The organism is Caballeronia sp. S22, from assembly GCF_964261745.1.
Lineage (GTDB): Bacteria > Pseudomonadota > Gammaproteobacteria > Burkholderiales > Burkholderiaceae > Caballeronia > Caballeronia jiangsuensis.
Window position 1 is genome coordinate 460,982 of record NZ_OZ180039.1, and the last position, 228,374, is coordinate 689,355.

206 protein-coding genes and 9 pseudogenes (2 of these 215 running past the window's edge) are annotated in these 228,374 nt (G+C 63.8%); 94 read left to right on the forward strand and 121 right to left on the reverse strand.

From position 1 onward, the window contains the following. Nucleotides 1-219 carry the 5' portion of a lysine 2,3-aminomutase gene (locus ACEN42_RS33935; RefSeq protein ID WP_371883019.1) on the reverse strand. The gene continues 1,143 nt to the left of window position 1, outside the view, so the window shows 219 of its 1,362 coding nt (coding positions 1-219); the start codon lies at nt 217-219; its stop codon lies beyond the left edge, outside the window. 530 nt (nt 220-749) lie between these two features. Further along, nucleotides 750-1,593: pseudogene (locus ACEN42_RS33940) on the reverse strand (IS5 family transposase); the annotation flags it as partial. A 162-nt stretch (nt 1,594-1,755) separates the two neighbouring features. Here ACEN42_RS33940 and ACEN42_RS33945 point away from each other — a divergent pair. The 5 genes and pseudogenes from ACEN42_RS33945 to ACEN42_RS33965 all read left to right on the forward strand — a co-directional run bounded on the left by ACEN42_RS33945 (nt 1,756) and on the right by ACEN42_RS33965 (nt 5,770). Next, nucleotides 1,756-3,198: a PLP-dependent aminotransferase family protein gene (locus ACEN42_RS33945; RefSeq protein ID WP_371883020.1), complete on the forward strand. Its 1,443-nt coding sequence runs from the start codon at nt 1,756-1,758 to the stop codon at nt 3,196-3,198. Nucleotides 3,199-3,284: 86 nt separating this feature from the next. Then, nucleotides 3,285-3,413: pseudogene (locus tag ACEN42_RS33950) on the forward strand (MFS transporter); the annotation flags it as partial. A gap of 78 nt (nt 3,414-3,491) precedes the next feature. Further along, a pseudogene (locus ACEN42_RS33955) lies at nt 3,492-3,590 on the forward strand (electron transfer flavoprotein subunit beta/FixA family protein); the annotation flags it as partial. An 8-nt stretch (nt 3,591-3,598) separates the two neighbouring features. After that, nucleotides 3,599-4,698 (forward strand): annotated as a pseudogene (locus ACEN42_RS33960) (NAD(P)/FAD-dependent oxidoreductase). A gap of 361 nt (nt 4,699-5,059) precedes the next feature. Beyond that, complete coding sequence (locus tag ACEN42_RS33965) at nt 5,060-5,770, forward strand: hypothetical protein (protein ID WP_371883021.1); 711 nt, start codon at nt 5,060-5,062, stop codon at nt 5,768-5,770. Nucleotides 5,771-5,825: 55 nt separating this feature from the next. Here the strand turns inward: ACEN42_RS33965 and ACEN42_RS33970 are convergent, their stop codons facing one another. Further along, entirely contained in the window at nt 5,826-6,662 is an 837-nt protein-coding gene (locus ACEN42_RS33970; RefSeq protein WP_371883022.1) for a phage minor head protein, read from the reverse strand. A 44-nt stretch (nt 6,663-6,706) separates the two neighbouring features. Continuing rightward, nucleotides 6,707-8,208, reverse strand: a pseudogene (locus ACEN42_RS33975) (DUF1073 domain-containing protein). A 179-nt stretch (nt 8,209-8,387) separates the two neighbouring features. Here ACEN42_RS33975 and ACEN42_RS33980 point away from each other — a divergent pair. After that, nucleotides 8,388-9,113: a hypothetical protein gene (locus ACEN42_RS33980; RefSeq protein WP_371883023.1), complete on the forward strand. Its 726-nt coding sequence runs from the start codon at nt 8,388-8,390 to the stop codon at nt 9,111-9,113. Between the two features lie 226 nt (nt 9,114-9,339). On the opposite strand, the gene ACEN42_RS33985 is transcribed toward ACEN42_RS33980, so the two are convergent. From ACEN42_RS33985 to ACEN42_RS33995, 3 genes are all read right to left on the reverse strand, one after another. Then, nucleotides 9,340-9,618: a hypothetical protein gene (locus ACEN42_RS33985; protein WP_371883024.1), complete on the reverse strand. Its 279-nt coding sequence runs from the start codon at nt 9,616-9,618 to the stop codon at nt 9,340-9,342. A 250-nt stretch (nt 9,619-9,868) separates the two neighbouring features. Continuing rightward, nucleotides 9,869-11,497: an electron transfer flavoprotein-ubiquinone oxidoreductase gene (locus tag ACEN42_RS33990; protein WP_371883220.1), complete on the reverse strand. Its 1,629-nt coding sequence runs from the start codon at nt 11,495-11,497 to the stop codon at nt 9,869-9,871. A 112-nt stretch (nt 11,498-11,609) separates the two neighbouring features. Further along, nucleotides 11,610-11,894 (reverse strand): hypothetical protein, encoded by a 285-nt coding sequence (locus tag ACEN42_RS33995; protein ID WP_238287660.1) that lies wholly within the window; start codon nt 11,892-11,894, stop codon nt 11,610-11,612. A 337-nt stretch (nt 11,895-12,231) separates the two neighbouring features. Between ACEN42_RS33995 and ACEN42_RS34000 the strand changes: the two genes are divergently transcribed. The 4 genes from ACEN42_RS34000 (at nt 12,232) to ACEN42_RS34015 (ending at nt 17,743) form a co-directional block, all read left to right on the forward strand. Beyond that, nucleotides 12,232-13,521 (forward strand): MFS transporter, encoded by a 1,290-nt coding sequence (locus tag ACEN42_RS34000; protein WP_371883025.1) that lies wholly within the window; start codon nt 12,232-12,234, stop codon nt 13,519-13,521. Between the two features lie 62 nt (nt 13,522-13,583). Then, the gene (locus ACEN42_RS34005; RefSeq protein WP_371883026.1) at nt 13,584-15,272 is read left to right on the forward strand and encodes a GMC family oxidoreductase; all 1,689 of its coding nucleotides are present in this window, start codon (nt 13,584-13,586) and stop codon (nt 15,270-15,272) included. A gap of 114 nt (nt 15,273-15,386) precedes the next feature. Next, a complete protein-coding gene (locus ACEN42_RS34010; RefSeq protein ID WP_371883027.1) occupies nt 15,387-16,304 on the forward strand; it encodes a TauD/TfdA dioxygenase family protein in 918 nt (305 codons plus the stop codon). A gap of 17 nt (nt 16,305-16,321) precedes the next feature. After that, nucleotides 16,322-17,743 (forward strand): aldehyde dehydrogenase family protein, encoded by a 1,422-nt coding sequence (locus ACEN42_RS34015; protein ID WP_371883028.1) that lies wholly within the window; start codon nt 16,322-16,324, stop codon nt 17,741-17,743. 67 nt (nt 17,744-17,810) lie between these two features. On the opposite strand, the gene ACEN42_RS34020 is transcribed toward ACEN42_RS34015, so the two are convergent. Continuing rightward, a complete protein-coding gene (locus ACEN42_RS34020; RefSeq protein WP_371883029.1) occupies nt 17,811-18,161 on the reverse strand; it encodes a BON domain-containing protein in 351 nt (116 codons plus the stop codon). Nucleotides 18,162-18,237: 76 nt separating this feature from the next. Further along, a complete protein-coding gene (locus tag ACEN42_RS34025) occupies nt 18,238-19,401 on the reverse strand; it encodes a porin (RefSeq protein ID WP_371883030.1) in 1,164 nt (387 codons plus the stop codon). Between the two features lie 278 nt (nt 19,402-19,679). On the opposite strand from ACEN42_RS34025, the gene ACEN42_RS34030 reads away from it, so the two are divergent. From ACEN42_RS34030 to ACEN42_RS34070, 9 genes and pseudogenes are all read left to right on the forward strand, one after another. Further along, nucleotides 19,680-20,297 (forward strand): DUF2889 domain-containing protein, encoded by a 618-nt coding sequence (locus ACEN42_RS34030; RefSeq protein ID WP_371883031.1) that lies wholly within the window; start codon nt 19,680-19,682, stop codon nt 20,295-20,297. 130 nt (nt 20,298-20,427) lie between these two features. Further along, nucleotides 20,428-23,273 (forward strand): annotated as a pseudogene (locus tag ACEN42_RS34035) (LuxR C-terminal-related transcriptional regulator). 157 nt (nt 23,274-23,430) lie between these two features. Beyond that, nucleotides 23,431-25,311, forward strand: a complete 1,881-nt coding sequence (locus ACEN42_RS34040; RefSeq protein WP_371883032.1) for a feruloyl-CoA synthase — start codon at nt 23,431-23,433, stop codon at nt 25,309-25,311. A 44-nt stretch (nt 25,312-25,355) separates the two neighbouring features. Next, complete coding sequence (locus ACEN42_RS34045) at nt 25,356-26,495, forward strand: acyl-CoA dehydrogenase family protein (RefSeq protein ID WP_238287624.1); 1,140 nt, start codon at nt 25,356-25,358, stop codon at nt 26,493-26,495. Nucleotides 26,496-26,525: 30 nt separating this feature from the next. Then, nucleotides 26,526-27,710 carry a lipid-transfer protein gene (locus ACEN42_RS34050; RefSeq protein ID WP_371883033.1) on the forward strand — a complete coding sequence of 395 codons (1,185 nt, stop codon included), beginning with the start codon at nt 26,526-26,528 and terminating at the stop codon, nt 27,708-27,710. Nucleotides 27,711-27,740: 30 nt separating this feature from the next. Then, entirely contained in the window at nt 27,741-28,181 is a 441-nt protein-coding gene (locus ACEN42_RS34055; RefSeq protein WP_187603374.1) for a MaoC family dehydratase N-terminal domain-containing protein, read from the forward strand. A 12-nt stretch (nt 28,182-28,193) separates the two neighbouring features. After that, the gene (locus tag ACEN42_RS34060; protein ID WP_062259046.1) at nt 28,194-28,607 is read left to right on the forward strand and encodes a MaoC family dehydratase; all 414 of its coding nucleotides are present in this window, start codon (nt 28,194-28,196) and stop codon (nt 28,605-28,607) included. A gap of 25 nt (nt 28,608-28,632) precedes the next feature. Continuing rightward, entirely contained in the window at nt 28,633-29,457 is an 825-nt protein-coding gene (locus ACEN42_RS34065) for an SDR family NAD(P)-dependent oxidoreductase (protein ID WP_371883034.1), read from the forward strand. Nucleotides 29,458-29,560: 103 nt separating this feature from the next. Continuing rightward, a complete protein-coding gene (locus ACEN42_RS34070) occupies nt 29,561-30,637 on the forward strand; it encodes an MBL fold metallo-hydrolase (RefSeq protein ID WP_371883035.1) in 1,077 nt (358 codons plus the stop codon). Between the two features lie 57 nt (nt 30,638-30,694). Here the strand turns inward: ACEN42_RS34070 and ACEN42_RS34075 are convergent, their stop codons facing one another. From ACEN42_RS34075 to ACEN42_RS34120, 10 genes are all read right to left on the reverse strand, one after another. After that, on the reverse strand, nt 30,695-31,855 hold the full coding sequence (locus tag ACEN42_RS34075) for a CaiB/BaiF CoA transferase family protein (RefSeq protein ID WP_371883036.1): 1,161 nt from the start codon (nt 31,853-31,855) through the stop codon (nt 30,695-30,697). 134 nt (nt 31,856-31,989) lie between these two features. Further along, nucleotides 31,990-33,546, reverse strand: coding sequence for a long-chain fatty acid--CoA ligase (locus ACEN42_RS34080; protein WP_371883037.1), 1,557 nt, complete (start codon nt 33,544-33,546; stop codon nt 31,990-31,992). A 58-nt stretch (nt 33,547-33,604) separates the two neighbouring features. Next, nucleotides 33,605-34,399: a crotonase/enoyl-CoA hydratase family protein gene (locus tag ACEN42_RS34085; RefSeq protein WP_371883038.1), complete on the reverse strand. Its 795-nt coding sequence runs from the start codon at nt 34,397-34,399 to the stop codon at nt 33,605-33,607. Between the two features lie 49 nt (nt 34,400-34,448). Further along, on the reverse strand, nt 34,449-35,468 hold the full coding sequence (locus ACEN42_RS34090; RefSeq protein WP_371883221.1) for an acyl-CoA dehydrogenase family protein: 1,020 nt from the start codon (nt 35,466-35,468) through the stop codon (nt 34,449-34,451). An 8-nt stretch (nt 35,469-35,476) separates the two neighbouring features. After that, on the reverse strand, nt 35,477-36,634 hold the full coding sequence (locus ACEN42_RS34095; RefSeq protein WP_371883039.1) for an acyl-CoA dehydrogenase family protein: 1,158 nt from the start codon (nt 36,632-36,634) through the stop codon (nt 35,477-35,479). Between the two features lie 41 nt (nt 36,635-36,675). Next, on the reverse strand, nt 36,676-38,244 hold the full coding sequence (locus ACEN42_RS34100) for an acyl-CoA synthetase (RefSeq protein WP_371883040.1): 1,569 nt from the start codon (nt 38,242-38,244) through the stop codon (nt 36,676-36,678). A gap of 33 nt (nt 38,245-38,277) precedes the next feature. Next, entirely contained in the window at nt 38,278-39,213 is a 936-nt protein-coding gene (locus tag ACEN42_RS34105; protein WP_371883041.1) for an SDR family oxidoreductase, read from the reverse strand. A 71-nt stretch (nt 39,214-39,284) separates the two neighbouring features. Beyond that, the gene (locus tag ACEN42_RS34110) at nt 39,285-40,472 is read right to left on the reverse strand and encodes a lipid-transfer protein (RefSeq protein ID WP_371883042.1); all 1,188 of its coding nucleotides are present in this window, start codon (nt 40,470-40,472) and stop codon (nt 39,285-39,287) included. A 25-nt stretch (nt 40,473-40,497) separates the two neighbouring features. Then, a complete protein-coding gene (locus tag ACEN42_RS34115; protein WP_371883043.1) occupies nt 40,498-41,637 on the reverse strand; it encodes an acyl-CoA dehydrogenase family protein in 1,140 nt (379 codons plus the stop codon). 143 nt (nt 41,638-41,780) lie between these two features. Next, nucleotides 41,781-44,525: a LuxR C-terminal-related transcriptional regulator gene (locus tag ACEN42_RS34120; RefSeq protein WP_371883044.1), complete on the reverse strand. Its 2,745-nt coding sequence runs from the start codon at nt 44,523-44,525 to the stop codon at nt 41,781-41,783. Between the two features lie 91 nt (nt 44,526-44,616). Here ACEN42_RS34120 and ACEN42_RS34125 point away from each other — a divergent pair. The 7 genes and pseudogenes from ACEN42_RS34125 to ACEN42_RS34155 all read left to right on the forward strand — a co-directional run bounded on the left by ACEN42_RS34125 (nt 44,617) and on the right by ACEN42_RS34155 (nt 52,486). Next, a pseudogene (locus ACEN42_RS34125) lies at nt 44,617-45,411 on the forward strand (LysR substrate-binding domain-containing protein). 613 nt (nt 45,412-46,024) lie between these two features. Beyond that, nucleotides 46,025-46,675: a hypothetical protein gene (locus tag ACEN42_RS34130; protein WP_371883045.1), complete on the forward strand. Its 651-nt coding sequence runs from the start codon at nt 46,025-46,027 to the stop codon at nt 46,673-46,675. A gap of 659 nt (nt 46,676-47,334) precedes the next feature. Next, nucleotides 47,335-48,783 (forward strand): TIR domain-containing protein, encoded by a 1,449-nt coding sequence (locus tag ACEN42_RS34135; RefSeq protein ID WP_371883046.1) that lies wholly within the window; start codon nt 47,335-47,337, stop codon nt 48,781-48,783. Between the two features lie 39 nt (nt 48,784-48,822). Next, complete coding sequence (locus tag ACEN42_RS34140) at nt 48,823-49,323, forward strand: RT0821/Lpp0805 family surface protein (RefSeq protein WP_049815740.1); 501 nt, start codon at nt 48,823-48,825, stop codon at nt 49,321-49,323. After that, the gene (locus tag ACEN42_RS34145; RefSeq protein ID WP_371883047.1) at nt 49,262-50,020 is read left to right on the forward strand and encodes a serine protease; all 759 of its coding nucleotides are present in this window, start codon (nt 49,262-49,264) and stop codon (nt 50,018-50,020) included. Before ACEN42_RS34140 ends, ACEN42_RS34145 begins: the two co-directional genes overlap by 62 nt. 88 nt (nt 50,021-50,108) lie before the next feature. Beyond that, nucleotides 50,109-52,067, forward strand: a complete 1,959-nt coding sequence (locus ACEN42_RS34150) for a hypothetical protein (RefSeq protein ID WP_371883048.1) — start codon at nt 50,109-50,111, stop codon at nt 52,065-52,067. After that, nucleotides 52,064-52,486 (forward strand): PGDYG domain-containing protein, encoded by a 423-nt coding sequence (locus ACEN42_RS34155; protein ID WP_029672440.1) that lies wholly within the window; start codon nt 52,064-52,066, stop codon nt 52,484-52,486. Before ACEN42_RS34150 ends, ACEN42_RS34155 begins: the two co-directional genes overlap by 4 nt. Here ACEN42_RS34155 and ACEN42_RS34160 read toward each other — a convergent pair. Continuing rightward, nucleotides 52,411-52,962 carry a glutathionylspermidine synthase family protein gene (locus tag ACEN42_RS34160; RefSeq protein WP_371883049.1) on the reverse strand — a complete coding sequence of 184 codons (552 nt, stop codon included), beginning with the start codon at nt 52,960-52,962 and terminating at the stop codon, nt 52,411-52,413. The two genes, ACEN42_RS34155 and ACEN42_RS34160, sit on opposite strands and share 76 nt — an antisense overlap. Further along, nucleotides 52,925-53,104, reverse strand: a complete 180-nt coding sequence (locus ACEN42_RS34165) for a glutathionylspermidine synthase family protein (protein ID WP_371883222.1) — start codon at nt 53,102-53,104, stop codon at nt 52,925-52,927. Before ACEN42_RS34165 ends, ACEN42_RS34160 begins: the two co-directional genes overlap by 38 nt. On the opposite strand from ACEN42_RS34165, the gene ACEN42_RS34170 reads away from it, so the two are divergent. Beyond that, nucleotides 53,018-53,209, forward strand: a complete 192-nt coding sequence (locus tag ACEN42_RS34170; protein WP_371883245.1) for a hypothetical protein — start codon at nt 53,018-53,020, stop codon at nt 53,207-53,209. The genes ACEN42_RS34165 and ACEN42_RS34170 overlap by 87 nt on opposite strands. 275 nt (nt 53,210-53,484) lie before the next feature. Here the strand turns inward: ACEN42_RS34170 and ACEN42_RS34175 are convergent, their stop codons facing one another. Then, nucleotides 53,485-54,732 (reverse strand): NAD(P)/FAD-dependent oxidoreductase, encoded by a 1,248-nt coding sequence (locus ACEN42_RS34175; RefSeq protein ID WP_371883050.1) that lies wholly within the window; start codon nt 54,730-54,732, stop codon nt 53,485-53,487. A 127-nt stretch (nt 54,733-54,859) separates the two neighbouring features. Here ACEN42_RS34175 and ACEN42_RS34180 point away from each other — a divergent pair, with 127 nt between their 5' ends. Beyond that, a complete protein-coding gene (locus ACEN42_RS34180; RefSeq protein WP_371883223.1) occupies nt 54,860-55,600 on the forward strand; it encodes a class I SAM-dependent methyltransferase in 741 nt (246 codons plus the stop codon). Between the two features lie 51 nt (nt 55,601-55,651). Here ACEN42_RS34180 and ACEN42_RS34185 read toward each other — a convergent pair whose 3' ends face one another. From ACEN42_RS34185 to ACEN42_RS34310, 26 genes are all read right to left on the reverse strand, one after another. After that, complete coding sequence (locus ACEN42_RS34185; protein ID WP_238211937.1) at nt 55,652-56,086, reverse strand: excinuclease ABC subunit A; 435 nt, start codon at nt 56,084-56,086, stop codon at nt 55,652-55,654. A 25-nt stretch (nt 56,087-56,111) separates the two neighbouring features. Next, on the reverse strand, nt 56,112-56,537 hold the full coding sequence (locus tag ACEN42_RS34190) for a hypothetical protein (RefSeq protein ID WP_238211935.1): 426 nt from the start codon (nt 56,535-56,537) through the stop codon (nt 56,112-56,114). Between the two features lie 59 nt (nt 56,538-56,596). Then, nucleotides 56,597-57,832: a beta-ketoacyl synthase gene (locus tag ACEN42_RS34195; protein ID WP_371883051.1), complete on the reverse strand. Its 1,236-nt coding sequence runs from the start codon at nt 57,830-57,832 to the stop codon at nt 56,597-56,599. Then, entirely contained in the window at nt 57,829-59,055 is a 1,227-nt protein-coding gene (locus tag ACEN42_RS34200) for a beta-ketoacyl-ACP synthase (RefSeq protein WP_371883052.1), read from the reverse strand. Before ACEN42_RS34200 ends, ACEN42_RS34195 begins: the two co-directional genes overlap by 4 nt. Continuing rightward, nucleotides 59,055-59,780 carry a 3-ketoacyl-ACP reductase FabG2 gene (locus tag ACEN42_RS34205; RefSeq protein WP_371883053.1) on the reverse strand — a complete coding sequence of 242 codons (726 nt, stop codon included), beginning with the start codon at nt 59,778-59,780 and terminating at the stop codon, nt 59,055-59,057. Before ACEN42_RS34205 ends, ACEN42_RS34200 begins: the two co-directional genes overlap by 1 nt. Continuing rightward, complete coding sequence (locus ACEN42_RS34210; protein ID WP_371883054.1) at nt 59,777-60,274, reverse strand: hotdog family protein; 498 nt, start codon at nt 60,272-60,274, stop codon at nt 59,777-59,779. The genes ACEN42_RS34205 and ACEN42_RS34210 overlap by 4 nt, the downstream gene beginning before the upstream one ends. Before the next feature lie 5 nt (nt 60,275-60,279). After that, entirely contained in the window at nt 60,280-61,464 is a 1,185-nt protein-coding gene (locus tag ACEN42_RS34215) for a beta-ketoacyl-[acyl-carrier-protein] synthase family protein (protein WP_371883055.1), read from the reverse strand. Beyond that, complete coding sequence (locus tag ACEN42_RS34220) at nt 61,461-63,881, reverse strand: MMPL family transporter (RefSeq protein WP_371883056.1); 2,421 nt, start codon at nt 63,879-63,881, stop codon at nt 61,461-61,463. The genes ACEN42_RS34215 and ACEN42_RS34220 overlap by 4 nt, the downstream gene beginning before the upstream one ends. Continuing rightward, nucleotides 63,878-64,513, reverse strand: a complete 636-nt coding sequence (locus ACEN42_RS34225; protein ID WP_371883057.1) for an outer membrane lipoprotein carrier protein LolA — start codon at nt 64,511-64,513, stop codon at nt 63,878-63,880. The genes ACEN42_RS34220 and ACEN42_RS34225 overlap by 4 nt, the downstream gene beginning before the upstream one ends. Then, complete coding sequence (locus ACEN42_RS34230) at nt 64,501-64,938, reverse strand: thioesterase family protein (RefSeq protein WP_035500663.1); 438 nt, start codon at nt 64,936-64,938, stop codon at nt 64,501-64,503. The genes ACEN42_RS34225 and ACEN42_RS34230 overlap by 13 nt, the downstream gene beginning before the upstream one ends. Then, on the reverse strand, nt 64,931-66,523 hold the full coding sequence (gene hutH, locus ACEN42_RS34235; protein ID WP_371883058.1) for a histidine ammonia-lyase: 1,593 nt from the start codon (nt 66,521-66,523) through the stop codon (nt 64,931-64,933). The genes ACEN42_RS34230 and hutH overlap by 8 nt, the downstream gene beginning before the upstream one ends. After that, a complete protein-coding gene (locus ACEN42_RS34240; protein ID WP_371883059.1) occupies nt 66,510-68,273 on the reverse strand; it encodes a glycosyltransferase in 1,764 nt (587 codons plus the stop codon). Before ACEN42_RS34240 ends, hutH begins: the two co-directional genes overlap by 14 nt. Then, nucleotides 68,270-69,991: an AMP-binding protein gene (locus ACEN42_RS34245; RefSeq protein ID WP_371883060.1), complete on the reverse strand. Its 1,722-nt coding sequence runs from the start codon at nt 69,989-69,991 to the stop codon at nt 68,270-68,272. Before ACEN42_RS34245 ends, ACEN42_RS34240 begins: the two co-directional genes overlap by 4 nt. Then, complete coding sequence (locus ACEN42_RS34250) at nt 69,988-70,638, reverse strand: hypothetical protein (RefSeq protein ID WP_371883061.1); 651 nt, start codon at nt 70,636-70,638, stop codon at nt 69,988-69,990. The genes ACEN42_RS34245 and ACEN42_RS34250 overlap by 4 nt, the downstream gene beginning before the upstream one ends. Further along, a complete protein-coding gene (locus tag ACEN42_RS34255) occupies nt 70,635-70,886 on the reverse strand; it encodes an acyl carrier protein (RefSeq protein WP_238211965.1) in 252 nt (83 codons plus the stop codon). Before ACEN42_RS34255 ends, ACEN42_RS34250 begins: the two co-directional genes overlap by 4 nt. Before the next feature lie 2 nt (nt 70,887-70,888). Then, on the reverse strand, nt 70,889-71,188 hold the full coding sequence (locus ACEN42_RS34260; protein ID WP_371883062.1) for a phosphopantetheine-binding protein: 300 nt from the start codon (nt 71,186-71,188) through the stop codon (nt 70,889-70,891). Continuing rightward, on the reverse strand, nt 71,169-71,960 hold the full coding sequence (locus tag ACEN42_RS34265) for a 1-acyl-sn-glycerol-3-phosphate acyltransferase (protein WP_371883063.1): 792 nt from the start codon (nt 71,958-71,960) through the stop codon (nt 71,169-71,171). Before ACEN42_RS34265 ends, ACEN42_RS34260 begins: the two co-directional genes overlap by 20 nt. After that, nucleotides 71,947-72,648 carry a beta-ketoacyl synthase chain length factor gene (locus ACEN42_RS34270; RefSeq protein ID WP_371883064.1) on the reverse strand — a complete coding sequence of 234 codons (702 nt, stop codon included), beginning with the start codon at nt 72,646-72,648 and terminating at the stop codon, nt 71,947-71,949. Before ACEN42_RS34270 ends, ACEN42_RS34265 begins: the two co-directional genes overlap by 14 nt. A gap of 1,126 nt (nt 72,649-73,774) precedes the next feature. Continuing rightward, the gene (locus tag ACEN42_RS34275) at nt 73,775-73,960 is read right to left on the reverse strand and encodes a type II CAAX prenyl endopeptidase Rce1 family protein (protein ID WP_371883065.1); all 186 of its coding nucleotides are present in this window, start codon (nt 73,958-73,960) and stop codon (nt 73,775-73,777) included. A gap of 286 nt (nt 73,961-74,246) precedes the next feature. Next, on the reverse strand, nt 74,247-75,128 hold the full coding sequence (locus tag ACEN42_RS34280) for a LysR family transcriptional regulator (protein ID WP_371883066.1): 882 nt from the start codon (nt 75,126-75,128) through the stop codon (nt 74,247-74,249). A gap of 234 nt (nt 75,129-75,362) precedes the next feature. After that, the gene (locus tag ACEN42_RS34285) at nt 75,363-76,997 is read right to left on the reverse strand and encodes a class I adenylate-forming enzyme family protein (protein ID WP_371883067.1); all 1,635 of its coding nucleotides are present in this window, start codon (nt 76,995-76,997) and stop codon (nt 75,363-75,365) included. Then, nucleotides 76,997-77,794 (reverse strand): enoyl-CoA hydratase/isomerase family protein, encoded by a 798-nt coding sequence (locus ACEN42_RS34290; RefSeq protein ID WP_371883068.1) that lies wholly within the window; start codon nt 77,792-77,794, stop codon nt 76,997-76,999. Before ACEN42_RS34290 ends, ACEN42_RS34285 begins: the two co-directional genes overlap by 1 nt. Before the next feature lie 51 nt (nt 77,795-77,845). Further along, nucleotides 77,846-78,634: an enoyl-CoA hydratase/isomerase family protein gene (locus ACEN42_RS34295; protein WP_371883069.1), complete on the reverse strand. Its 789-nt coding sequence runs from the start codon at nt 78,632-78,634 to the stop codon at nt 77,846-77,848. 624 nt (nt 78,635-79,258) lie between these two features. Next, nucleotides 79,259-79,657, reverse strand: a complete 399-nt coding sequence (locus ACEN42_RS34300; RefSeq protein WP_371883070.1) for a hypothetical protein — start codon at nt 79,655-79,657, stop codon at nt 79,259-79,261. Between the two features lie 39 nt (nt 79,658-79,696). After that, on the reverse strand, nt 79,697-81,661 hold the full coding sequence (locus ACEN42_RS34305) for an RICIN domain-containing protein (RefSeq protein ID WP_371883071.1): 1,965 nt from the start codon (nt 81,659-81,661) through the stop codon (nt 79,697-79,699). Nucleotides 81,662-81,687: 26 nt separating this feature from the next. After that, the gene (locus tag ACEN42_RS34310; RefSeq protein WP_371883072.1) at nt 81,688-82,347 is read right to left on the reverse strand and encodes an SCO family protein; all 660 of its coding nucleotides are present in this window, start codon (nt 82,345-82,347) and stop codon (nt 81,688-81,690) included. Between the two features lie 600 nt (nt 82,348-82,947). Here ACEN42_RS34310 and ACEN42_RS34315 point away from each other — a divergent pair. Both ACEN42_RS34315 and ACEN42_RS34320 read left to right on the forward strand, forming a co-directional pair. Further along, the gene (locus ACEN42_RS34315) at nt 82,948-84,612 is read left to right on the forward strand and encodes a PQQ-binding-like beta-propeller repeat protein (protein WP_371883224.1); all 1,665 of its coding nucleotides are present in this window, start codon (nt 82,948-82,950) and stop codon (nt 84,610-84,612) included. A 637-nt stretch (nt 84,613-85,249) separates the two neighbouring features. Beyond that, the gene (locus ACEN42_RS34320; RefSeq protein WP_250487718.1) at nt 85,250-86,119 is read left to right on the forward strand and encodes a manganese catalase family protein; all 870 of its coding nucleotides are present in this window, start codon (nt 85,250-85,252) and stop codon (nt 86,117-86,119) included. A gap of 133 nt (nt 86,120-86,252) precedes the next feature. Here ACEN42_RS34320 and ACEN42_RS34325 read toward each other — a convergent pair whose 3' ends face one another. Together ACEN42_RS34325 and ACEN42_RS34330 are read right to left on the reverse strand one after the other, a co-directional pair. After that, entirely contained in the window at nt 86,253-86,993 is a 741-nt protein-coding gene (locus ACEN42_RS34325; protein WP_371883073.1) for an SDR family NAD(P)-dependent oxidoreductase, read from the reverse strand. A 187-nt stretch (nt 86,994-87,180) separates the two neighbouring features. Further along, nucleotides 87,181-88,077, reverse strand: coding sequence for a LysR family transcriptional regulator (locus tag ACEN42_RS34330; protein ID WP_371883074.1), 897 nt, complete (start codon nt 88,075-88,077; stop codon nt 87,181-87,183). 105 nt (nt 88,078-88,182) lie between these two features. On the opposite strand from ACEN42_RS34330, the gene ACEN42_RS34335 reads away from it, so the two are divergent. Beyond that, entirely contained in the window at nt 88,183-89,298 is a 1,116-nt protein-coding gene (locus tag ACEN42_RS34335) for an NADH:flavin oxidoreductase (protein ID WP_371883075.1), read from the forward strand. A 28-nt stretch (nt 89,299-89,326) separates the two neighbouring features. On the opposite strand, the gene ACEN42_RS34340 is transcribed toward ACEN42_RS34335, so the two are convergent. After that, complete coding sequence (locus ACEN42_RS34340) at nt 89,327-90,298, reverse strand: cupin domain-containing protein (protein ID WP_371883076.1); 972 nt, start codon at nt 90,296-90,298, stop codon at nt 89,327-89,329. 119 nt (nt 90,299-90,417) lie between these two features. On the opposite strand from ACEN42_RS34340, the gene ACEN42_RS34345 reads away from it, so the two are divergent. The 5 genes from ACEN42_RS34345 to ACEN42_RS34365 all read left to right on the forward strand — a co-directional run bounded on the left by ACEN42_RS34345 (nt 90,418) and on the right by ACEN42_RS34365 (nt 95,887). After that, nucleotides 90,418-90,957, forward strand: a complete 540-nt coding sequence (locus tag ACEN42_RS34345) for a carboxymuconolactone decarboxylase family protein (protein WP_187603311.1) — start codon at nt 90,418-90,420, stop codon at nt 90,955-90,957. A 68-nt stretch (nt 90,958-91,025) separates the two neighbouring features. Further along, nucleotides 91,026-92,423: an FAD-dependent oxidoreductase gene (locus tag ACEN42_RS34350; RefSeq protein ID WP_371883077.1), complete on the forward strand. Its 1,398-nt coding sequence runs from the start codon at nt 91,026-91,028 to the stop codon at nt 92,421-92,423. A gap of 212 nt (nt 92,424-92,635) precedes the next feature. Continuing rightward, nucleotides 92,636-93,481, forward strand: coding sequence for a DUF3667 domain-containing protein (locus tag ACEN42_RS34355; RefSeq protein WP_371883078.1), 846 nt, complete (start codon nt 92,636-92,638; stop codon nt 93,479-93,481). 175 nt (nt 93,482-93,656) lie between these two features. Then, nucleotides 93,657-94,058 (forward strand): phasin family protein, encoded by a 402-nt coding sequence (locus tag ACEN42_RS34360; protein ID WP_238287472.1) that lies wholly within the window; start codon nt 93,657-93,659, stop codon nt 94,056-94,058. A 296-nt stretch (nt 94,059-94,354) separates the two neighbouring features. Beyond that, nucleotides 94,355-95,887 (forward strand): PHA/PHB synthase family protein, encoded by a 1,533-nt coding sequence (locus tag ACEN42_RS34365; RefSeq protein WP_371883225.1) that lies wholly within the window; start codon nt 94,355-94,357, stop codon nt 95,885-95,887. 27 nt (nt 95,888-95,914) lie between these two features. Here ACEN42_RS34365 and ACEN42_RS34370 read toward each other — a convergent pair whose 3' ends face one another. The 3 genes from ACEN42_RS34370 to ACEN42_RS34380 form a co-directional block, all read right to left on the reverse strand. Then, the gene (locus ACEN42_RS34370; RefSeq protein WP_371883079.1) at nt 95,915-96,331 is read right to left on the reverse strand and encodes a nuclear transport factor 2 family protein; all 417 of its coding nucleotides are present in this window, start codon (nt 96,329-96,331) and stop codon (nt 95,915-95,917) included. Between the two features lie 18 nt (nt 96,332-96,349). Further along, on the reverse strand, nt 96,350-96,949 hold the full coding sequence (locus ACEN42_RS34375; protein ID WP_371883080.1) for an NADPH-dependent F420 reductase: 600 nt from the start codon (nt 96,947-96,949) through the stop codon (nt 96,350-96,352). A gap of 72 nt (nt 96,950-97,021) precedes the next feature. Continuing rightward, nucleotides 97,022-97,756, reverse strand: a complete 735-nt coding sequence (locus ACEN42_RS34380) for an SDR family NAD(P)-dependent oxidoreductase (RefSeq protein WP_371883226.1) — start codon at nt 97,754-97,756, stop codon at nt 97,022-97,024. A 109-nt stretch (nt 97,757-97,865) separates the two neighbouring features. Between ACEN42_RS34380 and ACEN42_RS34385 the strand changes: the two genes are divergently transcribed. From ACEN42_RS34385 to ACEN42_RS34395, 3 genes are all read left to right on the forward strand, one after another. Next, nucleotides 97,866-98,843 (forward strand): LysR family transcriptional regulator, encoded by a 978-nt coding sequence (locus ACEN42_RS34385; RefSeq protein ID WP_371883081.1) that lies wholly within the window; start codon nt 97,866-97,868, stop codon nt 98,841-98,843. A 123-nt stretch (nt 98,844-98,966) separates the two neighbouring features. Beyond that, nucleotides 98,967-99,710, forward strand: coding sequence for a GntR family transcriptional regulator (locus tag ACEN42_RS34390; RefSeq protein WP_371883082.1), 744 nt, complete (start codon nt 98,967-98,969; stop codon nt 99,708-99,710). A gap of 261 nt (nt 99,711-99,971) precedes the next feature. Continuing rightward, nucleotides 99,972-101,276, forward strand: coding sequence for an MFS transporter (locus ACEN42_RS34395; RefSeq protein WP_250487708.1), 1,305 nt, complete (start codon nt 99,972-99,974; stop codon nt 101,274-101,276). Here ACEN42_RS34395 and scpA read toward each other — a convergent pair. The 9 genes from scpA to ACEN42_RS34440 are packed head-to-tail and all read right to left on the reverse strand — an operon-like array spanning nt 101,273 to nt 109,912. Next, the gene (gene scpA, locus ACEN42_RS34400; RefSeq protein WP_371883083.1) at nt 101,273-103,393 is read right to left on the reverse strand and encodes a methylmalonyl-CoA mutase; all 2,121 of its coding nucleotides are present in this window, start codon (nt 103,391-103,393) and stop codon (nt 101,273-101,275) included. The genes ACEN42_RS34395 and scpA overlap by 4 nt on opposite strands. Beyond that, nucleotides 103,390-104,214, reverse strand: coding sequence for a Pnap_2097 family protein (locus ACEN42_RS34405; protein ID WP_371883227.1), 825 nt, complete (start codon nt 104,212-104,214; stop codon nt 103,390-103,392). The genes scpA and ACEN42_RS34405 overlap by 4 nt, the downstream gene beginning before the upstream one ends. A gap of 9 nt (nt 104,215-104,223) precedes the next feature. Then, nucleotides 104,224-105,513, reverse strand: coding sequence for an MSMEG_0569 family flavin-dependent oxidoreductase (locus tag ACEN42_RS34410; protein WP_371883084.1), 1,290 nt, complete (start codon nt 105,511-105,513; stop codon nt 104,224-104,226). A 25-nt stretch (nt 105,514-105,538) separates the two neighbouring features. Next, nucleotides 105,539-105,823 (reverse strand): MSMEG_0570 family nitrogen starvation response protein, encoded by a 285-nt coding sequence (locus ACEN42_RS34415; RefSeq protein WP_371883085.1) that lies wholly within the window; start codon nt 105,821-105,823, stop codon nt 105,539-105,541. A gap of 21 nt (nt 105,824-105,844) precedes the next feature. Next, complete coding sequence (locus tag ACEN42_RS34420; RefSeq protein WP_371883086.1) at nt 105,845-106,795, reverse strand: sll0787 family AIR synthase-like protein; 951 nt, start codon at nt 106,793-106,795, stop codon at nt 105,845-105,847. Further along, entirely contained in the window at nt 106,792-107,352 is a 561-nt protein-coding gene (locus tag ACEN42_RS34425) for an MSMEG_0567/Sll0786 family nitrogen starvation N-acetyltransferase (protein WP_187603297.1), read from the reverse strand. The genes ACEN42_RS34420 and ACEN42_RS34425 overlap by 4 nt, the downstream gene beginning before the upstream one ends. A 1-nt stretch (nt 107,353) precedes the next feature. Then, the gene (locus ACEN42_RS34430; RefSeq protein ID WP_371883228.1) at nt 107,354-108,424 is read right to left on the reverse strand and encodes an MSMEG_0568 family radical SAM protein; all 1,071 of its coding nucleotides are present in this window, start codon (nt 108,422-108,424) and stop codon (nt 107,354-107,356) included. Continuing rightward, nucleotides 108,417-109,424 (reverse strand): Nit6803 family nitrilase, encoded by a 1,008-nt coding sequence (locus ACEN42_RS34435; protein WP_371883087.1) that lies wholly within the window; start codon nt 109,422-109,424, stop codon nt 108,417-108,419. Before ACEN42_RS34435 ends, ACEN42_RS34430 begins: the two co-directional genes overlap by 8 nt. A gap of 5 nt (nt 109,425-109,429) precedes the next feature. Next, nucleotides 109,430-109,912, reverse strand: a complete 483-nt coding sequence (locus ACEN42_RS34440; RefSeq protein WP_016348771.1) for an MSMEG_0572/Sll0783 family nitrogen starvation response protein — start codon at nt 109,910-109,912, stop codon at nt 109,430-109,432. 381 nt (nt 109,913-110,293) lie between these two features. Between ACEN42_RS34440 and ACEN42_RS34445 the strand changes: the two genes are divergently transcribed. Further along, nucleotides 110,294-111,685 carry a PLP-dependent aminotransferase family protein gene (locus tag ACEN42_RS34445; RefSeq protein ID WP_371883088.1) on the forward strand — a complete coding sequence of 464 codons (1,392 nt, stop codon included), beginning with the start codon at nt 110,294-110,296 and terminating at the stop codon, nt 111,683-111,685. Nucleotides 111,686-111,712: 27 nt separating this feature from the next. On the opposite strand, the gene ACEN42_RS34450 is transcribed toward ACEN42_RS34445, so the two are convergent. Continuing rightward, entirely contained in the window at nt 111,713-112,603 is an 891-nt protein-coding gene (locus ACEN42_RS34450; RefSeq protein ID WP_371883089.1) for a LysR family transcriptional regulator, read from the reverse strand. Between the two features lie 104 nt (nt 112,604-112,707). On the opposite strand from ACEN42_RS34450, the gene ACEN42_RS34455 reads away from it, so the two are divergent. Together ACEN42_RS34455 and ACEN42_RS34460 are read left to right on the forward strand one after the other, a co-directional pair. Next, complete coding sequence (locus ACEN42_RS34455) at nt 112,708-113,100, forward strand: tautomerase family protein (protein WP_371883229.1); 393 nt, start codon at nt 112,708-112,710, stop codon at nt 113,098-113,100. 38 nt (nt 113,101-113,138) lie between these two features. Then, entirely contained in the window at nt 113,139-114,251 is a 1,113-nt protein-coding gene (locus ACEN42_RS34460) for an enolase C-terminal domain-like protein (protein WP_374191230.1), read from the forward strand. Nucleotide 114,252: 1 nt separating this feature from the next. On the opposite strand, the gene ACEN42_RS34465 is transcribed toward ACEN42_RS34460, so the two are convergent. From ACEN42_RS34465 to ACEN42_RS34475, 3 genes are all read right to left on the reverse strand, one after another. Next, nucleotides 114,253-115,011 carry an SDR family NAD(P)-dependent oxidoreductase gene (locus tag ACEN42_RS34465; RefSeq protein ID WP_371883091.1) on the reverse strand — a complete coding sequence of 253 codons (759 nt, stop codon included), beginning with the start codon at nt 115,009-115,011 and terminating at the stop codon, nt 114,253-114,255. A 62-nt stretch (nt 115,012-115,073) separates the two neighbouring features. After that, on the reverse strand, nt 115,074-116,372 hold the full coding sequence (locus tag ACEN42_RS34470) for an MFS transporter (RefSeq protein ID WP_371883092.1): 1,299 nt from the start codon (nt 116,370-116,372) through the stop codon (nt 115,074-115,076). A gap of 114 nt (nt 116,373-116,486) precedes the next feature. Continuing rightward, nucleotides 116,487-116,858 (reverse strand): tautomerase family protein, encoded by a 372-nt coding sequence (locus tag ACEN42_RS34475; protein ID WP_187603290.1) that lies wholly within the window; start codon nt 116,856-116,858, stop codon nt 116,487-116,489. Nucleotides 116,859-117,190: 332 nt separating this feature from the next. On the opposite strand from ACEN42_RS34475, the gene ACEN42_RS34480 reads away from it, so the two are divergent. After that, nucleotides 117,191-117,622: a MarR family winged helix-turn-helix transcriptional regulator gene (locus tag ACEN42_RS34480; protein ID WP_187603289.1), complete on the forward strand. Its 432-nt coding sequence runs from the start codon at nt 117,191-117,193 to the stop codon at nt 117,620-117,622. Between the two features lie 32 nt (nt 117,623-117,654). Here ACEN42_RS34480 and ACEN42_RS34485 read toward each other — a convergent pair whose 3' ends face one another. After that, nucleotides 117,655-118,092, reverse strand: a complete 438-nt coding sequence (locus ACEN42_RS34485) for an acyl-CoA thioesterase (protein WP_371883093.1) — start codon at nt 118,090-118,092, stop codon at nt 117,655-117,657. Between the two features lie 20 nt (nt 118,093-118,112). Then, nucleotides 118,113-119,426, reverse strand: a complete 1,314-nt coding sequence (gene hisD, locus ACEN42_RS34490; RefSeq protein WP_371883094.1) for a histidinol dehydrogenase — start codon at nt 119,424-119,426, stop codon at nt 118,113-118,115. A 128-nt stretch (nt 119,427-119,554) separates the two neighbouring features. Between hisD and ACEN42_RS34495 the strand changes: the two genes are divergently transcribed. Beyond that, nucleotides 119,555-120,658: a LacI family DNA-binding transcriptional regulator gene (locus tag ACEN42_RS34495; RefSeq protein WP_371883095.1), complete on the forward strand. Its 1,104-nt coding sequence runs from the start codon at nt 119,555-119,557 to the stop codon at nt 120,656-120,658. An 87-nt stretch (nt 120,659-120,745) separates the two neighbouring features. Here the strand turns inward: ACEN42_RS34495 and ACEN42_RS34500 are convergent, their stop codons facing one another. Continuing rightward, nucleotides 120,746-121,612 carry a type 1 glutamine amidotransferase domain-containing protein gene (locus tag ACEN42_RS34500; protein WP_371883096.1) on the reverse strand — a complete coding sequence of 289 codons (867 nt, stop codon included), beginning with the start codon at nt 121,610-121,612 and terminating at the stop codon, nt 120,746-120,748. A gap of 23 nt (nt 121,613-121,635) precedes the next feature. Then, nucleotides 121,636-122,445: an SDR family NAD(P)-dependent oxidoreductase gene (locus tag ACEN42_RS34505; protein WP_371883097.1), complete on the reverse strand. Its 810-nt coding sequence runs from the start codon at nt 122,443-122,445 to the stop codon at nt 121,636-121,638. Between the two features lie 175 nt (nt 122,446-122,620). Between ACEN42_RS34505 and ACEN42_RS34510 the strand changes: the two genes are divergently transcribed. Further along, nucleotides 122,621-123,568: a GlxA family transcriptional regulator gene (locus ACEN42_RS34510; RefSeq protein WP_309885362.1), complete on the forward strand. Its 948-nt coding sequence runs from the start codon at nt 122,621-122,623 to the stop codon at nt 123,566-123,568. Nucleotides 123,569-123,579: 11 nt separating this feature from the next. Here the strand turns inward: ACEN42_RS34510 and ACEN42_RS34515 are convergent, their stop codons facing one another. Together ACEN42_RS34515 and ACEN42_RS34520 are read right to left on the reverse strand one after the other, a co-directional pair. Further along, on the reverse strand, nt 123,580-123,975 hold the full coding sequence (locus ACEN42_RS34515) for a hypothetical protein (RefSeq protein ID WP_035498308.1): 396 nt from the start codon (nt 123,973-123,975) through the stop codon (nt 123,580-123,582). Nucleotides 123,976-124,066: 91 nt separating this feature from the next. Beyond that, complete coding sequence (locus ACEN42_RS34520) at nt 124,067-124,276, reverse strand: hypothetical protein (RefSeq protein WP_371883098.1); 210 nt, start codon at nt 124,274-124,276, stop codon at nt 124,067-124,069. 245 nt (nt 124,277-124,521) lie between these two features. Between ACEN42_RS34520 and ACEN42_RS34525 the strand changes: the two genes are divergently transcribed. The 6 genes from ACEN42_RS34525 (at nt 124,522) to ACEN42_RS34550 (ending at nt 131,309) form a co-directional block, all read left to right on the forward strand. Beyond that, the gene (locus ACEN42_RS34525) at nt 124,522-125,493 is read left to right on the forward strand and encodes an AraC family transcriptional regulator (protein ID WP_371883099.1); all 972 of its coding nucleotides are present in this window, start codon (nt 124,522-124,524) and stop codon (nt 125,491-125,493) included. 134 nt (nt 125,494-125,627) lie between these two features. Then, the gene (locus tag ACEN42_RS34530) at nt 125,628-126,686 is read left to right on the forward strand and encodes a sugar ABC transporter substrate-binding protein (RefSeq protein ID WP_371883100.1); all 1,059 of its coding nucleotides are present in this window, start codon (nt 125,628-125,630) and stop codon (nt 126,684-126,686) included. A gap of 62 nt (nt 126,687-126,748) precedes the next feature. After that, nucleotides 126,749-127,552: an ATP-binding cassette domain-containing protein gene (locus tag ACEN42_RS34535; RefSeq protein WP_035498315.1), complete on the forward strand. Its 804-nt coding sequence runs from the start codon at nt 126,749-126,751 to the stop codon at nt 127,550-127,552. A gap of 27 nt (nt 127,553-127,579) precedes the next feature. Further along, entirely contained in the window at nt 127,580-128,863 is a 1,284-nt protein-coding gene (locus ACEN42_RS34540; protein WP_238213073.1) for a sugar ABC transporter permease, read from the forward strand. Nucleotides 128,864-128,888: 25 nt separating this feature from the next. After that, on the forward strand, nt 128,889-129,617 hold the full coding sequence (locus ACEN42_RS34545) for an SDR family oxidoreductase (protein WP_035498318.1): 729 nt from the start codon (nt 128,889-128,891) through the stop codon (nt 129,615-129,617). Nucleotides 129,618-129,680: 63 nt separating this feature from the next. After that, nucleotides 129,681-131,309 carry an FGGY-family carbohydrate kinase gene (locus tag ACEN42_RS34550; protein ID WP_371883101.1) on the forward strand — a complete coding sequence of 543 codons (1,629 nt, stop codon included), beginning with the start codon at nt 129,681-129,683 and terminating at the stop codon, nt 131,307-131,309. A gap of 7 nt (nt 131,310-131,316) precedes the next feature. On the opposite strand, the gene ACEN42_RS34555 is transcribed toward ACEN42_RS34550, so the two are convergent. The 9 genes from ACEN42_RS34555 to ACEN42_RS34595 all read right to left on the reverse strand — a co-directional run bounded on the left by ACEN42_RS34555 (nt 131,317) and on the right by ACEN42_RS34595 (nt 140,223). After that, a complete protein-coding gene (locus ACEN42_RS34555) occupies nt 131,317-131,964 on the reverse strand; it encodes a CHASE3 domain-containing protein (RefSeq protein ID WP_371883102.1) in 648 nt (215 codons plus the stop codon). Between the two features lie 6 nt (nt 131,965-131,970). Then, on the reverse strand, nt 131,971-132,417 hold the full coding sequence (locus ACEN42_RS34560; protein WP_187603274.1) for a DMT family transporter: 447 nt from the start codon (nt 132,415-132,417) through the stop codon (nt 131,971-131,973). A gap of 22 nt (nt 132,418-132,439) precedes the next feature. Next, nucleotides 132,440-133,693, reverse strand: a complete 1,254-nt coding sequence (locus ACEN42_RS34565) for an arsenic transporter (RefSeq protein WP_371883103.1) — start codon at nt 133,691-133,693, stop codon at nt 132,440-132,442. 7 nt (nt 133,694-133,700) lie between these two features. Beyond that, a complete protein-coding gene (locus tag ACEN42_RS34570; RefSeq protein ID WP_371883104.1) occupies nt 133,701-134,945 on the reverse strand; it encodes an MFS transporter in 1,245 nt (414 codons plus the stop codon). 80 nt (nt 134,946-135,025) lie between these two features. Then, a complete protein-coding gene (locus ACEN42_RS34575) occupies nt 135,026-135,586 on the reverse strand; it encodes a hypothetical protein (RefSeq protein WP_371883105.1) in 561 nt (186 codons plus the stop codon). A 51-nt stretch (nt 135,587-135,637) separates the two neighbouring features. Next, nucleotides 135,638-136,429 (reverse strand): hypothetical protein, encoded by a 792-nt coding sequence (locus tag ACEN42_RS34580; protein ID WP_371883106.1) that lies wholly within the window; start codon nt 136,427-136,429, stop codon nt 135,638-135,640. Nucleotides 136,430-136,567: 138 nt separating this feature from the next. Then, nucleotides 136,568-137,950 carry a sigma-54-dependent transcriptional regulator gene (locus ACEN42_RS34585; protein ID WP_371883107.1) on the reverse strand — a complete coding sequence of 461 codons (1,383 nt, stop codon included), beginning with the start codon at nt 137,948-137,950 and terminating at the stop codon, nt 136,568-136,570. Then, nucleotides 137,935-139,419, reverse strand: coding sequence for a PAS domain-containing sensor histidine kinase (locus ACEN42_RS34590; RefSeq protein WP_371883108.1), 1,485 nt, complete (start codon nt 139,417-139,419; stop codon nt 137,935-137,937). The genes ACEN42_RS34585 and ACEN42_RS34590 overlap by 16 nt, the downstream gene beginning before the upstream one ends. A gap of 75 nt (nt 139,420-139,494) precedes the next feature. Continuing rightward, complete coding sequence (locus ACEN42_RS34595) at nt 139,495-140,223, reverse strand: FadR/GntR family transcriptional regulator (RefSeq protein ID WP_371883109.1); 729 nt, start codon at nt 140,221-140,223, stop codon at nt 139,495-139,497. A 378-nt stretch (nt 140,224-140,601) separates the two neighbouring features. On the opposite strand from ACEN42_RS34595, the gene ACEN42_RS34600 reads away from it, so the two are divergent. The 17 genes from ACEN42_RS34600 to ACEN42_RS34680 all read left to right on the forward strand — a co-directional run bounded on the left by ACEN42_RS34600 (nt 140,602) and on the right by ACEN42_RS34680 (nt 158,108). Then, nucleotides 140,602-141,729 carry a sugar ABC transporter substrate-binding protein gene (locus ACEN42_RS34600; RefSeq protein ID WP_187603266.1) on the forward strand — a complete coding sequence of 376 codons (1,128 nt, stop codon included), beginning with the start codon at nt 140,602-140,604 and terminating at the stop codon, nt 141,727-141,729. Nucleotides 141,730-141,764: 35 nt separating this feature from the next. After that, the gene (locus ACEN42_RS34605) at nt 141,765-143,327 is read left to right on the forward strand and encodes a sugar ABC transporter ATP-binding protein (protein ID WP_371883110.1); all 1,563 of its coding nucleotides are present in this window, start codon (nt 141,765-141,767) and stop codon (nt 143,325-143,327) included. After that, a complete protein-coding gene (locus tag ACEN42_RS34610; RefSeq protein WP_371883111.1) occupies nt 143,324-144,304 on the forward strand; it encodes an ABC transporter permease in 981 nt (326 codons plus the stop codon). The genes ACEN42_RS34605 and ACEN42_RS34610 overlap by 4 nt, the downstream gene beginning before the upstream one ends. After that, a complete protein-coding gene (locus tag ACEN42_RS34615; protein WP_371883112.1) occupies nt 144,301-145,287 on the forward strand; it encodes an ABC transporter permease in 987 nt (328 codons plus the stop codon). Before ACEN42_RS34610 ends, ACEN42_RS34615 begins: the two co-directional genes overlap by 4 nt. Nucleotides 145,288-145,365: 78 nt before the next feature. Continuing rightward, a complete protein-coding gene (locus tag ACEN42_RS34620; protein ID WP_371883113.1) occupies nt 145,366-145,779 on the forward strand; it encodes a hypothetical protein in 414 nt (137 codons plus the stop codon). A gap of 34 nt (nt 145,780-145,813) precedes the next feature. Next, complete coding sequence (locus ACEN42_RS34625) at nt 145,814-146,488, forward strand: hypothetical protein (RefSeq protein WP_371883114.1); 675 nt, start codon at nt 145,814-145,816, stop codon at nt 146,486-146,488. A 294-nt stretch (nt 146,489-146,782) separates the two neighbouring features. Continuing rightward, complete coding sequence (locus ACEN42_RS34630) at nt 146,783-148,480, forward strand: 5-guanidino-2-oxopentanoate decarboxylase (RefSeq protein ID WP_371883115.1); 1,698 nt, start codon at nt 146,783-146,785, stop codon at nt 148,478-148,480. Next, nucleotides 148,477-149,952, forward strand: a complete 1,476-nt coding sequence (locus ACEN42_RS34635) for an aldehyde dehydrogenase family protein (RefSeq protein ID WP_371883116.1) — start codon at nt 148,477-148,479, stop codon at nt 149,950-149,952. The genes ACEN42_RS34630 and ACEN42_RS34635 overlap by 4 nt, the downstream gene beginning before the upstream one ends. Before the next feature lie 160 nt (nt 149,953-150,112). Beyond that, nucleotides 150,113-151,210, forward strand: a complete 1,098-nt coding sequence (locus tag ACEN42_RS34640; protein WP_187603259.1) for a PotD/PotF family extracellular solute-binding protein — start codon at nt 150,113-150,115, stop codon at nt 151,208-151,210. 5 nt (nt 151,211-151,215) lie between these two features. Then, nucleotides 151,216-152,136 (forward strand): ABC transporter permease, encoded by a 921-nt coding sequence (locus ACEN42_RS34645; RefSeq protein WP_035498339.1) that lies wholly within the window; start codon nt 151,216-151,218, stop codon nt 152,134-152,136. Then, complete coding sequence (locus ACEN42_RS34650; RefSeq protein ID WP_250487663.1) at nt 152,133-152,975, forward strand: ABC transporter permease; 843 nt, start codon at nt 152,133-152,135, stop codon at nt 152,973-152,975. Before ACEN42_RS34645 ends, ACEN42_RS34650 begins: the two co-directional genes overlap by 4 nt. Before the next feature lie 13 nt (nt 152,976-152,988). Then, complete coding sequence (locus tag ACEN42_RS34655; RefSeq protein WP_371883117.1) at nt 152,989-154,062, forward strand: ABC transporter ATP-binding protein; 1,074 nt, start codon at nt 152,989-152,991, stop codon at nt 154,060-154,062. Nucleotides 154,063-154,099: 37 nt separating this feature from the next. Then, nucleotides 154,100-154,912, forward strand: coding sequence for a transporter substrate-binding domain-containing protein (locus tag ACEN42_RS34660; RefSeq protein WP_371883118.1), 813 nt, complete (start codon nt 154,100-154,102; stop codon nt 154,910-154,912). 43 nt (nt 154,913-154,955) lie between these two features. After that, nucleotides 154,956-155,720, forward strand: a complete 765-nt coding sequence (locus ACEN42_RS34665; RefSeq protein WP_238287378.1) for an amino acid ABC transporter permease — start codon at nt 154,956-154,958, stop codon at nt 155,718-155,720. Further along, nucleotides 155,717-156,373 carry an amino acid ABC transporter permease gene (locus ACEN42_RS34670; RefSeq protein WP_371883119.1) on the forward strand — a complete coding sequence of 219 codons (657 nt, stop codon included), beginning with the start codon at nt 155,717-155,719 and terminating at the stop codon, nt 156,371-156,373. Before ACEN42_RS34665 ends, ACEN42_RS34670 begins: the two co-directional genes overlap by 4 nt. Before the next feature lie 43 nt (nt 156,374-156,416). After that, a complete protein-coding gene (locus tag ACEN42_RS34675; RefSeq protein WP_371883120.1) occupies nt 156,417-157,142 on the forward strand; it encodes an amino acid ABC transporter ATP-binding protein in 726 nt (241 codons plus the stop codon). Between the two features lie 75 nt (nt 157,143-157,217). Further along, on the forward strand, nt 157,218-158,108 hold the full coding sequence (locus tag ACEN42_RS34680; RefSeq protein ID WP_238213041.1) for a LysR substrate-binding domain-containing protein: 891 nt from the start codon (nt 157,218-157,220) through the stop codon (nt 158,106-158,108). Between the two features lie 80 nt (nt 158,109-158,188). On the opposite strand, the gene ACEN42_RS34685 is transcribed toward ACEN42_RS34680, so the two are convergent. The 3 genes and pseudogenes from ACEN42_RS34685 to ACEN42_RS34695 form a co-directional block, all read right to left on the reverse strand. Beyond that, nucleotides 158,189-159,283 carry a branched-chain amino acid aminotransferase gene (locus tag ACEN42_RS34685; RefSeq protein WP_371883121.1) on the reverse strand — a complete coding sequence of 365 codons (1,095 nt, stop codon included), beginning with the start codon at nt 159,281-159,283 and terminating at the stop codon, nt 158,189-158,191. A 188-nt stretch (nt 159,284-159,471) separates the two neighbouring features. Continuing rightward, a pseudogene (locus ACEN42_RS34690) lies at nt 159,472-160,620 on the reverse strand (2-isopropylmalate synthase); the annotation flags it as partial. 132 nt (nt 160,621-160,752) lie between these two features. Further along, nucleotides 160,753-160,884 (reverse strand): hypothetical protein, encoded by a 132-nt coding sequence (locus ACEN42_RS34695; RefSeq protein ID WP_371883122.1) that lies wholly within the window; start codon nt 160,882-160,884, stop codon nt 160,753-160,755. 68 nt (nt 160,885-160,952) lie between these two features. Between ACEN42_RS34695 and ACEN42_RS34700 the strand changes: the two genes are divergently transcribed. After that, complete coding sequence (locus tag ACEN42_RS34700; RefSeq protein ID WP_371883123.1) at nt 160,953-161,435, forward strand: MarR family winged helix-turn-helix transcriptional regulator; 483 nt, start codon at nt 160,953-160,955, stop codon at nt 161,433-161,435. 65 nt (nt 161,436-161,500) lie between these two features. On the opposite strand, the gene ACEN42_RS34705 is transcribed toward ACEN42_RS34700, so the two are convergent. The 5 genes from ACEN42_RS34705 to ACEN42_RS34725 all read right to left on the reverse strand — a co-directional run bounded on the left by ACEN42_RS34705 (nt 161,501) and on the right by ACEN42_RS34725 (nt 167,481). Then, on the reverse strand, nt 161,501-162,688 hold the full coding sequence (locus ACEN42_RS34705) for a porin (protein WP_371883124.1): 1,188 nt from the start codon (nt 162,686-162,688) through the stop codon (nt 161,501-161,503). Nucleotides 162,689-162,762: 74 nt separating this feature from the next. Further along, nucleotides 162,763-164,127, reverse strand: a complete 1,365-nt coding sequence (locus ACEN42_RS34710; protein WP_238287366.1) for an MFS transporter — start codon at nt 164,125-164,127, stop codon at nt 162,763-162,765. Between the two features lie 46 nt (nt 164,128-164,173). Next, the gene (gene fahA / locus ACEN42_RS34715) at nt 164,174-165,490 is read right to left on the reverse strand and encodes a fumarylacetoacetase (RefSeq protein ID WP_371883125.1); all 1,317 of its coding nucleotides are present in this window, start codon (nt 165,488-165,490) and stop codon (nt 164,174-164,176) included. Continuing rightward, complete coding sequence (locus ACEN42_RS34720) at nt 165,480-166,715, reverse strand: CaiB/BaiF CoA transferase family protein (RefSeq protein ID WP_371883126.1); 1,236 nt, start codon at nt 166,713-166,715, stop codon at nt 165,480-165,482. The genes fahA and ACEN42_RS34720 overlap by 11 nt, the downstream gene beginning before the upstream one ends. A gap of 1 nt (nt 166,716) precedes the next feature. Beyond that, complete coding sequence (locus ACEN42_RS34725) at nt 166,717-167,481, reverse strand: enoyl-CoA hydratase/isomerase family protein (protein ID WP_035498378.1); 765 nt, start codon at nt 167,479-167,481, stop codon at nt 166,717-166,719. A 283-nt stretch (nt 167,482-167,764) separates the two neighbouring features. On the opposite strand from ACEN42_RS34725, the gene ACEN42_RS34730 reads away from it, so the two are divergent. Further along, a complete protein-coding gene (locus ACEN42_RS34730; protein WP_371883127.1) occupies nt 167,765-168,460 on the forward strand; it encodes a TetR/AcrR family transcriptional regulator in 696 nt (231 codons plus the stop codon). A gap of 124 nt (nt 168,461-168,584) precedes the next feature. Next, nucleotides 168,585-169,034, forward strand: a complete 450-nt coding sequence (locus ACEN42_RS34735) for a MaoC family dehydratase (protein WP_035498380.1) — start codon at nt 168,585-168,587, stop codon at nt 169,032-169,034. Nucleotides 169,035-169,043: 9 nt separating this feature from the next. Here ACEN42_RS34735 and ACEN42_RS34740 read toward each other — a convergent pair whose 3' ends face one another. Then, nucleotides 169,044-170,282: a CaiB/BaiF CoA transferase family protein gene (locus ACEN42_RS34740; protein ID WP_371883128.1), complete on the reverse strand. Its 1,239-nt coding sequence runs from the start codon at nt 170,280-170,282 to the stop codon at nt 169,044-169,046. A gap of 182 nt (nt 170,283-170,464) precedes the next feature. Between ACEN42_RS34740 and ACEN42_RS34745 the strand changes: the two genes are divergently transcribed. Beyond that, nucleotides 170,465-171,406, forward strand: a complete 942-nt coding sequence (locus ACEN42_RS34745) for a LysR substrate-binding domain-containing protein (protein ID WP_371883129.1) — start codon at nt 170,465-170,467, stop codon at nt 171,404-171,406. Between the two features lie 28 nt (nt 171,407-171,434). On the opposite strand, the gene ACEN42_RS34750 is transcribed toward ACEN42_RS34745, so the two are convergent. Next, nucleotides 171,435-172,466 carry an NAD(P)H-quinone oxidoreductase gene (locus ACEN42_RS34750; RefSeq protein WP_371883130.1) on the reverse strand — a complete coding sequence of 344 codons (1,032 nt, stop codon included), beginning with the start codon at nt 172,464-172,466 and terminating at the stop codon, nt 171,435-171,437. Between the two features lie 150 nt (nt 172,467-172,616). On the opposite strand from ACEN42_RS34750, the gene ACEN42_RS34755 reads away from it, so the two are divergent. From ACEN42_RS34755 to ACEN42_RS34780, 6 genes are all read left to right on the forward strand, one after another. Continuing rightward, on the forward strand, nt 172,617-173,501 hold the full coding sequence (locus tag ACEN42_RS34755; RefSeq protein ID WP_371883131.1) for a LysR family transcriptional regulator: 885 nt from the start codon (nt 172,617-172,619) through the stop codon (nt 173,499-173,501). A 110-nt stretch (nt 173,502-173,611) separates the two neighbouring features. Then, entirely contained in the window at nt 173,612-174,286 is a 675-nt protein-coding gene (locus ACEN42_RS34760; protein ID WP_371883132.1) for a histidine phosphatase family protein, read from the forward strand. A 39-nt stretch (nt 174,287-174,325) separates the two neighbouring features. Further along, on the forward strand, nt 174,326-175,354 hold the full coding sequence (locus ACEN42_RS34765) for a phosphotransferase (protein WP_371883133.1): 1,029 nt from the start codon (nt 174,326-174,328) through the stop codon (nt 175,352-175,354). Nucleotides 175,355-175,407: 53 nt separating this feature from the next. Next, nucleotides 175,408-176,172 carry an SDR family oxidoreductase gene (locus tag ACEN42_RS34770; protein WP_371883134.1) on the forward strand — a complete coding sequence of 255 codons (765 nt, stop codon included), beginning with the start codon at nt 175,408-175,410 and terminating at the stop codon, nt 176,170-176,172. 24 nt (nt 176,173-176,196) lie between these two features. After that, a complete protein-coding gene (locus tag ACEN42_RS34775; protein ID WP_371883135.1) occupies nt 176,197-177,447 on the forward strand; it encodes an acyl-CoA dehydrogenase family protein in 1,251 nt (416 codons plus the stop codon). A 72-nt stretch (nt 177,448-177,519) separates the two neighbouring features. After that, entirely contained in the window at nt 177,520-178,467 is a 948-nt protein-coding gene (locus tag ACEN42_RS34780; RefSeq protein ID WP_371883136.1) for a LysR family transcriptional regulator, read from the forward strand. 55 nt (nt 178,468-178,522) lie between these two features. Here the strand turns inward: ACEN42_RS34780 and ACEN42_RS34785 are convergent, their stop codons facing one another. The 11 genes from ACEN42_RS34785 to ACEN42_RS34835 form a co-directional block, all read right to left on the reverse strand. Continuing rightward, nucleotides 178,523-180,208: a cation acetate symporter gene (locus ACEN42_RS34785; protein ID WP_371883137.1), complete on the reverse strand. Its 1,686-nt coding sequence runs from the start codon at nt 180,206-180,208 to the stop codon at nt 178,523-178,525. A gap of 3 nt (nt 180,209-180,211) precedes the next feature. After that, nucleotides 180,212-180,529: a DUF485 domain-containing protein gene (locus ACEN42_RS34790; RefSeq protein ID WP_238213022.1), complete on the reverse strand. Its 318-nt coding sequence runs from the start codon at nt 180,527-180,529 to the stop codon at nt 180,212-180,214. A gap of 143 nt (nt 180,530-180,672) precedes the next feature. Continuing rightward, a complete protein-coding gene (locus ACEN42_RS34795) occupies nt 180,673-181,659 on the reverse strand; it encodes an NAD(P)H-dependent flavin oxidoreductase (protein ID WP_371883138.1) in 987 nt (328 codons plus the stop codon). 20 nt (nt 181,660-181,679) lie between these two features. Continuing rightward, nucleotides 181,680-182,888 (reverse strand): CaiB/BaiF CoA transferase family protein, encoded by a 1,209-nt coding sequence (locus ACEN42_RS34800; protein WP_371883139.1) that lies wholly within the window; start codon nt 182,886-182,888, stop codon nt 181,680-181,682. Nucleotides 182,889-182,926: 38 nt separating this feature from the next. Further along, a complete protein-coding gene (locus tag ACEN42_RS34805; RefSeq protein WP_371883140.1) occupies nt 182,927-183,739 on the reverse strand; it encodes an oxepin-CoA hydrolase, alternative type in 813 nt (270 codons plus the stop codon). A 4-nt stretch (nt 183,740-183,743) separates the two neighbouring features. Next, complete coding sequence (locus ACEN42_RS34810) at nt 183,744-184,856, reverse strand: acyl-CoA dehydrogenase family protein (protein WP_371883141.1); 1,113 nt, start codon at nt 184,854-184,856, stop codon at nt 183,744-183,746. Nucleotides 184,857-184,866: 10 nt separating this feature from the next. Beyond that, complete coding sequence (locus ACEN42_RS34815; protein ID WP_371883142.1) at nt 184,867-186,075, reverse strand: acyl-CoA dehydrogenase family protein; 1,209 nt, start codon at nt 186,073-186,075, stop codon at nt 184,867-184,869. Nucleotides 186,076-186,088: 13 nt separating this feature from the next. Then, nucleotides 186,089-187,270 carry an acetyl-CoA C-acyltransferase gene (locus ACEN42_RS34820; protein WP_371883143.1) on the reverse strand — a complete coding sequence of 394 codons (1,182 nt, stop codon included), beginning with the start codon at nt 187,268-187,270 and terminating at the stop codon, nt 186,089-186,091. Between the two features lie 45 nt (nt 187,271-187,315). Next, entirely contained in the window at nt 187,316-189,436 is a 2,121-nt protein-coding gene (locus ACEN42_RS34825; RefSeq protein WP_371883144.1) for a 3-hydroxyacyl-CoA dehydrogenase NAD-binding domain-containing protein, read from the reverse strand. 138 nt (nt 189,437-189,574) lie between these two features. Further along, nucleotides 189,575-190,486 carry a LysR family transcriptional regulator gene (locus ACEN42_RS34830; RefSeq protein ID WP_371883145.1) on the reverse strand — a complete coding sequence of 304 codons (912 nt, stop codon included), beginning with the start codon at nt 190,484-190,486 and terminating at the stop codon, nt 189,575-189,577. 45 nt (nt 190,487-190,531) lie between these two features. Further along, on the reverse strand, nt 190,532-191,161 hold the full coding sequence (locus ACEN42_RS34835) for a TetR/AcrR family transcriptional regulator (RefSeq protein ID WP_371883146.1): 630 nt from the start codon (nt 191,159-191,161) through the stop codon (nt 190,532-190,534). 428 nt (nt 191,162-191,589) lie between these two features. Here ACEN42_RS34835 and ACEN42_RS34840 point away from each other — a divergent pair. Further along, nucleotides 191,590-192,947: pseudogene (locus ACEN42_RS34840) on the forward strand (epoxide hydrolase family protein). A 171-nt stretch (nt 192,948-193,118) separates the two neighbouring features. Continuing rightward, nucleotides 193,119-194,060 carry an alpha/beta hydrolase fold domain-containing protein gene (locus tag ACEN42_RS34845; protein WP_371883147.1) on the forward strand — a complete coding sequence of 314 codons (942 nt, stop codon included), beginning with the start codon at nt 193,119-193,121 and terminating at the stop codon, nt 194,058-194,060. A 69-nt stretch (nt 194,061-194,129) separates the two neighbouring features. On the opposite strand, the gene ACEN42_RS34850 is transcribed toward ACEN42_RS34845, so the two are convergent. The 4 genes from ACEN42_RS34850 to ACEN42_RS34865 form a co-directional block, all read right to left on the reverse strand. Then, on the reverse strand, nt 194,130-195,044 hold the full coding sequence (locus ACEN42_RS34850) for a DUF2950 domain-containing protein (RefSeq protein ID WP_371883148.1): 915 nt from the start codon (nt 195,042-195,044) through the stop codon (nt 194,130-194,132). A 10-nt stretch (nt 195,045-195,054) separates the two neighbouring features. Beyond that, nucleotides 195,055-196,152 carry a DUF3300 domain-containing protein gene (locus tag ACEN42_RS34855; RefSeq protein ID WP_371883149.1) on the reverse strand — a complete coding sequence of 366 codons (1,098 nt, stop codon included), beginning with the start codon at nt 196,150-196,152 and terminating at the stop codon, nt 195,055-195,057. Nucleotides 196,153-196,395: 243 nt separating this feature from the next. After that, entirely contained in the window at nt 196,396-196,626 is a 231-nt protein-coding gene (locus ACEN42_RS34860) for a hypothetical protein (protein WP_374191231.1), read from the reverse strand. Nucleotides 196,627-196,891: 265 nt separating this feature from the next. Next, on the reverse strand, nt 196,892-197,695 hold the full coding sequence (locus ACEN42_RS34865) for a MipA/OmpV family protein (RefSeq protein ID WP_371883151.1): 804 nt from the start codon (nt 197,693-197,695) through the stop codon (nt 196,892-196,894). A 233-nt stretch (nt 197,696-197,928) separates the two neighbouring features. Between ACEN42_RS34865 and ACEN42_RS34870 the strand changes: the two genes are divergently transcribed. Continuing rightward, nucleotides 197,929-198,144 (forward strand): hypothetical protein, encoded by a 216-nt coding sequence (locus ACEN42_RS34870; RefSeq protein ID WP_238213198.1) that lies wholly within the window; start codon nt 197,929-197,931, stop codon nt 198,142-198,144. A 43-nt stretch (nt 198,145-198,187) separates the two neighbouring features. Here ACEN42_RS34870 and ACEN42_RS34875 read toward each other — a convergent pair whose 3' ends face one another. The 5 genes from ACEN42_RS34875 to ACEN42_RS34895 all read right to left on the reverse strand — a co-directional run bounded on the left by ACEN42_RS34875 (nt 198,188) and on the right by ACEN42_RS34895 (nt 204,285). Next, nucleotides 198,188-199,198 (reverse strand): DUF2955 domain-containing protein, encoded by a 1,011-nt coding sequence (locus ACEN42_RS34875; protein WP_371883152.1) that lies wholly within the window; start codon nt 199,196-199,198, stop codon nt 198,188-198,190. An 8-nt stretch (nt 199,199-199,206) separates the two neighbouring features. After that, nucleotides 199,207-200,340: an HlyD family secretion protein gene (locus ACEN42_RS34880; RefSeq protein WP_371883153.1), complete on the reverse strand. Its 1,134-nt coding sequence runs from the start codon at nt 200,338-200,340 to the stop codon at nt 199,207-199,209. Then, nucleotides 200,337-201,881: an efflux transporter outer membrane subunit gene (locus tag ACEN42_RS34885; protein ID WP_371883154.1), complete on the reverse strand. Its 1,545-nt coding sequence runs from the start codon at nt 201,879-201,881 to the stop codon at nt 200,337-200,339. The genes ACEN42_RS34880 and ACEN42_RS34885 overlap by 4 nt, the downstream gene beginning before the upstream one ends. Nucleotides 201,882-201,894: 13 nt before the next feature. Continuing rightward, nucleotides 201,895-202,995 carry an AI-2E family transporter gene (locus tag ACEN42_RS34890; RefSeq protein ID WP_187603216.1) on the reverse strand — a complete coding sequence of 367 codons (1,101 nt, stop codon included), beginning with the start codon at nt 202,993-202,995 and terminating at the stop codon, nt 201,895-201,897. Between the two features lie 117 nt (nt 202,996-203,112). Continuing rightward, entirely contained in the window at nt 203,113-204,285 is a 1,173-nt protein-coding gene (locus tag ACEN42_RS34895; protein WP_238287258.1) for a monovalent cation:proton antiporter-2 (CPA2) family protein, read from the reverse strand. Nucleotides 204,286-204,727: 442 nt separating this feature from the next. Between ACEN42_RS34895 and ACEN42_RS34900 the strand changes: the two genes are divergently transcribed. Genes ACEN42_RS34900 through ACEN42_RS34910 form a run of 3 tightly spaced genes read left to right on the forward strand, consistent with a single transcriptional unit; the run spans nt 204,728 to nt 208,920 of the window. Beyond that, nucleotides 204,728-205,789, forward strand: coding sequence for an amino acid ABC transporter substrate-binding protein (locus tag ACEN42_RS34900; protein WP_255503462.1), 1,062 nt, complete (start codon nt 204,728-204,730; stop codon nt 205,787-205,789). An 18-nt stretch (nt 205,790-205,807) separates the two neighbouring features. Further along, a complete protein-coding gene (locus tag ACEN42_RS34905) occupies nt 205,808-207,148 on the forward strand; it encodes an SLC13 family permease (protein ID WP_371883155.1) in 1,341 nt (446 codons plus the stop codon). A 20-nt stretch (nt 207,149-207,168) separates the two neighbouring features. Continuing rightward, entirely contained in the window at nt 207,169-208,920 is a 1,752-nt protein-coding gene (locus ACEN42_RS34910) for a SulP family inorganic anion transporter (protein WP_371883156.1), read from the forward strand. Between the two features lie 11 nt (nt 208,921-208,931). On the opposite strand, the gene ACEN42_RS34915 is transcribed toward ACEN42_RS34910, so the two are convergent. From ACEN42_RS34915 to ACEN42_RS34925, 3 genes are all read right to left on the reverse strand, one after another. Beyond that, nucleotides 208,932-209,315, reverse strand: a complete 384-nt coding sequence (locus ACEN42_RS34915; protein ID WP_371883157.1) for an RT0821/Lpp0805 family surface protein — start codon at nt 209,313-209,315, stop codon at nt 208,932-208,934. Between the two features lie 62 nt (nt 209,316-209,377). Continuing rightward, nucleotides 209,378-210,373: a LysR family transcriptional regulator gene (locus ACEN42_RS34920; RefSeq protein ID WP_371883158.1), complete on the reverse strand. Its 996-nt coding sequence runs from the start codon at nt 210,371-210,373 to the stop codon at nt 209,378-209,380. A 244-nt stretch (nt 210,374-210,617) separates the two neighbouring features. Further along, the gene (locus ACEN42_RS34925; protein ID WP_371883230.1) at nt 210,618-211,319 is read right to left on the reverse strand and encodes a CBS domain-containing protein; all 702 of its coding nucleotides are present in this window, start codon (nt 211,317-211,319) and stop codon (nt 210,618-210,620) included. 460 nt (nt 211,320-211,779) lie between these two features. On the opposite strand from ACEN42_RS34925, the gene ACEN42_RS34930 reads away from it, so the two are divergent. Continuing rightward, nucleotides 211,780-213,168 carry a DUF3300 domain-containing protein gene (locus ACEN42_RS34930; protein ID WP_371883159.1) on the forward strand — a complete coding sequence of 463 codons (1,389 nt, stop codon included), beginning with the start codon at nt 211,780-211,782 and terminating at the stop codon, nt 213,166-213,168. 11 nt (nt 213,169-213,179) lie between these two features. After that, entirely contained in the window at nt 213,180-214,094 is a 915-nt protein-coding gene (locus ACEN42_RS34935; RefSeq protein ID WP_371883160.1) for a DUF2950 domain-containing protein, read from the forward strand. A 25-nt stretch (nt 214,095-214,119) separates the two neighbouring features. Here the strand turns inward: ACEN42_RS34935 and ACEN42_RS34940 are convergent, their stop codons facing one another. Beyond that, on the reverse strand, nt 214,120-214,944 hold the full coding sequence (locus tag ACEN42_RS34940; protein WP_371883161.1) for a GGDEF domain-containing protein: 825 nt from the start codon (nt 214,942-214,944) through the stop codon (nt 214,120-214,122). A gap of 292 nt (nt 214,945-215,236) precedes the next feature. Here ACEN42_RS34940 and ACEN42_RS34945 point away from each other — a divergent pair, with 292 nt between their 5' ends. After that, nucleotides 215,237-215,860: a glutathione S-transferase family protein gene (locus tag ACEN42_RS34945; protein WP_371883162.1), complete on the forward strand. Its 624-nt coding sequence runs from the start codon at nt 215,237-215,239 to the stop codon at nt 215,858-215,860. A 104-nt stretch (nt 215,861-215,964) separates the two neighbouring features. Continuing rightward, entirely contained in the window at nt 215,965-216,432 is a 468-nt protein-coding gene (locus ACEN42_RS34950; RefSeq protein ID WP_371883163.1) for a DUF4440 domain-containing protein, read from the forward strand. A gap of 5 nt (nt 216,433-216,437) precedes the next feature. On the opposite strand, the gene ACEN42_RS34955 is transcribed toward ACEN42_RS34950, so the two are convergent. After that, complete coding sequence (locus ACEN42_RS34955) at nt 216,438-216,875, reverse strand: hypothetical protein (protein ID WP_371883164.1); 438 nt, start codon at nt 216,873-216,875, stop codon at nt 216,438-216,440. A gap of 282 nt (nt 216,876-217,157) precedes the next feature. On the opposite strand from ACEN42_RS34955, the gene ACEN42_RS34960 reads away from it, so the two are divergent. Further along, nucleotides 217,158-217,580, forward strand: a complete 423-nt coding sequence (locus ACEN42_RS34960; RefSeq protein WP_371883165.1) for an ACT domain-containing protein — start codon at nt 217,158-217,160, stop codon at nt 217,578-217,580. 52 nt (nt 217,581-217,632) lie between these two features. Here ACEN42_RS34960 and ACEN42_RS34965 read toward each other — a convergent pair whose 3' ends face one another. Both ACEN42_RS34965 and ACEN42_RS34970 read right to left on the reverse strand, forming a co-directional pair. Beyond that, nucleotides 217,633-218,124, reverse strand: a complete 492-nt coding sequence (locus tag ACEN42_RS34965) for a flavodoxin family protein (RefSeq protein WP_371883166.1) — start codon at nt 218,122-218,124, stop codon at nt 217,633-217,635. A gap of 28 nt (nt 218,125-218,152) precedes the next feature. Next, nucleotides 218,153-219,703 (reverse strand): alpha/beta fold hydrolase, encoded by a 1,551-nt coding sequence (locus ACEN42_RS34970; protein WP_371883167.1) that lies wholly within the window; start codon nt 219,701-219,703, stop codon nt 218,153-218,155. Between the two features lie 116 nt (nt 219,704-219,819). Between ACEN42_RS34970 and ACEN42_RS34975 the strand changes: the two genes are divergently transcribed. Then, nucleotides 219,820-221,190 carry an NAD(P)/FAD-dependent oxidoreductase gene (locus ACEN42_RS34975; protein WP_371883168.1) on the forward strand — a complete coding sequence of 457 codons (1,371 nt, stop codon included), beginning with the start codon at nt 219,820-219,822 and terminating at the stop codon, nt 221,188-221,190. Nucleotides 221,191-221,199: 9 nt separating this feature from the next. Here the strand turns inward: ACEN42_RS34975 and ACEN42_RS34980 are convergent, their stop codons facing one another. Continuing rightward, nucleotides 221,200-221,958: a glutathione S-transferase family protein gene (locus ACEN42_RS34980; protein ID WP_371883169.1), complete on the reverse strand. Its 759-nt coding sequence runs from the start codon at nt 221,956-221,958 to the stop codon at nt 221,200-221,202. Nucleotides 221,959-222,206: 248 nt separating this feature from the next. Here ACEN42_RS34980 and ACEN42_RS34985 point away from each other — a divergent pair, with 248 nt between their 5' ends. The 4 genes from ACEN42_RS34985 to ACEN42_RS35000 all read left to right on the forward strand — a co-directional run bounded on the left by ACEN42_RS34985 (nt 222,207) and on the right by ACEN42_RS35000 (nt 226,900). After that, entirely contained in the window at nt 222,207-223,604 is a 1,398-nt protein-coding gene (locus tag ACEN42_RS34985) for an LLM class flavin-dependent oxidoreductase (RefSeq protein WP_371883170.1), read from the forward strand. A gap of 221 nt (nt 223,605-223,825) precedes the next feature. Beyond that, on the forward strand, nt 223,826-225,001 hold the full coding sequence (locus ACEN42_RS34990) for an acyl-CoA dehydrogenase family protein (RefSeq protein ID WP_371883171.1): 1,176 nt from the start codon (nt 223,826-223,828) through the stop codon (nt 224,999-225,001). 247 nt (nt 225,002-225,248) lie between these two features. Beyond that, nucleotides 225,249-226,028 (forward strand): taurine ABC transporter ATP-binding protein, encoded by a 780-nt coding sequence (locus ACEN42_RS34995; protein ID WP_250487616.1) that lies wholly within the window; start codon nt 225,249-225,251, stop codon nt 226,026-226,028. A 23-nt stretch (nt 226,029-226,051) separates the two neighbouring features. Next, nucleotides 226,052-226,900 carry an ABC transporter permease subunit gene (locus ACEN42_RS35000; RefSeq protein ID WP_371883231.1) on the forward strand — a complete coding sequence of 283 codons (849 nt, stop codon included), beginning with the start codon at nt 226,052-226,054 and terminating at the stop codon, nt 226,898-226,900. A 24-nt stretch (nt 226,901-226,924) separates the two neighbouring features. Here ACEN42_RS35000 and ACEN42_RS35005 read toward each other — a convergent pair whose 3' ends face one another. Further along, on the reverse strand, nt 226,925-228,374 hold the 3' portion of the coding sequence (locus tag ACEN42_RS35005) for a TonB-dependent receptor (RefSeq protein WP_371883172.1). 773 nt of this gene lie beyond the right edge of the window; 1,450 of the gene's 2,223 nt are visible here — the last part of the coding sequence; its start codon lies beyond the right edge, outside the window; it ends in the stop codon at nt 226,925-226,927.

A 228,374-nucleotide genomic window follows, 5' to 3' on the forward strand; every position in this document is an offset into this window, starting at 1 on the left:
CGGCAGCATGTCCGGGTGCGGAAACGTCAGACGGAACACCGGATCGTCCGGTACACGGTCCCAGTCGATCAATTCGCGCAATACGTATTCGTTTGTTCTGAACGGTAACACTTTAGATACCGATGAGAGTGCGTCTTTTACTTCCTGCGGAACACGCGACCAATACGGAGAACTAGAAATCGACTTGGCGTTATAGGCTTTGAATTTCTCTGCGTCCAAAATTTCTCCAGATATAGACAGTTCGGTTCTCTAACGTTTGTGAGTGCCGCCGTTGGCAGCGTTGAATAGTCTGGCCGGGTTTGTCGTGCGTCGTTGCATAGACCACGCGGTTGTGTCGACTCGTATTTGAACCCCACCAGATGGCCGTTTAACAACAGCGTGCCGCCGAGCACAGGACTTGACTACCTTTAGACGAGGAGGGCACTACATACCCGGTCGGCGGACATCAGGCGGCCATGGCTGCCTGATACGAATACGCGCCTTCGTCCCAGGCGAATTCGAGCGTTCATGCTGTCCAGCGTGGTACCTCGCGTAGAAACGAAGGCCATACCACGCAAGGCTTTGCGAAGGCTTGCGCGCCTTGACCCCCTTGTGCCAGATGAGTTCACATCGTCGTAGATTTTCTTTCTGTTTGATAGGCACAAGAAATTGGAAAATCGATAGGTGCAGTTCCAGATTCTGAACGACTGCTCCGGTATAGTTAGCGCCAACTGCATTTGTTATTTTTGAGACATGACAGGTTCTTGATATATATGAAACGGATGCTCGACCCACGCGCGGATCTGCGCCTTGATTCGCTCGACCTGGATCAGCAGATCCTTCAGCGAACCTTCGCGCATCGCCTTGATCTTTCCGCGCTTGATAGCCACGCGCCACTTCACCGGCCTGCCCTTCATCTCGTCCCGTTTATCCACGCCCGCGTAGCCGGCATCGCCAAACGCTTCCTGCTCATGTCCGTGCAACAAAGCACGGGCCTGCGAAACATCCGATACGTTGGCCGCCGTGCCCACAACGCTGTGAACCAGTCCAGAATCGGCATCGAATCCGATGTGCGCCTTCATGCCGAAGTGCCATTCGTTGCCTTTCGTCGTCTGGTGCATCTCCGGGTCACGGCTCTTTTCGGCATTTTTGGTCGAGGGCGACGCCTCAATGATCGTCGCGTCGACCAACGTGCCTTCCTTCATCAGCAACCCGCGTTCGCACAGCGAAATGCCGATCTCATCGAACATCTTGCGCGTCAGGTCATGCTCGAGCAGCAGACGCCGGAACTTGACCAGCGTGGTTGCGTCCGGCACGTCCTCGACCGCCAGATCGATGTCCGCGAACGCACGCATTGCAATGCTGTCGTAAAGCGCATCCTCCAGCCTTTTTGTCCAACAGCCCGTATCACTGCTGCAGAAAATAGATCCGCAGCATACGTTCCAAGCCAATCGTCGGTCGGGCTCGCTTGCCCTTCGGGTAGTACGGCTCGATCGCCGACAGCAAGCGCGCCTAGGGGACAACCTGCTCCATCTCGGCCAGAAAGCGCTGCCGTTTTGTTACGCGCTTCTTGCCCGCACTTTCCGCTTGTGCAAAACCGATCTGCCACTTCATCGTCGTGGATCCGTTCCGTGAACCTCTTTCTACATCGCCCTCGGCCACCTCTGCGATGAGCGCCGAGCCTCATAAATCCGTGTTTCCTTAGCCTACTGAAACCCTTATCTGAAAAGCGTTTCGGCGATTTAACATTTCATGCGATTGCCCTGGATATAGAACGTGAACAAGAAATATCAGTTGATTGCAGAACACTATGTGAAGGCCATCGCTAGTGGCTCTCTTGGGGAAGGGGCGAGAATGCCTTCGTTGAGAGATATCATGACTCTGCATCGTGTCTCCATATCAACGGCGGTCGAGGCGTGTCGGGTACTCGAAAAGCTGGGCCATGTCGAAGCGAAGCCGCGAGTCGGCTATTTCGTTCGCGGTCCAATGCAAGCACCATCGCGGGTGAGAGGGATGCTGGAAAAGGACGCGGACGAAACCGATCAGCGGATCGATCCGGCGGACTATGTCGGAGTGCATGAACGCATTTCGGTCACGCTCGCCCGGGGTCTTCAACGTCCCCTGAAAGTCGATCTGGCTGGGGCGGTATGCGCGCCCGCTCTGTATCCAGGCGCTGCGTTGCGCGACAGGATGTTGCGCATCCTTCGCGCGAGGTCGAACTTGTACGATTCCGGCCCGCGACCGGATGGCGTACGCAAACTGAAGGAGGCGATCTCGCGTTTTTCGGTGAGCCGCGGGATGCACGTCGACTCGGATGCGATTCTGGTCACGCACGGTTGCAGCGAGGCACTGGCGCTTGCTTTAAGGGCGGTCGCCGCACCGGGTGACGTAGTCGCAATCGAATCGCCGACCTATTTCGGGATACTTCAGGTAGTCGAATCTCTCGGTTTGAAAGCGATCGAGATTCCCACGCATCCTGACACCGGCATATCTGTCGACGCGCTCGAATTTGCGATTGCGCACATGAGCAGCATTCAGGCGGTTGTATGCATGCCATCCGTGCAAAATCCGCTCGGCAGCGTAATGCCGGATGCCATGAAGGCCAAGTTGGTCGAGCTATGCGAAAAGCATGATATCGCGGTAATTGAAGACGACACATATGGCGCGTTTTTGCCGAGTCCGGCGAATTCGAGGCCCGTTAAGGCATGGGATAGGAGCGGCAATGTGATCTATTGCAGCTCGTTCAATAAATCTCTTTCACCTGGCTTGCGAGTTGGATGGCTAATTGGCGGAAAATGGCACAAGAAGATCGAAATGCTGATGTATGCGGTGTCGCGCCATCGAGAAGAAATGTCGCAGCTGGTCGTGGCGGACTTCATGGTCGGTAGTGCATTCCACCGGCATATGCGACGGTTGAACGCGTTGTTGACGCAGCAGCGCACGCAGTTCGTCGAAGCTATACTCAAGCATTTCCCCGCCGGCACCGAAGTGACCCGGCCCGAAGCGGGGCTGCTGGTGTGGGTACGCCTACCCGGCGAGCTGAACACCGACACGTTGTTCGAAAGCGCGTTGTGCGAAGGCATTCGGATCTGTCCGGGTTCGATCTTCTCCAACACGAACAAGTTCAGCGATTGCCTGCGGCTCAGTTACGGCACGCCGTTCGATGCACGCATCGAATCTGCGCTCAAGACGCTGGCGCGGCTTGCTCGCGAGGCTTAAAGCGTTGCCGGGTGATCGGCCAGACATTTCCAGCTTGCAGTCCGGCATTGCTAAATGAGAACGAACCGATCAAGCTGCCGGAAGATCCGGGCCTGGTGGGCTATCTCGCCAGAACGATCGGCTTGGGTGCGGCAATCGGCATGTTCGCGGACGGTGCGTATCTCGTGGTATTGATCGCCGTGTTTCTGCTGCCTGAAACGAAAGGCCGCGGGATTTTCCTGATCGGGGTTGACATCGTGGCTGGCGTGATATCGCAGATATCCAGCGTCAGTTCTTTCGTCGTTCGAGTAGGCATGAACATCCTGGTGTCAGTGAAGAGATTGATCGATTACAGCGTGAAGGCCCGTGTGAAACCGGGTGGCACGGGTGTCGATATGGCGAATGTGAAGATGAGGTGATTTTGGAACAGGTCGATTGCGTCGTCATCGGCGCGGGTGTGCTGGGACTCGCGGTGGCGCGGGCGCTGGCTCAGGCCGGCCGCGAGGTCGTGATCCTCGAATGTGAGCGCGCCATCGGCACGGGGACAAGTTCGCGTAACAGCGAAGTCATTCACGCCGGCATCTACTATCCGCCGGGCTCAGCGAAGGCCCGGCTTTGCCTCGAAGGCAGGCGCATGCTGTATGCGTTTTGCGAGACGCACGCGTGGAGCATCGCCGCTGCGGCAAGCTCATTGTTGCGACCGAGAAGGCACAGCTCGCCGACCTCGAGGCGATTCATCGCAACGCCGCGGCTTGCGGCGTGGACGACCTGCAATGGCTCGACCGGGGCGGCGTGGCGCGGCTCGAGCCGGCACTTGCCGCGCATGCCGCGTTGCTGTCGCCGTCCACTGGCATCATCGACAGTCATGGCTTGATGCTCGCCTTGCAGGGTGACGCCGAAAAAGCCGGGGCGGTGCTCGCATTTCATGCGCGCGTCACCCAGGGACGGGTTGAAAGCAATGGCATTGCACTCGAAGTCGTGACTGACGGAGAGCCGGCGTGGTTACATGCGAACGCAGTCGTCAACAGTGCCGGGCTTTATGCCGTTGACGTGGCACGGACGATCACTGGTCTAACTGTTGAGCGTATCCCGCAGCGCTATTTCGCGAAGGGTAGCTATTTCAGCTGCACCGGACGCGCGCCGTTTTCGCATCTTGTTTATCCGGTGCCGGAGCCTGGAGGACTGGGTGTCCACCTGACGCTCGACCTGGGCGGTCAGGTCCGTTTCGGCCCGAACGTCGAATGGATCGATGCGGTCGATTACACCGTCGATCCCCACGACGGGGACGCGTTTTACGCCGCCGTGCGCCGGTATTGGCCAGACCTCGACGACGGAGCGCTGCAGCCAGGCTATGCCGGTGTCCGCCCCAAGATCGCAGGACCGGGCGAGCCGGCGGCCGATTTCCGCATCGACGGGCCAGCCGTGCATGGTGTGCCCGGCCTCATCAATCTGTTCGGCATCGAATCACCCGGTCTGACCGCGTCTCTCGCCATCGCGGCGCGCGTCATGAAACTCCTCTGAGTCGGCTTTGCTGATCGGCGTGACCGCCACGTGCAAGCGACCGTCCTGATCGAATGTGCGCACCAAAGCGCGGTCGAATGCGAGGCGGCATCGTGTCGCCGGCATGGAGTCAATCTCGACCACCAGCTCCATCTCCAACTTCGGGCTCATCTCCAACGCCGGAGCCGGTTATCCACAGTTTCGGTGGATAACCCTAGGTGCAACCCTGAGTAGAACCCTATTCCAGCGTCTTGCGGCGTCGTACTCGATCTCTTCCACTGGACGGAGCCATCTGCCGCAAACCGTAGAATGGCGAGCCGGTTCCCGCTTCAACACTCTGATGCGGGCCTGCTCAATTCCATCCAACCAGGAACCCCAAATCGTGGACCAAAGTGCGCGCTTGCTTATCCGAGAAGAGGAAGTTCTCGACGTACTGAACATCGTTAGACAGCTCACTACGCGAAAACGCGAAAAGAAAAAACAAACCCCAATAGAGCGGTGGTTCGAACGCGCAGCGTCTACCTTACTCACACATTCGATTGCTATCCTAGTTGCCTTGTTTTGCTTGGTTGCGATGAGCTGGATATTCCAGAAAGACGCCTTGCGAGATGCCCTGTATGTCACGAGCGTTCTTCTTGGAGGGCTTGAGTTGGCCATTGCTTTCATTGGCGTCGGTGGTGCAATTCCATTCTTCCACCGTTTGCGCAAGGCCCCCTTTGATCCTCTGCTGTCGTCCGTCTCGGAAGCTTCCCATTTGGATTTACCGTCAGTAAACGAGTTGGTACAACACGACCGCGAAGTCGTGAGCTTCGTCCTTGCCCACTATGCCCATGAGCGTCTCGCCTTCGAAAAGCGCGGCGGGATGCTTGCAGGCGCACTCGAGAAAGTCGGTCTATTTCCAGCGCTTGCCGCGTTCTTTGGTGTCGCGGCCACGGTGTGGGACCATACGGAGTTTCCCTTCGCTCGCGCACTTGTATTTGTGATTCCCGCGTTCTATTGCATGAATTTTTGGGCGTTGAGCCTTATGCAGAACATGGACCGAACTATTGCGATGCTTGAATATAGTCTGCAAGTGATTGACAACAAGGCATGAGACCACTGGTGACATCAAGCTAGTCGAAATCACTACGCCGCGCGCTTCGCGCCACCTAACGGGTATTTCCCAGCCCCGGAATCACCGACCGACTCACGCACCCGAAGTTCGGCTCGCTTCCGGGCCGTGTCCACACGCCGTCGAGGTGCATACCCTCATTGATCGTGTAACGCTTGCCGTCGGCGGCCCGATGCGAAGGACGCGGGTGCCGGCCGCCGTGGCTGTGCATCCAGATCGCCTCGGTGATACCGAGCCCCTCCTGCCGCACACGCACCACCGTCGCGGTCGCCTTGCTGTTCTGGTCGCGCGCGATGAACGCGGCGCGCTTGCGTGTCAACGCATACCGCTCCCGCAACTCATCGGTCAGGCCGCCGAGGTCCCGTCCGGGCTGCACGCTGCGCATCACCGCACCTTCGACATCGGCCAGGTGCTCAGCGGCGATCGAGCGGATCAGTCCGACGTTCTCGCCGATGGTGGCCTGCAGCGCGTCGTTGGCCTCGCGCGTGAGCCGGAAGTCGACCGCAAAGCCAGCGCGGCTGAGCGACGACTGGAACGCGGCATCGGCCCGGCCCATCGCGCTGCCTGCGAACTGCTGCGCCAACGTTGGTGAAATCTCGTCAAAGCGCCGCTGCCAACGTCGCGCCAGCTTCACAATCGTTCGGCGCAGCGTCATCGCGGGGCTCGCGTCTTGGGCGACATTGCTGGCCCCGTCACCGGCGAGTTCAGGCTCGTTCGCCCGGTAACATGCGCGCAGCCAGTACCCGAGGCTCGCCTGCATCAGATCGATCAGGCGCACCAGCCGCCGCCGATACGCGGCCTCGACGCCTTGGTTCGGGCGCACCGCGACGAGCGTCACCGGCTTCGTGGTCGGCGCCACGCTGGAATGGGGCATCGCACGACGCGTGGGTCGCTGAGCCACACTTCGGATCGCGTTCATCACGCGTGCTGGAATTTCAGCTCTGCGCCACCCGCCGTGCGCAGTTGCTCCAAAGGCGGCTCGGGCGCTTCCTCGTTGAGATCCAGCGACGAATAGGGGCCGTCCTCCTGGGCCGCCAGCCGCATGCGCGCCTCTTCCGGGCTGATCACGCCCGCGTTGATCAGTCCAATGCCGGTGTCGGACTCGACCTCGCGCATGTCGGCCAGTTTCTCTTCCGACAGCGTCCACAGCGGCACGTAGCCGAAGCCGATGTCCGGATCGATCGCGCCGAACAGTGACAGTTGAATCACATTCAGCAGGCGCGAGAGCGGCGCGGTGAACAGCCACTCCTGCTGCGCCTCGATCCACGCGTAGAAAGTGCGCAGCTCGCCCTCGCTGGTCGCGTTCAGTCCCGAGGGCGTGATGCCCAGCAGCACGATCAGCGGAATGCCCGTCACTGCCGCCATGTGCTCCTGCGACTGCGCTTGCAGGCGATCTAGGCTGCCCAGCGGTGCCGACACGTTGGCGAAGTCCTCCGTGTCGCGGTCGATCATCATCAGGTGCCGGTTGTCGCGCGCTGGTTTAACAGCACCGCACGCCGCAGCATCTGCTCCGCGCCTTCGGCGTTGAGCACCGCCGCAAGGTTGGTCTTGAGCACCATCGTGGAAAACGAATGCAGCAGGTCCGACACGCTCTGGCGCGTTCTCAGCCAGTTGTCGACGTACGGCTTGGCGATCTGCGACAGGCTCAAGCCGCCGAACGCATACGTAGGCTTAAGCATGTCCGGCACCGGGCGCGACACGAGCGTGAGCAGCCGGCTCGCATGGACCTGACGGTTCATCACGAACCACGTCTGCGGCTGGTAGAAGTCGCCGCGCAAAGGATCGGTCGAGTTGTACACGCCCGGATAAGTCCAGATCGGCTCGACGATCCGTAAGCCCTTCAGATTGCCGATGCCGATCCTGGCGGTGCTGTTGGCCAGGGGCGCGACGAATTCCTCGGGAGGGTCATCGCCCGTGTCGAGGAAGATCTGCGCGCGCCCGAAGAAACCATCCTGTTCGGCCGTCTTGCGAAACGCCGCCTGCGCGCCAAGGCGCTTCATCTCGGCATCGATCGCCGCGATCTTCTCGCTCTTGTCGTCGTCGCCTGTACCGTGCAGGCGGATCCACTTGCGCGTCATCTCCTTGGCGAGAATCTCCGCGGGCCGACGGTACTCAGGGCGCTGCGTGAGTTCGGCCAGATATGGATAGCCGAGGAAGCCGAGCCCTTCGCTGAAGGCGTCCGATAGTCCGCTTAGCGCCCAGCGAAAGTTCGCATCGCACGCGGAATCGCACGCAAGCTTCGCGTCTTGGGCGATGACACCGGGTGCGGCCTGCGGCAGCGTGAACGCCTGAACCCGCGGCAGCGGTGCGCCGAGCACGCCGAGAGCTGATTCCCGGATGTCGCGACCATCGAGCACAGGTGGTTCTATTTGCCGAGGTGGTTCTTCCGGGCGGCCTCGCCAAAATTTGAAGAACGACATTGTGGCGCGAGAGCTTACTCAAGCTCAACTGCATCCAGAGACAGAAGTCAGACGTGGCTCGCTAGCGCCAATTAACGCCCATGTTCAGATCGTCGAATCGGATATTCCGTGCCCTATAATCGCGCCGCGCCGGGTCAGAGCTTCCCAAGCCTAGGAAAGCTTACATCTAGGATAGGAACATGAATTCATTAAAACGGCCAAACTCGCTACTGCTTGCTCTCTTGCTCACTTTGTTCCCGCTGAGCAGTCGTGCGGACGTGGGCAATCTCGGCGCCCTCGCCATACCCGCACTCAGCGTCGCGGCTACCGTTTGGGCTTTGCTGACTGTCTTCGCATTTTTCCTACTTCGCCGTCGACTGACACTGGCCAAACGGATTAGCGCGTCCATTCTATTGTTCTTTTCCCCCGTGCTTTGGCTCGCACTCATAGGGCTTAAGGGATATGCGTTCGGCGAGTTCTATTCTGAAGTCACCGAGACCACGCACGAGCCCGTGTCAGCCGCCAGCGCCACATTCCCTCCGGGCAGTCGCGCGCATTACGAGCAAACCGGCGGCTTCTTTGGTTGGCACGCGCGGCGGGAACTGTTGGATATCCAGAACCCTCAACCGGTTAAGCTGGGCGACCTACGTATCGATGGACTTAAGCTCGATCGTTACTCTGCTCAGCTTCATTTGTCGCTAAGCCAGAATCAAATGCTGGACGGTTGGCTATGTGCAGCTGGTGAATACACGATCGTAGATGCCACATCCAACGGATATGAACTGAACTCATGCTGGCTCGCTGCACCGCGCGAGTGGCATGGGAAATCGGTGCCATCTGGCACCTACGTCTCACGCGACGGCTACGGCGGCTGGCTGTTCGCCTCGATGTACAGGCCCGGCACACCATTGCCCTCCCCTCAGTAGTGCGTCAGACATTCCGCAGCGGCGCTCGCTTCGACGTCAAATCGATCCCGTGAAGACGCCAACGATGTCCAGGCATTCACACCGCCGCTAGCGCCGCATCCGGAATCCGCATCGGCCGCCGCGCTATCAGCAGCGCGAACGCCCGTGACAACGCATCGACCTGATCGTCGTGCGTGCCGAACGGAAAGCCGCGTAGCTCAGCAACTCGTCCGCCGCCGTATCGCGATCAACGGCGTCGCCGATCTTGACGCCCTTTGCTGACGATGGCTTCGAGTTCGGCATCGCTCATGGACTGCACGAGAACCGGCCCGCCGTTCGCGCCCGAGAGTTCGACCGCCTGAGCCGTCTCCTTCCAGCGCGCGCGACACTTGAGCCAGAAGATCGCAGCAATGGTGTCGCCGCCGGTCGCTTTGTTGTAGAGCCACTGCGCGACGTTGCTGTTAGCGCGCACCGCGCCCTCCAGCAGTTCCTGCGCGAAGTGCGCCCGCAATGTCTGCTCGGTCACGTGCCGACCGCGTGCGCCGGTCACCAGCGCGCAGATCTCCGACACTGAAGTGCGTGGGTTTCCGTGGTGTGTTGCGGTGACCCACTCCAGCCATTCGCGCTAACCGATCCGACAACCGTTGCCGGCTCGATAACGGCCATCGCATCGCGTGGAACTTCCAATGCAGGGCTGAAAAGCAGGCGCGTCCAAACCGATATCAAACGGCCCTATCCTTCGACACCGGCGGTGTGCTACCGACCGGCAAGTCCAATCACATATTCGAATAATTCGGACCGCCTCCGCCTTCCGGCGTGACCCATACGACGTTCTGCATCGGGTCCTTGATATCGCACGTCTTGCAATGCAAGCAGTTCTGCGCGTTGATCACAAGGCGCTCGCCCCCATCGTCGTTCTTCGCAAACTCATACACCCCGGCTGGGCAGTAACGCGATTCCGGCCCGGCATAGATCTGCAAGTTAACACTCACCGGCGCGGTCGAATCTCTCAGCGTCAGATGAGCCGGCTGGTTCTCTTCATGATTCGTATTCGAAATAAACACCGAAGACAACCGATCGAACGTCAGCTTGCCATCCGGCTTCGCATATTCTATTGGCTTGAACTCCGAAGCCGGCCTGAGCATCTCATGATCCGAATGCCGGTGATGCAGCGTCCACGGCACATTACCGCGCAGCAGCTTCTGTTCGATGCCGACCATCAGCGTGCCGAGGAAGAGCCCTTTGCTCATCCACTGCTTGAAGTTGCGCGCGCGATACAACTCGCCATGCAGCCACGACGTCCTGAAGCTTTCCGGATACGCGGCGAGTTCGTCGGCCTCGCGGCCCGACTGCACCGCGTCGAAGGCGGCTTCGGCTGCGAGCATGCCGGTCTTGATCGCCGCATGCGAACCCTTGATCCGCGATGCGTTCAGGAAACCCGCATCGTCGCCGACCAGCGCACCGCCGGGGAAAACCAGCTTCGGCAGCGACATCAGGCCGCCCGCTGTGATCGCCCGCGCGCCGTACGACAGCCGCTTGCCGCCCTCCAGAATGGCGCGGATCGCCGGATGCGTCTTGTAGCGCTGGAATTCCTCGAACGGCGATAGATAGGGATTCGTGTAGCCCAGCCCCACCACGAAGCCGACCACGACCTGGTTGTGATCCATGTGATAGAGGAACGAGCCGCCGTACGTGTCGTTGTCGAGCGGCCAGCCGGCGGTGTGCATCACGAGCCCCGGCTTGTGCCTCGTCGGATCGATCTCCCACACTTCCTTGATGCCGATGCCGTAGACCTGCGGATCGGCGCCATCGCTCAGGTTGAACCGGTCATTCAATCCACGCCCCAGATGCCCGCGCGCGCCTTCGCAGAACAACGTGTACTTCGCGTATAGTTCCATGCCCGGCTGGAAGTGCGCGGTGGGGCGACCATCCTTGCCCACGCCAAGGTTGCCGGTCGCGACGCCTTTCACCGAACCGTCGTCGTTGTACAGCACTTCAGCGGCCGGAAAGCCCGGAAAGATTTCGACACCCAGCGCCTCGGCCTGCTGTCCCAGCCAGCGCGTGACTTGCGCGAGGCTGACGACGTAGTTGCCGTGGTTCCTGAAATTGTCCGGCAGCGCCCAGGCCGGCACGCGCGTCGAGGCCCTTTCGGTCAGGAACAGGAAGCGGTCTTCGATCACCTCCACCGTGAGCGGTGCGCCTCTCTCCTTCCAGTCCGGGATCAGCTCGGTTAGCGCGCGCGGGTCCATCACGGCGCCCGACAGGATATGCGCTCCGATCTCCGAGCCCTTTTCCAGCACGCACACACTGAGCTCGACGTCACTTCCCGCGGCCAGTTGTTTCAGTCGGATCGCCGCGGACAGGCCAGCCGGGCCGCCGCCGACGATCACGACGTCATACTGCATCGACTCGCGCTCGACAGCGATCTCATCGTCAAGGATGGTCGGGATTGACACTGCGTTGGTCTCCGATACTTTTGAATGGATGAAAAACAGGATGTCGGGCCGCGGTCGACATTCAACCCGGCGACGCAATCGGGCCCGGCTCGCCATGCGGAGCCGGCATGCGCGACGCATTCATTGTCGGCCGCCGTGCTTGCGGCGGGAACACGGACCACGACCCGTCTTCGTGGCGAAAGAAGAAGATCGATAGCTCGCCGCTCGCTCGCCGCGACGCCACACATACATAGCGCCACCGGCTTGCCCGCGAGTGACTGAAAAGCGTCACGCGCGCCCGCATCTCCGACTCCGGCCCAAGCCACTTTTCCACAAGACGGCGCAACGACGTTTCCCGGGTATTCACTGCCCCTCCTCTCGCGCAGGCTGTCACGGATGCGAAACGGGGACGATCATCGACCAGACCTTGGATTCCGCCTGATCTGCGATCGCCCCGATACTGCCAGCCGCCACGGTAAGGCAATGCTCCCGCCGAACCACCACTCCTTCCGGGTAGAAGACGGTTGCGAGCACACCGGCAGGCAGGACCGCATACCTGCGATCCCGGAAAACAAGGTTTTCCCTAACCTACCTGATCCGGGTGGTGGCCCATCCTCCCGTACCACTTACCTTGGCGCTACAAAGTCCGCTTCACAGGCAAGGACAGGAACGCCCACCGTGAACGGGACGACAGGAGACAACCCATGACCGCCTCACCCGATTTCCAGGCGAAGTCCGCCTGGACGATGACCCTGCTGCTGACCGGGCTCGCCCTCATCAATTTCCTGGACAAGATCGTGCTCGGTCTGGTGGCGGTGCCATTGACGGCTGAACTGAATCTGTCGCCGGAAAAATTCGGTGTCGTCGCCGGCAGCTTCTTCTGGCTTTTCTCGCTTTCGACTGTCCTCGTCGGCTTCCTCGCGAACCGCTTTCAGACCCGCTGGCTGCTCCTCGCGATGGGACTCAGCTGGGCCGCGCTTCAGTTGCCGCAAGCCTGGGCGACGAGCGCGCTCGGGCTGCTCGTCTGCCGCGTGATTCTGGGCGCCGCCGAGGGGCCCGCGTTTCCGGTCTCCGTGCACGCGCTGTACAAGTGGTTCCCCGACCGCAAACGCAATCTTCCCGTGGCCGTCATCAACCAGGGCGCCGCCTTCGGCATGCTGCTCGCCGGCCTGCTGATTCCGCTCGTCACGAGGCAGTGGGGATGGCGCATGAACTTCCTGCTGCTCGGCGCGATCGGCGCGGCGTGGAGCGTGCTATGGGCGTGCTTCGGGCGCGAAGGAACACTCGGCAGACTAAAGGCCGCGCCCATCGTGCAAATCGATGCGCAACGCCTGCCCTACCGGCGAATCCTCGCGGACCGTTCGGTCCTCTCCGTGTTCGCACTCGGATTCACGGCCTACTGGACCCTGGGTCTGAGCCTGACGTGGATACCCATGTACTTCGAAAAGGGACTCGGCTTCACCGGCGTCGAAGCCGGTCGCTGCTTCGCGATCGTGGTCGCGACCACGACGCCCGTCAACGTCGGCCTGAGCTGGCTGTCTCAACTGATGCTCGGACGCGGCGTAAGCGCACGCAAGGCACGGGTTCATCTGATCTGCGCGTCGGCGGTGGCCGGAGCACTGACATTCATCGCCCTGATGCTGCTTCCGTTGCAGCCGTTGCAGAAAGTGGCGCTGCTGGCGATCGCATGTGCGCTGCCCACGCTGAGCTTTACGCTCGCTCCTGCACTGCTCGCCCAGATGGTCCCGGACAGCCAGCGCGGATCGCTCGTCGCCATCCACACGGCGCTCGCCAGTCTCGGCGCCGCATTCGCGCCCGCCGTGATGGGACGAATCGTTCAGGTCCATGGCGGCGCTAACAGCCATGCGTATGAACTCGGCTTCGCGGTCAGCGCAGCGCTGCTGATCGCGGCCGCCCTCGCGGCGCTGCGCTGGCTTCATCCCGATCGTTCGCACCACACACTCGACCACCTTTCGACGCGCGCCGCGGCCTGACGGCGGCGAAAAAGCAGCGGCCACCGTGCTTACCCAAACCCCTTCCATTGAACAGACGCGCAATGACCCGAACCGGCAACCACGCCCGCAACAGAAAGATCGCCGCGGAGTATGACTACATCGTCGTGGGCGCAGGCTCGGCGGGCTGCGCGCTGGCTGCGAGGCTCGCCGAGGATGCATCGGTCACGGTCGCGCTGCTCGAAGCCGGGCCGCATGACCACCACATGAGCGTGTGGATGCCGATCGGTCTTGCATCGACTGTGCAGAGGGCCGGTCCGCGCAACTACGCCTATTACACGGAACGCCAGAGCGGCCTCGACGGACGTCCCTCCTATCAGCCGCGCGGACGCGGACTGGGCGGCAGTTCGTCGATCAACGGCATGGTCTACATCCGGGGACATCGAAACGACTACGACGAATGGGCGAGCCTCGGCTGCAGGGGCTGGGGCTATGACGACGTGCTGCCCTATTTCCGGCGCAGCGAATGCAATCAACGCCATGCAGGCCGCAGCGACGACCGCTGGCATGGCGGCGACGGCCCGCTGCACGTGAGCGATCTGCGCACGCCGAACCCGTTCTCCCATCGTTTCGTGAAAGCCGCGCTGCAAGCGGGCTTGCCGCTCAACACGGACTTCAACGGCGAGGAGCAGGAAGGCGCGGGGCTCTATCAGGTCACGCAATATAACGGCGAACGCTGGAACGCCGCGCGTGCCTATCTGCATGGCGGCAACGCAAAAGATGCGGACCTGAACGGCGGCCGTGCGAATCTTGCGGTGCTCACGGACATGCAGGTATTGCGTGTGATCATCGAGGACAAACGGGCGCGCGGCGTCAGCGTCGTGCGGGGAGGTGTCGAGCAAATACTGCGGGCCCGGCGTGAAGTCGTGCTCAGTTGCGGCGCGTTCAATTCGCCTCAACTGCTGATGGCATCGGGCGTCGGTCCGGGCGAACATCTGCGCAGCCACGGCATCGAGGTCGTGAAGGATCTGCGCGGGGTCGGCGAGAACCTGCAGGACCACCTCGACGTGATCGTCAACAAGCAGGTCAGGTCCACCGATCTCTACGGCTATTCGACAGGCGGCTTCCTGCGGCTCGCCTCCGCGATGTTGCGTTACCGGCGTAACCGCACGGGCATGGTCAGCTCCAACTTCGCGGAAGCGGGCGCGTTCGTGAAGAGCCGTCCCGATCTGGCGCTTCCGGATATCCAGCTGGCCTTCGTTCTCGCGCTGCTTGGCAACCGCAACATGGCGAAGCGCCGCGCGCTCGGGCATGGCTACTCCTGTCACGCCTATGTCCTGCGTCCGCAGAGCCGCGGTCGCGTGCGTCTGCGCAGCGCTGACATGCGCGATGCGCCGTCGATCGACCCGCGCTTTCTGTCGGCGGAGGCAGACATGGACGCGCTGGTCGCTGGCGTCAGGATCGTGCGACGAATCTTTGCGCAGCCCGCGCTCGCCGAATCCGGTGGAAAGGAATTGCTCACCGACGATTTCGGACCCGACGATTCCAACGAGGAAGCAATCCGCGCGTTCGTGCGCGCTCATGCCGACAGCGTCTTTCATCCGGTCGGCACCTGCAAGATGGGTATCGACGACATGGCCGTGGTCGATCCGAGCCTGCGCGTGCACGGCATCGAAGGTCTGCGCGTGGCGGACGCGTCGATCATGCCGACGCTGATCGGCGGCAACACCAACGCGCCCGCCATCATGATCGGCGAGAAAGCCGCCGATCTGATCCGCGCCGGCGATCGCTAGCCCCGTGCCTTCGGCGCCCGACAGCAAAAAAATAACCCGGCATACGCGAACCGCGTGCGCCAGTGACATCGCCCCGGCCGCAGCCCGGCGGACCCAGACAATTGGAGACATGACATGCAAGCAACAGAGATCGCACCCGATACGAGCCTGGCGCAGCCGGCTTCCGGCGCGTGGCCCTTCACCGTCGAGCGCCACACGCCGACGATCGGTGCGGAGATTCGCGGCATCGACTTGCGCGATCCACTCGACGACGAAACGTATGCCGCGCTGCGTCGCGCATTGCTGAAGTACAAGGTGCTCTTCTTCCGCGATCAGGATATCAGTCCATCCCAGCATGTCGCGGTGGCGAGGCGCTTCGGCGAACTGGAAATTCACCCCGCGTTTCCGCATCATCCCGAGCATCCGGAGCTCGTGATACTCGGGCGCAACGATACGAAACGCGGCCGCGAGAACCTCTACCACTCCGACGTATCGTGGCGCGAAATCCCGTCGATGGGTTCCATGCTGCGATGCGTGCACTGCCCGGCGGTCGGCGGCGACACCATCTGGATCAACATGGTGGCGGCCTACGACAACCTGCCCGACGACCTGAAGGCGCGTATCGCCGGCCTCAATGCGGTCCACGACTTTCTGCCGCTCTTCGGCATTGCGGTGCCGGAAGACCAGCATCCGGCAATGCGCGCCAAGTATCCGCCCGTCGAACACCCGGTCGTGCGCGTACATCCCGAAACCGGTGAGAAGATTCTCTATGTCAACGAGGCGTTCACCACGCATCTTTCGAATTATGGCCGCCTGACCGCGCAGGAATATCGCATCGGCTTCGACTACAAGCTCGCCGAAATGGAACTGCTGCAGTACCTGTTCCGCCAGGCGCAGGCACCCGAGTACCAGGTCCGCCTCAAGTGGCGCCCGAACACGATCGCATTCTGGGATAACCGCTCGTGCCAGCACTACGCGGTGCAGGACTATTTCCCGGCTCCGCGTCACATGATGCGGGCGACGGTGATCGGTGATCGCCCGGTCGCGGGCTGAGAATCCGAGGAAACGAAATGAAAACGCTGAACACCTTTTATATCGATGGCCAATGGGTCGAGCCGTCTGCCGGCGCCACGCAAATGGACATCGTCGATCCGGCCACCGAGACGCTGACCGGACGGCTTTCGATGGGCACCACGCACGACGCGGACCGTGCCGTCGCCGCCGCACGGGCCGCGTTTCCGGCCTGGTCGGAATCGAGCCGCGCGCAACGAATCGCACTGCTCGAACGGATCATCGAATGCTATCGCGCACGGCTCGACGACATTGCCGAAGCGGTGCGCATCGAGATCGGCGCGCCCATCACGCTGTGCAGGCAACTGCAGGCCGCGATCGGACTCGCGCAGCTTCAGGCCGCGGTGGAAACGCTGCGTCACTTCGAGTTCGAGACGCATCACGGCAAGAGCTACGTGCGCCACGAGGCAGTCGGCGTCGCGGCATTGATCACGCCGTGGAACTGGCCGTTGAATCAGATCGCAGCGAAGGTCGCGCCCGCTCTTGCCGCAGGTTGCACGGTCGTGCTGAAGCCTTCCGAGATCGCACCGCTCGATGCCGTCATCTTCGCGGAAATCATGCACGAAGCGGGCACGCCGCCCGGCGTGTTCAACATGATCTTCGGTGACGGCCGGGTGGTCGGCGCGTGCTTGTCCTCGCATCCCGATGTGGACATGGTGTCGATCACCGGGTCGACGCGCGCCGGCGTCGAAGTGGCGATCAGCGCCGCGCCCACGGTCAAGCGCGTGGCGCAGGAACTCGGCGGCAAGTCCCCGCTCCTGATTCTCGACGACGCCGACCTGAAGGCAGCAGTGACGAGCGGCGTGGCGCAATGCATGGTCAACTCGGGTCAGACCTGTGTCGCACCCACCCGCATGCTGGTGCCGCGCGAGCGCTACGACGAAGCCATCGCGATCGCCGCAGCCGTAGCCAACGGAATCGTCGTCGGCAACCCGGCGGACCCCGCCACGAAAATGGGTCCGATCTCGAATCGCGCCCAATACGAGAAGGTGCAACAGATGATCCGCGCCGGTATCGAGGAAGGCGCGCGCGTGATCGCCGGCGGTCCGGGCAGACCCGAGGGACTGGCACGGGGCTTCTACGCGCGCCCCACCGTCTTCGCGGATGTCCGTAACGACATGAAGATCGCACGCGAGGAAATCTTCGGACCGGTGCTCGTGCTGATTCCATACGACGGCGAGGAACAGGCCATCGCAATCGCCAACGACACGCAGTATGGCCTCGCGGCGTATATCGCCACGGGCGACGCCGAGCGCGCGCGCCGCGTGGCTGCGCGCCTGCGTGCGGGATCGGTGCGAATCAACGGCGCGATGCTGGACATCACGGTTCCGTTCGGCGGCTACAAGACATCGGGCAACGGGCGCGAGTACGGTCGCGAAGGGCTTGCGGAGTTTCTCGAATGCAAGTCGGTCACGGTCTGAGGCTTCAAACAAAAGGCCTGCTCATCGATGATGAGCAGGCCCTGATGCAACTTCCAGCAATGCCTTTCTATAACGTCGATAACGTCAGCGCGTTCGTCACCGACGTGACGCCCTCGACACCTTCGGCCGCCTGAGTCGCCAGCCCCATCTGCGACTGTTCGGGCACCGTTCCTTCCAGCGTCACCACGCCGTTGCGTGCGCGCACCGTGATCGTGGTGGCCCTGAGCCCTTTCGTCCTGCTCAGCGCGCGGATCACGCTTTTCTGCAGTGCGCGGTCGGCGGCCTTGGCGGCTTTCGCATCCGATGCATACGGCCGCACGGGCGCAGCCAACACATCGCTGCTTTGTGCGTATGCGTCGAGTGAGGCCAAAACCAGCAGCGCCCCGCTCACCAGTCTGCAAACCTTTCCTTGATTCATCGATTTCTCCCCGTCGTCGTGTTGAAACCTCGAAGACACGTCCGACGCCGCCGGGCGGCGTCGATCGCGCCTGTCGTCAGAAGCGATGCGTCATGCCGAGCACCGCGATAACCTGCTTCGAACCGCTCGCGACAGCCGTAACACCCGGCCAGCTCATGTTCGCGGTGCCGTTGTTCTTCAGATAGCCGGCTCGCATGTAGAGGCTCGTGCGCTTGGAAAGACTATGATCGACGCCCACTTCGATCCCGGGTGTGTTGTCGTGCACGCCGCGCACGTTTCTCTCGATGCCGGCGATGGCGATCACGTCTTCCGGCGTGGCCTGGATCGTCGCCCCCAGTTCCATGATGCTGTATGAGTGAACCAGCGAAGCAAGCGGCACCTGAACGGCGGGCGTGATCGCTACCACCGCGCCGGGCGCAGGATCCTTCGGCCGGTTATACGAATAGTTGAACTGGAAATTCACGATGCCCACGCGGTAGGCGAGCGCGCCCGTGAAGTGTTCCGTCGCCATCAGGTCGAACGTGGTCAGCAAGCCCGGCGCGCTCGCCACGAGCGGGGCAGTCTCCTGCGCGCCATGCTGATACTGATAGCCGACGCCCGCATAGAAGCCATAGCCCGAATAGTTCGCCGCCACGTCGAGCATCGCGCCGGAGCGAACCGGCACGGGTTGCGTCACGGTGGCAGGCAGCGCGTACATCGCGTAGACGTGCACGCCTCTCAGATCCGGCGACGTGTACACGATCGAATTGCTGGTCCGCCCGGACACATACTGCGTGGCGAGCGTGGACCGGTCGGTCGCGCCCGCGAGGTCGGCGGCCGCCAGCGGCGACAGCACTTCGTTGCCGCGAAAGGGATCGGTGAAATAGACGGCCCAGAAGCTCGGCTGATACTGGCGGCCGAACGTGAGCGATCCATAGGTATCGTGCTTCAGCCCCACCCATGACTGCCGATAGAACATTGCCGTCGAGTCGGCGAAGAAGGCACCGTTATTGATGTTGTAGCCGTTCTCGAGGTCGAACACCGCCTTGAGCCCGTTGCCGAGGTCTTCGACTCCCTTCAGGCCGAACAGGGAACCGGTGGATCCTCCGCTTCGTACGGAGTACGAATGTTTTCCGCCATTGTCGAGATACTGGACAAAGGTGTCCGCGACCCCGTACAGCGTTACGCTCGACTGAGCCGCCGCTCCTCCGGCGGCCAATAACAACGTAGCCCCACACATACCCTGACTCATGAAACGCATGCATGTCTCCTCTTTGTGATTGCCGTGTCCGATGGGCACGGGTCAAGCCAACTCATGCAGATGCCATCCAGGACGACGCGCGGCCGATAGCCGTGCCGATCGTTGCGGGGCCATCTTGCAGGGACGTCCGGGCGGATCAACTACCCGAACAGAGGGGGAACGGGAATACCCCGAGCAATGAACAGACAGCAACACGCGTCACGCCCCCCCCGATGCAGGGGGCGGCCGGCGTTCGTCGTTCACCTAGGATCGGTGCTATCGATCACCTGCAATCACCTATGCCTGCCATTCCATCGAATCCTTCGGCACGTCGGCTCGTGCATACGCGCCGTGTCGAATGCATGGGCTTCGAACGAAGCGACGGTCTGTTCGACATCGAAGGCCGCATGCGCGACACGAAGTCCACCGACTCCGATCTCCTCTTCAAGACCGTGCCCGCCGGTTCGCCGATTCACGACATGCGCATCGTCGTCACGATCGATGCGAAGCTCGTGATCCGGCGCATCGATGCGCATAGCGACGCCGCGCCGAGCCGCTTCTGCGCGGAAATCAATCACGCGTATCGGAGCCTCGAAGGTCTGAGCATCGGCGCGGGCTTCATGAAGGAGGTCAAGAGCCGGTTGAGCGGATCGAAGGGCTGCACGCATCTGACCGAGCTGCTCGGTCCCATCGCCACGACAGCGATCCAGACACTGATGGGCTGGCGCAAGCCCGCCGACGCGCCGAACGGCGCAGATGAAGGGCAGCCAGCCGTTCAGGCCCATCCGATGATCGACACCTGTCACGCATGGCGTGCGGGCGGCGAGGTCGTGCAATTCGCTCTCCGGCGCAAGCATGAACTGGCGCAAGGCGAAGCGCACGTCGATGACGCTGGGCCTCCGTCGCATCGCGGCTGATCCGGGTAGTCACTCCCCTGCGGGCGATGAAAACGCTGCCAGCGCTGCGCTACAATGTGCCGATCATCATTTCGTCCTTTGGCCGTCGCCGACGAGGCGCAAAGCCGAAGCGCGCAAGGCGCAGGTCACGATGCCGCAGAATTCCTCTCCCGCGGACCCGCGCCGCGCCCAACGAGGCGCCGCCGAGTTCCGGGCTGATCCACGCTTGATTCCGCCCCGCAACACCGCCCGCATCGTCGCGCGCGAACGTCTGCTGGCCCAGTTGCTCGACGCACGGCGCAATCGTTGCGTCGTGCTCCAGGGGCCCGCCGGCTGCGGCAAGACGAGCCTCCTGATCGCGTGGCGCGAAGCACTGCTTTCGCTCGGCTTCGATATCGCATGGCTCACGCTCGCGGCGGAAGACAACGAGCTCACGCACTTCCTCGACTACCTCGTTGCGAGCCTCACCCGCGTCGACCCGGCGATGTGCCATGAAGCGACGCTGCTGGGCGGACGTGGCATGGACGACGAGGCGGTCGAGCGCACGATCATCTCTCTCGTGCGCGGTATCGCCGCCCATTCGAACGATGTCGTGCTGGTGCTCGACGACCTGCATCACGTCTCCAACACGCGCAATCACGAAGCATTGCAATGGCTGCTCGACTACGCGCCCGCCAATCTTCACCTTGTGCTGGTCTCGCGGGCCGCCGTGCCGCTCTCGCTTGGACGCCCGCGCGATCAGGGTCTGGTGCTGGAACTGGACATGCGCGATCTGCGCTTCACGGCGGCCGAATCCGAGGCGTTCCTTAGAGCTCAGTTGGGTGAGATCAGCCAGCGCGATGCGCGCCACTTGCATGAACTCGCCGACGGCTGGGTGGCGGGACTGCAACTCTTTGCAATGCGCCTGAAAGGCAAGAAGCAGGCGGCGACGGACCCCGCGTCCGCCGATCCGCTCGCGAATGCTCAACGTCTCGATGTCCGAGGCTTTGCCGCGTATTTCGAGCGCGAAGTACTGTCGCGTCTGGCGCCCTCGGAAGTGGAGCTGCTGGTCCGGATGGCGAGTTGCACGCGCGTGTGCGCGCCGCTGTGCATCGCCCTGACCGGCGAGGAGCAGTCGCCCGCCGAAGTGCGCGCGCTGCTGACGAGACTCGAGAGCGATAACCTGTTCATCGCGCCCATCGAGAGTTCGGGCAGCGAGACGTGGTATCGGCTGAACCCGCTCTTTCGCGAGACCTTGCTCGAACGCTTTCGCGAACGCAGCGAACTGCATCAGCGCGAGGTGCATCTCGCCGCGTGGATCTGGTTCCGCGACCACGAACAGCCCGGCGATGCCGTGCGGCATGCGTTGCTCGCCGGCGAATCGTCGGCGGCGGCCGACCTCGTGTTGCGCGTCGCGCGCACGATGCAGATCAGGGGCGAGCTGCGCCAACTGGTCGGGCTGATACGGCTGCTGCCGCTCGCCGAAGTGCAGGCTCGCATCGGGCTGCGGCTGTGGATGGTGCACCTGCAACTGTATGCGCGCGAATTCGATGCCTGCGCGGCGGCCATCGCGCGTTTGCAGGCCGATATCCCGGAAGACGATATGCATTCGCGCTATCGCCTCATCCTGTTGCGCGCCGCCCTTGCCCTCCAGCGCGACGAAACCGACGAAGCAATGGCCGTGTTGCCGCAGATGCTGCAAATCCCCGCGCACGCCGACAGCCTCGCCGTGGGCGGGCGCAACAATCTGCTGTCGTGGATCTACATGCGGCGCGGCGAATACGAAGCGGCGCGGCGCGTGCAGAGCGAAGCGCCGCAGCTTCTGGTCGAAGGCATGCCGCTCGTGGGCACCTCGGCGGGCATGCTGAACGGCCGCTGCATCGCCGGGTTCAGCTATGCGCTGGAGGGCAAATTCATCCAGGTGGAGCGCATCAGCCGCGATGTGTTGTTCGAAGCCGATCAACTCGGCAGCGCCGCCGCCGAAGCCGCGTGTTTTGCCGCGGCGCTGCTCGGTGAAGTGCTGTATGAGTTCAACGAACTGGACGCGCGCGCAGACTGCTGGAGGATCGCGTCGACGTGCTCGAACGTGTCTCCATTCCGGACTCCGTGTTGCGGGTGTTGACCGTGCTGTCGGCGGTGCATGGGGCGGCGGGACATCACCTCGATGCGTTCGCCTATCTCGAACGTCTCGAAGAGTACGCGATGCAATACGGACTGCATCGGCTCATCGCCCATAGCGTGGCCGCACAGATCAACCGACACCTGCAGAGCGGCCAGTTCGACGCGGCGGAAGCAGGCCTCGCCAGAATCGACATGATCGCGGCGCGCATCCCGATGCCGCCGGCCGAGACCGCAATCGGGACGGCCGCGGAAATCCACGCGATGGCGCAGGGCGCGCACGTCAACTGGTGTATCGCTCATGAAGATTTCGACGGCGCCGCAAGCCGTCTTCAGGCGCTGATTCCATTCTGCGAAGCGCGCGGCTGGCAACGGCATGTGGCGCACTTCCAGCTCCAGGCCGCCGTCGTCGATGCGCGGCGCGGCCGGAACGACGCCGCGCGCGCCGCCGTGCTCGCCGCGCTGCGCCGGGGCCATCGGCTGGGTCTGGTGCGCAGCCTGCTCGACGCCGATCCCGGCGCACTGGATCTCATCGACGCCGTGGTCCAGGGCGAGACGCACGACCCGGTCCTGTCCTTCTATGTGGGCCGGCTACACGCCGCGCAGAACGCGACTTCGGCCCTGCGCGCGCAGCCGGCGGCCAAACCCGGCAACCGCGGCGCGCCGCCCACCGGCGCGGAAACGCTGAGCGAGCGTGAGGCACGAGTCGTCGGCCTGCTCGCGCAGGCACTGCCCAACAAGAAAATTGCCCGCACGCTCGGCATCTCGCCCGAGACCGTCAAGTGGCACCTGAAGAACATCTACGGCAAGCTCGGCGTGTCGAGCCGCGACGAAGCCGTGGCCCGCGTGCGCGATCTCGAACTGGGCACGCCGCCCGTTGCCGGTGGCGAGACGAACTGACGCCCCCCGCTACCCGGCTCGGGTGGTCCGTAATCGTGCGCGAGCCACTATTCTGTGACTCAAGGGATCGCGCGCAGTCGTCGATGACAGGCGCACCTCATAAAAACCAACGCCGGCGCGCGCCAAGACGCGCGCTGAAGCTCAGGAGACACGCGTAATGACTACGCTCATCGCTGGTGAATCCAAGGTAGCGCCTTATCGTCCCGTACGCTTTCCGGACCGGCGGCCGATCGTCGAACGCCGCGCCGACGGCACGCTGGTGCTGCGCTCGTCCAGCCTGCCTCCCGATATCGCGCAGAACAGCTTCGCCGCGTTCATCCCCGAATGGGCCGAGCGTCTCGGCGACAGCCCGGCGTTCTGCCAGCGCGATGAAAACGGCGCGTGGCGCTCGATCAGCTGGCGCGCGCTGTGGCTTCAACTGCAAACGGTCGCGGCCGGCCTGCTCGATATGGGCCTCGGCCAGACGCGGCCGCTGGTGCTGCTTTCGGGCAATTCGATCGAGCAGGTGGTGATGCTGCTTGCAGCCGAGTACGTCGGCATCCCCGCCGCACCGGTGTCGCCCGCCTACTCCACGCTGAGCAAGAATTTCGCACGCCTGAAGGGCGTGCTCGAACTGGTGCCTCCCGCTGCGGTGTTCGTGCAGGACTCGGCTCAGTTCGAACGCGCGCTCTCCGTTACCGAACTGGCCGCGACGCCGGTCATTGCGGTGCGCAACGTCCAGCACACACAGCGCGCCTGGGCCGACCTGCTCGCCGCCGACCTGACACCGGCGCGCGTGGCCGCGGTTGCGGCAGCGCACGCGTCGATTCGCAAGGACGACACGGCGCGCATCCTTTTCACGTCGGGCTCGACCGGTACGCCGAAAGGCGTGCCCCTCTCCTACGGCAATTTCCGGGCGGTCGCCTCGTACTACGCCGACAATCTCGGCTGGATGCGCGAATCGCAACCGGTCTTCCTCGACTGGCTGCCGTGGCATCACGGGCTCGGCGGCGTACTGAACATCGGGCGCTCGATCCAGTTCGGCGCGACTCACTATATCGACGATGGACGGCCGCTTCCCGGCCTGATCGAGCGTACCGTGCGCAACCTGCGCGAAGTCTCGCCGACGATCTTCACCAGCGTTCCGTCCGCATGGGCCGTGCTGGCAACCGAAATCGAGCGAGACCCCGTGCTGGCCCGCAGCCTGTTCGCCAATGTGCAGTATTTCGGCTACGGCGGGGCCAGCCTGCCGACAGACGTCTGGCAGCGCATCCAGCGCGCGGCTGTCGACACGGTCGGCGAGCGCATCGTCTTCTCGACGGGCCTCGCCTGCACCGAGACGAGCGGCATGGGCACCTATTGCGGCTGGCCCTCGGGCGATGTCGGCAACATCGGCGGGCCGGTGCCGGGCTCGGAAGTGAAGCTCCTGCCGCTCGAAGGCGGTGACGGACGCTACGAGATCCGCATGCGCGGTGCAAACGTGTTTGCGCGCTATATCGGCAATCCGGCGCTCACGGCCGCCGCTTTCGACGACGAGGGCTACTTCCGGCTGGGCGACGCAGTGCGTCTCGCGAATCCGGACGATCCGGGCCAGGGCCTGCTTTTCGCTGGCCGCGTGGTCGAGGACTTCAAGCTGATGAACGGCACCTGGGTGCAGACCGGCGCGGTGCGCCTCGACCTGCTCGACCTCTGTGCGCCCCTTATCTCGGATGCGGTGATCTGCGGCCATGACCGCGACTTTCTCGCCGCGCTCGCGTGGCCGAACGTGGTCGCCTGCCAGCGTCTCGCGCCCGAACTCGCCGAACTCGATGCGGCTGCGCTGGCCGAGCATCCCGTCGTGGTCGCGGCGCTGCGCGAACGCCTCGCCAGGAACCAGGGCGGCGGTGCGAGCCGCACCGTCGAGCGCCTGATGCTGATGGCCGAGCCGCCTTCGATCGATGCCAACGAGATCGCCGAAAAAGGCTATGTGAACCAGGCCGTGACGCGTGCGCGCCGCGCGCATCTGATCGAGCAGCTCTACCGCACCGAACCAGCAGCGCATATCGCCCGCATGCGATAACGCCATTCACGCAATCACGCCGACTCCAATTCAGGAATTTAGTTATGCAAATTACACGCACCGTCTTTCGTGACGATCATGAAATGCTGCGCACCACGGTTCGCCGCTTCCTGGAACGGGTGTGCGCGCCCAGACAGCTGGAATGGGACAAGGCCGGCCGGGTCGATCGCGAGACCTGGCTCAAGGCAGGCCGCGAAGGTCTGCTGTGCCTCACGTTGCCGACGGAATACGGCGGCGGCGGCGGGGACTTCGGCCACGCGGCGATCCTCAACGAGGAAGTGAATCGCGCCGGCCTGAGCGGTCTCGGCTTCGGCGTGCACTCGGACATCATCGCGCCGTATATCGCGCGCATCGGCAACGAGGAGCAGAAGCAGCAATGGCTGCCGAAGGCGTGCACCGGCGAATCCATCCTCGCGATCGGCATGACGGAGCCGGGCACCGGCAGCGACCTGAAGGCGATCCGCACCACCGCGTTGCGCGACGGCGACGAGTACGTGATCAACGGCAGCAAGACCTTCATCAGCAACGGACTGAACGCCGATCTGATCGTGCTCGTCTGCAAGACCGACCCGAGCGCGGGCGCCAAAGGCGTCAGCCTGATCGTCGTCGAGGCGAGCCGCGAGGGATTCCGCCGCGGCCGCAAGCTCGACAAGGTCGGCATGCATTCGCAGGATACGGCCGAGCTCTTCTTCGACAACGTCCGCGTTCCGGTGAGCAACCGTCTCGGTGAGGAGGGCAAGGGCTTCGCGTACCTGATGGGCGAGTTGCCGCAGGAGCGGCTCTCGATCGCCATCGGCGCCGCCGCGAAGCTGGAAGCCTGTCTCGAACACACGATCAACTACGTGAAGGACCGCAGGGCTTTCAATCAGACCGTATGGGACTTCCAGAACACGAAGTTCAAGCTCGCCGACATCAAGGCGCAGGCAACCGCCGTGCGGCTGCTGGTCGACCACTACCTCGCCGAACATGTGCGCCGCCGCCTGACGCTGGAAGAAGCGGCGATCGCCAAGCTGTTCGCGACGGAATCGCTCGGCAAGGCGCTCGACGACATGGTGCAGTTGCACGGCGGCTACGGCTACATGCTGGAGTATCCGGTGGCCCGGGCATTCGCCGATGCGCGCGTCAACCGTATCTACGGCGGCACGAGCGAGGTCATGCGCGACCTCATCTCCCGCAAGCTGTAATTCGAACATTCCATACCAAGGAGCAGTGATATGACTCGTAACGTGTTCGTCGCCGGCGTCGGCATGATTCCGTTCAAGAAGCCCGGCACCAGCGATGCCTACGACGTGATGGGCGCGGGCGCCGTGCGCGAGGCGCTGGCCGACGCGGGCATCGATTACGCGGAAGTGCAGCAGGCCTATGCGGGCTATGTGTACGGCGATTCGACCTGCGGTCAGAAGGCGCTCTATCGCGTCGGCATGACGGGAATCCCCGTCATCAACGTGAACAACAACTGCGCGACGGGATCGTCGGCGCTGTTTCTCGCGCGGCAGGCGGTGCAAAGCGGCGCGGTCGACTGCGCGCTCGCGGTGGGTTTCGAATTCATGCAGCCCGGCGCGCTGTCGTCGAAGTGGAGCGATCGAGCGCCCGCGCTCGAACGTGCGCTCAATCTCGTCAACGAACTGGTCGATCGCACCGATCTGCCGGGCGCGATCCGCCAGTTCAGCGGCGCGGGCCGCGCCCACATGGAAAAGTACGGCACGAAGCTCGAAACCTTCGCGAAGATTCGCGCAAAGGCGAGCCGGCACGCGGCGCGCAATCCGCTGGCCGTGTTCCGCACCGTCGTGAGCCCGGAAGAAGTGCTCGCCTCGCCGATGATCTGGGAAGGCGTGCTCACGCGCCTGATGGCCTGCCCCCCGACCTGCGGCGCCGCCGCGGCGATCGTGGTGTCGGAAGCATTCGCACGCAAGCACGGCCTGCGCACCGACGTGCTGATCGCCGGCCAGTCGCTGACCACCGACCAGCCCAGCACCTACGACACTCGCGACATGATCCGCGTGGTCGGCTTCGACATGACGCGCGCCGGCGCCGCGCTCGCCTACGAGCAGGCCGGCGTCGGTCCGGAGGACATCGACGTGATCGAACTGCACGACTGCTTCGCGCAGAACGAACTGCTGACGTACGAAGGGCTCGGTCTGTGCGCGGAAGGCGAAGCCGAAAAGCTCGTCAACGACGGCGACAACACCTATGGCGGCAAGTGGGTGGTCAATCCATCGGGCGGGCTGCTGTCGAAAGGACATCCGCTGGGCGCCACCGGTCTCGCGCAATGCTACGAACTGACGCATCAGCTGCGCGGCACGGCGGAGCAGCGCCAGGTCGAAGGCGCGAAGGTCGCGCTCGCGCACAACCTGGGGCTCGGCGGCGCGTGCGTGACCACCGTGTACAAGGCCGCCTGATGCGCTGCCGCTTTCAACGGAGTGTTCGACATGATCGATAAAAAGCACATCGGGAAGGTCATTCCCGCGTTTCGCGCGGTGGCCGAAGCGGGCCGGCTGCGGTTTTTCGCCAAGGCAACCGGCGAAACCGATCCGGTGTACTTCGACGAATCCGCCGCCCGCGATGCGGGTCATCCGGGCCTGCCCTTGCCGCCCACTTTCCTGTTCTCGCTGGAACTGGAGCAGCCGGACAAGCGCTGGCGCGACGAGATCGGCATCCAGGTCGCGCGCATCCTGCACGGCGAGCAGTCGTTCACCTATCACCGGATGGCGTATGCGGGCGACGCGCTCCTGTTCGAATGCCATATCGCCGATATCTACGACAAGAAAGGCGGCGCGCTCGATTTCGTGGTGCGGGAGACCCGCGTGACCAACCAGAGGGGCGAGCACGTGGCCGATCTGCGCAGCGTGCTGGTGCATCGCAACGGCTGAGGAGAGACACGAATGAACCCATTGTTCGACAACGTGAAGGTCGGCGACACGCTGCCGCCGCTGACGCTCGCGCCCATCGACCGCACGACGCTCGCGCTCTTCGCCGGCGCGTCGGGCGATCACAACGCGGTCCACATCGACCTCGACTTCGCGCGCCGCAGCGGCATGCCCGACGTGTTCGCGCACGGCATGCTGTCGATGGCGTATCTCGCGCGCCTCTTGAACGGCTGGGTGGACCAGCGCCAGTTGCGGCAGTTCGGCGTGCGCTTCGTCGGCATCACGCATCTCGGTCACCGCATCACCTGCAGCGGGCGCGTGGTCGAGAAGTTCGAAGCGGATGGCGAGCGCCGCGTGAAGGTGGAGATCCAGACGGCCAATCAGTATGGCGAACCACGCGTCCTCGGCGACGCCGTGATCGCCCTGTAAAAGCATCAATCAAGGAGACAAGGAAATGGGCAAGCTTGACGGCAAGGTGGCGCTCGTCACGGGTTCGGGTCGCGGCATCGGCCGGGCCATCGCCGAGAAACTGGCGAGCGAAGGCGCACGCCTCGTGATCAACGATCTCGACGCCGACCCGGCGCACGAAACGGTCGAAGTACTGAAGAAGATGGGCACCGACGCCGTCGCCTGCGTGGGCAACGTGGGTGCGCCGGACTTCGCGGACCGCTTCATCAATACGGCGATGAGCACGTACAAGGGCATCGACATCATCGTCAACAACGCGGGCTATACGTGGGACGACGTGATCCAGAAGATGACCGACGAGCAGTGGTACGCGATCATCGACTGCCACATGACCGCGCCGTTCCGCATCCTGCGTGCCGCCTATCCGCACGTCAAGGCGCTGCACGCCGCCGACAAGGAAGCGGGCCGCGACGTGTATCGCAAGATCGTCAACATCTCGTCGACGTCGGCGCTCAACGGCAATGCCGGCCAGATGAACTACTCGTCGGCCAAGGCCGGCGTGATCGGCATGACGCGCGCGCTGTCGCGTGAATGGGGACGCTTCAACGTCAACGTCAATTGCGTCGCGTTCGGTCTGATCCACACACGCATGACGACCGCCGACGCCCACGCCGGCGCGACCGTGAAGATCGAAGGACGCGATATCCGCGTGGGCGTCAATCCCGAGGCGCTCAGGATGCACGCGCAGCGCAATCCGCTCGGCCGCGGCGGCACGCCGGAAGAAGCGGCTGGCGGCGTCTACCTGTTCTGCTCGCCCGAATCGAACTACATCACCGGTCAGACCATCGCGGTCGCGGGCAATCTGCAGTAGCGCGCGACGGACGGGCTTTGTCTTCGCTGGCATGCGTCGAGGCGCTTGCCGGCGTTTTCGTTTCCGGCCTCATGCGCCTCGTTCGATCATCAGGAGCCAGACCATGACCGATCTCGCACGCGCCGACTCCAGCAGCGGCGCGCCTGCTTCGGTGAGCTACCCGTTTGCTTCGCCTCCGGTGCCCGGCGGCGCCGTGGAAGTCGCTCCGGGCGTGCAATGGATTCGCATGCCGCTGCCCTACTCCCTGGATCACATCAACGTGTGGACGATCGCGGACGGCGACGGTCTGGCGATCGTCGACACGGGCGCGCGCACGGACGCAGCAACCGCCTTATGGCGGCGCCTCTTCGCCGGATCTCGCGCGCGCCGCCCCGTCACGCGCGTTTTCGTCACCCACATGCACCCCGATCACGTGGGCATGGCAGGCTGGCTCACGCGTACCTTCGACTGCCGTCTGTGGATGACGCGCGTCGAGTATCTGAACTGCCGCGTCGCCGCTTCCGACAGCGGCCGCGAAGCGCCTGACGACGGTCTCGACTTCTACCGTCGCGCGGGCTGGAGCTCGGCGGCGATCGAGCTTTATCGCGCACGCCTCGGCCGCTTCGGGCAGCACATTCACGCGCTGCCGGACAGCTTCCGGCGCTTGCAGGACGGGCAGGAAATCGCCATCGGCGAACACGTGTGGCGGGTCATCGTCGGCACGGGCCATTCGCCCGAGCACGCGTGCCTGTACTGCCCGGCGCTGAAGCTGCTCATTTCGGGCGACCAGGTGCTGCCGCGAATCTCGTCGAATGTGTCGGTGTATCCGCTCGAACCTCACGCCGATCCGATGGCCGACTGGTACGCGTCGATCGACAAGCTGAAGCAGCAGGTGCCCGACGATGTGCTGGTGCTGCCGGCCCACAACGACTGTTTCCGCGGCCTGCATGCGCGGCTCGACCGTCTGCGGCGCGGCCAGGACCGCAGCCTCGACCGCTTGCGTGAGACGCTCGGCGAACCGCGTCGCGCCGTCGATGTGTTCGGCGCGCTGTTTGCGCGCCACGTCGGCGAAGAGGATATGTCGCGCATGAGCCTCGCGACGGGCGAAAGCCTCGCGTGCCTGAACTATCTGATCGGGCGCGGCGAAGTTCGATGCGAACTTCGCGATGATGGAATCAACTGGTACTCGCTCGTGGCATGAAAGCGCCAAGGGCATCGCCGCGCGATGCAGCGATGCCCTTGAACGCGTCGAACAGGCTCACGCTTCAGGCTTATAACTCAGGCCGTGTTCGCGCATGCGTTCGACCGCGGCGTCGTCGAAGCCCCAGTCGCGCAATGCGGCGAGCCCATGTTCGCCGCGCTGCGGCGCGGGCTTCGCGATCGTCGACGGCGTTGCCGAAAAGCGCGGCGCAGGCGCGGGCTGAACCACGCCCGCCACTTCGACGAAGCTCCCGCGAGCACGATGCTGCGGATGCGCCGGCGCTTCCGAGAAGCTCAGCACCGGCGCGACACACGCGTCGCTGCCTTCGAACACGGCGCACCATTCGTCGCGCGTGCGCGTGAGAAACGCCGCTGCAAAACGTTCGCGCAGCACCGGCCAGCCGCTCCGGTCGTGCTGTGCGGGCAGGCCCGCGTCCGCAAGACCGAGCTTCGACAGCAACTCCGCATAGAAACGCGCTTCGACCGCGCCCACCGACATGTACCCGCCATCGCGCGTGCGATAGCTGTCATACCAGGGCGTGCCGCCATCCAGCAGATTGCTCTCGCGCTCTTCCCGCCAGTTGCCCGATGCGAGCAGGCCCCAGATCACCGAACCCAGTTGCGCCGCGCCCTCGATCATCGCGGCATCGACGACCTGTCCCTCGCCGCCGCGCTGAACGTTGAACAGCGCCGCCACCACGCCCAGCGCCAGCAGCATGCCGCCACCGCCGTAGTCGCCCACGAGGTTGAGCGGCGGCACGGGCGGACCGTCGGCGCGGCCGATGCCCGACAGCACGCCCGACAGCGCGATGTAGTTGAGGTCGTGACCCGCGCGCTGCGCGAGCGGACCCGTCTGCCCCCAACCCGTCATGCGGCCGTAGACGAGACGCGGATTGCGCGCCAGGGCGGCTTGCGGTCCGAGCCCGAGCCGCTCCATCGTGCCGGGGCGAAATCCTTCGATCACCACATCGGCGCGCGCCATCAGATCGAGCGCGGCTTCGGCCGCCCGGGGCTCTTTCAGATCGAGCGTGACCGAGCGGCGGCCGCGCCCCGTGACGTCCGCACGCTTGCCGTTGGTCTTCGGCCCCAGGTCCTGGGGCGCGAGCGGCCTGTCGATGCGCAATACGTCCGCGCCCATGTCGGCGAGCAACATGGCGCCGAACGGTCCAGGTCCAATGGCTTCGAATTCCAGCACGCGAATACCGCTTAAAACGCCCATCGTCCCTCCACGTTCCGTTTTGTATCGCGGCGAAGCGCCTTCGCCGTCGATGATCTCTTGTCAGACATTGCCTGAATGGAAGTAAGCCAGAAAAAGCCTCGAACCGGACCACCCGGGCGGAGTGGCGAGGCGCGCTAGTTGACCGCGCGCGTCTTCTGCGCCCAGTACGGCGCGCGAATTTCGCGCTTCAGAACCTTGCCCGCGCCCGACAGCGGCAATCGATCGCGGAACTCGACCGTCTTCGGGCACTTGTAGCCTGCGATCGCCTGCCGGCAATGATCGCGCACCTCTTCTTCGGCGAGCGTCGCGCCTGGCTTGCGCACGATCACCGCGTGCACGGCCTCGCCCCAGATGTCGTGCGGAATCCCGATGACCGCGCACGCGGCGACTGCCGGATGACGAACGATCACGTTCTCCACTTCGGCGGAATAGACGTTCTCGCCACCGCTTACGATCATGTCCTTGATGCGATCGACGATGTAGAGATAACCCTGCGCGTCCATGTAGGCGCCGTCGCCGGTGTGCAGCCACCCGTCGCGCACGGCCTGCGCGGTTTCGTCGGGCTTTTTCCAGTAGCCCGCCATCACGTTCGGCCCGCGCACGGCGATCTCGCCGACCGTGCCGCGCGGCACTTCTTCGCCGTGCACATCGACCACTTTCACCATCAGGCCCGGCAGGCCGCGACCGATCGATCGGTACAGGCCGCTCCTGCGCCCCGCCTCGTCGTGGTTCGACGGCGGGTTCGCCGAAATGCTCGGACACGCCTCGGTCATCCCGTATGAATGCGCGAGCTCGACGCCGGGCAGCGACCCGATCACCCGGTCGAGCAGCGCTTCGGGGATCGGCGAAGCACCATAGGTCAGCCGCTTCAGGCTGCTGAGATCGGTGCGGACGAAGTCAGGATGATCGAGCAGCGACTGGATCATGGTGGGCACGAGCAGCGTTTCGCTCACGCGCTGCGTGCCGATCGCGTCGAGCACGTCGCCGGCATCGAAGGCGGGAATGATGACGTGCGCCTCGCCGGCCATGAACTGCACGAGCGCGCGGCCGAGTCCCGCCGCATGGAAGAAAGGCGCCGCGTGCAAAACCGCGCTGTCGGGCAATGGCGCTGACTCGGCGATCCGCATGATGCACGAGGACCACATGTTCAGATGCGTCTGCATCACGCCTTTCGGAAAGCCGGTCGTGCCGCCGGTGTACATGATGCACGCAAGGTGCTCGCCGCCCCGGCCGGCGTCCGGCAGCGGCGACGCGGCCGCGATCAGCGCGTCGAACGAAAGCATGCCGGCGGGCGCCGCGCCGTCGCCCGCGTGAATCAGGATCGGCGTCGTGCGGGCAAGCACGCACACGGCGCGGGCCGTATCGACGAAATGGTCATCGACGATCAGGATGCGGGTATCGCAATCATCCAGCGAATAGGCGATCTCCGGCGCGCTCCAGCGGGTGTTGACCGGATTGAGCACGCCTCCGCCCCACCACACGCCCATCACGTATTCGAGGTAGCGGTCCGAATTGAGCGCGAGCATGCCGACCCGGTCGCCTTCCGCCATGCCGAGGCCGCGCAACGCGGCGGCGAGGCGCGCGACATGATCCGCGAAATCGCGGAACGTGCGCCGGCGTGCCTTGAATGTGATCGCCAGTCGGTCCGGATTCTGCTGCAGCGAGCGGTGCAGGCCCTGGGTCAGATACATGCGTTGTCTTCCTGCCGTGTTTGAGCGCAAGCGGCGCGCTGGATGATCCGCAACCGCTCTATCCGTGGAATGCCGGTGACCGTTTCTCGATGAATGCAGCAACGGCTTCGCGATGATCGGCCGTCTGATGCGAGAGCGCCTGATATGCCGCCGACATTTCCAGCAGCGTATCCAGGCGGCAGTGCATGCCTTCGCGCAGCAGCCGTTTCGCGAGCCGCACCGCGTGGGGCGGGTTGGCGGAGATCGCTTGCGCGAGACCCTGGGCGGTCGCGAGCAGCGCGTCGTGCGGCACGACACGGGACACCAAATTCCAGTCGAGCGCCTGTTGCGCGTCGATCGTCTGGCCGGTGAAGGTCAGCTCCGCCGCGCGCGACAGACCGACGATGCGCGGCAGCAGCCACGCGCCGCCGTCGCCGGGGATGATGCCCAGCCTGACGAAACTCTCGGCGAACTTCGCGCGTTCGGACGCAATGCGGATATCGCACATGCAGGCGAGATCGAGCCCCGCGCCGATCGCCGCGCCGTTGACGGCAGCGATGACCGGCACTTCCAGATTGAACAGCGCCAGGGGCAGTTGCTGAATTCCGCGCCGGTAGTCCTGGCGAATCTCCATGCCGGGCATGTTGCCCGACGCGTGCCGCTCCATGTCGTGGATATTGCCGCCCGACGAGAACGCCGTGCCGGCGCCCGTCAGAATCACGGCACGCACGGAACGGTCGGCTTCGATCCTTCCGATCGCCGCCAGCAACTCCGCCACCGCCGTGTTGCCGGTGAGCGGATTGCGCCGCTCCGGTTCGTTCATCGTCAGCGTGACGATGTGCTGGTCCTGTTCGTAGCTCAGAAAATGGTTCATAGGATGTCTAATCGTCTACGCTGCTGTGAAGGTTTGCCCGCGCGTGCGCTCAGGCGGCGACGTCATACGGCGCGGTGCGCGCGAAATCCACAATGGTGCCGTGCTCCCGCGCAAGCGCCGCGCTTCCCACCATGCGGTTCCAGAACGTCTCCGAGCCATCCGCGATACGCCATTCGTGCAACCTGCGCGTATAGAGCTGGAGATCGTATTCGGCGGTGACCCCGATCGCGCCATGCAGCGCGTGCGCCGTCGACGCGATCAACGGCACCGCCATGCTGGTGCGCGCCTTGGCGATCGCCGTCGCGAGCCGTCCGGGGACAGCGCCCGCGCCGCAGAACGCCAGCGCCGATGCCATTCCGGCCGACGCCACGTGCTGCGCCATCACGCTCAACTGATGCTGGACCGCCTGGAACTTGCCGATCGATTTGCCGAACTGCGAGCGATCGTTGCAGTACTGGAGCGTCATCGCGAACACGCGATCCATCGCGCCGGCGATGGCGGCCGCATGAATCGCCGCGCTGAAGAGCAGCACCTCGTCGCCGTTCGAACCGAGCGATGCGGGAACGGCGTCCGCGAGCCAGCGAAGCGTGCCGCAGGAACTTCCGTGCACGCCGTCCGGGTCGCGCCCGGCACGCGTCGCGTCGAGCAACAGCAGATTGCCGTCGACGTTGGCGAGCACCTGATCGCAGATCATGCCGAACGGCACCTGCGGCGCTTCCAGTGAGCCGTCCGCGTGACGCCGGCACGTACCCGCGAGCGTCGTCATTCCGGCCGGGGCCGTCACGCCGGTGTCGCGCAACAACGCTCGCGCCGCGATGCTTTGTGCGAGCGGAACCGGCACCGCATGGCGTCCAAAGGCCGTGAAGATCGGCTCGATCGCCGACAGTGACAATCCGGCGCCGCCTGCGCTTTCCGGCGTCAGCAATTCCAGAAATCCGGCTTCCTCGACGGCGCTCCAGATCGACTGGGCCGAGCCGCCGTTTTCGATTGCGCGTACCGCTTCGGATGTGGCGCGGTCGCGCAGAATAGCTTCAATGGCTTCGGTGAACATGCAGGTCTCTTTCGTGATCCGTAGGATTAGCGCAATCCGAGTCCGCGCGCGATCATGCCGCGCAGCACCTCGCGCGTGCCGCCACGCAGTGAAAACGTCGGCGAAATCTGGCTGAGGTACGCCACCGTGCGATAGAGCTCGGGATCGACGGTCTGCGCGGGATTCGCGCCCAGCGCGGCTTCCAGTTGCGCGGGAATGGCCTGTTCGAACTCCGTGCCGATGTCTTTCACGAGCGCCGCCTCGACCACCGGACTCTCGCCGCGCGCGAGCCGCGCCGTGACCGCGATCGACAGACAGCGCAACGTGGCGAGTTGCGTCGCGAAGCCGCCGAGCAGCGCAAGTTCGGCGTCGCTGGCGCCGTGGCGGCGCAACTGCTCGCGCCAGCAGTCGAGCAGCACGACGCTCGAATAGAGCCGCTCCGGTCCGCTTCGTTCGAACGCAAGCTCGGCCGTCACCTGCTCCCAGCCCGCGCCTTCATCGCCGATCAGCGCATCGTCGGCGAGCAGGACGTCGTCGAATGTCACCTCGGAGAAGTGCGCGTCGCCGGTGAGATCGACGATCGGCCGCACGTGAACGCCGGGCAACGACAGATCGACGATGAATTGCGACAGGCCCTTCTGCCGGTCTTCCGGCGCACCCGACGAGCGCACGAGCGCGATCATGTACTGGCAATGCTGCGCGTTGGTCGTCCAGATCTTGCGCCCGGTGAGACGCCAGCCGCCGTCACGGCGCACCGCGCGCGTACGAACGCTCGCGAGATCGGAGCCCGCGTCGGGCTCGCTCATGCCGATGCAAAAGAACGCCCGCGCGGCACAGATGCGCGGCAAGTAGAAGTCCTTCTGCGCCTCGGTGCCGTAGCGCAGGATCAGCGGGCCGCTTTGACGGTCGGCAATCCAGTGCGCGGCGACGGGCGCGCCCGCGGCGAGCATTTCCTCGACCAGCACGAAGCGGCGGAATGCGTCCATGCCCGCTCCGCCGTAGCCCGTCGGCAGTGTCAGTCCGATCCAGCCGCGCGCGGCGAGGCGCCGGCTGAAATCCGCGTCGAAGCCCATCCAAGAGCGCGCGCGAATGTCGGCCGGCGCAGGCGGCAGGTGTTCATCGAGAAACTGCTTCACTTGCGCGCGAAAGGCTTCGGCCTCGGCGGGCAGCGCCGTCAGGTGGAAAGCATCCAGCAGGTTGTTCACGTCTCACTCCAGATTTTTTGTGGTCGCCGCCGCGTGGGCCGCTATGACTGCGCGCGTCCGGCTTGCGCGGCATAGCGCTCGCGCAGAGCCTGCTTGTACAGTTTGCCGGTGGGCAGGCGCGGCATCGTGTCGATGAAGTCGATCGAGCGCGGCACCATGTAGCGCGCGACGCGCGTGCGCAGATAAGCCAGCAGCGCTTGCGCGAGCGCGTCCGATGGCACGACGCCAGGCGCCGGTTCGACGATCGCCTTGACCTGCTCGCCCATCTCGGCGTCGGGCACGCCGATCACGGCCGCGTCCTGCACGTCGGGATGCACGGCGAGCGCGTCTTCGATCGCTTGCGGGTAGATGTTGACGCCGCCCGAAATGATCATGAACGCCTTGCGGTCGGTCAGATAAAGATAACCGTCGCCATCGACATGACCGATGTCGCCGACCGCCGTCCACGCCGGATGACGCGGGTGCTGTGCGGCTCGGGTCTTGTCGGGATCGTTGTGGTAATGAAACGGCAACTGGTCACGTTCGAAGTAGACGAGCCCGTCTTCGCCCACCGGCAATTCGTTGCCTTCGTCGTCGCAGATATGGATGACCCCGAGCAACGCGCGCCCGACCGAGCCCGGATGCGCGAGCCACTCTTCGGTATTCAGCGTGGTCACGCCATTGCCTTCGGTGGACGAGTAATACTCCTCGATGATCGGCCCCCACCAGTCGATCATCTGCCGCTTGATCTCCTGCGGGCACGGCGCGGCTGCGTGGATCGCCACCCGATGGCTCGACAGGTCGAAGCCATTGCGCAATGCCGGGCCGAGTTTGAGCAGGCGGATCAGCATGGTCGGCACCCACTGGCTGTGCGTGACGCGATAACGTTCGATCGCCCGCAATGCGTCGAGCGGATCGAACTTCTCCATGAACACGACAGTGCCGCCGCCGAACTGCGTCTCCAGCCCGTAGCCGAGCGGCGCGGTGTGATAGAGCGGCGCCGGAGACAGATACACCGTCTGCGCATCGAAGCCATAGCGCTCGAACTGCGGGCGGCGCGCGGAGCCGGACCCTTCCGAGACGCGCCCCTGCGGCTGCGCGCGAATGATGCCCTTCGGACGGCCGGTCGTGCCCGAGCTGTAGATCATGGTCGCGCCCAGCCATTCGTCGTCGAGCCGCGTCGGCGGATAACGGTCGATCACCGCTTCGTAGCTGTCCCAGCCGGCAATGGTGCCGTCGATCATCAGCCGCAGGCCGCAGGTCGGCATCATGCCGGTCAGTTCGGCTGCAAGCTCACGCATCGCGTACGAGCTGACCACGACGCGCGCGTCGCTGTCCGTGATGATGCCGGCCGCCTCCGGCGCGGTCAGGAAGCGGTTGACCGGAGTGATCAGCAGCCCCGAACGCAGCGCTGCCCAGCACACCTCGAAGCAGCGCATGTTGTTCTCGAGCACCATCGCGATGTGATCGCCGCGCCGCAGGCCGATCGCGTACAGACACTGCGCGAAGCGATTGGAACGCTCATCGAGTTCGCGGTAGGTCAGCACGTCGCCGGTGGTGCTGTTGATTGCCGCGGGCTTGTCGGGCGTCAGCTCCGCATGGTCGCCGAGGTACTTCGGGAATTTGCTCATCCGCGCTCCTGCGAGTCGAGACGGTTCGGGCGCTTACGCCACCGCTGCCGGAATTTCGCCGGAGGTCAGCGCGTTCGGCGCGGCCCGTTCCACCAGTTCCGGTATCAGCGCGCCGAGCTCGGCCGCATCCCAGCGCCCGTGCTTTTCGATGCGCGGACCGGCGCTCCAGCCTTCGGCCACCGTGATACGGCCGCCGCGCACGCCGAACACGCGTCCGGTGACGCCGCTCGATGCATCGCTGCCGAGCCATGCGACCAGCGGCGCGACGTTGCCCGCGTCGAGCGGATCGAAACCGGGCGCGGCGCCTGCGGTGAATTCGTCGCGCCGGGCCGCGAAGATGTCCTCGGTGAGGCGGCTCATCGCAGTGGGATAGATCGCGTTCACGGTCACGCCGTAGCGCTCGAGCTCGCGCGCCGCGATCACCGACATCGCCGCGATGCCCGCCTTCGCCGCGCCGTAGTTGGCCTGGCCCGGATTGCAGTACAGCCCCGACGACGAACTCGTATTGATGAGCCGCGCCACCCGCGCGCGACCCGCTTTTGCCTCGTCGCGCCAGTAGGCGGCGGCGTGGCGCGAGGGCGCAAAGGTGCCGCGCAGATGCACGCGAATCACCGCGTCCCAGTCTTCTTCGCTCATGTTGGCGAGCGTGCGGTCGCGCAGGATGCCGGCGTTGTTGACCAGCACGTCGAGTCCTCCGAAGGCGGAAATGGCCGTGTCGATCATGCGTCTTGCGCCGTTCCAGTCGGCGACGTCGTCGAAATTCGCGACAGCGCGGCCGCCGAGCGCTTCGATTTCGGCGACCACGTCGAGCGCGGGGCCGCTCGCGGCGCCGGAGCCATCACCGTGGCCGCCGAGATCGTTGACGACGACCTTCGCACCCTGCCGGGCGAACTCCAGAGCGTATTCGCGTCCGAGGCCGCGCCCGGCCCCGGTGATGATGACGACGCGGTCCTTGCAAAGCTGCTGCATGGGTAATCCTCAATCTTGTTTGCGATCCGGGTTTGCACGAGACGCGCCGTGGCGCCTTCCGTGCCCGAGGTTCAGTGCTTGCCGTACAAGGTCACCACGCACGCGCCGCCGAGCCCGAGATTGTGCTGAAGCGCATGCCTTGCGCCCTGCACCTGCCGCTGATCGGCGGTGCCGCGCAACTGGTGGGTCAGCTCGTAACATTGCGCGAGGCCCGTCGCGCCCAGCGGATGCCCCTTCGAGAGCAAACCACCGGACGGATTGACCACGACCTTGCCCCCGTACGTGTTGTCGCCGTCGCTGACGAACTTCTCCGCGCCGCCTTCCGGACAGAAGCCGAGCGATTCGTAGCAGATGACTTCGTTGTGCGCGAAGCAGTCGTGCAGTTCGCACACGTCGATGTCTTCCGGGCCGATCCCGGCCTTCTCGTAGACCTTGTTCGCGGCAGAGCGCGTCATATGGGTGCCGACGTAATTGAGCATCGACGGCGGATCGAACGAAGCGGGCGGATCGGTGGTCAGCGCTTGCGCGACGATCTGCACATCCGTGCGCAGGTTGTGCCTGCGGGCGAACTTCTCGGAGACGAGGATCGCCGCCGCGCCGCCGCACGTAGGCGGACAGGCCATCAGACGCGTCATCACGCCGGGCATCAGCACCGTGTCGTTCATCACGTCTTCGGTCGTCACCTGCTTGCGAAACAGCGCGAGCGGGTTGTTCGCCGCGTGGCGGCTTGCTTTGGCGCGCACCGCCGCGAAGGTTTCCATGCGGGTGCCGTAGCGCTGCATATGCTCGCGCCCCGCGCCGCCGAAGGTGCGCAGCGCCTGCGGCAGATGCGCGAGGTCGGCGGTCAGGCCGTGCATGATCGGCACGAAGCGCGCACGCGTCACGGGCCGGTCGTCCCAGTGCGACTTCAGCGCGCCGGCCTGCATCTGCTCAAAACCGAGCGCCAGCACGCAGTCCGCATCGCCGGTGGCGATCGCCTGGCGCGCGAGATAGAGCGCGGTCGAACCCGTCGAGCAATTGTTATTCACGTTGACGATCGGAATGCCCGTCATGCCCACTTCGTACAACGCGGTCTGCCCGCAGGTGGAGTCGCCGTACACGTAGCCGGCGAAGGCCTGCTGTACGAGGTCGTACGCGATGCCGGCATCGGCCAGCGCGCGGCGGGTCGCTTCGGCGCCCATTTCGGTGTAGCTCCGGCTCGCGCCCGGCTTGGCGAACTGAATCATGCCGACGCCCGCCACCAGTACTTTTTCGCTCATCTTGCTGCCTCGGAAGATAGGGGATTCAAAGCTTGCGCGAGATCAGATCCCGCAACACTTCGCTGGTGCCGCCGAAGATGCGCGTCACGCGCATGTCGGCGAAAGCACGGGCAATCGGGTACTCCAGCATGTAGCCGTAGCCGCCGTGCAGCTGAACCATCTCGTCGATGCACTTCCACATCGCTTCGGTCGCGAAGAGCTTGGCGATCGCCGCTTCCTGCAGCGTGAGCTTGCGCTCCATGTGCTCGCGAATGTAGTAATCGACCAGCGTACGGACCGCGACGGCTTGCGCCTTCACGTCGGCCAGCTTGAATTTGGTGTTCTGGAAGTCCCACACGGTCTGATTGAACGCGCGGCGGTCCTTCACGTATTGCAGCGTCAGTTCGAGCTGCCGTTCGAGCTTCGCCGCGCAATACACCGCGATGATGAGCCGCTCCTGCGGAAGCTCTTCCATCAGGTGGATGAAGCCGCCGTTCTCGTTGCCGATCAGGTTGCTCGCCGGTACGCGGACGTCGTCGAAGAAGAGTTCGGCGGTGTCGGCGGCGGCCTGCCCTACCTTCTCCAGTTTGCGGCCACGGCGAAAACCCGCGCGCTCGGTTTCGACCATGATGAGACTCACGCCCTTCGCACCCGCCGACGGATCGGTCTTGCAGACCACCACCACCATGTCGCAGTTCAGGCCATTCGAAATGAAGGTCTTGCTGCCGTTGATGATGTAGTCGTCGCCATCGCGCACGGCAGTCGTGCGGATCGATTTCAGATCGGAGCCGGTGCCGGGCTCGGTCATCGCGATCGCGAGGATCTTTTCGCCGCGGCAGATCGGCGGCAGCCACTTGCGTTTCTGTTCTTCCGTGCCGAGCCGCACGATGTATGGCGCGGTGATGTCGGAATGCACGGAATAGCTGAAGCCCGACACGCCCGCACGATGCAGCTCTTCCGCGACGATGGCCGAATGACCGAAATCGCCACCGCCCCCGCCATATTCTTCCGGCACGGTCACACACAGCAGACCTTCGCGGCCCGCCTTCAGCCAGGTCTCGCGATCCACGCATCCGGCCTCGTCCCACTGAGCCTGACGCGGCAGACACTCGCGTTCGAAGAAACGCCGCGCGGTATCGCGCAACATTTCGTGATCCTCGCGATAGACATTACGCTTGACTTCCACCGCACGCTCCTTATCGATTGAATGCGTTGGCAGTGCGGACCGGTGTTGCGCGATCGGCTGGCTGCTTTGATGAACGCATTGTGCGTGGCGGGAGGAGCGAGCAAGCCTACCCCCGTGGAGTGGGGGCGGCAGGTGGGCGAGCGCTAAGGCGCGCCCGCGTCGCGCATTCTTGCGACGGCGCCGTCGCGACCGGTCACTTCCAGCTTCCGGTAGATGTTCTTGAGGTGCCACTTCACCGTGTCGAGCGACACGTCCATCACGCGCGCGATCTTCTTGTTCGGCAGGGCAAGCGCGAGCAGACCCAGCACTTCGTTTTCGCGTTCGCTCAGCGACTGGATCGGCACGCGCATCGCAGCCGTTTGCGGTTCGACAGCCGTGGCTGCCTGTGCGGCGTCGATGAGCCGCTGCGCATAGAAGCCGAGGACGGGGTCGAAGTCCGCCTCCAGCGGCAGACGCTCGAGGATGGGCCGGCAATCGCCAAGCTCGTCGAGCAGGCTGCGCATCAGCCCCAGCCGGTGGCCCACGCGCAAGGCTTCGACCAGATGCTCACGGGCCGCTCCGTCGTTGCGGCGTCCCATTTCCGCAATCGACATCTGCAAGCGCAGACCCACCACGCGGCACCACCGCCCTCCTGCTTCGGACAATGCGTGAAGCGGCTTGAGCCGGCGCATGGCGCCTTCGAAGTCGTTCAGATGCAGGCACATGCGAATGCGCGCGAGATCCGCGCAGACCCTGATTTCCCACGTCGTGCTGCGCACCGCGCCCGCATGGCGCGCCGCCAGCGTTTCGCAGCGCAATACCGCCGCTTCGGCTTCATCGGGCCGGCCTTCTTCCAGCAGCCAGCGCGTGCGCAAACACAATGCGTTGGCAAGCAGCCGATCCACACCATGACGCTTCGCGTGATCCTCGAGCCGTTCGAGGCAATCACGCGCCTCGAGGCGGCGTCCCGCGAACCAGTGCGCGCTGGCGAGCACCATCAGGGCGCGCAGGACCGTATCGGGAATCGACACGCGCTCGAGCACGTCGATGCGTTCGTCCAGCAACCGGAGTGAAGCATCGACGTCGTTCAGTTCGTAAAGCGCCTCGCCCAGCAGGGCCGCCGCCATGCACGCGATGCCGACGTATGCCGGGCCCTGCTTTTCCGCCTGCGCCAGCACGTCGCGGAACACGCGCTCGGCGACCAGCACACGGCCCTCGGCGGCATGCGTCATGCCGCTCATGCAGCGACCGAGCAGGATGCCGCGCGGCGCGCCGCCGTGCCCGGCGCCCTCCTCCAGAACCTTGCGAGCCTGCTCATGCTCGCCACGATGGATGAACATCCACGAAAGGATATTGCCGCGCGCGACCCGGGTGAAATCGTCCGCGTTGGGCGGCACGCGCTGCAACTCCGGCAATAGCGCCACGACCAGATCGGTATCGTCGCGCTGTAGCGCGAGGCCGCCGCGAAGCAGCGCGAGCGCGTAGCGCTGACGTGGATCCGGTCGCTCGCTTTGCGCGGCGATCTGCTGAATGCTCTGCATCAGCGCATCGGTTTCACCGGCGTACATCTGCAGATACGCGGTGATCACGCGCAGATCGAAGCGCTCCGCGATCTGCGCCGGCGGCAGGCGGCGCACCAGACCGGCAAGCTGGCGGAGTTCGCCGCGCGCGAGCAGATCGTGCGCGCATCCTTCGACGAGATCGCCGGCAGCCTGCGCGTTGTCCGCCAGTACGGCGTGATGCACGGCTTCGTCGACGTGGCCTTGCGCATCGAACCACTGCCACGCCGCCGCGTGCAGCTCGCGCAGTTCCGCTGGCGGCAGCTCGGCGACGCGGCGCTGCAAGACCTCGCGCAGCAGAGGATGCAGGCGATACCAGGGTTCTCCGTCCTGTCCGACACCACTCTGAGTAATGAACAGATTGTCGTCTTCCAGACGACCGAGCCGCGAGGCGACATCCGCGACGGTGACCGGATGCCGCATCAGGCCAGCACAAAGGGGCGCACAAAATCGCTCGCAAAGCGCCGCACGAGTGAGCAGCAGCAGGTCCTCGGACGCGAGTCGGATCAGCACTTCGCGTTCGAAATAACAAGCGAAGGTTTCGGCATCGCGCACGGTCGCCGGCGTGAAAGCCGTGCCTTTGCGCGTCTTCAGGTCGATCGCGAACAATTGCAGGCCCGCCGCCCAGCCGTCGGTCAGCTCATGCACCACGCGCGCGTCGCGTCTGGCGATTTCGCCGAGCTGCTCGCGCAGGAAGCGTTCCGATTCCTCGGCTGAAAAGCGCAGGTCATGGCGATCGAGTTCGATCGCGAGACCTTGCGAACGCAGACGCGCGAGCGAGAGGGGCAGCGAACGCCGCGAAGCCAGCACCACGTGAAGCTGCGGCGGCGCGTAGTCCAGCAGCCAGCGCAATGCTTCGACGATCCGGGCGTTCTGGAGGTGGTGAACGTCGTCGAGCATCAACACCAGCTCGCGCTTGCGGCGGGCGATAGCGCGCACGAGCGTGATGACCCAGTGCTCGACCGCGGTCTCGTCGCTCTCGCGACCGACCAGCAATTCCGCCTCGCGCACGATCGCCGGGTCCACGGTAGCAAGGCTTGCGAGCAGGCCGTGGAAGAACGCCGTCAGGTCGTCGTCTTCGGGGGCGAGCGAGAGCCAGGCGACATCGAAGTCCAGTGTGAGCATCGCCTGTCTGAGAGCCAGCATCGTGCTGGTTTTTGCACTCCCGGCCGGTCCCTGGACCACGACGCAACGATGCCGGCGCGCTTCGAGGAGCCGCGCCATCAAGCCTTCGCGCGGCATGAGTTGCCGTGCGCAACGCGGCGGGATCAATCTTCCGCCTGTCACGGCCTCCACGGAGCGTCTGGGCGAGACGTCACGGTCTATTGGGTGATCTGCGGAATCGGACATGCTGGGAAAACGAAAAGGCGAAGATCGTAGGTCGAGTCAGGCGACTGTTGCGCTCGCGAAGGAGCGTGTTCGACACGAGTATAGATTCGCAATGCGGTCGTTCGACGCGAATCCGCGGTCACCCACCCGATGCGGGTGGGTGCGAATCTCGGGGCTTGCCTTCGACGTATGGAGCGATGTTCGGTCCCAGGTTGTGAAAAAGGCCGCTTCGAACGCCCGAGCGAACGCCGCGACAGCGACGCAACTCGGCGCACGGGACACCGGGAGCGTCGTGGGAGGATCATCGGTTTGCTGTTTTGCAACACCAGGCGCGCGCCACCTTCCGCCGATCATCCGGCATTTTCAGAATCACTACCCCGACGTTCGGCTGATGATCCGGGAAGGTGATCCTGTCGAAGAGGTGGAACGGGGCACGCTAGATCTGGCGCTGATCTACGATATGGATCTCGCGCGCCAAGTAGTACTTCACACGTTTGGCGAGTAATCACCCTATGTGCTGCTACCAGAGGGTCATCGGCTTGCGAGGCCAGTTGTCGTAACGATCCATGACCCGGTCGATGAGCCGTTCTTCCTCCTCGACATGCCACACAGTCGCGACTATTTTCGTTCGTTGTTCCGGCTAGCTGGCATATCGCCGACGGTTGCGCTGGAATTGCGCTCCGTCGAGATGATCCGGTCGCTGGTCGCGAACGGGCATGGTGTTTCGATTCTCGTGACTCGCCCGGTCGGTGATTTAAGCTATGACGGGCGCTCCATCGTTTGCTGTCCTTTGGACTCCACTGTGCCTGCACAACGGGTTGTCGTCGCAGCGCGGCAGACCACACAGCTGCCGAGGCCGGCTACCGCGTTTCTTGAGGTGATGCGCGACCGGTTCATGAAGTCCTAAAAAGTCGAGTAGTGCGAGACGCATGATCGAGTTCGCCACATTTGTCTCGCTGAATCGAAATCCGGAGACTGGGACTTGTTTGTCGTGACTTCGAGACGGGATAGTTCGACGTCGGAACGACCGTTGCCAGGACAGTGCCGCCGTTGGGATGTGCATGCGGCGCGACTCGGCCGAATCAAGTGCCGGGGAAGCGCGCGTCGTAGTTGGCGGGCTTGCCCGCCATGCGGCACTGATAGCGCATCGGCTGCACGACGTACTGTCCGTCTGCCGCTGGACAAACTCATGATGCTGCGGGCGTCAAATACGGCGGATGCGCTCTGGTGCGCCGAGCGCGTACTGAACGCTCGAAGTTGCGGCGCGCTGCTCTTCTGGCAGCAGCACATCCGGTCTGAAGCCTTAAGGCGATTGCATCTGGCGGCCCAAGCAACAGAAACCCTCCTGATTCTGGTTCGACCGCTCGCCGCCGCTCAGGATTCATCGCCGACAACTTTACGGCTGGGGGTGCGGCCCGCCGACGGCGGAATCGTCGTCGATGTCATCAAGCGACGAGGTCCAACCCGAACCGACCCACTGTCCATCCACCTCCAACCGACTCCGATTCTGCTTAGCCCTCATGGCCGTGTTCGTCGCCATCTTCCTGCCCCGGCTTTCGCCGGAGGTCTTCCGTCCGAGATGGTCATCTCCGACTGAACAGGGCTGCATGGTGCTCGAGCGTGACAAGGTGATCGTGCTGGATCAGGCAGCCAGAGATGCAGGGGTGATGGTAGGGATGAAGCGCGGTGGCGTCACGACACTGACGGCCGACGCATTGATGTATGACCGTAGCCCCGCGCGCGAGCTCGATGTGCAACGCGAAGTCGCTTTTGCGCTCTTGCGCTCTTGCGCTTCTCGCCTCAAGTCGCCGTGCGCGAGGAAGAAACCATCGTGGTTGATGTCACAGCAAGTCTGCGACTGGTCGGCGGCAACCGAAGGGGTGACCTTGACCATGCGCGAACTCGACCGTCTCAAAGTCATTCAGGCCGTAGTCGACCGGATGCTCAAACCGGAGCTCGGCGCGCAGCGTTTGCAACTGACAGTACGTCAGGTTGAACGGCTGGTGGCCCGATACAAGCAATCCGGTGCGGGCGGCGTTGGCCACACTTCGCGCGGCCGTCCGGGCAACCGGAAACTCGACGAAGCGATCGCTTGTCGAGCGCTGACGCTGATCCGGGATCGCAACGCCGATTTCGGCCCGACACTGGCCAGCGAGAAGCTGCGTGAATAGTCAGCGCAAAAGCCATGCGGGAACGGAAGCACCACCGGTGGTTTCACGCCCCGCAGACTGATTCGCAACTGAAAAACGGAAGTGGCGCCGGACGAGTGGAAGTCCATCGAGCCTGATTTCGCATCGCCAGGACGTCGCGCATCCTTGCAAGCCACTGGCGTCATCACGCAAAACGAAAGGTATTCGCATCATTTATGAAAGCATCACTCACGTGAGCATCGATGCAAAACGCCGACCCTTCGCGCGCCCGCATCGCAGAGGAAGGCGATCGCCTCGCTATCTGTCGTCGTACGTGCGCACGATTTCGTCAGGGTGACTAATCAGCCTACGAATGGGCGTTGATGCTCCGTGCGCGCGGCCACTCGATAGGTATTGCGCATCTTGCTAACAGGCCGACGATTGCCTATACCTATAGGGTCCGACAGCAAGCCCTAAGTAATCGCGTGACCGACCCCGCACGGGGCCGAAGACCGGGCAATGAGATCAGGATTCCTCTTCAACAGCGGTCGGATGTTGTCTTCTTGCGACAGCTCTTCCAGGAGCATGCGGCGTTCCTGGTCACACGCGGGAAGCAGGCAGTTCGAGCATCGTGTGGTTTATCGATACCCGTGTGTCGTAGGAAAACAGCGCGCCGCTTCTGCTCACCGGAGGAACCGCACATGTCCGGCCCCGTGGGTTTCTGGAGCTACGCCCGCCACGACGATGCGCACAGCGATGGCCATTTAAGCCAGCTCCGCACGATCGTGGGCAAGGCGATCGCCTTGCAGTACGGCGCGGACATCGACCTCTGGCAGGACATTCAGGCCATTCCGACCGGCGCGGATTGGGCCAATTCGATTCAGAAATCGATTGGCCAGACCGTGTTCTTCATGCCGATCGTCACCCCGCGATACCTGAAAAGCCCGAATTGCCACGCGGAGTTCCAGTCGTTTCATCATCGCATGCTCGAATTGAAGCGTGACGACCTTATTTTTCCGATTCATTTCGTGGGCGTGGATCAGATCACCACCGAGGACTCCGTGTTCGGAACTGACCTGGACATGCTTCGGCGGCATCAGTGGATCGACTTCCGGTCATTGCGTAATGCCGATTACCAATCGCCGGAAGTGCGGCGTTGGGCCGATGGCTTGGCGGAGAGCATACTCAAGGTAGCCGTGCCCGTGGCGAAGGCGCAGCGCGCGGCCGCGACCTCCGGGCAAGCGCGCCCGAGTGCGAGCGCAACCGGCGAGCGCCGGCAGCGCGAGGCGGCAACTCAGGCCGAAGAAGCGCGACAGCACGAAGCGTCGGTACGAGCGGCCGAGCATGCACGACAGGAGGCTGCCGAAAACGAACGTCAACGCAATGCGGCGGCGAACGCGCCGGAGCAGGCCCAGCGTCGCGAGGCCGAGCGGACGCCCGAGCCGCCTGCCCGGCCCGACCTGATCGATCCGTACCCGGAAGTGCTTCCGGCGGTCGATCCGGCGAACACCGCCGTGGTGACATCGTATGCGGCGCGCAGCTCGGCCGCGCCCATCCGGCAACGGCGGCTGGGCGTACTCGCCGTCTCGGCGGGCGGACTCGTGGTCGTGGCCGGAGCGATGGTCGCGGTATTCCTGCGTCACGAACCTCCGCAAGCGACGGCGCCCGTTCCCGCATCCGTCCCGACGATCACTCCGCCTGCACCGGCGGTCGTTCCACCCGCGCCGCTGGTCAGCCCGCCCGCGCCGGCGGTCGTTCCACCCGCAGCGGCGCTCAGCCCGCCCGCGCCGCTGCCCGACGCAAGCAACAGCCCCCCGCCGCCATCGCGCGCGCCGGACCTCGAAGGCAGCGTCGATCAGATCCTCGATTCGGCGGGGTTCATCGTGTCCGGAAAGATCGTCAATCTCTACGGCGTCCGGGGCGAGGACGGCCGCCCTGTCCGCTCGATGCAACGCTATCTGCAAAGCGAAGGAAACATCGTCCGATGCTTCGCGCACGAGGAAGCCTATCAGTGCTTCGTCAACGGGCACGACATCGCCGTGCACGCGGTTCGCCTCGGCTGGGCGCGCACGCGGCAAGGCGCGCCGCCGCAATATGCCGCCGCCGAAGCCGAGGCGCGGCGCACGCGCGCCGGAGTCTGGAGCAAATAGCCGCAGACGGCCACGACCGGCCGTGGAGGGAGACGAGCGATGAACAGGTATCTGTCCGCAGTGGCTTGCGCGAGCGTGGCGACGCTGATCGCGTCCGGTTGCGCCGATAACGGAACGGGAACGGGATCGACCGGAATGAACAAGACGACGTCGGGCGCGCTCATCGGCGCGGGCGCCGGCGCCGCGCTCGGCGGCATCTTCGGTCATGGCAGCGCCGGCGCGATCGTCGCGGGCGGACTTGCCGGCGGCCTGCTCGGCGGTGTCATCGGCCATCAAATGGATGAGCGGGATCGCGAGGCACGCGATCGGGCGCTCCAGGAGGCGTTGCAAAGCTCGAAGAACAGTCAGCCGAAGCATTGGCACAACACGAAGACCGGCAACTCGGGAACCATCAAGCCGCTGAACGGTTACACGACATCGGCGAGTGCGCAGACATGCAGGGATTTCACCGAGTCCTATGTCAAGGAAGGAAAGACCTATGAGCAGACCGCGCATGCATGCCGCAACTCGAAAGGCGAATGGCAGCTGGCCAATCAGTGATGCGCGTGCGAACCGTCGCCGCTCGTTGCTGCTCTGCACGATGGTCGCGGCGGGCATGCTCGGGGGAAAGGTCGGCGCGGCCGTGCGCGATGAAATCGATCCCGTGCGTCTTCATCGAAGCGGCACGGCGTTCTTCGTGACGCAAGACGGCGAGTTGCTCACGAGCGGTCACATCGTGCGCGGCTGCCGGCATATCGAAGTCTGGCGCGACGAGGATGCCCGGCTCGACGCATCGCTGGAGGCGCTCGACTCCCGGCTTGATGTCGCGCTGCTCGCGACGCACCGGCGCGTGAGCCGGATCGCCGTCCCGCGGGCCGGACCCGTTTCGCGGCACGACGCGGCGTTCACCATCGGCTACGGTCTCACGGCGTCGACGCCGCTGCAGCCGGTCGTCACGCGTGGCCGCGTCGACGCAACGGTCGATGCGAAGGCGCGCCGGCTTCTCGTCATGCAGGCGATGCTCTATGAAGGCAACAGCGGCGGCCCCGTGCTCGATGAACACGGATTGCTGATCGGCATGATCGTGGGCCGCTATGTGAACAGGCCGGACCGGGCCGTCGCGATCGATGCGGGCGAACTGGCGCGTTTTCTCGGCGCGAAGGCCGCGACGCCGCGAACATCGACGGACAGAGAGCCCGGCGAAGGGCCGCGACAGACGTTGCGGGAGATATCGGCACTCGTGCAGTGCGCCGACTAGCCGTCGCAGCGGGCCCGACCGGTCCACGCGATACGTATCAACGCGTTCGCCCGTCGACGCGCCCCGGCGCGTTCGACCCACGACAGCCATGTCCACCGACACGCAAGAACGTTTTCCTCTCCTGCCGCGTTCGATTTCGGTGCTCGTTTCCGGCCATCGGAACAAGCGGAGGCTGCCGCTCTTCAGCGGCAACGGTCTGGGGCGCGCGTTCGCCACCCTGGACTGCGTTCTGAGCAAGTTCAAGCGCATCGCGGAAAACGGTGCGCAGGCCGATGACAGTTTCCCATCCGAACTGTATTGCTGTGGCCCGACGACCGTACGCATCCTGACGGGACAAGCGGATCGCGTCGATCAGCACGTGATCGAAAAGGCTCACGAACTCGGCTTGCCGGTCGATCTGATCGTGCCGGGCGAGTTGCAGCCCACCTCCGCGGACCATCCGGATCATCCAGAGCGTTCGGTCGCGTTCGGATGCCCGCATTCGGTGCTGGAAGCGGACAACGCGGCCTTCGCCACGCGGGACGAATTCGCGCTCAGCTATGCCGATATCCTGGTCGCTGTGTGGGACGGCGACACGCCTCTCGGCGCACCGGGCGGCGTGGTGTGGCTGATTCAGCGCGCCGTGGCGATGGGCCTGCCTGTGTTATGGATCGATCTGCACGGCGCCGTCCGCACGATCGCCGATTATCGCGTCACCGAGCTCTGGCTCCATCAATTGAAGCGGCCGGTCCTGGAGGAAGGGCTGCTCAGAGGCCTGTTCGAGGACTACGACATCAAAAAAGGCGTGCTGACCGATGCCCTGCGGCGACGCCTGAATCCACTCGATGACCTCGTCTCGGACAGCCTGCAAAAAGATATCCTGCGCTCCTACGCCGAGGAAGAACGTGCGCCGCCGTGGATCGAGGATCGCGTGGGCTGGTTCGAGCAGTTCATGACCGCGATTTTTCGTGTGCGGGCGTGCGACTTCGTGAACAGCCTGTCGAGGCTGGTGCTGGGAATGCGGATATGCAAGCCGCGCTACGAGGCGCGCGAAGCGCCGCCGTGGGGGCCGCTTGCCGCGCGGTTCGAATGGAGCGACGCCCGGGCGAACATCGCGGGGCGCAGACACGGCAGCGGCACCTGGCTGCTGTATATGCTTTCTTCCGCTGCGGTATTCGCGTCGGTCGCCGGGATGATCGACTTCGACCTGAGCTGGTCTTTCTGGTTCGGGCAGTGCGCCGGCGTCTGGACGAAGCGCTGGCCGTGGGCGGAGCTGGCGCTCATCAGCGTGATTCTTTACTCATTCGCGCGCGCGGGCCATCTGCATTGGCACCGGCTCTGGCTCGGACATCGCTTCGTGGCCGAGCAGATCCGGTATCTGCGGATGCTCGAACCGTTCCTCGCCATTCCCGCGCCGTTTACCGAGCCGCTCTTCACGTATCGGCACGATCGATACTATTTGCGCAGCGCCGAACTGTGGCTGTTGCAGCGTTCGCTGAGCGCGGGCGGACTGCCGTCGCGATACGTCGCTTACCAGCTTGCATCGGAAAGCGTGCCCGAGCGTGGCAGGCGGCTCGAAGAGGACGTCGAAGAACAGTTCGGGTTTCACAGCAAGAAGCACGAGCACGCGCATACACTGCATAAACGGATGGAGCATTTCGCCTTCGTCCTGTTCTGCCTCGCCCTCGTTTGCACGCTTGCTCACATCGGGCTTGAGCACTGGGCCGAGACGCTTCCCGCCGACGCCCCCCGATTCAAGTCTTTCCTAAAGGAAGTCGTGCGCTGGCTTCCGCTGTTCAGCGCTTCGCTTCCGGCGCTAGGCGCGGCATTGCACGGCGTGATGACGAAGCTGGAGTTCGGGCGCATCTCGGAGCAATCGAACAAAGTGCATGCGAGCCTCGATATCATGCTCAGAGGCGTCCGTTTCAGCATGACGAAGCCCGAAGCGAAAGGTTGGAAGCCAATGTCCGACTTGCGTGACGATGCCAGGGACATCGCGAGGCTGCTCGCCGATGAGAATGTTCAGTGGCGCGATCTGATTCAATACCAGAGGGCGGAGCTTCCATGACCGACGATGTTTCGATGCCGGACCTCACGCGCGATCCGGACGCGTGGCTGGTCATCAAGCGCCCCGTGCCCGCCGCCGTGCGATTCGCGGATAGCGACGGCACGTGCGACACGCTCGAAGGCCCGGTGCGATTTCGCGCCGGCGATGCGATCGTCACCGGAACCTTGAATGAACAGTGGCCGGTCAGCCGCGACCGCTTCGATGAAACCTATGAACGCGTGGCGGAGGGCTTCTACCGCAAGCGCCCGATGGTCGCTTACGCCCTCCTCTTGAAGTCGCCGGTCAACGTGCGTGTGGGCGCTCAGAGCGACGTGATCGAAGGCCATCCCGGCGACTGGCTGATTCAATATGACAAGGGCGAGTATGGCGTCGTGGATGCGGAAGTGTTCGCGCGTTTGTATGAAAGAGTGGACGCATAGGAGAAACCCGCGGGCGCGTCATCCACGATCCACGCGCCGAGCGTGACAAAGCGGTCGCCAAAACGCAGTGAGGGCGCCCATTCTTGATAAACGAAGCCTTCCTCGCCGTACTCACCACCGTTCTCGACGCGTCCCTCGGGCGTCACGTTTGCACTCTCGCGCGAAAATAATGGCTTCTTCGCATAGGGTCGCCGGCTAAAATGCGCTTCATGAAAGGACGCTTCCAGAAGGTTCGGATGGTCCGGAAACATCTCCCACAAGATCGGCAAAATTCCCTTGTTCGACAGGACCGCGTTCCACGGCGGCTCGACCCAACGACATCGATCCATGAGCATTTCGGACCCGTACGATGATGTCGCCATCCATTCCCACGGATAAAGCTTGAACATCAGATCGATCGGTTCATCTTGCAGATCGACGAAGCCGCCCTGCCCGTCGTTACGTGAAGTCAAAGCGACCAAAGAGCGTCGGATCATCGCGATCCCAGGATGTGCGAATCCACTGGGCGAACCGCGCCGAGATCCCGAGTCTGTGAAACAGGTTGTTCTCGATGACGTGATCGACTGCGGCAAGGCAGCAGCGGTTCGGATCCAGGGCCGCCGCGTATATGCGCTCTATCTCGACTTCAGAAAAGCGATACGCGATGTCTTCACGCCAATAGACGAAAGTGTGTTGATCAACTGGCTGATCACGGTAGCCAGTGGGCGTTCGCCGAGTAGGTGAGACCTCAGGCACTCCGATCGATGGTATGAAGAACTGGCCGCGTCATCGAAGCGGCGCCAACTCACCTCTCAACGCACGTCGCTCAATCACTTGCCGAGTTCGCGACCGGGAAACAGGTCCATCGAAGAATAAACGCCCATTCCGCCCATGCACGATTGGACCGACGCAGTTTCGGATCAACGACGCGCCGCCCCTGCCAGTGATCTCGCCTGCCCGCAAGCTTCGATCACCTCCCCAACCGCGCACGCAAGCGTCACCAATAGACCAATCGACCGTCACCCACGTCGCCCACACATTTCGTGCAACGTATTCAACCGCCGAACCGGCTCGACGACATAAGGATTCGTCTCATCCCACGCATACCCGGCAAGCACGGCGCTGATCATTCGACGTATCGTCGGCGCCTGCTCACGCGCGAAGATGATGTCCTGCAGCTTCCCCGTATACCAGTTCTCGACGAACGCACGAAACGTATCGATACCCTTGCGCAGCGGCATGTCGTATTGCGTCTGCCAGTCGACGGCCTCGCCGTTCAACTGACGCTCCAGCGTTTCGACAGCGAGATGCGCGGATCGCAGCGCGATCGTCACGCCCGAAGAAAACACGGGATCCAGAAACTCTCCTGCATTGCCGAGCAGCGCGTAACCCGGACCATGCAGCCGCTCGACGTTGGCCGAGTACCCACCGATATGCCGCACCGGCATCAAGAAAGGCGCATCGCCGATCAGCCGGTTCAGTGTCGGCTCGCTGCGAATCAACGAACGCAACTTCGCTTCGCGCTCCGCTTCGGGCGCATCGAGAAATGGCGCTTCGGCAACACATCCGACGGACGAGCGTCCGTTCGCCAACGGAATCATCCAGTACCAGATATCGCGATGCTCGGGATGCACGGCAACCGTGATCTTGTTGCGATCGTGCGCACCGATGGGAATGTCGTCGCGCACGTGCGTGAAGATCGCGGCGCGCGTGGGCATGCGCGTAGGCGCTTCGAGGTTCAGGAGACGTGGCAGCACGCGGCCGAAACCGCTTGCATCGAGCACGAAACGCGCATGTACCTGATATCGCGTACCCGCCTCGTCGGTGACTTCGAGCGCGGGTGCGTCGCCCGTTCTCATTTCGAGAACCGTATGGCCGAAGCGCACTTCGGCGCCCTCCTTCGCCGCGCGACGAATCAACAGATCGTCGAACACGGCACGCTCGACCTGGAATGTCGTGCCCCAGCCGTCGGAATGCTTGTCGCGAAAATCGTAAGCGGACACCTGATCGCGATGGACGAAGTGCGCGCCGTTCTTGTACTGAAAGCCGGCTTCCACGACGTCCTGCAACATGCCCGCCTCTTCGAGATACGCCATGCTTTGCGGCAGCAGACTTTCGCCGATCGAAAAGCGCGGAAAGTGTTGCCGTTCCAGCACCAGCACCGAACGTCCAGCCTTTCGAAGCAACGCCGCGGCGACCGCACCTGAAGGCCCGGCTCCGATGATGGCGACATCGACGGAGGTATTCATACAACATTCATTGTTCATCGTTAATTCCCATGCAGGTGCCTGCGAAGCAAAGGGCAAATACGACGCTTGCGCGACGGATCAGCGATTACAATCGAGCCACCCAAGTGCCAAAGATTCGACTACTATTTCTTTACCGGATTTAATTGTGCAGAATACCGAAACATCCAGTGTGCCCTTCGTTTCTGAAACTGCGTTCGGCGTCTGGTTCCTGCGCACGCATACGTGGGAACACCACGTACTGCGCGTCGCCATCAACGATCTCAAAGGCCTGATCGACGGCCCGCTGCCCGTTCGTCCCACGATCGTCGATGTCGGCTGCGGGCAAGGGGTTTCGTTTCGACTGCTGGCGAAAGCGTTTGCGCCGCAGCGTATCGTCGGCATCGACTTCCACGAACCATCGCTCGCGCTCGCCGATAAAGCCGCGCGCGCTTGCGAAGGCAATTCTGACACCGCCGTTACGCGCATCGAAGTGTTGCATGGCGACTGTGCGAATTTGCCGCTAGGCGACGCCAGCGCGGATATCGTCTTCTGTCACCAGACGTTCCATCACCTCGTCGAACAGGAACGCGCGCTCGCCGAGTTCCGCCGCGTGCTCAAGCCCGGCGGCTTGCTGCTGTTCGCCGAATCCACGGATGCATACATCAAGTCGTGGGTCATCCGCCTGCTGTTCCGTCATCCAATGCAAGTGCAAAAGAGCGCGGACGGGTATCTCGCGATGATCCGCAACAGTGGCTTCAGCTTCGAACCCCGCAACGTGTCGCTGCCCTACCTGTGGTGGAGCCGTGCAAAAGACTTCGGACTGCTCGAGCGCATCGGTCTCTATGCCCCGAAGCCGGGCAAGCGGCGCGAGACGCTCGTGAACGTTGCGGCCGTCAAGACCATCTGACAGCGAAACGCGGCGCGCCTTCGAACACGCGCGCCGCACGTCCTTTGCGCGTTACTTCTTCAGCGTCACCACTTCGCCCTTCAGCGCTACGCCCGCAACCACTGCACCCGCGCCGCACGTGAACTCCGTCGCGCTTTCGCGCTCGACGTTCCGGTAGTTGCTCTTGATGTTGATGACCGCATTGCCGCCTTCCTTGCGCACGCGATCCTGCAGCGCCATTACCGCCGACAAGAACACGTGCTGACACGCGGTTTCATCGCTCTTGCCGAACGAGTTGGTCTTCTTGTTCGTCGCGAACTCGCCGAACGATTTCACAACGCCCGGATGGGCTTGTCCCGCGAAATAGAGCGCAATGTCCTGATCGACCTTGCCGCCTTCGCTCGTCAGCGCGGATTCGACGGAATAGTTCGTGACCGAATCGCGCGCGAACGCGTGCGACGACAGCATGCACGCGAGCAGCGCCGCGCAGATCATCTGATGCTTCATGATGTTGTTCCTCAAGATGGCGTGCTTATTGCGCGTCGAACTGCACGAGGTCGCCGCGCACGGCTATCGTCGAACCGTTGTTGCTCGACCCGCACGCAAACTCCTTCGATGACGACGTTTCCGTGTGCTGGAAGCGCGTCGTCACGTTGACGACAGCGTTCGCCTGATGCGCGCCCGCATAGTCCCGCAACTGCTGCAACGCCTTGCCCAGCGCGATGTTGCACGTCGCTTCCTGACCGGTCATCTCGCGCGAGACACGCGCGCGCACTTCCTTGGTCTCGATCAACTTCTTCACGTTCGGATGTGCCTCGTCGCCGAAATACAGCGGCACGCCCTGCTTGCTTTGCGCCTGCACCTCGGCGGGCATCGGCAGCGAGCGGATCTGCGTCGTGCATCCGGCTTGCGAAATCACGATGCCGGCTGCCATCGCCAGGAAGATCTTCGTTCTCATTCTTGTGGTCACTCTTGGTTGCTTTTGAATCACGCCCGTCGTTGCACGAAGGGCACCGGTCAAACATTCCTGAAACTCAGGCCCGCGCAGCTTCCGCCGAAGCCGAACGACACCGACATCGCCCGCGCGATATGCGCCTCGCGCGTGGATTGCACGAGCGGCATGCCGTGGACGAGCGGGTCCGGCGACTCGACCGTTCCCGTTCCCGCAATGAATCCGTCGCGCATCATGAGCAGCGTGTAGATCGCTTCGTGCGCGCCGCATGCGCCGATCGAATGCCCCGTCATGCCCTTGGTCGACGAGAACGGCGGCACCTGCGCACCGAACACCTCGTGCAATGCGCGCAGTTCTTCGGCATCGCCGAGCGGCGTGGACGGCGCCTGCGTGTTGATGTACTCGGGCAATTCGTCGATATCGCCCGCATCGTCGAGCGTCATGCGCAATGCGCGCGCGATGCCGCCGCTGTGCGGCGTCACCATGCCCGTGCTGTCGGTACTCTCGCCGAAGCCGGTCAGCTCGGCGTAGATGCGTGCGCCGCGCTCAAGCGCGTGATCCAGCGATTCGAGCACCAGCACGCCCGCGCCGGAGCCGATCACGAAGCCGTCGCGCGCGGTGTCGTAAGGACGCGAGGCGCGCGCCGGCGTCTCGTTGAAGCCGCGCGACAGCGCGTGCATCGCGTCGAACATCAGCGTCATGTTGTCGTGCAACGCTTCGCTGCCGCCCGCGAGCACGACGTGTTGCCGTCCGGTGCGGATCAACTGCATCGCCTGTCCGATCGCGAGTGCGGATGTCGTGCACGCCGACGAAGGCGAGTACGCGACGCCCTCGATGCCGAAGCTCTGCGCGACGTTCGCCGAGGCCGTGCTGCTCATCGCGCGCGGCACCGTATAGGGCGGCGTTCTGTCGACGCCATGCGCGTGCGCCGCGGCGAGCGCCATGTCGTACTCCGCCATCGCGCCGACGCCCGACCCGATCACGGCCCCCGTCTTCGGCGAGCGCAGCATGGCTTCGTCGAGCCGCGCATCGTCGATAGCCTTCCTCGCCGCGTGGCACGCAAAGCGTGCCGTGTCGCCCATGAAGCGCTCGAGCTTGCGGTCGAACGGCGGCTCGTCAGCGACGGACGCTACCGCCGCGACTTGCGAATGAAAGCCGCGCTCGCGCCACGCGTCGATACGCGTCACGCCGCTCTTGCCTTCGCGAAGGGCGCGGCTCACCGCATCGAGCGAATTGCCGAGACACGAGACGATACCCATGCCCGTCACGACGACTCGCTGCATGACCCGCGCTGCGTTCATCGAACGTTCCGGAAAATCAGCGACGTATTGATGCCGCCGAACGCGAAGTTGTTGCTCATCACGTATTCGGCTTCGATAGCGCGCGCATCGCCGATGATGTAATCGAGCGGCGCGCACGCGGGATCGACCTCGGTGAGATTGAGCGTCGGCGCATACCAGTTGCGCTTCATCATCTCGATGGTCCACCACGCCTCGATCGCGCCGCACGCACCGAGCGTGTGGCCGATGTAGCTCTTGAGCGAACTGATCGGCATGCGCTCGCCGAAGGTCTGCGCGGTCGCCTGACTTTCCGCGACGTCGCCGCGATCCGTCGATGTGCCGTGCGCATTCACGTAGGCGATGGCCTGCGGGTCGAGCCGTGCATCATCGAGTGCAAGCTGCATCGCGCGCGCCATCGTGCTCGCGGTCGGCTGCGTGATGTGCGCGCCGTCCGAGTTGCAGCCAAAGCCGACGATCTCCGCGTGGATCGTCGCGCCGCGCGCCTTCGCGTGTTCATACTCTTCGAGCACGAGCGTGGCTGCGCCCTCGCCGACCACGAGACCGTCGCGCTTCGCATCGAACGGGCGCGGCGTGAGCTGAGGCTCGTCGTTGCGCGTGCTCGTCGCGTAGAGCGTGTCGAATACGGCGACTGCCGGGCCCGAGAGTTCTTCCGCGCCGCCCGCGAGCATCATCGTCTGCTTGCCTGTCGCGATGGCTTCGTACGCGAAGCCGATCGCCTGGCTGCCCGACGCGCACGCCGACGACGCCGGAATCACGCGTCCCTTCAGATCCCAGAACAGGCTCACGTTGACGGCGGTCGTGTGCGGCATCATCTGCACATAGCTGTTCGATGTGACGTCAGTCATCGAGCCGGTGTTGAGCATCGTGCCGAACGCGCGAATAGGCTCGACGGAACCCGACGACGATCCGTACGCCACGCCCATGCGTCCGTCGCTGATCGATATGTCGCCGGCAAGCCCTGCATCCGCGAGTGCGAGTTCGCTCGCGCGCACGGCATACATCGAGACGATGCCCATCGAACGCGTCTTCTTGCGCGGCCAGCCGGCGGGCTGTTCGAACGCGGGCAGCGGACACGCGAGACGCGTGTGCAGCGCCTGAAAGAAGTCCCATTCGTCGATGCGGCGCACCGCGTTGCGGCCCGCCTTCAGCGCGGTCTCGACATCGCTCCAGCGATCGCCGAGCGCCGTGACGCCGCCCATGCCTGTAATGACGACTCGTTTCATCAGATCATCCCGCCGTTCACGCCGATCACCTGACGCGTCACATACGACGCCGCATCGGACATCAGGAAGCTGACGACCGCGGCCACTTCGCCCGGCTGGCCGACGCGGTTCATCGGGATGGTCTTCAGTGCATGCTCGACGGGCGCGTTCTCCAGCATGCCCGTCTCGATCAGCCCCGGCGCCACGCAGTTCACCGTGACGTTGCGCGACGCCAGCTCGACGGCGAGCGCCTTGGTCGCGCCGATCAGTCCGGCCTTCGCGGCGCTGTAGTTCACCTGCCCGCGATTGCCGATCACGCCCGCCACCGATGCGATCGTCACGATGCGGCCGCCCTGCTTCGCGCGGACCATCGGCATCGTCAGCGGATGGATCACGTTGTAGAACGCGTCGAGACCGGTTTCGATCACGACGTCCCAGTCTTCTTCCGTGAGCGCGGGGAACGCAGCGTCGCGCGTCACGCCGGCGCTGCACACGACGCCGTAGTAAGGGCCGTGCGCGGCGACATCGGTTTCGAGCTCCGCGCGGCACGCGGCGCGGTCGCGCACGTCGAACTGGATGACGCGCGCCGAACCGCCCTGTGCGGCGATGCCCGCGGTGACGGCTTCGGCTTCCGTGCGGCCCGTGCGGCAATGCACGGAAACAGCGAAGCCGTCGGCGGCAAGTTGATACGCGATCGAACGGCCGATGCCGCGGCTCGCGCCCGTTACGAGAACTCGACGGTTCATGCGCTCACGCTCCCTTCGATGAACGTCTGAAAATCATGGGGTTGATATACCTTGATGATGGCCTCGGCATAACGTTCGCCGTCATGCCCGATCGTGCATTCGTACGCGCCGTGGCCCTCTTCGCCGCGCAGCACTTCGCGCACGCCGATGTCGAGTTGCGCATCACGCGCGAACGCGCTCACGTGCGCCTGATAGCTTCGCGAGCCGAGCAGCACGCCGGGGCGCGCCTGCTCGCCCGCGCGCATCGCGAGCAGCGAGATATGCGCCGCGATGCACTGCGCCATCAACTCGATGCCGATCCACGCGGGCATCGCGCCGTGCTCGTCCGCGTACCACGCGCCGGGGCGCACGCTCGCGCGGGCCGTCAGCGTTTCGTCGTCGCACGATGTCACCGCGTCGATCAGCAGCATGGTGCCGCGATGAGGAATGATCGCTTCGATCGGCGGAAACGTGCCGGTTAGCGCGTCGCTGAGGTACATGGTTTCGCCGTTCATCGTCGTCATCCCGCCAGAATCAGGCTGACATTGCTGCCGCCGAATGCGAACGAATTGCTCATGACATGGCGCGCGCCCGCTGCGCGCGAAAGGCGGCGCTTCGTCTGCACGAGATCGAGCGCGGGCAACGCGGTGTCGGCTTCGCCGTCCCACGCATGGAGCGGCAACGGGACGTCGTCGCGTGCGAGCGTGAGCCATGCAAAGCCGAGTTCCGTCGCGCCCGCCGCGCCGAGCAGATGCCCGGTGAACGGCTTGGTGCCGCTCGCGGGCACGCCGTCCGGGAATACGCGTTCCATCAGACGCGCTTCCATTTCATCGTTCTTGCGCGTGGCCGTTGCGTGCATGTTCACATAGCCGATGTCGCCGGGCATCACGCCGGCATCCGCAAACGCCGCACGCAGCGCCATTTCGCCGCCGACGCCTTGCGGATCGGGTGCCGATACATGATGCGCATCGCTCGATTCGCCCACGCCGGCGAGACGCACGGCGCCTTCGTCGCGCGTCATCAGAAACACGGCCGCACCTTCGCCGATGTTGATCCCGTTGCGATTGCGGCTCATCGGATTGGTGCGCACGGGGCTGACCGAATCGAGCGACGCGAAGCCCTGCACGGTCAGTTCGCATAACGAATCAACGCCGCCGACGATCACCGCGTCGCACAGATTCAGTTGCAGCAGACGCCGCGCCGACGCGAATGCTTTCGCGCTCGACGTGCAGGCCGTCGAGATCGTGAACGCCGGGCCCTGCAGGTTCAGCGCGGCGGCCGCGAACGGCGCGGCCGTGCCGATCTCCATCTGCCGGTAGTCGAATTGCTCCGGCAGCGCGCCCGTTTTCGTGCGATGCGCGAACGCTTCTTCCGCTGCACCGACGCCCGACGTGCTCGTGCCGAGCACCACACCGATGCGCGCGGAGCCATAGCGTTCGCGCGCCGCTTCGATTTCGGGACGAATCCGTTCGAGTGCCGCCATCAGCAAGCGATTGTTGCGGCAATCGAAGCGTTCGAGCGCGGCGGGCGGCGCGATATCGAGCGGCGCGAGCACACGGCCGACGAACGCATCGCCGTTTTTCATGGACACAGGTCCCATGCCGGGCGATTGCGATTCCGCGAGCGCGGACGAGATTGCAGCGGTCTCGTCGCCGAGTGCGTTGATCATGCCGAGCGCATGCAGATAAACAGGCGGCAGCGTCATGCGTGGTGTCTCCCTTCGTTTGGCATGGCGATGGGCGCGAGCAGCACCGCCACAAGAATGCCGAGCGTGAGCGTGACGCCGAAGCTCTTCAGCGCGGGCATGCCGCTCATGCCGAGCATGCCGAACGACAGTAGCGTCGTCGCCGCCGACAGCAGCACGCCGGTCCAGACCGCGCCGAGATCGGCGCTGTCGCGCAGGCATCCCTCGCGCAGGAACACCGCGTAATTCGCGCCGACGCCGAGCACCAGCATCAGCGCGAGGCAGTTGAACAGATTGAGCGGCACGCGCGCATAGCCGAACGCCGCGAGCGTCACGCCGACCGCCAGCAGCACGGGCAACGTCGTCGCGATACCGCCGCGCAGCCGATAGCGCGTCATCACCAGCACGAGCACGAGCAGCAGCGCGCCGGCGAGCCAGATGGCGCTATCGACGCGATATTCGCCGAACAGCTTCGACACGCTCGCGGCCTTGTCGACGAACACGACGCCTTCGGTCGCGCGCGCCGTTGCGATCAGCGCGGGCAGGTTCAGCGGCGTCACGCGGCGCGGCATCACGATGGCCGCGTAGCCGCGCTGGCCGTTGGCATCGACGGCGCCGAGCCACAAATGAGAAAACGGCTTCGACCAGCTCGCCGCGAGCCAGCGCTCGACCGTCAGCGGCCGAGTATCCGATCGCATGAACGACTCGATCCAGGCGTCAGCGATGTCGTCACGGAAGCCCGCTTGCAGCAGCGTTGCGCGCAACGCGGCGGGATCGGCGAAGACATGTCGCGCGAGCAGTGCGCGGTCATCGGCCTGACGCCGCGCCGACGGCACGAACTGCGTGATCGACCGCCATCCGTCCACCGACTGATCGCCCGAAAGCGCATCGAGTTTCGCGCCCAGCGCTTCGGCACGTTCCAGCACGATGTCCTGCGTCGCGCCCTGCACCACGAAAAACTGCGCGGTATTGTCGATGCCGACTGCGTCGCGCACCCGATTCTCCTGCGCGACGAGCGCCGGATCGCGCTGGATCAGCAAATGGATATCGTCGTCGCTCTTGAGCAGCAGCCAGCCCGGCGCGCAAACGACGACCAGCGCGACGACGACGGCCCACGAACGCTTCCCGCCGATCGCACGCTGCCAGCGTTGCAGCAGCACGGCCGCGCGCGCAAAGAGACGCCGCTGAGTGGCCTTCGGCCCGTTCGACAACATCGCGGGCAGCAGCCACATGACCGACGCGAAGGCGACGCAGATACCCGTCATCGCGAAGCACGCGATCTGCTTGAGCGCGGGAAACGGCGCCCACGCGAGAATCGCATAGCCGAGCAGGCTCGTCGCGAGCGCCACGGAAAGCGCGGGCCGCACCGAACGCGCGCCTTCTTTCGCATCCCAGTTGCGCGGCGCGCCGAGATAGACGACGAAGTACTGAATCGAATAATCGACGGCCTCGCCGATCAGGCTCGCCCCGAACACGAGCGTCAGCAGATGCAGCTTGCCGAACACGGCCATCGTGACCGCCAGTGCGACAACGATGCCGAGCGCAGTCGACATGAATCCGAGCAGCAACAGACGCGGCGAGCGAAACACCCACAGCATCAGCAACGCGATGCCGCATGCGGACGCGATGCCGATCAGATGCACTTCGCGCTCCGACGCACGCCGCGCCGATTCCGCGTAGAACACGGCGCCCGCGCGCGCGACGGACGCATCGGGCCATGCGGCGTGCAACGACGTTTCCGCCTGCGCCGCCGCCGACAGCACCGCACGCTGCACGCGCGATTCGTAGGCGGAGCCGTTGAGCGTCGTGACGACGAGCACGCTCGTCGTGTCGCCGCGATGCGCGACGAGCATGTTGTCTTCGAGATCGAGGTTCGACGTCGCGAGCGGCAGGTCGGACAGCCAGTGTTCGAGCCACCCGAACGGATCGTCGGCGAGCTGCGTTGCGAGCGGGCCGCGCACGGGGTTGTAGATGCGCTGCATCAGCGCGTCGTGCAGCGATGCAGCGCTTTTTTCGGACGAGTGCGTGAGAGCATCGCGGTCGTCGCGTGTCAGCAGGCCGAAGCGATACGGCGTGTAGAGCGCGCCGATCCGCGCGATATCGAATGGCGGCAGCTCCGCCGTCACGGATGCGAACGCGCCGCTCTCCTGAAGCGTTGCGCCGAGCCTTTTCGCGGCGGCCTTCGCGTGATCCGCGTCGCGGCTCGACACGAGGAACACCGTGCGGTCGCCGAGCGCGTTCGCGAGCTGATCGACGGCCTTTTCGGCGACGGGATTCGCTTCGGTCGCGGGCAGCAGCGCGAGCAGATTTGTCTCCAGCGGCGACGGCCCGCTGAAACGATGCACGCAATACAACACCGCGACGAGCGCTAGCGCGATCCATGCGGCGCGAACGCCCCACAGCGACGTCCGCCTGCGTTGCCCGTGCGCCAGGCTCATGGCGCGCTCAACAAGGTACGTTCCGCGGAAGGCAGATCGTCGGCCGCTTCGCTCTTCGTGAACTCGATGCGCGTAGTATCGCCGTTCGCGAGATCGATCCGCAGGCTGCGCAGGAAAGCGCCGCCCGTCATGTGCAGGCCGCGAATCGCCTGCGCGAGTTGCGGCTGGTTCGGCGTGAGGTCGAGCGTCCAATCCGGTGTCGAGCCGTGCGCATCGACATCGAATTGAGAGTACAGCGCGGAGAGATCGCCGCCGAGCATCGCGCGCATCATCTTCGAGACCTGCGCCACGCCGCGCACGCCCTGCGCGCTCTTCGTGCGGATAGGCTTGCCGTTCGCGTCGACTTCAGTGACGCCTGCATCGGTGATGACGAACGTCGCCACGTAAGGCGTTTGCACGCGCCAGATCACGCCGCGATCGCGCACGAACACCAGCGTGCCCGTGCTTACGAGCGGCTGCTTCATCGCGGAGAGCGTCTGCGTCTGCGTGAACTGTGCGCGCACGCCTTTCATCTGCGCGAGCCGCGATGTCACCTGCGCGACGAGCGCCTGATTGCCGGATGCAGCATGCAATGGCGCTGCCGTGAACAGCAACAAGACGAGCAACGCACGGAGCACCTTCAAACCGCCCATACGCGCTCCAGCTTTTCGAACAAGACAGGCGGCGACACGAACTGCAATTCCTGCGTGGCCGCATCGACGGCGACCTGAATCGTATAACCCTTGGTCAGACGCTGGCCGGTTTCGCAATCGACGATTTCATAGCCGATCTTCAGGCGGTTCTCGTATTCGAGCAGTTCCGTGCGCACTTCGATGCGCTGTCCGTAGGTCGCGGGCCGCACGTACTTCAGATGCGCCTCGACGACCGGCCACACATAGCCCGACGCCTGCATCTCGCGATAGTCGTAGTCGAACGCGCGCTGCAGCGTCGAGCGTCCCGCTTCGAAATACTTCAGATAGTGGCCGTGCCAGCACACGTTCATCGCATCGACGTCGTGAAACGGCACTTCGACGATCGCGCTCGCCTTGAGCGTGCGAGCCTGCGCGACTTCAGCCATGACGCGGTTCCTTTGCATCGGCATCGACCAGAGCGCACGCCGCGATGCGCGCCGTCAACGCGCGCAGATCGCGCTCCAGCGCACGGTCTTCGGCGACGAACGGCGAAACCGATGCGATCGTCGCCGCGAACTCGCGCAGCGGCGCGGGCACGGGCGTTTCCGGATCGAGACGCAGACGCAGATTCAACGCCTGCACGGCGGCGAGCGTGTGCGCGGCCGCGACCTGCTCCGTCAGTTCGAGCACGCGCAGACAGTCGCGCGCGGCGATCGTACCCATGCTGACCTTGTCCTGGTTGTGCGCTTCGGTCGAGCGCGAGAACACGCTCGCGGGCATCGTGTGCTTGAGCGCCTCAGCGGTCCACGCGGACGCCGAAATCTGCACGGCCTTGAAACCGTGATTGATCGGCGCGCGCGCATGCGTTGCGCCGGTCAGATTGCGCGGCAGGCCGTTGTTGAACTTGTCGTCGACGATCAGCGCGAGCTGGCGATCCATCAAATCCGCGAGATTGGCGACGGCGGTCTTCAGCGCGTCCATCGCGAACGCGATATGGCCGCCGTAGAAGTTACCGCCGTGCAGCACGCGCTCTTCGTCCGGATCGATCAGCGGATTGTCGTTCGCGCTGTTGAGCTCGTTCTCGATGTCGCGGCGCATCCACGTGAGCGCGTCGGCCGCTACGCCGATCACGTGCGGCGCGCAACGGATCGAATAGCGATCCTGTAAACGATGTCCCGGCGTGTCGTTGCGGCCGGCGAGATCGGCGCGGATCCACGCGGCGGCTTCGGCCTGGCCGGCGTGCGGCTTCACTGTGAAGATCGTCGCGTCGAAGTGCGCGGCGCGGCCGTCGAGCGCCACCGTGGAGAGCGCCGTGAGACGCGCGGCAAGACGCGTCAGATGACGCGCGCGCGCAAACGCGAGGCATGCGAGGCCGGTCATCACGGCCGTGCCGTTCATCAGCGCGAGCCCTTCCTTCGGCGCGAGCGTGAGCGGCGTCACGCCGAGCGCGGACCACACGCCGGCGACATCGCGCAAGGTGCCGTCGAACATCACTTCGCGCTCGCCGACCAAAGCCGCCGCCACATACGACAGCGGCGTCAGATCGCCGCTCGCGCCGACCGAGCCTTCCGATGGAATGCGCGGCAGCACGCGATGATTGATGAGGTCCGCGAGCCGTTCGAGCAGCACGAGACGCACGCCGGAAAACCCGTACGCCAGCGAATTCAGACGCGCGGCGATCACGGCGAGCGTCGCTTCGTCATCGAGATACGCGCCCATGCCGCAGCCGTGATAGCGCGTGAGTTGCAGCGGCAGCGCCTCGACGAGTTCCATCGGCACATCGACGACACACGCGTCGCCATAGCCGGTGTTTACGCCATACACGGTCCTGCCCGCTGCGAGATGGCGGCGCAGAAAGTCCGCGCCGCGCTCGATGCGCGCGCGCCAGCCGGCGTCGCCGTTCAGGACCACGGGCGTGCGACGCGTCGCGATCGATACGACCTCTTCGATCGTCAGATGCCGCCCGCCGAAAGTTACTGCGGACGCTGTGCGCGACGCGCGCACCTCGTCGATCAGATCATGCTCGGACATCGTTTCCTCTGGGCGCGGAGCCTTCCGTCATCGTTTTGCCGGGGCGCGCCCAGAAATCGAAGAAATTGAACCATTGATAAGGAGCCTTGCGGCAATAGTGTTCGAGCCGCGACGCGTAGCGCTGCGCCCATGTCGCGATGTGCTGTGCGCGTTCACGGCGCGGCAATGCGATGCGTTCCGCGAACGGCTCGAAATACAGCCGATGGCGCGTGCCGCCTTCCGCGCCGCGCTCTTTCAGGCAGAAAAACAGATAGACGGGACAGCGGAGCGCGTGCGCGAGCACATACGGCCCTTGCGCGAACGGCGCCGTCGCGCCGAGGAAATGCGCGTCCGTCGTGCGTCCCGACTCGTGCGCGGGCACGCGATCGCCGACGATCACGAGCAATTCGCCCGCGTCGATGCGTTGCTTCATCATCATCGACGTCTCTGGACCGAAGTCGCTCACCTGCATGAGCCGGCTGGCGAAGTCCGCACTCGCCGACGACATCACGCTGTTGAAGCGCTTCGCGTGCTCCGTATAGACGACGGCCGTCACCTTTGCGCGGCCGTTGCGCACCGCGAGCGCGCGCGTCATCTCGAGATTGCCGAGATGCGCGCCGATGACGAGCGCGCCACGCCCGCTCTCGACGAGTGCTTCGAACGCAGTGGAATCGTCGAATACGACGTCGTCTTCGGCGATCCGGCCCGACCACGCGGCGAACCGGTCCAGCCCCGACTGCGCGAACGCAAGCATCTGCCGATACGCGGAACGCCAGCCCGGACGCGGCGTGCGCTCGCCCGGCGCGGCGTGCTTCAGATGCGCGAAGTATCGATGCGATTCGGCGCGCGCATCGCGTCCCGTCAGCAGAAAATAGCCGACGACGGGATGCAGCCACAGCCCCGTGAAGCGCACGCCGAACAGACGGCAACTGATCGCGAGCAACGCCATGCCGAGCCGGCTGCCGCGCTCGGCGACGCGCCACCAGCCGCCCTCGGCGCGCGTGGCGGCGGACGTCTTGCGCGGCATCGCCTTGTGCGCGAGGAGCATCGGCAGACGCAGCAGCATGCCGCACACGAGCCGCGTATGACTCGCGCTGATGCGCACGTTGTCCCACAGCACGTCGAAGTGCGACACGCCATCCGTCGCGTAGACGACGCGCGTCGGCACGGTGCGGAACGCGAGACGCCGCCAGTGCAGGCGCACCAGAATTTCGATGTCGAAGTCCATGCGCGTGCCGAGCCGCACGCTGTCGATCAGCGCGCAGACCGCATCGAGCGGATACAGACGAAAGCCGCACATCGAATCGCGGATCGTGAACGACAGCGTTTCGATCCAGACCCACACGTGCGTCACGTAGCGGCCATAGAGGCGCGACTTCGGCACGCTTTCGTCGTAGACGGGACGCCCGAGAATCACCGCGCCGGGTTCGGCGCGCGCGGCTGAGAGAAAGCGCGGGACGTCGTTCGCGTCGTGCTGGCCGTCGGCATCGATCTGCAACGCGTGCGTATGGCCCGCGCGCCGCGCCGCGCGCAAGCCCGCCATCACGGCCGCGCCCTTGCCGCCGTTGACGGGCAGGCGCAGCAGCGTCATCTGTTCGCCGTACTGCCGGCCGAGCTGTGCGAGGACGGCTTGCGTGGCCTCGTCGCTGCCGTCGTCGACGACGAACATCGGCAGGCCGTGCACGGCCAGGCGCGCGACGGTGCCGCCGATCGCATCCTTGTGGTTGTAGATCGGAATGACGATGCACGTCCGCAGGTTCGCGCCGCTCATGCACGCTCCCGGTACACGACCACGCCCGACGAACAGTCGCGTCCGTTCAGGCGATACGCGAACTGCACACGGCGGCGCGCCGCATCGTGCGCGAGCCGCAGATCGAGCAGCGCGCCGGGCGGCACGGGCGCCATGAACTTGAGACGATCGACGGATGCCGCGTCGCGCGTGCCCGCGATGTGCTCCGACGCGAGCCGGATCGCCCAGTCGACCTGCACGACGCCTGGCAGGATCGGCAGATTCGGGAAATGTCCGTCGAAGTGAACGAGCGTGGAAGGCACGCGCAACTCGTAGTGCAGATTGTCGCCGTCGCGCGTTTCGGAGAGCACTTCGAAGCCTTCGGCGCGCGTGCCGAACGACGCCGCGACCGTCGCGACGGGCAGCTTGCCGCGCGCATCGAACGGCAGTGCGATGCGAAAGCGCCAGCGGCGCGGCAAGAGAACGACATCGAAATACGCGGCGAGATGACGGCGCAGCGCTTTCGCGAGCGCGACGCGGCCTTCGTTGCGCAACACTGCGCTGCCTGCATCGCTCAGCGCGACGACGGCGCCCACGCGCTCCCGCGACGCGCCCGCGAGCGGCACGACGCACGCCTGCGTCACGTACGGATGCAGCGCGAGCCGGGCTTCCATTTCCGGCAGCGACATGCGCTTGCCGTCGAGCTTGATCACGCGATCGAGACGGCCTTGCAGGCTGAAGCGGCCGTCATCGTCGAAGGCAATCGCATCGTCGGTGCGATGCCATTCGCCGTGGCCCAGATGCGGCGAGCGCACTTCGAGCGCGCCGTCGTCCGCGCGACGCACATCGACGCCATCGAGCGGCTGCCACGCCGGCGTTACGTTCTGCCTGCGCCACGCGATGCCGCCGGTTTCCGTGCTGCCGTAGATTTCGACGGGCGCGTCGCCGAACACGCGCGCGTAGTCGTGCGCGGCGTCCGCCGCGAGCGGCCCGCCCGAGGAAAAGAACACACGCGGCGCAGGCGTCAGTTCATCGAAACCGGTCAGCGCGGCCCAGCGCGCGAGTTGCGCCGGCGACGACACCATCACGGTCGCGCCGCAGCACGCGATGCGCAACTGCACTTGCCGCGGTTCGGCGCACAACGCGCGATCGAATGCGCGGCCCGCTGCGAGCGGCCACATCACGCGAAACAGCAGCCCGTAAATGTGCCGGTGCGCGACGCTCGCGAGCATCGTCGCGTCGCCGATGAGCGCGCCCCATTCGCGTTCGAGCGTGCGCACTTCGGCATCGAACTGTGCGAGGGTCTTGTGGATCGGCTTCGGGCTACCGCTGCTGCCCGACGTGTAGAGCGTGAGCGGTGCGTTCGGGTCGATCGGCATCGGCATCGGCATCGGCATCGGCGGCGCGGCGGCCCCGATCGATTCCGTCGCGGCCAGCGCGCGGATGTCGTCATCGGTCAGCATGGCGTCGTACGCGTGGGCGAGATCGGCGAGATAGCCGGGCGCCGAGCTCGCGGGAATTACCGGCTCCTTGCCGCACGCGAACAGCGCGAAGAGCGCGCAGGCGAAGTCGTACGGATCGTCGATGCACAGCGCGTAGCGGCGCGCCGACTGCTCGCGCAGCCACCACGCGAGGACCGCCACGCGCGTACGGAAAGCCGCGTGCGTGATGATCGTGTTCGCGCTTGCAGCGCGATCGTCGCGGCAGACGGGTCTCTGCGCATCGCTCGCCGCGCACAGCAAATCGTGCAGCGCGATCATGCCGCCTCCGCACGCCGCGCGCGCGGCAGGATCACGAGATAGCGCCACACGATTTCACCCACGAGCAGCACGCCGACGAGTCCATACGAGATCGCGCCGTTGTACAGCGACCATGCCTCGCGCTGCCAGTACAACGCCGTATAGAGCGCGAACAGGCCGTTCGCGGCGAAGAACACGCACCAGATTTGCGTGACGCGGTGCGTGTGACGTACGGCGGCGGCGCTCAGATCGGGCGTGCCGATGCGCGCGAATTTTTCGATCATCGACGGGCCGCGCACGAGCGTCGCGCCGAACGCGATCAGCAAGCCGAGGTTCACGAGCGACGGATAGATATGCAACAGGCGTTCGCTATCGGTCCACACGATCGCGGCGGACGCGGCGCTCAGCATGAAGGCGACGATCCAATCGACGCGCGTGAGCCTGCGCAGCGACACGCTGACGACACCCGTGCCAATGCAGCGCTGCAGCCAGATCAGCGCGAACAGCACGCAGCCGGCGTAGCGCGGCGCGTTCCAGAACCACGCGGCCAGGATCACGGCCGGATAAGCGAGCTTGAACGCGACGTTCAGCGCGAATCCGGCCCAGCCGCGCGCCTTTGCATCGGTGGCCTGCCCGCCTGGCGCGTGCGCGGTCTGCGACTGCATCATTCCTGCTCGACGAGCAATGACTCGACGGCGGCGACCACGTCCGCGACCGTGCGCACCGACTTGAATTCTTCCGGCTTGATACGGCGGCCCGTCATTTCCTGCAGCTTGATCGCGAGATCGACGGCGTCGATGCTGTCCAGATCGAGCTCTTCGAACAGGGAGGCCTCGGGCGTCACGCGCTCCGGCGCAATGCCGAAGTTCTCTTCGAAGATGGCGCGGATGCGCTCAAGGATTTCATTCTCGGTCACGGTCATTCCCCTTCTTTCGTGGCTTCGTCCGCAGCATGCGCAAGCTCGCGCTGGCTCGCCACCAGCGCGACGAGCGTGTTGATCGAACGGAAATGTTCTCGCGTATGCTCGTCATTGGACGCGATGTTCAGTTGATAGTGTTCGCGCAGCACGATGCCGATTTCGAGCGCATCGATCGAATCGAGACCGACGCCGTCGGTCTCGAAAAGCGGCGCGTCGTCGTCGATGTCGTCGGGCTGCATGTCTTCGAGATCAAGCGCTTCGATCAGAAGCCGTTTGATTTCAAGCTTTAAAGAATCCATAGTCGATCAGATGCCGGGTAATGTGGGCTTCGATCGCGCTCGTCACCGTGCGTGCGGCGAGCGCGGGTGTCTCGTCGCGTGCGGCGAGTTCGTCGGCACGCAGGGGCTCGAGCACGTTCACCTGCATGTGGAATGCACGTTCGGGTACGTCGTGCCAGCGCATGTCTTTCGTGAACGCGGGTGGATCGCAGTCCATCAGCACGGGCAGAATGGGCGCGCCCGACTGCAAGGCCATGTGAGCGAACCCGCGTGAGAACGCGTGCATGCGGTTGCGTGTCGGACTGCGCGTGCCTTCGGGGAAGATGATCATCGTGTAGCCGCGCGCGAGTTGCCGTGCGCCCGCTTCGACGAACTCGACGGGGTTCGCATTGCTCACGTATTCGGCCGCGCGCATCACGCCCCAGAAGAAGGGGTTGCTCCAGTGCGCGCTCTTCACGACGCAACATGCGCGCGGCGTGAGCGAGAGCAGCACCACCACGTCGATCCACGTCGGGTGATTCGCGACGACGATGGCCGCGCGCGGCGCGTCTCGTCTGAGCGCGCGGGCGCCATGCACGTCGAGCTTCATCACGCCGACCCGCACGAGCACGGCGACGAGCGCGCGAACGAACGCGTGAATGATGGCGACGATAATGCGCTGCTTCGAGTCGCGGTGCGGCCAGATCGAAGCGAGCGGGCACACGATCAGCGAGAAAGCCAGCCCGCAGACGCCGAACGCGGCGAATGCGAGAGCCGTCGCAACGAGGCGCCAGTAGTAATCAAGCGGCTTCATGCCAGGACCATTGCCAGGTCGAGTTCCTGCCGCGCCATGCGCTCGCCGTGCGCGTGTCGAGACAGTGCTGCACGGCATGGCTCTGTGAAGAGAACGTCGTGCCTGGAAGAGCGGCATCGGTCTCGTCGCTGACCGTTGCGCGCGCGCATTCCAGGCGACCCGTTTGCGCGGATGAGTCGAGCAATATCGCGAGCGCCCCGCCATCGACTTCATCTTCGACGGTGCCGTATGCGGGATCGGCGGGTTCGTCGGCATAGACGAGCAGCACCGGAGCCGAGGGGTCCGTTACGTATTGCGCGTACGCTTCGAGCAAGGCATAGCCGAGGGTTTCAGTGCCCGCGGACAGGGCGCTGGCCGGAGCGCGGTCGCCACGCACGATGCCGAAAACGCCGGTCATCGTGTTGAGCACGGAAAGACTGAACGACGTGGGCGAGACCGTCTTGCCCGCATCGATGGTGCGCAGGGTCTCGGTCGTGCGGCCCAGTTCGCCATGACGCGAAGCGAAGACCAGACGCACCGCAGGCACATGCGCGACGCAGTCGTGCGCCACCTTCAGCGCGGCCCGCGATAGCGTGCTGAGCCGGCGTCGCGTCAAAGGTTCGATGAAGCCTAAGTCGGGGGCGGCGGATGCGGCGGCAGGCCACAATGACCAGCGAGCAACCGGAATGGTCCAGCGCGTATCGGGCATGTCGGTGTTCGCGTGAGAATTCTTCTAACCGGGCAGAGACGACGACCGACGGCGGTACGCCATGACGCGCCTAACCGGGCATGGACGCACCCAGCGCTTATATATCGATTACGTTGATTAAGATCGGGTTAACGGCATGAGGGCCGGAATATTTAGGAGTCAAACGCGCGAATCGGGCGCGCCGTCCGGCCCTTAAAACTGGAGCGCCGGATTTTACCGGCGAATGCGACTGAAAGCAGCATAAATAACTTGCTGATGATCATTCGTCTCAGTTTCGCGACGCGTCTTACCGATAGGCGCCACCCCAGCCACCCAAGCACAGAAACCTGTTCGCCGTTGACTCGCGCCGCCTTGGACGCGATCGTCAAATTCTGTGTTTGCAGGCGCAGCGGCGAGACTTCGCGAGCACGACCCGTCCTCTGCCGCATGCGCTGACCTGCTAAAAAAGGCCTCCGCTTACTAACTGCGGCACAGCGCGGGCTCCCAGATGGTGAATCAGCAAGTCGATTTGCGACTCGTGCGCGACAACCTTGGACACGCATCATTGACCTTACCTCCGCGTCGATGACGAGCGACGCCATCGTGAAACCGACGAGAAGCATCGCATCGACTGGTGACCGATCTTGGAGGCACGACGGCGTTGTAAGCAATCGAGCGAGATGTTTCGCGTAGGTGATCATGCGCGCCGCGCTGGAGTCTTTTTCTTGCTGCCGATCGATGCGAATTAGGCCAAGATGCGCAAGACTTTTCACAATGGCGCCGTATCCATGCCGTCGCTCATTGCGAGCTGCTTGCGCACCCTGCGGCGCGGCTTTCGAGGGAATCGACGAACTAGACGATTAGTTGCAGATTCACCGAGGCGAAGAGCGACCATCCGACGCCGATTACGGTCTCGGAAATTCTCCGAATCAAATCTGAGCTTGCTGCGCACCGCCCCTCGTCTTATTTTCGAGTGTGCCCCTCTCATTTTGCCCGCCCCGTTGGACGGGCATTTTTTTGTTCGAACCGCGGACGTCGTCGCGATGCCGTACGCTTTGCTCTCGATCTCACCGAGCTTTTGCACTTGCGCCTCGAGCTTTTCGTTCACTGGCCAATCGTAAGTCGACGTTAGATCAGCACCCAACCGTCACGACGGGTAATGGAGAAGTGCTATCGAAATGGCGTTTCGCAACGCATGAATCGTGGTGACAATCCAGAAAGCTCGGCGCGGACGCGCTTCCTCAACGACATAGACGTAACCGAGTACTAGGCCAACTGGAAGCGTACTGATCACATACCTCCAGCTATAGAAATGCAATGATGCGAACAGCACTGCAGACGACGCGATTGCTATCCAAGGTCCGACTCCGAATTTGTTACGAAGTAGCGTGATGCATCCCCACTGGTTAAACGCGGGGTCGGCTAGAGGAGCAGCCGCCTATGAAGGCCGAGTTGGTCGCGGGCGCTGCCCATGGCATAGTTCCGAAACCACCCCGAAGCTGGTTTGACCGTGCATAGCGATCGTGACAGCTCCGGAATTGCAACGGGCTCTTCCAGGACACACTCAAGGCTTGCAGCGTAGGTTCATCGACGAGCCGGCGCGGTGATTGTCCGGATACTCAGTTGCTGCCGCCAAAGTCAGCAGCCTTATGCTGCGCCTGTGTCCGAATATACTGCGCCAGTGCTTTGACACCTGGCAATTTGCGAGTTCCTTCGTGCGTGACCAGCCATAAAGGCAGCACAGGCGCTTTGGTCGTGAATGGAATACGCACAAGGTTCGCCGAGCTGTTACCCACGATACAGGCCAGCAGCGCGATACCTAACCCGTTCTCAGCCGCAAGATAACCGAAGCCCAGGCTATCGGACGATATCGCCATGCATTCGTGCGGCGCGAAACCGTTCAACCAGACAGATGGCTCGAATCTGGCAAGCTTGCCGGACATCCCTATGAAGCGATGCTTCGCCAGATCGCCGTCATTTCCGGGCAGTCCGTGCGCACGGACGTATTCCTTCGACGCATAGAGTCCAAATCCAACGCTGGCCACTCGTGTCGCATAAAGAGAGTCCGGACCTGGAGAACCGAGCCGGAGCGCCACGTCCGCCTCGCTCTTGCCAAGGTCGATCGACTGATTGCTGATGATCAGCTCGACTCTGGCACCAGGGTTGGCCTCCAGGAAGCCAGGCAACAGGCCGCAGATCCAGTATTGCCCGATCCCTTCGCTGGTGGACAGTCGAACTACGCCGGTGCCGATATCGGATGCTCCCGACGCCAGTCTATGAAGTTCGACGATACTAGTTTCGATGACTGATGCACGGTCGCAAATATGTCGTCCGGCCTGGGTGAGGACCAGGCCACGTGTCGAACGCAGAAAGAGCGAGCAACCCAGCAATCCTTCCAGTTCGGTGATCTTTCGACCAACCGTGGGCTCGCTGACCGCCAACCGCTCCGCCGCACCCGAGAGGCTGCCTGCCTCCGCCGCCGCGACGAAAAAACGGTACAAATCCCAATCGACCGCTCGTTCACGAACTGGCCGCTTCGACGCTGTAAGCGCTGCCCCTGCGGAGTCCCTGCCGCCTGACCCGCCTGAAACTGATGACATAGCCCGTTGTTCCCGATTGCACCTCGCCCCCGGAGCTGACGTCACCGGCAGCCCTTTCCTGTCGACCGACTAACGCATGCGCCGGCACGGAAAACCTTCTTTCCGTGCCGGACAAGCGCTCATAGAATTATTCTTTCACCTTTCAGGAAACGATTTGACGCTGGTCAGGATGTCTTGCGCGTCTTGCCTCAGCTTGCGTTTATCGATTTTCCCGGCCAGATTTCGCGGCAGCGCTCCGATCAATGCGATCCGCCTCGGCACCTTGTAGTCAATCAGCTTCTCGCGGCAAAACTGCACCAACTCCTGGACGTCAACGCCTGCTTCATCCCTGACTACCGCGAACGCGAAGACGTCTTCCCCAAGTTTCGGATGCGGCACCGCAATGACTGCCGCATCCTTCACGGCCTTGTGCTGAAGAAGAACGTTCTCGACCTCCACCGATCCGACCTTGTGCCCTCCTCTTACGATCATGTCTTTTGAACGATCGACGTGAAAGAAGTACCCGTTGTCATCCCTGTACCCAATATCACCCGTGTGAAGCCATCCGCCCGACAAAGCACTCGCGGTTGCCTCGGGATCGCGGTGATAACCCTTCATCACACTGGGTCCACGAATGAGAATCTGTCCCCGTGTTCCCGGTTCGACATCGGCATCCTTCTCATCCACGATCCTCATCTGGCTCAAGACAGGTTTCCCGATCGAACCGTGATGCTCCGAAAACTCATCGGGAGACAGATAGGATCCAACCGTTGCGGACTCGGTCATTCCATAGATCTGCCCCAGTCTGATCCACGGAAATACCTTGTTGACGCGCTCCAGTGTGGATACGGTAATGGGCGCAGAGCCGAAACAGAACAACCTGACTGTGTCGAGTGAATGCCGCTGCGGCACGAACTGCTCCGTCATGAAGATGATGATCGACGGCACCACCGCGAGCACCGTGGTCCCTTCAGCGCGAGCCCGCGCGAACGTGACCTCCGCGTCGAAGGGTGGATCGATGATCAGCGTCGTACCGGCAAAGAACGGACCCATTCGCGAGACGAACGCCCCGGCACTCGTGGTGAGCGGAATGGGCGTTTGCACGATGTCATCGGCACGGATACCCCACCCCCTGGCCATTGCCGCGCCACCGGCGACGCTGTTCGCGTGTGACAGCACGACCGCCTTCGGTTTTCCGGTCGTGCCCGACGTCATGACGATATAGGCGTCATCTGACGATTTGGGGCGCGGATGAGATGCACCCAAAGCCCGCTTTGGCGCAAGGAGCAGTTGCCAGTCGAGGATGCCCGTCTCGCCTTGCCTGTGAACTTCGAAAATCGGTCCCACTGCCGGCAACTGCGAACCCAATGCACGAATCTCCGCGACGACCTCCTTCCCGGCGACCACTGCCCGGCATTCGGTCAAATCCAGAGCGTGCCGCAATTCGTCGCGCTTCGAGCCGGGATTGATCAGGACCGCGACCGCACCCAGGCGCGCGCACGCGAGTTCCGTGAGTACGAATTCATAGGCTGCGGCGTTCCCGAGCACGATAGCAACGCGATCGCCCGTCACGATGCCGTGGTCACGCATTCCAGCCGCCACGTCCTCGGCCCGACTGGCGAGTTGCTCGTATGTCAGCCGCTTGATCGTGCCATCGAGCGAGCATGCAACGAGCGCGAGCTTGTGCGGTTGCCGGCTTGCATGCCCCCAGATGATCTCGACCGTCGTTTTCCACGCGATGTCCTCGGGCAACGGGACAACAGCGTCATGCGAGTTGTCTTGAGTAGGCATCACGACGCCTTGTTGAAAACGGGTTTGCGCTTGCTGCGAAATGCGGCAACGGCCTCGCGATGATCCTCCGTGTAGTTGGTCAGCAGTTCATACCCGAGACTCGCGTCGAGAATCGAAGACGCAAGCTGCTTCAAGCCGATGTTGACCGACGCCTTGGTCCACCGAATGGCCTGACGCGCCCCGGCGTGCAGTCGGTCCACGAATTCGTCGACGCGTGCGTCGAGTTTGGCCGCCGGCACGACATGATTGATCAGCCCCATCCGGACCGCGTCCGGTGCCGGGATCAGGTCACCTGTCATGAGATATTCCTTGGCGCGGGCATAACCGATGAGTTGCGGCCAGATTACCGCGCCGCCGTCGCCGGCGACGAATCCCACACTGACGTGCGGATCGCCAAACTTTGCGCTTTCGTGCGCGAAGATGACGTCGCAGAAAAGCGCCAGGGTCGCGCCGAGGCCCACGGCTGAGCCATTGACTTTGGCGATGATCGGCTTGTCGCATTCGAGCATCGACATGATGATGCGACGCGCGTCCGTCCCGGCCTTGTGGTATTCGGCAGGAACGTCGATCATTTCCTGCAGCCAGTCGAAATCGCCGCCTGCGCAGAAGGCGCGTCCCGTGCCCGTCAGAACGATGATGTCGGATTCCTCATCGCGTGCGGCATCGAAGAAAACGCGGCTCAACTCTTCGTGCAGGACGCCGTCGACCGCGTTGAGCGCTTCTGGCCTGTTGAGCGCAATCGTGAGAATGCGGCCTCGGCGGGAAAAGGAAAGGTTCTTGTACGCTTCGAAGTTCATTTGTGTCTCCAGGATTCAGGAAGTCGTTTCAGGTTACCTAAGGTATCCTAACTATTTACCAATAAATTTGGCGCGTTCGGCGAGGCTGCGAACGCCGTGCTCGACGATCACATCGACGGCGTGTTGCATGTCGGTCGACTCGAACAGCGGCGTGGCAGCGTCGAGGACATGCTGGTCCGCTTCGTCGAGACCCGCAGTGAGGTACTTCCTGATGAGCGCCTTGCCGACAGCGTGCGACGCGGTCGGCCCCGCCGCGAGAACTTTGGCGTACTTCATGACTTCGTCGTTCAACTGGTCGTCGGGAACGACACGGTTCACGATGTTCCAGCGCTCGAGCGTGCGCGCGTCATACTGCGAGCCGCTAAAGACCATTTCCCTGGCGCGCGCCGCACCGGCCCGTGCCGCGATTCGTTGAATCCCGCCGAGCAGCGTGCTCGTGCCGATCATTGCTTCGGTTTGTCCCAGCCGTGCCGATTCACCCGCCCAGATCAGGTCGCAGGCAAGCGCCAATTCCATTCCTGCCGCCAGACACAGCCCCTGTACTGCTGCGATCGTGGGGAAAGGCAGCGTTTCGAGCTTTCTGATGACCGGCAGGTATAGATCAAACATCTCGCGTGCCGCCTTGGTCGACACGCCACGAAAGATCTTCACGTCGGCGCCGCCAGAAAAGTGAGGGCCTTCGGCACGTACGACCAACGCGCGAATCGACGACTGGTACGCGGCGTCAACCGCCGCCTTCCAGTCTGCGAGGAGTTCTCGGTCCCACAGGTTGAGCGGGGGATTGTTCAGCGTCAGGACGCCAACATCACCGTCTCTGGAAAAACTAACCACTGCCATCATCGTCTCCTGAATTGGCTTACGGGGTACGGATGATGTTATAGGGGCAGCCCCATCACAAGAACGGTCAACGGCGCAGGACAGCTGTACATTTATGAACAGCCCGTTTTGTCCGTTGCGATTGCGTGCGCGGCGTCTCACAAAGGATCGGCTCAATCATCTCCGCCGCCTTTAGCTCAAAAGCTTGCTCAACGGCTTCAGTGGGCCTATTGGAAGGAGCGAGAATGCGATCAATTGCGCTTTTCCCGAGGGACGCGCCTCAAGCGTTTCATGTGCTTGACTGACATCCATTGCGTTCAGGACGAACACCACCGTGGTTCGCTTCGGCCGTGAGGGTCAACGTCGCTTCTGTGCTATCGACCGGTCATTCAAATGGCATCCGTGTCGAGTCGGCGACCGACTGCAATTGGCCGACTACTCGGCCGCAGACCGCGAGCCGACTAGCAAAACGCCAACGTCTGTCATCGACCCCGCGCAAGCCGTTCACGGCGGCAACGAGTGCGAGCAGCCTGTCCGTTCAGAACGATTACCGAACCCGACGAGCGCAGCGCCGGCACTGTCGCTGGTTTCGACCAACCACGCCGTGAGCGTGCCGGTCATCCCGCAACTGAGCAATCGCACCCGCGCTCATCGATGCATGACGTATTGCCAAAGCGCCTGGCATTCGGTGTCGGCAATCCGGTAGTGCGGCATCGACTTGCGAAGCAGGACGCCCGCCGGGTCGACGCCGTCCTTCACGGCGCGGCAGAAAGCCGTCGCGTCATAGTGACTGATCGGCCCGCCGCGGCGGCTTGCGGCGCCGAGCAAGGCGTCGTGCGTCAGCGGCGGCGCGAACGCGGGTTTCGTCGATGTGCTCACATGGCAATTGACGCATCGCGTCGTAAAGGAAGGCAACGGGCGATCGTCGTCGCGCAGATGTGCGGTCATCGGGTGTTGTCCGTTGAAGATCGCGCAGCCCATATCAGCGGATTCGCATGCGGTCTGCGCGCGCGCGAGCGGCGTCATCGCGACGAATGCGAGGAGCATCGCTGCGGCGCGCGCTTCAAGGAAGCGGCGTCGGGCCATTCAATGCACGCGCAGCACGCGCGAAACGCTCGGCACGCCGTTGGCGTTCAACGCGAACAGCATGTAATAGCCGGGGACCACGACGCCCGGATCGGAAGGAATGTTCAACTGAAACTCCCCCGCGGTGCCGACGCTGAACGTGAGCGGCACGCGACGTTGCTCGTTGTTCAGCGAATGCGTGACCGATGAGGAGCGCATCAGCACGAATGCGCGCGTGCTCCTGCTGGCCGTCACTACGATCGTCGTGCCGAGTTGCGCATCGCTCGGAACGGAGCTGAGGTTCGGACGTGACGCGGCCGATCCGTCGGAGTTCAGCAGATACGGTGGCGTCAATATCTCGATGTCGGTGTGATTGGTCGAGCATGATCCGCACAGACCGCCGCCGCCGCTGAGCACACGTCCGTCGTTCAGCAGCAGCGCGACGCTGTGATAGGTGCGCGGCACGGCCTGCTGGGCGAGCGGGGAAAACGTATTGGTAGCGGGGTCCCACAGCTCCGGGGTGAGGACCGCGTTGTTGTCCGAGAAGGGCTCGGCGAAGGTTTGTCCGCCAATCACGACGACCTGGCCGTTCGGCAGCACGACGCTGTTGTTGAACGCGCGCCGGTAACTCATCGGCGCGATGGTCCGCGTCGTCGCGTTGCCGCTGCTGATGTCGATGAGCGTCGCGTTGGCCGTGGCCGGCGACTGATCGTAGCTCGGCGCGCCACCGACCGCGAGAATCTTGCCGACGTCGTACATGACCGCATTGCCGTTCATCGCGTCGCCGTCGCTGCCACGGTTGCCGGCTGCGCTCACGTTGCCGTTGCCTGCCGTATCGAACCAGTGCATGGCCCGGCTCGGTCCCGCATGGAACACGCGTCCATTGCCGACCGCGAACATCCACGCGTGATTGTCGGAGCGAAACAGGCCTCTCGCGTCGTTCGTGAGGATGTAGTCGTCGAGGATCGCGCTATTGATCCGCCAGCCCGAACCCGAGGTCCACGTTTCGCCGGACTTTCCTCCGAGCCCTCCGCTCCACGAGCCGCCCATGACGAACACATTGCCGTTGCTCAACGTCACGCTGCCCTGATAGCCGCGCGGGATGTTCATCTGATCGCTCGCGGTCCATGTGCCGGTCGTCGGCGAATAGATGCTGGTCTGTCGCACGCTCAATCCCCCGGTCACGAAGATGCGGCCATCGGGGAGATTGGAAATGCCGGGGCAGAACATGTCGTGCGCGGTATTGGTCACGATCATTTGCGAACTCGTGCCGTTCGATGGATTGAAGATCGCCGTGTAGGTCCTCGCCGGCGGATTCGCGCTGTCGGTGAAGTCGAGCGGGGCGTCGGCCGACCAGACGAGCACGTTTCCATTGGGCAGATTGGCGGCTTCCAGCGGAACGAGCGGCAACTGATAAGGCGTCGTCCACTTCGATGGCAATGCGGCATGCTGTATCGGCAGGCCGGCCACTTGCCACGTCTGTGTCGCGCTTGCGTTGCACACCTGCTGCGTCAACTGGATTCCTTGCGACGTCGTGCTCGATGCCGTCACGCACAAGCCGCTATGTCCCGCGACGATCGCATAGCCCGCGCCTTGCGGCGTCAACGAGAAGGTCTGATTCGTGCCGCCATTGCAGGTCCACTGGATGATGGGACCGCCCGGGCTCAGGCTTTGGCCCGACACGTCCATGCACAGGCCGCTGTTCTGATTGATGAGGTTGTATCGCGTGCCGGTAGCGGACGGGAACCATTGCTGATTCGCGCCGCCCGTGCAGGTCCACGCAATCACGGGCGCGCCCGGCGTTCGGGACTCGCCGCTGACGTCGGCGCACAGGCTGGTGCCGCTCAGCGTGATGGGCGCCGAGCTTTGCGCGCGGACGGCGTGCGGCATGCCCGCCAATGCCAGCGGCAACGCGACGAGCAGCAAGAAGCGCATGCATTGGACGAGCAGGCTGGACGCGTGGCTCGTCGAACGGATTGCAGGCATGGTTGCCCCCCGTACATGAAAGCGGGTTACGTACGCGCGAGCGCGCCGAGTACATCGCAGATGTCTTCGACACGAGGAAGATCGGCACTTCGCCAGCGCAACATCGCGTTGGCATCGAAGCAATAGACTTGCGTGGAATGGTCAGCGATATCGCCGAGAGGCGCGTTGCTGCCCGACAGCGCCGCGCGCATGCGGTCTACATCGGCCAGTGCCGGCGTCGCTGCATTCCACGCGGAACCCGCCTGATAGCGCGCGAGCCACGCGCGCAATGCCGAGGGTGAATCCGAAAGCGGATCGATCCCAACCGACAGCAAATGCACCGGACGACGCGCAGGGATTTGCGCAATCCGTCCCTGAACCGCGCTGAACAGCGCGCCTTGCAAGGGACATATCGTGCCGCAACCCGTATAGACCGTTTGCAGTGCAGTCACGCGCTGGTGCAGCAAGTCGCTGAGCAGACGCTTCTCGCCGGTCTGATCGACGAGCCAGGCATCGTCGATACGAACGGGCGGCGTGACGAGTCCCAGATCGCCATGCTGCGCGAACGAGGGCGACGACACTGCACCAAGAGCCAGCGCGGCCATGCGGCAAAGCAGCGAGCGGCGAGCTGGTGATGGCGCAGGTGCATGCATGCCGGATGTAATGCTATCGGGCATCGTTTCACGGCTTTCCGAAATCGTCGTCATCGGCACGTTCATGATCCCCGGTGAGGGCTCTCAAGGTGAGACTTACATTTCGGAAATGCGCACAGTCAGGCGTCGCGATTTGCATGACCATTGCGTCAAAGATTAGCAGCCCAAATCGGCAATGAAAATTCGAAACACGAAATAAGTAGGTAAATATGTGCATTTGGACACATTCGTTTTTGTATCCCGGCAACGTATGGCCGACGGCGCTTTCGGGTTCGAAAGCGCACTGTAAAACCTGCGCGATTGCTTCCCTCCGCGATTTGCGATAGCTTTCAATCGGTAAAGAGCCTTCCACGTTGCCCGAACGTTCGGTGGCGAGACTGTTCCTGTTCTCCGTCACCATCCCGCGGGGCGCCCGAGTCGCGAGCGAAGCTGACGCGCTCTTTTGTAAGCCAGGCTGATCGCTCGCCCTCCGTTTCTCGATGTTCAATAGCGGCCGATTGGCGTCACTCACTGCGCTCGACGGCTTCCTCGCCTCGCTGATGCGCTGGTTTGCGGGTAGACGCTGCTACGGGGCATCACGATTGCTCTGTTGCAGCACGATGTTGCCCGACACCGCGTTGTCCGTTCCGGCCCTTCCGGAGAAAGAGAATGCAAATGAACGCGCGCTTTTCCGCTTTTGCCGCCGCACTCGGCGCCGTGCTGATCGCGGCAATCATCGCCGCGTGCAGTGGCGGCGACTCCGGCGGCGGTGCAACATCGGCCGCAGCGAGCCGGGCCGCTTCGAGCGTCGCGAATGCATCGTCGCCCGGCAACGCGATGGACGTCGTCACCTGGCACAACGACATCGCTCGCACCGGACAGCAACTCGCTGAAACGACCCTCACGCTCGCGAACGTCAATCAAAACACGTTCGGCAAGCTCGCTTTCTATTCCGTCGATGGCGCCGTCGATGCCCAGCCGCTCTTTCTGGCGGGCGTCCCGATCGCGGGGGCCACGCATAACGTCGTGTACGTCGCGACGGAGAACGGGAGCGTCTACGCGTTCGATGCGGATAGCGGCGCGACGCTATGGAAAATCTCGACGCTCGGTAACGGCGAGAATCCGAGCGACGATCACAAGTGCAATCAGATCACGCCAACCATCGGTGTGACGGCGACGCCGGTCATCGATCGCGGGCGCGGACCGAACGGCGCGATGTATGTCGTGGGCATGTCGAAGGACGCGTCGGGCGGCTATCACCAGCGCATCCACGCGCTCGACATCACGACGGGCGCCGAGCTCTTCAATGGCCCGACCGAAATCCGCGCGACCTATCCCGGCAACGGCGCGGGCAGCCAGAACGGCACGCTCACATTCGATCCGGGCCAGTACGCCGAGCGCGCGTCGTTGCTCCTGCTCAACGGCGTTGTCTACACCGCGTGGACATCGCATTGCGATTTCATGCCGTACACCGGCTGGGTCATGGGCTACGACGCCAACACGCTGCAACAGGCGAGCGTGCTGAACGTCACGCCGAACGGCCAGATGGGCTCGATCTGGATGAGCGGCGCGGGCCTTGCATCGGACGGCGAATCGATCTATTTCCTCGATGCCAACGGCACCTTCGATCCGACACAGAACGAGCACGAGATGCCGATCAACGGCAACTTCGGCAATGGCTTCCTGCGGCTGAACCTCGGGCCGTTGAGAGTGCAGGACTACTTCCAGCCGTCGAACACGGTGCAGGAATCGAACGAGGACGAAGACCTCGGTTCCGGCGGCGCGATGGTCTTGCCCGATTTCACCGATGCAAACGGCAAGGTCTGGCGTCTCGCGGTCGGCGCGGGCAAGAACTCGACGATCTATGTCGTGAACCGCTGGTCGATGGGCAAGTTCGATTCGAATGCAGATCACATCTATCAGGAGCTCGTCGGCCAGATACGCGGACCGATGTTCGGCGCGCCCGCGTACTTCAACAACAGGGTCTATTTCGGCTCGGTCGGCGACAACATCAAGGCGTTCACGGTAACGAACGCCGCGCTGTCGCGAACGCCGTCGAGTCAGACGCTGAACTCGTTCGGATTCCCGGGCGCGACGCCGAGCATTTCGGCGAACGGCACGTCGAACGCGATTCTGTGGGCGGCGGAGAACGGGTCGATCGGCGTTCTGCGCGCCTACGACGCGACCAATCTCAATCACCAGCTCTACAGCAGCGTCGATGCCGGTGGGCGCGACCAGTTCGGTGCGGGCAACAAGTTCATCACGCCGATGATCGCGAACGGCAAGGTGTACGTGGGCGCGAAGAATGGCGTCGCCGTGTTCGGGTTGCGGTCGCAATAGCGCTGTCTGCCTATGACCGAGCACGTCACGCACATGCTCCAGGAATGGAACGAGATCTCGGTCCTTCCTGGACTGTCGTTGTGCGACGGCGGATTGTTTGCCACTTGCCAGTGCGTCCAGCCCAGACCGACCGTGGGCGCATCGGGGGCGCGGAGGTTCGCACTCACGCGCGGACGCAGCCCGCGCCGACCCGGCAACGCCTTTTTCTCGACGTAGCCGCGCCTTCGCGGCACGCTGGAAGTCGAGGAGTTCTGCAGATCATTTCGTGTCGCAACTCAAGAAGACGCGGACCAGATGTCGGTCTAGGGACAAAGGTTAGCGCGAGCCGGGTACGGCGTTTGCGGAACACCCCGCAGCGAAGTCGTGACGTCCGATGCCGTCACGAAACGCTCAACCATTCGTTTTATCTCGCGCCTACGTTGCTGCCGGACAACCGAGCCGGCCTCAACCGCCCGAACATGTTCGGGCTGGGCACACGCCGGGGCATTCGCTCCGAGACCTTGAACCGAGTAGGCCAGTAACGCATCCGCGTGCCTCGGCCTGCCGTTGCAAGGCACTTCCAAACAGTCAACTTTTGACCTGCGCGACTCGCCGTCAGCGCAGTGGCTCAGGTCGTCCAAACGAAAAGGAGTGGTTCATGTTCGTTCATAACAAGCGCCTCCAGTACACCGTCCGCGTGGCTGCACCCAATCCGGGGCTCGCCAATCTGCTGCTCGAGCAGTTCGGCGGTCCGCAAGGCGAATTGGCCGCCGCGTGCCGATATTTCACCCAGGCCGTTAGTGAAGACGATCCCGGTCGGAAGGATTTGCTCTTCGACATCGCAACGGAAGAACTGAGTCACCTCGAGATCATCGGCTCGATTGTCGCGATGCTCAACAAGGGTGCGAAAGGCCAGCTCGCTGAAGCAGTCGAGTCGGAGGCCGAGTTGTATCGCTCGATGACGGGCAACGGCAACGGCTCGCACACGACGGCGCTGCTGTACGGCGGCGGACCTGCCCTCACCAATTCCGCCGGCGTTCCGTGGACGTCCGCTTACATCGACACGATCGGCGAGCCGACCGCAGATCTTCGCTCGAACATCGCCGCGGAAGCGCGCGCAAAAATCGTCTACGAGCGGCTCATCAATGTGACGGACGATGCGGGTATCAAGGATGCGCTCGGATTTCTGATGACCCGTGAAATCGCGCATCAGAAGTCATTCGAAAAAGCGCTGCATTCCATCCAGCCCAACTTCCCGCAGGGCAAATTGCCGGGCGTACCGGAATACGCGAGTGTCTACTACAACATGTCGCAGGGCGAGGACGCGCGTGGCCCGTGGAATGAGGGAAACGACTGGAAGTTCATCGAGGATCCGCAACCGGCAGTCGATGGCGGAGACGGGACAGCACGCGTAGGCGTCAATCAGGCCGATGTCGAGGTGCTCAAGGCGATGGCGGCACGCACGGCTTCCGATCCGTCAAGTGATCCTGTCACGGGCGCGGAGATCGGCTCGGGTCAGGCGAGCTGAGCGCCTTGCGAGGCATTTCATGAGGCAGGCAAGCCGTACGGATTCATCAGTGCGGCTTGCCAGTCGAGTCGACGTTCACCACGGGCCGGGACAAGAAGCGGAAAGCAAGCAAATGATCGGCATGCCCCTGACGCTACGCATTCGTGCCGCCGTCGATCGTAAGATTCGCCCCGGTGATGTACGCCGCCTCATCGCTGGCAATGAAAGCGACGATTGCCGCGATTTCATCGACCTTCCCGTATCTTTTGAGCGCGGTCATCGCCAATTGAGGCGCTGCCCAATCGCCCGCCGCAGGATTGAGATCGGTGTCAATCGGGCCGGGTTGAATATTGTTGACCGTGATACCTCGTTCGCCAACTTCTCGGGACAGGCCCTGCGTGAACATCCGTATGGCTGCCTTCGTCGCAGAATATGGGACGAGGCCCGGAGTCATCATTCGCTCTCCGACGCACGAGCCGATATTGATGATGCGGCCGCCTTCCTTCAAATGCTTGAGGGCTGCCTGCGTTGTCAGAAACACGCCTCGAACATTCAGGTTGATGACGTGATCGAGTTCCTCGATAGTCGTCTCTTCGAAGGGTTTCGGAATCGCCGTCCCTGCGTTATTAACCAGGATGTCCAGGCCGCCGTATGCGGCAACCGTCTGCTGCACCGCCTGGTTGATTGCTTCCGGCTTCGCTGCATCGGCCTGGATTGCAATCGCTTCTCCGCCGGCGCTTTTTATTTCTTTGACTACGTTTTCGGCCGCATCGCTGCCCTTGGAGAAAGTAATCGCCACGCGCGCGCCGTCTGCGGCCAGTCTCTTCGCAATGGCAGCGCCGATGCCCCTCGAACCGCCCGTCACAAGGGCAACCTTATTACTTAGCTTACTCATAAGAACTCCATGCTTTCGGTGAGTCGAACGGTCCGCTTCGGCTTCCAGATGACAAAGCGCGCCGGGTGTGCTGATTCAAGCCCCGTTATTTATAGGCGGTTGAATAGTTGCGGACGGTCTTTCCTTTCGGCGAATGTTCGGCGGCCAACATTTCTGGTTGATTTCCTGTTGATCAGGCAGCCAGCGTTCAGCGTCGATGTCCTTCGCCGAGTTCGGCGATCTGACTTTGCAGCGCGCCGAGAAAGACACTCACCCTGTTGGGAACGTATCGCCGGCTCGGCATCACCGCCCAGACCGACAAGTCCTCCATCGCCGCATCCTCCAAATGAATCTGCACGAGCGTGTTGTCGGCTAATTGTCGAAAGACGTCCCAATATGTCAACTGCGCGAGTCCGAGACCTTGCACGGCAGCGGTTCGCGCCGCTTCGACACTGGTCGTGGTGAAACAAGCATCCACGCGCTTGCGGATCAACGCGCCGTCGACGACAAGCGGCCACCGTCGCACCGCACTCAGCCGGATACAGGCGTGATTGTCCAGATCGGCAACCGTCGAAGGTCGTCCGTGTTTCTTCAGATAGGCCGGCGCGGCGCAAACGAGGCGAGGATTGGCAGCGATCTTCTTCGCCACCAGCTCGGAGTCCTCCAGGGGCGCAATCCGCAAGGCCACGTCGAGGCCCTGCCCGACGATATCGACCTGACGATCCGAAAGATCGAGGTCGATGCGAAGCTCCGGATTGGCTTCGAGCAAACTCGCAAGCATGGGCAGCACGACGGATTGTCCGAACCCGCTCGGAGCCGTCAGACGAAGCACGCCCGATGCCTTTCCCTGCGACGGGCTGAGTTCGGCGCGCGCACCGGATTCCGCATCCACCATTGCTGAGGCGAACGGGACGAACGCTTCGCCTTCGGCAGTCAGCGTGAGCGACCGGGTCGTGCGATGAAAAAGACGCACGCCGAGATCTTCTTCCAGCGCGGCGATGCGACGCGACACCTGCATGGGAACGACGTCGAGCTGGCGCGCCGCAGCCGAAAGACTGCCCGCCGACGCAACGGCGAGGAAGGTTCGAACGTCTGGAAGGAACATGGTTTATATCCGATAGCGTTACGGCGGCTTCACCATTCGACGTCTGTTTTCCCGCCCTCCCAACGCCTAGGATGAAGTCACTTTCCTTCCTTGACGAGCCGCGAAATGAACGACTTCACCTCGCAGATCCTTTCCCCGTACGACGGCAACGGCATTGCAGTGCGCAACCGCATCGCAGTCGCCCCGATGACGCGCATCACGGCCACCGAATACGGCCATCCGACACAGACGATGTTCGACTACTACAGTCGGTTCGCGAAAGGCGGCTTCGGTCTTGTAACGACAGAAGGCATCTATACCGACAAGGCGTTTTCGCAAGGATACCGTTTTCAGCCTGGCCTGGCCGATGACGAACAGGCGCGCGCATGGGCAGCCTTCAATCGCGACATGCAGGCACATGGCGCACGCGTGTTCGCGCAACTGATGCACGCAGGCGCGCTGAGTCAGGGCAATGTTTATCGCAAGCACACGGTGGCGCCATCGGCCGTGCGGCCCAAAGGCGAACAAATGGCGTTCTACTACGGCGATGGACCGTATCCCGAACCCAGGCAGATGACGGATGCCGAGATCGACGAGGCAATCCGGGGCTTCGTGCAGGCGGCGCATCGCGCGGTGAATATCGGGGGATTCGGCGGTGTGGAGATTCACGGCGCGAACGGCTATCTGCTCGACCAGTTTCTGGGCGCGCACACGAATCTCAGAAACGACCGTTGGGGTGGCAGCACGAAGGCGCGAGTACAACTGCTCGTCGATGTCGTGAAGTCGGTGCGGCTCGGCGTCGGCGATGCAGTGCCGGTCGGCATCCGCATCTCGCAGGGCAAGGTCAACGACTTCGCGTCGAAGTGGCCCGACGGCGAGGCGGACGCAGAAGTGATCTTCGGCACGCTCGCCGACTCAGGCGTGAACTTCATCCACGTGACCGAGCGCGAAGCGTGGCAGCCCGCATTCGAAGGCACGCGCGACAGCCTCATCTCACTGGCGCGCCGCTATGCGCCGAACGCGACGATCATCGCGAACGGCGGCTTGCACACGGCCGAGCGTATCGCCCATGCGCTCGGGTCCGGCGCGGACATCGTGACGGTCGGACGCGGCGCGCTCGCCAATCCCGATCTGCCGATGATGCTCGCGAGCGGGCGCGAACCGAGGCAGTTCGATAGCTCGATACTGCAACCCATCGCCAGCATCAAGGACGACGAGCTCGCGATGCAGTTCTCCGTCTGAACGCGGTTGTGAGCGCGGGCGCGTATTCTCAGTCCTCTACACGCGCCTGCTGCGTCTCCACATTCGAGCGCCGCCAGTGCGCCGGCGTCATGTCGAAGTGCTGACTGAACGCACGCCTGAAGGCCGCGACGGATTGATAGCCGACCGTCTCGGCCACCACTTCCGTCGATACGCCTGGCCTCTTCAACTCGTTTGCCGCCAGCGCCATTCGGACGCTGGTCAGCAGATCGATGGGTGAACGCCCCACCTTGTTCTGAAAATGACGGATCAATGTCGCGCGCGACATGCTGCATAGACTCGCCAGTTCCGGCAACGTCCAGTCGCGCGCCGGATCGTTGAAGATCGCGGCGAGCGCGGGCGACAGACGCGAATGTCCCGCGAGCGTCAGCAGACCGGCGGGCGCTTCGTCGGACTCTGCGCTCGCACGCAACGCGAGCGCGAAAAGCGCCGCCGACAGCGCGTTCATCATCGCGTAGCCGCCGAGATTGTCGGCGATCGATTCCGTCCGCATCAACGCGACGAGACCATTCAACTGTTCCAGCGCCGCGCCCTGTCCGCTGCCCTTCGCTATCGACGTACGCACGACGAGCCGCGCCGGCAGATATGCACGAACGAAGCGGTCATGCGGCGGCGCGAGGATGATCCGTCCGCACAGCATGTCCAGACGCTCGCCGGCGCCCTTGTTTTCGCTGATGATCAGGTTCAGCGCCGCGCGTTGCCGGGCAGGCTTCGGCCGCGCCCCGCTGCCATCGCGAAGCGTATGCGCCGAACCGTGCGTGAGCATCACGATGTCCCCGGCGCGCAGATGTTGCGGCTTGCCGCCGCCGGGCGTCTCCAGCACGGCCGATCCACCGAGCACGATGTGATACGGCATCTCGCCCGCGTCCGAATCGGCGTAAATCACTTCCCACGGCGCGCCGTACGAGCAACGAAGTTCGAGCTGGCCGCGCACGGTCATCATGCCGAGCAGGCGGCTCAGCCAATCGATCGACATCGACATGCTTACCTCGAATGAAACGATGAGACTTTTGAGCATGATATTGAGAATTTAGCGACTCAACAAGCTCATCCGGCGACCCTAAAGTGGAGGCTCCTAACCACCACCAAATGAGGTCCACCATGAGCCGCATCGCCATTCCCGCCGTCGCCAACGCCACCGGCGACACCGCCGACGTCTACGCACGCGTTCGCAAGATCGCGGGCGGCAGCGTACCGAATCTGTTCGCGGCGCTCGGCCATCTCGCGCCCGCGACGCTGAACGCCGCGCTCGACGCCGAAGGCGCGCTGGCCGCCAGCAGCCTGAGCAAGCAGGATCTGGAAACCATCAAGCTGCTGGTCAGCGAGCAGACGGGTTGTGACTACTGCGTAGCCGCGCACGTGATGCTCGGCAAGATGACCGGTCTGACGCCGGAAGCGCTCAGGCAAATTCGCGCCGGCCAGCCGACCGGTGATCTCAAGCGCGATGCGCTGATCCGTTTCGTGCGGCTTTTGCAGACGACGCGCGGCACGATCGGCGCTGACGAACTCGCCGCCATCCGCGCCGCAGGTTATCGCGATTCGCAACTGGCGGAGATATCGCTGGCGATTGCGATGACGATCTTCACCAACACGTTCAATCGCATCAACGACACCGACGTCGATTTTCCGCCCGTCGAGTAATGCAGACACTCGCGAGCGGATCCGTCCGCTCCACATCGATTCATCCGTTAGCTGATTGGGAGAAGGTCATGTCTCAGATCGAACAGTTCGATACGTTGATTCTCGGTAGTGGTCAGGGCGGCAAGCTTCTGGCGTGGCATCTGGCGCGCTCGGGGCAGCGCGTGGCCGTGGTCGAGCGGCAGTGGGTGGGCGGCTCGTGTCCCGCCGTCGCGTGTCTGCCCAGCAAGAATGAAATCTGGAGCGCGCGCGTGGCGCATCTGACGCGGCATGCCGCCGATTTCGGCGTAGCGACGGGAGCCGTCGCCGTGGATATGGCGAAGGTTCGCGATCGCAAGCGCGGCATGGTCGAACGGGAAGCCGCGTTTCACGTGCAGGCGTATGCATCGAGCGGCGCCGAGCTGATCATGGGCGTCGGACAGTTTGTCGGGCCGAAGACCATCGAGGTGCAGCTCAATGACGGCGGCACCCGCACGCTCGGCGGCGATCAGGTGGTGGTCAATGTCGGCACGCATGCCGCGATTCCGGATGTGCCGGGCCTGGCGTCGGCCGATCCGTTGACGCACATCGGCGCGCTGGATCTCGATCGCGCGCCATCGCATCTGATCGTGATGGGCGGCGGCTATATCGGCGTCGAGATGGCGCAGGCGTATCGGCGCTTCGGCAGCCGCGTGACGATCATCGAGCGCGGTGCCCGACTGATGGCGCGCGAAGACGCGGACATCGGCGACGAAATGCTGCGCATACTTCGCGCGGAAGAGATCGACGTCGTGCTGGACGCGCAGACGATCCGTGTCGAAGGGCACTCGGGTACGCAGGTGCGCGTCGCCGTGCGCACGCCTTCGGGCGAGCAGGCCATCGAGGGCAGCGACATTCTGGTCGCGGCCGGGCGCATTCCGAACACGGTCGATATCGGCTTGGAGCTGGCAGGCATCCAGTTGGATGAGCGCGGCTATATCCGCGTGAACGATCGGCTGCAAACGTCGGCGCGCGATGTGTGGGCAATTGGCGAGGTCGCGGGAAGCCCGCAATTCACGCATGTTTCCGTCGATGACTTCCGCATCGTGCGCGACAACATGGCGGGCGGACATCGCAGCACCGGCGACCGGCTGATTCCATACACGCTGTTCACCGATCCGCCGCTCGCGCGCGTCGGCCTGAGCGAAACCGATGCGCGGCGCGAGGGAATCGCCACGCGCGTCGCCACGCTACCGATGAGCAGTGTGCTGCGAACCGAAGCGACCGACGAAACGCAGGGCTTCATGAAGGTGCTCGTCGGCGCGGAAGACGACCGCATTCTCGGCTTCACGATGATCGGCTCCGAAGCGGGAGAAGTGCTGGCCGCGGTGCAGACGGCGATGATCGCGGAACTTCCGTATCCGAAGCTCCGCGATGCCGTGATTTCCCATTTGACGATTGCCGAAGGTCTCGGGCCACTGCTGTCCAGGCTGCCTGAGCGCGCCGCGTAGTAGCGGCGCGCGGTGGCTCGGGAATCCGAGCTACCGCGCCTGTCCGCAGCATGTGCCGAGCTGTTCGTCGTCTAAACTGCTTCTATGGCGCACAGCCCGTGGCGCCCCCTTGACGGGTGGGATACGTCGCTGCATCGCGCAGATGATACGACCGCAGGGCTCACGATCGACTCTGTTAGTCCATGTGTACGAGCGGTCCAACGGAGGACGTCATGTCTGCGACCGAACCCTGGATATGTCCGACGTGCGCCAATCACGTCACCACACCATTCTGCCCGATGTGCGGCGAGAGCCCGCTCCGGCCTCCCGACCTGACCCTGCGCGGGATCGGAGCGAAGCTCCTGCACGCGGCGACGACCATCGACGGGCGCCTGCTTCGCACGATCTGGATTTTGCTACGTCATCCCGGCGAGCTGACGGTCGCGCATCTGAACGGAAAGCGCATGCCTTACGTGCCGCCGTTCCAGCTGTTCCTCATCGCCAACGCGTTCTTCTTCGCGATGCAGTCGCTGACCGACACTCAGGTCTTCGGCTCGACGCTGCAGTCCCATCTTTATCTTCAGGACTGGAGTCCGCTCGCGCGGTCGCTGGTGGCCGAACGCGTCGCGAAACTACGGACGGACCTGCCCCAGTACACGTCCATTTTCGACCGTGCGGCGGTGCTCAACGCCAAGTCACTCATTATTCTCATGGTGATTCCGTTCACGCTGCTGTTGTGGATGACCTTCCTCCGCGCGCGCAAGCCATTCGTCACATTTGTCTATTTCTCGCTCCATCTCTATGCGTTCCTGCTGTTGCTGTTCTCGCTCGCGCTCGGCGTCGCGGCCATCGAGGTCCATCTTGGCGGCCTCGGACTCGATTCACCCGTCGTCGACAACCTTCTTTCGATCCTCAATCTAAGCCTCTGCGGCGGCTATGTGTTCCTGGCTTTGAAGCCAGTCTTCGGCTCGCACGGCATGACAAGGCTCCTTAAAGCGGCAACTTTGGCGCTGACGGCCGGCCTCATCGTTCTAGGCTACCGATTCGCGATCTTTCTCATCACGCTATACACGGCGTAACCACGGAACATCTTGTGCAAAGCGCGGAGCACGCTGCGCCCGGACGGCGTAAAGTGATGTCCGCGAGGCCCGGTTCTCGACGCCGCCACCAAGCCGGCGAACCGCACGAGCGTTCCGCGAATCCAGCATCGCGATCCGAGCCCTCCGCATCACACAAACAACCCAGGAGACAGTCATGGCTGACCCAAAGAATCCCTTCGAAGATCTGACCAGGATGCTCGAACAGTTCAAGGTGCCCGGCGTCGACATGTCGGCACTGGTCGAATCGCGCAAGAAAGACATCGAGGCTATCGTCGAAGCGAACAAGACCGCGTACGAGTCCATGCAGCAACTCGCCCGCAAGCAGACCGACATGCTCACGCGCGCGATGCAGGACATTCAGGAAGCGGCGAAAACCGGCATCAGCGATCCGGGCAAGCAAAACGAATTCGTGCGCAATGCCTGCGTGAAAGCGCTCGAAGACATCAAGGATCTCGCGGAAATCGCACGCAAGTCGCAGGCCGACACGATGGCGAACATCACGCAGCGCGCCAACGAGCACGTCGACGAAATAAAGAAGATGCTGCAGCGAAAATAGCGCGGTTTCGTCCAGTCGGAATGCTGCACCTCGGCGCGCCCTGTCTGATGACAAGGCGCGCGGCGTGCTTTTGACGATGACCCCAGGGAGACAACATGGCCTCGCCGTTCAACATGCCGGAGGAGTTCGTCCGGGGGTTTTTCAAATCCGGGCAGACGCTGCTGGAAGCCTATATGGGCGTCGCCGGCAACACGACCGACTCGCGTTCGGCGTCCGGCAGGACATTGCCCGGGCTGGCGCTCGCGCAGGCTCAGGCGCATTACTGGCAGCAGCAGATGGCGCTCTATGCGGGCATGATGGCGAGCGCGACCGGCCAGAAGCCGGCGCCCGCCATTGAGCCGGAGCGCGGCGACCGCCGCTTCAAGTCGGATTCCTGGCACGACAATCCTTGGTACAGCCTCCTCAAGCAGACTTATCTGCTCAATTCGAAGCTGCTCAACGACATGGTCGAAGCCGCGGATATCAACGCGAAGGAGAAGCACAAGCTGCGTTTCTACGCGCGCCAGTTCATCGACTCGATGAGTCCGGTCAATTTCGCCGTGACCAATCCGGAGGCGATGCAAACCGCGATCGAGACGCAGGGCAAGAGCATGCGCACGGGGTTCGCGAATCTGCTCGAAGACCTCAGGCGCGGACGCATCTCCATCACGGATGAAAGTGCCTTTGAAGTCGGGCGCAATGTGGCGGTCTCGAAGGGGTCGGTGGTATTCGAGAACGAACTGTTTCAACTGATCCAGTACGCGCCGCTCACGGAGAAGGTTGCCGAGCGGCCGCTCGTCATCGTGCCGCCATGCATCAACAAGTTCTATATCCTCGACCTGCAGCCGGCGAATTCGTTCGTGCGCTTCGCGTGCGAACAGGGGCAGACCGTGTTCCTCGTGTCGTGGCGAAACCCCGACAAGGAACTGGGCCACATCACCTGGGACGACTACATCGAGAGCGGCGCGATCAAGGCGATCGAAGTGGGCCAGGCGATCAGCCGCGCCGACAAGGTCAATGCGGTCGGCTGGTGCGTCGGCGGAACGATTCTTTCGTCGGCGCTGGCGGTATTGCGCGCGCGCGGCGAAGATCCGGTCGCGAGCCTCACGCTGCTCACGACGATGCTCGATTTCAGCGATCCGGGCGACCTGGGCGTGTTCATCGACGAGGCGGGCGTCACGCAGCGCGAGCAGACCATCGGGCGCGGCGGGATTTATTCGGGCGGCGAACTGGGCTTCGTGTTCCAGACGCTGCGTGCGAACGACCTGATCTGGCCGTATGTCGTCGACAACTACCTCAAGGGCGGCGCGCCGCAGGCGTTCGACCTTCTCTACTGGAATGCCGACGGCACCAACCTGCCCGGGCCGATGTACGCCTGGTATCTGCGCAACATGTATCTCGAGAACAATCTTTGCCAGCCGGGGCGGCTCACCATGTGCGGCACGCCGGTGGATCTCGCGCGCATCGACATGCCGAGCTATATCTTCGGGACGCAGGAGGATCACATCGTGCCGTGGAAGGGCGCGTATCAGTCGACGCGTCTCCTGGGCGGCGAGACGCAGTTCGTGCTCGGCGCGAGCGGACATATCGCGGGCGTGATCAATCCTGCATCGAAGAACAAGCGCTCCTACTGGATCGACGGCAAGCTCGGCGACGATCCAGAAGCGTGGCTCGACTCGGCCACTTCGCAGCCGGGAAGCTGGTGGACGCACTGGAGCAAGTGGCTGCAAACGTACGCGGGCGAGCAGGTCGCCGCGCCGAAGAAGCTGGGCAGCTCGAAGTTCGCGCCGATCGAGCCCGCGCCGGGACGTTATGTTGCGAAGCATCCACCGGAGGCAACGGTCGCCTGAGCATTCATAAACACGCCGAAAGCCGGGTCAGAATCCAGCGGTCGCGTCCGTCTCGCTGGCCCGCGCCAGGGCTTGCGTATCGATATATTCCCGGATGTTCGCGGGCTTGCCATTTCTAACGGTAATGGCGAAGACCCAATCGTCCTTGAACGTCTTATTCGTCGCTTTGATTTTGCCCGTAGCGACGCCGATGACCAGAACCCGGTCTCCCTGCGCGACGAATTCGGGGGGCTCCGGGTATGTCATTTCCACCTCGTTCGAAGCCTTCTGAAGCACGTTCGCCAATGCCGCGTGCCCGCGATGCGTGCCAGCCAGCGGCCAGTCCTCGCCCGGAATGATCCACTCGATATCTTCGGCAGCCAACGCCAGCAGAGCTTGCTCATCGCCGCGGCCGATTGCTGCAAAAAAATCCTTCACGATCCGGACATTCTCTTCGGTGCTCATCGAATTCTCTCCATTTCATCAGTCGAACTTGACCAGGTCCTTGAAGATCAGTTGACCCCAGCTGTTTCCGCGCCCCTGCACGAGCAGTCCACCTTCCGAAAGTCCGCCAAGTCCGATGGGCGAGAAACCGAGATCTTCCGCAAGCGCACCAATCTCCGCTGCGGCGCCGTCATCGTCGCTCGCCAGGAACACGACTCGCCTCCCACCATGTACGGCCGGGTCTTGCGCGAGGACCGCGGCGCCCAGATGATTGAAGCCCTTGACCAGCCTTCCACCAGCGAAGGCCTGCGCGACGAACCTGGACGAAGCTTGTCCTCCCAGCTCCTCGGGCGGCACGCCGTAGGCATTGGTCACATCGACGATGGTCTTCCCCTGCCAGCTCGGCAACGCCTTCGCGACATCCCGGTGCGACTCGAAGCGGACAGCCAGGAAGACAACGTCCGCCTTGACCGCGTCAGCCAGTTTCGTTGGAACGATCGTGGGTCCGATGGCGGCCGCAGCGGAGGCAAAGCTTTCCGGGTCGCGAGTGGTCGCGACGCATACTTCGATGCCGCTTCGGGCAAACGCCTTGGCAAGCGCCTGGCCGATCTTGCCGAAACCAATAATTGCGTAGCTCATTTTTTCTCCTTTGGTTTGCAACGCCCTGCGGGCCGCGAGTATCGAATGGAGTGATCGGCAGGGCGCGGCGTGTCAGAGTTGCGCAAGGCCGCCGTCGACGGCGACCTCGCTGGCGGTCATGAAGCTGCTGTCCGGCGACGCGAGAAAGGCGGCCACCGCTCCGATCTCAGCCGGATCGGCCATCCGCTGGAGCGGCGTCATCGAGGCGAAAGCCTTCTGGCCTTCCTCGCCCAGCGCCTCCTTCGCGAGTTCGGTGGCCGTCGCCCCGGGCGACAGCACATTTACGCGGATGCCGGTGCCCTTCAGGTCCTCCGCCCAGGTCCGCGCGAGGTTGCGCACTGCGGCCTTGCTCGCGCTGTAGGCGCTCATTCCCGGGGCGCCCGTAGTGCCGGCGCTCGATCCGGTCAGGATGATCGAACCGCCCTCGCCCATTAGCGGCAGCGCCTGCTGGACCGTGAAGATCGAACCCTTCACATTGGTGTCGAAGGTTTCGTCGATGTGCCCGGCGGTGATCTCGCCTAGCCGAAGCTGGCTTCCCGCCCCGGCATTGGCGAAGACGATGTCGAGGGTTCCGCGCTCGGCCTTCACCGCCGCATAGAGTCGATCGAGGTCAGCCGGATCCGAGACCGAGCCCTTCACCGCGCGGGCATTGGGCCCAAGGTCGGCCAAAGCGGCGTCGAGCGCGTCCTGCCGGCGGCCGAAGATGAAGACGAAGGCGCCCTCCTCGATGAAGCGCTTTGCCGCGGCGCGGCCGATGCCGGTAGCGCCGCCGGTGATCACAGCGGTCTTTCCATTCAGTCTGTTCATGTCGTGCTTCCTCGAAACAAAAGTGACGAACACCATTCTGAGACTCTTGTTTCATGAAGCCAATTGACTGAATATCTATAAATGCCATCTACTTTTTAGATATCTATCCATGCTCGACAACGTCACCATCAATCAACTTCGGGCCTTCGTCGCCGTGTGCGACCAGGGAAGCTTTTCCGGGGCTGCACGGGAGCTGAGGCGTGCACAGTCGGCGATCAGTCACGCGATCAACGCGCTCGAGAGTGCCTTTGACGTGATGCTGTTCGAGCGCAATACTCGGAAAGCGACGCTCTCGGCCGCGGGCCGCAGCCTCTTGCCCGATGCGCGCGGGGTGATCTCACGCACCGAGGAAATGAAGATGCGCGCGGCGTCGATCGCCGAGGCCGGGGTTCCACAGGTTTCGGTTGCCGTGGATACCTATTTTGCGCGTGCGCATTTGATCGAATGCCTGCGTACCCTGCAGGCCGACTTTCCGACGGTTGCAATCAATCTGCGCATGACGACGATGCAAGGCGGCGAGCGTCTGGTTCTCGAAGGCACGTGCGCATTGGCAGTGACGATCACCGACGTGCCGGAGTTGAGCCCAGGCACCATAGAAAGGCAGCATTTATGTGAAGCGCGCATGGTGACCGTTTGCGCGCCGTCGCATCCGCTGGCCGCAATCACGGGGGCGATCCCGCGGGAGGAATTTGGCCGGCACATCCAGCTCGTCGTAACCGACAATCAGCCCGATGCAGAAAAGACACAACAGGGGGTTGCCAGCGAACGCCAATGGCGAGTGAATGACCTCGGCGCGAAGCACGATCTGCTCAGGGGAAGCCTGTGCTGGGGGCACATGCCGCATCACATCGTTGCGGAAGACCTCGTGAATGGAAGCCTTGTCGAACTTCAACGGCGCGCATGGCACATGCGCCCCCTCACCTTCGTGGTCTCGCAGCGGCGCGGATACTCGTTTTCCGAATGCGAGACACGGCTGGTCGAACTCCTTGGCGATCCTCGGCGCTTGCCGAAAGATGGCAGCCAGCGCTCCGTCTCAACCAAGGGCAAAAAAGCCCGAAGGCCTGCGACGCGCAAGCGACACTCTTAAACCCCGAAACCAGCGAATCGTGAGTTGAATGGCGCGGACTCGTCCTGATCCGTCGGGGGATTAACCCGCGCTAAGTGCTGTGATTCACACGGAGAGCTAGAGTTGTGGTTAACTATATGAATCATGAACACGGCCTCCTTCCACGCTAACGCCGACCTACGGCTTCCGCGCTATCAGCTGATCCGCGACGACCTCGTGCGTCGAATCGCCAATGGGGAATGGACGCCCGAGCAGGCGCTACCGACCGAGGCCGACCTTTGCGAAGCCTATGTCGTCTCGATCGGTACGCTACGCAAAGCCATCGAACTGCTCGTAGCAGAAGGCGTCGTCACGCGCACGCAAGGGAAAGGAACGTTCGTGCGTCGACCGCGGTTCGATTCATCTCTTTTTCGTTTCTTTCGGTTCAAATCGGCGGACGGCCAGCCGGTCCAGCCGATCGGCCGAGTTTTGAAGCGTGAGATCGTGAAGCCGAACAAGGCGATCCGCGATGCGCTCCAGATGGAGCCGACTGAAAAGAGCATCCACCTGTCCCGAGTGCGTCTCATCGATTCGAAACCGGTTCTCCGCGAGGAAATCTGGCTCGCCCGACCCCGCTTCGATGCGTTGGCGACCCTTCCGCTCGACGACTTCGGGAACCTTATGTATCCCCTCTACGAGCGGGCTTGCCGGCAGATAGTCGCATCGGCTACTGAAACCCTGACCGTTGAACAGGCCAATCAAGAGGATGCGGCGACACTTCACGTTGACGTCGGCAGCCCCGTGATCATGGTCAATCGAGTGGCGCTGGACTTCGCCGGAACACCGATAGAATGGCGCACAACGCGAGGTTCCGCGACAGGGTTCCAATATCAGGTAGAAATCCGGTAACCCTCCCTCTCTAGCCCGCCCGAGCGCGGGCTCCTTGACAGACAACGTTCTCCCGGCTTTACGCGCAACCCGTGCGTGCCTTTCTGCGCCTGACCGACTTATGTTCGCGCTCCGGCAGCACCCCGCATCGTTCGGGTAACACCTCATAGTTCACCGGCATCATCCAGAGATATAAAGATATATATGTTTATATCTTGCACTGGATGCTACCGGCCATCTCCGCGAGGGACCGGTGTCGCAGGCGACATTTCTGGGGGGTACATGGATTCGATTCCGATTTCTGAACAGCATGTGATGAGAAAGATGGCGTGGCGACTCATGCCGCTGCTCATCGTGATGTTCCTCATCGCGTTCATCGACCGGCAAAATGTCGGATTCGCAAAGCTTGAAATGGTGCAGGCGCTGGGGATGACCGAGGCGGCCTACGGTTTTGGCGCATCACTGTTTTTCATCGGTTATCTGCTGTTCGAGGTGCCGAGCACTTTGGCGCTCCACCGCTTTGGAGCGCGTACATGGCTTGCGCGAATCATGATTACGTGGGGCATCATCACTGTCTTGCTCGCTTTCACGAAGTCGCTGCCCCTGTTTTACTTTTACAGGTTCGCGCTCGGCGTAGCTGAGGCCGGCTTCTATCCTGGCGTCATCTACTACCTCACGCAATGGTTCCCGCAGAGCTATCGAACGCGGGTGCTCGGGTTCTTCACCCTGGGTAGCGCACTGGCCAACATGCTGGGGTCGCTTGTCGGTGGTCTGCTGCTTTCGCTCGGCGGCACGTGGGATTTGCAGGGCTGGCAGTGGGTGTTCATCGCAACCGGCATTCCGGCCATCCTCATCGCCTTTGTCGCGCTGAAGTATCTTCCGAACTCGGTCCAAGTCGCGCCATTCCTCTCGCAAGCGGAGAAGGAGATTGTACTGGCCGCTTTTCAAAGGGAGGCGCCTACCGAGGCGAAGGCGTCGCATCCCTGGGCTGCATTCATCGACCCCAAGGTTCTCATGTTTGCTGCGACCTACATGCTGATGTCGACGTCACTTTATGGCGTGACCTACTGGATGCCTACACTGGTGAAAAGCTATGGCGTCTCGTCGACGGTCAACGGTCTGCTCAACATGATTCCGTGGGCACTGGCAGCCTTGCTCCTGCTGTGGCTGCCGGGCAAGCTCAAACGAGAGCGCGTTGTCCTGCGAGCGATGACCGTCGTTGCGGGCGTTGGAGTCGTCTGCTTCGCTTCGAGCCTGGTATTGCCAACCGTTTCCCTTCGCTTCATTGCTCTGTGCCTCGGCGGGGCGTGTATTCCTTTGCTGTATCCGTGCTTCTGGTCGCTTCCGCCGCGCTTCTTCTCGGGTGCCCGAGCCGCAGCGAGTGTTGCGGCCATCAACTGCATCGGAAATCTTGGAGGTTTCTTTGGCCAAAACCTCATGCCCTATGTCGGCAAGATCAGCGAGAGCCACACTGCGCCGATGCTTGTTCCTACCGCATGTCTTCTAGTGCTCGCGATCGGAACAGCCATCGCACGGTCGGTCGGCGCCCGGCGTCAGGCAGTAGGGACCACCGTGCAGCGGACCTAAGTCAACCGTAGCGCTCCCGGGTCTAGATCAGTGACGCGTCTTGGCCGGGCCGACGCACCGAAGCGGCTCGTTTCGATCAACCGCACGAGCCGCGCGACGATCTCGTGTACGGTTGTCTCCGGTCCGAAGATTTCTGCCACGCCCATGTTCCGTAGAGAACGCGCGTCTTTATCCGGCACGATCCCGCCGACGACGACCGGCGCACATACGTCGGTTTCTCCAAGCTCGCGCATGAATTGAAGCATCAGACTTCCATGCGCTCCCGCAAGCGACGAAATGCCGATCACGTCGCATCTTTCTTCCGCTGCAAATCTCGCTGCACGCGTCGGAGAAGCAAACAGGCCGGTCATCGCAACATCGAAGCCCGCGTCCTTCAGCGCCGCCGCCACCACATTCGCGCCGCGATCGTGTCCGTCGAGTCCGAGTTTCGCCATCAGCAGGCGCGGTTTTCTGCCCAGCTTCTTCGCGAGTCGCGCAACCTGTGCGCTCGCCGCATGCCATGCCTCGTCCTCTGCGCATTGTGTTCCATACGCATTCGACGTAACGCCCGATGGCTGCACATAGCGCGGCCAAACTGCTTCAAGGGCACGCGTACACTCACCCACTGTCGCCCGCGCGCGCATGCAGTCGATCGTAAGTGCAAGCAGGTTGCCGGCATCGTCGTGTGCGGCGCGAGTCAACGCCGAGAGCGTGGTGCTCACGCGATATTCGTCGCGTCGGCGCTTGACGTCGGCGATTCTGCGCGACTGTTGCACGCGCACACGCTCGCCATCGATCGCGACGCATTCGGGAACATCGTCATCGGCCTCGATTGCCGCAAAGGCGTTAGTGCCGACGATCATCTGTTCTCCCATATCGATGCGCGCCTGCGTCGCCGCCGCGCTTGCGTGAATCTGCTGCCGAACCCAGCCCGTGCGGATCGCCTCGCGCGGGCCGCCGCCCGCCTCGATTTCATCGATCATCTCGCGCGCCCGCCCGGCGAGATCCGTCGTCAGCGATTCCATCATGTACGAGCCGGCCCACGGATCGATCACGTCGCACAAGCCCATTTCGTGCTGAAGGATCAGTTGCGTGTCGCGTGCAAGTTGCGACGCCGATGCGGACGGCAGCGCAAGCGCCTCGTCATGCGCATTCGTGTGCAGCGACTGCGTTCCGCCGAACACCGCAGCCATCGCCTCGACGGTCGTGCGCACGATGTTGTTATGCGTGCGCGTCGGGCTGAGCGACCAGCCCGAAGTCTGACAGTGCATGCGCAACGCGCGGCTTTTCGGCGTGCTCGCACCCTCTTGCGCCGCGATTCCCGACCACAGCAGGCGCGCCGCGCGCAACTTCGCGATCTCCGTATAAAAGTCCGTTCCGGCGCCGAAGAAAAAGCTCAGTTGCTCGCAAACGGCATCGGCATCCAGCCCACGCGCACGCAACGCGCGAAGATATTCGCGGGCATTCGCGAACGTGAGCGCGAGTTCCAGCGAAGCATCCGCGCCCGCTTCCTGAAAGTGATAGCCCGACACGGAAAGCGCCTTGAAGCGCGGCATGTGTTCATTCAGAAACTGCGCGACATCCGCGACGATGCGCATCGACGGCTCCGGTGCGAACACATACGTATTGCGCACCATGAATTCCTTGAGAATGTCGTTCTGCACCGTTCCCGAGAGCGAATCCCTCGCAATGCCGCGCTCTTCGGCCGCGACGATGAAAGCGGCGAGCACCGGCAGCACTGCGCCGTTCATCGTCATCGAGACGGACACGCGATCGAGCGCGATGCCTTCGAAAAGACGCGCCATGTCCTCGACCGTATCGATCGCCACGCCTGCAAGGCCGACGTCCGCGCGTGCTTCGTGATCGGTGGAATCGTAGCCGAGCTGCGTGGGCAGATCGAAGGCCACGGACAGGCCTTGCGCCCCGCGAGCGAGCGCCTTGCGAAACGCGAGATTCGAATCCGCGGCGTCCGCATAACCGGCGTACTGGCGAATGGTCCAGGGCTTCGACGTGTACATCGACGCATACGGTCCGCGCACGAATGGTTGCGCGCCGGGTTGCGAACCGAGATGCCCGATGCCGTCGAGATCCCCCGACGTGTAGAGCGGCTTCAATGGAACGCGTCGCGGACGGCTCATGCGCGCCTCCGTGCCTTGTGCGTGAGGACATCGGCGATCTTCCTGCCGTCGCTCGTGCGTTCGATCTCGCACCAGTGCGCGACGCGCGTCTCGTCGACGAACGCGCGCCGGAACGTCAGCCGCAAGCGCTCGCCGACATCGATGTTGCCGTGATAGTGCAGTTCGCGCGAAACCAGCGCGGGGGTATCCGCGAGACGCCAGGTCTGCCATTCCGCGCGATCGACAAAGCCCTGGAAGCTCGCGAAATAGAGGAAGTCCGCACCGTTGAAATCGTTGTAAGGGCACGGCAGAAACTCGACCGGCGCGCAGTCCGCCGCGTGCACGCCCATTTCGGCGATGCGCGGCCCCGCTTCGCGCAGACGCAGTTCGCGCGCGGCCTCCTGCATGTCGGTGATCGCCGCGTTCATCGGCGCAATGTCGCCCTTCATTTTCGCAAAGCTCGCGCGCGCGACCGAGCGGTTGTTGCGCGCCTCGGTGCGCCGCACGAACGTGGACATCATCGACAGCGAGGCGATCGCGCCATGTTCACGCTCCACGCGATGCTCGCTGACATGCCGCGCCGCGCCGATCCGCGCAAGCTCGGTGCGAATGCGCAACGCGTCGTTCTCGCGCACCTCGTGCATGCCGTGCGCGCGCAGCCGGATCGACGTGAACGCGGCATAGGCGCGCGTGCCTTCATCGGCGACGAAATCGCTGCCGGTGGCTTGCGCGAGTGCGCCCCAGTGCCGGTCGCCGCATTCCTTGAGCAGCCAGTTTTCGGACAGGCCCGCGTAGTTGAGTTGCGGCATGCCGGCGCGGTAAGTGTCGTCGTGGCGAGGCATCATGCTTCTTCACGCGCACGCAATCGACACATGATCGGGCACGTTCGAGCGCTCCGCGCAGATCGCGTCGACGATGTACTGCGCGTCGCGCGCGACGCCGGAGAAGCGTCCCGAGCCCCACGTATGCAGCCACGGGAGACCGACGAAATAGATGCCCGGAACCGCCGTCACGCCGCGCATATGCGCCGGATATCCGCGCCCGTTGAACACCGGCGCGTCGAGCCAGGCGAAGTCCGGCGTGAAGCCGATGCACCACACGATGGACGCGATGCCGCTCGCCTGCAGATCGAGTTCCGCGCGTTCGCCCGGCGGATGCCACAGCGGCTCGTACCGCGCGGCAGCCGGCGCATCGATACCATGCTTCTCGATGAAACCGTCGATGCTCGCGTTGATGCGGTTATACGTGTCGTCGGCATCGTCGAGGTTGGCGCGCAGGTTCGGGGCAAAGCGCAGTTTTCCATCGCGGAAGTCCTCCAGCCGCCCGAACAGTTCCATGCCTTCGGACGCGAAGCGGCGCAGGTCGATGTCGCGTCCGCCGTCGCGGCCCGTCACATAGTGATTGGTGTTGTCGCGCACGCCTTCGCGCAGCGGATGATCGGTCACCGGCATGTCGTAATAGCGCATGTCGGCCAGCCAGTCGACGACATCGCGGCCCCGATAGAAGCGCGCGCAACGCGGCGCCTCGCCGACCGCGAGATGCACCTTGCGGCCCGACAGGTGCAGATCTTCCGCGATCTGCGCGCCGGACTGCCCCGAGCCGACGACGAGCACCGCGCCGGGTGGCAGCGCGTCGGCGTTGCGGTATTCCGACGACTGCATCTGCACGATGCTCTGCGGCAGGCGCTCCGCCATGCGCGGCACGATCGGCGTGTGATAGCCGCCCGACGCGACGACCACCTGATCGGCCGCAAACGTTCCGCGCGTGCTTTGCACGACGTAGCCCCCATTGGCGTCACGTGTTACCCGCGTGACTGCCGCGCCTTCCAGCACCGGCGCGTTCACCTTGGCGATGAATGCATCGAGATAGGCGATGATCTCGTCCTTCTTCATGAAGCCGTGCGGGTCCGGGCCGTCGTATGCATGGCCCGGCAGCGCGCACTGCCAGTTGGGCGTGACGAGACAGAACGTGTCCCAGCGCTGAGTGCGCCACGTGTGGGTGACGCTGTGCTTTTCGAGCACGAGATGCCCGATATTCGCCTGTTGCAGAAAGTAGCTGACCGAGAGCCCGGCCTGGCCGCCGCCGATGACGATCACGCCGACATGCTCCGGCGCGGCCTGAGTGGATTCGATGTTCGACATATCCGCTTCCTCTTCGACAAATGGGTCAATCGAGCGCGAGCACGGTCACGCGCGCATCGTGCGCCTCGCTGAACCGTCCCGCGTCCTCTTCGATACGTGCAAGCTGATCGAGCGCCGCGGAGCACGCGAAGCCGTACTTCTCGCGCACGCGCTCGGAGCCGATGCTGAGGGCCTCGCGCGAGCGCGCGACGAAGTCGCCGACGGCATAGCTCTCGCCCGCCGCGAAGTACTCGCCGACGACCGTCGAGGGCGAATAGCAGTTCGCCTCGACGCCATCCGGCCAGCGAATTCGAAAGTGCATGACAGGCATGTCCGAGCCTCCGTTATGGGTTCATCGCGCACATATGAACGGTTCCTCGCGAAAGTTCCACAGCAAGGCAGTCTCGTCGCCGCGCGTCACGACTACATCGCGCGAATCATCGACTTCACCGATCACCGCACTCGCGAGATCGCGCCCGGCGAAACGCGCCAGCACCTCGCCGACATGCTCGCGACGCACGGAAAGCACGAAACCGAAGCTCGGAAACGCCGTGAGCCAGCGTTCGATATCGACATCGGCGGGACGCGGCAATGTATCGAGATCGATGCGCGCGCCCGCTTCCGAGCATTCGAGCAGCATCAATGCGGTGCCGAGCGCGCCCGCCATGCTGATGTCCTTCGCGGCATCGCACAGACCGTCTTCGGCGAGCGCGGGCAACAGTTCGAAATCGGCGCGAGCACGGCCTTCGGGCGATCCCACCGATGCGTTCCAGAACGGATACGGCTCCTCGAACCTGCCGCGCAGATCGACGGCCATCACGAGCGCGTCGCCGGGGCGCGCATCGAAACTGGTCAGCAGCTTGCGCGCTCGCCCGACGATCGCCACCGCGAGTTGCGCGCCGTCGCTGCGCACGTTGCTGTGCCCGCCGACGACCGGCACGCCATACACCTCCGATGCCGCCGCCATGCCGGCGAGCACGTCGCCTGCGGCGTCCGCGCTGCCGCTCCACAGCGCATCGACGACGGCGAGCGGGCGGCCGCCCATCGCGTAGATGTCGCTCACGTTCACCATGACGCCGCTGTAGCCTGCGAACCACGGCATCGAATGAACGAAATCGCTCACCATGCCTTCGATTGCGAAGAGCAGATAACCATCGCCATCGGGGATCGCGGCGCAGTCATCGCCGATCGCCACGGATTGCGCGTTCGAAGGAAGACGCGAAAGCACATGCGAGATATCGCGCTTGTGACGAAAGCCGCGACTCTCGCGCAGGCGTTCGACCAGTCCGGCGAGCGCGTTCACGGCAGCCTCCGCGCCAGCGCGACGAAACCGCTTTGCGGGGTGATACATGGCGGATACGCGTCGAGTTGCGCGCGCATCAGATGATGTGGGCGGCCAAAGAGCGTTTCCTCCTGCTGCGTGTCCCAGCGCAGACGGCGAAAGAGCGGCACGTTCTGCGCCTGCACATGCGCGAGAAAAGTCTCGCAGCCCAGCGCATGCGCGCTCGATACCGCGAGCCGGATGAGCGTCGAGCCGATCTTGCCGTGCGAGCGGAAGGCCGCGTGCACTGCGAGCCGCGAGCCGAACCACACGCCCGGCTCCGTCTCGTGAATGCGCACGGTGCCGACCACCTGTTCCGGCATGCCTGCGACGCAACTCAGCGCGACCAGCAGTTGCGCGCGCTCATCGATCTCGTCGCGATCGTCGCCGACGAACACGCCCTGCTCGATGCAGAACACCGCGCGCCGCAGCTTGTACGCTTCATCCTCTTCCCACGGCAGCGTCGCCCACTTCACGCGGTATTCGACCGGCGTGTAGTCGAGCTCGAACGCATCGCCCTCGATGGCTTCGACGAACATGTCACACCTCGTACGAAGATAGCGACGAACACGCGCCGCATTTGCCGCAGCCCGCCTTGATATCGGCGGAACGCATGTTCGCCTGCGCGAGCATCGCGCCGATCGGCGCCAGCACCGAGCGCATGAAGTCAGGTGTGGGCGCGGGATGATCTTCGAGCGGCGTGCCGCTGATCGGCACGAACGGCACGACGAACGGATACACGCCGAGCGCAATCAGATCGCGCGCCATATCGACGATGGCGTCCGCGCTGTCGCCGAGTCCCGCGAGGATGTACGTGCTCACCTGCCCGCGCCCGAACACCGCGACCGCCGCCTCGAACGCTTCCATGTAACGCGACACCGGCACGCTCGCCTTGCCCGGCATGATGCGCTCGCGCACCGCGGGCGTCACCGCTTCGAGATGCATGCCGAGCGTGTCGATGCCGCTCGCCTTCATGCGCTCGAACCAGCGGTTGTCATCGGGCGGCTCGCACTGCGCCTGAATCGGCAGATCGACGGCTGCCCTGATCGCGAACGCGCTCTCACAGAGGATCTGCGCGCCGCGATCGGGCGTCGGCGGCGTGCCGGTGGTCAGCACCATGTGCTTGACGCCGTCGAGCAACACGGCGGCGCGCGCCACCTCGGCGAGCTGCTCCGGTGTCTTGCGCGCGATGGTGCGGCCCGCCGCGAGCGATTGCCCGATCGCGCAGAACTTGCACGACTTTCGGCGGCTTTCGTAACGGATGCAGGTTTGCAGCACGGTCGTCGCGAGCACGTCGGCACTGTGCAGCGTCGCGATGTGCGAATACGGCACGCCGTCGAGTGTCTGCATCGCGTAGAAGCGCGGCGCCTTCGGAAAGCTGATGCTCGCGATCGGGATCGTGTTGCGCATCAGCGGGCTGTTGCCGTTCGCGTCCGGCTGGCCCGCGACGAACGGCGAATCCCATGCCGTGCTCGTATGCACGGGCACCATGATGGTCACGCCATCGACGGTAACCGCCTTGTGATCCGATGGCCCCGCGCCGCCGCGCCGGCTGGACACGCCGGCGCGCGGATCGACCAGCCGCAGGCCGCTCGACTGAAGCTCAGTCATCAATTGCCGGCTCGACGCCGGCAGGTTCTCTCTTGCGCTCATCGTCGTAGGTGTCCTTGAAAGAAGTGACGGGCGTGGCGGGCCGGTCGTTGATCGCGAGACTCAGCAGCTCGGGCCGCGCGTAGTGGCCGACCGAATCCATCATGCGTTTGCGCTTGGTGATGAGCGCCATGTCGAGATCGGCGATCACCATGCCTTCGCCTTCGCGCAGCGGCTCGGCCAGATGCTGGCCTTCGGGCGAGACGATCGCCGTGTTGCAGCCGCCGCGCAGCGCGCGTTGCAGGTTCGGATCGGGCGTGATGGCTTCGATCTGCGCATCGGTCAGCCAGCCCGTCGCATTGACGACGAAGCAGCCCGACTCCAGCGCGTGATGCCGGATCGTCACTTCGATCTGCTCGGCGAAGATCGGGCCGACCAGCGAGCCGGGAAACTGGCTGCAATGAATCTCTTCATGCTGCGTCATCAGCGCGTACCGCGCGAGCGGGTTGTAATGCTCCCAGCACGCCAGCGCGCCCACACGTCCGACGCGCGTTTCGGCGACCTTCAGCCCCGCGGCATCGCCTTGTCCCCAGATCATCCGTTCGTGGAAGGTCGGCGTGATCTTGCGGCGCTTGAGCAGCAGGCGGCCGTCGGTATCGAAGATGAGCTGCGTGTTGTAGAGGCTGCCGTGATCGCGCTCGTTCACGCCGAGCACGACCACCATGTTCGCGAGCCGCGCGTGTTCCGCGACCGCCTGCGTGACCGGACCCGGCACGACAACCGCCTGTTCGTAGAGCTTCATGTGATCCGCGCCCGAGGCAACCGGTGCGCGCACGAACGAGAAGTACGGGTAATACGGCACGAAGGTCTCGGGAAACACGATCAGCTGCACGCCTTTCGCGGCGGCTTCGTCGATGGCCGTGCAGACGCGGTCGAGCGTGCCGTTCGGGCGCTCGAAATCCGGCGCGATCTGCACGGCGGCGGCGCGCACGACGCGCTTCGTCGTCAGGGCATCGGCCATGATCGTCACACGGTCCACGTATGAATGACGAGCGCGTTCTCCTTGCGATGAAGCAGCTGGAGATCGAGCACATCGAGCGGGTTGATCGGACGAATGCCTTCGATGAGCGACGCCTCGCCGTGTCCGTAGAGCGCCTGCAATGCGAAGCGGCATGCGTAGACCTTCCCGCCTTCGGCCATGAACTTCTGCAGTTGCTTGTTGAAGTTGAGATGGCCGGGGAACGCTTCGTCGCCGAGCGTCGGGAAGCCGCGTTGCAGACCGAGCGTCACACCCGGTCCGTAGAGCAACACGGAGGTATCGAAGCCCTTGCGTTGCAGACGCGTGGCTTGCAGCAGATTCACGAAGCCGATCGAGCCTTCGAATGCAACCGTATGAAACGTGACGAGCGCTTTCTCGCCAGGTTCGGCCTTCACGTCTTCGAATACTTTCTCTTCGTAGTCGACCAGATAGTCGCCGTTCTTGTGAAGCGGTTGATTGACTGCGGGCATGGCATTCTCCGATGTTGGGTTCACGTCTCTACCGTCTCGTTTCATCGCGACGGCGAACGCTCAAACGCAACGGATATGCCAATGATTGGCCCGTAAAATGCAATCACTTTGCAATCAAGCAAAACGAACTTGCATGCGCGACGCGAAAAATTTTCGTGCAGGCCAATCCGGGCGGGCTGTCGCTGTCATACGCGGGAGCCTCGCATGAGCGATGCGCGCACACTTTCAGCGCAGCGGTTCCTGTGCGTGGTGCGTAGCACACCGAAGCCGTGCATAAAAGCGATCAATGCAATCAACTGCGATCGGCGCATGCGATCTCTTTTCTTTTGATTGATTTGTCATGCTAAGGTGAATCGAACCTTTGCCGAGGACATCGCGGTCATGAATCAGCCGGCGCATCACTGGATCAGAAAGCTCGAAGAGAGTAGAAAGCCCGCTTATCTGACGATTCCCGATCTGATCGAAGAGGACCTTGCGACCGGACGATTGCGGCCGCGTGATCGATTGCCCGGTCTGCGCGATCTCGCCGACCTGCTCAGCCTCAACTACACGACGGTCGCGCGTGCTTACGCGGAAGCGCGCAAGCGCGGCCTGCTCGATGCGCGCGCGGGCAGCGGAACCTTCGCGCGCGGCAGGACGCAGACGTTGCCGCTCGCCGGGGGCGGCAGTGTCGAGATGTCGATGAACATGCCGCCGGAACCACCGCTCGTGGCAGCGCGACTGCGCGCGTCGGCGGCGAGCCTGATGGAGCGTGCCGATCCGTTCCAGTTGTTGCGCTATCAGGATTTCGGCGGCACGGCGGCGGATCGCGCGGCGGGACGCGAATGGCTTCGGAAGCGCGTTCCGGATTGCGATGTCGATAACGTGCTCGTTTGTCCGGGTATTCATGGCGCGCTCGTTGCGCTGGTGTCGCAGCTTGCGCGGCCGGGCGAGATCATCTGTCTGGATTCGCTCGCTTATCCCGGGATCAAGGCGATTGCTTCGCAACTGGGCGTGCGCTTGCAGGCTCTCGCCCGCGATGACGAAGGACCGTTGCCGCATGCGTTCGAGGCGTTGTGCAAGACGGAGAAACCGGGAGCGTTCTACTGCAATCCGACGCTGCAGAATCCGAGCACATTGACCTTGACGCGGCAGCGGCGCGAAGCCCTTGCCGACGTGGCCTTGCGTTACAACGTGCCGATCATCGAAGACGAGCCTTACGGCATGTTGCCTCTCGATGCGCCCGCCACGCTCGCGGAACTCGCGCCCGAACTGACGTATCACGTGACGGGTTTATCGAAGACGCTGGGTGCGGGGTTGCGCGTGGCATATCTCAAGGCGCCGACGCTGCGGCAGACGCAGCGGATCGCGGGCGCATTGCGTGCGACGACGGTCATGCCGAGTCCCTTCACGGTCCTCCTCGCGACCCAATGGGTCAACGACGGTACGGCGTCGGACGTTCTCGAGGCTATTCGCGAAGAGGCATCGGCCCGACAGGCGATCGCCTCGGACGAACTTCGAGGCCTCGCGTTCGACGCCGACCCGCACGGGTTTCATCTCTGGCTGCCCGTGCCTTCGATGTGTGACTGGAGTGCGCCGGAACTGGCTCTCCAGTTGCGGACGCAAGGCATCGGCGCGGTGGCCGGTGCCGCATTTTCCGCGGACGGGAATCCGCCGAATGCGCTGCGCTTGTGTCTCGGCGGACCTCAGAACCGGGAAGATTGCCGCGAAGCGTTAAGACGCGTCGCCGACATGATGGGCGATCCGCATCATCTGCATATGCCGACGCTTTGAGCCGTCTGGAGAATCGGGACGGAGGCCTCAAGACTTGAATGACGCTTCCATCCTGTCTCCGAGGCACGCCACCGCGCGGCTGAGATTCCCGAGGTGAGGCGGATGCAAAAGCCACACGTCTAGCTGAGGCGCGAAGCGTGCGACCTTCACGACTTCGAGCCGCCGCTGCCACGCACTATGAGTCAGCACACTTCGCGGAACCAGACCCAATCCCAAGCCTGAGGCGATGAGCTGCAATTGCATTTCACTGCCGTGCGTATCCGCTTTGACGCGCAACGCGTAGCCGGCCGCTTCGACTGCGTGTTGCAGCGCCGCCCGATAACCGCATCCTTCCGGGTTCAGGATCCATCCACCGTCCGCGATGGCAGATAGCGTCGCCCGACTCGAAACCAGCGGGCGCCTTTTACTTTGCACGACGACCAGTTCGATGGTCGAGACGCGTCGGCGCACGTATTCGTCCGCGGGTTGTCTGCCTTTCGGACTCAGAATTGCGGCGGCATCCAGTTCGCCCGCGTCGAGCAGACGAAGCAGACCGGGGCTCCAGTCCGACTTGAGCGTCACGTCGAGCGCCGGAAATGCATCCCCGAGCGCGGTCAGCGCATCGAACAGGACGATGTCGGCGATACCCTGCGGCAAACCGAAACGCAGCTTTCCCGAGGGATCTCCGTCTTCCCGGGTGACATTCATCAGCCGGTCGAAGGCAGCGAGCAATGGCACGGCATGCTCGTGAATACGATGCGCAAGCGCAGTTGCACGCGGCGGTTTGGAATTGCGGTCGAGCAGTTGCGCGCCGAGCACATCTTCCAGTCGCTGAATGCGCTTCGATACCGCCGACTGCGTCACGCACAGCTTTTGTGCGGCACGCGTCAGAGAGGCTTCCTCGACCACCGTCACGAAAGATTTCAGTTCCTCGATCATTATTCCATTCCGTCATTCAAAGTAGTCTGAATATTCGCTTTTGGAAAGCATTGATTGAGTCTAGCCTAGTGGGCGTTATCACGCACTCTCGTTTTGAGGCCACTATGCCACTCGTCCGAATCGATCTTTCGAAAGCCGCGGCACCCGCCGTCGTTCAGGCTGTCAGCGACACCGTCTACGAGGCGATGACCCCGATCGCCGGCGTCCCTGCCAACGACAAGTTTCAGATCGTCACCCGACACGACGCCGACGAACTCGTCTATCCGGCCGATGGCTATCTCGGCATCTCCTACTCTCCGTCGATTGTCTTCATCCAGATCACCTGGAATATCGGTCGTTCGATCGATGTCAAGAAGGCTTTCTACGCCGCCGTCGCCAACGGCATTTCTTCAAAGACGGGACTGCGCAAGGAAGATGTCTGGATCAGTCTGGTCGAGGTCGCACGAGAGAACTGGTCGTTCGGCAACGGGGAAATGCAATACGCGCCTGCGGATTAGCCTCGCATCGGTATAAGCCGGCCAAGAAAAATGTCAGCATGGAGGACGATATGAAGCCACTGGAGCATTTGACCTTTCATTCGCTCGAGTTACAGCCCGTGCTGATCCCGTTGAAGCGACCAATCGTGTCGAAGGTCGGGAGCTTCTCGGAGTGGCCGGTCGTCGCCATCACGCTCAGGACCAACGAAGGCGTAAGCGGATGCAGCTATCTCGAACCGTACCTCGCTCATTCGATGAAGTACATCGTATCGATCATGAGCGACCTGGCGGCCAATAAGAAAGGTACGCGCATCGCGCCTTTGTCCGATTTTCAGGCCGAGCGCAAGTCTTTGAGTCTGGTCGGTTACGAAGGTCTTGCGATGATCGCCATCGCGGGCCTGGATATGGCGGCCTGGGACGCGTTGGCGAAAGCGGTGAATCTCCCGCTGGCGCGATTGCTGGGCGGGGACATCGGCACGGTGCCCGCTTATAACAGCAACGCATTGTGGCTCACCGATACCGGCAAGCTGGCCGACGAAGCGCTTGCCCTGATCGCCGAAGGAGGCTTCGGGGCAATCAAGCTCCGGCTCGGGCGCGATCGATTGCAGCAGGATATCGACGCCATCGAAGCGGTCCGCCATGCGGTGGGCGGCGACATCAAACTCATGGTCGATTTCAATCAGGGCATGAGATTCGGAGATGCGGTGCGCCGCTGCCACGAACTGGACGATTTCGGGCTCTACTGGTTCGAAGAGCCCATCGCCTACGACAACATCGACGGCTATTCGGACCTGGCGGCCAGGCTCAAGACCCCGCTCTGCCTCGGTGAGAATTTCTACGGGCCGCGTGCGCTGTCGCGTGCGGTCACGGCGAAGGCAGGAACCTTCATGATGCCGGACATGATGCGCATCGGCGGCGTATCGGGCTGGCTTCGCTCGGTACCCATTGCGGGCGCACTGGGCATCGACGTTTCGAGTCATCTGTATCCGGAAGTTTCCGCGCACCTTCTGCGGGTTACCGAGACAGCCCATTGGCTCGAATGGCAGGACTGGGTCGACCCGATCCTGGAGGCGCCGTTTCCTGTCAAAGACGGCCTGATCGAGATTCCAGATCGGCCAGGAACGGGGTTCGACTTCGATAAGGAGGCGCTGTCCCGTTTCGCGTTCGGCTGATCTACTGCGCCGTCCATCCTCCGTCGATACGCAAGCTCGTTCCGGTGATCATCGCGGCGGCAGGAGACGCGAGATACAGCACCGCCGCAGCGACGTGATCGCTCGAGAGCAGACGGCCCATCGGGATGCGGTCGAAGACCCAGCGTTTGAACTGCTCGTTCTCGAAGAACGGCTGCGTCATCGGTGTATCGACGAACGTAGGCGCCACCGAGTTCACGCGTATCCTCGGTGCAAGCTCGACTGCTGCTGCTTTCGTCAGCCCTTCCATCGCGTGCTTCGTCATGCAGTACACGGATCGATCAGGCGCGCCTACATGCCCCATCTGCGACGATATGTTGATGATGGCGCGGTCGTCGGTTACTTCTCCTTCGAGCATCTTGCGAACGGCAGCGCGCGTTGCCAGGAATGTCGCTCTGACGTTCAGGCCGATCACGAAATCCAGATCTGAAGTTTTGACGTCCGCGAGTCGCGCAGGGACGTTGGTGCCCGCGTTGTTGACGAGGATGTCCAGTCGGGGAAGTTCGCTGAACGCCCGCTCCAGTTGATCGTCTTTCAGGAGGTCGCATACGACAGGCGTGCATGCGCCACCGTTTCGGTGGATGCGGGCGGCGACCTGATCCAGTTCTCGGGCATCCTTGCTGAGCAGATAGACGTGCGCGCCGGATTGTGCGAGCAAAGAAGCGATGTCCGCGCCAAGGCCACGCCCCGCGCCGGTCACGACAGCGCTCTTCCCTTCAAGGTTAAAAAGTTCGTTAGACATATGTCCCTTCAGGATTTCAATTTCGATTGATCGCTTGCTTCGCGACTCGGACGTTAGTTCGGTCAGCCTTCCTGCGTCGTGCTGGCTGGAATCAGGGTCGCCGCTGACGGCGCTCTGCGCTCCTGAACGATCCTCGCGAACAGGGCGCAGACGAGCGTGATGCCTGCCGCGATCATCGCGAAGATGGCCACAGGGGTGTAGTCACCGTACTTTGCGAGCAGCGCCGTGGCGATCAGCGGCGTGGGCGCGCCGGCGAGCAGTGCACCCAACTGGAATCCGATCGTCACCCCGCTATAACGGACTTCGGGGCTGAACATTTCGGCGAACCATGCAGCCATCGGTGAGAACACGGCCGCATGAGCAATCGTGATGACCATGATCTCGGCAAGCAGGATCATCGTCGGATTGCCGGTTCCTACCATGTGAAAGAACGGGAATGGCGCCACCACCGCGACCAGTGCGCCGAAGATCACGATCTGCTTTCGACCAAACTTGTCAGATAACGCACCAAAGAGCGGATTCGTCAGCAGTTCAAGTGCGGCCGCAATCAGGATGGCGACCAGCACCGTCTTTCGCGGCAAGGCGAGATGGCTCGTCATGTAAGTCAGGCCGAAGGTCGTAAATACGTAGTACAGAATATTGTCTGCAAAGCGAAGTCCCGCGGACATCAGGATCGCCCTCGGAAATCTGCGAACCGCCTCGACGATGGGCAGCTTGACGGTCGAGTCGGAGTCGAGCACCTTCTTGAAAGCAGGTGGTTCTTCGATACGGAGGCGGATCACGAGACCAACCGCGACGAGTACCGCGCTGAACAGGAACGGGATACGCCAGCCCCACGCGAGGAACTCCGTCTCGGGCAGGCGGCTAGCCAGTTCCATCCCGCCCACCGCCATACACAACCCTGCGGGAAGTCCCATCTGAGGGAAGCTGCCATACAGGCCACGGCGATTCGGGTTTGCGTGCTCGACGGCGATCAGAGCGGCCCCTCCCCATTCGCCGCCTACGGCCAACCCTTGCACGATGCGCAGCAGGATCAGGAGAATCGGCGCGGCGAGTCCGATGCTGTTGTACGACGGCACTAGACCGATGAGCGTGGTCGAAACGCCCATTGCGAGCAGCGTCGTGACCAGCACGAATTTTCGTCCGACACGGTCGCCAAGGTGACCCGCGACGATGCCGCCGAACGGCCGTGCGATGAATCCGACCGCGAACGTGCCGAATGCCAGAAGCGTTCCGGTCAACGGATCTCCACCGGGGAAATACAGCTTGCCGAAAACAAGCGCCGAGGTGATTCCGTAGAGAAAGAAGTCGAACCATTCAATGGCGCTTCCCATGAAACTGGCTATGGCGATCGTCAGCATCTTCGGTGACGAATGCGCTGTCGCAGTCGAGTGTCTAGTATTCAAGCCCGTCTCCTGATGCATAGGAATGCAAAATGTAAGAACTTATCGATTGTCCACTTACCGTGCCGTCGATCACGCGTAGGGTGGATCAGGCAGCTGCTGGCCGCCGCGAATGATGAACTTGGGGTTGTATTCGAGCAGGCCCGTTTCGATACGGTCTTCCGGGACGCCCGCATAGTCGCTGAAAATGGCGCTCACTTTTCTGACCAGCGTGAGCTTCGCATCGTCCGATCGACCCGCGCGAATATTGCACATGATGAGCGTGTCGCCGCCCGGTTCTCCGCCCACGTAACTGCTTTCGGACGCAAGGTCATTGAAGACCACGCTGATGATTTCGAGCGGCGACTTGATGGTCTCGTTCACGGCGGTGGTGATCGCTTTGGCGATTTTGCGCTTGATGTCGACGTCCAGTCCGGCGCGCGTGTTGCAAACGATGATGGGCATTTCCGGTAACTCCTTCGAAGCTGGTTGGGGAATAAATCTTTGAACGGCGCCGACAGTCTGTTGCATATGCATCTATATGGGCGCAGCGTGTCCAAGGAAAGCCGATGCACTCGGCAATCGATGTTTGCCGCGCCGCACCGTTATGACCGTGTCGATCTAGACAGATGCATCTACAACCGATGTATATGCAACAGTCTAGTAAGAATCGATACCTCTTCAACCTAGTGAGAACCCGTACCGGCCTCTTTCTCCGGAAAGCCTGTGCCGTCTCTCGTCAGGAAGTGCTACGATAGTTGCATATACACTGATCACTCTTTCAAAAGGGATCGTCGATGTTCACCGAATGCTATTGCACCCAGTTCAGGCGCTCCGCGAATGCCCTGACGAGCATTTACGACGAGGCTTTGCGCCCGGTGGGCCTGAAAATCACCCAGCACACCCTGCTTCGCGGCCTCGATCGACTTGGCTCGGCAACCTATAACGAGATTGCAGCCGAGTTGTCGCTCGACAAAACTACTATTTCGCGCAACATCAAATTGCTCATCGATGCGGGATGGGTCGAGGTCTCCAGCGACGACGATGCGCGCTACAAACTGGCGAAGCTCAGCCCTGCCGGCACCCGCGTATTGAAAGAAGCCGAGCCGCACTGGCGCGCGGCGCAGACTCAGGTCGAGAAGGAACTCCGGAAGTACCTCAAGGGGCCGGCCAGGAACGTGCTCCTGGAGGCACTCGAGACGCTGCAGAACGTGGGCGGTGAACGGTAGATTGCTCCGCCGCGTGTCGTCGATGTGCATTTTCAAGGTTCCTGGATCTGATGGACCGCTTGCCGCAATTCGTCAGACAGCGATACAGGCCTTCGCGTAACACGGTCGACGTAGGCGTGAACGAAAGTGCCATGCGCGAACGACCGATCGCGGTCGTTTCTGAACAGGCTGATCTCGTATGTCACGCTGGTCGTTCCCACTCGGCTGACGCACAATCCGCAGGTGACGAGGTCCGGAAAGACGACCTCGTCGAAGTACTCGCAGCTCGTGCGCACGACCAGCCCGACAGCGTCGCCGCGAACCGGGTCGAGAAGACCGCGATCGATGAGCCATCCATTGACCGCGGTATCGAACCAGGTGTAATGAACGGCATTGTTCACGTGCCCGTAGATGTCGATGTCTTTCCACTGGGTGTTCACCTGACAAAACCAGTGGAAGTCGCTTCGAGGCCGCGGCCTGGTCCGAGTCATGAGCGTCTCCTCAGCGGCAATTACGCGGGAACGGCCGTGCCGTACGGCACATCGCGATTGCCGAAGCGGCGCACACGGATGTTGGCTTGCTCGCCGTGCGCGATCATGCCTTCGATCGCGCACAGCCGCGAGCAATACGAGCCGATCAGCGCGCTCGCTTCATCCGTCAGCACCTTTTGATATGTGCAGGTCTTGATGAATTTGCCGACCCACAAACCACCGGTGTAACGCGCAGCTTTACCAGTCGGCAGCGTGTGATTTGTGCCGATGACCTTATCGCCATAGGCGACATTGGTGCGGGCGCCGAGGAAGAGCGCACCGTAGTTCTTCATGTTCTTCAGGAAGTAATCCGGGTCACGCGTCATCACCTGAACGTGCTCGGATGCGATGCGATCGGCCACCGAAACCATCTCTTCGAGCGTATCCGCCACGATCACTTCGCCATAGTCGCGCCACGAGACGCCTGCCGTGTTGGCGGTCGGCAGAATTTCGAGCAGGCGTTCGACTTCGGCGATGGTGTCCTTCGCCAGTTGCATCGAGTTCGTGAGAAGAACGGCCGGCGTGTTGAAGCCGTGCTCCGCCTGACCCAGAAGGTCGGTCGCGCACAGTTCCGCATCGACGCTGTCGTCGGCGATCACCAGCGTTTCGGAAGGCCCCGCGATCAGGTCGATGCCGATGCGGCCGAACAATTGACGCTTCGCTTCCGCGACATAGGCATTGCCCGGTCCGACCACCATCGCAACCGGGTCGATTGTCTGCGTGCCGAGCGCCATCGCGGCAATGGCCTGAACACCGCCGAACGTGTAGATCTCGTCGGCGCCGCCGAGGTGCATGGCCGCGACCACAGCGGGATTCGGCTTGCCACCGACCGGCGGCGACGCGGTGATGATGCGCGCAACGCCCGCCACCTTGGCCGTCACGACGCCCATGTGTGCCGATGCAACCAACGGAAACTTGCCGCCGGGTACGTAACACGCCACGCTGTCGACCGGCATGTTCTTGTGGCCCAGCACCACGCCCGGCAGCGTTTCGATTTCGACATCACGAATCGACTCGCGTTGTGCCTGGGCGAAGTTGCGCACCTGAGCCTGCGCGAACCTGATGTCGTCGAGCTGGCCCGGCGACAGCGTGCGAACACAGCGCGCAATCTCGTCTTCCGACAGCCGGAAGCTTTCGGGCGACCAGTTGTCGAACTTCGCCGAGAGTTCGGCGACGGCTGCGTCGCCGCGCGATGCAACGTCGCCGAGGATGCCCGTGACCACGTCACGAACCTTGGCGGCGTCTTGCGACGATTCTTCCGCGCTACGACCATGCTTCAAGTACCGGATTGCCATTTGCATTTCCTTTTTGCGGGGTGACCGGGAAGCAGCGTGCGCCGTATGTTTGAAGGCTCGCTGCGTTGATGAAAATGTAGCGCAAATTTTTATGCAAATTTTGCGCAAATGCTCGATACTTTCCCTAGATGGCCGATTTCAAGCGGAGTTACGGTATCGCAATCACAACGCATCAATGCAAATTTATGCAAACTAAACCTCGTACAGGCATCCGCGCGAAGGCTTCGAAAGTCCGGCTCGAAGATGTTGCCGAGCGTCTTGGCATATCGGTGTCCACGGTGTCACGGTCATTGGCCGGTCATCCCGCCATCAGTAGCGAGACCCGTGGCGCCGTGCAGGCAGTTGCGGCCGAATTGGGCTACCGAATGCCGTCACAGGGTCGATCCACGCGCAAGTCGGCGACGAAGCTGATCGGGGTGGTCGTCGGCGCGCTGCATAACCGGTTCATGACCTTGTTGCTGACGCATCTTCATGACGCCCTGCAGGAGTTCGATTACCAGATCACCTTGATGATCGACTCGATGAACGACGCGGACAATCTGCTGGCATTTCGACCTTTGATTGACGGCTATCTCGACGGGATGATCTTCGCCACCGCGACGCTCGACTCACCCGTGGTGGCGGAGATGCAAAGACGCGGCATTCCGCTGGTGCTCGTCGTCCGGTCCGTGGACGATGTGAAGGTCGACACGGTCGAGGTCGACAACGTTCACGCCGGCGCCCTCGCGGTCGAGCATCTGTATCAACTGGGGCATCGACGGGTCGGGCTCATCATGGGCTCGCAAAACACGTCGACCAGCAGAGACCGCGTCAAAGGGGCCTTGCAGTGGCTTGCGGGCGCGGGCATATCGCCGACATCGGTGCCGTTGATCTATTGCGATTACACCAGCGAGGCGGGATACTCCAGCGCCATCGCGATGCTGAGCGAGGAAAGCCGAGTCACGGGCATCGTCGCCGGAAACGACACGATCGCGCTCGGTGTGCTCGAAGCGGCCAAAAGGCAGAGCATCGCGGTGCCCCAGCAACTCTCGATCATCGGCTTCGACGACATGCCTCTTGCGGGATCGCCGCTGGTCGGGTTGACCTCGATCCGACAGCCCGTCGAAGCCATGGCGCGCACCGCCGCACGCAGACTCGTCGAGCGCATTCGAGCCGGAGGGATGGGCGCACCGGTCCACGATGTCCTGCCCATCCAACTGGTTCGTCGCGATACAACGGGGCCGATGAGCTGAAAGAATCACTCGGAACGTCGGTATCAGCTTGAGAGCGGTATCAACGACGCAATCCAGTCCGTTCACGTGCGTGCCCAGCCTCAGACGTCAGCGAGCGTGCGCATTCAACTTCGCCACCAGCACGTCACCGAATTCCGGCGCCGACATCGGCTGCTGACCCGTGATCAGCTCACGGTCGACGATCACGTTGCTATGCCAGTTCGCGACCGTATCGACATGCGCGCCCGCTTCCGCAAGCGCATTCACCGGATAGAACTGCACATTGCCGCCGAGTCCGTTCGGGCCTTCGAGTTGTTGTTCCTCGCCCGTGGAGAAAACGGTCAGGCGATAACCCGCATACGGCCAGCCCGCTGCAAACGAATTCGCCTTGCCGTCATTGGCGATCATCGATGCGATGAAGGCGTCCGGATCGTGGAGCGCCGACAGCAACACAATCGGCCCGTGACAGATGATTCCGGTCGGACGCCCACTGTCGTGGAAGCTGACGAGGATCTTGCCGAGATTGCGGTCCTTGAGCAGATCCACCATCGGCGCGTGGCCGCCGGGAATGAACAGCCCGACATATCCGCCCGTTCCCTCCGCGACCACCGAGGCAAGCGTCTTCGGATGCTTCAGTTGAGCGATGCCTTGCGCGTACTTGAGTGCATCCGCGCGCGCTGTGTCATCGCCGCCGAAAAACATCTTGTTGTTCGAATTGGCGTCCATGACCGGCATGTCGCCTTTCGGATTCGCAATGACCGGCTCGTATCCCGCCTCGACGAGCTTTCGATACGGCACGACGAATTCGTTCAGGTAGTAGCCCGTTTCATAGCGCTTGCCATCGCGCAGTTCGAGTTCATGCGCACTCGACATCACGACAAGCACCTTGCCGCGTGACTGTGCCGACGCGCTCGCCGGCAACGCAAAGGCAGTGGCCATCGCGAGCGCGGCCGCGCCGAATTTAAGGATGTTCATGATGGTTCTCTTTGAAAACAGGGTTACTCGGCCGTCTCGACATTCGACGCATAACGCGGCGCAGCCTTGGCATTCGCGAACCGGGGCGTCAGCGCGCGACGGTCCGCTTCCCACTTCGTCCATTGGTCGCCGTCATGCAGCGTCGGGATGGTCACCAGTTCGCCCTGATCGAGCCCGGCGAGCGCGGCATCCACGAGGTCGTCGGCGGTCATCGTGCTCGCCGCTTCCTTTTGCTTCGCGTAACCCGCCACGTCCCAGAACTCCGTTGCCGTCGCGGCCGGCAGCACGGTCTGCACGCGCACGCCCTTGCCTGCGAGGTCGCGCTGCAGCGCATGGCCGAAGCTCAGCACATAGGACTTCGACGCGCTATAGACCCCGTTCAGCAGTTCGACCGCAATGCCGACCACCGAACTGATGTTGATGATGGTGCCCGCACCCTTCGCGACGAACGCGGGCGCGGCTGCATAGGTGAGGCGTGTCAGCGCCGTGATGTTCAGGTCGATCATCGATTCCATGGCGTCGACATCGCCGTCGAGCACCGACGCAACCGAACCGACTCCCGCGTTGTTCACCAGCATCGTGATGCGCGGGTCTTCGCGAAGCACGGTTTCGATTTTCGCGAGCGCGGCCTTGTCGTTGAGATCCGCGGCGACGGTCTCGATCGAGCGGCCCGTCTCTTTCGTGAGGCGGTCTGCCAGCGCATCCAGCCGGGACTGGTTGCGCGCCACCAGAATCAGGTCGAAGCCGCGCCGGGCGAGGCGGTCCGCGTAGATGGCGCCGATGCCGGCCGATGCGCCCGTGACCAGTGCAAAACCTTTCGTAGAAGCAGTCATGATCGTTCCTTTGAGTGGGTTGAGCCAACAGGGTGTTGGTTCATGGAGCGAATTCTGACCTCGACTGCCCTCGACCTCAATGCCATATATGCAATGATTCAGGCCATCGATTTGCCGTTGCGGCTGTCTCTTTTGTGCTAACTTCAACGAATCAGGCCATCGAACACCGAACATCATGCATACCGTCGGACTTCTCGTTTATCCGAATTTCCAGTCGCTCGCGCTGGCCGTGGCGAGCGTCTTCGAATACGCCAACCTTCTGCGCGACGAGACGTCGTACCAGTTCAGCATCGTGTCCGAGCACGGCGGACCGGTCGCGTCGTCGCAGGGGTTTTCGGTTCATAGCGAACCGCTGGCCGAAGAGGGTTACGACACGCTCATCGTCGCGGGCGACAACGAATGCCGCCTGCCTTCGGCAGCGCTTGTCGAATACCTTCGGCAGGCACCGCGCCACTCACGGCGCATTGCTTCGATCTGCACGGGAGCGTTCGTTCTGGCCGCCGCGGGTCTGCTGGAAGGCAAGCGAGCCACGACGCACTGGTTCCACGCGCGCGCCTTCCAGACGCAGTATCCGAACATCCGGCTCGAAGAAGACCGCATCTACGTGGTCGACGATCAGATGTGGACGTCAGCGGGGATGAGCGCGGGCGTGGACCTCGCGCTCGCGATCGTCGAAAGCGATTTCGGGCTGGAAACCTCGCGCATGGTCGCGCGCAAGCTCGTGCTGTACCAGCGACGCGGCGGCGGCCAGTCGCAGTTCTCGGCGCTGCTCGAGATGGGAGCACGCTCGGACCGCGTGCAGATGGCGCTCACCTACGCGAGTGAAAACCTGGCGAGCGATTTGTCGGTCGAGCGGCTGGCCGAAGCGGCACGGCTCAGCCCCCGCCAGTTCAGCCGGGTATTTCGTGAGGAAACGGGCCAATCGCCCGCCAAGGCAGTCGAGCGGCTACGCGTCGAGGCCGCCCGCCTGATGATGGAAACGACGCGTCATCCGATCGAGGTGGTCGCGAGAGAGACGGGCTTCGGTGACCGTGAACGCATGCGTCAGGCGTTCCTGCGTGCGTTCGGTCAGCCGCCGCAAACCATTCAGCGGGCGTCGGGCGTCACGCCGCTTGCGCTTTAGGGTCGCTCGCTTTACTGCTCCCCGGGCGTCCATTCCGGGCTATAGCCACCCAACGCCGGGTGATACATCTCGTCGCCGGAATGCTGGGTGAATTCGACGTTGAGCCGGTCTTCACGCAAGCCGAGAATTTCGATGCAATGCGCGCAAAGCGCCTTGGCCACGTCCATACGCAGTTCGGGCGGTCTGCCCTTTCGGATGTCCAGCATCATCACCGCGACCGGCGTTGGCTCCTCACCGGGTTCGGGAATCCGCCAGACGCCTCCCTCGCCCAGCTCTCGAATCGCGACGCTGATGCGCCTGATGTCCACCGACATCATCCGCGCGTAGGTTTCGCTCATCTTCAGCGCGAGGCGCCGCTTGTCTTCCACTGAATAGTGGTCGTTCACGTCCAGTTGCAGGTAGGGCATGGTCGTCACACTCCTCGAAAGCCTCAATTTTCACCGGATGCAGCGCCGTTCCAATGTCGCATGTGCAAGGATTTCCGGACACGCGACACGCTCAGAACAGGTGATGAATGCCCGCCAGCACGACCGTTTGCCGGTTCGACGACGATGGCCCGATGCCCAGCGTGTTCGCCACCGCGCCCGATGACGCCTGCTCCACCATCACGTCGGCGTAAAGCTGCGTGAGCTTCGAGAGCGCATAGACGCTGGCGATCGTCACCTGGGTCCAGCGCTCGCCGGCGAAGGTCGTGGTCCATGCGCCCACGCGAATCGTCCGGCGTCGCTGACGCGCGGCTCGCCAAATAGCCGGACGCATCGTCGCCCCTGGCATGCTGCTGCTTTGCACAAAAGTTGACTTTCTCATGCTAAGGACTAACCCCGATGCAAGAAAGTATCAGTTCGGGGTGTTATTTTAAGTGGTGAGATGACACCGAAAGGGCTACTTTTCAGTCATGGCAAGACGCGATGAGACGCGCTGCGCAAAAGCACAAAAAGCCTTGGAGACGATGCATGACAGCAAACCGGGAGACGATGGCGCGCAACGACGATGCCCGTCGCGCCAAAGCGACCGAGCCCGATCTGGAGCTGGTCGCCGTCCCGCGCGATGAGTCGTTCAAGGTGTGGTCGCATGGCTATCCCTATCGCACCGTGCGGTGGCACTTTCATCCCGAGTACGAGATCCATCTCATCACCGCGACCACGGGCAAATACTTCGTCGGCGATCACATCGGCAATTTCGCGCCGGGCAATCTCGTGATGGTCGGATCGAACCTGCCGCACAACTGGGTCAGCAGCGTTGCGGGCGGCGATCGCGTCGCCGAACGCTGCCTCGTGCTCCAGTTCGATAGCGGATTCGTCACGCGCGCGACCGAGGCGTTTCCGGAGTTCAGGCGCATGGAGTCGCTCCTCGATTCATCGCGCTGGGGCCTGCTCTTTACACAGGAGACGGGCGCGGCCGCCGAACCGATCATGCGCGAGATGCTCGGCGCGCAAGGCATGCGGCGCATCGGGTTGCTGGCGGCGTTGTTCGAGTTGCTTGCCCAGAGCGAGGAACCGCGAAGGCTCGCGAGCGCCGCCTATCGCGCCGACCCCGACCGTTACGGCGAGACCCGCATCAATCACGTGCTTTCGTTCATCGGGAAGAATCTCTCGCAGGAGTTGCGCGAGACCGAACTGGCGGAACTCGCCGGACAAAGCGCGAGCGCCTTCTCGCGGTATTTCCGCCGCCATACGGGCGTGCCGTTCGTCCAGTACGTGAACCGGTTGCGCATCAACCTGGCCTGCCAGTTGCTGATGTCGGATGAGTTGAGCGTCACCGATATCTGCTATCAGGTCGGCTTCAATAATCTTTCGAATTTCAATCGCCAGTTCCTGTTGCTCAAGCAGATGTCGCCGACGCGCTGGCGCACCTATCAATGGCTCAATGCCGCGAGCGCGGCTGATTCGATCGAACAGGTCGAAATGCCGGAAATCGCCGGCTAGTGTGCGGCGCAATGTCTGCGTCGGGCATCCGATAACAGGCTTCTTGAAAAGGATACCTAAGCTGTTCAGATGCGCATGCGGCAGGCCAACCACAGTAGTACGACATTCAAATCCCAAGAACTCGGAGACATGCAATGAAAAAGCTCTCAACCCAACTGATCAGCGCGGGCGCGCTGAGTCTCGGCCTGTCGTGCAGCCTGCCGGCGCTGTCCGCGCCCAGCGGCACGGTTGCGTTCCTGATGCCCGATCAGGCCTCGACGCGCTATGAACAACACGACTTTCCCGGCTTCAAGGCCGAAATGGCGAAGCTTTGTCCGGATTGCAAGGTGCTCTATCAGAACGCCAATGCGGCCGTCGCGACGCAGCAGCAGCAGTTCAATTCCGTGATTGCGCAAGGCGCGAAGGTGATCGTCCTCGATCCGGTGGATTCCACGGCTGCCGCGTCGCTCGTCCATATGGCGCAGAGTCAGGGGATCAAGGTCATCGCCTATGACCGGCCCGTGCCGTCGACGCCCGCGGACTATTACGTTTCCTTCGATAACGAAGGCATCGGCAAGGCGATCGCGACGTCGCTCGTCGATCATCTCAAGGCGACGGGCGTCGCGACCAGCAAGGGCGGCGTGCTCGAAGTCAACGGCTCGCCCACGGATGCGGCGGCGGGTCTCATCAAGAAGGGCATTCACACCGGTCTGCAAAGCGGCGGCTACAAGACCCTCGCGGAATACGACACGCCGGAATGGGCGCCGCCCAAGGCCCAGCAATGGGTCAGCGGGCAGATCACGCGCTTCAGCTCGCAGATCGTCGGCGTGGTGGCGGCCAACGACGGCACGGCCGGCGGCACCATCGCGGCCTTCAAGGCGGCCGGCGTCAATCCCGTGCCGCCCGTGACCGGTAACGACGCGACCATCGCCGGCCTGCAGCTCATCATCTCGGGCGACCAGTACAACACGATCCTCAAGCCGAGCGAGATCGTCGCGGCGGCGGCGGCGAAGGCGGCGGTCGGCTTTCTCTCGGGACAGGCGCCGAAGGGAGAGACCTCGCTCTTCAACACGCCGACGCAATTGTTCAAGCCCTCGGTCATCACGGCGCAGAACCTGAAGGCCGAAGTGGTGGACAAGGGCTTCGCGAACGCGAAAGAGCTTTGCACGGACCGTTATGCGGACGGCTGCAAGAAGCTCGGCATCACGCACTGACCGGGACTGACAGCGGCGAAGCCCGGCTGCTTGCGGGCTCCGCCGCACCGAAGAGGAACATCATGAATGCAATCCCCACTCCACACGCCGGGCGCGGCGAGCTGGTGCTGAGCCTGCGCGGCGTCTCGAAGCATTTCGGCGCGGTGTCGGCGCTCACCGACATCGAGCTCGACGTCCACGCCGGCGAAGTCGTCGCGCTGGTCGGCGACAACGGCGCGGGCAAATCGACGCTCGTCAAGATCCTCGCAGGCGTGCATCAGCCGAGCGCAGGCACGATCACCTTCGGCGGCAAGGAAGTCACGCTGTCGGATCCGGGCACGGCGCTCGACTTGGGTATCGCGACGGTCTTCCAGGACCTCGCCTTGTGCGAGAACCTGGATGTCGTCGCCAACATCTATCTCGGGCGCGAGCTCGCTCCCATGCGTCTCGACGAAGTGTCGATGGAAGTGCGCGCCTGGACGCTCTTGAACGAACTCTCGGCGCGCATTCCGAGCGTGCGCGACGTCGTCGCCTCGCTTTCGGGCGGACAGCGCCAGACGGTCGCCATCGCGCGTTCGCTGCTGCTCGACCCGAAACTCATCATGCTCGACGAGCCGACGGCCGCGCTCGGCGTCGCGCAGACGGCCGAAGTGCTGAACCTGATCGAGCGCGTCCGCGATCGCGGCCACGCGGTCATCATGATCAGTCACAACATGGAGGACGTGCGCGCGGTCGCGGACCGCATCGTGGTGCTGCGGCTCGGCCGCAACAACGGCATCTTCTATCCCGATTCGTCGAACGCGGAGCTGGTGGCCGCGATCACCGGCGCGACCGAGAACGCCGTATCGCGCCGCGCCGGACGCCGTCAGGCTCAACAGGACGCATGAAACAGGACATCGGGTAAAGGATCGATCATGAGCAAGCACACTCCGGGCAGCGCGCCGCCCGACACGCAAAGCGCGCCCCAGCCTTCCACCCTGCTCGACCGCAGCGACGTCCGCGTCAAGCACGCGAGCGGCGTCGGTGAAAGCGTCTCCGCGTTCGTCGACCGCGTGCGCTCCGGCGATCTCGGATCGCTGCCGGTCATCGCGGGTCTCATCATCATCTGGACCGTGTTCACGAGTCTTAACCCGGTCTTTCTGTCCGCGAACAATCTCGTGAACCTGTTGTTCGATTGTTCGACGGTCGGCGTCATTTCGCTCGGCATCGTCTGCGTGCTGCTGGTCGGCGAGATCGACCTGTCAGTGGGGTCGATGAGCGGCTTCGCCTCCGCGCTCGTCGGCACGCTGTGGGTCAATGAAGGCTGGCCCGTGCTGCTCGCATGTGTCGCGGCAATCGTGGTGGGCGGCGCGATCGGCGCGCTGTACGCGTTGCTGCTCAACCGGCTCGGCATGCCGAGCTTCGTCTCGACGCTCGCGGGACTGCTCGCGATTCTCGGGATGCAACTCTATGTGCTGGGCGCGAGCGGCTCCATCAACCTGCCGTACTCCACGACGATGGTGGACTTCGGGCAATTGATGATCATCCCCGCGCTTGTCTCGCATGTGCTGGCCCTGCTGCCCGGCGTGACGATCCTCGTGCTCGGTCTGCGCACACGCGCACGCCGTCAGGCCGCGCGGCTTTCCGCGCCCTCGATGGGCGGCCTGCTGGCGCGCGCCGTCGCGATCACGGTGTTCCTGGAGATCGTCGTCGCCTATCTCAACTCGGGGCGCGGCGTGCCGCTGATGTTCGGCGTCTTCCTCGGCCTCACCGTGCTCATGGACTACGCGCTGACGCGCACGCGCTGGGGCCGCTCGATGAACGCGGTCGGCGGCAACCGCGAGGCCGCGCGGCGCGCGGGCATCAAGGTCGCGAGCATCTACACGAGCGCCTTCGTGCTGTGCGCGAGTTTCGCCGCGCTCGGCGGCATTCTCACCGCCGCCCGCCTCGCATCCGCGAGCCAGCAGGCCGGCACCGGCGACGTCAACCTGAACGCCATCGCGGCGGCGGTGATCGGCGGGACGAGCCTGTTCGGAGGCCGCGGCAGCGCATATTCGGCAGTGCTCGGCATCATCGTTATTCAGTCGATTGCAAGCGGCCTCACGCTGCTGAATCTGTCTTCTTCGTTGCGCTTCATGATCACCGGCGCGGTGCTGGCCATCGCGGTGATCGTCGATTCGCTCGCCCGGCAATCGCGCGTATCGCACGGTCGCGCCTGAGCGGACTCAAACAGGAGAATCGTCAATGTCAGTATCCATCGCGGGAAAAGTGGCCGCCATCACCGGCGCGGCGTCGGGCATCGGCCTGGAGTGCGCGCGCGTCCTGATCGAAGAAGGCGCGAAGGTCGTGCTGATCGATCGCGCGCAGGACCGGCTCGCGGCCTGCTGCGCGGAACTGGGCGCGAATGCGCTGCCTCTGTCCGTGGATTTGCTCAAGCCCTCCGAAGTCTCGGCGATGCTGCCGAAAATTCTCGATCTCGCCGGCGGCCTCGACATCTTTCACGCCAACGCGGGCGCGTATATCGGCGGCGAAATCGTGGACGGCAATCCGGACGAATGGGATCGCATGCTGAACCTGAACATCAACGCCGCGTTCCGCTCGGTGCACGCCGTCCTGCCGCATATGGTCGCGCAGAAATCGGGCGATATCGTGTTCACCAGTTCGATCGCGGGCATCGTGCCGGTCGTGTGGGAACCGATCTACACTGCATCCAAGTTCGCCGTGCAGGCGTTCGTGCACACCACGCGGCGTCAGGTCGCGAAACATGGCGTGCGCGTGGGCGCCGTCGCGCCCGGCCCGGTCGTCACCGCCCTGCTCGATGACTGGCCGAAAGCCAAGATGGAGGAAGCGCTCGCCTCCGGCAGTCTGATGCAGCCGCGAGAAGTCGCCGAAGCGGTGCTCTTCATGCTGACGCGTCCGCGTAACGTGACCATTCGCGATCTCGTGATCCTGCCCAACAGCGTCGATCTGTGAGCACGCATCCGGCGGGCGATGTAGCCTTGCCGTCATGACCCCACTCCAACCACGGACAGAGAGATGAACGCAAGCAACCCGAGCGCCGGCGCACGCCATGTCATCGGCGTCGACGTGGGCACCGGCAGCGCCCGCGCCGGAATTTTCGATGCCGCCGGCAATATGGCCGCCTCGGCGAAAAAGGACATTACGCTGTTCCATGAGAGCGGCGCCATCGTCGAGCAGTCGAGCGGGGAAATCTGGAGCGCCGTCTGCCATGCCGTGAAGGAAGCGCTTGCGCAGGCGGCGATCGCGCCCGAGTCCGTCGCCGGAATCAGCTTCGACGCAACCTGTTCGCTCGTCGTACTGGGCGATGGCGGCGCGTCGCTGCCCGTGGGACCGTCGGAAGTGGCCGGGCGTGACATCGTGGTCTGGATGGATCATCGCGCGCTCGAACAGGCGGCGCGCATCAACGCGACGGACCACGCGGTGCTGAAGTTCGTCGGCGGCAGAATCTCGCCGGAAATGGAGACGCCGAAGCTCTTGTGGCTTCTGGAAAACCGCCCGCGAACCTTTAACGCCGCGTGGCAGTTCTTCGATCTCACCGACTTCCTGACATGGCGCGCGTCCGGCGACCTGTCGAGGTCGGTCTGCACCGTGACATGCAAGTGGACCTATCTCGCGCATGAACGGCGCTGGGACGACAGCTATTTCCGGACCATCGGACTCGGCGCGCTGGCGGACGAGGACTTCGCGCGCATCGGTCGGCAGGTGGTCGAACCGGGCACGCGACTCGGCAACGGGCTCACCGAACGTGCCGCCGCGGAACTCGGCCTGATCGCCGGAACGCCGGTCGGCGCGGGTGTGATCGATGCCCATGCGGGCGGCATCGGCACCGTGGGCGCGCAAGGCAATCCGGAGTCCTGCCTGGCCTATGTGTTCGGCACCTCGTCATGCACGATGACGACGACCGCGGAACCGGTCTTCGTGCCCGGCGTCTGGGGGCCCTATTTCTCGGCGATGGTGCCGCAGGCATGGCTCAACGAAGGCGGTCAGTCGGTCGCCGGGGCCGCGATCGAGCGCCTGCTCGCGATGCATCCCGCCGCCGCCGATGCGGGGAGGCGCGCGCAAGAGCGCGGCGAATCGCTCCCGGGCATGCTGGCCGGGCTCGCGGCCCAGGCGTCCGGAAGCCTGTCCGACGCGGTGAAGCTCGCCGACGGCCTGCACATCGTCCCCGAGTTCCTCGGCAACCGCGCGCCTTTCGCCGATCCGCACGCGCGCGCGGTCATCGCCGGTCTCGGCATGGAAACCGGTCTCGACAGTCTGGTCGCGCTGTATGTCGCCGGCGTGTGCAGCATCGGTTACGGTCTGCGTCAGATCATCGAAGCGCAAGCTCAGGCCGGCGCGCCGATCGAGCGTGTGATGATCAGCGGCGGCGCGGGCCGGCTCGATCTGGTCCGGCAACTGCTCGCCGATGCGACCGGCAAGCCGGTGCTGGCCACGCAGGCCGAGGAGCCCGTGCTGCTCGGCGCTGCGATGCTCGGCGCCGTGGCGGGCGGCCTGTTCGACGACGTTCGCTCGGCGATGAGCGGCATGGCGCGCGTCAAGGAGACCTACTCGCCGGCAAGCGGCGACCTCGCGCAGTTGCACGAAGCGCGGTATCGCGCATTCATCCGCTTGCAGGCTTGCGCGCGGGAGATTCGCGAGGGCTAGATCGAGTTCAGGTTCTCGTTGTATTGCCGCGCACGAAATGCAGCCCGAGCCGTGCTGCTATCGAGAGCATCGCAAGACTGATCGTCACGACGAGCATCGCGCGCTCGGTTCGTGTTGCACGATCGGTGCGCTCGATCAGCAGTTCGGTTTCCGACTGACGCATCTGCGCAATCAGCATCCGAATCCGGTCCATGCGTTCGAGGCCGACATCGCTCAGTATCATGTCGCGCGCCTGCGCTGTCCCTTGCTCCTTCAGAACACTCAGCGTCCGTGCGAGTTCGGCGAGCTTGTCTTTCAAGGCGAGGTCCAGTGCATCGACGCGCGCAAGCTGCGCCGGGCTGTCGTGAACCAGTTTCCTGAGCTTCGCCGGTTCCGCCTGCACTTCCCTGATCGCCTGCAAGTAAGGCCTGAGATACGCTTCGTTGACCGTGAGAATGTAGCCGCGCTGACCGGTCTCGGCATCGGTCATCAACTGGAGCGTCGTCTCAAGCGTAGACATCACCCGATACGTGTGTTCGATCCAGTCGCGTTGCGCGAGCAGGATGCGGTGATAGCCATAGGACGTCGCAGCAGCGACGATCACGAGCGCCGTGAGCGGCACGACACGCCAGTCGAACGACTCGCGAAAACGCCACCGTACGCGTTCGCGTTTCATCGCCGTTCAGAAGCGCATCACGAGCGCGACACCGGCCACCATCAACAAGGTGCCAAGCAAGCGCAACCAGCTGATGGGATGCTCCGCCACGCCGATCAAACCGAAGTGATCGATCGCGACCGACGCCACGAGGTTCGCGCAGATCGTCAGGCCATTGAGCGTGCCGACACCGACTTTCTGCACCAGCGTCAGACCGGCAAACACGGCCACGGCCCCGACGATGCCGCCGAGCGGCGCCCACCATTTCATGCTGCGCAGATCGTCGAGCGTCGGCAGCGGGGTCGGCTGGATGAAGAACAACGCGACGGCGAGAAACGTCACCAGCAGAAACGAAATGCTCGACGCGAGCCACGGATTGACGAGCGAGCCTTTCAGCACGCCGTTGATGGGCGCACCCGCGGCCTGAAGGATGCCGCCCGCGATGATGAACGGAAAAATCCACACCTGGCTCATCGTTCTCCTCCGTTGTTTTCGTTCAATGCGCGATCAGAAGCCGCGCACCCAGCGCCAGCACGAGCGCGGGCAGCATGACGACCACGCCGACCCTGAAGAACTGCATGAAACTCACTTCCTCGCCCTCGCGCCGAATGGACGAGAGCCAGAGAATGGTCGCGAGCGAACCGGTGATCGACAGATTCGGCCCGAGGTCCACGCCGATCAGCAACGCGTCGATCACGCGCTCGGGACTGTGCGCCTGCAACGCCGTCGCGCTGGCGATGAGCCCGGCCGGCAGATTGTTGATCGCATTGCTGCCCAAAGCGACGACGACGCCCGACACCGCAGCCGCGAGCGATTGATTCTGTTGCGCCACGCTCGCGAGCACATGCGAAAGTGCCGCAACGACGCCCGTGTGCGCGAGCATCTCCACGAGCACGAACAGGCCCGCGACGAGCGGCAGCACGCTCCACGAAATCTCGCTGACGAGTTCGACCGGCGATTGACGCTCCTTCACCAGTACGACCAGCGCCGTGAGAATGCCGAGGATGGCCGTCGGCAAGCCCAGTTGCATGTCGAGGGCGGAAACCGTGAGCAACGCGATCGCCGTCACGCCGATGCCCGCGAGCGTCACCTTCCCGTTCGCGCTCAGCTTGTCGACGGGAAGATCGGAGGCGCACGCGCCGACGAGCTCGCCGCGTTGCGTCCAGCGCAGCATGAAAAACGTCGCGACGATCGACAGCACCGAGGGCAACGCGAAGCGCGCTACCCATAATCCCAGCGCCGGCGTGTGATTCGCATAGAGCACGAGATTGGCGGGATTCGATATCGGCAACACGAAGCTCGCCGCGTTCGCGATGAACGCGCACACATACAGAAGCGGCAGCGGCTTCGTCTGCGCCTTCTTCGCCGCGGCGAACACGGCGGGCGTGAGCACGACGGCGGCGGCATCGTTGGAAAGGAAAGTCGTCACCACGACGCCGACGAGATACACCAGCAAGAAGAGCCTGCGCGGTGAACCCTTCGCATGATTCACGGCAAGGACCGCGATCCAGTCGAACAGGCCTTCGCGCCTGCCGAGTTCGGAGAGCAGCATCATGCCGATGAGGAACAGGTACACATCGGTGCCCTTTCCGACCGCTTGCCACGCGAGATTCGCCGGAAGCAGGCCGAGCGCGACGAGCAGCAAGGCGCCCGCGACGGCCCAGATCGCCTCGGGCCATCTGAATGGACGGAGGATGACGCCGGCGGTCGCAGCCAGCCCGATGCCCCAGGATAGAAAAATCGGATTCATGTGGCGATCATGTGGCGAGAGAAGGATCGTTGGCGGAATCGCGGCAACTGCCGCATGCTTTCTTGAGCGATGTGCCGAAAGAGAGCCAGAGCACGAGCGAGCCCGTCGACACGGCGCCCAGCGCGAGAAACGCGGTCACATAGCCGAAATGCTGTGCGAGCGCGCCGCCCAGCGCGGGACTGAGCGCGGCACCGATGCCCTGCACCGTCATCACCACGCCCTGCCCGACATTGACGCGCCCGGTGCCTTGCAGCAAACGCACCACGAGCGCGGGAACAGCCACGCTTTGCAGCCCCGCGCCGATGCCGTCGAGCGCCTGCACGGGCCACACGCCCCATGCGTTGATGAACATCGCCGCGACGAGACCGCGCAACGGCAGCGCAAGGAACGTGATCAGAATCACGCCCCAGTAGCCGGTGCGCCGGATCAGCCGGTTCGCGAAGAACGCCGCGGCGACCATCACGAGTTGCGCGACGACGATCGTCTGCGCGGTGAACGCGCTCGGATCGCCCTGATGCGCGGCGACGACGGCGAGGCCATAGAGCGGCAGCATCGCTGCATTGCCGAGGTGGAACATCGCGAGCGCGGCGGCGAGCAACAGCAGCGGCCTGCACGTGAGCAACATGCGAAAGCCGCTCGCGTGCTCATGCTCCGAAGACGAAGACGATGGCGATGAGGCGGCGAGGCCGCGCGCGCTGTCGTGATCGATCGAATCGGCGCGGATCAGCAGCGTCGATAGAACCGTCAGCGCGCCGAACACGCTTGCGAGCGCGAACACCGCGCCGAATCCGAAGCGCCAGCCGAGCCATCCCGAAAGCGCCGCGGCCACGACATTGCCCGCGTGATTGGCCACCTGATTGCGCGCGAACTGCCGGTCGAAGCCGCGCTCGCGCACGATGCCGAGCGTCACGCCCGCGACCGCCGGACCGAGCGCGGCGCCGGTCACCGCCGTGAGAATCTGCGAGGCGGCGACCATCCAGAAGTCATGCGACACCCACAGCACGAGCGATGCGAGCGTCGTCATGACGCCCGCCGTCACGATGAGGCCGCGCTTGTGATGCGTCGCATCGACGAGCGCGCCCGCCGGGGAAGTCGCGAGCATGCCGGCGATGCCGCCGAGCGTCATCACGGTGCCGATCGATGCCGGATGCCAGCCCTGCGCCTGCAAAAAAACGCCGAGGAAAGGACCGATGCCCGCCTGCACATCGGCCATGAAAAAGCTCAGTCCTTCGAGCGCATAGAGAGGGTTCATGGGCTGCTCACCAGGGACGTCCGTTCTTGTTGGGCCAGCTCGGCATGTCGCGCTCTCCCGCGTTGCACGCCCGTGTTGCGTCAGGCGGCGACCGGCGCGTCGATCAGTTCGGCGATCTCATCCACTTCGATCGTCCGCCCGTGCCGGTTGCGGATGCCGTGCCCCCACGCCTGAACGTGCGCGCCCGGCGCGAGATACGCCGTCAGTTCGGCTGCGGCATGCGGCGGCATCCGCAGCGACGTGCCATCGTCGAGCAACGCGCCGCGCAGTTCGCCCTTCGGCCCGAAGAGCGACAGCACCACTTCGCCGCTCGCTTCCATCGGCTTGCGTTCGACGTGCGGCTTCTGATGTTTCTCGCCATCGTGATGCGGGCCTTCGTCGAGAATGACCTTGCCGTTCTTAGGCACAAGCGAGACCGCCGCGATCATGTCCGCGCCGCGCGGCTTCACGCCCCGCACGCGAACCTCGTCGCCCACCGTGACCTGCCGCGCGATCTGCCGCGACAAGTGAGGCGGAAAGTGAACCTGCAACGCCTGTCGCGCGCCGAGCACGATTCCATCGATTTCGCCGTGCGGGTTCAGCAGAAAGCGCGTCACCTTGCCGCGCGTTTCGGGAAGGCTCTCAGGGTCGATCCAATGCATGTCGTTGATCCTCGTTTGATGTTGATGAAAGCGCGTCGGTCATCGACGCGCTCATGGGTTCGGCGGCGCGCGGTCATAGAGCCGGGTCAGGTTGCCCGGCGCACCGAACGATGTCGCCTGAAGCGCGGTGCCGTACTGGTTGCGCGTGCCATAGCCTTGCGCCGATACCCGCGCGCCCGTCTGCACGAGCCGGGGGAATTGCTGGGCGACGGGCGGCGTGAGTTTGATCACGGTGCCATCCGCGAGAATCACGCCGTCAGGCTCGCCGCGCGGAGCGGTGGTGACGTGCGCCACCTGTCCCTGCGCGCTCAGGCGCGAAAGACCCGCGCCGCGCAACTCTCGCGGCAACGGCTGCGCGCCAGGCAGCGGCGGCTGATCGGTGAGTTGCTGGCCGCTTCGCGCATCGGTGATGCGTTGCGCCTTGAGATTGCCGCCCGCATCGCGCCATCCTTCGATCTGCACGCTGTCGCCCGGATGTATCGCCGACGTGAGCTGTGCGCTCATGTGCGGCGGGAAGTGGACGAGCGCGCCGTCGCCGGTCAGGAAGCCGTCGACATCGCCATCGGGGTTGATGAGAAAACGCGACACCGTGGCTTGCGTCGTGACCGCCGTTCCTTGGTCCGCGAGCGGCGCGGGACCGGGGCCGGGCGGCGGCGGCACAGGCGCGGCGCCGGGCGGCGGCGGCGGTGGCATACCCGCTGCCGCGACGGGCGGCGCAGGCGCGACGGGCGGCTGGGTCTGGGCGACGCAACCCGCGCTGATCGCCAGCAGCGCGGTGAGACTCATCGCGCTTGCGATGCGGGCGGTGTTGCGGCGGCTTGCCTTGGTCGATGTCGATTGCATGATTCACTCCTTCGCTTGACGCGGAGTGATCTGCAAGGGCTATGCCATCCAACGAAAGCCCACTGCTCAAGGTATCGGCGTGACGAAGCGCGCGGCGGTGTCGGGGAACCGGACGCCGGGTGTCCGATCTCTTGACACTCAACTGTCGGAGCTGGACATCCCGAGGTTCGCCAGACGCGTATAGAGCGATTGACGGCTGATGCCGAGCCTGCGCGCCGCCTCGGCGCGATTGCCGTCGGTGAGCGCGAGCGCGCGGACGATCAGCGCGCGTTCGAGCTGCGCGAGTGCGTCGTTGAGTGGAAGCTCGGCGAGGCTGGCAGGGATCGCGTCACTCGGACTCGCGGTCGTGTTGAAGAGGAAGGCGAAGTCCTCGCGCGTGAGCAGCGCGCCCGGCGCAAGCGCGCTCGCCCGTTCCATCGCGTTCGCCAGTTCACGCACATTGCCGGGCCAGCTGAACGTGACGAGCATGCGCTGCGCATCGGCGGAGAGCCGCTTGTGAGCCGCATCGGGCGATGCCGCGAGCGTCGACAGAAAATGCTCCGCGAGCGGCAGGATATCCGCCACCCGCTCACGCAAGGGCGGCAAGTGCAGCGGGATCACGTTCAGCCGATACAACAGATCCTGCCGGAAGGTTCCCGCCGCGACCATCGCCGGCAGATCGCGATGGGTCGCCGCCACGACGCGCACATCGACGGCGACGGGCCGGTTCGTGCCGAGCGGCGTGACCTGCCGTTCCTGAAGCACGCGCAGCAGCTTGGCCTGCATCGCGAGCGGCATGTCGCCGACTTCATCGAGAAAGAGCGTGCCGCCGTGCGCCTCCTCGAAGCGCCCGCGCCGCTCCGCATGCGCGCCGGTGAACGCGCCCTTGCCATGCCCGAAAAGCTCGCTTTCGAGCAGGTCATCCGGAATCGCCGCGCAGTTCACCGCCACGAACGGCCCGCCCGCCCGCGCCGAAGCGCGATGCAGCACATGCGCCGCCACTTCCTTGCCGGTGCCCGTCTCGCCGGTGATGAGGACCGTCGAGTGCGTGCCCGCCGCGCGGCCCAGACGCTTTTGCACATCGCGCATCGCGTCGCTCACGCCGAGCAGTTGCGGCTCGCGCGACGGCGTTTCGTCCGCGAAGGCAGGCGACGCGGCGACGGGCGCATCGGGATGCGCCGCGAGCATGCGTGCGAGCAGCACCGCGATCTCGTCGCGGCCGACGGGTTTGGTGAGGTGCTCGAACGCGCCGAGCCGCATCGCGCCGATGGTGTTGTCGCTCGTCGCATGCGCGGTCAGCATCACGACCGGCACATGTTGCAGGCCCGCGATGCCGCGCAGCGATTCGAGCACGGCGAGACCGTCCGCGCCCGGCAGACGGAAGTCGAGAAAGATGCAGTCCGGCGCGCAGCGCTCGCGCAAGTGCTCCAGCGCCGCTTCGCCCGAGCGCGCTTCGAGCGTCGTGTGACCGAGGTCCTGGATGGTTTCGACGAGGCCTTCGCGAAAGGCGTCGTCGTCGTCGATGATCAGTATGGTCGCCATGGCACCTCGATCACGAAGCATGTCACGTTCGAATCCTCCGCGAGGTAAGCGCGTCCGCCATGTGCCGCCGCGATCTCGCGCACGACGGCGAGGCCAAGCCCGGAGCCATCGGGACGGCCCGTCACAAACGGCTCGAAAATGCGCTCGCGCTCGGCCGCGCTCACGCCTGGACCATCGTCGGTCACTTCCAGCCTGAGCCGTTCGCCCCCGGTCCATTGTGCGCCCTTCGCGCGCACCGTCACGTGGCCGCCCGGCGGCGCATGGCGCAGCGCGTTCACGATCAGGTTGTCGAGCGCGCGCGCCATTTGCGCCGGATCGAAGACGGGCTGCATCGCGCCGGTTTCGATCTCCGCGCGCAACGATATCGCGCGGCTCTCGGCGCTCGCTTCATGCGTATGAACGATGTCGCCGAGCCACGCGTGCAGATCGACGGCGCGCGCGTTCACGGTCACCGGCTGCGTGAGCGCGAGCAGACTGGTCACCTCCGCCTCGATGCGTCCCACCTGCTCGATGATCGTTCGCAGCGCAGCTTCGCGGCGCGCGCCGTCGCCTGCGAGCGCGTTTTCTGCCTTCAGACGCATCGCGCCCGCGGGGTTGCGGATCTCGTGCGCGATCTGCGCCGCCATCTTGCCGAGCGCGCCGAATCGTTCGGCCTGCGCCAGTTGCGTGCTCAGCGCGTTCGCCTCGCGCTTGAGGCGCGCGGCGCGCTCGACATAGCGATTGAGCGCATCGACGATCTGGTCCAGATCGCGCTCGCCGAGCCGTTCGAGTCGCCGGCCCTGCTCGAATCCGCCATCGGGCGCGAGCGCCTGTTCCAGCCGCGTGAGGTTGCGCCGCCAGCGCCTGAGCGCCACGGCCAGAAACAAGGCCAGCACGACGATGATCGCGAGGACGCCCGCCAGGATGGTCGCGGCGCGCTCGCCGTAGGGTCCGAGCGGCGGGCGCGCGCGCGTGAGCATCCACGCCAGCAGGCCTGCGTGGCGCGGCACGGGACAGGCTACCGCGACCACGGCATCCGCGCCGCTCGATACGACATCGACCTGCATCTGGCCCGCGCCGCCCGCTTTCCTGAGCGTGCGCAGAATGAGCGGCGTCTCGGCCTCGGGGACATCGCGCTTCACGCCGCTGCCTTCGTAGGTGGGAAACGCATAGGCCAGAAAGCCGTTGGGCGCACCGGCCGCCGTCTTGTCGTTCCAGAAGCCGCCTTCGATGCCATCGGTGCGGATCAGCACGAGATCGAGCACCGCGTGCATGAGATCGATGTTGGTTTCGCCGGGGCGCTGCATCGACAGGTCGTAACGCGATGCGACCGCCGTGCAGGCCGCAGCCGCCTGTTGCTTCGCGGTCGTGACACGCTCGCCGAGCGCCGACGAAAGGATGAGCCACACGGCCGCCGTGAGCAGCCCGCACAGGATGGCGACGAGAATCCAGAGCGCGAAGAGCTGGGTGGAGAACGACGGTCGCGGCATGAAGAGTCTCTGCGCCAATTGAGTTGGTGCGAATTGAAGCAAGTCTCTCGCCACGGTCCGTTACGTCGCCGCCTGCTAGCGCCAGGCCTGCGTGAACTCGCTGACCACGCGCGTGAGATGCGCCTGCATCGCCCCGCGCGCGGCGCTCGCATCGCGCGCCATGATGGCCGAAAAGATGCGCTGATGGTCGTCCTGCGAAGCCTCGCGCAACGCGGGCGTGTGGAAGTGCTCCTCGATCTTTTTCCACAACGGATCGGCGCGGGAGTTGTCCCATATCGCGGTCACGACCGAGTGGAGCACTTCGTTTCCCGTCGCGCGTGCAATCGCCAGATGGAAATCGCGGTCGGCGGCTTCGTTGGCGGCCTTGTCGTGCATGTTTTCGCGCATCGCGCGCAGCGCGGCGAAGAGCCGGTCGAGGTCCGCATCCTTGCGTTCGATAGCGGCGAGCGCCGCGATCCCGCTTTCGATCACCGCCCGGGCGCGCAGCGTCTCGATCGGGCCCAGCCCGCGCGGCATCCTGAACGTCACGGAGCGCGCCTCCGGTGCTTCGGCCACGTAGATGCCCGACCCGACACGGACCTCGACGACGCCCTGCACTTCCAGCGCGATGATCGCCTCCCTCACCTGCGTGCGGCTCACGCCGAAACGCTCGGCCAGCGTGCGTTCGGAAGGCAGGCGGGCGCGCGGCCCGATGTCGCCGGTCGCGATCAGGTCGTAGATACGGTTCGCCAGCCCGACATACGAACGATCGCCCGCGTCCGTGTTGGCGAGACGGCCGGCTGGCGTGTGCGAAAGATCGGCCATCTGGAACTCTCGAGATCGTCAAGGACGCCGGGCGGCGCTCGAAGCTGGTCGAAATGGTACACCAATCCCTGTGCAACGCAGCATCGGCCGATCGCGGGCCAGCCTTACCCATCAAGCGTTTCAAGCCGAACGGCGCACGCTCGTAAACCACTATCGCGCGTGGATTGGTATGCCAGTACTGTCAGACGCGAACGCGCACGCGCGTGCCCCTCCTGACGCTTCGAGGGGCGCCTTTGAAAATGGTCCTGCTGCCAGTTCGATCGCGTCCCGCCTGGCAAATCCGCAAGATTCCGTGCTTCCCGCGCACCGTGTCGCCAATCCACGACGAGCCATGCGCGCCCGCAGTCGATAGATTGAATCCAACAACAAGGAGACAACATGCGTCCAGGAATCCAGGTGCTCAGAGTGACGGCGAGCGCGGCATTGGCGTTGTGCACGAGTGCGGCTTTCGCGCAGGCTTCGATCGTTTCCGGTCCATCCAGCGATCCCGCATGCATGGTTCCCTGGAAGAGCGACACGAAGTTCGTCAAGTATCCGAAGAAGAACGGCCCGTACCGCATCGCGCTCGTGAACGGCTATATCGCCAACACCTGGCGCATCCAGATGATCAAGACGGCCAAGGCCTACACCGCGCAACCGGCGGTCGCCGCGAAGCTCAAGGAATTCAAGGTCGTCTCGACCGGCGAGGACGTCCCGGCGCAGATCTCGGCCGTCAACAACTTCATCGATGCGGGCTACGACGCGATCATCGTCGATGCGCAGAATCCCTCCTCGTTCGGCCCGGCGATCCGCCGCGCGAAGAAAGCCGGCGTCGTGCTGATCGCGTTCGACAACACGCTCGACAGCGAAGACGCGATCAACGTCGACGTCGATCAGTACGGGCTCGGCGTGCTGTGGGCCAAGTGGCTCGCGACCCATGTGCCGAACGGCGGCAAGGTGCTGGAGGTTCGCGGCGTGGCGGGCACGTCGGTGGATACGGACCGGCACAACGGTTTCCTGAAAACGCTCGACGAGACCGGCAAGAAGTGGAACGTCGTGCAGGTCTACGGCAAATGGGACGACGGCGTCGCGCAGAAGGCCGCCGCGGACGCCATCGCGGTGCAAGGCCATTTCGACGGCATTTCGGCGCAGGGTGGCGACACCGGTGTCGTGCGCGCGATGATCGACGCGAAGCATCCGTTCGTGCCGTTCGGCGGCGAGACGGAAAACGGCTTTCGCAAGTTCTGCGCGCAGTACGGCAGCCAGGGCCTGAAATGCACATCGGCGGGCAGCGGTCCCGCGCAGGTGGCCGTGGCGATCAAGACCGCGCTCTCGGCACTCGACGGTCAGACGATTCCCGTGGCGATCAAACTGCCCCTCGACATCACCGACGACGCGAAGCTGAAGGCGGGCGTCAACTACTTCCCGAACGAATCCGACAACTTCTTTGTCGGCAACTCGTTTCCGACCTGCGGCATCAACTTCTCCGCGCAGGAAATCATGAAGCAGAGCCAGGGCAACCAGTAAGCGGATGATGGCGGCGACGTGACGGGAGACGAAGCATGCGGGACGACGCAGAGCGGCCGTTCTTTCAGATGTCCGGCGTGTCGAAAAGCTACGGCGGCGCCGTCGCGCTGGATCACGCGGAACTGGCGGTGCGCAGGGGACGCATCCACGCGGTCCTCGGCGAGAATGGCGCGGGCAAGTCCACGCTGCTGAAGGTGATGTCCGGCGTCGTGCAGCCGGACGAAGGCATGATGCACCTCGACGGCCGTGAAGTCTCGTTCGCGTCGCCCGCCGCGGCGAACGCGGCGGGCATCGTCTGCGTGTATCAGGAGCTGTCGCTGATCCCCGACCTGAGCGTGGCGGACAACATCTTCGCCGCGAATCCGCCACGGCGCTTCGGCATGATCGATCGCCGGGTGCAGCGTCGCCAGGCCGAGGCCGCGCTCGCCCGCGCCGGCGCGGCCGACATCAATCCGCTCACGAAAGTCCGCGATCTGCCGCTGTCGCGCCAGCAGATGGTCGAACTCGCGAAGGGACTGGCGCACGAGCCGCGCATCCTGATTCTCGACGAAGCCACGTCGGCGCTGACCGCGGCCGACGTGGCGCGCGTCATCGACGTGCTCAAGCGCCTGCGCGACGAAGGGCTCGCGCTGCTCTTCATCTCGCACCGGATGCACGAGGTGAAAGCGCTCGCGGACGAATGCACCGTCTACCGGAACGGTCGTCACGTGATGAGCTTCGAGGCGGGCACGCGCTCCGACAACGAGGTCGTCGAGATGATGATCGGCCGCAAGTATCAGCATGTGTTTCCCGCCAAGCCCACGAACGAGCCCGGCGAACGCGGCGCCGCCGAAGCGGTTCTCGCCTGCCGCGACCTCGCGTGGAACGACACATTGCGCGGCGTCAGCTTTTCGGTGAGGCCCGGCGAAATCCTCGGGCTGGGCGGCCTCGACGGACAAGGCCAGCGCGAACTGCTGCTCGCGCTGTTCGGCGTGCTGCGCGGTTGCACGGGGGTGATCGAGATCGACGGCAAGGCAGTGTCGATCGGGAGCCCCGTGGCCGCCCGCGCCAATCGCATCGGCATGGCGCTGATTCCGGAGGACCGCAAGACCGAAGGCCTGATGCTGCCGATGTCGGTGCGCGAGAACCTGTCGTTCGCCGCGCTCGATCGCATGTCCACCGCGGGCGTGATCGATCGCGACCGCCAGCAGTCGTTCGTCGACCGGATGATGGCGCTCCTCGCGATCAAGTCGTTCAGCACCGACGCGGCCGTGGGCTCGCTCTCGGGCGGCAACCAGCAAAAGGTCGTCATCGCGAAGTGGCTGGTCCGGCAGCCGCGCATCCTGCTGCTCTGCGACCCGACGCGCGGCATCGACGTCGGCACCAAGCAGGAGATCTATCAGTTGCTCAGGCGGCTCGCCGACGAGGGCGCAGCAATCGTGTTCTATTCGACCGACTATGACGAGCTGATCGGCTGCTGCGATCGCGTCCTCGTGCTGTACGAAGGCAGGATCAAGAAGGAGCTCGCCGGGGCGGCGATCACCGAGCAGAATCTCATCGCCAGTGCGCTGGACCTGCCCGTCGGACAGGTTGCGCTTTCCAAAGGAGTCGCGCCATGAGCGGATTGCGCTACTGGTACGCGGAAAATCGCGGGTCGGCGTTCGCGTTCGCCCTGTTCGTGCTGATGTTCGCGATCTACCTCTTCAACTATCCGTCGACGTTGTCGGCGAATGTGTTTCAGACGGCGGCGAACAAGGCGGTACTGCTCGCGCTGGTGTCGATGGGCCAGGCGCTCGTCGTACTGACGGCGGGCATCGACCTGTCGATCGGGATGATGCTCGTGCTGACCAATTGCCTGGGATCGTGGATCGTCACGGGCGGCGCGCTGCACAGCGCGCTCGGCATTGCCGGTGTGCTCGCGGCGGGCGCGCTGTGCGGCGCGCTCAACGGCGTCATCATCATTTTCGGGCGCTTGCAACCCATCGTGACGACGATCGCAACGGGCGCGGTGTACTACGGACTGGCGCTGCTGCTTCGCCCGGTTCCCGGCGGCGCGATCAACGAAGACCTCGCCGACGTACTGACCGGCAAGGTCGCCGGCGTCGTGCCGGCAAGCCTGTTGATTCTGCTCGCGGCCGTGGTGATCGTCTGGATTCCCTTCAAGCGCTCCGCGATCGGGCGCGCGGCTTATGCAACCGGCTCGTCCGAACCCGCGGCCTTTCTCTCGGGCATGCCGATCCGCCGCGCGAAGTTCATGAGCTATACGCTCGCCGGCCTGCTCGCCGCGATCGGCGGCCTCTTTCTGACGTTCTTCACGGACACCGGCGAAGCCAGCCTCGGCAGCGCCAACTCGTACACGCTGTTTTCGATCGCCGCCGTGGTCATCGGCGGCGTGTCGCTGCTGGGCGGCAGGGGCAGCGCGATCGGCGCGGTCTTCGGCGCATTCGCGTTCCGCTCGATCGGCGACCTGCTCTTCGTGTTCAACGTCGATGCGCTGTGGCAGCCGCTCTTCCAGGGCGTGATTCTTCTGCTCGCCGTCTCGATCGGCGCGTGTGGACTGTTCCGGGTGCGCAACCGCCTGGAGTGGTTCCAATGAGCGACGTTTCCGCGAACGGACGCACCACATTCGTGTCGAGGCTCGCACGCCGGATCGACAAGCCTATCGTGATCGCGTTCGCGTGCATCGTCGCGCTGCTGCTGGTCGGCGGGATGTATTCGCGCAGCTTCATGTCGCCGGAGTACATCCTGCTGCAACTGAAGGTCGGCGCGTTTCTCGGCATCATCGCGACCGGACTGATGATGGTGATCCTGCTCGGCCACATCGACCTGTCGTTGCCGTGGACGATCACGGTCGGCGCGATGATGGCGTGCGCCGTCGCGGGGCACGGCGAACTGGGGCGCGTCCTCGCGATTCCCGTCGGGATTGGTTGCGGCGTGCTGATCGGCGTCGTCAACGGCATTCTCGTCGCGCTCCTGCGCATTCCGTCGATGATCGCGACGCTCGCGACCAATGCAGTCGCGCAGGGCATCATGATCGTCTACACGGGGGGATCGTCGCCGCAGGATTCCGCGCCGGACGTGATGCGATGGCTCGCGGCGGGCTGGCTCGTGCCGGGCGTGCCGAATGCGGTCGCGCTGTGGGTCGTGATCGGCGGCGCGACGATGTTCCTGCTGTCGCGCACGACTTTTGGCCGCACGCTGTACGCGATCGGCAACACCGAACGCGCGGCGTACCTTTCGGGCATCGATACGCGGCTCGTGACCGTGGCCGCTTTCGCCGTGTGCAGCGCGTTCGCGGCGTTCGGCGGCGTGCTGCTCGCGGGCTATGCGTCGAAGGCCGCGCAGTCGATGGGCGATGCCTACCTGTTGCCGGCCATCGCGGCGGTCGTGCTGGGCGGCACGTCGATTCTGGGCGGTCGCGGGTCGTACCTCGGCACCGTGGCTGGCGCGATCCTCATCACGCTGCTGCAGTCGATCCTCTCGGTCGCGCAGATGCCGGAAGCGGGGCGTCAGATCATCTACGGCGTGGTGATCGCGGCGATGCTGCTGCTGTACGGGCGCAGCAAGCTGGAGGCGTAGGGCCGACGCATCGGTTCAAAAGAAGTGATCTGCGTTCGTTCTCCTGAAAGCGAGGATTATCAGCGAGGTCATTCCATCATGGCTGCCAGCAGATCCGTGCGTGCAATCACGGCGATCGTCATGTTTCTAGCGGCCATCATGCTCGGCGGCTGCGCCTCTCACGAAGCCTATCGCACCCAGGTCGTCAATCCCTGGCTCGACAGCCAGCAATGTCGCACCGATCGCGACGGCAAGACCGCGCCCGAATGCGCCGGACGCACGCCGGAAATCGTCGACGGAAAATACGAACTGCATTTCGTCGAGTTCGACGATCAGGGCTGGCTGCATCCCCAGACCGCCGCGTCGCCGGATGCCGCGCCCGATCAGTCGGCAATGCAAATCGATGCGCTGATGGACAACCTCAAGCAGTATCTCGTTCAGCCTCGGCGGTGCGTTCGTTCGACGCGCTCTGCTGCAAGGGCGGCAAATCCGCGAGATCGCTTTCCTCGGTGAGCGTCTCGATCAACGGACCCGACGTGTCGCGGACATGATCGTGCTCGTGAACCCGGCGTTCGAGGCGTCGCAGTTCGAGGCGCTCTATCGCGTGGCGAACCGGCAGCAGCATCGGTGCTACGTAGCGCCGATGTTCATGTCGATCACGTCCGCCACCGACGACGCCACCGGTATCGCCTTTCCCGCTGGCCGCTTCCTGAACACGCTCTTCGAGCGCCCCACTTCCTCCGACGCGCAGGCGACCGCCATCAAGCAGACGCCGGGCCATGACGACGGCTATATCACGCATCGGCTGCACGGACCGGCACAGGACGCATCGGCGGCGCACAGCGCCGTCTGCGATGGCTGGACGTCGGGCGACAAGCTGCTCGGCATGACCAACGACGAACTCGCGCGGGCGGTGACGAACAACAAGCGGCTCGAAGTGGCGCAGTCGCAAGCCTTCATCGCGGGACTGAATGCGCAACGGCCGGCTCCATCGACATGGCAACGCAAGTTCTGCGGTGGCGCCACGCTCGACGTCGAGGCGAAGGACGGCGTCGTCAACGCGCAGACGCTCGTCTGGAACGTCAAGGCGGACTCGAGCATCATCGACGGACACGGCGACGTGATGAACCCCGCATTGCTCGATTTCGTGCGCCAGATGTTCGGCGATACCGACCTGCCGGACGGCCCGGATCACGGCCGCAGCGCGTGCGACGAGCAATGAAACGCCACATGACCGGAGGCCAGTCCGCGCCTTCCCGGTAACGCCCTGCTCCGTCGTCCCGACGCGCGCCTGCCGCGTCAGCGCGATCTCTTCGATCGCCATCTCCGACGATATCCGTCCGCTCGAGCCCTCACTGCCTCATGCAGGGAAGTCATGCGCCCCATGAGATCTTTTCGATTGTCGTCGCGACCGGGCCGCATCGAGAATGATTCCACCGATGCCCGACCCGTGCGCACTGTCGACTCGTAGAGCCGACTGCGTCCGGGCTCAAACCAACCAGGAATGCGACGACCGATGAACCTTCGCGAATCCAGCAAGCACTTCGACGAACGCAATGCAAGAGCGGCGAACGGCCGTGCGGGCGCACGCCTTCGAACCTGTGGCGAAGCGCTCGTCACGTTGCTCGAAACCTACGGCGTCGAGTACGTCTTCGGCATCCCGGGCGTGCACACCGTGGAGCTGTATCGCGGGCTGGCGGACTCGTCGATCCGGCACGTGACGCCTCGTCACGAACAGGGCGCGGGCTTCATGGCCGACGGCTACGCGCGTGTCACGGGCAAACCCGGCGTGTGCTTCATCATCACCGGGCCGGGCATGACCAACATCGCGACCGCGATGGCGCAAGCCTATGCCGACTCCATTCCGATGCTCGTGATATCGAGCGTCAATGCACGCAGCCACCTCGGCAACGGAGACGGACGTCTGCATGAACTTCCTTCGCAGCGCGAAGTATTCGATGGGCTCGCCGCGTTCTCCCACACCTTGCTGGATGCCGCCGAGTTGCCTCAGGTGCTGGCGCGCGCGTTCGCCGTGTTCGAGAGCGCGCGGCCGCGGCCCGTGCATATCGAGATTCCGCTCGATGTCATCGTGTCCCCCGCGAACGCGATGAAGGCAGCGCCCGCCGTGCGCGCGGCGAAGCCCGCCGCCCATCCCGCCGCGCTCGCTTCTGCCGTGGACCTGCTCGCCGATGCCCGCCGCCCGCTGATTCTCGCCGGCGGCGGCGCGGCGCACGCCGCAGCCGAATTGCGCGAACTCGCCGCGCGGCTTCAGGCGCCCGTCGCGCTCACCACCAACGCGAAAGGACTTCTGCCGGGCGCGGACCCGCTTCTCATCGGCTCGACGCAATCGCTGCCGCCGACCCGCGCGATGATTCGCGAAGCCGACGTCGTGCTCGCGGTCGGAACCGAACTGGGCGAGACCGACTACGACGTGCTCTTCGATGGCGGCTTCGCGATAGACGGAAAACTCATCCGCATCGATATCGATGCCCAGCAGGTCATGCGCAATGCCCGGCCGGACGTGGCTATCGTCGGCGATTCGCGCGAGACATTGAGCGCACTGTCGACGCGACTGCACGAGCGAGAGGTGCTTCCCGCATCGCCGGACTGGGGCGCGGCGCGCGTGACGGCGGTGCGTGACGCCATCTTCGCCAACTGCGACGCCGCGATGCGATCGCAGAAGCGCCTGATCGACACGATCGTGCACGCGCTGCCCGGCGTCATCATTGCAGGCGATTCGACGAGCCCCGTCTACGCGGGCAATTTCCTCCACGATGCGGCGGCCCCGCGCTCATGGTTCAACTCGTCGACCGGTTACGGCACGCTCGGATACGGGCTGCCTGCCGCAATCGGCGCGAAGCTCGCCGCGCGTGAGCGGCCCGTCGTGTGTCTGATCGGCGACGGCGGCCTTCAGTTCACGCTGCCGGAACTGGCGAGCGCAGTGGAAGCGCGCGTGCCCGTGATCGTGCTGCTCTGGAACAACTTCGGCTACGGCGAGATCCGCAAATATATGGACCAGCGCGATATCTCGCCCGTTGGCGTCGATATCTACACGCCCGACTTCATGGCGCTGGCGAGAGCCTTCGGATGCGAGGCCGCGAGCGTCGACGATCCACAGGCGCTCGACGCGCAATTGCGGCAGGCGGTATCGCGCGAGATTCCGACCGTGATCGAAGTTCGCGAAGCCGACTGGTTTGCACGGGTGCCGTCATGAGCGCGCAGGCACGCCCCGTTTTCGACTTTCCGCTGCGCACGCGGCTCTTCATCGATGGCTGCTGGTGCTTGCCCGAGACGAGGCAGCGGCTGCCCGTCATCGATCCGTCGACTGAGGAAACGATCGTCGAAGTGGAGGCCGGCGGCCCCGCCGATGTCGATCGCGCCGTGCGCGCGGCATCGCGTGCATTTCGCGCCTGGAAACAGACATCGGGCGCGGAGCGCGCCGGTTTTCTGCGGGAGATTGCGCGCGGCGTGGAGGCGCACGGCGAACAACTCGCCGCGCTTCAGTCGCTCAACAACGGCAAGCCGATAGCCGAATCGCGCATCGACGTCGGCGACGTGGTCGCGACCTTCGACTACTACGCGGGCCTCGCCGAAACGCTGGACGCAGCGGAAGAAGAGATCGCGATTTCGAGCAGCGATCACCGCGCCGTGATCCGTCGTGAACCGGCGGGCGTGGTCGGCCTGATCGTGCCGTGGAACTTTCCCATGGTCACGACCGCGTGGAAGCTCGCCCCCGCGCTCGCCGCGGGATGCACGGTCGTGCTGAAGCCCTCCGAATTCACGCCCTTGCCGGAGCTTGAACTGGCCGCGATCGTCGAGCGCGCGGGTCTGCCGCCGGGCGTATTCAACGTCGTGACGGGCACCGGCACGGAGGTCGGCGCGGCGCTCACGACGCATCCGCTCGTGTCGAAGGTGTCGTTCACCGGCAGCACGGCGGTCGGCGAGCAGGTCATGAAAGCGGCGGCGCAATCCATCAAGGGCGTGAGCCTCGAACTGGGCGGCAAGTCGTCGATCGTCGTTTTCGCGGACGCCGACCTGGATCTCGCCGTCGATCTCGTCACGGGCGGCGCGTTCTTCAATGCCGGACAGATGTGCTCGGCCACGTCGCGGGTGCTCGTCCAGCGGCCGCTCGCGGAGGCGCTGATCGCGCGCCTCGCCGACCGGGTGGCGCGAACCGTCGTCGGCGATCCGTTTGACTCAGGCGTGCAGATGGGGCCGCTCACGAACCTCGCGCAGTACGAACGCGTGCAGCGTTTCATCGCGCGGGGCAAGGCGGACGGATCGAGTCTCGTGGTCGAGGGCTCGGCGCCGCAAGGGCCGGGCTATTTCGTGCAGCCGACGATGTTCGTCGACGTGCCCACGAACAGTGCGATCTGGCGCGAAGAGATCTTCGGACCCGTGATGTGCGTGCGCGCTTTCGATACGGAAGACGACGCGATCGCGGCGGCCAACGACACCGAGTTCGGGCTGGTCGCCACCATCGTCACGCGCGACGCGGCGCGCGGCCAGCGGGTCGCCGGGGCGTTGCAGGCGGGCGTCGTCTGGATCAATGCACCGCAACTGATCTTTCCTCAGACTTCGTGGGGCGGCTACAAGAAGAGCAGCATCGGCCGCGAACTCGGGCCGTTCGGGCTCGCGGCTTTCCAGGAAATCAAGCAGGTCCTGAGCGCGACGGGTCCCGTCTAAACGGTCTTTCTAAGCTCGAGCCATGCGCTCGGCTCATGGCAACCATGCCGAGATTTCGATTGTTGCCGAAATTTGGCATCCCTAGAGTGTTCTCACCAACGCCGTTTCAGATCGACCGACCGCATCGACCGACTGCTGCACGCTCAGCGAGGAGATAACCATGCAGGACATCAAACGAGGCAGAAGGCAGGCCATCAAGACCATCGGCATGGCGCTCGCTGCATCGAGCCTGCCGATGCCGTTCATCAGCACGGCGCGGGCGCAGGAAAAGAGCTTTGCCGGCAAGACGCTGCGCCTGCTTACCTGGTCCGACGACACGGGCGCGGCGGCCCTGCGCAACATTGCCGCGACCTTCAGTCAGAAGACCGGCGCGCAGGTCATCGCCGACCGCGCGGACGGCACCTCCGGCATGGTGGCGAAAGTGAAAGCGGCCGGCGAGAAGCCCACCTACGACGTGATCACGCTCGCAGGCGTGGGCGCGTCGGGCCTCGCGGATGCCGGCCTGCTGACGAAGCCCGATCTGAACCGGCTTCCCAACCTGAAGGATGTCGCCCCGCAGTACCAGACCGGCGCCAATGGCTTCGGCATCGGCTACCTGCTGTGGTCGGATGGGCTTATTTACAGCACGTCGTCGGTCAAGACGGCGCCGTCGAGCTACGAGGCGCTGTGGGATCCCAAGTACGCGGGCCGGATCTTCCTGCCGCCGCCGGAATGGGCCGAAGCGGTCGATCTCGCGATCATCGCGGCGAAGATGGCCGGCGGCTCGCAGCAGAACATCGAGCCCGGTTTCAAGAAGCTCGCTCAACTGAAGGACCGGGTGCTCACGCTCGGAGAGAATCCGAATCAGGTCGCCGACCTGTTTCGCACCGGATCGCTGGACATCGGCGGCATCTACTCCCCGGCGTTCTTCCCCAACCAGTTGCGCAAGCCCGAGTACAAGATGGCCGTCACGTACGGCATGAAGGAAGGCTTCGCGACCCAGTTGATGTTCACGGTCATCCCGAAGGCGCATCCGGGCGACATCGACCTGATCCACGCGTTCATCAACCATTCGCTCGATGCCGGCGTGCAAGGCCGCATGGCCGCCGACGTGCTGAACGGCCCGGTGAATTCGAAGGCGCTGATTCCCGCCGAAAGCCGTGCGTTCGTGCCGTCGGCCCAGCAGATCGCGCAGAACGCCGTGCTGCACGACGACAAGGCGCTGGCGGCGGTGCAGCCCGCCTGGATCAAGCGCTATACGGAACTCTTCTCGGCCTGAGCCCCATGTCCGCACTTCTTTTCCGCCGCAGGACGGCAGCGATGGCAGACGTCGCCCACGGGCAGGCGCCTGCTCCCGCGCTGCCGAGGGTGCCGCCCTGGGTGCTGCTCGCGCCCATCCTGGCGTTTCTCGCCGTGCTCGTCGCAGCCTCGCTCGTGGTGCTGCGCATGAGCTTCGGCGTGTCGGGGAACGAGTGGCATGCGCTCACGCTGCGCAATTACGCGGACCTCGCCGATTCGTACTTCCTGCACTCGCTCTGGCTCACGCTGAAACTCGCGTTTCAAAGCATGGTCTGCGCGGTGCTGCTGGCGATTCCCGTGGCGCTCGCCATGGCGCGCACGGAGTCGCGGCTCGCGCGCCGGCTGCTCCTCGCAGGCGTGCTCCTGCCCTTGCTCGTCAACCTGCTGCTGCAGGGCTACGGCTGGCTCGTCATGCTCGGGCCGGCCGGCTTGCTCAATCATGCGCTGCTCGCGGCCGGCGTCGTGCAGCGGCCGGTGCAGTGGCTCTATCGCGAGAACGGCGTGCTGCTCGGCCTGATCCAGACCGCGTTTCCACTCGCCGTGCTGCCGCTCGCGAGCGCGATGCGCGCGATCTCGCGCGCTTACGAGGAAGCGGCCGCCACGCTCGGCGCGACTCGCTGGCAGACGCTCTGCCACATCGTCCTGCCGCTCGCGATGCCCGGCCTCGTTTCCGGCGCCCTGCTCGTCTTCGCCTACAACGCGAGTGCATTTGCAGTCCCGCTGCTGCTCGGCGGCCGGCGCGTGCCCATGCTCGCCGTGCTCGTGCACGATCAGGTGGCGCCGCTTCTGAACTGGCCGGCCGCGTCGGCATCCGGCGTGGTGCTGATGGCGGCGACGCTCGTCGTCATGTCGGTCTCTCAACGGCTCGTTCGCGGCATGCAACGCACGGAGGAATCCCGCTCATGAGTACCCTGCGCCTTGCCGCGGTCATGCCCGGACGTCTGGGCCGTGCAACCAGCCTGCTGGCTACGACCGTGCTGTTTCTCGCAGCCTTGCCGATCCTCACGATGATCACGATGTCGTTCGGCAATTCGGATACGCTCGAATTCCCGCCGCCGAGCTTCGGGCTGCGCTGGTATCAGGCCGCGTGGCACACGTTCGTGTCGCCCGACGCGAGCGATGTGCTCTCGATGGGAACCGCCCTGACGACGAGCCTCATCGTCGCGGTCTCGACGATGATCATCGCCACCGCGGTCTCGGTGCCCGCGGCCTACGCGCTCTCGCGCTACCGCTTTCGCGGCAAGGCGGTGATCGAACAGCTCGTCGCGCTACCGCTCGTCTATCCGCTCGTGATGCTCGGGCTTTCGCTGCTGCTCGTGTTCAACGTGCTGCCCGTCGAACTCGGCCTGTTGCGGCTCATCATCGCGCACGTGATTCTCGTCTTGCCGTTCACCGTGAAGAACTGCGCGGCCTCGGTCGCCTCGATCGGCCCCGAGTTCGAGGAAGCCGCCTGCCTGATGGGCGCAAGCCCGCGCCGCGCCATCGTCGATGTGGTCCTGCCGCTCATGCGTCCGGGCATTCTCGCCGGCATGCTGTTCGCCTTCATCATCTCGTTCAACGAGTTCACGGTGACGTTCTTTCTATACGACATCAACACGATGACGCTGCCCGTCTGGCTATACAGCCGCACCGTGTCGTCGCTGGATCCGACCGTGTTTTCGTTCGCGGTCGTCATCGTGCTCATCGATTTCGCCCTGATCTGGCTGCTCGAAAAGCTGGTCGGCGACGAAGGCGTCGCGCTTTAACGAGGGAACCCTCATGACTCATCTGACACTTCAGGCGGTGACGAAGCGCTTTCACACCGCGTACGCAGTCGATCACGTCGATCTCGCCGTGCCCGACGGCAAGCTGGTGTGCTTTCTCGGACCGTCCGGCTGCGGCAAGACGACTCTGTTGCGGATCATCGCGGGCCTCGAAACGGCAACGTCCGGAACCGTGGCATTCGCCGGGCGCGATCTGACGAACGTGCCGGCGAACCAGCGCGATTTCGGCATGGTGTTCCAGTCGCTCGCGCTGTTTCCGCACATGACGGTGGCGCAGAACATCGCCTATCCGCTGCGGCTGCGCCGCGTCGCGAAAGACGCGCAGGCGGCGCGCGTCGCCGAGCTGCTCGAACTGATCCAGTTGCCGCATATGGCGGACCGTCCGGTCTCGCGGCTCTCGGGCGGACAGCGTCAGCGCGTGGCGATCGCCCGGGCGATCGCGTCGTCGCCGAAGCTGCTGTTGCTCGACGAACCGCTCTCCGCGCTCGATGCGAAGCTGCGCGAAGCGATGCAGGTCGAAATCCGTCTGCTGCAGCAACGTCTCGGCATCACGACGATCATGGTGACGCATGACCAGCGCGAGGCCATGACGATGGCCGACGAAATCGTCGTGATGGAAAAAGGACGCATCGCCCAGATCGGCAAGCCGCTCGATATCTATCGCAATCCCGTCAGCGAATTCGTCGCCGATTTCATCGGCCTCGGCAACATCCTGCCCGTCACGCTCGACGGCACGAACCGGATCGCGCTTCCAAACGGCCAGCAGATCACAGTCGATGGCGCGCCGCGCGCAGGCGGCGCAACCGATGACGTCCGCTTGCTGATTCGCCCCGAGGACGTATCGATGCGGGCGGTCACGGCCAATCCCGGACCCAACGTGCTGGCCGGCAAAGTGGCGTTCATCCGGGATGTCGGCTCGTCGCTCGAAGCCACCATCGATTGCGCCGGCTTCACGCTCACCGCAGCCACGACCCCGCGCGAAACACCGGATCTTCGGATTGGCATGCCCATCTTCGCGGAATTGCCGCCGCATGCCTGCAAGCTCATCGCGGCACGTACCGCGCATTGATTCACGCCGACCAAACCATAGTCACAGGAGACACCCTATGAACACGACGACTTCCGTGCAGCGCTTCTTCAAGCGCGCGTCCATTACGCTCGCCTTCGCAGGCGTCGTGGGCCTCGGCGCATTCGCGCCGCTCGCGCAGGCCGATGCGCTCGACTCGATCAGCAAATCCGGCGTGGTGCGGATCGGCGTGTTCGAGGACTATCCGCCGTTCGGCTCGATCGGGCCGGACATGAAGCCGCAAGGCTACGACATCGACGTATCCAGTCTGATCGGCAAGACGCTCAACGCGAAGGTCGAACTGATTCAGGTCACGGGCGACAACCGCATGGCGTACCTCGTCGACCATAAGGCCGACATGCTGCTCTCGGTCGGCAAGACACCGGAGCGCGAAAAGGTGATCGACTTCTCGCAAGCCTATGCGCCGTACAACCTCGCCGTATTCGGTCCGAAGTCGCTCGCCGTGAAGAGCGCGGCCGATCTGGGCGGCAAGAGCATCGCGGTGGCGCGCGGCACGCTCGAAGACCTGAGCGTGAGCAAGGTCGCGCCATCGTCCGCGACCATCAAGCGATTCGATGACCCGAATGGCGCGATCTCCGCGTTTCTCGCGGGACAGACCCAATTGCTCGTGGTCGGTAACGACGTGGGCGCGACGATCATCGCCCGTCACCCGTCGATCGATCCCGAGCAGAAGTTTTCGCTCTTCAGCTCGCCCGATCACGTGGGCCTGAACAAGAACGAGCCGCGTCTGAAGCAGAAGGTGGACGAGGCCATCGCCGCCGCGAAGAAGGACGGCACGATGAACGCCATCTCGCAGAAGTGGCTGCGCGCGCCGCTGCCGGCCGATCTGTGATGCACTTCGCCTTTTCGTTCGATCGCACGCCGAGGATGCTTCGATGACCTACACGTTCGATTTCAGCGACTTCGGCCTCTACGTGGACGTGCTCGCGCATGGCATCGCGGTCACGCTCGGCCTCACCGCCGTATCGACGCTCCTGGGCGGTCTGGTCGGCATCGGCGGAGCGTGCATCGCCGTGGCGGGGCCGAAGCCGCTTCGTGCCGTCGTGGCCGCGTATGTCGAGCTCATTCGCAACACGCCGTTTCTCGTGCAGCTGTTCTTCGTGTTCTTCGGGCTGCCGAGCCTCGGCGTGCACATCGGCGAAATCGAGGCCGCCGTGCTCGCGATGACAGTGAACCTCGGTGCATATGCGACGGAAATCGTCCGTGCGGGCATCGACTCGATTCCGCGCGGACAGGTCCAGGCCGCGATGGCGCTCGGCTTGCGAGGTCCGCACGTCTTTCGCCACGTCGTGTTGCCGCAGGCGCTCGCCAACGTATTTCCGGCTTTGCTCGGCCAGGTGCTGATCGTGATGCTCGGCTCCGCGGTGGTATCGCAGATCTCGGTGCCGGACCTGACCCATGCCGCCAGTTTCATTCAGTCGCGTAACTTCCGTTCGTTCGAATGCTACGTGATCGTCACCGCGATCTATCTGCTGCTGTCGATCGTGCTGCGCCTCTTGATCAACCGGCTCGGCAAGCGGCTGTTCGCGGGGCGCGCCGCTCGCGGCGTCACGATTGCGCCTCGACGCGGGTTGCGCGGCCTCTTCTCCGTGCGTGCAGCCGTGGTAGATCCCGGCCTTCCGAAGGAGCGTTCACGATGATCGAGTTCACGCTATGGGATATCGCGCGCAACCTGATGCTCGCCGCGCGCTGGACGCTGTTGCTTTCGTTGATCGCGTTCGTCGGCGGCGGCCTCACAGGGCTGGTGCTGCTCGCCATGCGCGTTTCGCCCTTGCCGTGGCTGCGCAGGTTCGTGGTGCTGTATGTCGAAGTGTTCCAGGGCACGCCGCTCCTGATGCAGCTCTTCCTCGGCTTCTTCGGGTTGCCGATGCTGGGCGTCGAGGTGTCGCCGTGGGCTGCGGCAACGGTCACGCTCACGCTGTATACGGGCGCTTATCTCTCCGACATCTGGCGAGGCTGCGTCGAGGCGGTGCCGCGCGGTCAATGGAGCGCGGCGGCGAGCCTCGGCATGACATGGATGCAGCAGTTGCGTTATGTCGTCTGGCCGCAGGCATGGAAGATCGCCGTGCCGCCTACCGTCGGCTTTCTCGTGCAGGTCGTGAAAAGCACGGCGCTCACGTCGATCATCGGGCTCACGGAACTGACCAAGACCGGGACCATGATCACGAACGCGGTGTTTCGCCCTTTCCCGATCTACGCCCTCGTCGCGCTGCTGTACTTCGCGATGTGCTTTCCGCTGACCTGGTATGCCCGTGCGCTCGAACGCCGGTATCGGATCGGCAGGCATCGCTGAAGTTCGACTCGATGTCCAACGTCCTTTCAAAACGGGTTTGCGCATGATTTCCATCGGTAACGTGTCGAAGTGGTACGGCCAGTTTCAGGTTCTGGCCGATTGCACCACCACGGTCAGTAAAGGCGAAGTGGTCGTGGTCTGCGGGCCGTCCGGGTCCGGCAAATCGACCCTCATCAAGACGGTCAACGGACTCGAGCCGTTCCAGAGCGGGAGCATTACGATCAACGGCGAGGCCGTCCACGACAAGCGGACCAACCTGTCGAAACTGCGCGCGAAGGTCGGGATGGTGTTTCAGCATTTCGAGCTGTTTCCGCATATGTCGATCACGGAGAACCTCACGCTCGCGCAGACGAAAGTGCTGGGTCGCTCGAAAGACGAAGCATCCGAAAAGGCGCTGCGCCTGCTCCAGCGAGTCGGCCTGCGCGCGCACGCGGACAAGTATCCCGGACAGCTTTCCGGCGGCCAGCAGCAACGCGTGGCGATCGCGCGTGCGCTGTCGATGGACCCCGTCGCGATGCTGTTCGACGAACCGACTTCCGCCCTCGATCCGGAGATGATCAACGAAGTGCTGGACGTCATGGTCGAACTGGCCCAGGAAGGCATGACGATGATGTGCGTCACGCACGAGATGGGGTTCGCGAGGAAGGTCGCGCATCGGGTGATCTTCATGGATCACGGGCGCATCGTCGAAGACGACGCCAAGGATGCGTTCTTTGCGCATCCACGCTCCGAACGGGCGCAGGAATTCCTGGGCAAGATACTCCACTAACACCGCCGTCACGTCGCGTCGGACTTGCTACTATAGTTTCGAGTGACATGCCTTCCATGATCGGAGACACGCCCCATGCGACGACTTCCTCCGCTCAATGCGCTACAGATCTTCGAGACGGTCGCGCGTCACCGCAGTTTCACGCGTGCGGCGGAGCATCTGTGCCTCACGCAAGGGGCGATCAGCCGACAGATTCTCACGCTGGAGGAGTATTTCGGCTTTCCCCTCTTCAAGCGGGGCGCAAGGGGGCTGACGCTGACGGCTGAAGGCGACGTGCTGCTGCCCGTGGTGAGAGAGGGGTTCGCGCGCATCGAGGAGGTATCGCTGCGTCTCACGCGCCAGCGCACCGATCTCGCGCTGAAAGTGCCGACATGCGTAATGCGCTGGATGCTGCCGAGGATCATGCGTTTTCAGAGCGAGCATCCCGAACTGCAATTGCAGATCACAACGACCTGGCAGCACGACGTCGATTTTCAGATTGAATCGTTCGATGCGGCGATCATCTACGGCTCGTCGCCCGGCGCGGACGTGCACGCGGTGCCGCTCTTCAACGAGCAACTCACGCCCGTGTGCTCGCCTGATCTCCTCAGCGAACGGCCGCTCGCCGCAGCGGCGGATCTGGCGCATCATGCGCTGCTGCATCCGACGCGCGATCATCGCGACTGGAAGCTGTGGCTCGATCGTGCGGGAGCGAGCGAGATCGACGCGACGCTCGGTCCGACATTCGAAACGCTCGATCTGGCGACGAACGCCGCGATGCAGGGCTTCGGGGTCGCGATCAGCGACCGCACGCTGGTCAGCGAAGACGTGGCGGCCCGGCGGCTCGTCATGCCCTTCGACACCGTGCTCGAGACGGGGTCGCGCTACTACTTCGTCTATCCGGATTGCGTCGCGAATCAGCCGAAGGTCAAGCTCTTCAGCGAGTGGATCACGCGCAACCGGGATGCTGCTTTGGCTATCGGGTAACTTCGCGGGTAGAGTGCGCGACGCATGACGCCACGCACCCATGCCGAAGAGGACGAGCGCGACTTAAGACCCAACCGACCTTAGTCGATGCGATACACCCATTCGAGAGGATCGGCGAGCCTGCCGCGCTGGATGCCGGTCAGTTGCGTGCGCATGCGTTGCGTCACCGGTCCTTCTCCCCCGTCCCCAATCTTAAATTCTCCGGCGGCATGGCGAACCTCGCCGACCGCAGTGACGACAGCAGCGGTCCCGCAAGCGAATACCTCCCGCACACGGCCGCTCGCGGCATCCGCACGCCATGCATCGAATGCATAAGGCGTTTCGTTGACCACGATGCCTTCACGCTTCGCAAGCTCGATGATCGACGCCCTGGTGATGCCCGGCAGAATCGTGCCGGACAGCGGCGGCGTCGTCAGCGAGCCATCGTCCATGACGAAGAAGAGATTCATCCCGCCCATCTCTTCGATCCATTTGTGCTCGGCGGCATCGAGAAAAACGACCTGGTCGCAACCCTTGGCTGCCGCCTCGGTCTGCGCGATCAGGCTGGCGGCATAATTCCCGCCGCATTTGGCCGAACCCGTTCCACCCGGCGCCGCGCGAGTGTATTGGTCGGATACCCAGACGGTCACCGACGACTTGCCAGCCTTGAAGTACGGACCTACCGGGCAGGCGATGACGCAGAACACGTACTCGTGAGACGCGCGCACACCGAGGAAGCTTTCGGACGCGAACATGAACGGACGCAGATAGAGGCTGCTGTCGCCACCGGGCACCCAGTCCCGGTCTACCTTGACGAGCGATTCCACCGCATCGACGAAGAGCGCTTCCGGGAGGTCGGCCATGGCAAGACGCGCGGCCGACGCACGAAACCGCCTGGCATTTTCGAACGGGCGGAACAGCGAGATTGAGCCGTCTTCGCCGCGGTACGCTTTCATGCCTTCGAAAATCTCCTGCGCATAGTGCAACACCGCGCAAGCGGGATCGATCTGAAACGGCCGGCGCGGCTCGACCTTGGCATCGTGCCAGCCAAGCGTGTTGGTCCAGCGCATCGTTGCCATGTGATCGGTGAACACCTTACCGAACACGGGATTTGAAATGCTCGCGACGATCTCATCGTGCGGAGTCGGCGTCGCGCTCGGGGAAACGGCAAACTGTGTAGGCATAGCGGTTTTCATACTTTCAAGCGACCAATGACGGGACGGGTCCCACCAGACTCGCGAGGGATTGAAATGGAAGGAGAGCGAACGCGGAGGCGTTCGTCTCCCGGAACTGGCGTTTTCGAAGGCATGTCTTCGTCGAACCGCATCGTTGCATCCGGCGCACGTCGTCAGTGTTGCACGCCGGTCGTATCCGCGACCTTGCCCTGCCGCGACAAGGCGACGAGTGCGTCGTCGGACACGGAAGCTTCCTGATCGGCGAGCGCCTTGAAGCGAACGAACGCGGCATTCAGTTCGGCTTCCCTGTCGATCTCGATTCCCAGCTCCTGCAAGCGCTGCCTGAATGCGTTTCGGCCAGACAGTTTGCCGAGCACGATCCTGTTCGCGCTCCAGCCTACGTCTTCCGCGCGCATGATTTCGTAAGTGTCGCGCGCTTTCAGCACGCCGTCCTGGTGGATGCCCGATGCATGCGCGAACGCATTGGCGCCGACCACCGCCTTGTTAGGTTGCACCGTGAACCCTGTGATCTCCGAAACCAGCCGCGAGGCTTCGACGATCTGAGTGGTGTCAACGCGCATATCGAGGCCGAAGACATCCCGTCGCGTCCTGACTGCCATCACGACTTCCTCGAGCGCCGTATTGCCCGCCCGCTCGCCAAGACCGTTGATCGCACATTCGATCTGCCTGGCCCCGCCCGACTTGACCGCCGCGAGCGAGTTGGCCACGGCCAGGCCGAGATCATCGTGACAGTGGACCGAAAAGACCGCCCGGTCGGAATTGGGGATGCGTTCGCGAAGTTCGCGGATCAACGCAGCGTAGCCATCCGGAACGGCATAGCCGACCGTATCGGGGACGTTGATGGTAGTCGCCCCTTCGTCGATCACGCCTTCGATCACGCGACAGAGAAAGTCGAGGTTGGAGCGGCTCGCGTCTTCCGGCGAGAACTCGACGTCATCGGTATGACCGCGCGCGAGACGCACTGCGCGCCGCGCCTGTTCATAGACCTGATCGGGCGACATGCGCAGCTTCTTTTCCATGTGCAGCGCGGATGTGGCGATGAAGGTATGAATGCGGAACCGGCTCGCCGGCTTCAGCGCCTCGGCGGCGCGCGAAATGTCACGTTCGTTCGCCCGCGCCAGGGAACAGACGATGCTGTCCTTTACTTCGCCGGCGATTGCACGAATCGCCTCAAAGTCGCCTTCGGAACTCGCGGCGAACCCTGCTTCGATCACGTCGACGCGCATGCGCTCGAGTTGCCGGGCGATGCGCAGTTTTTCGTCTTTGGTCATCGAGGCACCCGGCGACTGTTCTCCATCGCGCAAGGTGGTGTCGAAAATGATGAGTCGGTCTGACATGCCAGTCTCCTGTGGGGAACGGCAATTGCGTTGATCAGGGAATGGGGGGTAACCCTTCCTGCCTGTCGCGACGCTGGATCACAGCGCCTGACCGCGCGATTATAGCTAACGATGACGCGGGCAAATCTAGGGTCAACCCGCATCGACCGGTTCGCGCATCGCGCGTTCGAGACGAATGGGCGCCGCATGGCCGATACCGAGCGCCGATCCCGCCGGATGCTCCCGCACATGGATGATGCGTCCGCGTTTACTATACGTTGACATGCACATATGATGATGAATCGAAATGCAATGGCAAGCATCACATCGACTTCAAACGAAACGAACGCGAGATGGCATCGAGAAAAGAGCGAGTAGAAAACATCGACGGAACCTGCACTTGCCTCGCGGCACGTCAGGCCGCGCGATATCTCACGGCAGCATACGATCAGGCTCTAAGCCCGTCGAACCTCCGGTCGACCCAATTCTCAATCCTGTACAGGCTCGCCCGCAATGGACCGCTCACCATCGGCGAGCTCGCGGAGTCGATGGCGATGGACCGCACCACCCTGTCGGCAAACCTGAAGCCGCTCGATCGTGACGGGCTGCTCGAAATGGTGCCTGGAGAAGATCGGCGCGTGAGAAAGGTGGTTATCACGAGCGCAGGTTTATCGCGTTACCGGATGGCGTTTCCGCTGTGGCAAGCGGTTCAGCGGGAGTTCGAAGACAGCTTCGGACAAAAGCGCGCCGAGGCATTGCGCAGTTCGTTGCGCAGTGTGCTGCAGAGCGGTTTCAGTCCGTGGTCGGAGGGCGAAGGGGCGGCGTCAGGCGAGTAGTCAGCGCCCGCGGCACGATATCGCCCGATGCAATTGCAATCCGGCCGCAGACTTTTGCAGTGCCTTCAAAACCTGTGCCGTACACCAGCGGTCGTCGCAATCTGATACCGCGAGTTCGTGCCGCTCGGTCCACCGACATTCACGATCGCGGCAGTCAGGGCGCCGTTCAACGCCTTCTGATACACGACAGCACCGTAGACATCCGTGCGCTTGCTCAGCGAATAGATCAGACCGGCGTTGAATTGCAGCCAGTGTGGATGCGGCCCGTCGCTGATATTGGCGATCGAGGACGCGCCGCCGACGTCGCCTATGCTGTATATCGCCGCGACGCCCGCTACCAGCGCCGGCGTGAAGCGGTATCGCGCGTTGGCCTCGTAGTTGGACATCGAAAAGCTCGTGTGATCTGCATAGCTCAGGTGCGCATACGTATAGGCGCCGCCCAGCGTGAACGCGCCGAACGCATAGGCAGCGCCCACCGCGGTCACTTCATGCGATGTCACCGGCCGCGTATAAAAGATGGCCGTGGGATTCGAATAGTCCCCGACCACCGCGCCCGATGTATTGCTGCCATCCGTTCCGCCCGCCGACGGGTTGCTCAGATGAAAATGCCCGACGCCGAACGAGAATGCATCGTGCGTATAGCTGCCGCCGACGCTCCAGGCGCGATTGTTCGCGAAGCCCGTCCCGCCCGGCCCAGCGGCCTGATTGCTGAACGCGTAGAGACCGCCCAGCGTGATGCCCCACAGCGTCGCGCTTTGATACTTGACCGCGTTGTTGATGCGAAACGTGGTGTAGAGATTGTCGATATCGCCGACATGCGCGCCGTATTGCGTGCCCCACTGCCGCGCGGACACGAACGGGCCGACGAAGTCCACGACGGATTCGTATTGACGCCCGAACGTGACCGTGCCCAGTTGCTTGTTGCCGAGACCGACGTAGGCCTGACGCCCGAAGAGACGCGAGCCTTGCAGCATCGTGCCGTTCGCGACGCTGAAGCCGTTCTCCAGCACGAAGACCGCGGTGCTCCCGCCGCCCAGTTCCTCGACGCCGCGCAAGCCCCAGCGCGATGGCACACCGACGCCGCTCGTCTCCTGAATCTTGCGTCCGCCGACAGCGCCGGCCTTCGGCGCGACGTTGTTGGCGTAGCTGATGCCCGCGTCGACGAGTCCGTAGAGCGTGACGTTGCTTTGAGCGAACGCGGTCATCGGCGTCAGCACGACGAGTGCGCCCGCCAGCCGCATGGACTTTTTCATTCCTGTCTCCATTGATTCGCATGTCTAATTATTTTTCATCGCGTCGTTCCTTCGAAGAACGACCTTTAGATGAATCAGGCGGGTTCGTGTCCGCGCGTCGCGGCGCGCATGTTCCGTCTGCGGGCGGCTATCGGCACGCCGGCAACGAGCACGATCGCAGCAAGCGACTGAACCACGGCGGCGGTCACGAATCCGCTTGTATAGCTGCCGGAGACGTCGCGTACATAGCCCGTGAGCCAGGGCGTCAGGAAGCCAGCGAGATTCGCGACCGAGCTGATGAACGGCACGCCGAGCGCCATCGCGTTGCCGTGCAGATAGCGTCCCGGAATCTGCCAGAACAGCGAGATGCCCGCGCCCGTACCGGCGAGCCCGAGCACCAGCGTGGCGAACGTGACCGACCGGCTGCTATGCCACACGAAAACGAGCACCAGCAGACTTGCGACGCTGATCAGCGACGCGATCGCGCAATGTCCCCGGACATCGCGGTAACGGCTTGCAAACGTCGAGAGCGCGATGTTGCCGAGCGCGCCGAGCACGCAGATCGCCGCGATCGCATTGCCGATCGCGCTGTAGCCGCCGAAACCCGCTTCGTGAAGGATCGTCGGGATGAAAAAGCTGAGCGCCGAGTTCGCCGTCAGAATGCAGAAGTACGCGGCGGACAGCATCCACACGAGCGGATTCGCGAGCAACGAGCCGGCGCGATCGGTAGCCGGAGGCGCGTCGCCACGATCGCGTTCGAGATCGGCCTGCACGAGACGCCGTTGCTGCGGCGACAGCCATCGCGCACTGCCCGGTCCATCCGTCAGCACGGCGAACGCGATGCATCCCATCAGCACCGTGGGCACCGCCTGGAGCAGAAACATCCATCGCCACCCGGCGATGCTGAAAAGACCGCTCATGTGCTCCAGCACGAAGCCGCCGGTCAGGCCGACCGCCACGGTCGAACAGATCGCCGCGGAATGGAAGATGCTGAAGTTGCGCGTGCGCCGCTTCGAGGGGAACCACTGATTCATGTACAGAATCACGCCTGGATAGAAGCCCGCCTCGAACGCGCCGAGCAGAAAACGCAGCACATAGAACGTGGCCGTGTTGTGAACGAACATCATCGCGACGCTGGTCACGCCCCAGCCCAGCGCAATCGCCGATATGGTCGTGCGCGCGCCGACGCGTTGCTGGATCATCGAACTCGGCACGCCGAACACCACGTAGCCGAGAAAGAACAAACCCGCGCCGAGGCCGTACACGGTTTCACTGAAGTGCAGGTCCGACAGCATCTGCAGCTTGGCGAAGGCCACGTTCGCGCGATCGACCCACGCGAGCAGCCAAAGAACGAAGAGAATGGGCATGATGCGCCATTCCGTCGCGCGATAGGCATCGCGCAAAGCCCGGTCCGCATCCTTGCCGGCGAGCGGCGCGTCTGTTTCGAATACCGCGTTCATCGATTTGTCTCCTGATTTGCAGGGCCGTCTCGTCATCCGGAGCCGGTCAGTCCCATTTCGCCGGAAGCACTTCCGCACGGTTTTCGCCGAAGCCGATGCGCGCATAACCGGGACGCTCGCACCATCCGCTCATCACGACGGCATCGCCGTCTTCGAGGAATGCGCGCGTCTCGCCGGTCGGCAGGCGTATCGGCGCGTGGCCCGCCTGCGTCAGCTCGATCAGCGCGCCCGCCTCGTCGCGCGATGGACCCGATATCGTTCCGCTGCCGAGCAGGTCGCCGCTGCGCAGATTGCAGCCCGCGATCGTGTGATGCGCGACCATCTGCGCGAGCGTCCAGTATTGATGACGGAAGCTCGTGCGCGAGAGTCGCGTCGGCGGCAGCGCGTCGCGGCGATGCATCGCGGTTTCGAGCGCGACGTCCAGCCGGATATCGATCGCGCCGCTTTCTCCAAGCGCAGGCGCCGACAGATACGCAAGCGGCTGCGGATCGTCGACCGGTCGCGTCCATGCGGTGCGATACGGCGCGAGCGCGTCCATCGTGACGATCCACGGCGATAACGTCGTCGCGAAACTCTTGGCGAGAAACGGTACGAGCGGTGTGGATTCCCACGCCTGAATATCGCGCGCGGACCAGTCGTTGAGCAGACACAGGCCGAACACGTGATCCTCGGCCGACGCGACGGGAATGCGCTCGCCCTGCCCGTTACCTACGCCGATGACGATGCCCAGTTCCAGCTCGTAATCGAGCCGCGTGGACGGTCCGACATCCGGCACGCGCGCACCCGTCGCCATGCGTTGGCCGCAGGGCCGTCCAACGTTCTGTCCGGAAAGCCCGATGCTCGATACGCGCCCGTGATACGCAACGGGCATCCACTGAAAATTCGGTGACACCGCGCCGTCCGGACGCAGCAGCTTCACGATGTTGCGCGCGTGATCGATCGACGTATAGAAGTCCGTGTAGTCGCCGATATGCGCGGGCATGCCGTGTTCCACGCTCGCTTGCGGCACGAGACAGTTTTGGCCGGAACCCGCGCCTTCGCGGCGTGCGTCGAACAGCGCGAAGAGCGCATGGCGAAGCGCACGCCACGCGTCCGGGCCCATGTCGAAGAACGCGTTCAGCGACGGCTGCGCGCACGCTCGCGCGGCGTCGGCCGCAAGTCCCGAGAACGCGCCCGCTTCGCTCAACGCGCCGAGATCGATCACCTGATTGCCCAGCGCAACCCCGCCGCGAAACGCCTCGTTCGTCCCCGCGCGCCTGAACACGCCGAAAGGCAGGTTCTGCAATGGAAAAGGCGTGGACGCGTCGTTGGCCGAGGCGAGCCAGCTTCTCGCATCGATGTCGTGCGTATGGTCAGACTTCATCGAAATCACCGCGCAGGCTCTTGCGGCTCAGCAGGATCTTGCGCTGCCTGAGTTCGTGGATCATCGCAGGGTCGATGTTGCGCTCCATGAGCAGCTCGATGTTGTGCTCGCCCTGAAACGCCGGAATGCCCGGTTGCGGCAATGTCGCGCCGCTGAAGCGCCAGGGCGGTCCAGGCATGCGCATCGTGCCGCCCGTGCGATCGTCGACTTTGACGATCGCGCCCCAGTCGGCGGCCCATTCGGACTCGGCCAGCTCGCGCGTGCTGCGCACCACGCCGATCGCCAGCCCCTGCTCGCTGACCTGTGCCTGGAGCTCTTCGAGATCGTTGAAGGTGAGAATCCACGCGCGCACTTCGGCGAGCAGCGCTTCGAGATTCTGGCGACGCAGCGTTGCGCTCGCGAAACGCGGATCGCCGAGGAGGTCCGTGCGGCGCATCATCGAGCAGAAACGTACGAACATCGGCGAATAGATCGGGCTTGCCGCGATCGTCACCTGACGTCCGTCGGGCAACATGAAGATATGCGATTCCGGCGCGCTCAGCGCAGGCGGCTCGCCGTTCGTGTCGACGCCCGCGAGTTGCGCGCCGGCGCGCTCGTTGACGGCGAGCATGGTCGCGGCCATCGACACGTCGACATGCTGCCCTTCGCCCGTGCGGTCGCGCTGCGCGAGCGCGGCGAGCACGGCGATCGCGCCATGCAGGCCGGTGTAGACGTCCGCGTGGCTGCACGCGTCGTTCATCAGCGCGTCGGGCGCATGGCCGTAGTGCTCGCGCAGGATATCGGTGAGACCGGTTTCCGCCTGCACCGTCGGCGCGAACGCCGGCCGGTTGCGCCACGGGCCCGATTGCCCGTAGCCGCTCATCGACACATAGACCACGGCGGGATTGAACTCGCGCACCTGTTCGTAGCCCAGCCCGAAGCGCGCCAGCGTGCCAGGCCGGAAGTTTTCGACGATGACATCCGCTTCGCGGCACAAGTCGGTCACGATCGCGCGCGCTTCGGGCCAGTTGAGATCGAGGCTGAGATTGCGCTTGCCCGCGTTCTGCTGCGCGTAATAGACCGACATCGTGCCGATGTGCGGCACGCCGCCGCGTCCCGAATCGCCGCCGGGCGGTTCGATCTTGGTGACTTCCGCGCCCAGGTCGCGCAGCGTCTTGGTGCACAGCGGGCCCGCCAGAACCCGCGTGAAGTCGATGACCTTCAGTCCGTCAAGAGGCGCGCCCATATCAGTTCCCCTCGAAGACGGCCGAACCGGGGCCGGTTTTGGCAAACGCGGCGAGTCCGCGCTTTTGATCCGCGCTCGCCCACATCATGTTGTTCACGTCGGTCTGCTGCGCATCCGCGCCCGCGATGCCGTGCCGCGCCGACAGATTCGCCAGCGTCTTGATGCCGCGCAACGCGACCGTGGGGCCGCAAGCCAGTTGCCGCGCCCACGACATCGATACGGCCGCCAGCTCCGCTTCCGCCGCAACGAGATTGACCACGCCCCAGCGTTCGAGCGCCGCGGGATCGTGGCGGCGTCCGAACATCGCCATTTCTTTCGCACGCGCCGGACCGACGCGCTGCACGACTCGCTGCACGCCGCCCAGGAGCGGCAGCAGGCCGAGCGAGGCTTCGGCCATGCCGAAGAAAGCGGTGTCGGCTGCGACGATCATGTCGCAAGTCAGCGCGAGCTCGAAGCCGCCGCCGAGCGCGCCGCCATGAACCGCGGCAACGGAAGGAAGCGGCACGTTCTCGAGTGCATCGAGCAACGCGTCGAGGCTGGCCTGATCGCGCCGACGGCCGCCGTTGGCGAAGCCCGCGACGTCCGCGCCGGCGCAAAAATGGCGCATGCCGCTGCGCAAGAGGATCGACCGGCATCCCGACTCGACCGCTTTGCCGTAGGCAGCGAGCAGATCCTTGAGGAATGCATCCTCGATCAGATTGTGAGGTGGCTTCGACATCGTGACGACGCCGACCATACCGTCCTTTTCAAACACGACCGTGCTCATTTGGCTTCCCGCATGTGAGTCCGACTTCACGTCAGACGAACGAAATAAACGATCCCAATTTCCAATAGGATTACGAATGATCGCCTCGCCGGTGAAGCGCGACATCCGATGAACTGACGCCGCATCTGCGTTAACCGGCTCGAACTGGGATTGATGATAACAGTGTTAACTTTGAAGAAAATCAGGGTAATCCCGCGATTCTGCCGCGCTTGCCGCACGTTGCCGGCAGCGAAGCCGCACACCTATAATTCCTTCCCACCTCTAACCGAGATGCCGCCGAATCGTGAGCCCGAAACCATCCGCCGATGTGCCCTACCACCACGGAAACCTGCGTGAAGCCCTGATCGCCGAAGGCCGGCGTGCGCTCGAGGATGTCGGCGCGCATGAGTTGAGCCTGCGCTACCTCGCCCGCGCGGTCGGCGTTTCGGAAGCGGCGCCGTCCCGGCACTTCGCCGGCAAGGACGGATTGCTCGCCGCGATCGCGGCGGACGGCTGGCGGGATCTCGCCGCCATGCGTCGCGCAATCCTCGGCACCGACGATACCGCGATGACCGTCGCGTATCGCATGCTGCGCGTGTATGTCGAATTCGCGCAGAGCCACAAGGGATTGTTCGATCTGATGGTCGGACCGCGCATCGTCGCGCGCGACTTGCATCCCGAACTCACGGAGGAAGGCTCGATTTCGTTCAGGCTGTTCGCATCCTCGGTCGAGCGGGCCGCGCTCGAAAACGGCTGGCCCGAGAGCACGCTGACGCTCGTCACGCACGCGGCGTGGAGCATCGAACACGGGCTCGCCACGCTCATTCTTTCCGATCGCGTGCCGCGCTCCGATCGTCCGGTGAAGATAGATCACATGATTCACTTTTCGATCGGCATGTTCCTGAGCGCGGTCGCGGCGGGCCCCACGCACCTCGAAAACATGCTCGATCAGCTTCCCGCGATGAACGGCGACACCCGCGCCGCAGCGTCGAAAGCGTGATGTGGCGCACCCTCGTCCGCTTCGCGCACTGCGTCTTGCCCATATGTTGATATGCGCATATTATGATCGTGAGCGCGATTTGACAAGAAGCACGTCGCTCGCTGCGCAATCCGGAGCACACGCGATGACCGAACCTCTTTATCTGGACGACCTGAAAGCGGGCATGCAGTTCGAATCGCCGGAGTTCCTGGTGAGCGAGGGAGACATTCGCCGCTTTGCATCGGAATTCGATCCACAGCCATTCCATCTCGACGAAACCGCTGCGAAGGCGTCGGTGTTTCGCGGCCTCGCCGCGAGTGGCTGGCATACCGCGGCGCTCACGATGCGTCTGCTCGTATCGGGCGGATTGCCGCTCGCGGGCGGCATCGTCGGCATGAGCGTGGAGCTTGCATGGGTCAGGCCGGTGCGTCCCGGCGATGTGCTTCGTGTCGTGAGCACCGTGCAGGAGGTGCAGCGATCGAGATCGAAGCCATCTCAAGGCATCGCGACCGTGATGTCCGAAACGATGGACGACTCCGGAGAAGTCGTGCAGCGCCTCGTATCGAAACTGCTCGTGACGGCGCGCGATGCCTGATCGGGCGCTCTAGACGACCCCGTTGCGGCGAAGCGTTTCGACCTCCGCACCGGACATGGCCAGCCAGGCGTCGAGAACCTCGTCGGTATGCGCGCCGAGCGTCGGCGGAACATGACGGTATTGCACGGGCGACTCGGACAGGCGGATCGGATTCGCGACCAGCGGCACCGTCTCCGATAGCGGATGCGCCATCTCGATGCGCATCTCGCGCGATTGCACATGCGCGTCCGCGAATACCTTGTCGATGCTGTTGACCGGCCCGCACGGCACACCCGCCGCCTCCATGATGCCGATCCACTCGCTCGTCGTGCGGTTCGGCGTGATGTCACGCATCAGCGCGATCAACGTGTCACGGTGCGCGACGCGCTGCGGATTGCGCGCAAAGCGATCGTCGCGGCTCCACTCGGGTCTGCCCAGCGCTTCGCAGCATCGGGCGAACTGGCCGTCGTTGCCGACCGCGATGATCATGTAACCGTCGGCGGTGGGGAAATCCTGATACGGCACGATACTCGGATGCGCGTTGCCCATGCGCTCCGGCACCACGCCGCCGATCAGATAATTCGAAGCCTGATTCGCGAGGCACGCGATCTGCACGTCCAGCAATGCGAGGTCGATGTGCTGCCCCTTGCCCGTGCGTGCGCGATGCGCCAACGCCGCCTGGATCGCCACGGTCGCGTAAAGACCGGTCATGATGTCCGTGAGCGCGACGCCCACTTTCAGCGGCCCTTCTCCGGCGGTGCCATCGGCGCGGCCAGTGAGGCTCATCAGCCCGCCCATGCCCTGCATCAGGAAGTCGTAACCCGCCCGCGCGGCATAGGGGCCGGTCTGTCCGAAGCCCGTGATCGAGCAATAGACGAGGCGCGGATTCACCTCGCTGAGGCTCTCGTAATCCAGCCCGTATTGGGCGAGGCCGCCGACCTTGAAGTTCTCGATGAGCACATCGGCCTTGTCGGCCAACCGGCGGATCAGCGCTTGCCCCTCTGGCCGGCCGAGATCGACAGTCACGGAGCGCTTGTTGCGATTCGCGGCGAGATAGTACGCCGATTCGCCCGTCGGCTCTCCATCGGCGTCGGCAAGCCAGGGTGGTCCCCAGGCGCGCGTATCGTCGCCGCTTTGCGGACGCTCTACCTTGATCACGTCCGCGCCGAGATCCGCGAGCAACTGACCGGCCCAGGGACCGGCGAGCACGCGGGAAAGATCGAGAACGCGCAAGCCTGAGAGCGCGCCTTCCTGCAAGGATGGATTCATGGGGTCACGTGGAGTGTCATCGGATCGCGCTTCCGATCTGTGCGGAAATCGCACGCCACATTGAGCCGATCGGAAGTCCTGTCTGCAATTTAAAGGGATCTCGTACGCACCACAACCGACTTGTTCTCATGGACCTGTGCGAAGATCGCACAATTGAACGAACACCCTGTCGAGCCTTCATCATGCGTCGAAAGATCCCTTCCACCGCTGCGCTCTCCGCGTTCGAGACGGCGGCGCGCCATCAGAGCTTCACCAAGGCCGCCGACGAACTCGCGGTGACGCAAAGCGCGATATGCCGGCAAATCGCTTCGCTCGAAGATTTCCTCGGACTCAGGCTCTTTCGCCGGGACCGGCGCGGCGTCGCGCTGACGGAGGCGGGGCTGGCCTATAGCCGCAAGGTGACGGCGTTGCTCGATGAAGCCGAGCGCGACACGCTGGAGTTGATGGCCAAACGAGGCCACGGCGGCGCGCTCGAACTTGCGGTCGTGCCGACGTTCGCGACGAAGTGGCTCCTGCCCCGGTTGCCGGGCTTCGTCGACGAGCATCCGGACATCACGATCAATCTCGCTTCACGCACACGGCCGTTTCTTTTCGCCGAGACGGAGTTCGACGCGGCGATCCATCCGGGCGTCGCACCGTGGCCGGGAACGGAGGGCGAGTGGCTCATGCAGGAGACGCTGATCGCGGTGTGCAGTCCGCATCTCATCGCGCCGCGCAAGAAGCTGACGACCGCCGACTGGCGACGCCATACGTTACTGCAACAGAGCACGCGTCCGTATGCGTGGCGCGAATGGTTCGCCTCGCGCGGCATGTCCGTCGATGGCGACATGACGGGGCCGCGCTTCGAACTCTTCTCCATGCTCACGGAGGCGGCCGTTCATGGCATGGGCATCGCGCTCATTCCCCGCCTGATCATCGAAGACGAGTTGCGTCGCGGCCTGCTCGTGCAGATCGCCGCACATGAAATGCCGAGCGGCCGCTCGTACTACCTCATCGTTCCCGAAAGCAAGTCTCACAATCCCGCGCTGCTCGCCTTTCGCGAATGGATCGCGCGGGAGGCGGCGCGGCATGGGGAAACGACCGGGCGCAGAAAAACGCAGACGGCAGTGAGTCGCGATGCCTGAGGCCGCCGCGCGCCCGCACCGGCTTTATTCAGTCGATGAGATCGGCGCCCGTTGTAAGGACGATCTTCCCGAAGTGCGTACCGGAATCGATCAGTTCGTGAGCACCGCGAGCGTCGGCAAGCGCGAACGTCTTGTAGACGACCGGCTTGATCTTGCCGCTCTCGATATGCGGCCATAAGTGCCGCTCCAGTTCGCTGATGATGGTCGCCTTGTCCTCGGGTGTGCGGGATCGCAATGTCGAGCCCATATGCGTCAGACGCTTCGTCATCATCGGCACGACGTTCAGCTCCTTCGCCGGGCCTTTGATCACGCCCACCTGCAGGATCCGTCCGTCCATGGCAGCGGCGTCGTAGTTTCTCGCCACGTAGTCGCCGGCAATGATGTCGAGGATCACGTCGACGCCTTTTCCATCGGTTGCCCGTTTCGTTAGGGGGACGAAATTTTCCTCGCGGTAATCTATCGCGACATCGGCGCCTAACCTCAGGCTCGCCTCTCGATGCGCCTGCGAGCCGACCGTCGTGATGATTTTGGCAGCGCCGAGCGCCTTCGCCAGCATGGTCGCCGTAGTTCCGATACCCGATGCCCCGCCGTGGATCAACACCGATTCGCCGGCAAGCAGCTTGCCGCGCTGGAACAGGTTCAGCCATACCGTCATGAACGTTTCGGGCATGGCCCCCGCTTCCACCAGCGTCAGGCCCTTGGGGATATGCATCGTGTTGCAGGCGTGCGCGACTGCATACTCCGCGTAGCCGCCGCCGGGAATCAATGCGCACACCAGTTCTCCGATCCGGAAGCTGGACACGTCGGAACCCACAGCTACCACTTGACCCGCCACTTCCAGCCCCGGAATGTCCGAAGCGCCGGGGGGCGGGTCATACAGCCCTTTGCGCTGGAAAACGTCCGGGCCGTTCACGGCAGCCGCGTGGATGCGGATCAGAACCTGATCGCCGGCCGGCATCGGAATCGGGCGCGTTGTCGGCACCAGAACTTCGGGACCGCCGGGCTGTTTGATTTCAATCGCCGTCATGGACGACGGCACACGATACGTTGAAGCAGACATGGACCACACTCCTTCGGAAAATGAGGCTCGATCGATCCGGGCGAATCTTTGAACGAGAACTCTTGGATTGAGTTTAGGCCTCGACCTTGATGAATACATGCAGCAATATTCAGATTGGCAGATGCAAATTTGCATCAGGAGGGAGGCACCATGAACTGGGATGACGCGCGGGTATTTCTCGCGGTGGAGCGCGAAAAAACGCTTCGTGGAGCGGCCAGGACGCTCAATCTCGATCAGGCGACGGTCGGCAGACGGATCGCGGCACTGGAACACGCGCTACGCGCAACGCTCTTCCTGCGCACATCCGACGGTTACGCGTTGACCGCCGCGGGCGAAGCCGCGCTGAGATCGGCGGAGAAGATGGAGCACTCCGCACACGAACTCGTCAGGCGGACTCAAGGAACGGATACGCGGCTCGCGGGCGATGTAAGAGTCACCAGCACCGACTCGATCGCGCTCGAATTCCTGCTTCCGGCTATAGAACGCCTGCACGCTGCGCATCCCGAAGTGCGCGTTCTGCTGGACACGTCGACACGCATGCTGAATCTCGCAAAGCGCGAGGCGGATATCGCGGTGCGTTCAGTGAGGCCGGAGAATCCCGATCTCGTCGCGCGTCGCCTTGCGCGCTGGCCGATGGCGCTCTTCGCATCGAATGCTTATCTGGAGCGGCATGGCAAGCCCGCCGCCGGCTCGGGTTTCGCGGGCCACGATCTTGTCGTCTATCAGGGAAGCTGGACCAATAACCGATCACCGGCGCTTGCGGGCGAACCGAACCATGCGGGGCGCATCGTATCGACCTTCAATTCAAGCCTCATGCTGCGCACCGCGATAAAGGCCGGCATCGGCATCGGCGAGCTTCCGATACATCTCGCCGAACACGACGGCCTCGTGCAGATAGGGCCTTCGTCCGCACGCGGGGCGGTCTATGAAATCTGGCTTGTCACGCACCAGGACCTTCGACATACCGCGCGCATCGCGGCAATGATCGACGGCATCGTCTCAGCGTTCGCAGATCATCGAACCCACTCGGCATGATCACGCCGGCGCATCACGAACATGAATGACGATGCATCAATAAAATAAACTTCATCAATGCCTCCGGCATCGCTACGCTGGCCCTACCTTCTCCACGGGCAAAGACTGCGATGGCGGAACTCTACCTTGTGCGACACGGGCAAGCGTCGCTTGGCTCCGAGCACTACGACCGGCTTTCACGAAAGGGCGAGCAGCAATGCGTGTGGCTCGCCGAGCACTTCGCGCAGAACGATCTGCAATTCGATCGCGTCGTGACAGGCACGCTACGGCGCCATGCGCAGACGCTCGATGCGATCCGCCGCACGCTGCCTGATCTGCCCGTCGAATGCGAAATTCTTCCTGGACTCGACGAGTACGATTTCCACGCGCTGTTTCGCGCGACGGGCGCTGAACATCGCCACCTTGTCGAATCCGCGGCCAGCGATCCGCGCGAGTTCTTCAAGGCCCTGCGCCAGGTGTTGCATCGGTGGGCCGAAGGCGAACTCGACGACCGCGTGCCCGAAACGTGGAGCGCGTTCCAGCAGCGTGTCGCCGCTGCGCGCTCGGCCATGCAGCAAGGCGGCGGGCAGCGCGTCCTGGCCGTCACCTCGGGCGGCGTGATCGGAGCGCTGATGCAGCAGGCGTTGCAAGCGCCGGCATCGACGGCCATCGCGCTCAACATGCAGATCCGCAACAGCAGCGTCACCCATTGCTTTTTCAACCGCGAAACTTTTCAGCTGTCGAGCTTCAATGTCGTCTCGCATCTCGACGGCCTGCAACGCCATGCGTTTCAGACCTACGGTTGAATCGCGTCCTCAAGTCCCATGATTCAGGCAGAAAAACCTATGACCAGCGAATCGACACGACCCGCTCTCGACGTAGACCGGCTCGTCCGTTACTTGCAGCAGCACGTTCCCGGTTTTCAGGGGCCCGTGGCGGCGACGAAGTTCGCAGGCGGCCAGTCCAACCCGACGTTCCTGCTCGATACGCCCGGCGGCCGCTTCGTCCTGCGACGTCAGCCGCCGGGGCAGTTGCTCAAGTCCGCGCATGCCATCGATCGCGAATTCCGCGTGCTGAGCGCGCTCGGCGAGACCCCTGTGCCCGTCGCGCATGCATGGCACTTGTGCGAAGACCGCGAAGTCATCGGCAGCATGTTCTATCTGATGAGCTACGAAGAAGGCCGCATATTCTGGAACCCCGCCCTGCCGGAGATCGATCGCGACGCGCGCCGCGACTATTACGAGTCGATTGTCGCGACACTCGCGACGCTTCACGACGTCGACGTCGATGCGGTAGGTCTCTCCGGCTACGGACGTCCTGGAAACTACTTCCAGCGTCAGATCGAACTCTGGACGCGGCAATACCGCGCCGCCGAAACAGAACGAATCGCGCCAATGGAAGCGCTGATCGCGTGGCTTCCCGCACATTGCCCCGCCGATACGCAACGTCCCTCGCTCGTGCATGGCGACTTTCGAATCGACAACCTTATCTTCGCCAGCGACGCGCCTCGCGTGCGCGCCGTGCTCGATTGGGAACTGTCGACGCTCGGCAATCCGCTTGCGGACCTCGCGTATTTCTCCATGTGCCTGCGCCTGCCGTCGACGGGAGATATCACAGGGCTGCGCGACCACGACCGCTCGGCGCTCGGCATCCCCGAGGAAGAGGAGATCGTTGCGCAGTACTGCGAACTGCGCGGCCTGCCCGGTATCGAGAACTGGCACTTCTATCTGGCGTTCAGCTTCTTCCGCCTCGCCTCGATCGCCCAGGGTGTCAAGTCGCGCGCCCTGCAGGGCAACGCTTCGAACGCGCGCGCATCCAAGGTGGGCGGGATGGTCGAGCCGCTCGCCAGTCTCGCCGTGGAACTGATCGCCTGAAGCACAACGTACATGACGCGCGATGCCATTCAACCCGAACCAAGGATACAAAATTGAGCACGAACCTCTTTGACCTCACGAGCCGGATCGCCCTCGTGACAGGCGCAAGCCGCGGCATCGGCGAAGCCATCGCAAGGCTCCTTGCCGAACAGGGCGCCCATGTGATCGTGTCGAGCCGCAAGCTCGACGACTGCGAATCGGTCGCGGCAAGCATCCGCGCGACCGGCGGCAGCGCCGAGTCACTCGCCTGCCACGTCGGCCGCATGGAAGACATCGCCGCGACGTTCGCTCATATCCACGAACAGCATGGCCGGCTCGACATACTCATCAACAACGCGGCAACGAATCCCTACTTCGGTCACATCCTGGATACCGATCTCGCTGCCTACAACAAGACTGTCGAGGTCAACATCCGCGGGTATTTCTTCATGTCGGTCGAAGCCGGAAAGCTCATGAAGAGCCAGGGTCGCGGCGCCATTGTCAATGTCGCCTCGGTCAACGCGCTGCAGCCCGGCGACATGCAGGGGATCTACTCCATCTCGAAGGCCGCAGTGGCTCACATGACAAGGGCATTCGCCAGGGAATGCGGGCCGCTGGGCATTCGCGTCAATGCCTTGCTGCCCGGTATCACGAAGACGAAATTCGCCGGCGCGCTGTTCGAAAACCGGGAGATCTACGACCGCCTCATCAACGAGATCCCGCTGCACCGTCACGGCGAGCCGCAGGAAATGGCCGGGACCGTTCTTTATCTCGTGTCCGACGCGGCCAGCTACACGAATGGCGAATGTATCGTCGTCGATGGCGGGCTGACGATCTAGTCAACCGCACAGAAGGAACTCATCATGAATTTTGCCAATAGCCCCAAAGTCGAAGACCTGCTGCGCCGCGTGCGCGGTTTCATGGACGAACATATCGTGCCGCGCCAGCGACAGTGGCTCGAAGAAGTGCACGCGGGCCAATACCCCGTCTCGTTCATGGAAGACCTCAAAACCACGGCGAAGGCCGAAGGCCTGTGGAATCTCTTCCTGCCGCATCTCAAGGACGGCGAGCCAGGCACTCGCCTCACGAACCTCGAATACGCCCCGCTCGCCGAGCTGATGGGCCGCGTCTCGTGGGCCTCCGAAGTCTTCAACTGCAGCGCGCCCGATACCGGCAACATGGAACTGCTTCATATGTTCGCCACGCCCGCGCAGCGCAAGGCCTGGCTCGAACCGCTACTGCATGGGCAAATCCGTTCGGCGTTCGCGATGACCGAGCCGGACGTGTCGTCCTCGGACGCGACGAACATCACGACTTCCATCCGGCGCGACGGCGACGACTACGTGATCAATGGGCGCAAGTGGTTCATCACGAACGCCGCCCATCCGAACTGCAAGCTTTTCATCGTCATGGGAAAGACCGATCCGGACGCGGAAAGTCATCGTCAGCAAAGCATGATTCTCGTGCCGGCGGGCACGCCCGGCGTGAGCATCGTGCGCAACATCACGGTGATGAATCACGTTTCTCCCGAAGGGCATTGCGAGATCGTGTTCACGAATGTCCGCGTGCCGGCGTCGAATCTGCTCGGCGAAGAAGGCGGCGGTTTCGCGCTCGCTCAGGCGAGGCTCGGGCCGGGCCGTATTCACCACTGCATGCGCTCCATCGGCGCGGCCGAGCTCGCGCTCGAACTGATGATCGAGCGCGCCGTAGACCGCAAGGCGTTCGGCAAGTTCCTCCATCAGCACGGCACGGTCGGCGAATGGATTGCGAAATCGCGCATCGAAATCGATCAGGCTCGCCTGTTCGTGCTGAAGGCGGCGTGGCTCCTCGACGAAGTCGGCGCGAAAGCAGCGCGCAAGGAGATTTCCATGATCAAGGCACTGGTGCCGCAGGTTTATTCGACGGTATGCGACCGTGCGATGCAGGTCTTCGGCGCGATGGGTCTGAGCCCGGACACGCCGCTCGCCGACCACTGGACCTGGGCCCGCGCATTGCGTTACGCGGACGGCCCCGATGAGGTCCACTTGCAAGCCATTGCGCGCATGGAAATCGCGCATGGCGAGCAACGGCTCGGCGCGACGGCAGCGTACCTGAGCATTCCGCCGCGAAACTGAAGCGTCGAGAATTCTGGCGAACGCATCTCCGGCGCCTCTCGCTTATGATGTCGTGCAAACGGAGACTGCGAGATGCGTTTGCCGAAGCTGGATCTGAACCTGTTCGTCGTATTCGAGTCGATCTATGAGAAGCGCAATCTGACTCGCGTGGCGGAGGCGCTATACATCACTCAGCCCGCGGTCAGCAATGCGCTTGCCCGCATGCGCAAGGCCTTCGATGATCCGCTCTTCGTGAGCACGCCATCCGGCATGGTGCCCACGCCGCTCACCGAAAACATCATCGGCCGCGTGCGCGAGGCGCTGCAACTGCTCGAGGCGAGCGCGTCCGAAGGCGACGTCTTCGTGCCGGGCACATCCAGGCGCACGTTTCGCCTGAGCATGCCCGATCTGACGGAAGCGGTTCTGTTGCCCTTGCTCGGCGAAGTGCTTCAGCAGCAGGCTCCCAGCATGAGCATCGAGAGCTACTTCACGCCGCGCAGCGAGGTGTCCTCCGCACTCGCGACGCGCAAGATCGACTTCGCAATCGACGTACCGCTCATTAACGACCCTCAATTGCGTCAGGCGTCGCTCGGTAGCGACCGCTATGCCTGCATGCTGCGGCATGACCATCCGTTCAGGGGCGACGCCTTGAGCATCGACGACTACCTGGCACTCGGCCATATCCAGGTATCGAGCCGCCGTCAGGGCAGCGGTCTGGTGGATGCGGAGCTAAGGAAGCTCGGCAAAGAGCGAAGGATACAAATGCGCGTGCAGCATTACATGGTTGCACCGCTCGTAGCCTTGCGCACCGACCTCGCGCTGAGTGCTCCCATGCAACTGCTGCAACGCCACGACGCGCGGATTCTCGAACTGCCCTTCCAGCTTCCGAGGCAGGAATGGCACCTGTACTGGCATCGCAGCAGCGAACAGGATCAGGCCAGCATCTGGCTCGGCGAAAAGATAATCGATATTCTGAGCGGCCCGGCGGCGACTCTCGATGTGCCGAAGCGCAAGCGCCGGGCCGGCAAGGCCCCGGCGTAGAACATCGTCCCTCAGGCGAGCGTTTGTAGCGTTCGGCAAGCAACGCTCATCGCGCTCAATGCTCGGCTGCCTTCAGCGCCAGGATGCCCGTCTGCGAGTAAAACTCCTGCAGCGCGAAGGCCTCGCGTTCGCGCTGCGCACGCGCGCCGCGATCCAGCATCGAGAAGAGCCAGATACCCGCGAACGCGAGCGGCACCGAGATCAGCGCCGGGTTGTCGAGCGCCACCGGCGCGTGCGCCTGATGCAGCACATCGACCCATACGGACTTCGAGAACAGCGTCAGCAGCACCGCGCAGACGAGTCCGAGACCGCCGCCCACAACCGCCCCGCGTGTCGTCATGCCGCGCCAGAATATCGATGACACGAGCACCGGGAAGTTCGCGCTCGCCGCAACAGCAGCGACGAGGCCAACCAGGAAAGCCACGTTCACGTGTTCGAAGAGAATGCCGAGCCCGATCGCCACGATGCTGAGCATAAGCGTCGAGATGCGTGAGATGCGCATCTCCTGCGCTTCGCTGCCTTTTCCGCGCGCGAGCCAGCAGGCATAGAGATCATGCGATACCGTGGTCGCGCCCGAGAGCGTGAGGCCCGCGACGACCGCGAGGATCGTCGCGAAGGTGACGGCGGCAATGAAGCCATAGAACAGATTGCCGCCCACGGCCTGCGCCAGCTTGACCGCGACCATGTTCGAGCCGCCGAGCAGATCGCGCGTGAGGTTGAAGTGTCCGTCCACCGCCGTCTTGAAGAACTCCGGATGTTGCGCGAGCAAGGTGATCGCGGAGAAGCCGATGATGAAGGTCAGCAGATAAAAGTATCCGATGAACCCGGTTGCGACGAACACGGACTTGCGCGCTTCTTTCGCACTGGGCACGGTGAAGAAGCGCATCAGGATGTGCGGAAAGCCCGCGGTGCCGAACATCAGCGCAATGCCGAGCGAGAGCGCGTTGAGCGGGTCCTTCAGCAGCTTGCCGGGGCCCATGATGCTCGCTTCGCCCGGATGAATCTCGACGGCGCGCCGGAACATCTCCTCCGGACTGAAGCCGAACTGGGCGAGAGAGATGACGGCCATGAACGTCGCTCCGCCCAGCAGCAGGACGGCCTTGATGATCTGCACCCACGTGGTGGCGGTCATGCCGCCGAAGAACACGTAGACCACCATCAGCGCGCCGACGATGACTTCGGCCATCCAGTAGGGCAAGCCGAAGAGCAACTGGATCAGCTTGCCCGCGCCGACCATCTGCACGACCAGATAGAAGATCACGACGACGAGCGAGGTGCTGGCAGTCAGCAGGCGGATCGGCGCCTGTTCGAAGCGATACGCGACGACGTCGACGAACGTGAATTTGCCGAGATTGCGCAAGGGTTCGGCGAGCAGAAACATCACGAACGGCCAGCCCACGAGAAACCCGATCGAATAGATGAGACCGTCGAAACCGAACACGAACACCATGCCGGAAAGGCCCAGGAACGAAGCCGCGGACATGTAATCCCCGGCGATGGCGAGCCCGTTCTGAAAGCCCGTGATGCCGCCGCCCGCGCTGTAGAAGTCCTTCGTCGTGCGCGTCCTGCGCGCGGCCCAGCGCGTGATGCCGAGCGTGACAAGCACGAACAGCAGGAACGTGCCGATCGCGACCGGATTCAGATCGACATGATCCGGCACGGGACCTTCGATGGATGAAGCATGAGCGAGCGCGGACATCGAGGCGAGCGTCGTGCCCTGAAGAAAACGACCGGGTTTCATGGGTCAGTCTCCTTGCGCGGCAGCGGCGATCAGCGCGCGCATCGACGGATCGAAGGCGCGGTTCGCACGCAGCACGTACCAGCCGGTCAGGCCCACGGCGACGAGAATGACGCCGACGCCCGCGACGATACCCATGCTCGTCGTGGCGCCCGCATACAGCGGATGCGCGAGCATGTGCGGCGCCAGCGCGACGAACAGGATGAAGCCGTAGTACGTGAGGATCATCAGCGCGGTCAGCGTGAAACTGAAGCGCCGGCGCGAGGCGACCAGCCGCCTGTATGCGGGGCTTGCCTTCGTCAGATCGATATGGATTTGCTGCATGGATGTCTCCCTCCTGTTTCAGGATGATGTTTCGAGTATCGGAACGGCCTCGATTGCAACGTATTCAGCGGCTGCCTTGAGCAGCTCTTGTTTTGAATCGATGTCCGACGCCGGCACGGCCACGCGGCGTCGATGAACACAGGTCAGCCGATTGCCACGCGCGCCAGCGCTTGCTGCATGTCGCGCTCGAAGCGATTCACGATGTCGGCGAGCGGTTCGATGCGGTCGACGAAAGCGAGCGACTGCCCGGCGGAGAGCAAGCCCTTGGACCAGTCGCCGGTGACGTAGGCGTCGCGGCCGATCTTGCCGGCGACGAATGGCATCAGATCCTGAATGGTCACGTTCGGGTTGCGCGCCTCGATTTCCATCACGGCGGCCGTGGTCTCGTTGCGCAGCGAGCGCACGGTGTTGCGCACGGAGTGCATGCACAGCTCGGTGTCCGTGGGTCCGGCTTCCACCAGACGGCGCTTGTAGTCATCGTGCGCCCAGATCTCCTCGGCCACGGCGAAACGCGTGCCGACGACCACGCCCGACGCGCCCATCGCGAGGGCCGCGGCAAGTTGCGAACCACGGCCGATGCCGCCGCCAATAAGGTAAGGGATGTCGAGGTGGCTCTCGGCCCACGCGGCGTTCACGAACGACCCGACCATGTCCAGGCCCGGATGCCCGCCGCATTCGGCGCCGACGATGGCGACCGCATCGACACCCACCGAAGCCGCTTTGACGGCAAACCGTACCGACGGCACCTTGTGAAGCACCTTCACACCGGCACTTTTCAGAAGCGGCATGAATTCCTGCGGATTGCGCCCGGAGGTTTCGACGCACTTCACGCCTTCATCGACGATGAGTTCGAAGACATCCCGCGTCTTCTCGCCGGGGACGAGTTTCGGGAGCATCGACACGTTGACGCCGAACGGGCCGCCTTCGCACAGGTCGCGGCAGCGGCGGATTTCGTCGCGCAACGCTTGCGGCTCGGGAAAGCTCGCCGCCGTGATGAAGCCGATGATGCCGGCGCGTGACGCGGCGGCGACATAGTCCGCATCGGCGAGCCACATGAGACCGCCGGCGACGATCGGCAGGCGTGTGCCGAACAGTTCGGTGACGGCGTTCGAAAAAACAGGCTGAGTCATGATATGTCCTTCCCGAACGCTCATACGATGCCTTCGGATTTCAGTCGCGAGAGTCGTTCTTCGGACAGCCCGAGCAGCGAGCGAAGAACGTCGTTGGTGCCTTCCCCGAGTTGCGGCGGCGCGCTTCGCACCGGCAGACGCGCACCGTCGAAGCGATACGGCGGCGCGAGCACGTGCGTTTCGCCTGCTTCGGGATGGCTGTACGTCGTCACGAGGCCGGCTTCTCCCGCGCGCTTCGACGTGAGCGCCTCGTGAAGGCCGAGCACTTCGCCGCACGGAATGCCGGCGCCTACCAAGCGCTCCAACAGCACTTGCCGCTTTTGCGTACCGATCGCGCGCCTGAGTTCGGGCACGAGCATGTCGCGGTTGGCAGCCCGGACGAGGTTCGTGCGGAAGCGGTCGTCATCGACGAGATCCGGGCGTTCGATCACCTCGCGGCAGAAGCGCTCGTACTGGCGGTTGGTGCCCACCGCGATCACGAGCGGCCCGTCCTGCGCGTCGAACACGCCGTAGGGCACGATCGACGGATGTGCATTGCCGTAGCGCGGCGGGTCGCCGTCGAGCTTCATCGATTCGAGTCCGCAGTACGAGGTGATCATCAGGCCGCAGTCGAAAAGCGCCATCTCGATGTGGCGTCCCTTGCCGGTCTTCTGACGCTCGAACAGCGCGGCGAGCACCGCTTGCGCGGAATACATCCCGGTGAACAGATCGACCGCGGCGATGCCGAACTTGAGCGGCGGCTGGTCCGCGTTGCCGTTCATCGCCATCAGTCCCGCCTCGCCCTGAACGACGATGTCGTAGCCGGGACGCGCCGCTTCCGGTCCGTGGCGGTCATATCCGGCGATGGACAGATAGATGAGATCGTCTCGTCCTTCCTTGAGCTGCTCGTAACCGAGGCCAAGCTTTTCCGCGCCGCCGAACTTGAAGTTCTGCAATACGACATCGCTTTGCTGCGCGAGGTCCCGCGCAATTTGCTGGCCTTCCGCCGTTTGCAGGTCGAGGCACACCGAACGTTTGTTGCGATTGACGCTGTTGAAATAGGTCGTCTCCGTCGCGCCGACGCGCAGGCCCCAGTCGCGCGTATCGTCACCGCGCGTCGGGTGCTCGACCTTGATGACTTCGGCGCCGAGATCGCCGAGCACCATCGCGCACCAGGGCCCCGCGAGCACGCGCGACAGATCGAGCACGCGCACGCCGGCGAGCGGTAAAGAAGAATGCATGTTTGACATGGCAAATTCCATACAAGATTAGGATGACGAATCGACGCCTAATCGGACTGCGCGACCGTCGCGAGACGCAAGGCAGCGAAATCGGCGGGCCGTTTGCCGAAGAAGGCATTGATGCCTTCGGCAGCTTCGTCATCGCCGAGCGACTCCACCATGTAACGCGCTTCGAGATCCAGTTGCGCATCGACGGTGTTCTCGCCCGCGCGACGGCACAGCGCCTTGATCCTGCCGATCGCGCGCTCGGGACCGGCGGCGAGCGTCCGGGCGATGCCGAGCGCTTCCGTGAGCGCGTCGCCCGGCTCCGCGAGGCGATTCGCCACGCCCAGCGCCTGCATGCGCTCGCCCGTCACGGGCTTGCCGGTCAGGCATAGCTCGGTCAGCAATTGTCGTGAGACGAAGTCGGCCAGAAACGCGGTCGCGCCGCCGTCGGGCGAGAGTCCGACCTTCACGTACGCAACCGAGAACGACGCATTGCGCGCCGCGACCAGCAAGTCGCACGCGAGCGCGATCGACAGGCCCGCTCCGGCGGCCGCGCCTTCCACGGCCGCGATCACCGGCTTGCCGCAGTCGCGGATCGCGCGGATCATGCCGTGCAGACTTTCGATGCCTTCGCGCCGCTCGGATGGCGTCATCGCGCGCCGTTGCGCGAGGCGATTCAGATCGCCGCCCGCGCAGAAGGTCGCGCCCACGCCCGTCAGCACGATCGCGCCGACGCTCGTATCGCGCTCTGCCTCGGCGAGCGCGGCCGGCAGCGCTTTGTACACTTCCGCCGTGAGCGCGTTACGCGCGGACGGATTGTTGAGGGACAGTACCTGCACCGCGCCGTCGCGACGCGCAAGAATGGGTTCGTTCATGGCTTCAGCTCCTGCCGAGAGTGATAAAACGTTCGAGATGGTGATCCTCGTCGCCGAGTTGATGGTCGATCATCACAAGGCGCTTGGCGTAATGGGCGAGCGGCAGCTCCCAGGTCATGCCGATGCCGCCGTGCATCTGGATGCACTCTTCGGCCACGCGCGTGCCGATGCGCCCGATCGTGTACTTCGCCGCCGACAGCGCACGCTCGCGCTCGATGCGACTCGCGCCCAGAGCAGCGGCCGCGTTGATGACCGCCGAACGAGCCTGCTCGATCTCCAGCAACAGATCGGCCATGCGGTGTTGCAGCGCCTGAAAGCTGCCGATCGGCACGCCGAACTGCTTGCGCGTGCGCAGATAATCGAGCGTGTATTCCTTCGCGACGTCCATCGCGCCGATCGCCTCCGCGCACAAGGCAAGCACGCCGGCGCCGATGCTGCGCTCGAGCGTCGCGAATCCCGCGTCCGGTTCGCTGAGCAACGCGTGATCGGCGATGCATACTCCGTTGAACCGCACCTCGGCGGCCCGTCCTCCATCGATCTTCGGATAGCCGCGCAGCTCGACGCCCGCCGCGTCACGGGCGACGACGAAGAGCGAGATGCCCTCTTCGGCATCGTTTGCGCCGCTCGTTCGCGCGGAAACCAGAAAGAAGTCGGCCGCTTCGCCTTGCTGTACGACGGCCTTCGTGCCCGTCAGCACCCAGCCGTTCGAACTGCGTGTCGCACGCGTCGATACGCGCGACAGTTCGTAATGCGAGCCGGCTTCGTCATGCGCGAGCGCCGCGACGGTGCGGCCCTCGACCATGCCCGCGATGAGCGCCTTGTGCGCTTCGTTGCCCGCATGAGCGAATGCATGGCCGGCCACCAGCGCGCCCAAGAAAGGCTCGACCACGAGGCCGCGCCCGAGGCTTTCGAAGACGACGGCGATATCGAAGCCATCGCCGCCGAAGCCGCCGTCGGCCTCGCTGAAGAGCGCGCCCACCACGCCCAGATCGGCCAAGCGCCGCCACATGTCCGCGTTGAAACCCGCATCGCGCATCGCAAGGCCGTACTGCTCGGCGACAAAACGGTTCAGCGTATCCGCCAGCATGCGGCGGTCTTCCGTGTGCTGAAAATTCATCGCGATCCCCTCACAGTCCCAGGATCATCTTGGAGATGATGTTCTTCTGGATTTCGTTGGAGCCGCCGAAAATCGACAGCTTGCGGTTGTTGAAGTAAAGCGCGGCGGCGCTCGCGGCGCCTTCCGGGCCGACGGGCGTTTCGTCGTAGCCTTCGTGCAGCGCTTCCTCGATGAACGGCTGCGCATACGGACCCATCGCGCGCCGCATCAGCGACGAGATTTCCTGCCGGATCTCGGTGCCGCGAATCTTGAGCATCGAGCTTTCCGCGCCGGGCACGCCGCCGCCCGCCACTGCGGCGATCACGCGCAGGTTGGTCGTCTTCATGTTCGCGAGGTCGATCTCCACACGCGCCATGCGTGCCGCGAAGGGCGGATCGTCGGCGAGCGGACGGCCGTGGCGCTTCAGCTTCGAGGCGATGCGCCGCAAGCGCGCCAGCGCCGCAACCGAAAACCCGACGCCCGCGATGTTCGTGCGTTCGTAAGTCAGCAGATATTTCGCGACCGTCCAGCCCCGGTTCTCCTCGCCCACGAGGTTGGCTGCGGGCACGCGCACGTCGGTGAAGAACACTTCGTTGATCTCATGCTCGCCTTCGAGCGTGATGATCGGACGCACTTCGACGCCCGGACTGTTCATATCGACGAGCAGGAAGCTGATGCCCTCCTGCTTGCGCACGTCGGTTGCCGTGCGCACGAGGCAGAAGATCATGTTCGCGTGCTGGCCGAGCGTGGTCCACGTCTTCTGGCCGTTGACGATGTAGTGCTCGCCCTGTGCATCGATGCCGCGCACCGCGCTCGTCTTCACGGACGCGAGATCGGAGCCCGAGCCCGGTTCCGAATAGCCTTGGCACCACCAGTCGGAGCCATCGAGGATGCGCGGCAGCCAGAAGGACTTCTGCGCCTCGCTGCCGTACTTGATGAGCACGGGCCCGAGCATGTTCACGCCGAAGGGCACGATGCGCGGCGCGCCCGCGAGCGCACATTCGTTTTCGAAGATGAACTTCTGCACGGCGCTCCATCCCGGCCCGCCATACTGTTCGGGCCAGTGGTTCGCGAGCCAGCCCTGCTCGTTCAGGATGGCGTGCCACTCCGCCATGTCGGTGCGCGTGAGGCGCAGACCGCCGCGTACCTTTGCGGATAGCCGCGCCGGCAGCTTCTCCTCGAGGAAGCGCACGACGCGCGCGCGAAAGGCTTCCTCGTCGGCGTTGAATTTCAGATCCATGACGTCGTGTCTCTCAGTAGATTTCGAACAGCCCGGCGGCGCCCATGCCACCGGCAATGCACATCGTGACGACGGCGTACTTCACGCCGCGACGGCGGCCTTCGATGAGCACATGTCCCGCGAGGCGTGAACCTGTCATGCCGAACGGATGACCGATGGAAATCGCGCCGCCGTCGACGTTGAGACGTTCCGACGGGATTTCGAGTCGCTGCTGGCAGTAGAGCGCCTGCGATGCGAACGCTTCATTGAGTTCCCACAGGCCGATGTCGTCCACCGTGAGACCGTGACGCGCAAGCAGCTTCGGCACGGCGAGCACGGGGCCGATGCCCATCTCGTCCGGCTCGCAACCCGCGACCGCGAGACCGCGGAATGCACCTAGAGCGGTGAGGTTCGCGCGCTCGGCGGCTTTGGCTTCCATCATCACGCAGGCGGATGCGCCGTCGGACAGTTGCGACGAGTTGCCCGCCGTGACGAACTTGTCCGGGCCTTTGACGGGAACGAGACTCGCGAGCGCTTCGCAGGTCGTGCCGGGGCGGTTGCAGGTGTCTCCGGAAACGGTCACCTCGCGGTATTTGACGGCGCCCGTTGCCTTGTCGGTGACGGCCATCGTCGTCGTGACGGGCACGATCTCGTCGGCATAGCGCCCGGCGAGCTGAGCTTCCTCCGTGCGCCGCTGGCTCTGCGCCGAGAAACGATCCTGCGCTTCGCGGCCGATGCCGTAGCGACGCGCAACGATATCGCCGGTGTCGATCATCGCCATATAGACCTCGGGCTTGTGTTCGACGATCCACGGATCGAGGCCGCTCACGCCGTCCTCACGGGTGCGCAGTCCCGAGATGCTCTCGACGCCGCCCGCGATGATCGCCGGCGCGCCATCGACGACGATGCGGCCCGCCGCCATCGCGATCGCCTGCAGGCCGGACGCGCAGAAGCGGGTGATGGTCGTGCCCGCGATCGACAGCGGCAGGCCCGCGCGGATCACGGTCTGGCGCGCGATATTGCGGCCGGTGATGCCTTCCGGATAGCCACAGCCGAGGATCGCGTCCTCGATCATCGACGGATCGACGCCCGAACGCTCCACGGCGGCGCGCACCGCGAACGACGCGAGCGTGGGACCGGGCGTGATGTTGAACTCGCCGCGATGCGCCTTGGTCAGCGGCGTGCGCGCGGTAGAAACGATGACGGCTTCTCGCATGCGTAGTAATCCTAAGTCAATGAAAAAAATAAAGCGCCGAACGAATCATGCGGACTGGTTGAGGCTCGCAAGCGTTTCGCCCTGTTCGACGAGCCCGACGATGAGCGGCGACGGTTTCCAGAAGATCGGGGCCTCTTGCGCGAACTCGCGGATATCGGCGAGCACCTTCGCGAGGCCGATGCTGTCGGCATATTTCATCGGACCGCCGCGATGACGCGGGAAGCCGTAGCCGTATAGAAACGTCACGTCCACGTCGAGCGGACGCAGCGCAATGCCTTCATGCACGACGTTCGCCCCTTCGTTGATCATCGCGGCCATGTAGCGGCGGATGATCTCGTCGTCCGTGAAAGCGCGCGGCGCGATGCCGGCGCGCTCGCGCTCGGCGTCGATGATCGCCTCGACTTCGGGATCGGGCACGCCGCTGCGCGCGCCATCGGGATACAGGTAGTAGCCGCGTCCCGTCTTCTGACCGAACCAGCCGCGTTCGCAGATGCGATCGGCGATCTGCACGTAGCGCGCTTTCGGATCGCGCATGGCGGCGCGGCGCTTGCGCGTGGCCCAGCCGATATCGCCACCCGCGAGGTCCGACACCTGGAACGGTCCCATCGGAAAACCGAACTCGCGCAGCACGCGGTCGATCTGGTAGGGCGAAGCGCCGTCTTCCATCATGTGATCGGCGGCCGCGCGATAGGTCGCGAGCACTCGATTGCCGATGAAGCCGTCGCACACGCCCGCGCGCACCGGCACCTTGCGCAGCTTCTTCGCCAGTTCGAATGCGGTGGCGACCACGTCGGCGCTGACGTGCGCGGGCACCACGACTTCCAGCAGCTTCATGACGTTCGCCGGCGAGAAGAAGTGCAGGCCCACGACATCCGCGGGGCGCGAAATGCTCGCGGCGATCTCATCGATGTCGAGATACGAGGTGTTGGTCGCGAGCACCGCGCCCGGCTTGCAGACGCGGTCGAGCTCGGCAAACACGGCCTCTTTGACGGCCATGTCTTCGAACACCGCTTCGATCACGAGATCGGCCGCGCCCAGCGCATCGTACGATGTGCTGCCGCTGAAGCGCGCGAGGACGGCGGCCTTGGTCTCGGGTGTCATGCGGCCCTTCGCTATCAGTGCGTCGTAGACCTTCTCGACATGCGCACGGCCCCGCGCCAGCGCCGCGTCGTCACGCTCGATCATCGTGACCGGCAGACCCGCGTCCAGCACGGCCACTGCGATGCCCGCGCCCATCGTGCCGCCGCCCACCACGCCCACGCTCGCGATCGCGCGCGGCTTGGCATCGCGCGTTTCGGGCGCCTTCAGCACCTCGCGTTCCGCGAAGAAGGCATGGACCAGCCCCGCGCGTTGCGGGCTGTCGAGACATTGCAGGAAGAGTTGACGCTCGTGGCGCAAGCCCTCGTCGAAGGGCGATTCGAGCGCCGCGCGCACGGCGTCGACGATCCTCAGCGGCGCAAAGAGTCCGCGCGATTTCTTCGACGTCTCGGCTCGCGCCACGTCGATGGCCGCGCGGCTCGCGACATGATCGGCAAGACCGTTCGCGTCGCGCGTCCGGCGCGCCGGTGCACGCGCGGCCAGCAATGCCCGCGTATAGGCGAGGCCTTCGGTCAGAACATCGTCGCCTTCGCCGATTCGATCGACGAGCCCGATTGCGTGGGCTTCCTTCGCGCCCAAATGACGGCCGCTCAACATCAGATCGAGTGCGGCTTTCGCGCCGACCAGACGCGGCGCGCGCTGCGTACCGCCCGCGCCGGGCAGGAGGCCGAGCGTCACTTCGGGCAGGCCCAGCTTTGCATCGGCGAGCGCGATACGGTAGTGCGCCGCGAGCGCGATTTCCAGACCGCCGCCAAGCGCCGCGCCCCGGATCGCCGCGACGACAGGCTTGCCGCAGGCTTCGATCTGGTTGCACACATCGGGCAGCGACGGCGGCAGCGGCGCTTTGCCGAACTCGCGGATATCCGCGCCGGCGATAAAGTTGCGACCGGCGCCGATGAGCAATACGGCATCGACGGCGGCATTCGTTTCGGCGGCCTCGATTGCAAGTTGCAGTTCGTATCGCACGTTCGCGCCGAGCGCGTTGACGGGCGGGTTGTCGATGGTCACGACGAGGATGCGGCCGCGCAATTCCTGCGTGACGACGTCTGCAGACACTTCCGGGGTCATCGCCCTTGTCTCCGTATATTTGGTGTGAGGCGATTGTGGAATGCAGTGTTGGCCTTGACAATCCAAGTGGCAGTTGACGAACTGTTAACTGAAAATTGACATCGATGACCGCGCGGCCATCGAAGGAGAAGCCTGAACTCAGGTCCAGGTCTGCGCGAGCGCGGTGATTTCGGTGCGCAGATAGTCGATCAGCGCCTGTGTCGCCGGCGAAGGAAAGCGGTTGGGGAGCGTCACGATATAGAGCGTGTTCAGCGGACCCGCGACACGATATTGAGGCAGGATGCGCAGCAGTCCACGTCCCGCGGGCGCATACGGCACATAGGCCGGAAGAAGCCCCACGCCCATGCCCGCACATACCGCCTCCGCAAGAAACGGAAAGTCGGACGACTGCAGCGCGGGCTGCATGGTGATGGCATGGACGTCGGCTTCGTCCTGCCGATGCGTGAGCGTCATCGTGATCCGCCGGTCCGGATGCGGCGCCGCGACCAGCGCCAGCCTTTCGAGATCCGCCGGCGATTCGATCGGCCCATGCTTGCCGACATAGTCCGCCGACGCGTACAGGCTCCAGTCGAACGAGCAGATATTGCGCGCCACGCAATCGAGCGGCGGCGTCCTCGTGATCCGCAACGCGACATCCACTTCGGACGCGATCAGATCCTCGATGCGGTTGTTGAACGTCACGTTCAGCGTGATGCCCGGATGCGTGTGCGCGAAGTCGAGCAGCTTCGTTCCGATGAACATTCTCCCGAAGCCCGTCGGCACGCTGACGCGCACACGGCCGGTCAGCGACTGCCCGAGATTGTCGATCGATGCGCGCGCCGCGCCGAGGTCCTCCAGCATGCGTCGCCCGCAGTCGTAGAGCGTGTGGCCGGCCTGCGTGAGTTCGAGGTTGCGCGTCGAGCGGCGCAGCAGTTGCGCGCCGGTTTCGCGCTCCAGCAGCTTGAGCCGCTGACTGATGTTCGCGCGCGTCATGCCGAGCTTGCGCGCGGCGTCGCTCAGGCTGCGCGATTCGACGATCTCGACGAACAGGCCGATGAGGTTCAGGTCCATGAGGAACGTTCCGTCGTCTGACTCTCTGACCGATGCTTCACGGCTTCAGCGCTTGCCGCGTCGCCCGTCCAGTGCAAAGTTCCTGAGAAGCGTCCGCCGGCTCGCCTCCAGTATTTCCTCGCCGAGCGCCGGATTCGCGCCGCCGATCGCCCGCGAGAGGATCAGCGCGCCAACCATCTCGCTATAGAACGCGAGTGCTTCGCTGCGGGCTGCGTCGTGTTCCGCGCCTACGCCGCGCTGCTCTGCGATGAGCGCGGTCAGCGTATCGATCATCGTTTCGAAGCCGCTGGCGAAGTGCGACCGCGCTTCGGGGCCGAGGCGGCGCACGTCGGCGGTCAGTCCGGCCACCGCGCAACCCTGCTCGATGTCGCCGCAATGCGAGCCGGACAAGTAAAAGTCCAACTGCCGCTTCAGGCGGTTGCCGCCGCGCCCGATCGGTGCGTCGATGGCTTCCTTCAGGTTGCGATTGGCCTTGTCCATCGCGTTCGCCACGACCGCGGCGGCCAGCGCTTCCTTCGATTCGAAGTGGTTGTAGAAGCCGCCCTGAGTGAACCCCGCGGCCTTCATTAACGCACTCAGCCCGACGCCGTCGATCCCGTGCTCACGGAACAGCTTCTCCGACGCCGCGATGATCGCCTTGCGGTTCTCCGCCGCCTGCTGTCTCGAAACGCCCATCGTCCATGCTCCGCATCGTTCTCCGTTCGATTATATCGCCCTTGAAAAAATACAATGTCGATCACCATTGACCGGTATCGACGCACGCGATCGTGTATCGCAACGTATCTGCGGCTCATGCAGATACGCACGCTTACTCAGCGCGTCGCTTTTCGACACGTGCGGGATACGTTCGCACGCTTCAATAAGAACAGCGGGCACTTCGTTTCAGAACGAGCAGCCTGAAACAATCAGCGAGCGTGGCGCATATCATCTGAAACTCATCAACGCTTCGAACTCTGCACATGTATGTATGTGCGTGTACACAAGCAGAAGTTGACACGAAAAACTCATCTGGACCCGATCGGCCGATTCTCGTAACGGGCGCTGCCGGCGCGATGGGTGTCATCGGCAATACGTGAATCGCTTAATTTTCATCAGGAGTTCTCATGTTTGACAACAAGACCGTTCCCCCGTCTCCCTCACGCCGGCGTTTCGTTGAGGTCGCAGCGGCCGGTGTCGCGGCGGTATCGCTGAGCCGGCTGGCTTTTGCCGAAACGAATCCGTCGATTGTTTCAGTCACGAAGGCGGCGAACGGCGACAACGACGCCATTCGTCCGCTTCGTGTGCACGTACCCGAGGCGCAACTCTCCGATCTGCGTCGACGTATCAGAGCGACGCGATGGCCCGAACGCGAAACCGTGTCCGACGATTCTCAAGGCGTGCCGCTCGCGATGATGCAAGAGCTTGCGCGTCATTGGGCCACGGATTACGACTGGCGCAAGGTCGAAGCGAAACTGAACGGTTATCCGAATTTCGTGACCGAGATCGACGGACTGGACATTCACTTCATCCATGTTCGTTCGAAGCATGAGAACGCCATGCCGCTCATCGTGACGCATGGATGGCCCGGTTCGGTGATCGAGCAGTTCAAGATCATCGATCCACTGACCAATCCCACGGCACACGGCGCGAGTGCATCGGATGCCTTTCATCTGGTCATTCCGTCACTGCCCGGCTATGGATTCTCGGGCAAGCCGACGCAAACCGGCTGGGGCCCCGAACGCACCGCACGCGCCTGGGTGACGCTCATGAAGCGGCTCGGATACCAGAAATTCGCGGCGCAAGGCGGAGATCTGGGCGGTGTCGTCGCGAACGTGATGGGCAAGCAGGCGCCGCCTGAATTGCTCGGCATCCATGTCAACTTCCCGGCGACCGTTCCCGCCGATATCGCCAAGGCGCTGCAAGCCGGCGATCCGCCGCCTGCGGGCCTCGACGATGAAGAGAAGCACGCGTACGACCAGCTCGCCAGCGCCGCAAGGAAGCGCCGCGCATACGCGCTGGAAATGGGTACGCGCCCGCAGACGCTGTACGGTATCGCGGATTCGCCCATCGGTCTTGCGGGCTGGTTGCTCGATCACGGAGACGGTTACGTGCAGCCGGCGGCAGCGCTGACGTCGGCGGTGTTCGGGCGCACCGTCAACGGCGAATCGTCGGGAGCGATGACGCGCGACGACGTGCTCGACGACATCACGCTCTACTGGCTGACGAACACCGGCGTCTCGGCCGCGCGTTTCTACTGGGAATCGCACTTCAACTTCATCGGCGCGGCCGACGTGTCGGTGCCCGCTGCAGTCAGCGTATTTCCGCGCGAGAACTATCAGGCGCCGCGAAGCTGGACAGAACGCGCGTACCACAACCTCATCTGTACAACCGGCTCGACAAGGGCGGCCACTTCGCGGCGTGGGAACAGCCGGATCTCTTCGCCGGGGAAGTCCGTTCGGGGTTGAGGTCGCTGCGCACTTAGACAGGCGCGCTCGTCGACCGACGTGCCGCTCGGATGCCCGCGCAGGGGAGCCGAGAACAAGGCCCGGCGCACCGATCGTCCAACGCGTTGCACGCAGCGTCCGGCGCCAGCGCCTTGTTTCGCGCGCCCGGACGGCTAAGCTGCGATACATCCCGCAAGGAGACGACGACGATGACCACGACGCGATCCCGCATGACCCGCGACAACGCCGACCCGAAAGCGGTCGAAGTCTTTCCGTTGACGTCATCGGACCGGGACGCCCTTCCCGCGCTACATGCGACGTTCAGGCATCTGTGGTCCGGTACGCTCGCGAAGACCGCGCCGCGCGTCGCGTACGATGCGTTCTTCGCGATGACGCCGCCATCGCCCGACGTGACGTTCCATCCGTCCACGGACGCAGCCATTCCGGGCTGGATCTGCGTGCCGGACAAGCGCGTGGACGATCAGGCGCTGCTCTATCTTCACGGCGGCGCATACATGATGGGCACGGCGCCGGCGTACCGCGGCTTCGTCAGCCAGATCGCGTCGCGCGCGCGGCGCACGACGTTCATCCTCGAATACCCGCTCGCGCCCGAAACCGCGTTGCCCGGTGCGCTCGATCTCGCCTCCGGAGCGCTCGAACGGCTGCTCGGCATTCATGGCAAGGTCGGTGTCGTGGGGGACTCGGCTGGCGGCGGTCTCACGTTGGCAACGCTCTCGCGAGTCGCGAAGGTATCGGCGGCGGTCGTGTTTTCACCGTGGACCGATCTGACCTTGAGCGGGCCGAGTGTCCGCGAACGCGCATCGAGAGATGTGCTGCTCGACGAGACCAATCTTCGCGAGGCCGCACGCGGCTATCTCGGCTCGGTTGCATCCGACGATCCACGCGCGTCTCCCCTGTTCGATATTCCCGATGCGCTGCCGCCGCTGCTCGTCCAGGTGGGCTCGGAGGAAATTCTCTACGACGACGCCTCGCGCTATGCGCAAAAGGCGTGTGCTGCGGGCCACGCCATCACGCTGCAGGAATGGATGGGCATGGACCACGTGTTTCAGCAGAACGTCGAGCGCCTGGAAGCCGCGCGAGAAGCGCTCGATCAGACCGCCGCTTTTCTGGACGAACACATGGGAAGATGATCGCCCCGGGCATTGTTATGAGATCTTGCGTCGCGCTCGTGGTCGATTGCAGGCCAATACCGTGCACCTTCAAGGCTGCTGCACACGGCTCCACGACGCATCAGGATCGAACTCGGTCAGCGGCTTCGCCGACGCGCCGCGATTCTTTTGATACACGACACCGTTGTTGTTGACCACAAAAGTCATCACCCCGCTTGAGCCATATTGCGCCGGATACGCGGCCATCGCGAAGCCCGCCAGCATGCGCCCGTTGATGATGTACGTGAAAGGACCGCCCGCCGCGTGCTTTCCCTGTCGCGTGAGAATGCGGAAGTAATAGCCGTGATACGCGTCGCCCGGGTTTCGATCCTTGAGATAGTTCGCGCTTGCTGCGATCAGCGGCCCGAACGGACTCGCCTCTTCACCCTTCGATTCATCCGCAGGCCAATACAGCCCGTCACGCTTGCCTGGCGTGCTGCCGAGCTTGCGCGCGTATTGCAGCACGCCATCGCCCACACGGTCGCGCGTCGCGTACTCGCGTTGCGCATCGACATACGCGCGCATCACCTTGATGGCCTCGCGCTCGTTCGCGCCGATGCGCCGGTCCAGCACTTCCTGCTCACCCTCTTCGGTCGCGAAGCGCCACGCGCCCTGCGTGCGGACGAGCGGAATCGGCATGGGCCACGCTTCATCGCCGATACGCAGAACGCGGCGGTCCGGCGACGTTGCCTCCAGCATGTGATACGCATTGAACTCGGCGAGCGCATTGGCACGCAGCTCGCGGTTCTCGGCTTCGTCCGGCGTCACGACGAGTTCCTTGTGCGCATTGCCGAAGATGGCGATGAGCGCGGCGTCGTCGTTCGACTTGAGCGCCTGTTCCAGTGCGCTGACGGCTTCTTCCGGTGTCCTGAACGTCTCCTGATCCCCGGCGGCGTGAACGCGCAAGGGAACGATGAGCATCGCGATGATCGCGCATGCGACGAATCGACGAGACGTGCTATTCATGAAGCGTCTCCTATCGGCGACCGCCGCGGCCGCCTCCGCCAAATCCACCACGCGCGCCGCCCGAAAAGCCACCCTGAAAGTTGCGTCCACCTTGCCCGCCCGACATCGACTGCCGGCTCGCCGCGCCGCGCGCGCTGTCCGCTCTCGCGCCTTGGGCGGACCCGTAGCCGCTGAACGCGTCGCCGCCCCGTCCCTGAAGGTTGCCGGCGCTCTGTGCGCGTGGCGACTGCGCGGTCGTCGGGGTTCGCGCGCCGGCGCGAGATGGCGCATCGCCCACGCGTTGCGCCGATGCGCGTGTGCTCGCGCCCGATACCTGTCCAGGCTTCTTTTCCGAGCGCCACTGGGTCGAACGCTGAGACGCAGAGGTTCCGTCCGCCGAGCGGTTCGCAGCGCGATTGCTCAGTTCGTTCTTGACCTCGGCCCGGTTGACGTTGCCTTCGCGGTTGATGTTGATGGTGTTGTTGCCGCCCTCGTAGTGCGACACGTAGTGCCCGCCGTTCCACGCCGCCGTGATCGCGGCGCCCCAGATGAGGCCCGTCGCGAATGCCGCGCCCGGTGCGTAGGGATAGTAGTAGACCGGATAAGGCGCTGGCCAGTAGGTATACACCGGCGTCGGGCTGCTGATGACGACCGTCGACGGGTTGTACTGCGGCACGTAGATGACCTCGGGATTCGAAGGAACGATCTTGATGACTTCCTTCTCGACCACCACCGTCTGCTTGTCGTCCGTCTTGAGATTGCCCACCGATTGAGTCTGACGCCGGAAACGCTGCACGGCCTGCAACACGGCGCTTTGATCCGTCACCACGGCTTCGCCGAGCGCCACGGTCCAGTCGAGGTTGGTGCTCATTGTCTTGAGCACTTCGGGGTAGTTCAGCAGCGCCTTGATCGGATCCTGCCACGCTTCGTTGACCGGCAAGTCCTTCTCGGTTTTTCTGCGATCGAGAAACCGGTCTGCCTGCACCACTTCGACCGGATAAGTCGATGCAGGAAGAATGATCGCGACAAGATCGTCGGGATAGAGTGCAATCGGACCGACGAGCGCATCCAACGAACCCGACTCCATCGCGACGGGTTGCGCACGTGCTGCCTCCGACGCCTGAGCCACGGTTTGCGTGCCGCTTGCGGCAGATGTCGGAGCGACCGTTTGCGCACCGCTTTCCGGTGGCGTTTGAGGAACTGCGCACCCGCCTGCACACAGCGCGGATGCGATGACCATCACGCTAAAGCACTCACGCATGTCCAGCACCACCAGGATTGGCTATACCGCGCGTGTTCCAGAGCCCGGGTCGTTACAGGGCCGTCTCGGTTCCAAAGAACATCGGATTGCAGTTGCCCTTTCACGCAGCGATCATTGCGCAGTCGCACCACCATGTGCTGCCGCGATGGCCGCGTCGCGCTCTTTGGCGGCTTCCGCCTTCTTGTGGTCGTAGACTTTCTTGGCCGCTGCGACCTTCTGGTTATATTTCTTGTTGGCTGCGGAGACTTCCATTCGCACCTTGACGATTTCGTCGTTATGCGCGGGCTGAGCCGCGCCCTGATCGGTTTGTGCCCACGCATTCGTTGCGAACGCGATCGACATCAGCATTACAGCTCCTTTGAGACGATTCATGGCTACCTCCTCTCTTTGATTGCTATCGACGCTTCACGGAGATATGAGGTGTGCCGGCCGTTCCTCTCCGCGCGAACTTTTCCAGGAACGACAACGCGGTATAAACCGCACGCTGCTCTGCTCACAGTATGCGAACTCGTTCGTGAATTCAAGCAACCTGATCAGATCGATGTGGGCCCAGACGATGATGGAATTGCCGATCAACCGCGCCCGTTGGCCCCGGTTTCAGTGCAGGTCATTGAAAGGCATAAGCGATCCCGACGCCGTATGTAAGTTGATTGCGCGTGCCACGCTGCGTCACGATGGGGCTCGCTGCCGAATCACCCATCAGGCGCTGGTAGTAGACCATCGCGCCCGCGTACCATTTCGGGCTGACTTGAAAGATACCGGCGATCCAGCCGGTAATCTGATTGAGGCCGCCTCCGGGATTGAAGACCGGTAATCCGCTCTTCTGGGAGTCCTCGGATGTCACGCCGTAGTAGGTTTCGTTGAAGCCGCCGCTCACCCATGTCGCACCGAGTCCGCCGCCGATGAACACGCGCGAATGCAGTGGAAGCCATGCGCTCGTATTCAGCGTGGTGCGCGCACCCGTGTAGACGGAGCCGGCATTCGTGACGACGGTAATCTCCCCTCGCAAGCGGAACGGCACATCGCCGACGTGACTGTATTCGTAGCCGACGTATCCGCCCCCTTCCACCGTGGTGGAGACGTCGTGAACCTGCGACACGACCGCGTCATCGACATTCCGTCGTCCCAGACGAAGCGCCAGCGCCGGACCCCACTGAAATCCGGTAAGACTCCCGAAGTTGTATTGCGTATATGTTCCGTACCACTCGAACAGGTGGCCACCGCTCGTCACGTATCGCATGCCAGGAAGCACACCGACGATGCGATCCTTGCCGCCCGCATACTCGGTGGTCGAACCGATTCCCGCGCCAAAGAAATTGGGCAATGCGTTTGAAAAATCGATCGGGCTTGCGCAGGCGCTGCCTACGACAAGCGAGAAGCATGCTCCGGTGATCGCTTTGCATCGTTTCACGGGTGCGCTCTCCGGTCGATATGAGCCCGTCTGCCTGGCAGTATTTCGATTTCTTGATCAATCGAATCATCGTGCTGCTTACCGCTATGCGTCGTCGTTGCAAAAGCCGATTCACAATGAACGAGGATGCAGCTATCTTGATGCACGCACCACATCCAAGATGTCTCGACTCGTCCTCCGGAACTCACATCATGTTCGCTCGCAACCTCAGGCTTACCGCGTTGGTCACTGCGATGCTCGTCTGCTCCTGGCCGGACGTGTCGTTGGCAACGGAGCAGGCGCAGCAACGTCGCGCCGGTCGCGACGTTCGTCAGGATACGCGCCAGGACTCCCGGCACACCAAGCAGGACTGCCGCGCCGCCAACCAGCAATCGAACGCGCATTGCCGGCACGACAAGCGGCAGACGAAGCAGCACGGGCGTCAAACCGCAAGAGACATCAAATACTGATTACGCGAGACGCGGTCAAGTCGAACGTGCGAGTCTTGCGCCATCAGCCGCTGCGAGGTCGATCGAAAACTTGCAGCATCAGGCACGCGTACAGGCTGACCGCAAGAAAAAGCCCCATGCGCACCGCGAACGCCGTATAGACGTCCTTGCCCGCGATGCTGTCCTGTACTGACTGGCCCAGCAGGATGATCATCGTGATGAAGCCGTTCAGCCAGACGCCCGGCGGGTAGCGCGTCATCCTGATGCCGTAGAGCCTGCGCCCGATCATCAAACCGAACAGCAGCATCCACAGGAAGAACATCCACAGGTTCACCGAGAGTTTCAGCGCGAACCAGAACAGGATCGCGAGCAAGCCGCCGAGCAATGTCGAGCCGATGAGCTCCCGCGCCGCGCCGCGTGCGGTCGTGGTGCAACTCTGTCTGCCGAGGCTGACCGACTTCATGATGATCGGCATATAGCTCGCCGGGTCGGTCATTGCAAGGAGGTACGCCGGCATGACCACGAGCGCGGCGCGAAGTGCAATGCGCGCGGCCTGATCGGCGGACACGGCTCTCGCGGCAGGCGGGGGGCGCGCGTTCGCGCTCTCGGGAAACAGGCCGTGCATGAGCGCCGACACCAGCAACGCGAGCAGCAGCCCCTTCACCAGCGCGCCGACGACCGTTGCGCCCACCTGGAAGTCGGCGGTGCCGGCCGCGGAGATCATCGTGAGCCCTGCCACCAGAAAGGTCGCGACGAGGTTGTTGCCGCCGCGCACCCCGTAGAGGAACGCGACGAAGAGCAACAGGCCGACGAGCAACACACCGGCGAGCGCGTAATGACGAAGCAGCGGGACGAGCAGCAGGCCGCTACCGGTAGTCAGCATCACGACCAGCGCCAACATCGCGGCTGCCCTGAACGACATCGGCCGGTTCTGCGTCGCGAGCAGAAAGACCGCGAACACCGGCGCGATCACGGGAATCGGGAAATCGAACGCGAAGCTGATCGCGAGGCACAGCGCCGTCCCGGTCGCCATGCGCAGCGTGCGACGGCCGGGAAGCTGGAGCGTGTTTTCCATCGGCGTGCTCAGTAGACGTACGCCAGCCAGCTCATCACGCGCAGGAACATGCGGCCAAGCGGATTGAGCGGATTGCCCTGACTCGGAAACGCCATCACCTCGGCCTGCCCGCCGACACGCATGTTGTAGAGGCGCGCACGCTCGTCCTTATCGAATTCGACGATCACCGGAAAGCGCTGCGCCGGCCGCAGCCAGTCGCGGCTTGTCTGTACGGAAGGCAGACTGCCGGGCGGCGTGCTTTGTCCCACACTCACGCCGAACCCGATGCTGCGAATCCGCCCATTGAAGACTTCGCCCGGCAGCGCATCCAGCACGATCGCCACAGGCGTGCCGGGCCTCAGGCGGCCGAGATTGTTTTCGGTCATGTCCGCGCTGATCCACACATCGCGGATCGCGATCAGCGTCATCACCGGCTTGCCTGCCGATGCGAACTGGCCGACTTCCGTGCCGAGATCGGTGATGACGCCGCCGGTTCGCGCCCTGATGCGCGTGTTGGCGAGATCGAGGTCGGCCTTCTGGAGCGCCCCGGCCGCGCTGCGCAACTGCGCGTTCTCCGCCTCGATGCCGCCCTGCTGTTCGCGTGCACGCTCGACTTCCGCACGCGCCGCGACAACCTGACTCTGAGCTTGCTCGTAAGTCGCTCGCGCCACTTCGAGGCGCCGCAGCGAGATCGTGCCTTCGTCCTCGCGATACAGCCGTTCGAGCCGCTCGCTGTCCTGCCGCGCCTTGACCTCGTTCGCGATGGCCGCGCGCAGCGACGCACGCGCCGAATCGATGCCGGCCGTGCTTGCACCGATCTGCCTGCGCATGGTTTCGAGATCGGCGCGCGCGCGATCGGCAGTGATGCGGTACTGCTCGCCGTCGATTTCGAAAAGCACGTCGCCTGCGTTGACCTCCTGATTGTCACGCACCAGCACGCGCGTCACCCGGCCCGATACTTCCGCGGCGACGGGCACCACATTGGCCTGCACGCGCGCCTGCTGCGTATAGGGCGTGATGCGGTCGGCCAGCAGATACCAGATCAGGCTCACGACGATCAGCGTGATCACACACTTCAGCGCCCTGCCCGATGGATCGCCAGCCGGAGCAGGCGGCGGCGTGCGCGCCGATGCGGTTTCCGAAGACCCGCCCGTTTCGCTCATCGGGCCGCTCCTTCGGATGGCACGCTCACCTGGTTCAGCAGATCGCCCCAGTCGGTGCGTTGCTGCATCTGCTGGCGTGTCGCGGCATCGACGAGCGGCTGGCGCGTGGTCCAGCCGCCGCCCAGCGCCTTGTAGAGCGCGATCAGGCTGCCGACCGCGTTGCGCCGGTTGACGACATACGCGTCCTGCTGGGCGAACAGCGCGCGCTGCGCATCGAGCACGCGCTGGAAGTCCGAGTAACCTTCCCGATAGATCGTGCTGGCAAGCGTCAGCGAGCGCCGCGCGGCCCCTTGCGCCTCGTTCAGGATGGCGTCGCGGCGCGACGCGGCGATCAGCGAGGTGGCGGCGTCATCGGCCTCGCGCGCCGCTTCGCGCACGGTGTTTTGATAAGCGACCGTCAGCTGCTGCAGCCGCGCGTCCTGAACGCGCACATTGTTCGTGATTCTGCCGTGATCGAAGACGTTCCAGACCACGCTCGGGCCGATCGCCACCGCAAGCGTGCTCGGTGAGCCCTTGAGCGAGCTCGCGCTGAAGCCGAGCGTGCCGAGCAGGGAGACCGACGGATAGAAATCCGCTTCCGCCACGCCGATCAGCGCCGATTGCGCGGCCATCTGATATTCGGCGGCGCGCACGTCGGGGCGGCGCAGCAGCAGATCGGCGGGTACGTCCTGCAGGACGGCGCGATCCACCAGCGGAATCACGCCACCCTTACCGGACGACACGCCGAGTTCCGGCAACGGGCCGGGCGGCCGGCCCATCAGCAGGGACAGCGCGTGTTTCGCGAGCACGATCTGGCTTTCGAGTTCAGGGATGCTGCTCAACGTGCCCAGATACTGCGTATTCGCCTGCTGGAAATCCAGTTCATCCGTCTCGCCGGCCTTGAAGAGTTTTTGCGCGATGTCGTAGCTGCGTTTCTGCAACTGAGCGTTCTCGCGGGCGATGCGCAGGCGCGCCTCGCCGGTGCGCAGCGTGAAATAGGTTTCGGCGACCTGCGCGTGCAGAAGAACGAGCGCGGCGTCGCGGTTCGCCTGCGCGGCGAAGAACGCGGCGTCGGCCGACTCGATCGCGCGCGCGAAACGCCCCCAGAAGTCGAGCTCCCATCCGACGACGAAGCCCGCGCCGTACTGCAGATACACGCCCGAGCGCGGATCGAAACCATCCGAACGCTTTTGCGCCGACGCAAGCGCTTCGGCGCTGGCCTGCTGCACTTGCGGATAGCGTCCCGCGAGCGCGATGCCCAGTTGTGCACGCGCCTCGATCACGCGCAATCCGGCGATCTGCAGGTCGCCGTTTCCGGCATCGGCTTGTTCCATCAGGCGTTCGAGATTCTCGTCGCCGAAGATTCGCCACCATTGCCGGACATCGGGCTGCGGCGCCTGCTGCGTGACCTGTTCTAGCGACGTGCTGCTCCAGTGTTCGCTCCAGGGCTCGTGTTGCGGATGAAAGTCCGGCCCCACGCGCATACAGCCGCTCAGCAACGACGCAAGGCCCACGATGACGCAGTCCGTCAGCCGCGGCCGTCTGATCCGGGAGGCGTGCATCGAAGGCGACCTCTCAGAGCCGCTCCTGTTGTTGCGGGGGTTCCAGGGACGGTTGTTGTTTCACCCAGCGCCAGAACAGCTTGTAGGCGACCGCGAGCATCACGGGACCGATGAACAGGCCGATCACGCCGCCCGTCACCATGCCGCCGAGCGCGCCGATCAGCACCACGGGCATCGGCACCGCGACGCCGCGACCCAGCAGCATCGGCTTGAGCACGTTATCGGCGAGACCGGCGATGAAGGTATAGACTGAGAAGACGATCGTCGCCGTGCTCACGCCATTTGTCACGATCACGAAGATGATGACGGGAATCGTGATCAACGTCGCCGGCAACTGCATGATGCCGATCAGCAGCACGGCGAGCGCGAGCAGCCCCGCGCCGGGAATGCCCATGATGACGAAGCCGATGCCGATCAACAGCATCTGGATGAACGCGATCCCGACCACGCCTTGCGCCACCGCGCGAATCGTGGCCGTGCAAAGATCCGCGATCTGCTGGCCGTTCTCGGGCCCGGAGATGCGCGAGGCGATCTGCACGGCGCTGCCATAGCCCTTCTCGCCATGCGCCATGAAGATACCCGCGACGATCAGCGCGAGAAAGAACACGATCAGCCCGGCGCCCAGCCCGGTGATCGTGCCGAGCACGGCAAGGCCGGCTTCCTTGATCTGCGGCGCAAACTTCTGCGCGAGACCCGAGACATCCGTCGATGCCTGCGCCCAGAAGTCGTACACCCGCTGACCGACCAGAGGCCACGCGGCCACCGATTCCGCGGGCGGCGGAATCTGGAAGGTGCCGCTTCTGACGACGCCCATCGCGCGCTCGATGGACGTGGCAACCGCCACGCCGAGCAGGTACGTCGGCACGAGGATGACGGCGAACGCGACGAAGATGATCAACGTGGCGATCAGACCGTCCTTGCCGCCAAACGCGCCGCGAAGCCGGACCTGAAGCGGGTACAGCGTGACCGCGAGAATCAGCGCCCAGACCATCAGGTCGAGGAACGGCACGAATACCCGAAAACAGAAGACCGCCAGAACGGCGACGAGACCGGCGCGAATCAGGACATCGAGCAGTTCCCTGGAGAGCGTGCGCTCAGAAATCGGCGATAGCATTTTCGTGCCTCCTCGCGCTCACCCGTTCGAATACGGGACGGGCAGTATGACTTCCAGAACAAATCGGCGCATGAAGCCGGCGATCGCGGCATGACTGCGGTGATCGAGGAAACACGCTTACCCTGCCCGAGCCCGCGTAGTCGCTTCGGACAGCCTGCGGTGTACGAGCAGCAACAAGGGCGTGGAGACCATCGAGAGCGCGACGACCAGCGTGACGAGCGATGCCTGACGCTGATCGATGACACCCGCCGCCAGTGACGCGGCCATCACGACGAACGCGAACTCGCCGCCTTGCGACAGCAGAATGGCGAAGAAGCTCCGGTGCGATGCCGGCACTTCGAAGCGGCGCGCAAGGAACCACTGCGCGACCGCCTTCACGCTGACCACCGCGACGACGAGCACCGCTACCCGCACCGGCTCACGCGTGAGCACGCTGAAATCCATCGACATGCCGACCGCGATGAAAAACAGACCGAGCAGCAAGCCCTTGAACGGCGCCATATCGACTTCGATTTCGTGGCGAAAGTCGGAATCGGCGAGCAGCACGCCCGCGACGAACGCGCCCAGTGACATCGACAGATGCACGCTCTGCATGAGAAGCGCAATGCCGACGATCCACAGCAGCGCGAATGCGGTGAATATCTCCGGGACGCCCGTGCTGGTGATGAGCCGCAGCACGGCGTTGAGCAGGTAGCGGCCGACGAGCGCAATGGCGCCCAGCATGGCGAGCGCCTTCAGCGCGAGGAGCCAGCCCGGTTCGGCGGCGGGCATGGGCACCGTCGGCCCGAGCAGCGGCAGGAGCGCGATCAGCGGAATGGCGGCCATGTCCTGGAACAGCAGAATGCCGAAACCGGCGCGGCCCGTCGGCATGTCCATGAGCTTGCGCTCCTGGAGTTCGGACATGACCATCGCCGTCGACGAAAGCGACAGCGCGAGTCCGCCCGTCAGCGCAATGCGCCAGGGCAGCCCCAGCATCATGAAAACGCCCAGCAGCGCGGCGGCGCAAACGGTCATCTGCATGGTCCCGTAGCCAAAGATGGTGCGGCGCATCGCCCACAACGCGTCGATCTTCATTTCGAGTCCGATCACGAACATCATCAGCACGATGCCCAGCTCGGAGAAGTGAAGGATCGCATCGACATCGGTCACGAGCCTCAGTACCCACGGGCCAATCAAGACGCCCGCAAGCAGGTAGCCGAGCACCGCGCCGAAGCCGAAGCGAACGGCGAGCGGCACGGTGATCAGCGCCGACGCAAGAAAGATGACCACGTCGATCAGCAGCTTTGTCATGCGTTGTTCTCCTGAACCGGCTCGCAACCAACGCAGACACGAAAACTTGCGTCGACGCATCTGCATCGTTGTACCGGCGGCTGGCGCGCTTGACGAAAGCGGTTGTTCGACGCGGTGAGGCGTTCGGGTCATCGCGCGCGGACAACGCAGGAAGCCCGGGACCGCTCACGCGCGGATCGGGCTTCGGCCTTCTTACAGCATAGTGATATACGTAAAGGGTTCAAGGTTTGTCGCGAGCAGACAGATTCCGCGCCTGGCGTGCGTCGATACCGTGGCGCCCGTAGGCACATGCTTCACTGGATCGTGATCTCGTCCTGCTTCGTTGCTGCCAACGCGCGCGAATTCGAAGAAACGAACGCTTGAACTGGACCAGTTTTCGTCTACAACCTAATCTGGCACGTGTCCCGCCGGACGACGAACCGCGTGACAAGACGACGTGAACATGAGTCTTCATATCGAGAAGACGATGCGCAATTCTGCGGCGAATCTCATCGCGATCGTAGGCGCCGCGCTGCTCGCGCTGCCGGCAGCGCCGGTCCCCGCCTTCGCGGCGGGATCGGTAACGCTCGCGCAGGTCGAAGCGCGAGGTGTCCTGCGATGCGGCGTCAGCGACGGCATCGCCGGCTTTTCCCAGCGGGATGCGTCCGGACAATGGTCCGGCATCGACGTGGATTTCTGCCGCGCGGTGGCCGCCGCGACGCTCGGCGATGCGAACAAGGTCGCCTTCGTCCCGCTCAGGGCGTCCGCCCGCTTCCCGGCGCTCAGAATGGGCCGCATCGATCTGCTCGCGCGCAACACGACCTGGACGCTCTTGCGTGAAGGCACACTCGGGATTCAATTCGCGGGCGTGCTGTTCTATGACGCGCAGGCCTTCATGGTTTCGACGTCGAGCGGCGTTCGCACGCTCGCATCCCTCAAGGGCGTGACCGTCTGCGTTCAACGTGAGACGACCAGCGAAGACAATCTCGTCGGCTACTCGAATGCGAATGCGCTCGATCTGAAGCCGGTGGTGCTCGGCTCGGCGGCGGAACTCGAACAGGCCTTCACCTCCGGGCGATGCCGCGCCGTGACGGCCGATCTATCCCTGCTCGCCACGCTGCGCAGCCGCACGCCCGGCGGTGCATCGGCGCTCGCGATCCTGTCGGAACGAATCTCGAAGCAGCCGCACGCGCCAGCCGTGCGCGGCGGCGACGACGCGTGGCTCGTCATCGTGCGCTGGGTGCTCTTCACGCTGATCGCCGCGGAAGAACTCGGCGTGACCCGTCAGAATCAGGCCGAGCGCGTGAGAGATCCGCTCGTGGCTCGCGCGCTCGTTCCGGACCCGAGCGTGACCGCGACGCTCGGCATCGGTCCTGGCTGGACGCTTCGCGCGCTCAAGAGCGCCGGCAACTACGGAGAGATGTTCAATCGCAATCTCGGCACCGGAAGTCCGATCAAGCTCGATCGCGGCCTGAACGAGCTCTACACACGCGGCGGCCTGATGTACGCGCCGCCGATGCAATGACGCCTGCGCGGGCCCATCATGAGCGACTGGCAAATCTATCTCGTCGTCGGCGTGTTCTCGGTGGTGATCCTCGTGATCGCCTTCGATCTGATCGACATGGCCGTCGCCGCGCTCGTCGGCACGAGCGTGCTGATCGCGCTCGGCATCATCGACGAACAGGATCTGCTCGCGACCGCGCGAACCGCGGCGGGGCCGCTCAGCCTGCTGTTCGGCGGCATGGTCGTCGCGCGCATACTGGCGACCACCGGCCTCTTCGATCTCGTCGGCGATTACTATCTCAGGGCCACGGCGGGCAGCGGCAAGCGCTTTCTGCTCCTGCTAATCGTGATCGTCGCCCCGCTGTGCGCGCTGCTTCCCAATGCGACGACGGTGATCCTGCTCGCTCCGATCATCATTCGCGTCGCGCGCGCGCTCGACATCGACATCGTGCCGCCGATGATCCTCACCGCCCTTCTCAGCAATGCCGCCGGCCTGCTCACGCTCGTCGGCGACCCGGCGACCTTTCTCGTCGGCAGTTCGATCGGCATGAGCTTCGGCGAGTATCTGAAGCGTGCGAGCCTCGGCGGCCTGCTCGCGATCGGCGTGGTGATTCCGCTCCTGCCCGTTCTGATGCGCGGCATCTGGCGCAGCGTCAAGCCCCTGCCGCCCCGCACTCCTCGGGCCAAACTGAAGCGGCCGCTCTACGCCGCGCTGGCGGTCCTCGTGCTCGCGCTTATGATGGTGCTTTTCGTGCTCGGCGAGGAGTTGCCCACGCGCATCGTGCCGCCCGTGGTCGCGGTGATCGCCAGCGCGCTCGCGCTGCTCGTCGCGTACGCGTTCAAGGTCGAGCCCACCGATCGCGTGCTGCGCGATGTCGACTGGAAGACGCTGCTCTTCCTGACCTGCATCTTCTGTCTCGTGCAGGGCATGGCGAAGACGGGCCTGCTGCAAGTGATGTCGCTCAAGCTGTACGAGGTGTTCGGCACTCGCCTCACGCTCGTCGCGCTCGCGATGATCTGCGGGATCGGACTGCTTTCTTCGCTGCTCGCGAACGTGCCGGTCGCGGCCGCGTCCATCCTGATGGTCAAGGGCTATCTCGTCACGGCGGAATTCGTCCCTGAATCGGCCTTGTCGGACCAATTCACGCAGTGGCCCGCGCCGGTCATTCCCGTCTTCATCGCGATGATGTACGGCGCGACGCTCGGAGGTAACGCGACGCTCGTCGGTTCCGCCGCGAATGTCGTGGCTGCGGGAATCTGCACGCAGGAAGGGGCGCCGATCAGCTTCGGCCGCTTTCTGCGCTATGGCCTTCCGGTGACGCTGTGTCAGCTCGCGATCACGGCGGCATACGTCGTCGTGCTTGCGCGCTTTCTTCATTGAACGCTCGACGATGCCGATTCATGCAGACTGATCACACGACCCGGTCGCGACAGGTCGTCACCGGCACGGTGCAGCGCTGGATGCGCCATCTGCCGATTGTCGCGATGTTCGGGAGCTATCGCGCCGGATGGCTGAAGAACGACATCATCGCCGGCCTCGTGCTGACGACGATGCTCGTGCCGGTCGGCATCGCGTACGCGGAGGCGTCGGGCGTGCCCGGCGTCTGCGGTCTGTATGCGACGATCGTGCCGCTGCTCGCCTACGCGATCTTCGGTCCGAGCCGGATTCTCGTGCTCGGTCCCGACTCGGCGCTCGCCGCGCCCGTCCTCGCGGTCGTCGTGATCGGCGCGTCGGGCGATCCTTCGCGCGCCATCGCAGTCGCGGGCATGATGGCGATCGTGTCGGGCGTCGTCTGCATCGTCTTCGGCTTGCTCAAGCTCGGCTTCGTCACGGAGTTGCTGTCCAAGCCGATCCGCTACGGCTACATGAACGGCATCGCGCTGACGGTGCTGATCAGCCAGTTGCCCAAGCTCTTCGCGATTTCCATCGAGGACCGCGGACCGCTGCGCGATCTGTTTGAACTTGTCAAAGCCATCGCGGCCGGGCAATCCAACTGGACCAGCTTTGCCGTGGGCGCAGGCAGTCTCGTGCTCATCCTGCTGCTGAAGCGCTTCGACAAGGTGCCGGGCATTCTGATCGCAGTCGTGCTCGCGACCCTGTGCGTCATGGTGTTTCATCTCGACCGCGAAGGTGTGAAGGTGCTCGGGACGATTCCTCAGGGATTGCCGGCGTTGTCGCTGCCGTGGGCGAGCGGCGCGGATATCGTCCGGATCGTGCTCGGCGGTTGCGCCGTGGCGCTGATCGCGTTCGCGGACACGAGCGTGCTGTCGCGCACCTTCGCGGCACGCGCCAACATGCGCGTCGATCCGAATCAGGAAATGATCGGGCTGGGCGTCGCCAATCTCGCAACCGGACTTTTCCAGGGCTTTCCGATCAGCAGCAGTTCGTCGCGCACGCCGGTCGCCGAAGCGGCGGGCGCGCGCACGCAGGTGACGGGCATCGTCGGCGCGCTCGCCGTCGCGGCCGTCTTGCTCGCCGCGCCGAATCTTCTGCGGCATCTGCCCAATAGCGCGCTCGCGGCCGTCGTGATCGCGGCGGCGATCGGTCTTTTCGAATTCAGCGATCTGAAGCGCATCTATCGCATCCAGCAGTGGGAGTTCTGGCTTTCCGTATGCTGCTTCGTCGGCGTTGCCGTGTTCGGCGCGATACCCGGCATCTGCATCGCCGTGGTGATCGCGGTCATCGAGTTCCTGTGGGACGGCTGGCGCCCGCATTTCGCGGTGCTCGGCCGTGTGGAGGGATTGCGCGGCTATCACGACCTGAAGCGCTACCCCAACGCGGAACAGATTCCGGGACTACTGCTGTTTCGATGGGATGCGCCGCTCTTCTTCGCGAACGCAGAGTTGTTTCAGCAACGCGTGATCGAAGCGGTGAATGACGCACCGACGCCGGTGAAGCGCGTCCTCGTCACTGCCGAGCCGGTGACGAGCGTCGATGTGACGTCCGCCGACATGCTGCGCGAGTTGCATCGCGCGTTGAGAGAACGCGGTATCGAGCTGCATTTCGCCGAGATGAAAGACCCCGTCCGCGACAAGCTCAGACGCTTCGAGTTGACGTCGATTTTTCCCGACGCGTGCTTTCATCCGACCATCGGCAGCGCGGTCGATGCGTATCGTGACGCCGCGCGCGCGGATCGCACATCTTCGATCTGAGGGTCGGCGCGTCATTGCTTCTCGATGCGCCACTCCGCCCCCCCTTTCTTGCACGCGGTCGGCGTCCAGGTCTGCGTCTGTCCCTTCGCGACCGCGACGAGCGTGACTTTGCGGCACGTCCCGCCGTCGCGCTTCACAGTGTCGCGCGGCGTGACCGTGCCTTCGATATGCACCGTGTTACCCGTGCCATTGTTGTTCCATTTCATCGACTGGCCGTCCTTCTTCGTGTCGAGCGCTTCCTGAGCGGCGCGATTGAGCGCCTTGCGGTCGGCGGGCTTCATATAGCTGATCGGCGTGTCCTTGAGGAAGTTCAGGTTCGCAGCATGGGCGCATGTGCATGACAACAACAGTCCGGCAAGAACGCGACCTGTGAAACCACGTGGGTTCACCTTCATGTCCGCCTCCGTTCATAGCATTAGACCGATCTAAAACAACTATTCATTTATTTCGTTATCCGTCAGATCGCATTCGCCGCGACGCTAATCGCATCAGGAAGCGACTGCGGTTGCTGCAGAGCCAACGTGTCGATGTCTTCAGTTCGCCGATTCGAGACTGCCAGTTCCCGGCTCAGATAATCCAGTGCATATTCGATGAACGCGCACGTCTTGCGAGGCAAATGCTGACGCACCGGATAGGCGATGAAGATATGCTTGTCGGGCTCGTCGATCGAATAGTCCGGCAACAGGCGAACAAGTATGCCGTCGTCCAGATCCGTCTGCACCACGCCTCTCGGCAGGATCGAGAACCCGATGCTGTGGAGCGTCGCGAGACGAGCCAGAAACCAGTTATCGACCGAGTACGCCGGTGCGAGCGTGACTTCATCCACGATGCTGTGACGGCTGCGGAAATTCCAGGTCTGACTGCGCATCTCCTCTTGCAATCCGACCGACGACAGGCGGCGCAACTCTCCGGGAGCGGCAGGCAGGCCATGCTCGCGCAGAAATGCCGGCGTGGCCACAGGGACAAATGCATTGACGCCGACCGTCCGCTTGACGACCGCGGTGTCATCCGCCAGCCCCGTGACAATGCCAACATCAAATCCATTTTCGACGAAATGGACATGCCGCTCGGCAAGCGTCAGCCGTACCGTTACGCTCGGATGGAGCTTGCGGAACCCATCAACGAGTTGAGTCAAGGTGAACTGGGAAACCGCGGTCGAAGCGACGACGCGCAACGCGCCGCTGAGTTCGTCTTCCGTACGCGCGATGGTAGACCCGAGATGGTCCAGCTCCTCCAGAAATGTGCGACATCCTTCGAGGTAGCGTGCGCCAGCTTCGGTCAGTGATACCCTGCGGGTCGTGCGATTGATCAACCGGGTTTTCAGCCGCGCCTCGAGCGAGGCGATCGCGCGACTGATCAACGCGTTGGAGACCCGCAGTTGTCGAGCGGTACTGTGGAAACTTTCCGTATCCGCTACGCGCACAAAGACACGCATCGCATGAATCTCGTTCATTTGATCGCCCTCAATGCGCGGAATTGTCTTGCCTGCGTATTACATAGTTTGCCGCGCACCGCGAAAGCAATATCGGACCACGCCAACTATTTCAATCTCTCAAAGTAGATAGTTGATTGTTCATCGTTTGTCACTGGTTTTTTGTGCGGCTCGTCAAGCGCCAACCGCGACAACGCGACTGACACCCGCGCACCTGTCGTGGACAGTTTCGCGCGATCGACGCTAATAAAGAAGTTCGTCCTTGCTAACGCGACGACGAATCGGACGGCGGAAGCCCGAAGTGCGTTTTGACGTCTCTCACGCCCGGCACGTTCTCGGCCGCCACGCGAATCGCGTTGCCTTCTTCAGAACGAACGACCGGCCCCCAGAGATGCACGGTTCCGTTTTCGACGGTGACGTTTTCCCGCGCGAGCGCCCAGGGATGATCCTTCATGGCCGCGAGTACGTCTTCGCGAATGGCGTTATCGCCGCTCTCCGCCGCCGTGGACACATCGGGTGCCATGGTCACGAGCGCGCGAATCAGGTTGGCCCGGCTTACCACGCCCACGACCTTTCCGTCGCGCATGACCGGCACGCGCTTGATACGACGACGATCGAGCAGCTCGGCGATATCGGCAACAGGACATGTTTCGGTCACCGTCGAGACGTCGGTCGTCATCACATCTTCGACCTTCCTCGCGTGTTCCTTCACATACTGGCTCGCGAGTTCAGTCGAGGACGCGGCAAGCTCGAGCCACCACGAGGGCTGTTTGACGCCCGTCCCAATCTCCGCGCGACGCATCAGATCGCCTTCCGTAACCATGCCGAGCAGCCTGCCGGACGCGTCGACCACAGGCATCCCGCTGATGCCGGCGAACACCATCATTCCCGCAGCGTGCCGTATCGACATGTCCGGGCTCGCCGTAATGATCGAAGTCGTCATGATGTCGGAAGCTCGCACGTTCATCTCCTTCAGGGAAGTCATCGCGGTCCGCTACGTCACTCCCGTTACAAGAGAGCAGGCGGCTTCTTTGGTCACAGTATGCGAACGCCAGAGTGAATTCAAGGAACTGGACGCGTGCGTGTCTCAACGAGACGATGTGTCGGCGATAACCTGACAGACACGACCACCCGACCTATGCTGGTAGTGTGGCCGCTCACCAGACACAACGAGCCAGACCATTATTCACTGAGCGACCGTATTGCCGACAACGGACCGAACGGGGGTGGTCATGACGACATGGAGTGGACGGCTCCTTTGCGCAAGCCTCCTCGTCTTGCTGACAGGCTGCCCTTCGAAACAACAGGATCAGCCGGCCCAGAGTCAGTCCGCATCGGCGCCCGCTCCAGCTTCGGCAGCAGCCCCTGCCTCTGTCGCGGCGCCGGCCTCGGAGGTCGCTCCGGCCTCCGCTGCGGCGTTGCCTCCGTTGCCCGCCTCGACGTCCCAGCCTTCGGCTCAGCAATATCCGCCCGAGGAACTGGAGGGGCTGGTCGCGCCCATCGCGCTCTATCCCGATTCGCTGTTGTCGCAGGTGCTGATGGCCTCGACGTATCCGCTGGAAATCGTGCACGCTGGCCGGTGGGTCAAAGCGCATCCGGACGTGAAGGGCGACGCCGCGGTAAAGGCCGTCCAGAATGAGACATGGGACGTCAGCGTCAAATCGCTGGTGGCGTTTCCGCAGGTGCTCGTACCGATGAACGACAAGCTGGACTGGACCCAGCGACTCGGAGATGCCTTTCTCGCTCAGCCAAACGACGTGCTCGCTGCCGTGCAGCGCCTGAGGATTCGCGCGCAGGATTCCGGACATCTGAAGTCGACGCCGCAGCAGAAAGTGAGTGTCGAACCACGTTCCGCCGCGAGCCAGAGCGGCCAGCCGGGTCAGGCACCTCCCGCGCAAAATATCGTGCGCATCGAACCTGCCGACCCGCAGGTCATCTATGTGCCATCCTACAATCCGACCGTCGTGTATGGCGCCTGGCCCGCCCCGGCCTACCCGCCGACGTACTGGCCGCCGCCACCGGCCTATTATCCCGGAGCCGCCCTCGCGAGTGGATTCGCGTGGGGCCTGGGCATCGCCGCGGCGGGCGCGATCTTCAGCAATTGCAACTGGAACAACAACGACGTCAACGTCAACATCAACAAGGCGACGAACATCGACCGCAACTTCGATCGCACCAAGGTCCAAGGCGGCGGCAAGTGGCAGCATGACGCGGGGCACCGCCAGGGCGTTGCCTATCGCGATAACGCGACGCGCGACAAGTACTCACGCGGCGTGCAAGGCGCCGATGCGCGACGCGACTATCGTGGACGCACCGGCGCTACGCCCGAGCGCGTGAGCACGGCGGATCGATCGGCGGCACGCAATCAGGGAGCCGCTAACCGGACAGGCCGCGCGAACAACGCGAATGTCGCCAACCGCGCCGGCGCGAATACCGCGGGCGCGAGCAATCGCGCGAACACGCCCAATCGTCAGGCGGCGGCGGGCAATCGAGCGAATACGCCTAATCGTCAGGCGGCGGCGGGCAATCGTCCTCAGACCGCCAATCGGGCGGCTCAAATGCCGGATCGCGCTCAATCGCCCGCCCGTGGCGGCGCAGCGAGCGCGCAGGCAGGCAATCGAGGGGCATACGCCGGCGGCGCGCGCGACACCGCATTTCAGGGCGTCGGCGGCGGCGGTGGTGCGGCGCAACGCGATTTCAACCGTGGACAGTCGAGCGTCCAGTCGTCGAACTTCAATCGTGGCGGCGGTGGCGGCGCGCGTCATGGCGGTGGTGGTGGCGGCGGCGGCGGTGGGCGTGGCGGCGGACGGCGATGAGGAGAGCGATCATGAAAAGACTATCGGAGATTCGCGCGCTCCTCGCCGTGGCAGGAAGCACGATGATCGTCGCGCTCGCGCTCGCCGTCATCCCGGTTCCGGCGATGAGCGCGCAGAAGTTTTTCCAGACACCCGATGCAGCGATGAACGCCTTCGGAACCGCGATCGCCGACAACGACGAAGGCGAACTCAAGGCTTTGCTGGGCGCCGACTTTCGCGACGCGATTCCTACGGTCGGCGCGGATCTCCGCAGCAAGTTCCTGACCGCGTGGCAGGCTTCCCACGCGATCAAGACGACCGACAGCGACCACGCCCGGATCGTCGTCGGCAACGATGGCTGGACGCTGCCCATCCCGCTCGTGAAAACACAGCGAGGCTGGGAATTCGACATGCGCGCAGGCGCCGACGAGATGCGCCTTCGGCAGATCGGACGCAACGAGCTTGCCGTGATCCAGACGATGCTCGCCATCTACGATGCCCAACGTGACTACGCATCGAAGTATCACGACGGCAACAAGGTCTATGTCTACGCCGACAAGTTCGCCAGCAGCAACGGCAAGCACGACGGACTGTATTGGCCGACCAGCACCGATGAAGAGCCGAGCCCGCTCGGTCCTGCCTTCATGACGGCCGGCGCTCGTGCGAGATCGGAGGGTGGCTACTACGGCTACCACTACAAGCTGCTACGAGCACAGGGGTCTCACGCGCCGGGCGGCGCATACGACTACATGGTCAACGGCCGTCTGTTCGGCGGCTTTGCCGTGATCGCGTGGCCCGCCCATTATGGGGAAACGGGCATCAAGAGCTTTATGGTCAGTCACGACGGACAGGTCTATGAGCGCGATCTTGGCCCGGACGGTGCGAAAATGGCGCAGGCGATGAAGTCGTTCGATCCCGGACCGGGTTGGGAAAAGGAATCGCCCTGAAGCGCTGCCTTGCCTACAGTAACGCTCAAGTCGTTACAGCGGCTTCGCCCAATGCGATAGCGCATACGCGATTGCGGCCAGCCATTTTGGCGGCGTACATCTGCGCGTCGGCCGCTTCGACCAGGCGGGTCGGCGCGAAGTCCTCATCCGGATTGCATGTCGCAGCACCGATGGATACCGTGATGCATTGATCCTTGCCCGTGAGGAGCGGAAGCTTCATGCCCTGCACTTCCGTCCTGATCGCATCGGCCATCGCCGATGCTGCTTCGGCCGTCACCTTGGGCAAGACCACCACGAATTCTTCACCGCCGTACCGGCTGACAAAGTCGACGGACCGACGAGCCACCCGCTGAACACAGTGCGCAACCGCGATGAGCACTTCGTCGCCGGCGGCATGTCCGAGCGTGTCGTTGAATCGCTTGAAGTGGTCGATGTCGATGAAAAGGACGGAAAGAGGCGAGCCGCGTTCCCGCGCCTTGTCCCACTCCTGAGCAAGATGCAATTCGAGGCTGCGGCGATTGGCAAGCCCGGTAAGCGGGTCGGTCGATGATAAGCGCCTGAGCTTGGTCTCCTTGCTGACCTGCTCTCGAAGCATGAATGCAAGGAGCCAGGAAGCGGAAACAGCAACGACCCCAAGCGTCACCGCGAGCACGAGCACCGTTGAATCCCCGAGACTCATCTGTACCGCATCGAGCATCAAGGTCATCAAACCGACGGCAAGGCCGGTGCCGAGGACACCGATAATCATCGGGTGCACGCCGAGAATCTGCGCAGTCCGGCTCAAAACGAATTGCGTGCTGACGCCCGTATAACTTCTGGCCGGCAAGCTGCGGGGATGACGCGTTACCATGACTCGAATCTCTTCAAGTGCCGGGCCCTGATGGGTACCGGGACCGTCACCCTGTTCCGGAGATTTTCGGCCCGGGCAATGGTTGACTAATCAAGCAAATAATAATTGGTCCACTGGCCCGAATCCGCGACAAGTCGCCGCAAGAATGGGTAAAACAGGCCTTACTAGAGAACTACATCAGGTCGCCCACGGATCGGACTGAAGCGGCGGCGGTATCGCGCAAAACTGTGCATTGCGTTCGCATCGAAACGCGGTCTACAGTGACGCGAACCCTCCGCTTTCAGGACTCTCCATGCTCAAAATCCTGGGTAAGGCTTCGTCGATCAATGTGCGCAAGGTGCTATGGACCTGCACCGAGTTGCACCTGCCTTTCGAGAGAGAGGATTGGGGCAGCGGATTCAGATCCACGCTGACGTCCGATTTTCTTGCGTTGAATCCGAACGGCCAGGTGCCCGTGCTGAAGGACGATGACTTCATTCTGTGGGAGTCAAACTCCATCATCCGATACCTTGCGTCACGCTACGACGGTCTGCACCTGTATCCGGCAGAGCCGAAGATGCGTGCCCGTGTCGATCAGTGGATGGATTGGCAAGCAACAGACTTGAACCGCTCGTGGAGCTACGCGTTCCTTGCGCTGGTTCGGCAATCGCCGACACACCGCGCGGCGGAAGAGACCGCCCAATCGATCGCTGCATGGAACAGAAACATGGAGATACTGAACGGACAGTTATCCGCAACTGAAGCGTTCGTAGCGGGAGAGCGATTCTCCCTCGCCGATATTCCGATTGCGCTTTCCGTGAATCGCTGGCTTGAAACGCCGTTCGACCATCCGGCGTTGGCCGCCGTATCCGCCTATCTGGAACGTCTTTCCGACCGGCCCGGCTTCGCTCAATACTGCCGAAACGGCGTGCCTTGACAAGCGAACTGGACTTCGTGTTTGTGCATCGAAAGTAGTGCCGTGTCCTGCGATTACCTGCGGAATCCTAACGATCCCGCGCACGCATAAAAGAGGAGCCGGAAATGACTCGACGGGTACTTCGCATCGCCACGGTCGGCGTTCTCCTGACCGCACTCTCTTGCGCGCTGAACGCAGCGACAGTCAACGATGATCCCGCGAGCACCATCCGCTCCGCTCTGACACAGTGGCGCGCAGATTTCAACGCACGACGTGCCGCGCATATCTGCGACCTCTTCGCGCCCGATCTTCGTTACGATTTCTACGGCGCGCCCGAGCGGACCTATCCGATGTTATGTGCCCGTCTGCACCACGCGCTGGCCGACCCTGCGCAAACGCTTCGTTACGACCTCACGATCAAGGAGATCATCGTCTCAGGTGACCTCGCGATCGTGCGCCTGACATGGAGATCGATCGTTACCAAGGACGGCAAGCAGGAGTCCAACGATGAGACGGGCCTCGACGTATTCGGCCGCCAGCCTGACGGTAGCTGGAAGATCATCCGTTATATTGCTTACCCTGAAAAAGACTGAGTGCTTTACACCGATTCGTTGCGATCGGACGGACCGAACCGTGCGTCGCCGCGGCGCAATGCATCGCTCAAAGGCACACACTGCGTGATGCCCGAGCTACGCGCCTCTTCCATTTCACGTTCATCGACACCCACCGCGACCACGCGGTGCGCGGGCGTCGCGAGCGTGTGAAGCGCCACCTCATAGCGCGACATGCACGCGCTCGATGACAGGATCGATGAGAAGTATGTGATGCCGTCATCACCGAGAGTCTCGCTGATGGCGTCGTTCAGCGTCTCCGCATTGAGCTCGCTCATGAGCAGCAGCGGATAACCGTCGTCCCGCACGCTTTGCAGGAAGCGCTTGAGCGCGGCGCTCTGCTCGTATCTCACTGCCGGCTTGGTGTCTTCGACAGTGCTGGTCCACACGAGGTCCATGTTCGCTACGATCGCGTCGATTGCCATTGCTTGCCTCTCAGAATCGTTGAATGCGTGCACTTCGCCGTGGGCCGGCTCGTTTGACGTCGACAAAAAATATAAGGTCCCAAAAATATTTACACTATTTAGTAATTATCGCCGACCTATAAGTTTTTGCTTATTCCACGGATGACGACACCGCACAACCGAGGCCGCAGGCTCCCGATGCGTAACCGCCAGTCTTCGCGCGTCGCTTAACTCGCCTTCTTGTTCGCACGCGATCGATGAACTAGATTTTGATTTGCAATGCGATTGTCGGGAGAAATTGCCATGGAGCTGCATGTCGAACGTGTCGATGTCTGGGCCGCCACCATCGATGACAAACCGGGCGGCCTTGCACAGGTGTTGAATGCATTGCGCGATGCTGGCGTCGATCTGCAATTCGTCGTCGCGCGGCGCACGCCTGAAGCATCGGGTAAGGGCGTCGTATTCGTCGCACCATTGCAGGGCGAAAGCGAGATCCGTGCCGCTACGCAGGCGGGATTCAGCGTGACTCCGAGCCTTCATTCCGTCCGTGTGATGGGTATGGATCAACTGGGGATCGTCGCGCGAGTCACTGAAATGCTTGCCGATGGTGGCGTCAATCTTCGCGGTGTGTCCGCCGCGGTGCTTGGCTCACAGTTCATCGCCTATATCGCCGTCGATTCCTTGCAGGATACCGAAACGGCGATGGACATCTTGCAGAGGGCCTGAACCGCTCATACCGAATTGCCGGATTGTCGAACCTTTAAAGGTCGATGCGACGCTAGAACACGCCGAGCGAAAGACCGGCCGCCAATCCCGCGCCAAGCTCCGCGCAGCGCGCAAGATCGGCGCTACCGATGACTTTGCGCGCCAGAATGCGCTCTGGCGTCTGTGCATGCGTACAGACGATGATTCCCGGCGCCACCGCGTTGAGACGCCATCCCAGGGCGATACGTTCGATCTGGCGCAGCGCGCCTTGTCCATCGCTACCCGCGCAGATCATCGCCGCGTAGGGACGGCCGTTCAGGCGGTCGAGCGCCGGGTAATAGCAGCGATCGAAGAAGTCCTTCATCAGACCCGACATCGTCGCGAGATTTTCCGGCGTTGCGAACAGGTAACCGTCGGCCGAAAGAACGTCTTCCGGGCATGTTTCGACGGCCTGCTTCAAATTGACCGAGACACCGGATTGTTCTCGCGCGGCGGCAGCGGCCGCCTCGGCCATTTGTTGCGTGCCGCCGGTCATCGTGTGATAGACGATCAACAATGTCTTCATAACTGGTCGGTCTGCCCTCCGTTCGCACTTAGGCCGCAAGACTTTCGACGAACTGCCTGATGTTGTCCAGGACAGGCTGTTGATCTCCGGCGAAAGCCCAGTGATCCGCCCCATCGAGTTCGACGAATCGCGCAAGCGCGATATGGCTGGCGAGATGGCGGCCCGCGCCGATGCGAACGGCGCGGTCGTCGCGACGGTGCAGCACCAGCGTCGGGACGGAAATCCGGCCCAGAAGATGCCGCACATCCATATCGCGCAACGCCTCCAGCACGCCCTTGATGGCTCCCGGGCTCGACGCAGCCCGAAGCATGCCTGCCCACCAGGCTCTCGCCTGAGGATCGCCGGAGAGGCTCGGCGCGAATGTCTCGATACCCGCAGGCCCGCCCCAGCTTGCAATGAGTTGCCGCAGCCACTCGTCATACTGCGCCGCCAGCAGCGCGTGGCGATAGTCATGCGTCGCGGTCCCTTTCGCCAGGGAGCCGAACAGAATGAGGCCGGCGACGCGATCGGGGTGATCGACGGCGAACTTGATGCACGCCGGCCCGCCCTCCGACGCGCCGAACAAAACGACCCAACGGCTGCCGGCGGCGTCGAGTACCGTGCCGATGTCCTGCGCGGTTGCGCCGACGCCGGGATTGAACCCAACGCGATCGGAGAGACCGACACCGCGACGATCGAGCAGGATGAGACGGCCCATGCTGGCGAGGGAGGACAGAAACGCCCGGCAACGCGGCTCCTCCCAAACCCGCTCGACATGGGAGACGAAACCCGGCAGAAGCAGAACATCGATCCGGCCGACGCCGTAGGTCTGGTACGCGAGATGGACGCCGCCGCCGCTCACGTAGCGCGTCGACGGAGGATCGTCGATGGTCAACGTTGCGCTGTCGCTCAGCAGCGCGCGCGTCTCGGATTCGGGCGTCACGCAAAGCTCGTCGCGAAGGCGACGTGTCAGAGCCTCGAAGTGCCGCTGGGCCGTGGCCCGGTCTCCGGCAAGCAGAAGGTTGCGGATGAGATGACGGCCGTACACTTCGCTGAGCGGATCGAACTCGACAAGACGGCCGGCGTGCGCGGCCGCCGCAGCATAGTCACCGGCCGCGTTCTTGTCCTGCACCACGCGCTCGAGCGCCTGGATCGCCCGGCCCCGCAATGCTTCGCGGCGAAAGAAAGCCCACTCGTCGAACTCCGGGCAGTCGCCGGGCGAAAAACCCTCGAGAAAATCGCCCGAATACTCGCGGCACGCCCGCTCGAACTCGCCGCGGTCGCAGGCCTCTTCGAATAGCCGGGAATCCACTTGCAGGCCGATCGACTCCGACCATCGAACTGTCGAGCGGTCGATAGTCAGAACGTTCTCGCCGAGCGAAAGCTGGAGACGATGCAACAGACGCCGCAGCCGCGCCCGCACGACTTCTTCGGAGCCTTCCGGCCACAGCATCGTCGCGAAGGCGTCGCGCCCGACCGGCGTCTTCGCTTCGGACAGATAGACCAGCAGAGCCAGGCCCTTGCGCAAAGCCAGTTGGCACGGCCGGCCGTCCCGACGAATCTCCGGAAATCCAAGCGTTCGCACGCTGAACAAAGCCATGAAGGAAGCTCTCGACGACGGCGTCCGGGGGACGCTCAGGGGACGACGCAATCCTAGCATTTGCCTGCAGACGATGGCCGCCGGCTCATCGCGACAGACTGAACTGGAGGATTGCCATGAAGAAACTGGGCGAGCATGCGATCGTGATCGGCGCCGGCGTAGGTGGGCTTCTGGCCGCCCGCGTACTGTCGGATTTCTATACCAGCGTCACCGTGCTCGAGCGCGATGCGTTTCCTGCTGCGGACAGTTCGCGCAAGGGCGTGCCGCAGGGTCGTCATACGCACGGGCTACTTGCCCGCGGCAGTGCGATCTTCGAGGAATTCTTCCCCGGATATAACGATGACGTCGTCACGCAAAGCGGCGGTCTGATCGGCGATGTAGCCAACGATGTGATCTGGATCGGCCGCAACGTCAGGCTTGCCAACGGCGCAAGCGACCTGATCGGTCTGCTTGCGAGCCGTCCGGTGCTCGAAGGCCATCTGCGTCGACGACTTTTGAGGTTACCCAACGTGCATGCCATCGAACATTGCGCAGTGCGGGCGCTTGTCACCGACCCCGCTCGCAAGCGCGTGACGGGCGTGCGCGCATGTGCCGAGGGCAAGCCGGAAGAGATCATCGAGGCGGACCTTGTCGTCGATGCGACCGGTCGTGGCTCATCCAGTCCCGCGTGGCTCGAAGCGCTCGGCTACCCTTCACCTGCCGATGAGAAGGTCGAGATCGGCATCTGCTATATGACCCGTACCTATCGGCGCAGACCGGGCGATCTCGACGGCAAGCACGGTATCGTCGTCGCGGGCAGCGCGCCGAACTGGCGCAACGGCGTCATGCTCGCACAGGAAAACGAAACCTGGATCGTCAGCGCCGGGGGTTATCTTGGCGACGACGCACCGGACAACGACGCGGGCTTTCTCGCGTATCTGGCGACGCTGCCGACCATGGAGATTCATGACGTCGTCGCAAGAGTGGAGCCGCTGACCAATTTCAGGCGCTATCGCCATGTCTCAAGCCTGCGCCGGCGGTACGAAAGGCTCGCGCGTTTCCCCGACAATTACCTGGCTTTCGGCGACGCCATCTGCAGCTTCAACCCTGTCTACGGCCAGGGCATGACGGTCGCGGCAGAGGAAGCGCTGACGCTGCATCAGTGCCTGCGCGCGGGTTCGTCCGGCCTTGCGCGTCGATTCTTCGGGGCGGCTGCAAGGATCGTCGATATTCCGTGGGACATCGCGGTCGGCAACGATCTCCGTCATCCGGACGTCAAGGGCGCGCGTACGCCAGCGATGCGTTTCATCAACTGGTACATCGGCAAGCTTCATCTCGCCGCGACACGGGACAGCACGTTGGCGACCGCGTTTCTAAAGGTCGTCAACCTGATGATGCCGCCGTCGTCGCTGTTCAGCCCCGCGGTCGTCAGACGTGTTTGGCAGGGCAACCGGCGGCCTGCATCCGTTCATGCGCTCGCCTGCAATCGAACCAACGAGGCGCAATAGCGTGGGCGGTTATTGTCTGGAACCTGCGGACTGCGCGGACCAGTCGCTGAAGCTGGGCCCGTCGTAAATGGTTTTACGGCTCGCCCATTCCACTTCAGCGACGGTTGCATACGTCACGCCCGGCTCCCACCAAAGCGCGCCCTCCTGCTGGAAAGACGATCGTCTTTCCATTCGCGCCACCAACGACTCGACCTTGGGCCGAGATGGAGACCGCCACGATAATCGCAGTGGCCGACGTTCGATGAAGTGACACAAGCATGCAAGCAGGATGTCCTGAGCGGAAACCACGCCGGCGACGAAACCGTCGTCGGCGCTGACAAGCTGCGCCTCGAACCAGTCGAGTAGATGCTGATTGCGAATGGCGCATCGCGCGGCATGTCCGTTCTCTTCATGCCGGACTCCGGACCATTGCAGTTGCGACACCGTCGTCGTTGACACGCCGAAGGTTTGCAACGTGGCGAGGACGAGCTTGTCGTGCCAGCCTTCCGTCGCGCGCACGTAATCAGTCGCAAGCGGCGGCGTGCCTTGGGGCACAGGACTCCCCGCATAACTCGACATGAGATAGTCGATGATCACGGCTGAATCCCATAAGGTCATATCGCCATCGACCAATGTAGGAACCTGCAGAGTGGGCGCCACCTTCGCACGCTCTTCGGCGCTGGGCGTCGTGTAGGTTTCCTCACGCTCGAAGTCGAGTCCTTTTTCGACGAGCACGATGCGTACGGCACGCGCGAAGGGCGATCCTGTTGTGAAGAACAGCTTGCGCATGTTTTCCTCCATGACGGATGCTCTCGTCCACGCGTTGGTACGGACTCAATGAGTCTGAACCTTCCGACGACAGCACGCCACAGACAATCGATAAATACTTCGAATGCCTGAAGCTGCCGTGTCACGACGATTTCGCCTTAGCTTCTGACAATTCGTCGTTTAGCGCCGGCGCGGTCGTTGCTGATAATCTTCGCTTCACGAATCACAATGGCGCATCGGCGTCGCCTGAATCTCACGCCCGTCCTTCCATGACCAAGAAGCACATCATTCTGAACGCGTTCAACATGAACTGCGTCGGCCATATCAATCATGGCCTGTGGACCCATCCACGCGATCGTTCGACGGACTATCGGAAGCTTTCGTACTGGACCGATCTCGCGAAGCTGCTCGAACGCGGCCTGTTCGACGGACTGTTCATCGCGGATATCGTCGGCGTCTACGACATCTATCGGCAATCGGTCGATGTCACGCTGAAGGAATCGGTGCAGTTGCCCGTGAACGATCCGATGATGCTCGTCTCCGCGATGGCCGCCGCCACGCAGAATCTCGGTTTCGGCATCACGGTGAATCTCTCGTATGAAGCGCCCTATCTGCTCGCGCGGCGCTTCTCGACGCTCGATCATCTGACCGAAGGGCGCATCGGCTGGAACATCGTGACGGGCTACCTCGACAGCGCCGCGCGCGCAATGGGGGGCACCGAAATGATTCCGCACGACGAGCGCTACGACCGCGCCGACGAATATCTCGACGTGCTCTACAAGCTATGGGAAGGAAGCTGGCAGGATGACGCCGTGCGGCGCGATCGTGAAGGCCGCGTATTCGCCGATCCCGCGAAGGTCCGCAAGGTCCGGCATCGCGGCCGCTATTACGACGTCGAAGGCTATCACCTGTGCGAGCCTTCGCCGCAGCGCACGCCGGTGCTGTTCCAGGCGGGATCGTCGGGGCGCGGTCAGGCGTTCGCCGTGCGTCACGCCGAATGCGTGTTCGTGTCGAGCCAGAGCAAGGAAGGCACGCGCAAGCTGGTCGACGCGTTGCGCGCGCAGGCGGTCGCGGCGGGACGCGCCGCCAGCGATCTGAAGATCGTCATGGGCATCACCGTGGTGGTCGGCCGCACGCAGCGCGAGGCCGAGGAGAAGTACGCCGAATACGCGCGGTATGCGAGCCCCGAGGCAGGATTGGCACACTTCGCGGCGGGCAGCGGCATCGACTATTCCACTTACGCGCCCGATGACGAACTCGCGCCTCCGGGTGGCCACAAGGGACGCGGCATCGAATCGTCGGTGCAGCGCGTGACCGACGGCAAGCGCGGCATCACGGTGCGGCATCTGCTCGACCAGATGCAACTGGGCGGACGCTATACGACCATCGTCGGCGATGCCGCGCAAGTGGCCGACGCGCTGCAATCCTGGGTCGATGAAGCCGGCGTCGACGGCTTTAATCTCGCGCGCACGGTGACGCCGGAAAGCTACGAGGATTTCATCGATCTCGTCATTCCCGAATTGCAGTCGCGCGGCATCTACAAGACTTCGTATGCGCAGGGAACGCTGCGTGAAAAGCTCTTCGGCGATGGCGCGCGGCTCGGGCCGCGTCACACGGCCGCGAGCTTTCGCGATCTGTCTGACGCAACGACGACACACGCGCGATGAGTCATTCGATGCCTCTGCTCCAGAGCCGCTTCGAGGATGAAGCCCTCTCCGGACGAAGCGAACCCGACGCGATAACCAGCGCGCTGGCTCGCAATCGGCGAAACTCATTCATGTGGCTCTCGCGTCTGCAATGGACGCGACGCAGTAAACCGGCCACGAGAAGCCAAATCAACGAATGGTTTTCCGCATCGGCGAAACCGTGACAATCAGGAGATAGCGCAATGAGTCGTACCGACGACGCCGCATGGATCGAGCCGTTGAACGCGGTATTAAAGGAGTGGGCGAAGACGGCCGCCGCGCGCGACAAGTCGGGCGGCACCGCTTTTCATGAACGCAACCTGCTTCGCGAAAGCGGCCTGCTCAGGCTTTCGATTCCGGTGGAGTTCGGCGGCGACGGCGCGCATTGGTCGACGACTCTCGATGTCGTGCGGCGCATGGCGCAGGTCGACAGTTCGCTCGCGCATCTCTTCGCGTTCCATCACCTGCAACTGGCGACGATCCGTCTGTTCGGCAGCGACAAGCAGATTCGCCGCTGGCTCGCAGAGACCGTCGAGCAAGGGTGGTTCTGGGGCAATGCGCTCAATCCGCTCGACAAGAGCACGCGCGCCCTGCCCGATAACGGCGGCGGCTATGTCTTCGACGGCCGCAAGAGCTTCTGTTCCGGCGCGCGCGATTCGGACCAGTTGCTCGCTTCCGCTTTCGACGGCGACGGGCGTCTGCTCATCGGCGTGACGCCGACGAATCGCGCGGGCATCACCGTGCTCGACGACTGGGACAACATGGGGCAGCGTCAGACCGACAGCGGCACGGTGGTGTTCGAGCGCGTGCCCATCGCCACGGACGAACTGCTGCTTCAGCCCGGACCGCTCTCCAGCCCGTTCGCCACGCTACGGCCGCTGCTCGCGCAGTCGATTTTGAGCCACATCTATCTGGGCATCGGCGAAGGGGCGTTGCAGGCCGCGCGCGACGCGACGCTCGCGCAGACGCGGCCGTGGATCGCTTCGGCCGCCGAGCGTCCCGCCGACGATCCCTACGTGCTCGCGCATTACGGCGACTTCTGGGTCGCGCTTGAAGGCGCGCGCCTGCTCGTCGAGCGTGCAATGCAGGCATTCGACCGCGCCTGGTCGCGCGGACTCGACCTGACCGAACATGAGCGTGGCGAAGTGGCGGTCGCCGTGGCGGCATCGAAAGTCGCGGCGGCGCGCGCGGGGCTGGAGGTCGCGCATCGCATGTTCGAAGTGACGGGCGCGCGCTCGACCACGGCGGCATTGCGCCTCGACCGCTTCTGGCGCAACGTGCGTGTGCATACGCTGCACGATCCGATCGACTACAAGGTGCGCGAACTGGGCGACTGGGCGCTCAACGAAAAGATTCCGAAACCTTCGTTCTATTCGTGAGCGTCGCGCGCCATGCGGTCGTCGCATGGCGCGGTTCGCGTCGTCGGCAAGTGATGACCGCTCGCATCGAACGGTTCGAAGTACGGCCGGCCGTATATGCGAATCACGCGCCGCGTGATTTGCTACGCACGATTGATTCGTAGCGGCGGCATGCAAAGTGCCTATAGTCGAAGGCTTCTCTACATCACTTCGCCCGCGCCATGAAACCTGCTATCCATCGCCGCACGCTGATCGTTGGCGGGGCGAAATGACGTCGCTTTCCATCCGCAATCTCGGCGTCACCTACGAAGGCGCGAGCACGCCCGCGTTGAAGGGCGTCGATTTGCAGATCGGCAGCGGCGAGTTCGTGGTGGCGCTCGGTGCATCGGGCTGCGGCAAGACCACGCTGCTCAACTGCCTCGCCGGCTTTCTGGAGCCGACCGAAGGCGACGCATCGCTCAACGGCGAGCCGATCGCCGGGCCCGGTGCCGAGCGCGGCGTCGTGTTCCAGAAACATGCGCTGATGCCGTGGCTCAATGTCATCGACAACGTCGCGCTCGGCCTGCGCTTTCGCGGCGTGAAGCGCGACGAGCGCCGCGAGATCGCGCGTCGCACGCTCGCGCTCGTCGGCCTCGCGCAGCATGAGCAGGCGAAGGTCTACGCGCTTTCGGGCGGCATGCAGCAACGCGTCGGGATTGCGCGGGCGCTCGCGAGCGATCCCGAAGTGCTGTTGATGGACGAGCCGATGGGCGCGCTCGACGCCCTCACGCGCGAGAACGTGCAGGAACTCGTGCTCGACGTGTGGGCGCGCACCGGCAAGACGGTGTTCTTCATCACGCACAGCGTGGAGGAAGCGCTCTTCCTGGCGACGCGCCTCGTGCTGATGACGCCCGGCCCCGGACGCATCGAGGAAGTACACGAGCTGCCCTTTTCGCGCGACTACATCCGTAACCGCGATGCCCGCGCGGTGAAGTCGTCGCCCGCGTTCATCGAGTGGCGCGAGCGGCTGACGCGCCGCCTGCATCGCACCGATACGGAGGTGGCGTGACTCATCCCGCACACGAAGTCCCGCTGCCGCGCTCCGCCACGACGCCGCAGACTCCACGACGCGCCGCCCGCACGAAACGACGCGCGCGCTATCGCGGCATGCCGGGCGCGGGCCCGACCGCGCTGCCCAGCGCGCTGTGCGTCGCGACGCTCGCGTTGCTGTGGTGGGCCGCCACGCATTTTCATTGGCTGCCGCCGCTCTTTCTGCCCTCGCCCGAGGCCGTCTGGCAGGCATTCGTCGATGCACTGCATGGGCGGCTCCAGGGCGGCCTGCCGCTCTCCGAACATCTTTTGTGGAGCGCGATCCGCGTGTTCGGCGCATTCGCGCTGGCGGTCGTAACCGCGGTGCCGATCGGCATTCTGATGGGCGTGAGCCGCATCGCGCGCGGCGTGCTCGATCCGCCGCTGGAGTTCTATCGGCCGCTGCCGCCGCTCGCGTATCTGCCGCTCGTCGTTATCTACTTCGGGATCGACGAGACCGCGAAGATCGTCGTGATCTGGCTCGCGTGCTTCGCGCCGATCGCGATGGCCGCGCGCGCCGGCGTGAAGAGCGCGACCGCCGAGCAGGTGAACGCGGCATGGTCGCTCGGCGCGAACTTCCGGCAGGTCGTGTGGCACGTCGTGCTGCCCGCCGCGTTGCCCGAGATACTCACGGGCCTGCGCATCGCCGTGGGCTTCGGGTGGACCACGCTCGTCGCCGCCGAGATGGTCGCGGCCACCGCTGGCCTCGGGCAGATGGTGCTCAACGCATCGAGCTTTCTGCGCACCGACGTGGTGGTGATGGGCATCGTGCTGATCGGCGCGATCGCGTGGATCTTCGACTTCGGTATGCGCGCGCTGGAACGGCGGCTCGTGCCGTGGAAGGGGCGTTGAGCCGCGCGCAAGTCGAAGGTGACGTTACTGATAGAAGTTGAGCGTCAGCATCGCGGAGCGTCCCGGCGCCCAGGTCGCATAGATCGGGTACGCGCTCGAAAAGTACTTGCGGTCGAAGATGTTGTTCACGTTCAACTGCAAGTCCACGCTCTTCGCGACGTGATAAGTCGCCACCGCATCGAAGCGCGCATAGCCGGGCGTCCACTTGAGCACCGTCGGCGAAACCGACGCGTAGGACTTGCTCGCGATCGTCGCGCCCGCGCCGACCTTCAGCTTCGGCAGCACGTCATAGAACGACCAGAGCGTGAAGTTGTGCTTGGGCACCATCACCATCGGCAGACCGGACGATGCCGCGCTGGCCGCGCCCGCGTCGACCGTGATCGCATCCAGATACGAGTAGCCGCCGAAGACGCTCCACTTGCCCGTGATATTGCCCGCGGTTCCGACTTCGACGCCGCGCACGCGCTGATGGCCCGCGTTGATCGTTCCGCCGAGGCCGTCGCTTACGCGCGCGTTGGTCTTGTCGGTCTGGAACAGCGCGAGGTTCATCGACAGCCGATCCAGCACGTCCCACTTCGCGCCCACTTCGATGTTGCGGCTGCGTTCCGGCGACAGATCCTGATTCGTGGCCGTGAGCTGATCCGTGCCGCCGCCGAGACCCGCGTTCGCACCCGGCGGATTCGCGGACGTGCCGTACGACGTGTACAGGCTCACTGTCGGCATCAGCTTGTACACGAGGCCGAGCTGATAGCTGAAGAGATTCGAGTTGTTGGAGAGGTCTTTCGCGCCTGCCTGAGTCGAGGTGACGTCGAAGCGGTCGAAACGCGCGCCCGCGTTGAAGATCCATCGGTCCGTGATCTTCACGCTATCGAAGAGATACGCGGATGCGGTATTGGTCTGCGTATGCGTCGCCGCGCCAGGAAAGGCCTTGTCGCCGTTGAGCAGAACGCTGCCGAGCCACGGATTGTCCGGATTCCACGCGTTGACCGGCGTGCAGTTGTATGCCACCGAACACGGACCGCCCGTACGGATATTGTTTCCGGCGCTATCCGAGACGAGATAGCCTTCATAGAGACTGTGTTCGTGACTGAACTCGACGCCACCCGTCATCGTATGTTGCATGCCGAGGAGTGTCGCCTTCCCGGTCAGCTCGGTCTGGTTCGTGATGCTGTTGGTCGCGTATTTGCCGCTCTTCGCCTGCAGGCTGAGAATGTTCGACGTCGGGCTCGTCAACTGAGGATTCGTCGCGATGTAATCGAGCGTGGACCGGCCGAACATCGTCGTGTTTCTGAGCTTCAGATTTTCGTTGAAGCGATGCTCGATGCGCACCTCGCCCGTGTCCGTCTGCCCATAGCGATAGTCGCGGTTATTGAGGCCGTAGAACTGGCCGCGATCGCTGTTGATCGGCGTGCCGCCCGTCGAGCGGAACGGCACGCTGAAATCCGGCATGTCATAGCTATTCAGATGGTAGTAG

What these genes read in the sequence shown, in the direction of transcription:
- ACEN42_RS33970 (WP_371883022.1), bottom strand. Translation starts at nt 6,662, where the DNA reads ATGCCCCATTCCAGCGTGGCGCCGACCACGAAGCCGGTGACGCTCGTC.
- ACEN42_RS33980 (WP_371883023.1), top strand. Translation starts at nt 8,388, where the DNA reads ATGAATTCATTAAAACGGCCAAACTCGCTACTGCTTGCTCTCTTGCTC.
- ACEN42_RS33990 (WP_371883220.1), bottom strand. Translation starts at nt 11,497, where the DNA reads ATGCAGTATGACGTCGTGATCGTCGGCGGCGGCCCGGCTGGCCTGTCC.
- ACEN42_RS34000 (WP_371883025.1), top strand. Translation starts at nt 12,232, where the DNA reads ATGACCGCCTCACCCGATTTCCAGGCGAAGTCCGCCTGGACGATGACC.
- ACEN42_RS34005 (WP_371883026.1), top strand. Translation starts at nt 13,584, where the DNA reads ATGACCCGAACCGGCAACCACGCCCGCAACAGAAAGATCGCCGCGGAG.
- ACEN42_RS34010 (WP_371883027.1), top strand. Translation starts at nt 15,387, where the DNA reads ATGCAAGCAACAGAGATCGCACCCGATACGAGCCTGGCGCAGCCGGCT.
- ACEN42_RS34015 (WP_371883028.1), top strand. Translation starts at nt 16,322, where the DNA reads ATGAAAACGCTGAACACCTTTTATATCGATGGCCAATGGGTCGAGCCG.
- ACEN42_RS34020 (WP_371883029.1), bottom strand. Translation starts at nt 18,161, where the DNA reads ATGAATCAAGGAAAGGTTTGCAGACTGGTGAGCGGGGCGCTGCTGGTT.
- ACEN42_RS34025 (WP_371883030.1), bottom strand. Translation starts at nt 19,401, where the DNA reads ATGCGTTTCATGAGTCAGGGTATGTGTGGGGCTACGTTGTTATTGGCC.
- ACEN42_RS34030 (WP_371883031.1), top strand. Translation starts at nt 19,680, where the DNA reads ATGCCTGCCATTCCATCGAATCCTTCGGCACGTCGGCTCGTGCATACG.
- ACEN42_RS34040 (WP_371883032.1), top strand. Translation starts at nt 23,431, where the DNA reads ATGACTACGCTCATCGCTGGTGAATCCAAGGTAGCGCCTTATCGTCCC.
- ACEN42_RS34045 (WP_238287624.1), top strand. Translation starts at nt 25,356, where the DNA reads ATGCAAATTACACGCACCGTCTTTCGTGACGATCATGAAATGCTGCGC.
- ACEN42_RS34050 (WP_371883033.1), top strand. Translation starts at nt 26,526, where the DNA reads ATGACTCGTAACGTGTTCGTCGCCGGCGTCGGCATGATTCCGTTCAAG.
- ACEN42_RS34055 (WP_187603374.1), top strand. Translation starts at nt 27,741, where the DNA reads ATGATCGATAAAAAGCACATCGGGAAGGTCATTCCCGCGTTTCGCGCG.
- ACEN42_RS34060 (WP_062259046.1), top strand. Translation starts at nt 28,194, where the DNA reads ATGAACCCATTGTTCGACAACGTGAAGGTCGGCGACACGCTGCCGCCG.
- ACEN42_RS34065 (WP_371883034.1), top strand. Translation starts at nt 28,633, where the DNA reads ATGGGCAAGCTTGACGGCAAGGTGGCGCTCGTCACGGGTTCGGGTCGC.
- ACEN42_RS34070 (WP_371883035.1), top strand. Translation starts at nt 29,561, where the DNA reads ATGACCGATCTCGCACGCGCCGACTCCAGCAGCGGCGCGCCTGCTTCG.
- ACEN42_RS34075 (WP_371883036.1), bottom strand. Translation starts at nt 31,855, where the DNA reads ATGGGCGTTTTAAGCGGTATTCGCGTGCTGGAATTCGAAGCCATTGGA.
- ACEN42_RS34080 (WP_371883037.1), bottom strand. Translation starts at nt 33,546, where the DNA reads ATGTATCTGACCCAGGGCCTGCACCGCTCGCTGCAGCAGAATCCGGAC.
- ACEN42_RS34085 (WP_371883038.1), bottom strand. Translation starts at nt 34,399, where the DNA reads ATGAACCATTTTCTGAGCTACGAACAGGACCAGCACATCGTCACGCTG.
- ACEN42_RS34100 (WP_371883040.1), bottom strand. Translation starts at nt 38,244, where the DNA reads ATGAGCAAATTCCCGAAGTACCTCGGCGACCATGCGGAGCTGACGCCC.
- ACEN42_RS34105 (WP_371883041.1), bottom strand. Translation starts at nt 39,213, where the DNA reads ATGCAGCAGCTTTGCAAGGACCGCGTCGTCATCATCACCGGGGCCGGG.
- ACEN42_RS34110 (WP_371883042.1), bottom strand. Translation starts at nt 40,472, where the DNA reads ATGAGCGAAAAAGTACTGGTGGCGGGCGTCGGCATGATTCAGTTCGCC.
- ACEN42_RS34120 (WP_371883044.1), bottom strand. Translation starts at nt 44,525, where the DNA reads ATGTCCGATTCCGCAGATCACCCAATAGACCGTGACGTCTCGCCCAGA.
- ACEN42_RS34130 (WP_371883045.1), top strand. Translation starts at nt 46,025, where the DNA reads ATGGCCGTGTTCGTCGCCATCTTCCTGCCCCGGCTTTCGCCGGAGGTC.
- ACEN42_RS34135 (WP_371883046.1), top strand. Translation starts at nt 47,335, where the DNA reads ATGTCCGGCCCCGTGGGTTTCTGGAGCTACGCCCGCCACGACGATGCG.
- ACEN42_RS34140 (WP_049815740.1), top strand. Translation starts at nt 48,823, where the DNA reads ATGAACAGGTATCTGTCCGCAGTGGCTTGCGCGAGCGTGGCGACGCTG.
- ACEN42_RS34145 (WP_371883047.1), top strand. Translation starts at nt 49,262, where the DNA reads ATGAGCAGACCGCGCATGCATGCCGCAACTCGAAAGGCGAATGGCAGC.
- ACEN42_RS34150 (WP_371883048.1), top strand. Translation starts at nt 50,109, where the DNA reads ATGTCCACCGACACGCAAGAACGTTTTCCTCTCCTGCCGCGTTCGATT.
- ACEN42_RS34155 (WP_029672440.1), top strand. Translation starts at nt 52,064, where the DNA reads ATGACCGACGATGTTTCGATGCCGGACCTCACGCGCGATCCGGACGCG.
- ACEN42_RS34160 (WP_371883049.1), bottom strand. Translation starts at nt 52,962, where the DNA reads ATGATCCGACGCTCTTTGGTCGCTTTGACTTCACGTAACGACGGGCAG.
- ACEN42_RS34175 (WP_371883050.1), bottom strand. Translation starts at nt 54,732, where the DNA reads ATGAACAATGAATGTTGTATGAATACCTCCGTCGATGTCGCCATCATC.
- ACEN42_RS34185 (WP_238211937.1), bottom strand. Translation starts at nt 56,086, where the DNA reads ATGAAGCATCAGATGATCTGCGCGGCGCTGCTCGCGTGCATGCTGTCG.
- ACEN42_RS34190 (WP_238211935.1), bottom strand. Translation starts at nt 56,537, where the DNA reads ATGAGAACGAAGATCTTCCTGGCGATGGCAGCCGGCATCGTGATTTCG.
- ACEN42_RS34195 (WP_371883051.1), bottom strand. Translation starts at nt 57,832, where the DNA reads ATGAACGCAGCGCGGGTCATGCAGCGAGTCGTCGTGACGGGCATGGGT.
- ACEN42_RS34200 (WP_371883052.1), bottom strand. Translation starts at nt 59,055, where the DNA reads ATGAAACGAGTCGTCATTACAGGCATGGGCGGCGTCACGGCGCTCGGC.
- ACEN42_RS34205 (WP_371883053.1), bottom strand. Translation starts at nt 59,780, where the DNA reads ATGAACCGTCGAGTTCTCGTAACGGGCGCGAGCCGCGGCATCGGCCGT.
- ACEN42_RS34210 (WP_371883054.1), bottom strand. Translation starts at nt 60,274, where the DNA reads ATGAACGGCGAAACCATGTACCTCAGCGACGCGCTAACCGGCACGTTT.
- ACEN42_RS34215 (WP_371883055.1), bottom strand. Translation starts at nt 61,464, where the DNA reads ATGACGCTGCCGCCTGTTTATCTGCATGCGCTCGGCATGATCAACGCA.
- ACEN42_RS34220 (WP_371883056.1), bottom strand. Translation starts at nt 63,881, where the DNA reads ATGAGCCTGGCGCACGGGCAACGCAGGCGGACGTCGCTGTGGGGCGTT.
- ACEN42_RS34225 (WP_371883057.1), bottom strand. Translation starts at nt 64,513, where the DNA reads ATGGGCGGTTTGAAGGTGCTCCGTGCGTTGCTCGTCTTGTTGCTGTTC.
- ACEN42_RS34230 (WP_035500663.1), bottom strand. Translation starts at nt 64,938, where the DNA reads ATGGCTGAAGTCGCGCAGGCTCGCACGCTCAAGGCGAGCGCGATCGTC.
- hutH (WP_371883058.1), bottom strand. Translation starts at nt 66,523, where the DNA reads ATGTCCGAGCATGATCTGATCGACGAGGTGCGCGCGTCGCGCACAGCG.
- ACEN42_RS34240 (WP_371883059.1), bottom strand. Translation starts at nt 68,273, where the DNA reads ATGAGCGGCGCGAACCTGCGGACGTGCATCGTCATTCCGATCTACAAC.
- ACEN42_RS34245 (WP_371883060.1), bottom strand. Translation starts at nt 69,991, where the DNA reads ATGATCGCGCTGCACGATTTGCTGTGCGCGGCGAGCGATGCGCAGAGA.
- ACEN42_RS34250 (WP_371883061.1), bottom strand. Translation starts at nt 70,638, where the DNA reads ATGATGCAGTCGCAGACCGCGCACGCGCCAGGCGGGCAGGCCACCGAT.
- ACEN42_RS34260 (WP_371883062.1), bottom strand. Translation starts at nt 71,188, where the DNA reads ATGGATTCTTTAAAGCTTGAAATCAAACGGCTTCTGATCGAAGCGCTT.
- ACEN42_RS34265 (WP_371883063.1), bottom strand. Translation starts at nt 71,960, where the DNA reads ATGAAGCCGCTTGATTACTACTGGCGCCTCGTTGCGACGGCTCTCGCA.
- ACEN42_RS34270 (WP_371883064.1), bottom strand. Translation starts at nt 72,648, where the DNA reads ATGCCCGATACGCGCTGGACCATTCCGGTTGCTCGCTGGTCATTGTGG.
- ACEN42_RS34285 (WP_371883067.1), bottom strand. Translation starts at nt 76,997, where the DNA reads ATGCCTACTCAAGACAACTCGCATGACGCTGTTGTCCCGTTGCCCGAG.
- ACEN42_RS34290 (WP_371883068.1), bottom strand. Translation starts at nt 77,794, where the DNA reads ATGAACTTCGAAGCGTACAAGAACCTTTCCTTTTCCCGCCGAGGCCGC.
- ACEN42_RS34295 (WP_371883069.1), bottom strand. Translation starts at nt 78,634, where the DNA reads ATGATGGCAGTGGTTAGTTTTTCCAGAGACGGTGATGTTGGCGTCCTG.
- ACEN42_RS34300 (WP_371883070.1), bottom strand. Translation starts at nt 79,657, where the DNA reads ATGCTCCTCGCATTCGTCGCGATGACGCCGCTCGCGCGCGCGCAGACC.
- ACEN42_RS34305 (WP_371883071.1), bottom strand. Translation starts at nt 81,661, where the DNA reads ATGCCTGCAATCCGTTCGACGAGCCACGCGTCCAGCCTGCTCGTCCAA.
- ACEN42_RS34310 (WP_371883072.1), bottom strand. Translation starts at nt 82,347, where the DNA reads ATGACGACGATTTCGGAAAGCCGTGAAACGATGCCCGATAGCATTACA.
- ACEN42_RS34315 (WP_371883224.1), top strand. Translation starts at nt 82,948, where the DNA reads ATGAACGCGCGCTTTTCCGCTTTTGCCGCCGCACTCGGCGCCGTGCTG.
- ACEN42_RS34320 (WP_250487718.1), top strand. Translation starts at nt 85,250, where the DNA reads ATGTTCGTTCATAACAAGCGCCTCCAGTACACCGTCCGCGTGGCTGCA.
- ACEN42_RS34325 (WP_371883073.1), bottom strand. Translation starts at nt 86,993, where the DNA reads ATGAGTAAGCTAAGTAATAAGGTTGCCCTTGTGACGGGCGGTTCGAGG.
- ACEN42_RS34330 (WP_371883074.1), bottom strand. Translation starts at nt 88,077, where the DNA reads ATGTTCCTTCCAGACGTTCGAACCTTCCTCGCCGTTGCGTCGGCGGGC.
- ACEN42_RS34335 (WP_371883075.1), top strand. Translation starts at nt 88,183, where the DNA reads ATGAACGACTTCACCTCGCAGATCCTTTCCCCGTACGACGGCAACGGC.
- ACEN42_RS34340 (WP_371883076.1), bottom strand. Translation starts at nt 90,298, where the DNA reads ATGTCGATGTCGATCGATTGGCTGAGCCGCCTGCTCGGCATGATGACC.
- ACEN42_RS34345 (WP_187603311.1), top strand. Translation starts at nt 90,418, where the DNA reads ATGAGCCGCATCGCCATTCCCGCCGTCGCCAACGCCACCGGCGACACC.
- ACEN42_RS34350 (WP_371883077.1), top strand. Translation starts at nt 91,026, where the DNA reads ATGTCTCAGATCGAACAGTTCGATACGTTGATTCTCGGTAGTGGTCAG.
- ACEN42_RS34355 (WP_371883078.1), top strand. Translation starts at nt 92,636, where the DNA reads ATGTCTGCGACCGAACCCTGGATATGTCCGACGTGCGCCAATCACGTC.
- ACEN42_RS34360 (WP_238287472.1), top strand. Translation starts at nt 93,657, where the DNA reads ATGGCTGACCCAAAGAATCCCTTCGAAGATCTGACCAGGATGCTCGAA.
- ACEN42_RS34365 (WP_371883225.1), top strand. Translation starts at nt 94,355, where the DNA reads ATGGCGAGCGCGACCGGCCAGAAGCCGGCGCCCGCCATTGAGCCGGAG.
- ACEN42_RS34370 (WP_371883079.1), bottom strand. Translation starts at nt 96,331, where the DNA reads ATGAGCACCGAAGAGAATGTCCGGATCGTGAAGGATTTTTTTGCAGCA.
- ACEN42_RS34375 (WP_371883080.1), bottom strand. Translation starts at nt 96,949, where the DNA reads ATGAGCTACGCAATTATTGGTTTCGGCAAGATCGGCCAGGCGCTTGCC.
- ACEN42_RS34380 (WP_371883226.1), bottom strand. Translation starts at nt 97,756, where the DNA reads ATGAACAGACTGAATGGAAAGACCGCTGTGATCACCGGCGGCGCTACC.
- ACEN42_RS34385 (WP_371883081.1), top strand. Translation starts at nt 97,866, where the DNA reads ATGCTCGACAACGTCACCATCAATCAACTTCGGGCCTTCGTCGCCGTG.
- ACEN42_RS34390 (WP_371883082.1), top strand. Translation starts at nt 98,967, where the DNA reads ATGAACACGGCCTCCTTCCACGCTAACGCCGACCTACGGCTTCCGCGC.
- ACEN42_RS34395 (WP_250487708.1), top strand. Translation starts at nt 99,972, where the DNA reads ATGGATTCGATTCCGATTTCTGAACAGCATGTGATGAGAAAGATGGCG.
- scpA (WP_371883083.1), bottom strand. Translation starts at nt 103,393, where the DNA reads ATGAGCCGTCCGCGACGCGTTCCATTGAAGCCGCTCTACACGTCGGGG.
- ACEN42_RS34405 (WP_371883227.1), bottom strand. Translation starts at nt 104,214, where the DNA reads ATGCCTCGCCACGACGACACTTACCGCGCCGGCATGCCGCAACTCAAC.
- ACEN42_RS34410 (WP_371883084.1), bottom strand. Translation starts at nt 105,513, where the DNA reads ATGTCGAACATCGAATCCACTCAGGCCGCGCCGGAGCATGTCGGCGTG.
- ACEN42_RS34415 (WP_371883085.1), bottom strand. Translation starts at nt 105,823, where the DNA reads ATGCCTGTCATGCACTTTCGAATTCGCTGGCCGGATGGCGTCGAGGCG.
- ACEN42_RS34425 (WP_187603297.1), bottom strand. Translation starts at nt 107,352, where the DNA reads ATGTTCGTCGAAGCCATCGAGGGCGATGCGTTCGAGCTCGACTACACG.
- ACEN42_RS34430 (WP_371883228.1), bottom strand. Translation starts at nt 108,424, where the DNA reads ATGACTGAGCTTCAGTCGAGCGGCCTGCGGCTGGTCGATCCGCGCGCC.
- ACEN42_RS34435 (WP_371883087.1), bottom strand. Translation starts at nt 109,424, where the DNA reads ATGGCCGATGCCCTGACGACGAAGCGCGTCGTGCGCGCCGCCGCCGTG.
- ACEN42_RS34440 (WP_016348771.1), bottom strand. Translation starts at nt 109,912, where the DNA reads ATGCCCGCAGTCAATCAACCGCTTCACAAGAACGGCGACTATCTGGTC.
- ACEN42_RS34445 (WP_371883088.1), top strand. Translation starts at nt 110,294, where the DNA reads ATGAATCAGCCGGCGCATCACTGGATCAGAAAGCTCGAAGAGAGTAGA.
- ACEN42_RS34450 (WP_371883089.1), bottom strand. Translation starts at nt 112,603, where the DNA reads ATGATCGAGGAACTGAAATCTTTCGTGACGGTGGTCGAGGAAGCCTCT.
- ACEN42_RS34455 (WP_371883229.1), top strand. Translation starts at nt 112,708, where the DNA reads ATGCCACTCGTCCGAATCGATCTTTCGAAAGCCGCGGCACCCGCCGTC.
- ACEN42_RS34460 (WP_374191230.1), top strand. Translation starts at nt 113,139, where the DNA reads ATGGAGGACGATATGAAGCCACTGGAGCATTTGACCTTTCATTCGCTC.
- ACEN42_RS34465 (WP_371883091.1), bottom strand. Translation starts at nt 115,011, where the DNA reads ATGTCTAACGAACTTTTTAACCTTGAAGGGAAGAGCGCTGTCGTGACC.
- ACEN42_RS34470 (WP_371883092.1), bottom strand. Translation starts at nt 116,372, where the DNA reads ATGCTGACGATCGCCATAGCCAGTTTCATGGGAAGCGCCATTGAATGG.
- ACEN42_RS34475 (WP_187603290.1), bottom strand. Translation starts at nt 116,858, where the DNA reads ATGCCCATCATCGTTTGCAACACGCGCGCCGGACTGGACGTCGACATC.
- ACEN42_RS34480 (WP_187603289.1), top strand. Translation starts at nt 117,191, where the DNA reads ATGTTCACCGAATGCTATTGCACCCAGTTCAGGCGCTCCGCGAATGCC.
- ACEN42_RS34485 (WP_371883093.1), bottom strand. Translation starts at nt 118,092, where the DNA reads ATGACTCGGACCAGGCCGCGGCCTCGAAGCGACTTCCACTGGTTTTGT.
- hisD (WP_371883094.1), bottom strand. Translation starts at nt 119,426, where the DNA reads ATGGCAATCCGGTACTTGAAGCATGGTCGTAGCGCGGAAGAATCGTCG.
- ACEN42_RS34495 (WP_371883095.1), top strand. Translation starts at nt 119,555, where the DNA reads ATGGCCGATTTCAAGCGGAGTTACGGTATCGCAATCACAACGCATCAA.
- ACEN42_RS34500 (WP_371883096.1), bottom strand. Translation starts at nt 121,612, where the DNA reads ATGAACATCCTTAAATTCGGCGCGGCCGCGCTCGCGATGGCCACTGCC.
- ACEN42_RS34505 (WP_371883097.1), bottom strand. Translation starts at nt 122,445, where the DNA reads ATGACTGCTTCTACGAAAGGTTTTGCACTGGTCACGGGCGCATCGGCC.
- ACEN42_RS34510 (WP_309885362.1), top strand. Translation starts at nt 122,621, where the DNA reads ATGCATACCGTCGGACTTCTCGTTTATCCGAATTTCCAGTCGCTCGCG.
- ACEN42_RS34515 (WP_035498308.1), bottom strand. Translation starts at nt 123,975, where the DNA reads ATGCCCTACCTGCAACTGGACGTGAACGACCACTATTCAGTGGAAGAC.
- ACEN42_RS34525 (WP_371883099.1), top strand. Translation starts at nt 124,522, where the DNA reads ATGACAGCAAACCGGGAGACGATGGCGCGCAACGACGATGCCCGTCGC.
- ACEN42_RS34530 (WP_371883100.1), top strand. Translation starts at nt 125,628, where the DNA reads ATGAAAAAGCTCTCAACCCAACTGATCAGCGCGGGCGCGCTGAGTCTC.
- ACEN42_RS34535 (WP_035498315.1), top strand. Translation starts at nt 126,749, where the DNA reads ATGAATGCAATCCCCACTCCACACGCCGGGCGCGGCGAGCTGGTGCTG.
- ACEN42_RS34540 (WP_238213073.1), top strand. Translation starts at nt 127,580, where the DNA reads ATGAGCAAGCACACTCCGGGCAGCGCGCCGCCCGACACGCAAAGCGCG.
- ACEN42_RS34545 (WP_035498318.1), top strand. Translation starts at nt 128,889, where the DNA reads ATGTCAGTATCCATCGCGGGAAAAGTGGCCGCCATCACCGGCGCGGCG.
- ACEN42_RS34550 (WP_371883101.1), top strand. Translation starts at nt 129,681, where the DNA reads ATGAACGCAAGCAACCCGAGCGCCGGCGCACGCCATGTCATCGGCGTC.
- ACEN42_RS34555 (WP_371883102.1), bottom strand. Translation starts at nt 131,964, where the DNA reads ATGAAACGCGAACGCGTACGGTGGCGTTTTCGCGAGTCGTTCGACTGG.
- ACEN42_RS34560 (WP_187603274.1), bottom strand. Translation starts at nt 132,417, where the DNA reads ATGAGCCAGGTGTGGATTTTTCCGTTCATCATCGCGGGCGGCATCCTT.
- ACEN42_RS34565 (WP_371883103.1), bottom strand. Translation starts at nt 133,693, where the DNA reads ATGAATCCGATTTTTCTATCCTGGGGCATCGGGCTGGCTGCGACCGCC.
- ACEN42_RS34570 (WP_371883104.1), bottom strand. Translation starts at nt 134,945, where the DNA reads ATGAACCCTCTCTATGCGCTCGAAGGACTGAGCTTTTTCATGGCCGAT.
- ACEN42_RS34575 (WP_371883105.1), bottom strand. Translation starts at nt 135,586, where the DNA reads ATGCATTGGATCGACCCTGAGAGCCTTCCCGAAACGCGCGGCAAGGTG.
- ACEN42_RS34580 (WP_371883106.1), bottom strand. Translation starts at nt 136,429, where the DNA reads ATGCAATCGACATCGACCAAGGCAAGCCGCCGCAACACCGCCCGCATC.
- ACEN42_RS34585 (WP_371883107.1), bottom strand. Translation starts at nt 137,950, where the DNA reads ATGGCGACCATACTGATCATCGACGACGACGACGCCTTTCGCGAAGGC.
- ACEN42_RS34590 (WP_371883108.1), bottom strand. Translation starts at nt 139,419, where the DNA reads ATGCCGCGACCGTCGTTCTCCACCCAGCTCTTCGCGCTCTGGATTCTC.
- ACEN42_RS34595 (WP_371883109.1), bottom strand. Translation starts at nt 140,223, where the DNA reads ATGGCCGATCTTTCGCACACGCCAGCCGGCCGTCTCGCCAACACGGAC.
- ACEN42_RS34600 (WP_187603266.1), top strand. Translation starts at nt 140,602, where the DNA reads ATGCGTCCAGGAATCCAGGTGCTCAGAGTGACGGCGAGCGCGGCATTG.
- ACEN42_RS34605 (WP_371883110.1), top strand. Translation starts at nt 141,765, where the DNA reads ATGCGGGACGACGCAGAGCGGCCGTTCTTTCAGATGTCCGGCGTGTCG.
- ACEN42_RS34610 (WP_371883111.1), top strand. Translation starts at nt 143,324, where the DNA reads ATGAGCGGATTGCGCTACTGGTACGCGGAAAATCGCGGGTCGGCGTTC.
- ACEN42_RS34615 (WP_371883112.1), top strand. Translation starts at nt 144,301, where the DNA reads ATGAGCGACGTTTCCGCGAACGGACGCACCACATTCGTGTCGAGGCTC.
- ACEN42_RS34620 (WP_371883113.1), top strand. Translation starts at nt 145,366, where the DNA reads ATGGCTGCCAGCAGATCCGTGCGTGCAATCACGGCGATCGTCATGTTT.
- ACEN42_RS34625 (WP_371883114.1), top strand. Translation starts at nt 145,814, where the DNA reads ATGATCGTGCTCGTGAACCCGGCGTTCGAGGCGTCGCAGTTCGAGGCG.
- ACEN42_RS34630 (WP_371883115.1), top strand. Translation starts at nt 146,783, where the DNA reads ATGAACCTTCGCGAATCCAGCAAGCACTTCGACGAACGCAATGCAAGA.
- ACEN42_RS34635 (WP_371883116.1), top strand. Translation starts at nt 148,477, where the DNA reads ATGAGCGCGCAGGCACGCCCCGTTTTCGACTTTCCGCTGCGCACGCGG.
- ACEN42_RS34640 (WP_187603259.1), top strand. Translation starts at nt 150,113, where the DNA reads ATGCAGGACATCAAACGAGGCAGAAGGCAGGCCATCAAGACCATCGGC.
- ACEN42_RS34645 (WP_035498339.1), top strand. Translation starts at nt 151,216, where the DNA reads ATGTCCGCACTTCTTTTCCGCCGCAGGACGGCAGCGATGGCAGACGTC.
- ACEN42_RS34650 (WP_250487663.1), top strand. Translation starts at nt 152,133, where the DNA reads ATGAGTACCCTGCGCCTTGCCGCGGTCATGCCCGGACGTCTGGGCCGT.
- ACEN42_RS34655 (WP_371883117.1), top strand. Translation starts at nt 152,989, where the DNA reads ATGACTCATCTGACACTTCAGGCGGTGACGAAGCGCTTTCACACCGCG.
- ACEN42_RS34660 (WP_371883118.1), top strand. Translation starts at nt 154,100, where the DNA reads ATGAACACGACGACTTCCGTGCAGCGCTTCTTCAAGCGCGCGTCCATT.
- ACEN42_RS34665 (WP_238287378.1), top strand. Translation starts at nt 154,956, where the DNA reads ATGACCTACACGTTCGATTTCAGCGACTTCGGCCTCTACGTGGACGTG.
- ACEN42_RS34670 (WP_371883119.1), top strand. Translation starts at nt 155,717, where the DNA reads ATGATCGAGTTCACGCTATGGGATATCGCGCGCAACCTGATGCTCGCC.
- ACEN42_RS34675 (WP_371883120.1), top strand. Translation starts at nt 156,417, where the DNA reads ATGATTTCCATCGGTAACGTGTCGAAGTGGTACGGCCAGTTTCAGGTT.
- ACEN42_RS34680 (WP_238213041.1), top strand. Translation starts at nt 157,218, where the DNA reads ATGCGACGACTTCCTCCGCTCAATGCGCTACAGATCTTCGAGACGGTC.
- ACEN42_RS34685 (WP_371883121.1), bottom strand. Translation starts at nt 159,283, where the DNA reads ATGAAAACCGCTATGCCTACACAGTTTGCCGTTTCCCCGAGCGCGACG.
- ACEN42_RS34695 (WP_371883122.1), bottom strand. Translation starts at nt 160,884, where the DNA reads ATGTCAACGTATAGTAAACGCGGACGCATCATCCATGTGCGGGAGCAT.
- ACEN42_RS34700 (WP_371883123.1), top strand. Translation starts at nt 160,953, where the DNA reads ATGGCATCGAGAAAAGAGCGAGTAGAAAACATCGACGGAACCTGCACT.
- ACEN42_RS34705 (WP_371883124.1), bottom strand. Translation starts at nt 162,688, where the DNA reads ATGAAAAAGTCCATGCGGCTGGCGGGCGCACTCGTCGTGCTGACGCCG.
- ACEN42_RS34710 (WP_238287366.1), bottom strand. Translation starts at nt 164,127, where the DNA reads ATGAACGCGGTATTCGAAACAGACGCGCCGCTCGCCGGCAAGGATGCG.
- fahA (WP_371883125.1), bottom strand. Translation starts at nt 165,490, where the DNA reads ATGAAGTCTGACCATACGCACGACATCGATGCGAGAAGCTGGCTCGCC.
- ACEN42_RS34720 (WP_371883126.1), bottom strand. Translation starts at nt 166,715, where the DNA reads ATGGGCGCGCCTCTTGACGGACTGAAGGTCATCGACTTCACGCGGGTT.
- ACEN42_RS34725 (WP_035498378.1), bottom strand. Translation starts at nt 167,481, where the DNA reads ATGAGCACGGTCGTGTTTGAAAAGGACGGTATGGTCGGCGTCGTCACG.
- ACEN42_RS34735 (WP_035498380.1), top strand. Translation starts at nt 168,585, where the DNA reads ATGACCGAACCTCTTTATCTGGACGACCTGAAAGCGGGCATGCAGTTC.
- ACEN42_RS34740 (WP_371883128.1), bottom strand. Translation starts at nt 170,282, where the DNA reads ATGAATCCATCCTTGCAGGAAGGCGCGCTCTCAGGCTTGCGCGTTCTC.
- ACEN42_RS34745 (WP_371883129.1), top strand. Translation starts at nt 170,465, where the DNA reads ATGCGTCGAAAGATCCCTTCCACCGCTGCGCTCTCCGCGTTCGAGACG.
- ACEN42_RS34750 (WP_371883130.1), bottom strand. Translation starts at nt 172,466, where the DNA reads ATGTCTGCTTCAACGTATCGTGTGCCGTCGTCCATGACGGCGATTGAA.
- ACEN42_RS34755 (WP_371883131.1), top strand. Translation starts at nt 172,617, where the DNA reads ATGAACTGGGATGACGCGCGGGTATTTCTCGCGGTGGAGCGCGAAAAA.
- ACEN42_RS34760 (WP_371883132.1), top strand. Translation starts at nt 173,612, where the DNA reads ATGGCGGAACTCTACCTTGTGCGACACGGGCAAGCGTCGCTTGGCTCC.
- ACEN42_RS34765 (WP_371883133.1), top strand. Translation starts at nt 174,326, where the DNA reads ATGACCAGCGAATCGACACGACCCGCTCTCGACGTAGACCGGCTCGTC.
- ACEN42_RS34775 (WP_371883135.1), top strand. Translation starts at nt 176,197, where the DNA reads ATGAATTTTGCCAATAGCCCCAAAGTCGAAGACCTGCTGCGCCGCGTG.
- ACEN42_RS34780 (WP_371883136.1), top strand. Translation starts at nt 177,520, where the DNA reads ATGCGTTTGCCGAAGCTGGATCTGAACCTGTTCGTCGTATTCGAGTCG.
- ACEN42_RS34785 (WP_371883137.1), bottom strand. Translation starts at nt 180,208, where the DNA reads ATGAAACCCGGTCGTTTTCTTCAGGGCACGACGCTCGCCTCGATGTCC.
- ACEN42_RS34790 (WP_238213022.1), bottom strand. Translation starts at nt 180,529, where the DNA reads ATGCAGCAAATCCATATCGATCTGACGAAGGCAAGCCCCGCATACAGG.
- ACEN42_RS34795 (WP_371883138.1), bottom strand. Translation starts at nt 181,659, where the DNA reads ATGACTCAGCCTGTTTTTTCGAACGCCGTCACCGAACTGTTCGGCACA.
- ACEN42_RS34800 (WP_371883139.1), bottom strand. Translation starts at nt 182,888, where the DNA reads ATGTCAAACATGCATTCTTCTTTACCGCTCGCCGGCGTGCGCGTGCTC.
- ACEN42_RS34805 (WP_371883140.1), bottom strand. Translation starts at nt 183,739, where the DNA reads ATGAACGAACCCATTCTTGCGCGTCGCGACGGCGCGGTGCAGGTACTG.
- ACEN42_RS34810 (WP_371883141.1), bottom strand. Translation starts at nt 184,856, where the DNA reads ATGAATTTTCAGCACACGGAAGACCGCCGCATGCTGGCGGATACGCTG.
- ACEN42_RS34815 (WP_371883142.1), bottom strand. Translation starts at nt 186,075, where the DNA reads ATGGATCTGAAATTCAACGCCGACGAGGAAGCCTTTCGCGCGCGCGTC.
- ACEN42_RS34820 (WP_371883143.1), bottom strand. Translation starts at nt 187,270, where the DNA reads ATGCGAGAAGCCGTCATCGTTTCTACCGCGCGCACGCCGCTGACCAAG.
- ACEN42_RS34825 (WP_371883144.1), bottom strand. Translation starts at nt 189,436, where the DNA reads ATGACCCCGGAAGTGTCTGCAGACGTCGTCACGCAGGAATTGCGCGGC.
- ACEN42_RS34830 (WP_371883145.1), bottom strand. Translation starts at nt 190,486, where the DNA reads ATGGACCTGAACCTCATCGGCCTGTTCGTCGAGATCGTCGAATCGCGC.
- ACEN42_RS34835 (WP_371883146.1), bottom strand. Translation starts at nt 191,161, where the DNA reads ATGGGCGTTTCGAGACAGCAGGCGGCGGAGAACCGCAAGGCGATCATC.
- ACEN42_RS34845 (WP_371883147.1), top strand. Translation starts at nt 193,119, where the DNA reads ATGACCACGACGCGATCCCGCATGACCCGCGACAACGCCGACCCGAAA.
- ACEN42_RS34850 (WP_371883148.1), bottom strand. Translation starts at nt 195,044, where the DNA reads ATGAATAGCACGTCTCGTCGATTCGTCGCATGCGCGATCATCGCGATG.
- ACEN42_RS34860 (WP_374191231.1), bottom strand. Translation starts at nt 196,626, where the DNA reads ATGTCGATCGCGTTCGCAACGAATGCGTGGGCACAAACCGATCAGGGC.
- ACEN42_RS34870 (WP_238213198.1), top strand. Translation starts at nt 197,929, where the DNA reads ATGCTCGTCTGCTCCTGGCCGGACGTGTCGTTGGCAACGGAGCAGGCG.
- ACEN42_RS34875 (WP_371883152.1), bottom strand. Translation starts at nt 199,198, where the DNA reads ATGGAAAACACGCTCCAGCTTCCCGGCCGTCGCACGCTGCGCATGGCG.
- ACEN42_RS34880 (WP_371883153.1), bottom strand. Translation starts at nt 200,340, where the DNA reads ATGAGCGAAACGGGCGGGTCTTCGGAAACCGCATCGGCGCGCACGCCG.
- ACEN42_RS34885 (WP_371883154.1), bottom strand. Translation starts at nt 201,881, where the DNA reads ATGCACGCCTCCCGGATCAGACGGCCGCGGCTGACGGACTGCGTCATC.
- ACEN42_RS34890 (WP_187603216.1), bottom strand. Translation starts at nt 202,995, where the DNA reads ATGCTATCGCCGATTTCTGAGCGCACGCTCTCCAGGGAACTGCTCGAT.
- ACEN42_RS34895 (WP_238287258.1), bottom strand. Translation starts at nt 204,285, where the DNA reads ATGACAAAGCTGCTGATCGACGTGGTCATCTTTCTTGCGTCGGCGCTG.
- ACEN42_RS34900 (WP_255503462.1), top strand. Translation starts at nt 204,728, where the DNA reads ATGAGTCTTCATATCGAGAAGACGATGCGCAATTCTGCGGCGAATCTC.
- ACEN42_RS34905 (WP_371883155.1), top strand. Translation starts at nt 205,808, where the DNA reads ATGAGCGACTGGCAAATCTATCTCGTCGTCGGCGTGTTCTCGGTGGTG.
- ACEN42_RS34910 (WP_371883156.1), top strand. Translation starts at nt 207,169, where the DNA reads ATGCAGACTGATCACACGACCCGGTCGCGACAGGTCGTCACCGGCACG.
- ACEN42_RS34915 (WP_371883157.1), bottom strand. Translation starts at nt 209,315, where the DNA reads ATGAAGGTGAACCCACGTGGTTTCACAGGTCGCGTTCTTGCCGGACTG.
- ACEN42_RS34920 (WP_371883158.1), bottom strand. Translation starts at nt 210,373, where the DNA reads ATGAACGAGATTCATGCGATGCGTGTCTTTGTGCGCGTAGCGGATACG.
- ACEN42_RS34925 (WP_371883230.1), bottom strand. Translation starts at nt 211,319, where the DNA reads ATGAACGTGCGAGCTTCCGACATCATGACGACTTCGATCATTACGGCG.
- ACEN42_RS34935 (WP_371883160.1), top strand. Translation starts at nt 213,180, where the DNA reads ATGAAAAGACTATCGGAGATTCGCGCGCTCCTCGCCGTGGCAGGAAGC.
- ACEN42_RS34940 (WP_371883161.1), bottom strand. Translation starts at nt 214,944, where the DNA reads ATGGTAACGCGTCATCCCCGCAGCTTGCCGGCCAGAAGTTATACGGGC.
- ACEN42_RS34945 (WP_371883162.1), top strand. Translation starts at nt 215,237, where the DNA reads ATGCTCAAAATCCTGGGTAAGGCTTCGTCGATCAATGTGCGCAAGGTG.
- ACEN42_RS34950 (WP_371883163.1), top strand. Translation starts at nt 215,965, where the DNA reads ATGACTCGACGGGTACTTCGCATCGCCACGGTCGGCGTTCTCCTGACC.
- ACEN42_RS34955 (WP_371883164.1), bottom strand. Translation starts at nt 216,875, where the DNA reads ATGGCAATCGACGCGATCGTAGCGAACATGGACCTCGTGTGGACCAGC.
- ACEN42_RS34960 (WP_371883165.1), top strand. Translation starts at nt 217,158, where the DNA reads ATGGAGCTGCATGTCGAACGTGTCGATGTCTGGGCCGCCACCATCGAT.
- ACEN42_RS34965 (WP_371883166.1), bottom strand. Translation starts at nt 218,124, where the DNA reads ATGAAGACATTGTTGATCGTCTATCACACGATGACCGGCGGCACGCAA.
- ACEN42_RS34970 (WP_371883167.1), bottom strand. Translation starts at nt 219,703, where the DNA reads ATGGCTTTGTTCAGCGTGCGAACGCTTGGATTTCCGGAGATTCGTCGG.
- ACEN42_RS34975 (WP_371883168.1), top strand. Translation starts at nt 219,820, where the DNA reads ATGAAGAAACTGGGCGAGCATGCGATCGTGATCGGCGCCGGCGTAGGT.
- ACEN42_RS34980 (WP_371883169.1), bottom strand. Translation starts at nt 221,958, where the DNA reads ATGCGCAAGCTGTTCTTCACAACAGGATCGCCCTTCGCGCGTGCCGTA.
- ACEN42_RS34985 (WP_371883170.1), top strand. Translation starts at nt 222,207, where the DNA reads ATGACCAAGAAGCACATCATTCTGAACGCGTTCAACATGAACTGCGTC.
- ACEN42_RS34990 (WP_371883171.1), top strand. Translation starts at nt 223,826, where the DNA reads ATGAGTCGTACCGACGACGCCGCATGGATCGAGCCGTTGAACGCGGTA.
- ACEN42_RS34995 (WP_250487616.1), top strand. Translation starts at nt 225,249, where the DNA reads ATGACGTCGCTTTCCATCCGCAATCTCGGCGTCACCTACGAAGGCGCG.